The organism is Halobacillus sp. ABH2_015 (assembly GCF_056158945.1).
The window spans coordinates 1,521,280-1,751,965 of the sequence record NZ_JBSWUG010000002.1 but is presented as its reverse complement, the minus strand read 5'-3'; the positions used below and the strand labels follow the sequence as shown (position 1 = coordinate 1,751,965).

The 230,686-nt window shown below is 46.4% G+C and carries 233 protein-coding genes, 1 pseudogene and 2 riboswitches (2 of these 236 running past the window's edge); of the genes and pseudogenes, 37 read left to right on the top strand and 197 right to left on the bottom strand.

The annotated features are described in order from the left end of the window. The 16 genes from ACXAD6_RS09275 to ACXAD6_RS09200 all read left to right on the top strand — a co-directional run. Positions 1 to 179, top strand: the 3' portion of a protein-coding gene (locus ACXAD6_RS09275; protein ID WP_474968630.1) for a P1 family peptidase. It extends 793 nt beyond the left edge of the window; the window shows 179 of its 972 coding nt (coding positions 794–972); its start codon lies beyond the left edge, outside the window; the stop codon is at positions 177 to 179. A 5-nt stretch (positions 180 to 184) separates the two neighbouring features. Further along, positions 185 to 1,066, top strand: coding sequence for a gamma-glutamylcyclotransferase (locus ACXAD6_RS09270; protein ID WP_474968629.1), 882 nt, complete (start codon positions 185 to 187; stop codon positions 1,064 to 1,066). Continuing rightward, positions 1,059 to 1,913 carry an alpha/beta hydrolase gene (locus ACXAD6_RS09265; protein ID WP_474968628.1) on the top strand — a complete coding sequence of 285 codons (855 nt, stop codon included), beginning with the start codon at positions 1,059 to 1,061 and terminating at the stop codon, positions 1,911 to 1,913. Before ACXAD6_RS09270 ends, ACXAD6_RS09265 begins: the two co-directional genes overlap by 8 nt. Next, positions 1,846 to 2,940, top strand: a complete 1,095-nt coding sequence (locus ACXAD6_RS09260) for a C45 family autoproteolytic acyltransferase/hydolase (RefSeq protein WP_474968627.1) — start codon at positions 1,846 to 1,848, stop codon at positions 2,938 to 2,940. Before ACXAD6_RS09265 ends, ACXAD6_RS09260 begins: the two co-directional genes overlap by 68 nt. Before the next feature lie 71 nt (positions 2,941 to 3,011). After that, on the top strand, positions 3,012 to 6,599 hold the full coding sequence (locus ACXAD6_RS09255; RefSeq protein WP_474968626.1) for a dynamin family protein: 3,588 nt from the start codon (positions 3,012 to 3,014) through the stop codon (positions 6,597 to 6,599). 140 nt (positions 6,600 to 6,739) lie between these two features. After that, positions 6,740 to 7,243, top strand: coding sequence for a superoxide dismutase family protein (locus ACXAD6_RS09250; RefSeq protein WP_474968625.1), 504 nt, complete (start codon positions 6,740 to 6,742; stop codon positions 7,241 to 7,243). Positions 7,244 to 7,498: 255 nt separating this feature from the next. Beyond that, a complete protein-coding gene (locus ACXAD6_RS09245; RefSeq protein ID WP_027954344.1) occupies positions 7,499 to 7,699 on the top strand; it encodes a cold-shock protein in 201 nt (66 codons plus the stop codon). A gap of 71 nt (positions 7,700 to 7,770) precedes the next feature. After that, a complete protein-coding gene (locus tag ACXAD6_RS09240) occupies positions 7,771 to 7,983 on the top strand; it encodes a cold-shock protein (protein WP_027954343.1) in 213 nt (70 codons plus the stop codon). A gap of 65 nt (positions 7,984 to 8,048) precedes the next feature. Next, on the top strand, positions 8,049 to 9,398 hold the full coding sequence (locus tag ACXAD6_RS09235) for a DUF2252 domain-containing protein (RefSeq protein ID WP_474968624.1): 1,350 nt from the start codon (positions 8,049 to 8,051) through the stop codon (positions 9,396 to 9,398). Positions 9,399 to 9,470: 72 nt separating this feature from the next. Further along, entirely contained in the window at positions 9,471 to 11,087 is a 1,617-nt protein-coding gene (locus tag ACXAD6_RS09230) for an ABC-F family ATP-binding cassette domain-containing protein (protein ID WP_474968623.1), read from the top strand. Positions 11,088 to 11,411: 324 nt separating this feature from the next. Next, positions 11,412 to 12,278 (top strand): 3D domain-containing protein, encoded by an 867-nt coding sequence (locus tag ACXAD6_RS09225; RefSeq protein ID WP_474968622.1) that lies wholly within the window; start codon positions 11,412 to 11,414, stop codon positions 12,276 to 12,278. Positions 12,279 to 12,396: 118 nt separating this feature from the next. Further along, the gene (locus ACXAD6_RS09220) at positions 12,397 to 13,392 is read left to right on the top strand and encodes a zinc-dependent alcohol dehydrogenase family protein (RefSeq protein ID WP_474968621.1); all 996 of its coding nucleotides are present in this window, start codon (positions 12,397 to 12,399) and stop codon (positions 13,390 to 13,392) included. Positions 13,393 to 13,532: 140 nt separating this feature from the next. Then, complete coding sequence (locus ACXAD6_RS09215) at positions 13,533 to 13,913, top strand: helix-turn-helix transcriptional regulator (RefSeq protein ID WP_027954338.1); 381 nt, start codon at positions 13,533 to 13,535, stop codon at positions 13,911 to 13,913. A gap of 20 nt (positions 13,914 to 13,933) precedes the next feature. Next, complete coding sequence (locus ACXAD6_RS09210) at positions 13,934 to 14,929, top strand: LLM class flavin-dependent oxidoreductase (RefSeq protein ID WP_474968620.1); 996 nt, start codon at positions 13,934 to 13,936, stop codon at positions 14,927 to 14,929. Between the two features lie 81 nt (positions 14,930 to 15,010). Then, complete coding sequence (locus ACXAD6_RS09205; protein WP_035531317.1) at positions 15,011 to 15,097, top strand: YjcZ family sporulation protein; 87 nt, start codon at positions 15,011 to 15,013, stop codon at positions 15,095 to 15,097. 145 nt (positions 15,098 to 15,242) lie between these two features. Next, positions 15,243 to 16,109: a CvfB family protein gene (locus ACXAD6_RS09200; protein WP_474968619.1), complete on the top strand. Its 867-nt coding sequence runs from the start codon at positions 15,243 to 15,245 to the stop codon at positions 16,107 to 16,109. 64 nt (positions 16,110 to 16,173) lie between these two features. On the opposite strand, the gene ACXAD6_RS09195 is transcribed toward ACXAD6_RS09200, so the two are convergent. Next, on the bottom strand, positions 16,174 to 16,653 hold the full coding sequence (locus ACXAD6_RS09195; protein ID WP_474968618.1) for a YusW family protein: 480 nt from the start codon (positions 16,651 to 16,653) through the stop codon (positions 16,174 to 16,176). A 135-nt stretch (positions 16,654 to 16,788) separates the two neighbouring features. Here ACXAD6_RS09195 and msrB point away from each other — a divergent pair, with 135 nt between their 5' ends. Further along, positions 16,789 to 17,376, top strand: a complete 588-nt coding sequence (msrB, locus tag ACXAD6_RS09190) for a peptide-methionine (R)-S-oxide reductase MsrB (RefSeq protein ID WP_474968617.1) — start codon at positions 16,789 to 16,791, stop codon at positions 17,374 to 17,376. Between the two features lie 110 nt (positions 17,377 to 17,486). Further along, positions 17,487 to 18,041 carry a nitroreductase family protein gene (locus ACXAD6_RS09185; protein WP_474968616.1) on the top strand — a complete coding sequence of 185 codons (555 nt, stop codon included), beginning with the start codon at positions 17,487 to 17,489 and terminating at the stop codon, positions 18,039 to 18,041. Between the two features lie 31 nt (positions 18,042 to 18,072). Here ACXAD6_RS09185 and ACXAD6_RS09180 read toward each other — a convergent pair whose 3' ends face one another. After that, positions 18,073 to 18,417, bottom strand: coding sequence for a DUF3889 domain-containing protein (locus ACXAD6_RS09180; RefSeq protein ID WP_474968615.1), 345 nt, complete (start codon positions 18,415 to 18,417; stop codon positions 18,073 to 18,075). Between the two features lie 332 nt (positions 18,418 to 18,749). Between ACXAD6_RS09180 and ACXAD6_RS09175 the strand changes: the two genes are divergently transcribed. Beyond that, a complete protein-coding gene (locus tag ACXAD6_RS09175) occupies positions 18,750 to 19,682 on the top strand; it encodes an exonuclease domain-containing protein (protein ID WP_474968614.1) in 933 nt (310 codons plus the stop codon). Here ACXAD6_RS09175 and ACXAD6_RS09170 read toward each other — a convergent pair. Continuing rightward, the gene (locus tag ACXAD6_RS09170; protein WP_474968613.1) at positions 19,671 to 20,198 is read right to left on the bottom strand and encodes a hypothetical protein; all 528 of its coding nucleotides are present in this window, start codon (positions 20,196 to 20,198) and stop codon (positions 19,671 to 19,673) included. The genes ACXAD6_RS09175 and ACXAD6_RS09170 overlap by 12 nt on opposite strands. Before the next feature lie 69 nt (positions 20,199 to 20,267). Between ACXAD6_RS09170 and ACXAD6_RS09165 the strand changes: the two genes are divergently transcribed. Then, complete coding sequence (locus tag ACXAD6_RS09165; protein ID WP_474968612.1) at positions 20,268 to 21,116, top strand: aminoglycoside 6-adenylyltransferase; 849 nt, start codon at positions 20,268 to 20,270, stop codon at positions 21,114 to 21,116. 550 nt (positions 21,117 to 21,666) lie between these two features. After that, on the top strand, positions 21,667 to 21,948 hold the full coding sequence (locus tag ACXAD6_RS09160) for a hypothetical protein (RefSeq protein WP_474968611.1): 282 nt from the start codon (positions 21,667 to 21,669) through the stop codon (positions 21,946 to 21,948). 710 nt (positions 21,949 to 22,658) lie between these two features. On the opposite strand, the gene ACXAD6_RS09155 is transcribed toward ACXAD6_RS09160, so the two are convergent. The 3 genes from ACXAD6_RS09155 to ACXAD6_RS09145 all read right to left on the bottom strand — a co-directional run bounded on the left by ACXAD6_RS09155 (position 22,659) and on the right by ACXAD6_RS09145 (position 26,815). Then, entirely contained in the window at positions 22,659 to 23,822 is a 1,164-nt protein-coding gene (locus ACXAD6_RS09155; protein ID WP_474968610.1) for a glycosyltransferase family 4 protein, read from the bottom strand. A gap of 13 nt (positions 23,823 to 23,835) precedes the next feature. Next, positions 23,836 to 24,984 carry an NAD-dependent epimerase/dehydratase family protein gene (locus ACXAD6_RS09150; protein WP_474968609.1) on the bottom strand — a complete coding sequence of 383 codons (1,149 nt, stop codon included), beginning with the start codon at positions 24,982 to 24,984 and terminating at the stop codon, positions 23,836 to 23,838. A gap of 313 nt (positions 24,985 to 25,297) precedes the next feature. After that, positions 25,298 to 26,815: a flotillin family protein gene (locus ACXAD6_RS09145; RefSeq protein WP_474968608.1), complete on the bottom strand. Its 1,518-nt coding sequence runs from the start codon at positions 26,813 to 26,815 to the stop codon at positions 25,298 to 25,300. A 170-nt stretch (positions 26,816 to 26,985) separates the two neighbouring features. Here ACXAD6_RS09145 and ACXAD6_RS09140 point away from each other — a divergent pair, with 170 nt between their 5' ends. Continuing rightward, positions 26,986 to 28,947, top strand: coding sequence for an AMP-binding protein (locus ACXAD6_RS09140; protein ID WP_474968607.1), 1,962 nt, complete (start codon positions 26,986 to 26,988; stop codon positions 28,945 to 28,947). A gap of 39 nt (positions 28,948 to 28,986) precedes the next feature. On the opposite strand, the gene ACXAD6_RS09135 is transcribed toward ACXAD6_RS09140, so the two are convergent. The 10 genes from ACXAD6_RS09135 to parE all read right to left on the bottom strand — a co-directional run bounded on the left by ACXAD6_RS09135 (position 28,987) and on the right by parE (position 41,983). Next, on the bottom strand, positions 28,987 to 30,516 hold the full coding sequence (locus ACXAD6_RS09135) for an acyl-CoA carboxylase subunit beta (protein WP_474970391.1): 1,530 nt from the start codon (positions 30,514 to 30,516) through the stop codon (positions 28,987 to 28,989). A 16-nt stretch (positions 30,517 to 30,532) separates the two neighbouring features. Further along, positions 30,533 to 31,315, bottom strand: a complete 783-nt coding sequence (locus ACXAD6_RS09130; RefSeq protein WP_474968606.1) for an enoyl-CoA hydratase-related protein — start codon at positions 31,313 to 31,315, stop codon at positions 30,533 to 30,535. 3 nt (positions 31,316 to 31,318) lie between these two features. Then, positions 31,319 to 32,227, bottom strand: coding sequence for a hydroxymethylglutaryl-CoA lyase (locus ACXAD6_RS09125; protein WP_474968605.1), 909 nt, complete (start codon positions 32,225 to 32,227; stop codon positions 31,319 to 31,321). Positions 32,228 to 32,238: 11 nt separating this feature from the next. After that, on the bottom strand, positions 32,239 to 32,454 hold the full coding sequence (locus tag ACXAD6_RS09120; RefSeq protein WP_474968604.1) for an acetyl-CoA carboxylase biotin carboxyl carrier protein subunit: 216 nt from the start codon (positions 32,452 to 32,454) through the stop codon (positions 32,239 to 32,241). A gap of 14 nt (positions 32,455 to 32,468) precedes the next feature. Beyond that, positions 32,469 to 33,824 carry an acetyl-CoA carboxylase biotin carboxylase subunit gene (locus ACXAD6_RS09115; RefSeq protein WP_474968603.1) on the bottom strand — a complete coding sequence of 452 codons (1,356 nt, stop codon included), beginning with the start codon at positions 33,822 to 33,824 and terminating at the stop codon, positions 32,469 to 32,471. Positions 33,825 to 33,836: 12 nt separating this feature from the next. After that, positions 33,837 to 35,477, bottom strand: a complete 1,641-nt coding sequence (locus ACXAD6_RS09110; RefSeq protein ID WP_474968602.1) for an AMP-binding protein — start codon at positions 35,475 to 35,477, stop codon at positions 33,837 to 33,839. A gap of 18 nt (positions 35,478 to 35,495) precedes the next feature. Then, the gene (locus tag ACXAD6_RS09105) at positions 35,496 to 36,638 is read right to left on the bottom strand and encodes an acyl-CoA dehydrogenase (RefSeq protein ID WP_474968601.1); all 1,143 of its coding nucleotides are present in this window, start codon (positions 36,636 to 36,638) and stop codon (positions 35,496 to 35,498) included. Positions 36,639 to 36,707: 69 nt separating this feature from the next. Next, the gene (locus tag ACXAD6_RS09100; RefSeq protein ID WP_474968600.1) at positions 36,708 to 37,337 is read right to left on the bottom strand and encodes a TetR/AcrR family transcriptional regulator; all 630 of its coding nucleotides are present in this window, start codon (positions 37,335 to 37,337) and stop codon (positions 36,708 to 36,710) included. Between the two features lie 215 nt (positions 37,338 to 37,552). Beyond that, a complete protein-coding gene (gene parC, locus ACXAD6_RS09095; protein ID WP_474968599.1) occupies positions 37,553 to 40,012 on the bottom strand; it encodes a DNA topoisomerase IV subunit A in 2,460 nt (819 codons plus the stop codon). A gap of 15 nt (positions 40,013 to 40,027) precedes the next feature. Next, the gene (gene parE / locus ACXAD6_RS09090; RefSeq protein ID WP_474968598.1) at positions 40,028 to 41,983 is read right to left on the bottom strand and encodes a DNA topoisomerase IV subunit B; all 1,956 of its coding nucleotides are present in this window, start codon (positions 41,981 to 41,983) and stop codon (positions 40,028 to 40,030) included. Between the two features lie 41 nt (positions 41,984 to 42,024). On the opposite strand from parE, the gene ACXAD6_RS09085 reads away from it, so the two are divergent. Beyond that, positions 42,025 to 42,219, top strand: a complete 195-nt coding sequence (locus ACXAD6_RS09085; protein WP_474968597.1) for a hypothetical protein — start codon at positions 42,025 to 42,027, stop codon at positions 42,217 to 42,219. Between the two features lie 93 nt (positions 42,220 to 42,312). Here ACXAD6_RS09085 and ACXAD6_RS09080 read toward each other — a convergent pair whose 3' ends face one another. The 4 genes from ACXAD6_RS09080 to ACXAD6_RS09065 form a co-directional block, all read right to left on the bottom strand. Then, a complete protein-coding gene (locus tag ACXAD6_RS09080) occupies positions 42,313 to 42,726 on the bottom strand; it encodes a CoA-binding protein (protein WP_474968596.1) in 414 nt (137 codons plus the stop codon). An 11-nt stretch (positions 42,727 to 42,737) separates the two neighbouring features. Beyond that, complete coding sequence (locus ACXAD6_RS09075; RefSeq protein ID WP_474968595.1) at positions 42,738 to 44,264, bottom strand: ABC transporter permease/substrate-binding protein; 1,527 nt, start codon at positions 44,262 to 44,264, stop codon at positions 42,738 to 42,740. After that, the gene (locus ACXAD6_RS09070) at positions 44,261 to 45,328 is read right to left on the bottom strand and encodes an ABC transporter ATP-binding protein (RefSeq protein ID WP_474968594.1); all 1,068 of its coding nucleotides are present in this window, start codon (positions 45,326 to 45,328) and stop codon (positions 44,261 to 44,263) included. Before ACXAD6_RS09070 ends, ACXAD6_RS09075 begins: the two co-directional genes overlap by 4 nt. A gap of 110 nt (positions 45,329 to 45,438) precedes the next feature. Beyond that, a complete protein-coding gene (locus tag ACXAD6_RS09065) occupies positions 45,439 to 45,567 on the bottom strand; it encodes a hypothetical protein (RefSeq protein WP_474968593.1) in 129 nt (42 codons plus the stop codon). 19 nt (positions 45,568 to 45,586) lie between these two features. Here ACXAD6_RS09065 and plsY point away from each other — a divergent pair, with 19 nt between their 5' ends. From plsY to ACXAD6_RS09045, 4 genes are all read left to right on the top strand, one after another. Then, complete coding sequence (plsY, locus tag ACXAD6_RS09060) at positions 45,587 to 46,186, top strand: glycerol-3-phosphate 1-O-acyltransferase PlsY (protein WP_474968592.1); 600 nt, start codon at positions 45,587 to 45,589, stop codon at positions 46,184 to 46,186. 146 nt (positions 46,187 to 46,332) lie between these two features. Further along, positions 46,333 to 47,277, top strand: coding sequence for a GTP cyclohydrolase FolE2 (gene folE2 / locus ACXAD6_RS09055; protein ID WP_027954310.1), 945 nt, complete (start codon positions 46,333 to 46,335; stop codon positions 47,275 to 47,277). Then, the gene (gene yidD, locus ACXAD6_RS09050; protein WP_474968591.1) at positions 47,274 to 47,507 is read left to right on the top strand and encodes a membrane protein insertion efficiency factor YidD; all 234 of its coding nucleotides are present in this window, start codon (positions 47,274 to 47,276) and stop codon (positions 47,505 to 47,507) included. Before folE2 ends, yidD begins: the two co-directional genes overlap by 4 nt. An 84-nt stretch (positions 47,508 to 47,591) precedes the next feature. Next, positions 47,592 to 47,882, top strand: a complete 291-nt coding sequence (locus ACXAD6_RS09045) for a HesB/YadR/YfhF family protein (protein ID WP_474968590.1) — start codon at positions 47,592 to 47,594, stop codon at positions 47,880 to 47,882. Positions 47,883 to 47,905: 23 nt separating this feature from the next. Here the strand turns inward: ACXAD6_RS09045 and ACXAD6_RS09040 are convergent, their stop codons facing one another. The 7 genes from ACXAD6_RS09040 to acnA all read right to left on the bottom strand — a co-directional run bounded on the left by ACXAD6_RS09040 (position 47,906) and on the right by acnA (position 54,985). After that, entirely contained in the window at positions 47,906 to 48,217 is a 312-nt protein-coding gene (locus tag ACXAD6_RS09040; protein ID WP_474968589.1) for a hypothetical protein, read from the bottom strand. Next, positions 48,217 to 48,642 carry an acyl-CoA thioesterase gene (locus ACXAD6_RS09035; protein WP_474968588.1) on the bottom strand — a complete coding sequence of 142 codons (426 nt, stop codon included), beginning with the start codon at positions 48,640 to 48,642 and terminating at the stop codon, positions 48,217 to 48,219. The genes ACXAD6_RS09040 and ACXAD6_RS09035 overlap by 1 nt, the downstream gene beginning before the upstream one ends. A gap of 2 nt (positions 48,643 to 48,644) precedes the next feature. After that, positions 48,645 to 50,900 (bottom strand): AAA family ATPase, encoded by a 2,256-nt coding sequence (locus ACXAD6_RS09030; protein ID WP_474968587.1) that lies wholly within the window; start codon positions 50,898 to 50,900, stop codon positions 48,645 to 48,647. A 117-nt stretch (positions 50,901 to 51,017) separates the two neighbouring features. Then, complete coding sequence (gene tlp / locus ACXAD6_RS09025) at positions 51,018 to 51,272, bottom strand: small acid-soluble spore protein Tlp (protein ID WP_474968586.1); 255 nt, start codon at positions 51,270 to 51,272, stop codon at positions 51,018 to 51,020. 110 nt (positions 51,273 to 51,382) lie between these two features. Beyond that, complete coding sequence (locus ACXAD6_RS09020; protein ID WP_084163013.1) at positions 51,383 to 51,526, bottom strand: FbpB family small basic protein; 144 nt, start codon at positions 51,524 to 51,526, stop codon at positions 51,383 to 51,385. A 50-nt stretch (positions 51,527 to 51,576) separates the two neighbouring features. Next, complete coding sequence (locus tag ACXAD6_RS09015) at positions 51,577 to 52,164, bottom strand: TlpA family protein disulfide reductase (protein ID WP_474968585.1); 588 nt, start codon at positions 52,162 to 52,164, stop codon at positions 51,577 to 51,579. A gap of 115 nt (positions 52,165 to 52,279) precedes the next feature. Further along, entirely contained in the window at positions 52,280 to 54,985 is a 2,706-nt protein-coding gene (gene acnA, locus ACXAD6_RS09010) for an aconitate hydratase AcnA (RefSeq protein ID WP_474968584.1), read from the bottom strand. A gap of 278 nt (positions 54,986 to 55,263) precedes the next feature. Between acnA and ACXAD6_RS09005 the strand changes: the two genes are divergently transcribed. After that, complete coding sequence (locus ACXAD6_RS09005; RefSeq protein WP_027954301.1) at positions 55,264 to 55,692, top strand: DUF2621 domain-containing protein; 429 nt, start codon at positions 55,264 to 55,266, stop codon at positions 55,690 to 55,692. A 17-nt stretch (positions 55,693 to 55,709) separates the two neighbouring features. Here the strand turns inward: ACXAD6_RS09005 and ACXAD6_RS09000 are convergent, their stop codons facing one another. The 5 genes and pseudogenes from ACXAD6_RS09000 to ACXAD6_RS08980 all read right to left on the bottom strand — a co-directional run bounded on the left by ACXAD6_RS09000 (position 55,710) and on the right by ACXAD6_RS08980 (position 58,179). After that, complete coding sequence (locus tag ACXAD6_RS09000; RefSeq protein WP_474968583.1) at positions 55,710 to 56,192, bottom strand: CcdC family protein; 483 nt, start codon at positions 56,190 to 56,192, stop codon at positions 55,710 to 55,712. A 100-nt stretch (positions 56,193 to 56,292) separates the two neighbouring features. Next, positions 56,293 to 56,736 carry a Na(+)/H(+) antiporter subunit B gene (locus ACXAD6_RS08995; protein ID WP_474968582.1) on the bottom strand — a complete coding sequence of 148 codons (444 nt, stop codon included), beginning with the start codon at positions 56,734 to 56,736 and terminating at the stop codon, positions 56,293 to 56,295. A gap of 68 nt (positions 56,737 to 56,804) precedes the next feature. Then, positions 56,805 to 57,509, bottom strand: a complete 705-nt coding sequence (locus ACXAD6_RS08990) for a cytochrome c biogenesis CcdA family protein (protein ID WP_027954298.1) — start codon at positions 57,507 to 57,509, stop codon at positions 56,805 to 56,807. Positions 57,510 to 57,650: 141 nt separating this feature from the next. Then, positions 57,651 to 57,740, bottom strand: a pseudogene (locus tag ACXAD6_RS08985) (YneF family protein); the annotation flags it as partial. 166 nt (positions 57,741 to 57,906) lie between these two features. Continuing rightward, complete coding sequence (locus ACXAD6_RS08980; protein WP_474968581.1) at positions 57,907 to 58,179, bottom strand: hypothetical protein; 273 nt, start codon at positions 58,177 to 58,179, stop codon at positions 57,907 to 57,909. A gap of 504 nt (positions 58,180 to 58,683) precedes the next feature. On the opposite strand from ACXAD6_RS08980, the gene ACXAD6_RS08975 reads away from it, so the two are divergent. Continuing rightward, the gene (locus ACXAD6_RS08975) at positions 58,684 to 58,926 is read left to right on the top strand and encodes a hypothetical protein (protein ID WP_474968580.1); all 243 of its coding nucleotides are present in this window, start codon (positions 58,684 to 58,686) and stop codon (positions 58,924 to 58,926) included. A gap of 31 nt (positions 58,927 to 58,957) precedes the next feature. Here ACXAD6_RS08975 and ACXAD6_RS08970 read toward each other — a convergent pair whose 3' ends face one another. From ACXAD6_RS08970 to ACXAD6_RS08940, 7 genes are all read right to left on the bottom strand, one after another. Then, on the bottom strand, positions 58,958 to 59,542 hold the full coding sequence (locus tag ACXAD6_RS08970; RefSeq protein WP_474968579.1) for a recombinase family protein: 585 nt from the start codon (positions 59,540 to 59,542) through the stop codon (positions 58,958 to 58,960). A gap of 231 nt (positions 59,543 to 59,773) precedes the next feature. Then, a complete protein-coding gene (locus tag ACXAD6_RS08965) occupies positions 59,774 to 60,619 on the bottom strand; it encodes a DUF2971 domain-containing protein (protein ID WP_474968578.1) in 846 nt (281 codons plus the stop codon). Positions 60,620 to 60,930: 311 nt separating this feature from the next. Then, positions 60,931 to 61,914: a phage lytic cycle repressor MrpR family protein gene (locus ACXAD6_RS08960; protein ID WP_474968577.1), complete on the bottom strand. Its 984-nt coding sequence runs from the start codon at positions 61,912 to 61,914 to the stop codon at positions 60,931 to 60,933. A gap of 87 nt (positions 61,915 to 62,001) precedes the next feature. After that, positions 62,002 to 62,394, bottom strand: a complete 393-nt coding sequence (locus ACXAD6_RS08955; protein ID WP_474968576.1) for a hypothetical protein — start codon at positions 62,392 to 62,394, stop codon at positions 62,002 to 62,004. A 186-nt stretch (positions 62,395 to 62,580) separates the two neighbouring features. Then, on the bottom strand, positions 62,581 to 63,384 hold the full coding sequence (locus ACXAD6_RS08950; RefSeq protein ID WP_474968575.1) for a DUF6602 domain-containing protein: 804 nt from the start codon (positions 63,382 to 63,384) through the stop codon (positions 62,581 to 62,583). A gap of 735 nt (positions 63,385 to 64,119) precedes the next feature. Next, a complete protein-coding gene (locus ACXAD6_RS08945) occupies positions 64,120 to 64,926 on the bottom strand; it encodes a helix-turn-helix domain-containing protein (protein WP_474968574.1) in 807 nt (268 codons plus the stop codon). Between the two features lie 98 nt (positions 64,927 to 65,024). Next, positions 65,025 to 65,702, bottom strand: coding sequence for an NUMOD1 domain-containing DNA-binding protein (locus ACXAD6_RS08940; RefSeq protein ID WP_474968573.1), 678 nt, complete (start codon positions 65,700 to 65,702; stop codon positions 65,025 to 65,027). Between the two features lie 392 nt (positions 65,703 to 66,094). On the opposite strand from ACXAD6_RS08940, the gene ACXAD6_RS08935 reads away from it, so the two are divergent. Further along, on the top strand, positions 66,095 to 67,834 hold the full coding sequence (locus ACXAD6_RS08935) for a DUF262 domain-containing protein (RefSeq protein ID WP_474968572.1): 1,740 nt from the start codon (positions 66,095 to 66,097) through the stop codon (positions 67,832 to 67,834). Positions 67,835 to 67,950: 116 nt separating this feature from the next. On the opposite strand, the gene ACXAD6_RS08930 is transcribed toward ACXAD6_RS08935, so the two are convergent. The 5 genes from ACXAD6_RS08930 to ACXAD6_RS08910 form a co-directional block, all read right to left on the bottom strand. After that, a complete protein-coding gene (locus tag ACXAD6_RS08930) occupies positions 67,951 to 68,865 on the bottom strand; it encodes a tyrosine-type recombinase/integrase (protein WP_474968571.1) in 915 nt (304 codons plus the stop codon). Positions 68,866 to 69,054: 189 nt separating this feature from the next. Then, the gene (locus ACXAD6_RS08925) at positions 69,055 to 69,279 is read right to left on the bottom strand and encodes a YneF family protein (protein ID WP_008640348.1); all 225 of its coding nucleotides are present in this window, start codon (positions 69,277 to 69,279) and stop codon (positions 69,055 to 69,057) included. Between the two features lie 343 nt (positions 69,280 to 69,622). After that, a complete protein-coding gene (tkt, locus tag ACXAD6_RS08920; RefSeq protein WP_474968570.1) occupies positions 69,623 to 71,626 on the bottom strand; it encodes a transketolase in 2,004 nt (667 codons plus the stop codon). A gap of 171 nt (positions 71,627 to 71,797) precedes the next feature. Next, the gene (locus ACXAD6_RS08915) at positions 71,798 to 72,031 is read right to left on the bottom strand and encodes a DUF896 domain-containing protein (RefSeq protein ID WP_474968569.1); all 234 of its coding nucleotides are present in this window, start codon (positions 72,029 to 72,031) and stop codon (positions 71,798 to 71,800) included. A gap of 101 nt (positions 72,032 to 72,132) precedes the next feature. Then, positions 72,133 to 72,783 carry a YneB family resolvase-like protein gene (locus ACXAD6_RS08910; protein ID WP_474968568.1) on the bottom strand — a complete coding sequence of 217 codons (651 nt, stop codon included), beginning with the start codon at positions 72,781 to 72,783 and terminating at the stop codon, positions 72,133 to 72,135. Between the two features lie 306 nt (positions 72,784 to 73,089). Between ACXAD6_RS08910 and lexA the strand changes: the two genes are divergently transcribed. Beyond that, positions 73,090 to 73,713, top strand: a complete 624-nt coding sequence (gene lexA / locus ACXAD6_RS08905; protein WP_474968567.1) for a transcriptional repressor LexA — start codon at positions 73,090 to 73,092, stop codon at positions 73,711 to 73,713. Positions 73,714 to 73,778: 65 nt separating this feature from the next. Here lexA and ACXAD6_RS08900 read toward each other — a convergent pair whose 3' ends face one another. The 9 genes from ACXAD6_RS08900 to miaA form a co-directional block, all read right to left on the bottom strand. Then, positions 73,779 to 74,009: a hypothetical protein gene (locus ACXAD6_RS08900; protein ID WP_474968566.1), complete on the bottom strand. Its 231-nt coding sequence runs from the start codon at positions 74,007 to 74,009 to the stop codon at positions 73,779 to 73,781. A gap of 87 nt (positions 74,010 to 74,096) precedes the next feature. Further along, entirely contained in the window at positions 74,097 to 75,197 is a 1,101-nt protein-coding gene (locus ACXAD6_RS08895; protein WP_474968565.1) for an N-acetylmuramoyl-L-alanine amidase, read from the bottom strand. A gap of 232 nt (positions 75,198 to 75,429) precedes the next feature. Next, the gene (gene glnA, locus ACXAD6_RS08890) at positions 75,430 to 76,761 is read right to left on the bottom strand and encodes a type I glutamate--ammonia ligase (RefSeq protein ID WP_474968564.1); all 1,332 of its coding nucleotides are present in this window, start codon (positions 76,759 to 76,761) and stop codon (positions 75,430 to 75,432) included. Positions 76,762 to 76,789: 28 nt separating this feature from the next. Continuing rightward, the gene (locus ACXAD6_RS08885) at positions 76,790 to 77,194 is read right to left on the bottom strand and encodes a MerR family transcriptional regulator (protein WP_474968563.1); all 405 of its coding nucleotides are present in this window, start codon (positions 77,192 to 77,194) and stop codon (positions 76,790 to 76,792) included. Positions 77,195 to 77,304: 110 nt separating this feature from the next. After that, entirely contained in the window at positions 77,305 to 78,567 is a 1,263-nt protein-coding gene (locus ACXAD6_RS08880; RefSeq protein ID WP_474968562.1) for a methionine gamma-lyase family protein, read from the bottom strand. Positions 78,568 to 78,584: 17 nt separating this feature from the next. Then, positions 78,585 to 79,820: a GTPase HflX gene (hflX, locus tag ACXAD6_RS08875; RefSeq protein WP_474968561.1), complete on the bottom strand. Its 1,236-nt coding sequence runs from the start codon at positions 79,818 to 79,820 to the stop codon at positions 78,585 to 78,587. A 79-nt stretch (positions 79,821 to 79,899) separates the two neighbouring features. Next, positions 79,900 to 80,841: an AAA family ATPase gene (locus ACXAD6_RS08870; protein ID WP_474968560.1), complete on the bottom strand. Its 942-nt coding sequence runs from the start codon at positions 80,839 to 80,841 to the stop codon at positions 79,900 to 79,902. Positions 80,842 to 80,990: 149 nt separating this feature from the next. Then, positions 80,991 to 81,215 carry an RNA chaperone Hfq gene (hfq, locus tag ACXAD6_RS08865; protein ID WP_474968559.1) on the bottom strand — a complete coding sequence of 75 codons (225 nt, stop codon included), beginning with the start codon at positions 81,213 to 81,215 and terminating at the stop codon, positions 80,991 to 80,993. A 30-nt stretch (positions 81,216 to 81,245) separates the two neighbouring features. Next, positions 81,246 to 82,190: a tRNA (adenosine(37)-N6)-dimethylallyltransferase MiaA gene (miaA, locus tag ACXAD6_RS08860; protein ID WP_474968558.1), complete on the bottom strand. Its 945-nt coding sequence runs from the start codon at positions 82,188 to 82,190 to the stop codon at positions 81,246 to 81,248. A gap of 186 nt (positions 82,191 to 82,376) precedes the next feature. Between miaA and ACXAD6_RS08855 the strand changes: the two genes are divergently transcribed. Further along, a complete protein-coding gene (locus ACXAD6_RS08855; protein ID WP_160835678.1) occupies positions 82,377 to 82,736 on the top strand; it encodes a helix-turn-helix domain-containing protein in 360 nt (119 codons plus the stop codon). A 126-nt stretch (positions 82,737 to 82,862) separates the two neighbouring features. Here the strand turns inward: ACXAD6_RS08855 and mutL are convergent, their stop codons facing one another. The 108 genes from mutL to smc form a co-directional block, all read right to left on the bottom strand. After that, a complete protein-coding gene (gene mutL, locus ACXAD6_RS08850) occupies positions 82,863 to 84,746 on the bottom strand; it encodes a DNA mismatch repair endonuclease MutL (protein WP_474968557.1) in 1,884 nt (627 codons plus the stop codon). Positions 84,747 to 84,759: 13 nt separating this feature from the next. Next, positions 84,760 to 87,345, bottom strand: coding sequence for a DNA mismatch repair protein MutS (gene mutS, locus ACXAD6_RS08845; protein ID WP_474968556.1), 2,586 nt, complete (start codon positions 87,343 to 87,345; stop codon positions 84,760 to 84,762). A 187-nt stretch (positions 87,346 to 87,532) separates the two neighbouring features. Beyond that, positions 87,533 to 88,111, bottom strand: coding sequence for an outer spore coat protein CotE (locus tag ACXAD6_RS08840; RefSeq protein WP_027954283.1), 579 nt, complete (start codon positions 88,109 to 88,111; stop codon positions 87,533 to 87,535). Positions 88,112 to 88,280: 169 nt separating this feature from the next. Further along, positions 88,281 to 88,709: a YlbF/YmcA family competence regulator gene (locus ACXAD6_RS08835; RefSeq protein WP_027954282.1), complete on the bottom strand. Its 429-nt coding sequence runs from the start codon at positions 88,707 to 88,709 to the stop codon at positions 88,281 to 88,283. Continuing rightward, the gene (gene miaB, locus ACXAD6_RS08830; RefSeq protein ID WP_474968555.1) at positions 88,710 to 90,275 is read right to left on the bottom strand and encodes a tRNA (N6-isopentenyl adenosine(37)-C2)-methylthiotransferase MiaB; all 1,566 of its coding nucleotides are present in this window, start codon (positions 90,273 to 90,275) and stop codon (positions 88,710 to 88,712) included. A 194-nt stretch (positions 90,276 to 90,469) separates the two neighbouring features. Next, positions 90,470 to 91,645, bottom strand: coding sequence for a glycine C-acetyltransferase (locus ACXAD6_RS08825; RefSeq protein WP_474968554.1), 1,176 nt, complete (start codon positions 91,643 to 91,645; stop codon positions 90,470 to 90,472). 17 nt (positions 91,646 to 91,662) lie between these two features. Then, entirely contained in the window at positions 91,663 to 92,703 is a 1,041-nt protein-coding gene (gene tdh / locus ACXAD6_RS08820; protein WP_474968553.1) for an L-threonine 3-dehydrogenase, read from the bottom strand. Between the two features lie 243 nt (positions 92,704 to 92,946). Then, complete coding sequence (locus ACXAD6_RS08815; protein ID WP_474968552.1) at positions 92,947 to 93,207, bottom strand: stage V sporulation protein S; 261 nt, start codon at positions 93,205 to 93,207, stop codon at positions 92,947 to 92,949. A 108-nt stretch (positions 93,208 to 93,315) separates the two neighbouring features. Next, the gene (locus ACXAD6_RS08810; protein ID WP_474968551.1) at positions 93,316 to 94,113 is read right to left on the bottom strand and encodes a TIGR00282 family metallophosphoesterase; all 798 of its coding nucleotides are present in this window, start codon (positions 94,111 to 94,113) and stop codon (positions 93,316 to 93,318) included. 82 nt (positions 94,114 to 94,195) lie between these two features. Continuing rightward, positions 94,196 to 95,758 carry a ribonuclease Y gene (gene rny / locus ACXAD6_RS08805; RefSeq protein WP_027954276.1) on the bottom strand — a complete coding sequence of 521 codons (1,563 nt, stop codon included), beginning with the start codon at positions 95,756 to 95,758 and terminating at the stop codon, positions 94,196 to 94,198. 270 nt (positions 95,759 to 96,028) lie between these two features. Next, positions 96,029 to 97,072 (bottom strand): recombinase RecA, encoded by a 1,044-nt coding sequence (gene recA / locus ACXAD6_RS08800; protein ID WP_474968550.1) that lies wholly within the window; start codon positions 97,070 to 97,072, stop codon positions 96,029 to 96,031. Positions 97,073 to 97,239: 167 nt separating this feature from the next. Next, complete coding sequence (locus ACXAD6_RS08795) at positions 97,240 to 98,478, bottom strand: competence/damage-inducible protein A (protein ID WP_474968548.1); 1,239 nt, start codon at positions 98,476 to 98,478, stop codon at positions 97,240 to 97,242. Further along, positions 98,475 to 99,053 carry a CDP-diacylglycerol--glycerol-3-phosphate 3-phosphatidyltransferase gene (gene pgsA, locus ACXAD6_RS08790; RefSeq protein WP_027954273.1) on the bottom strand — a complete coding sequence of 193 codons (579 nt, stop codon included), beginning with the start codon at positions 99,051 to 99,053 and terminating at the stop codon, positions 98,475 to 98,477. Before pgsA ends, ACXAD6_RS08795 begins: the two co-directional genes overlap by 4 nt. 107 nt (positions 99,054 to 99,160) lie before the next feature. Then, complete coding sequence (locus ACXAD6_RS08785) at positions 99,161 to 100,093, bottom strand: helix-turn-helix domain-containing protein (RefSeq protein WP_474968547.1); 933 nt, start codon at positions 100,091 to 100,093, stop codon at positions 99,161 to 99,163. Positions 100,094 to 100,111: 18 nt separating this feature from the next. Beyond that, positions 100,112 to 100,903 (bottom strand): DUF3388 domain-containing protein, encoded by a 792-nt coding sequence (locus tag ACXAD6_RS08780; protein ID WP_474968546.1) that lies wholly within the window; start codon positions 100,901 to 100,903, stop codon positions 100,112 to 100,114. Between the two features lie 184 nt (positions 100,904 to 101,087). Then, positions 101,088 to 101,348, bottom strand: coding sequence for a DUF3243 family protein (locus ACXAD6_RS08775; RefSeq protein ID WP_474968545.1), 261 nt, complete (start codon positions 101,346 to 101,348; stop codon positions 101,088 to 101,090). A gap of 67 nt (positions 101,349 to 101,415) precedes the next feature. Beyond that, positions 101,416 to 102,138, bottom strand: a complete 723-nt coding sequence (gene ymfI / locus ACXAD6_RS08770; protein ID WP_474968544.1) for an elongation factor P 5-aminopentanone reductase — start codon at positions 102,136 to 102,138, stop codon at positions 101,416 to 101,418. Continuing rightward, a complete protein-coding gene (gene yfmH / locus ACXAD6_RS08765; RefSeq protein ID WP_474968543.1) occupies positions 102,128 to 103,423 on the bottom strand; it encodes an EF-P 5-aminopentanol modification-associated protein YfmH in 1,296 nt (431 codons plus the stop codon). Before yfmH ends, ymfI begins: the two co-directional genes overlap by 11 nt. After that, positions 103,423 to 104,709, bottom strand: coding sequence for an EF-P 5-aminopentanol modification-associated protein YfmF (gene yfmF, locus ACXAD6_RS08760; RefSeq protein ID WP_474968542.1), 1,287 nt, complete (start codon positions 104,707 to 104,709; stop codon positions 103,423 to 103,425). Before yfmF ends, yfmH begins: the two co-directional genes overlap by 1 nt. A 134-nt stretch (positions 104,710 to 104,843) precedes the next feature. Further along, on the bottom strand, positions 104,844 to 105,803 hold the full coding sequence (locus ACXAD6_RS08755; RefSeq protein WP_474968541.1) for an ABC transporter permease: 960 nt from the start codon (positions 105,801 to 105,803) through the stop codon (positions 104,844 to 104,846). 1 nt (position 105,804) lies between these two features. Continuing rightward, complete coding sequence (locus ACXAD6_RS08750) at positions 105,805 to 106,851, bottom strand: ABC transporter permease (protein WP_474968540.1); 1,047 nt, start codon at positions 106,849 to 106,851, stop codon at positions 105,805 to 105,807. After that, the gene (locus tag ACXAD6_RS08745; protein ID WP_474968539.1) at positions 106,851 to 108,377 is read right to left on the bottom strand and encodes an ABC transporter ATP-binding protein; all 1,527 of its coding nucleotides are present in this window, start codon (positions 108,375 to 108,377) and stop codon (positions 106,851 to 106,853) included. The genes ACXAD6_RS08750 and ACXAD6_RS08745 overlap by 1 nt, the downstream gene beginning before the upstream one ends. Positions 108,378 to 108,495: 118 nt before the next feature. After that, positions 108,496 to 109,617 carry a BMP family lipoprotein gene (locus ACXAD6_RS08740; RefSeq protein ID WP_474970390.1) on the bottom strand — a complete coding sequence of 374 codons (1,122 nt, stop codon included), beginning with the start codon at positions 109,615 to 109,617 and terminating at the stop codon, positions 108,496 to 108,498. A gap of 104 nt (positions 109,618 to 109,721) precedes the next feature. Further along, positions 109,722 to 110,447: a GntR family transcriptional regulator gene (locus tag ACXAD6_RS08735; RefSeq protein ID WP_474968538.1), complete on the bottom strand. Its 726-nt coding sequence runs from the start codon at positions 110,445 to 110,447 to the stop codon at positions 109,722 to 109,724. Positions 110,448 to 110,948: 501 nt separating this feature from the next. After that, complete coding sequence (locus tag ACXAD6_RS08730; protein WP_474968537.1) at positions 110,949 to 113,264, bottom strand: DNA translocase FtsK; 2,316 nt, start codon at positions 113,262 to 113,264, stop codon at positions 110,949 to 110,951. A 127-nt stretch (positions 113,265 to 113,391) separates the two neighbouring features. Continuing rightward, positions 113,392 to 113,598, bottom strand: coding sequence for a YlzJ-like family protein (locus ACXAD6_RS08725; RefSeq protein ID WP_474968536.1), 207 nt, complete (start codon positions 113,596 to 113,598; stop codon positions 113,392 to 113,394). Further along, positions 113,595 to 114,317 carry a ClpP family protease gene (locus tag ACXAD6_RS08720; RefSeq protein ID WP_474968535.1) on the bottom strand — a complete coding sequence of 241 codons (723 nt, stop codon included), beginning with the start codon at positions 114,315 to 114,317 and terminating at the stop codon, positions 113,595 to 113,597. Before ACXAD6_RS08720 ends, ACXAD6_RS08725 begins: the two co-directional genes overlap by 4 nt. Positions 114,318 to 114,442: 125 nt before the next feature. Then, entirely contained in the window at positions 114,443 to 115,324 is an 882-nt protein-coding gene (gene dapA / locus ACXAD6_RS08715; RefSeq protein ID WP_474968534.1) for a 4-hydroxy-tetrahydrodipicolinate synthase, read from the bottom strand. Next, positions 115,321 to 116,562, bottom strand: coding sequence for an aspartate kinase (gene dapG, locus ACXAD6_RS08710; protein ID WP_474968533.1), 1,242 nt, complete (start codon positions 116,560 to 116,562; stop codon positions 115,321 to 115,323). Before dapG ends, dapA begins: the two co-directional genes overlap by 4 nt. A 25-nt stretch (positions 116,563 to 116,587) precedes the next feature. Further along, positions 116,588 to 117,634 (bottom strand): aspartate-semialdehyde dehydrogenase, encoded by a 1,047-nt coding sequence (locus ACXAD6_RS08705; protein WP_474968532.1) that lies wholly within the window; start codon positions 117,632 to 117,634, stop codon positions 116,588 to 116,590. A gap of 104 nt (positions 117,635 to 117,738) precedes the next feature. Further along, a complete protein-coding gene (locus tag ACXAD6_RS08700; protein ID WP_027954255.1) occupies positions 117,739 to 118,332 on the bottom strand; it encodes a dipicolinate synthase subunit B in 594 nt (197 codons plus the stop codon). Next, positions 118,332 to 119,228, bottom strand: a complete 897-nt coding sequence (gene dpaA, locus ACXAD6_RS08695; RefSeq protein WP_206932635.1) for a dipicolinic acid synthetase subunit A — start codon at positions 119,226 to 119,228, stop codon at positions 118,332 to 118,334. Before dpaA ends, ACXAD6_RS08700 begins: the two co-directional genes overlap by 1 nt. Before the next feature lie 110 nt (positions 119,229 to 119,338). Beyond that, entirely contained in the window at positions 119,339 to 119,572 is a 234-nt protein-coding gene (locus ACXAD6_RS08690) for a YlmC/YmxH family sporulation protein (RefSeq protein WP_474968531.1), read from the bottom strand. A 12-nt stretch (positions 119,573 to 119,584) separates the two neighbouring features. Then, entirely contained in the window at positions 119,585 to 120,505 is a 921-nt protein-coding gene (locus ACXAD6_RS08685; protein WP_474968530.1) for a polysaccharide deacetylase family protein, read from the bottom strand. Between the two features lie 142 nt (positions 120,506 to 120,647). Then, complete coding sequence (gene pnp / locus ACXAD6_RS08680; RefSeq protein ID WP_474968529.1) at positions 120,648 to 122,774, bottom strand: polyribonucleotide nucleotidyltransferase; 2,127 nt, start codon at positions 122,772 to 122,774, stop codon at positions 120,648 to 120,650. Positions 122,775 to 122,890: 116 nt separating this feature from the next. Then, entirely contained in the window at positions 122,891 to 123,160 is a 270-nt protein-coding gene (gene rpsO / locus ACXAD6_RS08675; protein ID WP_027954250.1) for a 30S ribosomal protein S15, read from the bottom strand. 128 nt (positions 123,161 to 123,288) lie between these two features. Further along, positions 123,289 to 124,158 (bottom strand): hypothetical protein, encoded by an 870-nt coding sequence (locus ACXAD6_RS08670; RefSeq protein ID WP_474968528.1) that lies wholly within the window; start codon positions 124,156 to 124,158, stop codon positions 123,289 to 123,291. A gap of 15 nt (positions 124,159 to 124,173) precedes the next feature. Further along, a complete protein-coding gene (gene truB, locus ACXAD6_RS08665; protein ID WP_474968527.1) occupies positions 124,174 to 125,070 on the bottom strand; it encodes a tRNA pseudouridine(55) synthase TruB in 897 nt (298 codons plus the stop codon). A 65-nt stretch (positions 125,071 to 125,135) separates the two neighbouring features. Then, the gene (rbfA, locus tag ACXAD6_RS08660; RefSeq protein WP_027954248.1) at positions 125,136 to 125,486 is read right to left on the bottom strand and encodes a 30S ribosome-binding factor RbfA; all 351 of its coding nucleotides are present in this window, start codon (positions 125,484 to 125,486) and stop codon (positions 125,136 to 125,138) included. Positions 125,487 to 125,513: 27 nt separating this feature from the next. Continuing rightward, positions 125,514 to 125,792: a DUF503 domain-containing protein gene (locus tag ACXAD6_RS08655; RefSeq protein ID WP_160835642.1), complete on the bottom strand. Its 279-nt coding sequence runs from the start codon at positions 125,790 to 125,792 to the stop codon at positions 125,514 to 125,516. Next, the gene (infB, locus tag ACXAD6_RS08650; protein ID WP_474968526.1) at positions 125,789 to 127,852 is read right to left on the bottom strand and encodes a translation initiation factor IF-2; all 2,064 of its coding nucleotides are present in this window, start codon (positions 127,850 to 127,852) and stop codon (positions 125,789 to 125,791) included. Before infB ends, ACXAD6_RS08655 begins: the two co-directional genes overlap by 4 nt. Before the next feature lie 7 nt (positions 127,853 to 127,859). Further along, on the bottom strand, positions 127,860 to 128,174 hold the full coding sequence (locus ACXAD6_RS08645) for a YlxQ family RNA-binding protein (protein ID WP_027954245.1): 315 nt from the start codon (positions 128,172 to 128,174) through the stop codon (positions 127,860 to 127,862). Beyond that, positions 128,171 to 128,446 (bottom strand): RNase P modulator RnpM, encoded by a 276-nt coding sequence (rnpM, locus tag ACXAD6_RS08640; RefSeq protein ID WP_474968525.1) that lies wholly within the window; start codon positions 128,444 to 128,446, stop codon positions 128,171 to 128,173. The genes ACXAD6_RS08645 and rnpM overlap by 4 nt, the downstream gene beginning before the upstream one ends. Before the next feature lie 14 nt (positions 128,447 to 128,460). Beyond that, positions 128,461 to 129,561, bottom strand: a complete 1,101-nt coding sequence (gene nusA, locus ACXAD6_RS08635; protein ID WP_474968524.1) for a transcription termination factor NusA — start codon at positions 129,559 to 129,561, stop codon at positions 128,461 to 128,463. Between the two features lie 13 nt (positions 129,562 to 129,574). Beyond that, entirely contained in the window at positions 129,575 to 130,048 is a 474-nt protein-coding gene (rimP, locus tag ACXAD6_RS08630) for a ribosome maturation factor RimP (RefSeq protein ID WP_027954242.1), read from the bottom strand. A 320-nt stretch (positions 130,049 to 130,368) separates the two neighbouring features. After that, positions 130,369 to 134,661 (bottom strand): PolC-type DNA polymerase III, encoded by a 4,293-nt coding sequence (locus tag ACXAD6_RS08625; RefSeq protein ID WP_474968523.1) that lies wholly within the window; start codon positions 134,659 to 134,661, stop codon positions 130,369 to 130,371. A gap of 92 nt (positions 134,662 to 134,753) precedes the next feature. Beyond that, positions 134,754 to 136,457: a proline--tRNA ligase gene (locus ACXAD6_RS08620; protein ID WP_474970389.1), complete on the bottom strand. Its 1,704-nt coding sequence runs from the start codon at positions 136,455 to 136,457 to the stop codon at positions 134,754 to 134,756. An 87-nt stretch (positions 136,458 to 136,544) separates the two neighbouring features. After that, complete coding sequence (rseP, locus tag ACXAD6_RS08615; protein WP_474968522.1) at positions 136,545 to 137,801, bottom strand: RIP metalloprotease RseP; 1,257 nt, start codon at positions 137,799 to 137,801, stop codon at positions 136,545 to 136,547. Positions 137,802 to 137,817: 16 nt separating this feature from the next. Continuing rightward, complete coding sequence (gene dxr, locus ACXAD6_RS08610; protein WP_474968521.1) at positions 137,818 to 138,963, bottom strand: 1-deoxy-D-xylulose-5-phosphate reductoisomerase; 1,146 nt, start codon at positions 138,961 to 138,963, stop codon at positions 137,818 to 137,820. Between the two features lie 19 nt (positions 138,964 to 138,982). Continuing rightward, complete coding sequence (locus ACXAD6_RS08605) at positions 138,983 to 139,780, bottom strand: phosphatidate cytidylyltransferase (RefSeq protein ID WP_474968520.1); 798 nt, start codon at positions 139,778 to 139,780, stop codon at positions 138,983 to 138,985. A gap of 15 nt (positions 139,781 to 139,795) precedes the next feature. Beyond that, positions 139,796 to 140,563 carry an isoprenyl transferase gene (locus ACXAD6_RS08600; RefSeq protein WP_474968519.1) on the bottom strand — a complete coding sequence of 256 codons (768 nt, stop codon included), beginning with the start codon at positions 140,561 to 140,563 and terminating at the stop codon, positions 139,796 to 139,798. A gap of 154 nt (positions 140,564 to 140,717) precedes the next feature. Then, on the bottom strand, positions 140,718 to 141,275 hold the full coding sequence (frr, locus tag ACXAD6_RS08595; RefSeq protein ID WP_027954235.1) for a ribosome recycling factor: 558 nt from the start codon (positions 141,273 to 141,275) through the stop codon (positions 140,718 to 140,720). Positions 141,276 to 141,278: 3 nt separating this feature from the next. Further along, a complete protein-coding gene (gene pyrH, locus ACXAD6_RS08590) occupies positions 141,279 to 142,001 on the bottom strand; it encodes a UMP kinase (protein WP_027954234.1) in 723 nt (240 codons plus the stop codon). A gap of 117 nt (positions 142,002 to 142,118) precedes the next feature. Continuing rightward, a complete protein-coding gene (tsf, locus tag ACXAD6_RS08585; protein ID WP_474968518.1) occupies positions 142,119 to 143,003 on the bottom strand; it encodes a translation elongation factor Ts in 885 nt (294 codons plus the stop codon). Between the two features lie 125 nt (positions 143,004 to 143,128). Beyond that, a complete protein-coding gene (rpsB, locus tag ACXAD6_RS08580) occupies positions 143,129 to 143,866 on the bottom strand; it encodes a 30S ribosomal protein S2 (RefSeq protein ID WP_027954232.1) in 738 nt (245 codons plus the stop codon). Between the two features lie 166 nt (positions 143,867 to 144,032). Beyond that, the gene (locus tag ACXAD6_RS08575; RefSeq protein ID WP_474968517.1) at positions 144,033 to 144,395 is read right to left on the bottom strand and encodes a hypothetical protein; all 363 of its coding nucleotides are present in this window, start codon (positions 144,393 to 144,395) and stop codon (positions 144,033 to 144,035) included. Positions 144,396 to 144,492: 97 nt separating this feature from the next. Next, complete coding sequence (locus ACXAD6_RS08570) at positions 144,493 to 145,263, bottom strand: FliA/WhiG family RNA polymerase sigma factor (RefSeq protein WP_027954230.1); 771 nt, start codon at positions 145,261 to 145,263, stop codon at positions 144,493 to 144,495. 59 nt (positions 145,264 to 145,322) lie between these two features. Beyond that, the gene (locus tag ACXAD6_RS08565) at positions 145,323 to 145,856 is read right to left on the bottom strand and encodes a chemotaxis protein CheD (protein ID WP_474968516.1); all 534 of its coding nucleotides are present in this window, start codon (positions 145,854 to 145,856) and stop codon (positions 145,323 to 145,325) included. Then, positions 145,849 to 146,319, bottom strand: a complete 471-nt coding sequence (locus ACXAD6_RS08560) for a chemotaxis protein CheW (RefSeq protein ID WP_474968515.1) — start codon at positions 146,317 to 146,319, stop codon at positions 145,849 to 145,851. Before ACXAD6_RS08560 ends, ACXAD6_RS08565 begins: the two co-directional genes overlap by 8 nt. A 14-nt stretch (positions 146,320 to 146,333) precedes the next feature. Further along, positions 146,334 to 148,316: a chemotaxis protein CheW gene (locus ACXAD6_RS08555; RefSeq protein ID WP_474968514.1), complete on the bottom strand. Its 1,983-nt coding sequence runs from the start codon at positions 148,314 to 148,316 to the stop codon at positions 146,334 to 146,336. A 4-nt stretch (positions 148,317 to 148,320) separates the two neighbouring features. After that, entirely contained in the window at positions 148,321 to 149,367 is a 1,047-nt protein-coding gene (locus ACXAD6_RS08550) for a protein-glutamate methylesterase/protein-glutamine glutaminase (protein ID WP_474968513.1), read from the bottom strand. Then, a complete protein-coding gene (locus tag ACXAD6_RS08545; RefSeq protein WP_474968512.1) occupies positions 149,364 to 150,236 on the bottom strand; it encodes a MinD/ParA family protein in 873 nt (290 codons plus the stop codon). The genes ACXAD6_RS08550 and ACXAD6_RS08545 overlap by 4 nt, the downstream gene beginning before the upstream one ends. Next, the gene (gene flhF / locus ACXAD6_RS08540; protein ID WP_474968511.1) at positions 150,220 to 151,359 is read right to left on the bottom strand and encodes a flagellar biosynthesis protein FlhF; all 1,140 of its coding nucleotides are present in this window, start codon (positions 151,357 to 151,359) and stop codon (positions 150,220 to 150,222) included. Before flhF ends, ACXAD6_RS08545 begins: the two co-directional genes overlap by 17 nt. Next, complete coding sequence (gene flhA / locus ACXAD6_RS08535) at positions 151,356 to 153,389, bottom strand: flagellar biosynthesis protein FlhA (protein WP_474968510.1); 2,034 nt, start codon at positions 153,387 to 153,389, stop codon at positions 151,356 to 151,358. Before flhA ends, flhF begins: the two co-directional genes overlap by 4 nt. Before the next feature lie 15 nt (positions 153,390 to 153,404). Next, positions 153,405 to 154,490 (bottom strand): flagellar biosynthesis protein FlhB, encoded by a 1,086-nt coding sequence (gene flhB / locus ACXAD6_RS08530; protein ID WP_474968509.1) that lies wholly within the window; start codon positions 154,488 to 154,490, stop codon positions 153,405 to 153,407. A gap of 6 nt (positions 154,491 to 154,496) precedes the next feature. After that, a complete protein-coding gene (fliR, locus tag ACXAD6_RS08525; RefSeq protein WP_474968508.1) occupies positions 154,497 to 155,273 on the bottom strand; it encodes a flagellar biosynthetic protein FliR in 777 nt (258 codons plus the stop codon). Positions 155,274 to 155,275: 2 nt separating this feature from the next. Continuing rightward, entirely contained in the window at positions 155,276 to 155,545 is a 270-nt protein-coding gene (fliQ, locus tag ACXAD6_RS08520) for a flagellar biosynthesis protein FliQ (protein WP_474968507.1), read from the bottom strand. 12 nt (positions 155,546 to 155,557) lie between these two features. Continuing rightward, positions 155,558 to 156,223 (bottom strand): flagellar type III secretion system pore protein FliP, encoded by a 666-nt coding sequence (gene fliP / locus ACXAD6_RS08515; protein WP_206932597.1) that lies wholly within the window; start codon positions 156,221 to 156,223, stop codon positions 155,558 to 155,560. Continuing rightward, positions 156,216 to 156,836, bottom strand: a complete 621-nt coding sequence (locus ACXAD6_RS08510; protein WP_474968506.1) for a flagellar biosynthetic protein FliO — start codon at positions 156,834 to 156,836, stop codon at positions 156,216 to 156,218. The genes fliP and ACXAD6_RS08510 overlap by 8 nt, the downstream gene beginning before the upstream one ends. Before the next feature lie 40 nt (positions 156,837 to 156,876). Continuing rightward, positions 156,877 to 157,239, bottom strand: a complete 363-nt coding sequence (locus ACXAD6_RS08505; protein WP_474968505.1) for a response regulator — start codon at positions 157,237 to 157,239, stop codon at positions 156,877 to 156,879. Between the two features lie 30 nt (positions 157,240 to 157,269). Beyond that, a complete protein-coding gene (gene fliY, locus ACXAD6_RS08500; RefSeq protein ID WP_474968504.1) occupies positions 157,270 to 158,448 on the bottom strand; it encodes a flagellar motor switch phosphatase FliY in 1,179 nt (392 codons plus the stop codon). Beyond that, on the bottom strand, positions 158,441 to 159,442 hold the full coding sequence (gene fliM / locus ACXAD6_RS08495; protein ID WP_474968503.1) for a flagellar motor switch protein FliM: 1,002 nt from the start codon (positions 159,440 to 159,442) through the stop codon (positions 158,441 to 158,443). Before fliM ends, fliY begins: the two co-directional genes overlap by 8 nt. 21 nt (positions 159,443 to 159,463) lie before the next feature. Next, positions 159,464 to 159,880 carry a flagellar basal body-associated protein FliL gene (fliL, locus tag ACXAD6_RS08490; protein WP_474968502.1) on the bottom strand — a complete coding sequence of 139 codons (417 nt, stop codon included), beginning with the start codon at positions 159,878 to 159,880 and terminating at the stop codon, positions 159,464 to 159,466. Positions 159,881 to 159,884: 4 nt separating this feature from the next. Then, the gene (locus ACXAD6_RS08485; protein ID WP_425306996.1) at positions 159,885 to 160,115 is read right to left on the bottom strand and encodes a flagellar FlbD family protein; all 231 of its coding nucleotides are present in this window, start codon (positions 160,113 to 160,115) and stop codon (positions 159,885 to 159,887) included. A gap of 13 nt (positions 160,116 to 160,128) precedes the next feature. Continuing rightward, positions 160,129 to 161,022: a flagellar basal body rod protein FlgG gene (flgG, locus tag ACXAD6_RS08480; protein ID WP_474968501.1), complete on the bottom strand. Its 894-nt coding sequence runs from the start codon at positions 161,020 to 161,022 to the stop codon at positions 160,129 to 160,131. Positions 161,023 to 161,105: 83 nt separating this feature from the next. Next, entirely contained in the window at positions 161,106 to 161,474 is a 369-nt protein-coding gene (locus ACXAD6_RS08475; protein ID WP_474968500.1) for a TIGR02530 family flagellar biosynthesis protein, read from the bottom strand. After that, complete coding sequence (flgD, locus tag ACXAD6_RS08470) at positions 161,474 to 161,917, bottom strand: flagellar hook assembly protein FlgD (protein ID WP_474968499.1); 444 nt, start codon at positions 161,915 to 161,917, stop codon at positions 161,474 to 161,476. The genes ACXAD6_RS08475 and flgD overlap by 1 nt, the downstream gene beginning before the upstream one ends. Positions 161,918 to 161,925: 8 nt before the next feature. Next, positions 161,926 to 164,064 carry a flagellar hook-length control protein FliK gene (locus tag ACXAD6_RS08465; RefSeq protein WP_474968498.1) on the bottom strand — a complete coding sequence of 713 codons (2,139 nt, stop codon included), beginning with the start codon at positions 164,062 to 164,064 and terminating at the stop codon, positions 161,926 to 161,928. 68 nt (positions 164,065 to 164,132) lie between these two features. After that, positions 164,133 to 164,717, bottom strand: a complete 585-nt coding sequence (locus ACXAD6_RS08460) for a MotE family protein (RefSeq protein WP_474968497.1) — start codon at positions 164,715 to 164,717, stop codon at positions 164,133 to 164,135. A gap of 4 nt (positions 164,718 to 164,721) precedes the next feature. After that, positions 164,722 to 165,174: a flagellar export protein FliJ gene (fliJ, locus tag ACXAD6_RS08455; RefSeq protein ID WP_474968496.1), complete on the bottom strand. Its 453-nt coding sequence runs from the start codon at positions 165,172 to 165,174 to the stop codon at positions 164,722 to 164,724. Between the two features lie 12 nt (positions 165,175 to 165,186). Next, positions 165,187 to 166,494: a flagellar protein export ATPase FliI gene (gene fliI / locus ACXAD6_RS08450; RefSeq protein ID WP_474968495.1), complete on the bottom strand. Its 1,308-nt coding sequence runs from the start codon at positions 166,492 to 166,494 to the stop codon at positions 165,187 to 165,189. Then, entirely contained in the window at positions 166,487 to 167,227 is a 741-nt protein-coding gene (fliH, locus tag ACXAD6_RS08445; protein WP_474968494.1) for a flagellar assembly protein FliH, read from the bottom strand. Before fliH ends, fliI begins: the two co-directional genes overlap by 8 nt. Beyond that, a complete protein-coding gene (gene fliG / locus ACXAD6_RS08440; protein ID WP_027954204.1) occupies positions 167,220 to 168,233 on the bottom strand; it encodes a flagellar motor switch protein FliG in 1,014 nt (337 codons plus the stop codon). The genes fliH and fliG overlap by 8 nt, the downstream gene beginning before the upstream one ends. A gap of 12 nt (positions 168,234 to 168,245) precedes the next feature. After that, positions 168,246 to 169,853, bottom strand: coding sequence for a flagellar basal-body MS-ring/collar protein FliF (fliF, locus tag ACXAD6_RS08435; RefSeq protein ID WP_474968493.1), 1,608 nt, complete (start codon positions 169,851 to 169,853; stop codon positions 168,246 to 168,248). Positions 169,854 to 169,915: 62 nt separating this feature from the next. Beyond that, positions 169,916 to 170,218 carry a flagellar hook-basal body complex protein FliE gene (gene fliE / locus ACXAD6_RS08430; protein ID WP_474970388.1) on the bottom strand — a complete coding sequence of 101 codons (303 nt, stop codon included), beginning with the start codon at positions 170,216 to 170,218 and terminating at the stop codon, positions 169,916 to 169,918. A 29-nt stretch (positions 170,219 to 170,247) separates the two neighbouring features. After that, positions 170,248 to 170,697, bottom strand: a complete 450-nt coding sequence (flgC, locus tag ACXAD6_RS08425; protein ID WP_474968492.1) for a flagellar basal body rod protein FlgC — start codon at positions 170,695 to 170,697, stop codon at positions 170,248 to 170,250. Between the two features lie 3 nt (positions 170,698 to 170,700). Further along, positions 170,701 to 171,090 carry a flagellar basal body rod protein FlgB gene (gene flgB, locus ACXAD6_RS08420; protein ID WP_474970387.1) on the bottom strand — a complete coding sequence of 130 codons (390 nt, stop codon included), beginning with the start codon at positions 171,088 to 171,090 and terminating at the stop codon, positions 170,701 to 170,703. 323 nt (positions 171,091 to 171,413) lie between these two features. Further along, the gene (codY, locus tag ACXAD6_RS08415) at positions 171,414 to 172,193 is read right to left on the bottom strand and encodes a GTP-sensing pleiotropic transcriptional regulator CodY (protein ID WP_027954199.1); all 780 of its coding nucleotides are present in this window, start codon (positions 172,191 to 172,193) and stop codon (positions 171,414 to 171,416) included. 26 nt (positions 172,194 to 172,219) lie between these two features. Next, the gene (gene hslU, locus ACXAD6_RS08410; protein WP_474968491.1) at positions 172,220 to 173,617 is read right to left on the bottom strand and encodes an HslU--HslV peptidase ATPase subunit; all 1,398 of its coding nucleotides are present in this window, start codon (positions 173,615 to 173,617) and stop codon (positions 172,220 to 172,222) included. A 12-nt stretch (positions 173,618 to 173,629) separates the two neighbouring features. Further along, positions 173,630 to 174,175, bottom strand: coding sequence for an ATP-dependent protease subunit HslV (hslV, locus tag ACXAD6_RS08405; protein ID WP_027954197.1), 546 nt, complete (start codon positions 174,173 to 174,175; stop codon positions 173,630 to 173,632). A gap of 5 nt (positions 174,176 to 174,180) precedes the next feature. Continuing rightward, positions 174,181 to 175,080 (bottom strand): tyrosine recombinase XerC, encoded by a 900-nt coding sequence (gene xerC, locus ACXAD6_RS08400; RefSeq protein ID WP_474968490.1) that lies wholly within the window; start codon positions 175,078 to 175,080, stop codon positions 174,181 to 174,183. A 287-nt stretch (positions 175,081 to 175,367) separates the two neighbouring features. Continuing rightward, positions 175,368 to 177,443 carry a type I DNA topoisomerase gene (topA, locus tag ACXAD6_RS08395; RefSeq protein ID WP_474968489.1) on the bottom strand — a complete coding sequence of 692 codons (2,076 nt, stop codon included), beginning with the start codon at positions 177,441 to 177,443 and terminating at the stop codon, positions 175,368 to 175,370. A gap of 158 nt (positions 177,444 to 177,601) precedes the next feature. Further along, the gene (dprA, locus tag ACXAD6_RS08390; protein WP_474968488.1) at positions 177,602 to 178,483 is read right to left on the bottom strand and encodes a DNA-processing protein DprA; all 882 of its coding nucleotides are present in this window, start codon (positions 178,481 to 178,483) and stop codon (positions 177,602 to 177,604) included. 75 nt (positions 178,484 to 178,558) lie between these two features. After that, positions 178,559 to 179,461 carry a succinate--CoA ligase subunit alpha gene (sucD, locus tag ACXAD6_RS08385; protein WP_027954193.1) on the bottom strand — a complete coding sequence of 301 codons (903 nt, stop codon included), beginning with the start codon at positions 179,459 to 179,461 and terminating at the stop codon, positions 178,559 to 178,561. Between the two features lie 17 nt (positions 179,462 to 179,478). Further along, on the bottom strand, positions 179,479 to 180,639 hold the full coding sequence (gene sucC / locus ACXAD6_RS08380) for an ADP-forming succinate--CoA ligase subunit beta (RefSeq protein ID WP_474968487.1): 1,161 nt from the start codon (positions 180,637 to 180,639) through the stop codon (positions 179,479 to 179,481). A 215-nt stretch (positions 180,640 to 180,854) separates the two neighbouring features. Then, positions 180,855 to 181,616, bottom strand: coding sequence for a ribonuclease HII (locus ACXAD6_RS08375; protein ID WP_474968486.1), 762 nt, complete (start codon positions 181,614 to 181,616; stop codon positions 180,855 to 180,857). Positions 181,617 to 181,717: 101 nt separating this feature from the next. Further along, on the bottom strand, positions 181,718 to 182,560 hold the full coding sequence (gene ylqF, locus ACXAD6_RS08370) for a ribosome biogenesis GTPase YlqF (RefSeq protein WP_474968485.1): 843 nt from the start codon (positions 182,558 to 182,560) through the stop codon (positions 181,718 to 181,720). 10 nt (positions 182,561 to 182,570) lie between these two features. Continuing rightward, positions 182,571 to 183,122 carry a signal peptidase I gene (lepB, locus tag ACXAD6_RS08365; protein ID WP_474968484.1) on the bottom strand — a complete coding sequence of 184 codons (552 nt, stop codon included), beginning with the start codon at positions 183,120 to 183,122 and terminating at the stop codon, positions 182,571 to 182,573. 116 nt (positions 183,123 to 183,238) lie between these two features. Next, complete coding sequence (gene rplS / locus ACXAD6_RS08360; RefSeq protein ID WP_027954188.1) at positions 183,239 to 183,583, bottom strand: 50S ribosomal protein L19; 345 nt, start codon at positions 183,581 to 183,583, stop codon at positions 183,239 to 183,241. A 131-nt stretch (positions 183,584 to 183,714) separates the two neighbouring features. Further along, positions 183,715 to 184,443, bottom strand: a complete 729-nt coding sequence (gene trmD, locus ACXAD6_RS08355) for a tRNA (guanosine(37)-N1)-methyltransferase TrmD (RefSeq protein WP_474968483.1) — start codon at positions 184,441 to 184,443, stop codon at positions 183,715 to 183,717. 1 nt (position 184,444) lies between these two features. Further along, positions 184,445 to 184,960: a ribosome maturation factor RimM gene (gene rimM, locus ACXAD6_RS08350; RefSeq protein WP_474968482.1), complete on the bottom strand. Its 516-nt coding sequence runs from the start codon at positions 184,958 to 184,960 to the stop codon at positions 184,445 to 184,447. 4 nt (positions 184,961 to 184,964) lie between these two features. After that, positions 184,965 to 185,351, bottom strand: coding sequence for a YlqD family protein (locus ACXAD6_RS08345; RefSeq protein ID WP_474968481.1), 387 nt, complete (start codon positions 185,349 to 185,351; stop codon positions 184,965 to 184,967). A gap of 66 nt (positions 185,352 to 185,417) precedes the next feature. Beyond that, positions 185,418 to 185,645: a KH domain-containing protein gene (locus tag ACXAD6_RS08340; RefSeq protein ID WP_027954184.1), complete on the bottom strand. Its 228-nt coding sequence runs from the start codon at positions 185,643 to 185,645 to the stop codon at positions 185,418 to 185,420. Between the two features lie 18 nt (positions 185,646 to 185,663). After that, entirely contained in the window at positions 185,664 to 185,933 is a 270-nt protein-coding gene (gene rpsP / locus ACXAD6_RS08335; RefSeq protein ID WP_160835583.1) for a 30S ribosomal protein S16, read from the bottom strand. Between the two features lie 90 nt (positions 185,934 to 186,023). Further along, positions 186,024 to 187,364: a signal recognition particle protein gene (ffh, locus tag ACXAD6_RS08330; protein WP_027954182.1), complete on the bottom strand. Its 1,341-nt coding sequence runs from the start codon at positions 187,362 to 187,364 to the stop codon at positions 186,024 to 186,026. Positions 187,365 to 187,377: 13 nt separating this feature from the next. Continuing rightward, positions 187,378 to 187,707 carry a putative DNA-binding protein gene (locus ACXAD6_RS08325; RefSeq protein WP_474968480.1) on the bottom strand — a complete coding sequence of 110 codons (330 nt, stop codon included), beginning with the start codon at positions 187,705 to 187,707 and terminating at the stop codon, positions 187,378 to 187,380. A 90-nt stretch (positions 187,708 to 187,797) separates the two neighbouring features. After that, complete coding sequence (ftsY, locus tag ACXAD6_RS08320) at positions 187,798 to 189,129, bottom strand: signal recognition particle-docking protein FtsY (RefSeq protein ID WP_474968479.1); 1,332 nt, start codon at positions 189,127 to 189,129, stop codon at positions 187,798 to 187,800. 13 nt (positions 189,130 to 189,142) lie between these two features. Continuing rightward, complete coding sequence (gene smc, locus ACXAD6_RS08315) at positions 189,143 to 192,703, bottom strand: chromosome segregation protein SMC (protein ID WP_474968478.1); 3,561 nt, start codon at positions 192,701 to 192,703, stop codon at positions 189,143 to 189,145. A gap of 184 nt (positions 192,704 to 192,887) precedes the next feature. Between smc and ACXAD6_RS08310 the strand changes: the two genes are divergently transcribed. Then, positions 192,888 to 193,109, top strand: coding sequence for a DUF1128 domain-containing protein (locus ACXAD6_RS08310; RefSeq protein ID WP_474968477.1), 222 nt, complete (start codon positions 192,888 to 192,890; stop codon positions 193,107 to 193,109). Between the two features lie 45 nt (positions 193,110 to 193,154). On the opposite strand, the gene rnc is transcribed toward ACXAD6_RS08310, so the two are convergent. From rnc to sdaAB, 9 genes are all read right to left on the bottom strand, one after another. Next, positions 193,155 to 193,847 (bottom strand): ribonuclease III, encoded by a 693-nt coding sequence (gene rnc, locus ACXAD6_RS08305; RefSeq protein WP_027954177.1) that lies wholly within the window; start codon positions 193,845 to 193,847, stop codon positions 193,155 to 193,157. A gap of 75 nt (positions 193,848 to 193,922) precedes the next feature. After that, positions 193,923 to 194,156 (bottom strand): acyl carrier protein, encoded by a 234-nt coding sequence (acpP, locus tag ACXAD6_RS08300; RefSeq protein WP_027954176.1) that lies wholly within the window; start codon positions 194,154 to 194,156, stop codon positions 193,923 to 193,925. A gap of 61 nt (positions 194,157 to 194,217) precedes the next feature. Beyond that, a complete protein-coding gene (gene fabG, locus ACXAD6_RS08295; RefSeq protein WP_474968476.1) occupies positions 194,218 to 194,958 on the bottom strand; it encodes a 3-oxoacyl-[acyl-carrier-protein] reductase in 741 nt (246 codons plus the stop codon). After that, positions 194,958 to 195,899, bottom strand: a complete 942-nt coding sequence (fabD, locus tag ACXAD6_RS08290; protein WP_474968475.1) for an ACP S-malonyltransferase — start codon at positions 195,897 to 195,899, stop codon at positions 194,958 to 194,960. Before fabD ends, fabG begins: the two co-directional genes overlap by 1 nt. Then, entirely contained in the window at positions 195,896 to 196,900 is a 1,005-nt protein-coding gene (gene plsX, locus ACXAD6_RS08285; protein ID WP_474968474.1) for a phosphate acyltransferase PlsX, read from the bottom strand. Before plsX ends, fabD begins: the two co-directional genes overlap by 4 nt. A gap of 15 nt (positions 196,901 to 196,915) precedes the next feature. Beyond that, the gene (gene fapR, locus ACXAD6_RS08280) at positions 196,916 to 197,494 is read right to left on the bottom strand and encodes a transcription factor FapR (RefSeq protein ID WP_242520187.1); all 579 of its coding nucleotides are present in this window, start codon (positions 197,492 to 197,494) and stop codon (positions 196,916 to 196,918) included. Between the two features lie 167 nt (positions 197,495 to 197,661). After that, positions 197,662 to 199,698, bottom strand: coding sequence for an ATP-dependent DNA helicase RecG (gene recG, locus ACXAD6_RS08275; RefSeq protein WP_474968473.1), 2,037 nt, complete (start codon positions 199,696 to 199,698; stop codon positions 197,662 to 197,664). Between the two features lie 5 nt (positions 199,699 to 199,703). Then, positions 199,704 to 200,588 carry an L-serine ammonia-lyase, iron-sulfur-dependent, subunit alpha gene (gene sdaAA, locus ACXAD6_RS08270; protein ID WP_474968472.1) on the bottom strand — a complete coding sequence of 295 codons (885 nt, stop codon included), beginning with the start codon at positions 200,586 to 200,588 and terminating at the stop codon, positions 199,704 to 199,706. Positions 200,589 to 200,609: 21 nt separating this feature from the next. Next, positions 200,610 to 201,272, bottom strand: a complete 663-nt coding sequence (sdaAB, locus tag ACXAD6_RS08265; protein WP_474968471.1) for an L-serine ammonia-lyase, iron-sulfur-dependent subunit beta — start codon at positions 201,270 to 201,272, stop codon at positions 200,610 to 200,612. Positions 201,273 to 201,500: 228 nt separating this feature from the next. Here sdaAB and ACXAD6_RS08260 point away from each other — a divergent pair, with 228 nt between their 5' ends. Next, positions 201,501 to 202,769, top strand: coding sequence for an NCS2 family permease (locus ACXAD6_RS08260; RefSeq protein ID WP_027954168.1), 1,269 nt, complete (start codon positions 201,501 to 201,503; stop codon positions 202,767 to 202,769). A 59-nt stretch (positions 202,770 to 202,828) separates the two neighbouring features. On the opposite strand, the gene ACXAD6_RS08255 is transcribed toward ACXAD6_RS08260, so the two are convergent. The 11 genes from ACXAD6_RS08255 to ACXAD6_RS08205 all read right to left on the bottom strand — a co-directional run bounded on the left by ACXAD6_RS08255 (position 202,829) and on the right by ACXAD6_RS08205 (position 212,812). Further along, positions 202,829 to 203,098, bottom strand: coding sequence for a YuzC family spore coat inner layer protein (locus ACXAD6_RS08255; protein ID WP_474968470.1), 270 nt, complete (start codon positions 203,096 to 203,098; stop codon positions 202,829 to 202,831). A 154-nt stretch (positions 203,099 to 203,252) separates the two neighbouring features. Continuing rightward, a complete protein-coding gene (locus ACXAD6_RS08250) occupies positions 203,253 to 203,696 on the bottom strand; it encodes an Hsp20/alpha crystallin family protein (RefSeq protein WP_474968469.1) in 444 nt (147 codons plus the stop codon). A 69-nt stretch (positions 203,697 to 203,765) separates the two neighbouring features. Next, positions 203,766 to 205,484: an assimilatory sulfite reductase (NADPH) hemoprotein subunit gene (gene cysI, locus ACXAD6_RS08245; protein ID WP_474968468.1), complete on the bottom strand. Its 1,719-nt coding sequence runs from the start codon at positions 205,482 to 205,484 to the stop codon at positions 203,766 to 203,768. A 40-nt stretch (positions 205,485 to 205,524) separates the two neighbouring features. After that, positions 205,525 to 207,318: an assimilatory sulfite reductase (NADPH) flavoprotein subunit gene (locus tag ACXAD6_RS08240; protein ID WP_474968467.1), complete on the bottom strand. Its 1,794-nt coding sequence runs from the start codon at positions 207,316 to 207,318 to the stop codon at positions 205,525 to 205,527. Positions 207,319 to 207,335: 17 nt separating this feature from the next. Further along, positions 207,336 to 208,157 (bottom strand): uroporphyrinogen-III synthase, encoded by an 822-nt coding sequence (locus ACXAD6_RS08235; protein ID WP_474968465.1) that lies wholly within the window; start codon positions 208,155 to 208,157, stop codon positions 207,336 to 207,338. Next, positions 208,132 to 208,764, bottom strand: a complete 633-nt coding sequence (locus tag ACXAD6_RS08230; RefSeq protein WP_474968464.1) for an NAD(P)-dependent oxidoreductase — start codon at positions 208,762 to 208,764, stop codon at positions 208,132 to 208,134. Before ACXAD6_RS08230 ends, ACXAD6_RS08235 begins: the two co-directional genes overlap by 26 nt. Before the next feature lie 7 nt (positions 208,765 to 208,771). Further along, a complete protein-coding gene (locus tag ACXAD6_RS08225) occupies positions 208,772 to 209,515 on the bottom strand; it encodes a sirohydrochlorin chelatase (protein ID WP_474968463.1) in 744 nt (247 codons plus the stop codon). Between the two features lie 16 nt (positions 209,516 to 209,531). Then, entirely contained in the window at positions 209,532 to 210,308 is a 777-nt protein-coding gene (cobA, locus tag ACXAD6_RS08220) for a uroporphyrinogen-III C-methyltransferase (RefSeq protein ID WP_474968462.1), read from the bottom strand. A 1-nt stretch (position 210,309) separates the two neighbouring features. Continuing rightward, positions 210,310 to 210,918, bottom strand: a complete 609-nt coding sequence (cysC, locus tag ACXAD6_RS08215) for an adenylyl-sulfate kinase (RefSeq protein ID WP_474968461.1) — start codon at positions 210,916 to 210,918, stop codon at positions 210,310 to 210,312. A gap of 5 nt (positions 210,919 to 210,923) precedes the next feature. Next, a complete protein-coding gene (gene sat / locus ACXAD6_RS08210; RefSeq protein WP_474968460.1) occupies positions 210,924 to 212,069 on the bottom strand; it encodes a sulfate adenylyltransferase in 1,146 nt (381 codons plus the stop codon). A 14-nt stretch (positions 212,070 to 212,083) separates the two neighbouring features. After that, a complete protein-coding gene (locus tag ACXAD6_RS08205; RefSeq protein WP_474968459.1) occupies positions 212,084 to 212,812 on the bottom strand; it encodes a phosphoadenylyl-sulfate reductase in 729 nt (242 codons plus the stop codon). Positions 212,813 to 212,899: 87 nt separating this feature from the next. Continuing rightward, positions 212,900 to 213,014: riboswitch (SAM riboswitch) on the bottom strand. A gap of 197 nt (positions 213,015 to 213,211) precedes the next feature. Beyond that, a riboswitch (SAM riboswitch) is annotated at positions 213,212 to 213,314 on the top strand. Positions 213,315 to 213,411: 97 nt separating this feature from the next. On the opposite strand from ACXAD6_RS08205, the gene ACXAD6_RS08200 reads away from it, so the two are divergent. Beyond that, the gene (locus ACXAD6_RS08200) at positions 213,412 to 214,320 is read left to right on the top strand and encodes a sulfite exporter TauE/SafE family protein (protein ID WP_474968458.1); all 909 of its coding nucleotides are present in this window, start codon (positions 213,412 to 213,414) and stop codon (positions 214,318 to 214,320) included. Positions 214,321 to 214,524: 204 nt separating this feature from the next. On the opposite strand, the gene ACXAD6_RS08195 is transcribed toward ACXAD6_RS08200, so the two are convergent. Together ACXAD6_RS08195 and ACXAD6_RS08190 are read right to left on the bottom strand one after the other, a co-directional pair. Continuing rightward, positions 214,525 to 216,189, bottom strand: a complete 1,665-nt coding sequence (locus tag ACXAD6_RS08195; protein ID WP_474968457.1) for a DAK2 domain-containing protein — start codon at positions 216,187 to 216,189, stop codon at positions 214,525 to 214,527. A 31-nt stretch (positions 216,190 to 216,220) separates the two neighbouring features. Further along, a complete protein-coding gene (locus tag ACXAD6_RS08190; RefSeq protein WP_160835556.1) occupies positions 216,221 to 216,583 on the bottom strand; it encodes an Asp23/Gls24 family envelope stress response protein in 363 nt (120 codons plus the stop codon). A 240-nt stretch (positions 216,584 to 216,823) separates the two neighbouring features. Between ACXAD6_RS08190 and rpmB the strand changes: the two genes are divergently transcribed. Then, complete coding sequence (rpmB, locus tag ACXAD6_RS08185) at positions 216,824 to 217,012, top strand: 50S ribosomal protein L28 (RefSeq protein WP_027954154.1); 189 nt, start codon at positions 216,824 to 216,826, stop codon at positions 217,010 to 217,012. 165 nt (positions 217,013 to 217,177) lie between these two features. Here rpmB and spoVM read toward each other — a convergent pair whose 3' ends face one another. The 14 genes from spoVM to ACXAD6_RS08115 all read right to left on the bottom strand — a co-directional run bounded on the left by spoVM (position 217,178) and on the right by ACXAD6_RS08115 (position 230,550). Continuing rightward, the gene (spoVM, locus tag ACXAD6_RS08180) at positions 217,178 to 217,258 is read right to left on the bottom strand and encodes a stage V sporulation protein SpoVM (RefSeq protein ID WP_035531293.1); all 81 of its coding nucleotides are present in this window, start codon (positions 217,256 to 217,258) and stop codon (positions 217,178 to 217,180) included. Between the two features lie 24 nt (positions 217,259 to 217,282). Then, positions 217,283 to 217,957: a thiamine diphosphokinase gene (locus ACXAD6_RS08175; protein ID WP_474968456.1), complete on the bottom strand. Its 675-nt coding sequence runs from the start codon at positions 217,955 to 217,957 to the stop codon at positions 217,283 to 217,285. Positions 217,958 to 218,062: 105 nt separating this feature from the next. Then, positions 218,063 to 218,713, bottom strand: a complete 651-nt coding sequence (gene rpe / locus ACXAD6_RS08170; RefSeq protein ID WP_474968455.1) for a ribulose-phosphate 3-epimerase — start codon at positions 218,711 to 218,713, stop codon at positions 218,063 to 218,065. Positions 218,714 to 218,716: 3 nt separating this feature from the next. After that, entirely contained in the window at positions 218,717 to 219,598 is an 882-nt protein-coding gene (gene rsgA, locus ACXAD6_RS08165; RefSeq protein ID WP_474968454.1) for a ribosome small subunit-dependent GTPase A, read from the bottom strand. A gap of 12 nt (positions 219,599 to 219,610) precedes the next feature. After that, positions 219,611 to 221,605 carry a Stk1 family PASTA domain-containing Ser/Thr kinase gene (gene pknB / locus ACXAD6_RS08160; protein WP_474970386.1) on the bottom strand — a complete coding sequence of 665 codons (1,995 nt, stop codon included), beginning with the start codon at positions 221,603 to 221,605 and terminating at the stop codon, positions 219,611 to 219,613. Beyond that, positions 221,605 to 222,366 (bottom strand): Stp1/IreP family PP2C-type Ser/Thr phosphatase, encoded by a 762-nt coding sequence (locus ACXAD6_RS08155; protein WP_474968453.1) that lies wholly within the window; start codon positions 222,364 to 222,366, stop codon positions 221,605 to 221,607. The genes pknB and ACXAD6_RS08155 overlap by 1 nt, the downstream gene beginning before the upstream one ends. A gap of 76 nt (positions 222,367 to 222,442) precedes the next feature. Then, the gene (rsmB, locus tag ACXAD6_RS08150) at positions 222,443 to 223,789 is read right to left on the bottom strand and encodes a 16S rRNA (cytosine(967)-C(5))-methyltransferase RsmB (RefSeq protein ID WP_474968452.1); all 1,347 of its coding nucleotides are present in this window, start codon (positions 223,787 to 223,789) and stop codon (positions 222,443 to 222,445) included. Next, a complete protein-coding gene (fmt, locus tag ACXAD6_RS08145) occupies positions 223,782 to 224,729 on the bottom strand; it encodes a methionyl-tRNA formyltransferase (RefSeq protein WP_474968451.1) in 948 nt (315 codons plus the stop codon). Before fmt ends, rsmB begins: the two co-directional genes overlap by 8 nt. A 16-nt stretch (positions 224,730 to 224,745) precedes the next feature. Further along, complete coding sequence (gene priA / locus ACXAD6_RS08140) at positions 224,746 to 227,154, bottom strand: primosomal protein N' (RefSeq protein WP_474968450.1); 2,409 nt, start codon at positions 227,152 to 227,154, stop codon at positions 224,746 to 224,748. Next, a complete protein-coding gene (gene coaBC, locus ACXAD6_RS08135; RefSeq protein WP_474968449.1) occupies positions 227,151 to 228,359 on the bottom strand; it encodes a bifunctional phosphopantothenoylcysteine decarboxylase/phosphopantothenate--cysteine ligase CoaBC in 1,209 nt (402 codons plus the stop codon). The genes priA and coaBC overlap by 4 nt, the downstream gene beginning before the upstream one ends. A 111-nt stretch (positions 228,360 to 228,470) precedes the next feature. Continuing rightward, positions 228,471 to 228,698, bottom strand: coding sequence for a DNA-directed RNA polymerase subunit omega (gene rpoZ, locus ACXAD6_RS08130; RefSeq protein WP_474968448.1), 228 nt, complete (start codon positions 228,696 to 228,698; stop codon positions 228,471 to 228,473). 2 nt (positions 228,699 to 228,700) lie between these two features. Further along, the gene (gmk, locus tag ACXAD6_RS08125; RefSeq protein WP_474968447.1) at positions 228,701 to 229,315 is read right to left on the bottom strand and encodes a guanylate kinase; all 615 of its coding nucleotides are present in this window, start codon (positions 229,313 to 229,315) and stop codon (positions 228,701 to 228,703) included. 14 nt (positions 229,316 to 229,329) lie between these two features. Beyond that, positions 229,330 to 229,593, bottom strand: a complete 264-nt coding sequence (remA, locus tag ACXAD6_RS08120) for an extracellular matrix/biofilm regulator RemA (RefSeq protein WP_027954142.1) — start codon at positions 229,591 to 229,593, stop codon at positions 229,330 to 229,332. Positions 229,594 to 229,671: 78 nt separating this feature from the next. Continuing rightward, positions 229,672 to 230,550 (bottom strand): YicC/YloC family endoribonuclease, encoded by an 879-nt coding sequence (locus ACXAD6_RS08115; RefSeq protein ID WP_474968446.1) that lies wholly within the window; start codon positions 230,548 to 230,550, stop codon positions 229,672 to 229,674. 135 nt (positions 230,551 to 230,685) lie between these two features. On the opposite strand from ACXAD6_RS08115, the gene ACXAD6_RS08110 reads away from it, so the two are divergent. Then, position 230,686 carries a 1-nt sliver of an Rqc2 family fibronectin-binding protein gene (locus tag ACXAD6_RS08110; RefSeq protein ID WP_474968445.1) on the top strand. It continues 1,721 nt past the right edge of the window, so just 1 of its 1,722 coding nucleotides falls inside the window; the start codon is cut by the window's right edge — 1 of its three bases falls inside, at position 230,686; its stop codon lies off the right edge, out of view.

The following is a 230,686-nucleotide window of genomic DNA, read 5'->3' as shown; positions in this document are numbered from 1 at the left end:
ATACATTTGTGGACGGGGATACGATTTTCTGTATGTCGGACAATCAGGTTCCCTGTGACCCGAACGCTCTAGCGGCTGCTGCTGCATGGTGTATGGAAAAAGCGGTGCTGAATGCCGTGCTGTCCAGTGCTTCCACGGAAGAATATCTAGCAGCCAAGGATTTTCACAAGAAAGGATGACACCCGTGTACGTATTTGTTTATGGATCCTTATGTTCAGGTCAGGACAATCATCACCTATTGGGAGAAGCAGAGCTTGTATCCGCTCAGGCCTTTGTAAGGGGCACGCTTCATTCCGGGCCCTTATATGAACCGCTTCTTTTGGAAGACCAGCATACATGGACGTATGGAGAACTCTATCATATTCCGCCCGCTTTATTATCTTTGCTTGATAATTTCGAAGGCTTTCAACCAGGAAGTGGGGATGGGAATTGGTATAGGAAAGAAACAGAAGTCTTTTGGGACACAGACTCCGTTATGGCAGAAACCTATTACTGGAACGGAGTGGCGAAGCAATCGATTCCTCATAACGACTGGAAGGTTCATCAGTTCCTTCAGCAAGACTCCTACATTTATTTCGCCTACGGGTCCTGCATGGATGATGCCCGGTTCATTACCCAGAAGGTCCACCATCTCTTTGGGGATGTCATAGGAAGAGGAACGCTGGATGACTATTGTTTAGCCTTTTCTTACCATTTGAATGATGGAGCAAGAGCGGATATCAGAGAGGGCGTGAAGCAAAAAGTGGAAGGTGTCCTTTATCGAATCAACAAGCAGGCCCTTCAATACCTTTTTTTACGGGAAGGGGTGGAAGCAGGGGCATACAGACCTGCCATCGTGCCGGTGAAAACGGATGATGGTTCAGTCCTGCAGGCTGTTACATTCACCGTGCTCTCTAAGAAAGAAGACACACCTCCGCCCTTCCACTATGCTGAAGAGATTGTCCGCGGCGGAGAGCGTTACTTATCCACGGAGTACATCGAGGCGTTGAAACAAAGGTTCCTCGATGATTTAAAAGTGCAGCATTTCCAAGAATACATGGAGAAAAGGAGCCGTTCCTATGACTGAAGCCACATGGAAAATGTATACAGCGCGTGATTTTTCTACGCTTTCCTATATGTCTTACCATCAATCCGCCCATAGCGACGAGGCGGTAATCATCATTCACGGCATCACGGCAGAATTAACGGAGCAGAAAAAGTTCGCCTCCGCCTGCCGGAGAGATGCGGACGTTTTTCTTCCGGTCCTCAGAGGCTATGATCATAAAAATAAGCGCGGTGACCTGGATTATATCGGACAGTATGATGATGATTTGTTTGATTTCATTCACTATATCAGGAAAAAAGGGTACAAGCGGATCACACTGATGGGGCATTCCATGGGATGTGCCAACCTGCTGCGCCTGATCAAGAAAAATCCTGCCATCGGAGATGCCTACATCTTCACGGCTCCATTTTTTCATCCGGCCGTTCCCGTTTATAAAAACGACGCAACTGATCCTTCCGGAGAAGGAGATGATGTCGAGTACACCGTCTATACGAAAAAGGTCATGGTGTTAATGACCTTATATAAAATGAATATCCACCGGTTTGAAAAGGCTCCAGCCGCTGAAATTCCTGACGAATTCGCCGATACCGGCCGTCTGTCCCTTTCCTTCAGGTTGTTGGTTTCCCGATTTCCCGAGAAAGTGACCCCCGGCCTGCTGAAAGGTGTGCAGGCACCAGTGACCATTGCTGTCGGCAGTGAGGATGAGGTTATCGAAGCAGAGAAATTGAAGAAGTGGGCGGAAGATATCTGGGAACGTCCAGTCGATATTCTTCCAGGGGCCGATCATAACGACATCTTGTATGACGCTGGATTTCATAAAATCATTCAAGAAATGGACGAGTCTGGCAATGAAAAAACTGTCCAGTGAAGTCATCCAGTTCAAGGGCCGGGCCGATGATTTCGGATATGAGCAGGGAAAAAGACTGAAACAGACCCTCCTTTATGAAAGTCACCTCCAGCGCAGACCGCGGTCCATCCGTCATTATCAAACAGATACAGAACATGTGAAAGCGATGCTTATGCACTGGGCGCCGCTCCTATGGGAAGAGCTGAGGGGGCTTTCGGAAGGTCTGCAATGGTCCCTTGAAGAAACCGTTCATGAATACAGCGGCTGGCAGCAGGAATGGGATCGTTCCGGATGCTCTATCATGCTTGGCAGCAACTATATGATCCGCAACTATGACTACAACCCGAAAACCTATGAAGGGCGGTTCCTGATTTACCAGCCGGATAACGGGACCACATCCATCGGTCCGGGTCAGCGGATCATCGGACGCACCGATGGCATGAATGAACATGGATTATGTGCTGGCTACAACTTCGTCAATCGTCTTCACCCGGAAGATGGATTCATCTGCTGTACATTGACTAGAATTCTTTTGGAGAGCTGCCGGGATACCGTTGAAGCAGAGAAGCTGCTGAAAGAGCTCCCCCACCGCCATTCATTCAATTATGTCCTTTTTGATAAAGCCGGCAGATCTTCTATTTTGGAAGGATCCCCCAGAGGGGTGATCAAGAAAGAAGGACAGGCTTGTACCAACCATTTCTCCCACATGCCCCAGGAGAACCGCAGACACTTGTCAGATTCAGAAACGCGGCTTTCCAAAATGATCGTCAGACAGAAGGAGGAGTGGGATGCCCAAGACGCCTTTCAATTTTTGAACGATCGTTCGGGTCCGATTTTTTCTGATCAGTATGAACGGTCTTCGGGTACGATTCATACAGCTGGTTATTCCCCGGAGACGCTTTCTCTCCGATTCGGACTTGGCGGTGATGCACAGGCTGTTTCGTTTTCCTTCGACAACTGGATCAAGGGACGCCGTTCCCCTGTTAAAAAAATGTTCGGATGGATTGATACAGTTATGGATATTCCCTATCTGGACGGCATCACCTGAAAAACCATATTGAGATGAAGGGGTCTGCGGCGTACAATAAGGATAGACGTAAACCGTAAAGGAGACCTTTGATGCAGACAACGACACGTAAAAATGCCATGAAACTTCAAAACCTTTATGCCTTTTTAAAACAAGAAGGGATGAGCAGACAAAAAGATAAGGTTATGGATCTGATCAAAAAAATCAAGCAGGAGGAAATGGTCATCGGTTTTGCCGGCCATTTTTCCGCCGGCAAGTCCACATTGATCAACACGCTGCTGGAAAGCCGGCTCCTTCCTTCAAGTCCTATTCCGACGAGCGCCAATATTGTCCGTTTGAGAACAGGGCCCGTCTATACAAAGGCGTATTTCACTTCAGATGCGCCTGTGAAATACGAAGCGGATGTAGAGCCGGAGACGATACAGGCATGGTGCAGGGACGGTGAACGTGTGACCGGACTGGAAATCAGCCGTCCGGACAGTCTCCTTCCACCCCACGTTTCTGTCCTGGATACCCCTGGCGTAGATTCTACGAATGATGCAGACAGGCTGATCACCGAATCTTCTCTGCACGTGATGGACTACATGTATTATGTTATGGATTACAACCATGTCCAGTCGGAAGTAAATCTATTGTTTTTATTGGAAATGCAGCAGAGGAACACCCCTTTTACCGTGGTGATCAACCAGGTGGATAAGCATGTAGAGGACCAGCTTACTTTTGGCGACTACCAAAAAAGTGTTGAAGCGGCCTTTCAACAGTGGGGGATTCACCCGGAATCGGTCTATTATACATCCATGAGAGACTTTGCAATGGAAGAAAATGAGTACAGGCAGTTGAAATACCATTTCCAACAGTTGTTTGACAGGGATTTTTCCCTCATAGAACAGCAGGCGGATGACGTAGCCGCTGCTTTAATGGAAGAAACCGTCAGAGATTATGAAGAGACCTTTGAAGAGAAGCGGGAAGAACTTCTTGAACAGAGAGAAAACCTTCAATCGGCCATTGACGAAAGTCCGATGGATCCGGATCTGATCCGTGAGTACAGCGAACTGGAAGAAGCGGCCGACGAGGCGTTTGAAAAGCGGATCTATCAGTTTGTTTCCAATGCCTACTTGATGCCGAGCGCCCTCCGTGAGTATGCGGAAGCTTACCTGCACTCCCGGCAGCCGGACTTTAAAGTCGGTCTGCTGTTTGCGAAGAAAAAAACCGAGGAAGAAAAACAGATGAGGGAAGACGCTTTTTACGAGGCCTTGGAAAAAACGATGGAAGAACAGTTGAAATGGCCGGTGCGGGAACGGATGATGAAACTGCTGGACGCTTACGGCATCCATTCCACGGAGCTTCTTCAAATCGTTCAGGAAATGGATTTTCACTATCCAAAAGAACGTCTGGAAACACTGGTTCAATCAGGGGCTTCGGTTACAGGGGCTTATGTTCTTCGATATACCGATGAAGTGGCAGCTGATATTCAACGGCAGGCCAAAGCCTTTCTCGGAGAATGGAAAAAAGCTTTTTTGGAAGAAGTATCAGCAAAAAAACAGGATGTGCTGCATCAACATGACCAAGCATTCTCTGCGTATGAAGACTTAGAGAAGATCGACGAGGAACTGGAATTCATCATTGAAAAGGTCCGGCAGTTCTCCAACCGCCTTCATGAAAGTTTTTCTGACACGATATCTGCAGAAAACAGGAAACAGGCAGAAGAAGATGAGGAGCGCATGGAAGAGCGGGTGTCTGATGCTCCTGAACATCCAGCAGGCGTCATGGACGAGGATGAGAACCTTATAGTGGGAGAACCATCCAAAGGCAGGCCGGCTCCCTCTCCAAGTTCAACTGTGGATCAGGTGAAAGACAGGACAGAGAAGGCCCTGGCTGTTATTCAGGATTTGGAAAGCATGGATGACCTTTCCCGCCGGCTGGAGGAAAAAGTGACCCGGCTTGACAACCGGACGTTTACAATAGCTTTATTCGGTGCCTTCAGCGCGGGGAAATCCTCGTTTGGCAATGCGCTTCTCGGAGATGACGTTCTGCCTGTGTCCCCCAATCCGACAACAGCAGCCATCAACCGGATATCTCCTGTATCAAGTGATCATCCGCACCAATCGGCAGAAGCTGCCGTAAAGTCAGAAATGGATATGCTGGAGGACATTGCTGCTGTGTACGCATCTTTTTCTTCCTTGGAAACAGCCTGGGAGGAACTGGATGAAATGGAAGTGGAGGAGTGGAAATCACGGGAGCAGAAAGAGCGCTCATTCCTAAAAGCCTTTTACGATGGATATCCGCAGATGAAGAAACATCTGGGACGAAGGATGTCTGTGCCTTGGGAGCAGCTGGCTGCTTTTGTTTCCCAAGAGGACAAGTCCTGTTTTATCGAGTCGATGGATGTGTACTACGATTGTGCGTGGACAAGGGCTGGCGTGACGCTTGTTGATACACCGGGGGCCGATTCCGTCAATGCCCGTCATACGAATGTCAGCTTTCAGTACATTAAAGATGCCGATGCTGTCTTATTTGTCACCTATTACAACCACCCGTTCTCAAGAGCCGATGAAACGTTTCTGAAACAACTGGGCAGGGTCAAGGACAGTTTTGCCATGGATAAGATGTTCTTCCTGATCAATGCCAAAGACCTTGCGCAGTCCAAGGAAGAACTGCAGCAGGTGGAAAGCTATGTGGAAACCCAGCTGAGTGCATTCGGAATTCGGAATCCGAGGCTTTACCCGGTCTCAAGTCTGCTGGGGTTGAAAGAGAAAAAATACCATCAAGATGAAAATTCCGGTATGGGGGCATTTGAAGACGGTTTTTCTTCCTTTTTGGAAGAGGAGTTATCCCAAGTGATGACGGCTTCCATTGAAAGTGATTTGGAGCGTGTGAAAAATTATGTCCAATCCATGGTGGAAAGCAGCCACATGGATGAAGGAGAAAGAAAAAAGAAAAAGGCACAACTGGAAGAACGCAGGCAGCAGGCGCTGGATCTTTTCGAAAAAGAGTATGACGGCGGGGCTGAAAAAGCGGTGCAGAACAAAATGGATAAGCAGCTTCATTATGTCCATGAACGGATGATGCTTCAATTCAACGATCTGTTCAAGCGCCATTTCAACCCTGCGGCTATTAATGGATGGCACCAGGATGTGAAAGAGCAGGTGAAAGAGGCACAAAAACAGTTGTTTGAAGAGATGACCTTTGACATGAAAGAGGAAGTCAAGGCTGTATGTGTCCGTGTGGAGCAGTTTATTACACAGCATCTCGATGAGACGAGGGCTAAAATTGAAAAAAACCTCCATCACATCGAAGCGTCCATCCATCTCGATACACTTGAGCTTCCTGATATGCCTATTCCAAAGATCGAAGGGGAGATCGAGCTTACGGCCGCGGAACAGGATCAGATCAGGAAAATGTTCAAGGGGACGAAATCCTTCTTTGAGAAAAATGAAAAAGAAAAAATGAAAGAAGCGGCCGCTCCACGTGCATCGGATGTTCTGCATCAGCAATTGGAGCAGATTTCCAAAGACGTAACGCCTTATTACCAGACTCAATGGGCAGATGTATATGCGACGGCCCGCCGCTCCTGGATCGATGAAACAGCAAAGCAGTTCGATCAGCTGATCAATCACTACAGGACCCCTGTAAACCGGAAACAGGTGGAGAAAGCCTGGGATCAGCTTTCCAAGGTCTAAATGAGAACAGAAAAACATACCATAGACTAAGACGATTTTCCCCGGCCGGGGTTCTCTTCCTCCTCCCCGGCCGGGGAAATTCTTTTATCATCACCCGCTGATCAGACGCATACAGTGTACAGGAAAGGAGGGTGACGAACATGTTGTATAATCCGAACCAGGGAATGTACCGGCAGCAGTATGCATCACAGACAGCTTCTGCTGAGTTTTCGTCAAGCCCCACTGCCCCCGGACTGAAGGGGAGTATTCAGTTTTACCAGATGCCGTATGGTGTTGAGGTTTTCGTTTATGTGGAAGGACTGCCTTCGTTTAAAAAGGAAAAAAACGGAGTTCAGACGGGCCCTCACGGCTTTCATATCCACGAAAAGGGATTGTGTGAAATTGGGGACGGGAGCGATCCGTTTGCAACGGCCGGGGGGCACTGGAATCCTGATCAGCAGCCGCACGGCAATCATGCGGGAGATTTCCCTGTGCTTTTTTCCAATCAGGGAAGGGCACGGATGATTTTCTTTACCGATCGTTTTCAAGTCCGTGATATTATCGGAAGAAGTGTCATCATTCATCAAGGTCCGGATGATTATCAGTCCCAGCCCAGCGGACGCTCAGGGAAAAGAATCGCCTGTGCCGTCATTCAATCCGGATAAATCATCATGGGGGGGAATAATGCTCCTCCTTTACGGATATAATGGAAGTAGAGTGATGTGAAGGGAGTGTACTTGACTTCAAACCGCAGGCGTAGTATAGTAAGTATAAAGGTTGAATTACCAATATTAAGAAGTTCATTCTTCCTAATCACCTATTATAAAGAGTGATCAATTCTATTGGTACTTTTTATAATATGTGATTTTTTCATTAAAGCAAAACGCATATTAATTTAGAAATATTGGAGGATCCATTCCATGAAAACAGGTACAGTGAAGTGGTTTAACGCGGAAAAAGGTTTTGGTTTTATCGAGGTTGAAGGCGAAGACGATGTATTCGTACACTTCAGCGCAATCAACGAAGAAGGCTTCAAATCTCTTGAAGAAGGTCAAGCTGTAGAGTTTGAAGTAACTGAAGGAAATCGCGGACCACAAGCTGCAAACGTAACGAAATTATAAAATCATAAAAAGACTGGCTTTAGCAAGTCAGTCTTTTTTCTATCATAATTGAGTTAAAGGGGGCTGCTTCAATGGCATTCGGAAAGAAAAATCAAGCTGAAGTGAAAGAAGAAGACACAAAAATCTGGGTTTGTTCATCCGATGACTGCAACTGCTGGCAGAGGGATAATTTCCGTACGAACAATGAGAAGAAATGTCCAATGTGCGGCAGCGATATGAAGGAAGAAAACAAAGTCCTTCAAGTTGTGGAAAACAACAGCCTGTATTATAAATCTCAGTCATGATATGGTAAAAAAAGCGATTGCTCACGGGCGGTCGCTTTTTTCCGTGAGAGGAGGAGAAACCAGCCATGGATAACAAAGTAAAGCAGATGCTGGAAACGAAACAAGCACTCAGAAAAAATACGCTGGGCACGATTTTGGACCGCTTTGACGGGGATTTAATGAAATTATCGAAGAAGGAGCGCAGGCAGAAGTATCAAAAGATGATGGAGAGTCCCTACAGCTTTTTCAGAGGGAGCGCCTATCTATTCTTTCACGATGCCACGGAACTGCCGTTCAGGTTCCATACCCCTGATGAAACGCCGACATGGATCATGGGAGATCTCCATTTTGATAATTTCAGTGTGTTTCAAAATGAAAACAAGGATATCGTCTTTGATGTGGATGACTTCGATGAGGGCTATCTCGGTTCGTATTTATACGACGTGATGCGTATGGTTGTCAGTATCCGTTTAACTATGGATCAACTGGGTTATCCTGAAGACAGTCATGATGCGATGGTCGATCATTATCTGAAACATTACGTGAAGCAGATGGAAGCCTTCCATCATAGAGATCAGGATCCACAGACGATGTACTTTACCAAAGAGGAAAGTAAAGGCGCTGTAAAAAAAGCGATTCAAAAAGTAGAAGAACGCCGGGCTTCCCATGAACTGGAGAAACAGACGATCGTCAAGCATGATTCCATCCGTTCCTTTGATATCGGCAAAGAGAAATTGGCATCGGTACCGAAACAGGAATATGAGCAGCTGGTTAAAGCATGGGACGATTACTACCAGTCCCTTGATCAAAAACTGCGCCGGCCGCGTGAATTTTACCGGATCAAAGATATCGTGAAAAAGCGAGGCTCGGGGATCGGCTCTACCGGCCTCAACCGGTATTACATCTTGATAGAAGGCCAATCGGGGGACAGTCATGAAGATGACATCATACTGGAAGCCAAGGAAGCGCGCACGCCCATTCCAGCCTACTTCTTCCCATATGATGAACAGTTCTGGACGGAACATCGTCAGCAGGGACGGCGGGTGATTCACACCCAGCAGGCGATGCACCATTTGTCCGACCCGTATCTTGGGTACTTTACGATGAATAACAGCGACTATTATGTGCGCGAACGTTCGCCTTATTCCAAAGATCTTAAACCGAAACATCTGTTGGAGGAGAAGCGGCTGAAGAAGACACTGAAAACAATGGCTCAGATCAGTGCCAAAATTCATGCGCGGGCGGATGCAGATATCGATGAAGGTATCCTTTCCTATCATAGTGAGGATGCCATTATGGAGGTTATTCGCGGGCATAAGGCGGATTTCCAGACAGAGCTCAATTTATGGTCCAGGCATTACAAGGAAAGAGTCAGCACGGATTATCAGCTGTTTCTCGAATGGTGTCGTGAAAATGAGTACGTGAAATCTCCGTGATGACTGTTCTATGAAGCGGATGAATGATATACTTTTCTTGTTCTACAAACGAAAGCAATGGAGGATTCAGACATGTTAACAGTTAATAACGTAGGGCTTCGATTCGGTGACCAGAAACTGTTCGAAGACGTCAATATAAAATTCACCCCGGGAAACTGCTACGGGTTAATCGGGGCAAACGGAGCAGGTAAATCCACGTTCCTTAAAATCTTGAGCGGAGAAATTGAACCACAAATCGGAGATGTAAGCCTGAAAAAAGACCAGCGTCTGGCGGTCTTGAAACAGAACCACTTCGAATACGATGAATATCAGGTGCTTGAAACGGTCATTATGGGCCATACACGCCTGTACGAAGTCATGAAAGAAAAAGACGCCATTTATATGAAAGGTGATTTTTCCGAGGAAGACGGCATGCGTGCGGCTGAACTGGAAGGTGAATTCGCAGAAATGAACGGGTGGGAAGCGGATTCCGATGCGGCCCGCCTTCTTAAAGGACTTGGAATCGGTGAAGAACTGCAGACGAAGCAGATGAGTGAGCTTGCCGGTTCGGAAAAAGTGAAAGTCCTTCTTGCCCAGGCGCTGTTCGGCAATCCGGATGTTCTGCTTCTCGATGAGCCGACCAACCACTTGGATATTAAAGCGATCCAGTGGCTTGAGGATTTCCTTATCGATTTTGAAAATACTGTAATCGTTGTATCCCACGACCGTCACTTCCTGAACAATGTCTGTACCCATATCGCCGATCTTGACTTCGGGAAAATCCAGGTCTATGTCGGAAACTATGATTTCTGGTACGAATCCAGCCAGCTTGCAATGAAGTTGGCCCAGGAGCAGAATAAGAAGAAGGAAGAAAAAATCAAGGATCTCAAAGAGTTCGTGGCCCGCTTCAGTGCCAACGCCTCGAAATCCAAACAGGCAACTTCCAGGAAGAAACTATTGGATAAGATCACCCTGGATGATATCCAGCCTTCCTCCCGTAAGTATCCGTATATTTCCTTCCAGGCGGACAGGGAAATCGGGAATGACCTGCTGACGGTTAAAAACCTGTCCAAAACCATTGATGGTGTGAAAGTGCTGGACAACATCAGCTTTACATTGAACAAAGATGATAAAGTGGCTCTCGTAGGTGCGAACGAAGTGGCCAAGTCCACGCTTTTCCAGATTCTTATGGGTGAGATCGAACCGGATGAAGGAAGCTATAAATGGGGCGTTACGACCTCTCAAAGCTACTTCCCTAAAGACAACTCCGAGTTCTTCGATTCTGAGCGCAGCCTCGTTGAATGGCTCCGCCAGTATTCACCGGAAGATGAAACAGAAACGTTCCTGCGCGGATTCCTTGGCCGTATGCTGTTTTCCGGAGAGGAAGCATTGAAGAAAGCGAACGTCTTGTCCGGAGGAGAAAAAGTCCGCTGCATGCTGTCTAAGATGATGCTGTCCGGTGCAAACGTTCTTCTTCTGGATGAACCAACCAACCACCTGGACCTTGAGTCCATTACAGCCTTGAACAAAGGGTTGATCAATTTCAAAGGATCTGTCATCTTTGCTTCTCATGACCATGAGTTTATTCAAACGATCGCCAACCGCATCATTGAATTGACGCCAAGTGGTCTTGTAGACAAGGAAATGACGTATGATGATTATTTGAATGATCCGGAAATTCAAAAGCAGGTCGCTGCTCAATACGCATAAATACTGAAAAGCCTGTCAAAATGACAGGCTTTTTTTCTTCTTTTTCCCCCTTGATTTCCTCCTTGTTCGACCTTTTGAATGACTAAATCCCCTTGAAACGTGCCTTGAAGCGTGACGGATTTTGTCAATCTTCCGCTTTTATCATCGAAAAGGCGCTGGTTTTCTGCCTGTTGTAATGATAGTGAAATATAGATGTTACGTTTGCAACGAAACTGTTGCTTGTTTGTTCTTCATTTATACGAAATATCTGGTAATCTAGTAATTGTGAATTGATCACATCAAAAAATACAAAGTGATCGAACAAACAAGGGGAGGCACTATCCTATGAAAAAAACTGTATTTTCTGTTGCAGCAACCGTAGCCTTGACTGGAGCATTTGCCACATCTGTGAGTGCTCACGAATCTGAACAATATTCCGTCAATAAAGGGGATACTCTTTGGAGCATCTCTCAACAATACAACGTATCTGTCAACAATCTGAAATCTTGGAACGATCTGAATTCCAATCTAATTTATCCAAGTCAAACACTAGCCGTATCTAACGCACACAACAATCAAGCATCTACTTCTACTACTAAATCTTCGAACGCATCCACGTACACGGTTAAATCCGGAGATACGTTGTTCGCGATCAGCCAAAAATTCAATATTTCCGTCGATCAGCTGATGGCTTGGAACAATTTATCTTCCACTCTCATCTACCCAGGGGAACAATTCAAGGTTGACGGACAGAAAGCTGCGGAGACATCTACAGCTCCTGCCAAAGAAAGCACAGCCAAGTCCAGTGAGAGCAGCCAGAAATCAAGCAGCTCCAGCAATGCTTCCGCAAAAGAAACATCTGCTGAGTCCACTGAAGCTGTTCAAGCGAACACAAACAAAGGAACGAGCAATGATGTAGTTAAGGAAATCACAGCTGAAGCAACGGCCTACACGGCAAACTGCACAGGCTGCAGCGGCGTAACAGCCACAGGTATTGATTTAAATGCGAATCCAAACCAGAAAGTTATTGCTGTAGACCCGAACGTCATTCCATTAGGTTCTAAAGTATATGTGGAAGGCTACGGAACAGCCATTGCTGGTGATACCGGCGGTGCCATCAACGGAAACCGTGTTGATCTTTATATGCAGGACCGCGGTGACGCTCTTGATTTCGGACGCCAGACTGTAAAAGTACAGGTACTTGCGGACTAAATTCAATATTATCAAACGAAAAGACCTTTTCAGTCCTTCTGAAAAGGTCTTTTTTCTTTTATATAGGAAGTCTTATTGATAGACTTAAGACATCTTATAGTTGGAAAGGAGACAAATGATGAAAGCGATTGTACATGAAGGAAAAGATGGTCTGGAAGGTCTTCAGGTGAAAATGATGGAGGAGAAAACGCCGGACTCCCGTGAAGTGAAGGTGCGCATCCATACAGCAGGGATGAATCGTCGGGATCTTGCAGTGGTTACAAAAAGGCATAAAGGTGAAGATCCAGCTGTCATTCCCGGTTCAGATGCCTCAGGGATCGTTGAGGAAACAGGCAGAGATGTGACGCGTTTTAAAAAAGGGGATGAAGTCATAGTCAATCCCGGACTCGGCTGGCAGAAAAACAGTGATGTTCCCCCGGAAGGGTTTGAGATCGTCGGCTTTCCTGACCACGGGACGTTTGCGGAGACTTACATATGTACAGAAGACCATCTGGAGATGAAACCGAAGCACTTGACTATGGAAGAAGCAGGGGTCCTTTCGCTGGCTGCATTGACGGCTTTTAGAGCTTTGTTCACAAGAGGGAACCTTAAATCAGGAGACACCGTGATGCTTCCAGGAATCGGCGGAGGCGTCCTGACGTATGCGCTCAAATTCGCTAAGGCAGAAGGGGCCAGAGTGATCGTTACGTCACGGTCCAGGGAGAAGCTCAAACAGGCGTTGGACGCAGGAGCGGATAAAGCAGTCCTGACCGAATCGGATTGGAGTGAAGAATTGGCTGGTGAGAGCGTCGATCTATTGATTGAGAGTATAGGAGCCGCGACATTCAATAAATCACTGCGTGCTGTCCGTAAAGGGGGAACGATTGTTACATTCGGATCCAGTACGGAAGACGAAGTCACCTTGAATATCCGCGCGTTCTTTTACGGACAGTATAATTTGCTGGGGTCTACGATGGGAAGTGCAGAGGAGCTGAGGTCGATGATCGCTTTTATCGAACACCATAACATCCGTCCGGAAATCGACAGGATATTCCCGCTGGATCAAGCGGAGGAAGCTTTCACGTACATCCGTGATACTAAAAACTTCGGTAAAATCGGCTTTCAAATGTCATAATATTCTCTCTTATTACTTAGTAGCAACTCCGAGATGAAAAATAAAACCATCATCAAGCGAACAAATGTGCTTATGATTGGACAAATCTACCATCATTTATTGTAGAATGAAAGTATTCAATAAGGAAGGGGAGGATCGCCGTGTCACATAAAAACAACCCGAAGCGTTTTGCATTAAATATGAGCGCAGCCCAGTTCACCAAATTTTACATCATGCACTTGTTACAAATCCGCCAGCCGATGATCAGTGAACATTTTAAGCAGGAGTTTAAAAAACTGACGAAGAACTGGATTCCGGCACCTTCAACACTTCTGGATACGTTACATGAAATGACGGAGCAGGGGTTACTCTATCGGAAAGAAGATTATAAATCCCACGATAAGAAACGTCAGAAGGTTTACTGGTATTATTTAACCGACCAGGGGAAAGAAGAATTTGACGTTTTAAAGAAGCGGTATAAATTGTTGTTTGAAGAACAGATTCAGATATTGAACCAGATTATGAAAGATGTGTATCGTTAAGCCCGAAAGGATGACAACAAGTGAGACTGAGTGTACTTGATCAAAGCCCTATATCCAAAGGGGATTCTGCCGAACAGGCGCTGCTAAACACCATTGAGCTGGCCCGTTGGACGGAGGAACTAGGTTATTACCGGTACTGGGTGGCCGAACATCACAGCACGAATGGATTGGCCGGATCTTCTCCGGAAATCCTGATCGGTCAGATTGCGGCAGCTACCAGCCGGATGCGTGTCGGTTCCGGGGGAGTCCTCCTCCCTCAATACAGTCCGTTGAAAGTAGCGGAAAATTTCAGAGTGCTGGAGGCTTTTTATCCGGGGAGAATCGACCTTGGTCTTGGACGCTCACCCGGGGGCGGCCGGAAAACGCGACTGGCCTTGACGGATGGGTTGGAAAAGCCGCTCAGCTCCTTTTCGCGTCAGGTGAAAGAGCTGCAGCAGTTTCTGCACGGGACCATGCCTAAGGGAAGCGATTACTACGGTGTGACCGCAAGGCCTTCAACAGAGGGACAGCCGGAAACGTGGATTCTCGGTTTGTCTGAACGCGGGGCACGTCATGCAGCAGTGAATGGCACCGGATTCACACTCGGACATTTTATCAGTCCAGACAATGGTGAGGATGCACTGCGGGCCTACCGGGAAAAGTTCAAGCCTTCCCCCTCGCTCGACCAGCCGGATGTGAATGTTTGTATTTTTGTTGTCTGTGCAGAGACAGAGGAAAAAGCAGAAAAGCTGGCGCTTAGTCAGGATTTGTGGCTCCTTCGGGTTGAAAAAGGACTCGAGACCCGTGTTCCTTCTATAGAAGAGGCGGAAAGCTGTACGTATTCTGAAATCGAAAAGAAAAAAATCGAGCAGAACCGCCGGCGTGCGGTTATCGGCTCCCCCCAGCAGGTGAAGGCGCGTCTGCTCGAATTGTCAGAGCAATACCAGACTGATGAATTCCTCATCATTACGAATATTTACGACTTGGAGGATAAGAAAGAATCCTACCGTCTGCTTGCTGAACAGTTCCGTACGTGATGGCTTCGGGAGAAAAATGAGTCATTCACCCATACCAATTCCTCCTTTTTCTCATATATAAAAGGGAAAGGGGGAATAAGTATGAGTAAAGGATATGGTGGAGGATTTGCGCTGATCGTTGTATTGTTCATTCTCCTTATTATTGTCGGAGCTTCCTGGTGGTGCTAATAAGCAGAAGCGCGGGTTTCCCCCGTGCTTTTTTTATGCTTCCATTCCCCCGTGCTTTTTTTATGCTTCCATTCCCCATGATATTTTAAAATGAGACAAACTAGGATATAATGGACGACATGACTTGTCAAAAAGGGTGAATAAAGTGAGTAAACAACAATATTTAGGAACAGTAAAAAAAGCTGTTTTAACAAAAAAAGTGACCCATGGATTCAAGGTGACGGCAGGAAATGAAGAATACTTCCTTCCTGATGAAGAAGTGGACGAGTCTGTTGAACTTGGTGATGAACTGTCATGCTTTTTATATATGAATAAAAAGGGAGAAGCGGCAGCGGTGGCAGATCTTCCGGAAATCACCCGTGACTCCTACGGCTGGGCCGAAGTTGTCGAAATTTCTCCAAACACAGGGGTATTTGTTGATATCGGACTTCCGGATAAGGATATTCTTGTGTCCTCTGACCATCTGCCCCTGTTTAAATCAGTCTGGCCGGCAGAAGGGGATCACTTATTTATAAGTTTGGAACTGGATAAAAAAGGCCGGTTGACAGGCGAACCGATCAGCGAGCAGGAAGTGATGGACGATCTTGAGCCGGCCCCTGCGGAATTGTTGAAGGAAGAAGTGACAGCAAGGGTTTACCGGGCCATAAAAGCCGGTACAGCTGTGTTGACAGGCGAAGGCTACCGCGGGTTTATCCATCCGCATGAGCGTAAAGAAGAACCGCGTCTCGGACAGACGATTGAGGGCCGTGTCATCGACGTCAAGGAAGATGGTACAATCAATCTATCTCTAAGACCGTTAAAACAGGAAAGCATGTCTGAAGATGCCGAGATGATTTTCCAATTCCTTGAGGAGAACGACGGAGTCATGGGGCTTCATGATAAAAGCTCTCCTGATGAAATCCGGGAAACGTTCCAAATCAGCAAGGCTTCTTTCAAACGTGCGCTTGGCCAGCTGATGAAACAGGACAAAATTGAGCAGAAAGACGGACGCACCGTTATAAAGCATAACTGAGTATCTGCACTTCGAACTTCGTAGCAACTCCAATCCTAAACAAAAAAACAAAACAGCCGCTATGTCATTGGTTTGACAGGGGCTGTTTTTTACTGCTTTCATAATGCCGCTCCGGCTCGTCTGCATAGGTGACACGCAGCGAAAAGTGTTCATATCCGGTATCCAGTCCAAAAATGTGCAGGACGTCGTTGATGACAAGGGCATCCGGGGAATCTGCATCAAAACTCATTTCCCGGAAGAGGGGCGTCAACTGATTCATGGCTTTCGTCCCTGAGATTCTTTCTCTGCCCATTTCGTACACAACCGCCTGCGCTCCTTGATCATAAGCTGAATAGTACACGCGGTAGGTTACACCTCCGGGATAGTGAACATCGAGATTAAAGGCAGTAAATGAAAAAGCACCGGCGGTCGAATCCGCCAACTCATACGATATATTGTCTACGGCGTTAAGTTCGGCTGTCTCTGCTTCCTTTTCGCCGACAGGTTCTCCGCAGGCAGTAAGGAGAATGAAGGCAGAAAATATGAGCAAGATCCATGTATGCATTGAATTGCACCTCCTGTCTGTTAATCAGGATAGCCGAGTTGTCTCTTGTTTATAACACATGCAGCAGGCACAAATTTATTCATCGTTCCTGCTGCATGTTAAAATAAAAATAATCCGATCAAAGGAGGATGATTTATGAAAAGTCTATCGATCTGGCTTTCCCTTATAATCGTCGTTGCAGGCATCGGCCTTTTCACATGGAGTAAAAACACGGGGGCTTCATCCGATCCTGAAAAAAAGGCGTCAGCCGGCACGAAAACGATTGAAATGTATAACGGGGACACTGTTGAATGGACAAAGGCACAACTAAACGATCAACTGAGTGACATCCAATACAAAGTCACCCAGCAGGATGGAACAGAAAAGGCGTTCGATAATGCATACTGGAACAACAAGCAGGCAGGCATTTACGTGGATGTTGTTTCCAAGGAACCGTTGTTCAGCTCGCAGGATAAATACAAATCTGGGACCGGATGGCCGAGTTTTACAAAGCCGCTGGTGGAAGAGAATATAGTCACGAAAGACGATCCGGGCATTTTCGGCATGCGGACAGAGGTGCGCAGTAAAGGGGGAGACAGCCATGTTGGCCACGTGTTCAATGATGGACCTGAACCGACCGGGCTCCGCTACTGCATGAACAGTGCCGCTCTTGAATTCATTCCTGTTGATGAAATGGAGGAAAGAGGTTACGGGGAGTTCTTAGAGGTCTTTGATAAAGCATAAGACAGGGGGGGATCCCTGTCTTTTTTCTACTTTAAAGAATGCGGCCTTGACAACATCACTGAGAACGATTATCATTACCATAAATAATGATGATAATGAGGGTGAGAGGCATGAATCAAACCAAATCAAAATTAGCAGAGGTTATTAGAGAAAGACGCTCCATCAAAACCGGCTATCTGGATAAACCTGTACCGACAGAACTCGTGAAGGAACTTCTGGAGGATGCCGTATGGGCACCAACCCACGGGATGCGTGAACCATGGCGGTTCATCTATGTACCTTCTGAGCAGAAAGAGGCTTTTGTATCTTCCCTCGTCGACACGTTTCCGGAAGAACGGAAGGAAGACCGCAGGGATTATTTTAGCAAGCCTTCTGCTTTCTTAATTGTTGTGATGGACGAAGATCCAAGGCAGAAAGTGTGGGAGGAGAATTTCGGAGCCGTCAGCTGTCTGCTTCAAAACTTCCAGCTGCTGGCATGGGAAAGAGACCTCGGCGTGGTTTGGAAGACGAATCCGCACATCTATGACCCGGAGGTTCATGAACTGCTTGGGATTCAGCCGGATGAAAAGGTTGTCGGCTTCATTCACATGGGGTACTTTGACGAAAAACCAGAACCTAAAAAAAGGACGTCCATAGACGATAAATTCACCCTTTATACACCATAAATCCAGCACACCCCTCAGGAGGTGTGCTTTTTTACGGAGAAGAAGACGCTATGTCTTCAAACTGGATCTCAATCAATTGATCCTCTGCAGGATTGACCAGGACATACACGCGTACGTTCTTTTTTGTGCCCGCTTGATCCATAGTAAAAAGGAAGGTATACTGCTCCCGGTTATCTGCAATGGCCACTTTCCCCTGATAATCATAATTCACCAGGTCGTAATCTGGATAGTTCTTATCCGTTTCCTCAACCGCTGCTTTCCCCCATTTGGCATAATCAGGCTGGGCAAACACGTGGTTGAAGGACACGGAAAGAAACAAAAGAGCCATAAGAAAGACTGCTCCTTTATAAAATGTCCGTTTTCCTCTACGCTTCATCATCATCCCTCCTTTATCCTCATTAGTTTTTATAGAATCCGCAAATCTATGCGGGTGGATAAACAAAAGGTGCCCATAGGATCAGGCACCTTTTTCTATTTCATGTATTTGTCATCGTAAGCAATCAATACAATGTTGTATTTCTCCTCCAGCTGTTTGATCTGCTGCAGCTGATCTGAGGGGAGGCGTGCGAAATCGAAGGTCATTTATGCCACTCCTTTCCTTCTTATCATAAGCGGATGATGGGTTCTCTATGCAGTCCGGATGGATTATATTAGACGAATCATCCGAAGCGTTTTATCATAAAGAAAGGAAGGGGAAAGGAGATTGTTATGAATTTTACAGCGCTTGATTTTGAAACGGCTAATGCATCCAAAGGGTCGGTTTGTTCCATCGGGCTTGTGGAGTATGAAAACGGACGGCTTGTCAGGGAATATTACCGTTTGGTGAAACCGAAGAAGAATTATTTTGCTCCCATAAATGTACGCGTGCACGGAATTACCAAGGAAGATGTCAAAGATGCCGAGGAATTTCATACGTTGTGGGAAAATGAAATTAAATCCATGGTGGAAGGAAAGCTTTTGATCGCTCATAATGCCCAGTTTGACATGGGTGTTCTAAGAGCCGTCCTCGATGAGTACAACCTTCCTTATCCCATGCTTGCCTACAACTGTACATTGAATATTTCAAGGAAGACGTGGCAGCTTCCTAAATACAATTTGAATCGTGTAGCGGATCATCTGGGCTTTTCATTTTCCCATCACCATGCTCTTGAAGATGCAAAAGCAGCGGCTCATATTTTCATGAAGGCAAAAGAAAAGCTGCAAGCGGCCGACTCTAAAGATCTCGTGGATAAATCAGGGACAACGAACGGGATGATGTATGAAGGGGGTTATGAACCGGCGCGGTTGAATAAAAAGCGGAGAGCACAGAAGCCATCAGCTTCTTCTTTCACAGCAGCATCCGTAGAATTGGATCCTTCTCATCCTTTGTACAAGGCTTCGGTTTCCTTTACCGGACGGCTTTCCCATATGAAGAGGGAGGAAGCTGTTGAGAAGGTGATTCAGCACGGAGGAGTGTTTCATTATGATATTGAAGCAGCCACCAATTTTGTGGTCGTTGGAACCAAAACGTATGAGCGGTACACCGCAGGAGAAAAAACGTCCAAATTGGAAAGAGCGGAGACATTGTTAAGCCAGGGAGCATCGATCGAGATTTTATCAGAAGCGGATTTCCTGAATTATGTAAGGCGTTCAACGGTTTGAACGCCTCTTTAATGGATATAAATGCTTGCTGTCCCTTAACCAAAGGGGGTGGACGGCTCTGGCTTTTTCAGGCAGAAATCCTAAATTAACTCCAGCAGCGTAATAGGACTGCCAGACAATTTTTGTGCAGTACTGAACGTCCTCAGGGCCATTTAAGGGGGTGTGAATACGATACAAAGCTTCAGGGTATCTCTGGTATAAACATTCAGCAAACGCAGCAGAACGCAGGCCTGTGTCTTCCTCATGTGCCCGGTAGTGAGAAACTCTGCGGAACTTTCTTTTGTAAACGTCAGGTTCATCCTTGACCAAACCGGAAGGAATGGAATGTAGAACCTTTTTATCTGTCGTGACAATACCTGCATGGCCTACATATTTGGACTCCCGTTTACCAATAGGAGAAAACAATACATCTCCTGGTAACACCTCTGCAGGGTCGAATGTACAGGAATGGACTCTTTTAGGACGATAGAGAATAAAAACGAAAATGGTAATGATCAAAACGGACATTTTTTTCATAATACACCACCTCATTCTTATGGTAAGCAATGGATGAAAGAATGACAACTATCGGAGAGGGGTTTAAAGGTGCGTACAGAACAGGAGATGTATGATTTGGTTTTACATACGGCTGAGCAGGATGAGCGGATACGAGCGGTGCTGTTAAATGGATCAAGGGTCAATGCGAGTGCAGAACATGACGCTCTTCAGGATTACGACATTCAGTATATCGTGTCTGATTTTTCGTCCTTTATGAAAGATCACACATGGATTGATGTTTTCGGGGAGCGGCTGATCACACAGATGCCTGATCATTATCCTTTATACGATGAGGATGGAAGGAGGGGACGGTTTGCTTATTTGATGCAGTTTACAGATGGGACAAGAATTGATTTGACTCTCGTTGACGTCCACGATCTTCCTGAAACATTCGAGAGTTTAACGGAAGTTCTGCTCGACAAAGATGGGTGTCTTCCGGAAATTCCTGCTCCAGACAACAGCGATTACATCGTTGAGAAACCTGTACAGGAAGAGGTTTATCGCTGCAGCAATGAATTCTGGTGGGTCAGCCTGTATGTGGCTAAAGGCTTGGAGCGGAAGCAGCTGCCTTATGCTAAAACGATGCTGGAGGGTCCTGTGAGAAGGATGCTGCACCAAATGATGAGCTGGTACATTGGCTCAAAACATGATTTTTCAGTCTCTGTCGGCAGTTCCGGTAAATTTTTTGAACGATTTCTTCCTAAAGAACTTTGGGTATCTTATCAGGCCACCTATACAGGAAGTGATTACAATGAGAATTGGAAGGCGCTCCTCACAATCGCTGAGTTATTTCAAATACTCGAAAGCGAAGTATCCTTGAGCATCTCAGCTGAATCCTTTAACAGCAATGATGTATACGCTTACTTAAAGGGTTGGAAAAAAAGGTGTGGCATGTAAAAGTGCGGAAAAATGGATACAGGAACAAATGTTCGGTATAATGATCTTAACTAGTCTAAGGAGGCTCATCATGGTATTGAATGGATCGAGTTCAAGGAGACGCCGGCTGACGAATGAAGAAATTGCAGAACGGTACAAACATGGGGAAGTACAACAGTGATTGCAGGAGAGGCGGGCATTACTCCGGCCGCCATTCGTCTTATTTTGAAAAAGATGAATGTTCCTATGCGTCCCCGCGGCAGCTGGAAACGTAAATATCACGTCAACGAGCATTACTTTAAAACATGGTCCCCAATAAATCCATGAAATTGAAGTTTTCTCTTGTACCTGGAGCATATCTCAATCATTTTGTCCGCGGTTATTTTGGTGGTGATGGAAACATTAATGATCAAAAAAACAGGTGAATATGGTTGGAGGGTCTGAATCGTTCATGTATACATTACGAGATTGTATAGCAGCCCTGGGAATACGCTGCTATGCGAAGCCCAGTGGTCCATATGTGCGGGTCATAGTCAGTGGTCGGAAGTCTATATTTGAGTTCAGCAGATGGATGTATGAAAATCATGACTTATGTATAGACCGGAAACTGGCAGAATTCAATAAAGAAGAAATGGATTATAAAGAACTCCAAGATCTTAAACACTTAAAAACAAGTTTGGTCGTAAAAGAAAGAAAAGAAATCGTTTTACATGAGCTGAGCAAACATGCTTCTGAATTGGATGCATGCAAAGAAGTAGGCATTCTTGTAAATACATATCGGACATGGTTGAGAAAAGACCCGGAATTCCGAAGGGCGGCTGAAAAATTGGTGAACCATAAAAAAGGGGGATGATTCATGATCCTCTTAATTTTTCACTTTTTATCTAGTTAACATAATATATATTATACTAAGCTAGTGCAAATCATGTAATCCTGTCTCAAATATTAAGTTTACTCATGTTATTGAGACAAAACAAAATGAAACAGGATTGTAGACATTCCGCATGCAATTAAAAATCAAATGTTACTGTTTTATCGCAGCACATAATGATCATTGAGTATCTTTCAGTTGATTGATGAAATTTCAAATTGCCGTAACATCTTCCAACAAAATCCTATGAACATCCATCCTATTTAACGGCACCAGCATATGTTCATTGATGGTTAACCCATGACTTTTATCATTTCTTTGTTTTTTCAAATATTCATTTAGATGAATCTATTGATCTTCATTAAGTATTTTGATTTGAAAATGCTCAATCTGCTGCATGTCACACGGATTCGTTTCCTTCATATAAGCGCCTGATGCCAATTTTCCCTGCCATTTCATTGAAACAGCTCCTTGATTTGAATATGAATTTGTACTAGTTTGACCTCCCTCCGATTTGTTACGTGTTATGTATGGTTTTTTTTATTTATTTATTGGAGTTGCTACTAAGTAATAAGTAAGAATATTATGATAAAGTGTAAAATGTGCCTCTTTTTCGGGTATAGAACGTATGTTCTTATTCCGTTATTATCCTTTCATTGGAGTTAAAACTGCATAAAAAAGCCACAGAGTTATTACTCTGTGACCTTAACTTTCGATTTTTTTGGTGTTTGAGCTGTACTTTCCTCGTACACGCGAAGCGTTTTGTAGTAATAGTCCAAGATCTGCTCAGAAGGCTTCTGCCAGCTGTGTTTTTCAGCTTCCTTCCTGGCATTCCTGCAAAGGTCGGCATAAAGAGAGGTATCTTCCAAACGGTTGATGGCTTCAATCATGCTTTCGGTATTCTCATTTTCAAATAAAAGCCCTGTGCGGCCATCTTCCACCTGCTCCATTGTCGGACCACTCTTGGCTGCTATGACGGGTAAACCTGACGCCATAGCCTCCAATATAACAAGACCCAGTGTTTCGGTCACCGACGGAAAAATAAGCGCGTCTGAAGAAGAAAATGCCTCAGCCAGTTCATCTCCATGAAGCAGGCCTGTAAACACTGTATTCGTCCCTTTAAAGGCCTCCTCGAGTTCTCCTTTGACAGGACCATCCCCCACAATCGCAAGAGAAATGTCTTCCCGTTCGTCCAGCAGCGGCCTGATTTTATGAATTTCTTTCTCAGGTGCCAGTCTTCCGACGAACACAAGCAGCTTATTTTCTGGTTTACCGTTGGATAAACGGCTGCGCATAGACTCGGTCCGGTGTCCGGGATGATAATGATCCACAGCTACACCTCTGTCCCATACGCTGACATTATGGAAATTCTTATCATCCAGCTCCGTCTTAATCGCCTGTGATGTGCATAAGTTGACATGGGCGTAGTTATGAAGCTTTCTGAAGTACCACCATACAAGCGGTTTAAATGGATAAAGCCTGTAATAGTCCAGGTATTTCGGCACGTGTGTGTGGTATGAAGCAATCAGCGGGTAATTCAGCTTATCCGCATAATACACACCAGAAACCCCGACGAGGGCTGGGTTGACCACGTGAACGAGGTCAGGATCGTGCTTTTGCAGCAGATCCTTCACCCGTTTTTGAGGCAGGCTGAATTCCTTGGACCTGTAAAAAGGCAGTTTTGTCGTTTTAACCCCTTCAACAATCGCTCCTTTGTATTCCTTCACACCAAGATCTGGAGCAATGACAACCACTTCATGATCCTGGTTGAGGAGATACGTAATGGCTTCCTTCAGTCTTGTAACTACTCCATCTGTTGATGGCAGGAAAGTTTCTGTAATGATGGCGATTTTCAAAGCGGAAAACTCCTTACTTCCAGGTAATTGATGGCAGAACATTCTCCTGGATAATACGATCTTTGTTTTCAACAGCTGTACGGAGGATATCCCGGATCACATCGTCTGTCAGCAGATGAGGCTCCAGACCAAGGTCACGGAGTTTCGTATTGACCGCATTATAATAATGGTCTTCATTCTCAATACGAGGATTTTCAATCTTCTTCACTTCTGTTTGAAGACCTTCCTCCTTCGCGATCTTATAAACTCTTTCAGCCAGCTCCTGAACGGAGAACCATTCTGTAAACTGGTTGAATACACGAAATTCCCCTTTATCTGCCGGGTTTTCCGCGGCGATTTCCACACAGCGCACGGTATCTTCAATGTTTAGGAACGCACGCGTCTGTCCGCCTGAACCATACACCGTAATATCATGCCCGATTGCTGCCTGATTGATGAAGCGGTTCAGAGCCGTCCCGAACACACCGTCATAGTCCACACGGTTCACAAGCACCGGGTCCATACGTGTTTCTTCGGTATGTAAACCATAAACGATACCCTGGTTTAAATCTGTCGCACGAATACCCCAGATTTTGCAGGCGAACGTAATGTTATGGCTGTCATGCACTTTGGACAAGTGATAGAAAGAGCCCGGCTGCTTAGGGTATGGAAGCGTGTCTTTTCTTCCTTTATGTTCAATTTCAATATATCCTTCTTCAATATCAATGTTGGGTGTGCCGTATTCGCCCATCGTGCCCAGTTTGATCAAATGGCATTCCGGTGCGAAATCCTTGATGGCATAAAGAACGTTCAAGTTCCCCATGACATTGTTCGTCTGCGTATACACCGCATGCTCACGGTCAATCATGGAATAAGGAGCAGAACGCTGCTCAGCAAAGTGAACGAACGCCTCAGGCTCCACCTGACGGAAAACTTCACTCAGGAAATCATAGTGGTTGAGATCGCCGATAAAGGTTTTAATCTCTTTCCCTGATACTTCTTTCCATTTGGCCACCCGCTCTTCAAGTGTGGCAATGGGTGTTACTGAATTGGAGCGAAGCTCGTCATCATACTTTCTGCGTACTAAATTGTCTACGATGGTTACATCATGACCCTGCTTGGATAGGTACAGGGCAGTCGGCCATCCGCAGAAACCATCTCCCCCTGCTACAATAATTCTCATAATCTACCTCCTAGTTACATCTTGCATACTCGTATTCTCTTTTATAGAGTAACACTTTTGACTAATGTTCGAAAACTGGAAAGATTCCACCAAACCGGTATGCCTTTCCTGTTCAGTCATGGTCTCTACGTTTTTGACTTTACCATTAATTCAATTTTGAAACAATTAATTCTTTGTAAACTCCATAAACACTCAGAAGAAAACGAAATATGTCGGACTTTGAGACCTAAATGAGATTTTACCCACGATCCCAATAGTTTAAACCTGAAATGATAAAAAATGCGGGAAGCATCATCCGCTCCCCGCCGCTTCGTCATTCTTCTTTTTCTTCGTTTTCTTCTGGCTTGTCCCCTGATGATTCTTCATCCTGTTCAGGCGATTCAGCTGCTGCTGCCGCTTCCTCTGCGCCTTTTTTATCCTCAGAAGCAAAACCATTGACGGTTCCTCTGGAAACATAGCTCTCAAGCATCGCTTTCAGATCCATGCCTGTTGTTTCCTTCAAAGACTCCTGTATCCCAAGCATTGTCGAGGTTACATTGCCTGCAACTTTAGAGGAGCCACCTCTGGAGTCTGCTCCACCCATATCAATCACTTTCATATCCTTGATCTGACTGATCGGCGCGGACACTTTCTCTGCATATTCAGGAAGAACCTTAATCAACATTTCCATAATGGCCGCTTCACCGTAGTGTTCCATTGCTTTGGCCATCCGTTCTTTCGATTCCGCTTCCGCTATACCGCGCTGACGGATAACTTCGGCGTCAGACTCCCCTTTGATCCGCTCATTATCTGCTTCTGCCTGGGCCCGTTTCGTGACTTCATAAGCTTCCGCATCAGCAATGGATCGTCTCCGCTTGTTTTCTTCTTCTTCAAGCTCCACGGCCCGCTGCTTTTCAATATACTGAACTTTCAATTCCTCTTCCTTAATCTGCTGGGCAAGCTTCTGGCGTTCCAGTTCACCAGCCTGGTCGGCATTCGCTTTCGCCCGGTTTGTTTCAGTCTGGAATTCCGCTTCCTTAATATCTTTTTCTTTAGTGGAAGATGCAACAGCCGTCAGGCGTCGGTTTTCCTCATCCTGCGCTTCCTGATCGTTCTTAGCCTGATAAATGCGTGTTTCCTTCGTTGCATCCGATTCCGCCATATTCGCTTTTTTCTGTACTTCAGCGATATGAGGGCGCCCGAGCGCATCTATGTAGCCGTTCTCGGTGTCTACATCTTCCACATCATTCAAAGCAAAGGATGTAATCTCAAAACCCATGCCTTTCAAGTCTGCTTCTGCAATCCGCTTCACCTGCGTATTGACTTCTTTAAAGTCGTTGTAAATCTTCTCAATCGGCAAGGAGGCGATAATGGACCTCAAATGTCCATTCAGTACATCCTTCAGTTCTGATTCCCGCTCGTTCTGCTTCTTCCCGAGAAACTTCTCAGCAAAGTTCGCCATAATCTCAAGCTCACTGCCGATACTGATGACGGCTGTACTGGCTACGCGTACCGGAATCCCTTCCTTTGTGTAGGCCTTCTCAGAATTGACCTGCAGTTGAAAGGACGTTAAATCAATGGGTGTTGCTGTCTGGAACATCCGGAGACGATACCCGCCGCCCCGAATGATTTTAACCGACCTTCCGTTATCATCTTCAAACACGTTCTTTTCCTGTTCCGGATCTCCAAGCTTCGGCCCTGTTACAATCAAAGCTTCATTGGAACTTGCCGTTTTATAACGCAGACGGAAAATAATAAAGGTTACAATTCCGCCGATGATTAAGGCAGCACCAAGCACTCCCAGAATAATAACCGTTAAAGCTCCCTCGAACATACCATCCACTCCTTCCATTAGTCCCTTGTAAAAAGAAGGGCTGTCTAGCATATCGAAAAACCCCCTCCTTTTGTTTCAGATTTTCTGGATTTTTTTATAAAGTTTGTGAAATCTGTACATTTGTAGTTTATGAAAACGCTTTATTATATAATGGATTCAAGTCATTCCTGAATGAGGAGGAAGTTTCTATGCGTACATATCCAAATGTATGGAATCCGACACAAAAGCAGAAAGAATCCACCCGCTTGTTTCAGTGGATGAAAAGATCAGGCTTTACGGATTATGATACCTTTCATAAAGTCACAACAGACCGGGTGGAATGGATGTGGGAGGAAGCATGCCGGGAACTCGGCATCGAATGGTCTGTTCCCTTCAAAAAGACGCTTGATTTGTCCCGGGGCCTCCCGTATCCCCAATGGTTTGTCGGAGGTGAAATCAACGCGGCTCATAATGCCCTCGACAAATGGGCGGAAGACCCGGAGCATAGAAATAAAACGGCCTTGTTCTGGGAAGGAGATCGTGGCGATTCATCCTCCTATTCTTTTATAGAACTTCAGGAAGCTGTCGATCAGACTGCACACGGATTCCAGCGCTATGGTATAGCGGAAGGGGATATTGTGACGATTTATATGCCGATGATTCCGGAAACCCTGATCAGTATGCTTGCCCTTTCTAAAGTCGGTGCTGTCTTTTCCCCTGCGTTCTCCGGATATAAAGCAGATGCCGTAGCTGCAAGAATCCAGGCTTCAAGAGCAAAAGCCATGATAACGGTCGATGGCTTCTACCGGCGCGGGAAAACCATTCAAATGAAAGATCAGGCAGATGCAGCAGCAGAGCAGTGTCCCTCTCTGGAGCATGTCTTTGTTGTTGAGCGAACCGGTACGGATATCCAGTGGCATGAGCCGCGGGACGTTGCCTGGTCTTCACTGCAGAAAAAAAAGGGTCCTTTTCCATCAGCCGCTACAAAAGCCGGTGATCCCTTCATGTTGATTTACACATCAGGTACGACAGGTAAACCGAAAGGTGCGGTTCATACACATGCGGGTTTTCCGATAAAAGCCGCTTTTGATGCGGGAATCTGTATGAACGTTACTAAGGAGGATACTTTGTTCTGGTACACCGATATGGGATGGATGATGGGGCCTTTCCTCGTTTACGGAGGTCTTATTAACGGCGCCTCCATCGTCATGTTTGAAGGCACACCGGATTATCCCAGACCTGACCGCTTATGGGAGATTGTCGACACGTATAACGTGACACATCTCGGTCTTTCTCCAACGCTGGTACGCACATCGATGAAGTACGGGCCTGAATGGCTGCATCGTCATTCTCTTACCTCCTTGAAACTGATTGCATCTACAGGAGAGCCTTGGAATGAAGAACCATGGAACTGGCTGTTTGAACATGCAGGTCATAAACAGGTACCGATCTTTAATTATTCAGGAGGGACAGAAATATCCGGAGGCATTCTTGGAAATATCCTGATCAAGCCGATCCAGCCGGTCACTTTCAATGCTGCCCTGCCTGGCATGGATGCTGTCGTATTGAATAATCAAGGAGAACGTGTGATTAATGAAGTGGGTGAATTGGCGATTCGTAAGCCATGGGCAGGCATGACCAACAGTTTTTTTGAAGATGACGAGCGGTACGAAGAAGCATACTGGAGCCGCTTTACGGATACATGGGTGCACGGAGACTGGGTGGTAGAAAATGATAAAGGCTATTTTACAATTACCGGTCGGTCTGATGACGTATTGAATGTAGCAGGTAAACGGCTGGGTCCCTCGGAAGTGGAAACGGTACTCGTGGACCACCCTCTTGTGTTGGAAGCCGGCGTCATCGGTATCCCTCATGAAACCAAAGGGGAAGAACCGGTCGCTTTTGTAGTGGTTAACGATGAACCGGTGGAGCAAGCGTCTTTGATTGAAGAATTGAAAAAGCATCTGCATCAGAAGCTCGGAAAAGCTTTGTCACCGGACATCATCCACCTGGTATCAGACCTTCCTAAAACGAGAAATGCCAAAGTGATGCGCCGTGCGGTTAAATCTGCTTATTTAAACCAGTCCACAGGAGATTTGAGCGCCCTTGAAAACCCTGAAAGTGTACAGGAAATCTCTGATCTTGGTAGAAAAGCCGGCACAGAATCATGACAAACGCCTGGATCTCAAAAAAGATCCAGGCGTTTGTTTTTAAACCGGGTAGACCCCGTGCTTTCGATTTGTAAATTGGACATCTTTACGTGTATAGGCTTCATAGCGTGTACTCAATTCGTGACGGAGGCGGCCGGGTTTCACGACATCATCGACGACCATTTCTGAAGCCAGCCGGTAAATATCGATGTTTTCCTTATATTCCTCCTGCTTATCTTTAATGAAGGCAGGACGGTCTTCTTCCGGAAGGGCAGCAATCTTGTTGGCGTAGACAGCATTCACAGCCGCTTCCGGTCCCATCACAGCGATTTGAGCTGTAGGCAGGGCGAGGCAAGCGTCCGGTTCAAAAGCGGGGCCTGCCATGGCATACAGCCCTGCGCCATACGCCTTTCTGACAATGACAGAGATTTTAGGAACCGTCGCTTCACTCATAGCCGCCAGCATTTTTGCCCCGTGACGGATAATTCCCGCCTGTTCCACTTTCGTTCCAATCATGAAGCCCGGGATATCCGCGAGGAACAACAAAGGGATATTAAAGGCATCACACAATTGAATGAATTTGGCGGCTTTATCTGCTGAATCCGGAAATAACACGCCTCCTTTGGCCCTGGGCTGATTAGCGATGATGCCGACAGATTTTCCGTTGATCCTGGAGAGTCCTGTAATCAATTCCGGAGCAAACTTCTTCTTAATTTCACAAAAGGAGTCCTCATCAATAATCCGGTCGATGAACTGATACATGTCAAAAGGAGCATTCTGGTTTTCAGGTATCAACTCTTCAATCGTTTTTTCAAACGCCTGCGGTTCTCTTGCTTCCCTTGTTTTCGGACGCTCCTGATAGGAACTTGGAAAGTAGCTCAAATAGGTCCTGGCATACCCTATGGCTTCCTTCTCATCTGATGCCAGCACATCTCCGCATCCTGATACAGAGCAGTGCATGGACGCACCACCCATCTCCTCAAGGGATACCTTCTCCCCGATTACCTTTTCTGCCATTCTTGGAGAACCAAGATACATGGAGGCATTGCCATCAACCATAACGACAATGTCACAAAAGGCTGGAATATAAGCCCCTCCTGCAGCAGATGGTCCGAATAACAGACAAACCTGGGGAACTCGTCCGGATAATTTGATTTGGTTATGGAAAATACGTCCCGCTCCGCGCCGGTTTGGGAACATATCGACTTGATCGGTGATCCTTGCCCCCGCTGAATCGACCAGATAAAGCATTGGAGCATTGATTTTCAGAGCGGTTTCCTGAATACGTATAATTTTTTCCACTGTTCTTGCGCCCCAGGAACCTGCTTTTACTGTAGAGTCATTGGCCATCACACACACGGTTTCGCCGTTCATCCTGCCGATTCCTGTAACGACCCCGTCTGCTGGAAGTCCTTCTGATTGACAGTTGGCAAAAAAAGCATCTTCGATATCAATATCCTCATCAAACAACAACTGGAGGCGGTCGCGAACAAACATCTTACCTTTTTCTGCGTTCTTTTCATGATATTTTTCTGCGCCGCCCCGGGCGATTTTTTTCACCCGTTCTTCAAACGACTGCTGATCCGACATCGTTTTTTCCACGTGCTCACTCTCCTTTGTATTCCGGTCTGCGTTTTTCCTTAAAAGCGTTCAGACCCTCGACCCGGTCTGTCGTCGGGATGGTCGACTTGTATGCGGCGTGCTCAATTTCAAGGCTTTCCTCCAGCGGCATGTCAAACCCGGTATCCATTGCGTTTTTGGCAGCCTTTACAGCTAAAGGGCCGTTTCTTGCTATACAGGCAGCCAAATCCTGTGCTTCTTCCATAAGCATCTGCGGTTCATACATATATTCAACGAGCCCCATCTGGAATGCTTTGGCTGCTTCCACAGGTTTGGCTGTATAAATCATCGACTTTGCCCGCCCCGGACCGATCAATCTTGAAAGTCTCTGGGTACCGCCTGCCCCGGGGATGATCGCGAGGGATGTTTCCGTGAGCCCCACTTTCGCTGAAGAACTCATCATACGTAAATCACAGGCCAGAGCAAGCTCAAGTCCGCCTCCGAAAGCCGCTCCATTGATGAGAGCAATCGTAGGAACAGTGACTTTTTCCCATTTACGAAGAGTATCCCCGATTTTCCGCACGGTTTTGACGACTTCCTCGTCCGACATTCCGGACCTTTCCTTTAGATCCGCTCCCGCACAAAACGCCTTGCTTCCTTCTCCTGTAAGTAAGACGACCCGGATATCGGAGCGGGACTGAATATGGTCGATTTTTTCAGACAGCTCATCTAAAAGCGCATGAGAAAGAGCATTGGCCGCGTCCGGTCGATTTAATGTAAGCTGACAAACGTGGGCCGCCGGCTCTTCCATACGGATGAGTTCATTCATGACTTACACCCTTTCCTTATTCAGGATCTGCATGCCGTGACTGGGAAGCGGTTTTCCAAGGACACGCTGCATGTAATCCGCTGCTCTTTGGAGAGCGGATTCATCTATTCCTGTGTGAACCCCCATCTGGTGGAGCATATGAACAAGATCATCTGTTGCAAGGTTTCCGGAGGCTCCGTCCGCATAAGGACAGCCGCCAAGACCGCCCAGAGACGCATCGAAGGTGGTGATTCCATGCTGCATGGATACCACGATGTTCGCCAGCGCCATTCCTCTCGTGTTATGAAAGTGCATCGCCATGTTTTCTAATGGAAGGTGCTGCTTCCAATAGTCAAGCGCTTCGTCCACCTGCTTTGGATCCGCTGTCCCGAGAGTGTCTCCCATGGATAACTCATCAATGCCCATGCGCAACAATCGGTCACTTACCCGGAGGACCTGGTCCTGTGAGGTTTTCCCGTCATAAGGACACTCGAAGACTGTAGACACATAGCCCCGCACCTGTTTCCCTTCGCGTTTGGCTGTCCGTACAACGTTTTCCAGCACAGGGAACGTTTCATCAATCGTTTTATTAATGTTCTTTAGATTGTGGGTTTCGCTGGCGGACATAAAGACGGCGACTTCATCGACATCAGTCGTTAAAGCTGCCTCCAGACCTTTTTGATTCGGAACGAGAGCGGCATACGTAACACCAGGTTTCCGTTCTATGGATGCGGCCACCTTTGCAGCATCCTTCAATTGCGGGATCCACTTCGGATGTACGAACGAACTGATTTCTATCGAAGACAATCCGGTTTCAGATAACAGATTGATCCAAGTGACTTTATTTTCGGTTGGGATTTCCTCTGCTTCGTTTTGAAGACCATCTCTTGGTCCGACTTCCTTTATCGTTACATGATCAGGCAGGTTCAGCATACCATCCGCTCCTATGATTCAATAATCGCAATAACGTCGCCTTCGTTGACAAAGTCCCCTTCGCTTACTTTCAGCTCTTTGATCGTCCCGGACGTTTCTGCGGAGATGGGGATTTCCATTTTCATCGATTCTAGGATAACGACATCCTCCCCGTCATTGATCTCAGCCCCTTCTTCTGCTGTGATTTTCCATACACTTCCTGCCATCGATGCTTTTACTTCAAACATGTGTAGTCCTCCTTTTAGTGGTTGGTTAAAGTAGGTAGATAATAGTTTTGAATGAAGCTTGTTGTTGTATCTCCTTCACGGAACCTATCATGGGTGATGATGCGTTTTAACATTGTCAGGTTGCATTTGATTCCCTCAATTTCATAGGCATGGAGTGCTTTGGCAAGACGTTCGGCCGCTTGGTTTCGATCACTGCCATGAACGACCAATTTAGCAATCATCGGATCATAAAAGGGCGTGACCTCTGATCCACTTTCCACGGCCAGTTCGTGCCTGATTCCAGGCCCTTCCGGAAGCACCAGGTTCGAAAGCGTCCCCGGTGATGGATAGAACGTATTCGGATCCTCAGCATATATGCGTACTTCAATCGCGTGTCCGTTGATCTGCAGACGATCCTGCTGAAGGTGTAGTTTGTCACCTGCGGCTATCTTCAGCTGCTGCTCTACAATATCCACACCTGATATTTCCTCTGTTACAGGATGCTCCACCTGCAGACGGGTGTTCATTTCAAGGAAATAATAGTTTTCATTCCGGTCCACAAGAAATTCAATCGTTCCGGCATTGGTGTATTGCAGACTCTCCACAGCCTTGATGGCACTGTCTCCCATTTCCCGGCGGGTTTTTTCTGAAAGGAACGGGGAAGGGGCTTCCTCTACCACTTTCTGATGCCTTCTTTGAATGGAGCATTCCCGTTCAAACAAATGAACAGCATGGCCGTGATGATCCGCAAGAACCTGAATTTCGATGTGGCGCGGCTCTTCGATTAACTTTTCAATAAACATTTTTCCATCTCCGAAAAATGCTTTGGCCCGTTTGGAATTTCCTTCAAATGCTTTTTCCAGTTCCTCATCAGAATGGACGGCCTGCATACCGATCCCGCCTCCGCCGGCAGCTGCCTTCAACATAACCGGATATCCGAACGTTTGAGCTGCTGCTTTCGCTGCTTCTACAGAAGCCACCGCTTCTTCAGTACCTGGAACGACAGGCACACCGGCCTGCTTCATTTCGGCACGCGCAGCAATTTTGTCTCCCATTTTTGCGATGACATCAGCTTCTGGTCCAATAAATGTGAGGCCTGCTTCTTTTACTCGTTGTGCAAACCCCGCATTTTCACTTAACAATCCGTATCCTGGATGAACCGCTTCAGCCCCGGATTTCAATGCCGCCTCCAAAATCTTATCGATGTTCAAATAAGACTCATTGACCCTGGGTTTTCCAATCAAATAACTTTCGTCCGCCATTTTTACAAAAGGAGCCTGTTGGTCGGCCTCAGAATAAACAGCAACGGTTTGGATCTGCATCCGCCGGCATGTACGGATGATGCGGGCTGCAATTTCCCCGCGGTTGGCAATCAATATTTTTTTGAACATCCAATTCCTCCCTCATTTTCCTGTCTGTAATAGATCAAGGGCATTTTCCCTCAATCTGAATTTCTGGATTTTTCCGCTGGCAGTCATCGGGTATTCCTGCGTAAATAAGATATAACGCGGAATTTTATGTTTGGAAATCCGCCCTTCACAAAATTCTTTGATATCGCTTTCATTTATGTGCGTATTTTCTTTTGGAATGATCCAGGCCATAATCTCTTCCCCGTACGTTTCATCCGGCACACCGACCACCTGGACATCCAGTACATCAGGATGCTGATACAGAAATTCTTCAATTTCCCTTGGATACACATTTTCTCCGCCGCGGATAATCATGTCTTTCATCCTTCCGGTTATTTCAATATAGCCCTCGTGATCCTTGACAGCGAGGTCCCCGGTATGGAGCCAGCCATCAGGGTCTATGGCTGCGCTTGTCGCTTCCTCATTTTTGTAATAGCCTTCCATCACAAGATAGCCCCGGGTACAAAGTTCCCCTGGTACACCTGGTTCCACTTCTTCACCCGTAGCCGGTTCAATGATTTTCACCTCTACATTAGAGTGAGGACGGCCGACACTGCTGACCCGCAGGTGGACAGGATCATGCACATTGGTCTGGGTGATGACTGGTGAGGACTCGGTCTGCCCGTAAGCAATCGTGATTTCCTCCGCCCCCATTTTATGAATGACATTTTTCATCACTTCCATCGGGCATGTCGAACCCGCCATAATACCCGTGCGGAGGGTCGTAGGTTTTAAGTCTTCGAATTCTGGGTGATTGAGTTCTGCGATAAACATTGTCGGGACCCCATGCAGTGCTGTGCATGCCTCATCTTTCACTGCCTGCAGGACCTTTTTCGGTTCAAACTGTTCTAAAATGACCATTGCCGCGCCTTTGGAAACCGCAGCAAGCGTGCCCAGGACACATCCGAAGCAGTGGAAAAACGGGACAGGAATGCATAAACGATCCTGATGCGTCAGGTTCATGCTGCCGGCCACCTGGTTTCCATTGTTCACAATATTATAATGAGAAAGCATGACGCCTTTAGGAAAGCCGGTCGTGCCAGAGGTGTACTGCATGTTGATGACATCTGTGGACGTCAGCGACTGTTTTCTTGCCTCAAGCTCCTCATCCTGAATGGTCATCCCCATATCGACAACGTCCTGCCAGGAATAGCACCCTTTATGCGGAGTATCACTCAGAACAACAACGTTCTTTAAAAAAGGAAGCCGTTCACTCTGCAGGCTGCCTTTCTCTGAGTATTCCAGTTCCGGACAGATTTCCTTCAAAATGTTCATATAGGAGGCTCCGCGGAAGTCCTCAGCAAGAATGAGCGTAGAGGCATCCGACTGTTTCAGCAAATATTCAAGCTCCTGCGCGCGGTAGTTCGTATTTACGGTAACGAGCACACCGCCCATTTTCCCTGAAGCAAACTGCGTGATCAGCCACTCCGGCTTATTATCAGACCAAACAGCCAGATGATCGCCTTTTTCTATCCCTAGAGCCATCAGTCCTTTTGCGGCCGCATCAGCTTCTTCATTAAATGCCGCATACGTTTTACGAATCCCTTTTTCGGGATACACATAAGCTTCCTGATCTGGATATAGCGAAGCCTTTTCCTCCAACAGCTGTCCGACTGTTTGTTTGAGCAGTGTCATTCTCTCGTCCTCCTTCAATTAGCATCCCAGCTGGCGTGCGATGACCATACGCTGTATTTCAGATGTTCCTTCTCCTATTTCAAGAAGCTTGGCGTCTCTTAGAAAACGTTCGACTTCATATTCCATCATGTATCCATATCCGCCATGGATTTGGATGGCTTGATTGGATGAACGGAACGCTGTTTCAGAGGCGAAAAGTTTCGCATACGCGGATTCCTTCGTGAAATCCTTTTTCTGATCCTTTAACCAGGCGGCTTTCAACACCATGTTCCTTGCAAGCTCCACTTCCATGGCCATATCCGCCAGTTTAAATTGAATGGCTTGAAATTTTGATATGGACTGCCCGAACTGCTTCCGTTCCTTCGCATAGGCAAGGGCTTTATCCAAAGACGCCTGAGCAATACCGACAGCAAGGGCAGCAATAGATATACGGCCGCCGTCCAATGTATACAAAAACTGATGAAACCCTTTGGAAGGATCACCAAGAATGTTTTCCTTCGGTACTTTCACATCTTCCAATATGATTTCTGAAGTATTGGAACCACGGACACCCATTTTTTCGTAAGGGCTGGTAATGCTCATGCCTTTGGTGTCTTTAGGAATGATGAACGCGGAAATGATGTTTTTTCCGTCCTCACGCTTTCCCGAGACTGCCGTCACCGTAATGGACCTGGCATACTCTGCGTTGGTAATCCAGCATTTCTCTCCATTGATCACATAATGATCCCCCACTAATTCAGCGCGTGTTTTCGTACCGCCGGCATCCGAACCTGCATTTGGCTCTGTTAAACCAAAAGAAGCAAGTCCCTCTCCTTTAGCAAGCGGAATAAGATACTCCTGTTTCTGCTCTTCGGTACCGAAATAATAGATGGGACTCGCTCCAAGAGATACGGCTGCAGCATAACTCAGCCCTGTGGACCCGCATACACGGCCGATTTCCTCAACAGCCAGAGCGTACGTGACCGTGTCTCCGCCGGACCCGCCGTACTCCTCAGGAAATGGAATGCCAAGCAGACCGAGTCTCCCCATCTCATCGAAAATGTCCTTCGGAAACTCCGCATTTCGATCAATATCCACCGCTCTTGGTGCAATAACGTCATTCGCAAAGTCCCGTACCATTTTCCGTGTCATTTCCTGTTCCTTCGTCAGTTCAAAGTTCATTTTACTCCCCCTTGCTGTATTTTAGACCGACTGGTTGGTCTGTAAAGCACACAAAAAGAATGAAAGCGTTTACTTAACATCGTAAAAAAAAGGGACTTTATTCATATGATGCATGAGCTGCTCGCTGCTTCCGGGCAGTAAAAAGTGAAGGATTAAATCAATGTACACCTCCGCAATTTCATCAATGGAATACCTTCCATCCTGCTGATACCACTTGTATATCCAATTGACCATCCCTAAGACAGCCATAGCGGTTACTTCAAGAGGAAGTTCCTTTCTAAAATCACCGTCCGCCTGACCTTCATGGATAATCCCGAAAATGATGTCCTTAAATTCATCCCGTTTCCGTTTAATTTTTTCCTCGTAGGCCGGCTTTAAGTAGTTACTTTCCTGATAGAAGACAGAAATATGTGGTTTGTATAAATCAAAAACTTTCACAAAAGAATGGATGACAGCCTGTATTTTGGCTGTTGGTGAGGTGTGAATCACGTTGGCTGCTCCAGCCTCTTTCAATACGTATGTAATAAAGGTGTCATGAATCACAAATAGGAGTTCATCCTTGGATTGAAAGTGGTGGTAAAAGCCCCCTTTGGATGTCCCCGAGGCTGCTACAATCTGGTTAACCGTCACACCGTGAAAACCATGTTCATCAAATAACCGCAGAGAAGTTTCGAGAATGGTGCTGCGTAAGCGGCTCATACATCATCTCCCTTCAACTGAATATACCTTCATTTTATCATAGTATTTTGAAAATACAATCATATCCAATTTCTTTCCTGCGTCAAAAACGTACATTCTTTTGATTTTCCGGTTTTTCTTATTGATGGTTTTTTTGTTTTATCTATCGGAGTTGCTACTAAGTTTGAATAAAGAACGCCGACGGTTCATGAGCTTTGAACCGTCGGCGTTGATTTTTACTGGCTGTTTTCATCTTCCAGCTTAAAAGGCACTTCGTACCCTGGTTTCACCCAGGATTCGACAACACTTCCTTTTTGATCCACATCGAGGACGTAAGATCCGTTGCTGTACCGGTCATTCGCTTTCAAGTCCATCGGATTAACCGTCGTCGTCTCCTGCTTTTCTGTCATGAGTACAATCTGGTCTTCCCTTTGAACGAGATGAACATCTACAATTTGGTGCGGGTTTTTCTTCAGCTCCCGAAGCATAATTACACCGCGCTTGGCTCTGGACGTACGATCGAATTCCTTCAGTCTCATCCGCTTGGCAGCCCCGCGGTGAGTGGTCATGACGACCGAAGGGTCTTCTTCCGCTTTGAAAATCTGTCCGGATACGACCCGTTCGCCTTCTTTCAATGTCATGGCTTTGACGCCGGCCGCCCGCTGTCCCACGGTATTGACTTCATCTTCCTTGTACCAGAGGCCGTAACCTTTGCTGGAGGTGAGAAAAATATCCCCTGTCCCTTCCGTCATATGAACATCGACGACTTCATCATCGCCTTTCAAATTCACAGCCACGAGGGCTTTGGAATGCCGCTGCGCCTGATAAAGACGGAGTTCACTCTTTTTAACCATGCCGTTTTTCGTAAAGAACATCAGGAAATCCTCATCATTGAATTCCCGTATTGGAATAGCTTCCACAAGGTATTCGTCTTTTTCCACCTGAACGATGTTGGATATAAATTGACCCAAATCCTTCCAACGGATATCCGGCAGTTTATGAACAGGTAGAAACAGGTACTTCCCTAAATTCGTGAACAGCAGAACCGTATCGGTTGTATTCATTTCCACCAGACGCAGCAGGTGGTCACCGTCCTTCAGAGCAAAATCCTCGCCATTTGATGCCGCGTAGGATCGCAAGCTCGTCCGTTTAATGTAGCCGTGTTTTGTAATGGAAACGAGGACATCTTCACTGGCCACCATTACATCCAAGTCCACCTTCAGTTCCTGCACTTTATCTTCAATTTTTGTCAGTCGGTCATCTTTGTATTTTTTCTTCATGGCCCGCAGGTCGGACTTGATGACTTTCAGCATTTCCCGCTCACTTGTGAGAAGCTTTTCGAGCTCTTCAATCTGCTTCCTCAACTCTTCCGCTTCTGCTTGGAGAGCTGTAATGTCTGTGTTTGTCAGGCGGTACAGCTGCAAGGTTACAATCGCTTCCGCCTGTTCCTCACTGAAGGCGTACTCCTGGATCAGCCGTGCCTTGGCATCCGCTTTATCTTTGGACGCACGAATTGTAGTGATGACATCATCAAGGATTGAAATCGCTTTGATCAATCCTTCCACAATGTGTGCACGGCGTTTCGCTTTATTCAAGTCATAAATGGACTGTCTGGTCACGACTTCTTTCTGGTGTGCGATATAGGCATCGAGCATCATCGGAAGATTGAGAAGCTTCGGAGTCCGGTCGTGGATCGCGACCATGTTGAAGTTATAGGAAATTTGAAGATCGGTATGCTTGTATAAGTAATTCAGGACACCTTCACTGTTGGCATCTTTTTTCAATTCAATCACAACGCGCAGGCCTGTACGGTCTGTTTCATCACGTACTTCTGCAATGCCCTCCACTTTTTTATCGATACGGAGTTCATCCATCCGCTTAACCATGCTGGCCTTATTGACTTCAAATGGGATTTCATCAATGACGATCTGTTCACGTCCGCCCCGCTGTTCCTGGATCTCCGCGCGGCCGCGGACAATGATTTTCCCTTTCCCTGTTTCATAGGCTTTTTTGATTCCGTCTACGCCTTGAATGATTCCTCCAGTGGAAAAGTCCGGCCCTTTTAATTTGGTCATCAGCTCCGATACTTCCGCCTCAGGCTTGTCAATTTTCATGATGACCGCGTCAATGACCTCGCCAAGGTTATGGGAGGGAATTTCGGTTGCATATCCGGCTGAAATTCCTGTGGATCCATTCACCAGCAGGTTGGGAAACTTCGCCGGGAGCACCGTCGGCTCTTCAATCGTGTCATCAAAGTTAGGAATGAATTCAACGGTCTGCTTCTCTATATCCCGCAGCAGTTCAGACGATATCGCTGAAAGCCTTGCTTCTGTATAACGCATGGCAGCCGGCGGGTCGCCGTCGACACTTCCGTTGTTTCCGTGCATTTCCACAAGCGGTTTGCGTACTTTCCATGTCTGACTCAGACGTACCATGGCATCATACACCGATGTATCTCCGTGAGGGTGGTAGTTACCAATAACGGTACCCACCGTTTTTGCGGATTTCCGGTACGCTTTATCGTGCGTATTCTTCTCCTGATGCATCGCATACAGGATTCTCCGCTGAACAGGCTTAAGCCCGTCCCTGGCATCAGGGAGGGCCCTTTCCTGAATAATATATTTACTGTATCTCCCGAAACGGTCTCCGAGAACTTCCTCTAAAGGTAAATCTAAAAATTTCTCTGCCTCAGCCAACAGAACGTCCCCCTTTTATGATTGGATTTTATCGTTTTCCAGAATGTTTGCTTCGTCTTCAAGACCGAAGGCAACGTGGGATTCAATCCATTTTCGGCGAGGTTCTACTTTGTCTCCCATCAATGTCGTAACTCTTCGTTCCACACGGGCAATATCATCAATTGTAACCCTGATCAGCGTTCTGGATTCTGGATTCATGGTCGTTTCCCACAGCTGGTCGGCATTCATTTCACCAAGACCTTTGTAGCGCTGTATCGTATACCCATTTTTGAATTCCTTCAGGATTTTCTGCATCCCATCCTCATCCCAGGCGTATTCGGTTTTTTCTTTCTTTCCTTTGCCTTTGGATACTTTATAAAGCGGTGGAAGGGCGATGAACACTTTGCCGGCTTCCACTAAGGGCCGCATATAGCGGTAAAAGAAGGTAAGCAGCAGCACCTGGATGTGGGCACCATCTGTATCCGCATCGGTCATGATGACAATTTTGTCGTAATTGCAGTCCTCAAGGGTGAAATCCCCTCCGACTCCTGCACCGATAGTATGAATAATCGTAGAAATCTCTTCGTTTTTAAAGATATCCGCAATTTTAGCTTTCTCTGTATTAATGACTTTACCGCGGAGAGGAAGAACAGCCTGGAATTTGCGGTCACGCCCCTGTTTGGCTGAACCGCCCGCAGAGTCCCCCTCTACAAGATACAGTTCGTTTTTCTCCGCATTTTTTGACTGCGCCGGGGTCAGTTTCCCGCTTAAAAGCGTATCCTTCCGCTTCTTTTTCTTACCGGAACGGGCGTCTTCCCTCGCTTTTCTCGCGGCTTCCCTCGCTTCTTTTGCCCTGATCGCCTTTTTAATCAGCATCGAGGCCGAATCGGGATTTTCCTCTAGGAAATAAGTGAGTTTCTCGGCTACCACACTGTCAACAGCCGACCGGGCTTCGGATGTCCCCAGCTTGCTTTTCGTCTGGCCTTCGAACTGAAGAAGCTCCTCAGGGATTCTTGCTGAAATGATCGCTGTAAAGCCTTCCCTGATATCGTTTCCTTCGAGGTTCTTATCTTTTTCCTTCAACAGCTGGGTTCGGCGTGCATAATCATTAAACACCCGGGTAACGGCTGTCTTCGCTCCCGATTCATGCGTTCCGCCATCCTTTGTACGAACGTTGTTGACGAAGGAAAGAATATTTTCTGCGAATCCATCGTTAAACTGAAACGCAAAGTCCACTTCTATCTCTGACTGTATGCCTTCAAACGATACGACGTGATGAAGGGTGTCTTTCTCTTCATTTAAATATTTAACAAATGAAACCAGTCCATCATCATACTGGTATTCCTCTTTCTCTCCATCCTTACGCTCATCGACTAAGATGATACGAAAGCCTTTCAGAAGAAAAGCCGCTTCTCTCAGTCTTTCCGAAAGGGTTTCAAAATTAAACTTCGTTACAGAAAAAATTTCAGGATCCGGCTTGAACCGGATGGTTGTCCCTGTTTTGCGTGTGGCTCCCTTTTTTTCCAGGGAGGTAACAGGCACGCCCCCTTTTTCAAAACGCTGATAGTACTTCTCCCCATCACGGCAGATATGAACTTCCAGCCATTCGGATAAGGCATTAACCACAGATGCTCCGACGCCGTGAAGACCGCCGGAGGATTTGTATCCGCCCTGGCCGAATTTACCTCCGGCGTGTAAAACGGTTAAAATCACTTCCGGTGTCGGCTTACCGGTTTTATGCATCCCTACAGGCATGCCGCGGGCTTCATCCTGCACAGAAACGCTTCCATCTTTATGAAGGGTAACCGTCATCTTTTGTCCGAATCCAGATAAAGCTTCATCGATGGCGTTATCCACGATTTCGTGGACGAGGTGATGAAGACCACGGTGGTCCGTAGATCCAATGTACATCCCCGGTCGCTTCCGGACAGCCTCCAGCCCCTCCAATACTTGTATAGAATCATCTGAATACGTATGATTTTGACTCGACAATTTCCAATCGGCTCCTTTCTCTTACACAGCAACTAATTATCATGATAGAACAAACGTTCGATTGTGTAAATGACTTTCCTGTTTACACGGGCAGATTCAGTTATAAGACACGCAGTGGAACAGAGGGTTTTTCCCGTTCTATTCTGCTGCCTGTCTTATGCCTGCTTATATCGTTTCGTGAAATGGATGCTGTTTATACAACCGCTCTCAAAAAAACACTGCTTGTTATATTGTAGCGATTTTACATCGTTTCGCAAACATAATTCTTCCAGATAACGTGAAAAAATCCCTGAAAGGACAGGGATTTTTTCAAATTCATCTTTATTTGATCACCGGTATAAGCTGTGCGCAACCTTGATACAGGAGTCCATAATCACCTTTGTGGAAGTATCTTTCAACTGTTCCCACGCTTCTTCATGATACACTCCCTGTTGAGCCCAGAAAGCTTTCGCCCCAAGGCTCCGGGCTTCTTCGGCCACTCCCGGCAGGTATTCAGACCGGCGGAACACATTTACAATATCCACCGGCTCCTCGATCTCCTGAAGCGAAGCGGCGGCCGGTTCGCCAAGCACTTCTGTTATCGTCGGGTTTACAGGAATAATTTTGTACCCTGCCGCCTGCATGGCTTCACTGATCTGGTAGGACGTGCGGTGTGGTTTATCGGATAGTCCGACAACCGCAATTGTTTTAGATTCTTTTAATACATTCTTAATCTCCTCTGGAGACGGATGTTCAAATGGCATGTCCATTCCTCCTATTCTTCGATAAGCCCTTCTTCAACGAGATATTCACGGGCCACCGTTTCTGGTGAACGGTCTTCAAAATCCACTTCATAGTTCATTTCCCGCATTTCATCTCCGGTAATCCTACCGCCCAGTTGATTTAAAGCATCTTCGATTTCCGGAAACTGATCAAGTGTTTCCTGTCTCATCAACGGGGCACCCTGGTACGGAGGAAACAGATTTTCCGGATCTTCCAGCACTTTGAGGTTCAAGTCCACCATATACCCTGCTGTGGCATAGGCATCAATGATGTCCACTTCGCCATTGGAGATCGCTCCCTGGCGGAGACCTGGATCCATTGTTCTTACTTCCCCGAGATTAAGATCATACACTTCCTTCATTCCCTGATAACCGTCCTGGCGGTCATTGAATTCGAGGGTGAATCCGGCTGTTATTTGATCTTCCACTTGTTTCAAGTCCCCGATGCTTTCCAGTCCGTACTGCCCGGCAAGCTCTTCCGTCGTTGCGACAGCATACGTATTATTGAACTGCATCGGCTCCAGGTAGGCCATGTCATATTGTTCACTCATTCCATCGGCTGCCTGCTGGTAAACTTCCTGTTCCTTGTTACTTTGCGCCTGTTCTCCCATAAGGGAAACGATGGCAGTTCCTGTGAATTCAGGATAAACATCAATGCTTCCTTCTTCAAGAGCGCTGAAAACAAGGTCTGTTTTCCCAAGGTTTGGTTTTAAACCAACCTGAAGATCTGTTTCCTCTTCGATGAGAAGTTTGTACATGTTGATTAAAATGGCCGGTTCGGACCCGAGTTTAGCCCCGAGAACGAGATCATTCTGCGATTTGCTGCTGAACAGCAGCGGTCCTACAGCGATGAGTGCGGCAATAACAAGAAGACTGACGAGCGAGCGGAACCCGGACTTTGCTGATGTCCGTTCAAACAATCGGAGGATGAGATCCAACAGAATCGCAAGCAGAGCCGCAGGAATCGCTCCGAGAAGGATCAAATTGGCATCGCCTCCACGATCAAGACCGAGCAGGATCAAGTCACCAAGGCCTCCAGCTCCAATGAGTGCGGCAATGGTCGTCGTACCCACAATCAAGACCATCGATGTCCGGATACCCGCCATGATGACCGGCATCGCAATAGGCAGTTCGACGCGGGATAACCGTCTGAAGGAACTCATTCCCATCCCGGTAGCCGCTTCTTTTAATGCCGGATCCACTTCTTTTATTCCAGTGTACGTATTTCTGAGTATTGGAAGCAGTCCATATGCTGCCAAAGCTATGATGGCGGGCGTTTCGCCGATTCCGAAAAATGGAATCAAGAAAGCGAGGACGGCCAGGCTGGGAATAGTCTGAAGAACCGCTGTCACCCCGATTACAGGTTCAGCAATGTTCAATTTTCTCGTTAACAGCAAGCCGAGCGGTACAGAAATCAATGTTGCGATCACAAGGGCAATAATGGAGATCTGCAGGTGCTCCCACACTTTCTCCCACAGTACATCCTGTCGTTCTGCAAAAACCTGAATAAATCCATTCACAGCTGAACAGCCCCCTGTTCCTCATCAGATTTCTCTTTTAAGTAATGAACGATATCTTTATAGGAAAGAGTACCGACGAGCTGGTCTCCTTTTATAACGGGAAGAACCCGGTGGGAGCCTTTTTCAAATTCAGAGACGGCTTCCCGGAGAACCGTTCCGTTCTTCAGGACCGGCATCATGACTTCCCTGCCGTCCGTGACGCCTGTTTGATACACACCTTTTTCTGAGGTGAGAACATACGATCCGTTGTCCGGAATCAGCCCCTGTTGAAAGTCGTGATAAGGGAAAATCCTGCTTCCGGACTGATCCATAATGATATCCACAGCTGTCAGCCATGGGGATTTCCTGCCTCCGATAAAATCACGGACAAAATCATCCGCCGGATGGAGAAGGAAATTCTGCGGTGTATCGACCTGGACAATCCCGCCTTCTTTCATCAGGCAGACGCGGTCTCCCAGGGCCAGGGCTTCATCCATATCGTGCGTCACGAACACAATGGTCTTTTTAATTTCCTGCTGCAGGTTCCGGATATCCTTTTGAAGCTGCTCCCGGCTGATTGGATCAAGGGCACTGAACGGTTCGTCCATGAGGATAATATCCGGGTCCGCTGCCAATGCTCTAATCACCCCTACACGCTGCTGCTGTCCACCTGAAAGTTCACTCGGTTTACGTTTCCGGTGTTTCTCAGGGTCAAGACCGACCATCTGCATCAACTCATCAATCCGCGCGGATACATCTTTTTTCTTCCATTTCTTCATTTCAGGAACAATGGCGATGTTCTCCTCAATCGTCATGTGTGGAAAGAGGGCGATTTCCTGAAGAACATAACCGATGTTCCAACGCAGTTCATGAACGTTGTATTCTTTAATGTCCTTATTATGTATCGCTATCGTCCCATCAGTTGGATGAATGAGCCGGTTGATCATTTTCATCGTCGTTGTCTTTCCACATCCACTCGGACCGATCAGGGTGAGCAGTTCCCCTTCTTTCACCTCGAGATTTATATGTTTTAAAGCCGCCGTCCCATCCGGGTACGTTTTGGACACATCTGTAAAAGTTATCATGCATTTCCTCCTTCATAAACTAAAGACCGTACTATTTACCCACATTCACACACCTTGAAACCTATTGCAATTATTCAACCTTCCCGCACAAAAGCGGTGGAAAAGCCTTGTCACAACTTTTCTGATTGGTATAATAAGATGTTGCGGCGTTTGATTTGCAGCTTTCCGTCATATACATAGAGGTTCTTGGAAGAAAGAGAAGCTGATAGAATTTTCCGTTCTTTCTCCAACGTCGTCATGATAAAATAAAAGAAAGTAATGAAGGAGTTGAACTTATTGGAATATCTACTCTATTCCCTTACCGCCTATCTCCTCGGCTCCATTCCATCAGGACTGATCGTTGGAAAAGTGGGTTATGGCACAGATATCAGAGAACATGGCAGCGGAAATCTCGGTGGGACGAATACGTTCCGCGTTCTCGGAGTAAAAGCCGGCTTGATCGTTACGATTGCCGATATTTTAAAAGGGACGCTGGCTGCCGCCCTTCCATTTTTTCTCGGAGCAGAAGTCATCCCGCTTATTATAGGTATTTTTGCCGTGATTGGTCATATGTATCCCGTATTTGCCGGGTTCAAGGGAGGGAAGGCCGTCGCTACGTCCGGAGGCGTGATTCTCGGAGTGAACCCTCTGGTGTTTCTTGTACTTGTGCTATCGTTTTTCATCCTATTATATTTGACCAAATATGTATCCCTTTCCTCAATGGTGTGCGGGCTTGTCGGGATAACAGCTTCCATCCTTCTGCAGGAGTATGGCTTGACGATGGTGATATCTGTCTTTACGATTTTTGTCATCTACCGGCACCGCTCTAATATTAAAAGAATCATCAATAAGACAGAACCTAAAATCACGTGGATGTAACACGAAAGCCTGTCCTCCAAGGATAGGCTTTCTTTAATTGAAGCATCCTAGATAGACGGCACATTTCCATAAGCATTCCATTGTCATTAAAGAAATACATAAGGTATACTTTGACATAGAAAGAAGGCCTGAAAGGAGTCCTTGCTATGAATAAAACCGAACTAAATCAGACAAAACAGCTGCCTACTAAAGAAGAAAGACATAAATTATTCGGGTCTGTCGATCCAGGTCCGCGCACGAAACCCGTTGAAAAAGATCAGATGGCTGATCTTCAAAATTCAAGAAAAGATTTTCTATTCGATATTGATATGGTCGGTATTTCCAACGTGAAGCATCCGATCCGTATCCCAAGCAGCATGACCCCGCAGATTCAAACGACCATCGGTACTTTTTCCTTTGGTTCCTCGATTGCTAAAGGCAGTAAAGGAACGAATATGAGCCGGTTCACTGAACAGCTTGATAAATATCACAACGAAGGTTTTGCCATAGATATTGAAACATTGAAGCAGTTCACCGAAGAACTGGCCGGACGCCTGAAACAGACGGACGCTGAAGTGGAAGTCACCTTCCCATGGTTCTTTGAGAGGAAAGGTCCTTATTCCGACCTGACAGGAATGAATCATGCTGATGCCACTATCCGGGTGGAGTACGATCAGGAGACCGGTCATGATGTCACGGTATCCCTGACTGGGAAAATTACGACGCTGTGCCCATGCTCGAAGGAAATCAGTGAGTACAGTGCGCACAATCAACGCGGGAATGTGACGATGACGGTCAAACTGACAGACGACTTCAATGAACAGGAGATCGATTGGAAAGCTGCCCTGCTGGAAGCCGCTGAAAGCAATGCAAGTGCCAGGATCCACCCGGTGCTCAAACGTCCGGATGAGAAAATGGTCACGGAGCAGGCCTATGAGAACCCTCGGTTTGTCGAGGATATCGTCCGTCTTGTCGCTGCCGATCTGTATGAATATCCATTTGTGGAATCCTTTGAAGTTCAGTGCCGGAATGAGGAATCGATTCACCTTCACGACGCAGTGGCTTCCTTGAGCTACGACAAGAAGCTGGAGCGTACACAGGAAGAACGATGAAACAGGTCATGATCGGCATGATCCGTTTTTATCAAAAGGGAATCAGCCCCTTTTTTCCACCGAGCTGCCGTTTTCAGCCTACCTGCTCCTCATACGGACTTGAGGCTTATAAGCGCTTTGGCTTTTTTAAAGGAACATGGCTGACGGCGCGGCGGATTTTAAAATGCCATCCTTTCCATCCGGGTGGATTCGACCCTGTACCGATGAAAAAAGAACACGCAGACAAGTAAAGCGGAGACGGAACGTTTACCTTCTCCTCTTTACGGATATAGCAGGATATAGATGATTTTTAATGACAGGAGTTGAGCTGAGATATGAATTTAACTGTAACCGAAGAAGCTGCCGAATGGTACGAAAATGAACTCGATATTGATGAACAGGCCCATCTCCGTTTTTACGTCAGGTACGGTGGGACCGGGGGCCTTCAGCCTGGATTTTCCCTGGCAATTAAATTGGAGGAACCTACTGAACCGGTCGCCGAAACAAAAACAGGACGGATTCATTTCTTTATAGAATCAGATGATGCCTGGTATTTTGATGATCATTCTCTTGAAGTTCAATATGATACAAAATGGGAAGAACCTTCCTTCGAATATAAAAAATAAAGACGCCCTTGGGGCGTCTTTATTTATGTCTCTTTTCTCCTGAGCGCGAAACGCTCAATATGATCCCATCTGCCTTCCGCTTTTAATATCTCATACTGTTTATTTCCGAACAAATCAAAATGAGGATAAGGGTCAAGATGGATCCATCCCGGGTGAAGGTCGTAGCGGCTTCCCCACTCCTTTAATGCATCCAGGTCACTGCATCCGGCTTTTGTCACGGTATCACAGCCTGGAAAACGATCATCGATCCAGAAATGTGTAAGAAATGCTACTTCCCCATTCTGGACTTGATGTTTCCACGCCTGCAGCTCTTCCCTTTTTACACCGAACGCCATCAGCCTGTCGTCTCCATTGCTGAAAGATAAGCCTCATGCCATGCAGGAAAGCTTTTTCGGATAGACACCGGGCGGAAACTGCCGCTTTTTACAACTACGTGCTTGGTGACACCAGTCACGGCTGTAGACCCGTCAGCGTGCACCACTTCATACCCGTAGGATACCCGGAGACCGTCATAGGACTCCACCCATGTGCGCACGCAGACATCATCTCCGTAGCGGACAGGCTTTTTAAAACTGACCTGTGCGTCAATGACCGGTGAAACGACTCCTTCTTTTTCAATTTCCGCATAGCTGAACCCCAGGCCGTCGATAAAAGCGGTCCGGCCGATTTCAAACCAAATCAAATAATTGGCATGATAGACGACTCCCATCATATCGGTTTCCTGATACCTGACCTGGATTGGTGTTTCCACAATTTTCATCACTAAGACTCCCTTCTCACTGCACTCCAGGCTTTTTCCAAGTCTGGCAGTTCAAGCTCGTTCATATCCTCAGGCTCATCTTCAAGCATACGGATGGCCTGGTATTGGACGGCCTCATTTACTAGATTATTAACAAAACGTCCGTTTCCGCGAATATAGTGGCCGGCATATTTTTCGAGCAGGTACGACTCGGCCCATTCATTGAAAAAGTAACCGTAATTCTGTGCATGGTAGTGGGTCATTTCCAACAGCTCCTGTTCTGTGTAATCAGGGAACTGAAAGTATTTCTTGAATCGGGACGACAGCCCTGGATTACTTTCAACCAGCTGCTCCATCTCGACCTTATAACCCGCTAAAATGACAACGAGGTTTTCATTATGCTTTGTCATCTCATCTACGAGTGTTTCAATGGCTTCTTTTCCGAAATCATCACGTCCCCCATTATAAAGGGCATACGCTTCATCTATAAAAAGAACACCGCCGAGCGCTTCTCTGATTTTTCGTTTTGTTTTTATGGCGGTCTGACCGACATAGCCGGCTACAAGATCAGATCGGGATGCGACAACCATGTGCCCCCTCTTCAATAGACCGCATTCTTTTAATACATCGGCATAGATGGAGGCGACGGTTGTCTTCCCTGTTCCCGGGTTTCCTGAGAAAACGGAATGAAGCTGAATAGGTACAACCGGGTATCCTTTTTCTTTCCGTTTCTGCTGGGCCTGCACGAATGATGACAACTTCCGGACTTCTGTTTTAACACTTGAAAGACCGATCAATTCATCAAGCCGCTGCATAGGGGAACGCTCTTCCAGCTTATCGTCCTTATCCCACGATAAGTCTTCCGTCGTAATCCGCATATGATCAAGCCAGTGCTGTTTATCACGCTCTGCTTCCTGTGCTCCTTTGTGAAACACCGTTTTTAACACCAGGTTTTTTACTGTTCTGGCATTTCCGAATGAATCATCGACCCGTTCTTTATCGATCAGGGAGTCAAACTGCTTTCTGGCCTGTTCTGTAAAAAAGAAATCATTCTCAAGCGCCGTCTGTTCGGCTATATTCATGAGTTCATCCATCTGATAGTCCGGGAGTTCAATGTGATTCTGCTCCGGGAATCGGCTCCTTAGTCCTGGGTTGGACCATAAGAACTGGCGCATTTCCTCTGGATACCCAGCCATGATGACCGCAAACTTTCCGCCGTATTCCTTGCTTGTCATGGCAGACACCAGGGTGTCTATGACGGCTTGTCCATAATCATTGCCTGTCTGACCTTCCCTGCGCAAGCTGTAGGCTTCGTCAATGAACAACACCCCACCGATGGCCTGTTTCACATAGTTCATCGTGTTCTCTTCACTTTGTCCGACATATGAACCGACCAGATGCGAACGGTTGACTTCAACAACCTCTTTCGTATCAAGAATACCAAGCTCATGGTAAATATTAGCCAACAGTCGGGCCATCGTCGTTTTCCCTGTCCCCGGGTTACCTGTAATGATCATATGTAACCCTGGTTCATCCACCATGGTAAAGCCGAAGTTTTTCCGTTCCTGCTGATACTGCAGGAAGCGGTAGTAGCGGTGGATGTAGTCTTTTACATCCTGCAGGCCGACCATTTGATCCAGGGCTTCCAACGGATTACGGCTTGCTGTTTCCGTTAAAAACTCCGGCAGCCGCCGGTGGATGTCATCCTGTTTATCAGAAAGCTGCCTTGTCCGCTCATTCACTTCCTTGACCGGTACACGGATTCTCCGATTCTCAATGGAATGGATGGCTTCTTCAAGCATCTCCTTCAGCTCTACCAGCTCGTTATAAATATCCTGGTAAATTTTCAGACGACTGGAAACATCAAGCAGGGGCTTTTCTGCCAGGTCATGATTCCATTGACTGATGACTTCTTTCACATCTTCATGTATCGATTTTACTTTTTTAGCTTTTGCAGAGTCATGGTCCGTCTCGTGGAGGATCCACTGCTCCAAAGGTGTCTCCTTCAGTATGGCGTACGCCTTCATCAGCTGTTTTGACTCATAAAGATCGGTAACCAGGGAGTGGGACCCTTCCAGCCGGCGGGCTTCATCAATAAACTGATCAGCCAGTGGGTCTTCCCCGGGGTGTCTTTTCATCCTGTGATAAGCAAGGGCGGTATAAAGGACCGCTTTCAGTTCCTTGTCCTCCGTCCCTTCATTCACATACCGGAGGGCCTCCACCTCTGTAATAGGAGGGGCCTGATCTATACTTTTCCATTGTCTCAACGTATTCAGCATCTACATCACTTCCTTTTCTATCACCGGTTTACATTTTATCATAGTCACCGGAACATGTAGATGAAGATGCACACGATATGAAAAACCGCTTCTCCTTTTAGAGAAGCGGTCAGCTCTTTAATATTGTTGATGTCGGGAATGGGCGGACTCTTCTTTGATCTCCTGCCTCATCGCTCGGAGAGACTCATTTCTCCGTTTGTTTTTGTCTTCAATGTTATGCTGTTCCTCTTCTGTAGCATACGCAAGAGCATCATGAGAAGCTTCAATGTTTTCAATCGTGTTCTGCACTTTCTCCTGAATCCGGTCTACATTGTCGGCACGGTTATCTGGATTTGGTTTTTGATTGGCCATATGCTGTTGTTTATGAGACATACAAAACCCTCCTGTCTGCGTTCAATCGCCCCATCCTCATGGAGTCATCCTTACTTTCCCCATAAAGGACGGATTTATGAACACGTAAAAAAAGAAAAGCAGATTCCGGTTTATGACGGAATCTGCTTTAAACGGTCCTTATGTCTTTTTTCTATACGATCATCAATCTGATCCATCAGCTTTTGATCAGACTCAATCGTTCTTATGTTTTCTTTTACACGCTCTTCAAAAGAAACAGGTTTATGTTTTCTCATGGAAATCTCTCCTTTACTGGTATGATTTCCACTTTGGACAAAAATTATTCCTATTTTAGCGCATTTTTCATTTTTTCCATATCCTCATATGTCATTGGCCCTACGATCCGGGGCTCCTGGATAGTGCCGTCTGTCCCGATGAAATAGGTGGTCGGTATCGAAATGATCTGATAATCCTGATTCAAGGATAATTCCTTATCCAGCAGCACTGGGAACGTGTAGCCTCCGTCCTCTACGAACGTAGCAACATTCTCTATGCTTTTTTCAGAACCTGTCCCATTCACAGCAAGGATAACGACTTCTTCTCCATATGCTTCCTGAAAACGCTGCATTTCAGGCATTTCTTCCCTGCACGGCGGACACCATGTCGCCCAGTAATTCAGAAACACCTTTTTCCCTTTAAAATCAGAGAGGCTGACCTTTTCACCCTCGAGAGTTTCCAACGTAAAATCAGGAGCAGTACCTCCCACCTGCAGCCCTTCAGGAGCATTGGGGGCCGTCATCCCTGTACCGTCCTGACTGCCGCTGATTCCAGGCTCATCTGAAGTCTGATGTTCCGCGCTTTTTTCCTGTGTTACAGAAAAGAGGCCGAATATGAGAAGTCCGGCTAAAAAAAGACCAGCGATCCATTTCTGCATAGATTTCCCCCGCTTCTGGTTGTCCTTATTCTATGTATAAGAATATAAAAAAAGATTATGTCCGTAAAGCCGGGAATAAAAAAAGACCGCTCAAAAGAGCGGCCTCTCTTTCCCATTATTTAAGCTTATTACGCAGAACCATCTGCAGGATTCCACCATGGCGGTAGTAATCCACTTCCACTTCACTGTCAAAACGGGCAATGACATCAAATTCTTTCTTATTGCCTTCTTCATCCACAGCGGTTACCTTAACAAGGTCACGCGGCTTCACGTCTTCACCGACTTCAACGTCGAACGTCTCCCGACCTGTAAGACCAAGGGATTCAACAGAATCTTCCGGTTTGAACTGCAGTGGAAGAACTCCCATCATGACAAGGTTGGAACGGTGGATACGCTCAAAGCTCTCAGCGATTACTGTCTTAATGCCGAGAAGGTCGGTCCCCTTGGCCGCCCAGTCACGGGAACTTCCCATACCATAATCATTACCGGCAATGACCATCAGAGGCGTTTGATCCTCCTGATACTTCATAGCTGCCGTATAAATCGGCATGACTTCTTCTGTCGGCCAGTAAGTTGTAAATCCACCTTCTGTACCCGGCGCAAGCTCGTTACGGATCCGGATGTTGGCGAACGTTCCGCGCATCATCACTTCATGGTTACCACGGCGGGAACCGTAGGAGTTGAAGTTACGCGGGCTGACTCCTTTATCCTGCAGGTACTCTCCTGCCGGCATATCTTTTGGAATCGCTCCTGCCGGTGAAATGTGGTCCGTCGTAACAGAATCACCGAACTTACCAACAACCCGCATTCCATTCAGTGGTTTAACTGTCTCGGGATCTTTGGAAAGACCTTCAAAGAACGGCGGGTTCTGGATATATGTGGAATCATCATTCCAATCATATAATGGCTCATCTGTCGTCTGGATTTCATTCCATTTTTCATTGGAATTGAAGACACTTTCATATTCTTTACGGAAGATTTCCGGAGTCACTACGCGGGCGATTTCCGCTTTAATTTCTTCCTGGGAAGGCCAGACATCGTCAAAGTAGATACCTTTTCCATCCGCTGTTTTACCGATCGGCTCATTTTTCAGGTCGATATCAACCGTACCAGCCAGTGCATACGCAACAACAAGCGGCGGAGAAGCCAGGTAGTTGGCTTTCACGAGCGGGTGGATACGCCCTTCAAAGTTCCGGTTACCGGAAAGAACAGAGGACACGGTAAGGTCACTGTCAGCAATCGCTTTTTCAATCTCAGGAAGAAGCGGACCGGAGTTTCCGATACATGTGGTACAGCCGTACCCGACAAGGTTGAAGCCAAGCTGGTTTAAGTAATCCATTAATCCTGAATCCTCAAGATAGCGGGTTACAACCTTGGAGCCCGGTGCAAGGGACGTCTTCACATAGTCAGGAACCTGCAGTCCGGCTTCCACCGCTTTTTTCGCAACAAGTCCGGCTCCAAGCATAACGTGCGGGTTGGAGGTGTTTGTACAGGACGTGATCGCTGCGATTGCAAGAGCACCTGTTTTCATGACCGTTTTGTCGCCGTTTTCGAACTGGACTTCCGCCTCTTTCTTAAATTCAGACTTATCAAGTCCGAATCCGTGGTTGCCGGCAGGGCCGGTGATCGCTTTTTCGAAGGAGTCCTTCATCTTGGATAATGGAATCAAATCCTGTGGACGCTTAGGACCGGACAAGTTCGGCTCCAGCTCCCCGAGATCGATTTCAACCAATGACGTAAATTCAGGATCTTCGAAAGATGGATCATACCAGAGGTTGTTGCGCTTGGAATATTCTTCGACAAGGTTGATCTGCTCTTCGCTTCGTCCAGTCAGACGGAGATATTCCAGAGATTCCCCGTCCACCGGGAAGAAGCCGCATGTAGCTCCATATTCCGGTGCCATGTTGGAAATCGTAGCACGGTCAGCCAATGGCATTTCCTGTAGTCCTGGACCAAAGAACTCCACAAACTTCCCGACAACGTTCTGCTCACGAAGCACCTGGGTTACTTTCAATGCAAGGTCCGTAGCTGTTGTCCCCTGTGGGAAGCTGCCATTCAGCTTGACCCCGATGACTTCCGGTGCAGGGAAATAAGACGGCTGACCAAGCATTCCAGCTTCAGCCTCAATGCCACCAACACCCCAGCCAAGAACACCGAGACCGTTGATCATCGTCGTATGGGAGTCTGTACCTACAAGTGTATCCGGGTAAGCCTCATAGGTGCCGTCTTCCGCTTCCAGCGCGTGAACGACATTTGCAATATATTCAAGGTTTACCTGGTGGACAATACCTGTTGCCGGTGGAACAGCACGGTAGTTATCAAAAGCTTTCTGGGCCCAGTGAAGGAATTCATAACGCTCTTTGTTTCGTTCAAACTCAAGCTCCATATTCACATTCAGTGCATCAGGTGTGCCGTATTTATCCACCTGGACAGAGTGGTCGATGACAAGATCCACCGGTACTTCCGGGTTGATTTTGTCTGGACTTCCGCCCATGTCGACCATTGCTCTTCTCAAGGAAGCAAGATCAACAACAGCCGGTACGCCGGTGAAGTCCTGCAGAATAACACGGGAAGGTTTGAATGGTACATCTTCCCCTTTTGATTTTTCAGTTCCCCAGTTTGCTAGACTCTCCACGTGCTCATCTTTGATGACACGTCCGTCGTGCTGACGAAGCAGAGACTCCAGTAGGATACGGATGGAGAAAGGCAGACGGGAAACCTTGCCGTGTCCCGCATCTTCTAAGGCTTTCAGATCATAATAGTTATAGGTTTGGCCGTTTAGGTCAAATTGTTTGCGAGCTTGAAATGCATTGCTAGCCATTTTCCTTTTACCCCCTCATCAATATTCAAACAATGGCCTTTATAGAGGCGTCATTGTTCCCCAAATTTGTACATTTGAACCCTTATGTATTACCCAGGTATCAAATCCGCACTATTAATTGTAAATGAAAACGATTTATAAGTAAAATGAATGACAGCAAATTTTTCTGAATTGGGAGTTTTTTAAACAAAAAACAACATTCCATCTCTACTTGAGTTTGCTTACACTTCGAATTATAATAAAATTAACAAAGATTTGAATATGAAACGGGTGATCTTATGTCAGGTGGTTTTGCACTCTTTATAGTCGGCTGGATAATCATTATGGTCAGCCTGATGGCCATCGGCGGATTTTTTATGTTCCGGAAATTTTTAAAACGACTCCCAAAAGAGGATGGAAAATCGACCATAGACTGGGAAGAATACTATGTGGACAAGACCCGGCATATGTGGTCGAAGGATCAGAAGGAGCTCTTGGAGGAACTGATTTCTCCTGTTCCAGAACTGTTCAGGGATGTAGCACGCCAGAAAATTGCCGGCCGCATTGGTGAACTTGCCCTCAGCAGCCGCAAGAAAAAAATCACAGAAGAAATTCTCATCGAAGGCTACATTCTTGCCACACCGAAAAGGGACCATAAGTTTCTGGTCAGGAAGTTGAATGAAAAAGAAATCGATATGACTCCGTACCAGACGCTTCTGGAGAATTGAAAAAAGGACCCCGCTGTTCAGGCGGGGTCCTTTCCTGTCTGTATCTTCTTTTCCAGGCTTAAGTACTGTTTCAGCATGGCAAGGCGCCAGGTAATAATCATGCCAAAGGCGAGCAGGAAAAACATACCGCTCGTCTCTCCCAGAGACACATGCTGGCCGACGATCAATTTAAAAATGATCCTTACAGCAAGAAGTCCGAACAAAATCATGATGAATGACTTTGAAGGTTTTAAGTAAATATCGCCATCCCGGACTTCGAATTTCGAGGTCCGGATGAGGAAGATAGAAAAAAGCGCTCCGATGGATACAGCCTCGAGAACCTGCGTCCACTCGACACGAAAAATCGGTAAAACAAACATCAAGGCGCCTGTACTCATAAAGAATGGCGGTAGAATAATTTTTTTCACACTGGCAGGCTTTCTAGCTGCTCTCAGGCGCACGAAGATCATCGCTGTAGCCATGAAAGCGGCTGCCACCGTACTTGCAATCAACCAAAACATATAAATCCACTCTTTCTGTTCCATCTAGTACGGATCAAGAATTGAGGATCACCGCGGTCCCTTTCACCTTCAGCTAAAGTTCCCGTGATTTCACAGGTCCTTACACACCTTCCTCTTCCCCGCGGTCGTTCGCAATGGTGAGAATAATGGTCATCGTCACGCCTACGACAGCAAGATACACTCCAAGATCAAACAGCAGTGCTGTAGCAAGCTCGGTTTTACCCAGGACAGGAAGCTGGAAATAGGCAAAGGTCTGGGTCAAAAACGGCTGGTCAAATAAAAGACCACCGATACCCGTCAATGCTGCAATCAACAGTCCAACAGGAATCACATGCCTGAAATTGATCGGAAGAATCTTCTCCATCGATTTGATTCCGTAGGCCATATACATCAGCACAATAGCCGCTGATGTCATGAGGCCCCCAATAAAGCCTCCTCCCGGCGCATTGTGGCCGGCGAAAAACAAGTAGGCTGAAAACCCAAGCAGAATGAAGGCGATCAGCGTTGTAGTGGTTCGTAAAATGATGTCATTGGTCCGGGTCATACGATTTCTCCTTTAGTGATATGTTTTCTATTTTCATGATAATACAAAAAACGGGTAAAATCCACGCATTAAAACCCTTGAAAATCAAACAAGCCGGCTAAATAGGACGTAAGCATGTACATCCAGTTGAAATACAGGGCAATTCCTACGGCAATCATAATGTACCCACCTGCTTTTACAATACCCGCGCTGTGCCTTCTGATCCATCCCAGACGTCCGATGAAGAAGGAAAGCGCAAAAAAAGGAATTGAAAAACCCAGGGAATAGGCGATCATCATCACGAGAAACAAATCAGGTGAATCAGCAGCCAGGGAAAGGACAGCAGCAAGAATCGGTCCGGTACACGGGGTCCACCCGAGCGAAAACGTAAGGCCGATTAAAAATGTCCCTAAGTACCCGGATGGTCTGTTCTTAAAGGTGATTTTCCGGTCTTTCATTAAGAAGTCGAAATTGAATACACCAATAATGACAAACCCGAAGAAAATAATGAGAATGGCCCCCAGTCTCCGGATGATCGTTTCGTTTTGGATAAGAAACTGGGAAAAGAACGAGCCGGAAAAACCTAAAATCAGGAAAATTGTTGTGAAGCCCAGCAGAAAAAGAAGCGTATGTATAAAACTGGTCCGCTTCAACATGCCATTGTCCTCTTTTAATTCCTGCACACTCATTCCTGTTATGTACGAAAGAAAGGCGGGATATAAAGGAAAGACACATGGGGAAATAAACGATAAAAAGCCTGCTCCAAAGGCAAGGAATAAATTAACATCCATAATCAGTCTCCCCTTCCTATTTCATGATATGATCCGCTGTCTATTTTAGCAGATGAATCTGCTAAAAGGACACGGCGATGTGAACATCTGTTGAACGGCCCTCATAGAGAAAGCCTTCTTTCCCGGGAAAGAAGGCTTGATTAATTATTTCATTTGGTTGTTCATGGAACGCATCATCTGATTGATCTTCTTCTGAGAAGGCTTTTGGCCCATCTGCATCATCAATGTGCGTAACCCGCATCATATCAAGGTTTTTAATTTCTTAAACTACCACTTTTTCTATTGAGAAAAATATACCAATAAATATGGGTTTTGTCCATAATTTTACCCTTCTTTAATTAATCTGCTTTATTTTTCATCGAGACCTCAACAGTATTCTGTCTTTCCAGATGTACTTAATCTATTTAACAGGCAAAAAGTATTCTTTTGGAATAGGGATTAAAACATCTTCATCTAAGTCTTGGTAAAATACGTTCCAATGTTCGTTCAACTGTATTATCTTCCCGACCTGTTCGAATTGTTTTTCGTGATAGTTCACGGCAGTGGTTCCAGATTTAAAATGTAAAATGTGATAAAAACTACCAGTATCGTGTTCCACGTGATTACCATCAGCTAACATATATGATTTAGCGATATGAATACTTGGATTACCATGAAAACCAATGATTTGCACTGAGGTATCTCCTAGATGGACATCTTTCTTTGGATTTATGTCTTTTGGAAACAAACATTTCACTTTGTATTGGAACACTTAAACACTCCCTTTATAAAGATATAGACATACTGTATGGTAATTTAATGGTAAATAGAACTCACCTATTATAATAAGAAGAAATCTTCTCGTATCGCCCCTATATACCTCCTATTTGCGAGGAAGCTCAGTACAAGCCCCCACAAGACATAATTAATGAATCTAACCTGTAAACTACGCCCCCCATAAGAAACGAACACCGTTCTGCCAGAAGTTTATTTACTACCTACAGTTTTTTCTCGAAACCCAGAGTTTATGGTTAATTTTTCTATGTATTTAATCTACTATATAAGGAAGGGAGATGATTACTTGGCAATAACTCCATGGGAAGAATTATGGACCCTGTCATAGTATTCAGAGAGGTCTTTAAAATTGTTTAGTTCAATTCATGTGGATAATTCCAAAATGAAGAGAGGAGTATGGTAAATGGCTAAACAATGCTTTGTCAGAGGGGAAGTTTATAAATCTGAAAACGAAAATGGACGAACAGTTTCTTTTGTCGTAAATTGCTACCAGGACAAAAGTGATAAAGAAAAAATATGGTTGGTTTCTAAAGATGTTTTAAACAACACAGAAATAAATAACCATTCAAACTCAGTAAATTATCATCCTAAGATGTTTGAAAGATTAAAAGAACTTTTAATTAAACAAAATCGGTGGTCACAATGAAGCATAAGAACTAAAATAAAAAAAGCTTCCATTAACAGGAAGCTTTTTTACTATCTACCACAGTATTTTTTCTTTCTCGAATAGCCCTATATAATGTAGCTTTTGAAACGTTAGTCATCTCTTCAATTTCTTTAACCGTATATTGCTCTGTATCATAAAGCTTTAAAGCTTTCTCAGTTTGTCTCTCGTCTTTTTTAGGTCTACCGCCTTTTCGACCTCGTGCTCTTGCACTTTCTAAGCCAGCCCTTGTTCTTTCCGATATTAAATCCCGCTCCATCTCACTTAAAACGGCTAACATTCGAAACATAGCTTTTCCTACTGCGGTGGTGGTATCAATATTATCGTGTATACTGACTAACTCAATACCCCGCTTCTCCAGGTCTTCAGTTAATTCAATTAGCTTCTTAGTGGAGCGTCCTAGTCGGTCTAATTTGTAGACCACAAGGGTATCCCCTTTTCTAGCATAATCCAATAGTTGTTGTAGCTCTGGTCTATCGTCCTTCATACCGCTCATTTTTTCAAAGAATACTTTTTCGCAACCCTCGTTCTTTAACGCATCAGTTTGTAAGTCTAAACTTTGGTCTTGTGTACTGACTCTTGCATACCCAATTTTCATTTATGTATCAAATCCCCTTTACGTTTTATACATTAATTGTATCAAAAACGTAATAACAAGTGAATTTCGAAACATTGTTTTAGACACGGGATTTGAAACTGATTTCTTCACTATTGAGCTTTCATTCCACCTTTAGTATATTGTGTATCAAAAACATTCGTTATTGATACACAATCCATTCAACTTATCATTCAAAGTGTATTAGCGATACTCTTTGGTCCATCAATTCTATTAATAAATGTAATCATTATATAAATCAGACTGTGTAACAATGTTTCGGTTGAAACCATTATTTTCAACGAGCTGCTTTACCTTTTCAACAAACTCTGGCGAACTTTTAGGAGAAACATAAATTTTTTGAATAAGCTTATTTATATTACACTGAACCAGTTGCCCAGCATTGCTAAAGAACTCATAAGACTCCTCTTCTATCTCTTTCATTTTTTCTTCCCAATCTTCAATTGGAATACCTTCTCTATCAAATTTGCGTTCAAGATATTGCTCGAAGTATCTGCTAGCCACTACCATCAGTCGCAATTCTTTTTCATGTTCAAATGATTTTCTTTTGAAAAATAACGTGTCATAGATGTTTCTGCTTGTCATGTCATTTTTATAATCTATGTATTGAACCTTCCCAGCAAAAATTCTATACCATTTATTTTCTAAACTTCTCATGAGACTTTCAAAATCAGATTTAATAGCTACCCCATCAACTGAGCTTAAATATAAATCCCACATTCCTGCAGATTCATACTCATTCATGTGCCAACAGGAAATACCTGAAAATTCTTGCACCTTTTTCATGTATTCTCTAGTAACTAATGGAGCTCCACTTAATGATTCATTCATTGAATCTACATCCCATTTAGAATAACTTCCCTCTAAAGGGTCAATAAACTCACTTGGTTTTGCAAAAAACAGAGCTTGTTGCTCGAAAAGTAACTCTAGTTTTCTGAAATCCATGTATCTCCAAACAGTTGGATTGTCGTTCACTTTATATAGCTCATCATACATATCATAAACACTTTCAAAGTCCATAGCGTGGATGTGTGCATACCCTTTATAACTTATATCCATAAGAATCCCCCTTAAAATATATTTGATTATAACATTTAATATTAAAAAAACACTTGAAGACATCAATCAATTATTTAGCACAAATTTTTTCTCACTCTTCTCATTTGCTCCACCGCAAAAACACAATACAATGCATCCCATTAGCGCACGCTAAAACTTTTCATTTCACAACAAAAACACCTCACTTCAAAAATGAAGCAAGGTGTTTTCGCGGTAGTCTTAATGGATAAACAAAAAAAGTAATCCATCCTGCCCCAAAAAGCTAGTGGAGTTCTATTATACCATGCTTTTAAACCTAGTTAAATGCAAATTCATCCTGTTATGTAAACTTCTTTTATCATCTCTAGATTTAAATAATCTCTTACTCCCCAACTATAACTAACGCCAAACTGCTCACATACTTCTTTCATTTGTGCCAATCCAAACTCTCCATCACGCTTATAAAGCTGATGTCCCATGTAAAGCATTCCACTCTTAGCAATACTTTTAACGTTCAGCAATTCAATATACTCTTCTAGACCCGCTATATTTCTAGCCATATCCAAACGGTTGTAAATAGTGTACTTTTTAACTTTGTCCTCAGAGTCAGTGTTATAAGTCTTCGCTGTTTTGAATACATAAGGTGTATCTGCCAACTCAGTCGTTGGCTTCACGTTATTCGGTAGGTCTTCAGTATCTCCATTTTTCTTCTCATAAACTTTTTCAGAAGCGGCTAGCTTTAGGAGATGGATAGCATTTTCAGATACACTAATCGTTCTTACATCCGTACCCTTTTTCTTTTTAGCTTTACTATCATCACGCAATGTTACTTTTTTATTAAGTACATCTACATCATCAATATGAAGGTTGCAAAGCTCTGATACTCCGCTCCCCTGCGCTCCTTCAAAAATAAGCTGGATTATTGCACCGTCTTGAGCATTAATTAAAGTCTTTGTGGAAATCTCTAGAATGTCATCCACATGGATAAATTCAATATTCTTTTTACTGATGAAGTTGTAGAAGTAGTTACTAGGTTGTTCAGTTAGGTAGTTATCTTCTCTCATTCCTTCTTCAACAGCAAAGTCTAGATACTTTGTAATCATTCTTCCAGTTGTTCTTGCAGAACCTTTAGTGGATGGTTTAAGTGTGTTTTTAAACAAAGCTTCACTCTCCTCTTTGTTAAATTCACCTAAGTCTTTTTCAAGCAAGTCTTCTGTTGCTTCTGTTGCTCTGAATAACCTTGAGTAGTTTTCATTTGTTTGATTGTTTTCGTACTTCACCAAGAACTTCTCTTTTGTGTCTTTTTTGTAATACATATCAACTTCCCCTTCTGCAGATATTAATTATAGTTTTTGTACGATTATAAGTAGAAACCCATTAACAATGAGCTTCTACAATAACATTCATCTAAAGCTTTTTAGCTTATCATTTATTAAATTTATAACGTGTCCCTTAACCAATGGATGTAATTTATCATCGTCAACAACGTCCATTTTAGCTTCCTCTAAGCCAGTAACACCCTCATCTTCCAATATCTTTTCCATCCATATTATACCCTCAAAGTAAAAGTCCATTTCCTCAAAAAACTTTCTTGAGGTCAAATCAATTTTGTTGTCTTTTAAAACTTTCTTTACTTCAATATGGTCGCTTTTAAATAGTCCAGCAATCTCACCAATCACATGATGTCTGTTCAGTTCAATCAAATCATCTCTGGGTACATCAATGATACTAACTAATTCTCCACTTTCAATTTTTGTTTCATACTTCCCATAAACCTTACTCTTCTTACTAATCATGCTTAGAACCTCCATAAATTAAATTTACGGGGTACCTAAAAAAGCACGCATAAAACCCAGCTTCAATTAGGGATACCCCTAAATAAAACTGTTGGTTTTAGCGTGCAACCGAACAATTAATTCTAATAACAATTTACCACGAATGTAGTATCTTGTAAAGATAATTTCTCAATTTTCTAATAAAACTTACATTTCATTCGTTTTAAGACTCTGGACATCATTAGAAGTTGAATCATTTTTTAACCGTACATCATTCAAGCGATGACCTTCTTTACCAAATTGATTGCGAATTGGATATAAAAACCATGATTTGTCTTTTACTTTATCTGGAGTAATGCTCTCTATCAAGTTAGATATGAAATATGAATACGCGAGGTCCTTTATTCTATAGTAACTATAAACCCTATTAAACTGTTGTGCGCTTTTAGTTTGACTATCCCAATACTTGAAAAAGAAGTCTTTACCTACACAAAGATGATTAACTTCTCCATTGCTTTGTATCAATGATTCATATAGTTCAGGGTTCAATATATCTCTTTCTATTGTTAGTTCTCTCTCTTCATAAACAAAAACACCATTAAACACTGATTCAGAAGCAATTCTTCCATTTTTATTTGCAGTTTCTAATATCCTTGAAATTCTTCCATTATCGAGAGCTGTTTTGACTTCTATAATAGCTTTCACACTTTCAGGAGAGGTAACAATGAAATCCCCCTCATTAAACAAGAGAGGATATGAGTTGTCATAAATAATAATGTCTATCTGAGAGGAACGAATCTCTTCAGAATCTTCCCCTGAAGACACGATAAACCCAGTACCTATACTAAAATTATTTGGCAGGAATCGTCTCAAGACGTTTTTTAGTATAGATTCTTTATATCGACCTTCCTCTCCCCAGTTAGCATCCCCAATTAATTCCCTTACTCTATTCTTGATGGTATATAACTCTAATGAAATTGATTTTTGGAACTTTTCAATATCCCTTCTCATCAGACCCCTCCTAAACATAGTTGTAACATATATCTATTAATTCAGCATAAAATTACAATCTCCTTTTCAGAAAGAATCTTTATCGTTCGTATTAATTTTTTTGCTTCGCTGCTTTTGAAAAACCAAAGCAAAACCTATCTATAGGGCAGTTATAAAAACGTAATTCACTCTCGTTTTAGTGAGTAAAACTCTTCCAAATCAGCTTTAAAGATGACTATTTTTACACTCGTTCGTAGTTGTTATTGTGATTAGAAGACCTTCAGTATTTAATCTTTCTACAATTTAGATGTGAGAGGGTAAAAGTGATGTTTTCACTTAATCCACCTGAAGCGAAGCGATGATGGGTTAACAAAACGTCTACTTTCCCCCTCTCTTAACACAGTTTCAATATGACTTTTATAGGTTACCTTCGGTAACCACTCCCGCGCAGGTAATGAAGCTTACGCTTCAAGCACCTGCTTAGGCTGAACAAAACACCTCCCAACTTCGTTGCTCGTCTTATTTGTTCAGTTACATTTATATAACATTAATAATTAACTTTTTTTGTAACGTTACGTATATTTAGTAAAGACTAAGAACAATTCCACAATAACCGACCCCACTTTTGCGGTGAAAACCTCAAAAAAATCATTGTTTAAAGTGTATATATGAGGACACACTATACACCCATATGTACATATGAGAACACACAAAAATAGAGAGCAGGCATACACCTGCTCTCTGCTCTTTAGTTAATTAGTTATTTACCTTAAAAGAAAACATCACTTCTTGCGTTGGCTCAATGTAGTCTGAATGCTTTCTGTTAAAGATGTATGGATTAAAAGTGTACATTGTATGGTTGCCTACCGATGTTCTTGCTAATACATACTCTCCATCAATAGTTAAGCGTTTAGCAGTCCTAGAAACTGTCTGAGGTTTACACCCAATCAAACTTGCTAAGTCTTCTCTACTCAATGGATTAATTAGTCTACGGTTCCTCTCATCAGGGTTATGACACAAAGCATTTGTCTCATAATGTACGTATGGTAACATTCGATAGATTTTACCTAAGTCCTCTGGCTTGGTAAACTGTAACAACCCTCTTATCTTTGTTGTAAAAGACTTGATATAAAAGCGGTTGTTAGTAGTCCCCTTGAAGTGAAGTTCAGGATTTATGAAGAACTCACCCTCCTCATTCTCTTCCAATACTCTTAGCTGTACACACTTGTTAAAAAAGTTACTGAATGTAGACCTACTCTTAATACTTAGAACGTTCTTTATGTCCTTTTTCGTCATGCTTTCTTTAGAATGCGTTGGATTCTTAAGTACAGAAGTATCATAATCAATAAAGCATTGAAGAACTAATAAATATCCACATTGTGCTGGAGTGAGAGTATGCATAACCTCACACACTTTCTCCATATCAGTACAAGTATAATCACGTCTCCTTCTCTGTTTTCTTTGCTCCTGCTTCTTGAATGCTTCTGAAGTTCCTTTGTGGACCAACTTGTAATCCTCTGTCTTAATCTCACCTGTGGCCTTATCAATTACTTGTAAACTCAACTAAAATCTCTCCTATCAATAATATTGGCATCTAAAAGATGCCTTTTTATCTGTTGAGTGATAGGAAAGATGGAAAGAAGCGGCTGAGCCGCTTCCCTTCAACTCTTCTTAAAAGCATAAATTTCAGGGTACTGTATCTTAATGTACATCTCTTCTGTACGCTCATGAATTACATGTTCTTCATTATCATCATAAAATTCTAGTTTTGCCTGCCCTTTTATGATGGAATATTGTAACTTTTCCCGTTTTGATTTATTTTGACCTTTCTTATCTCCTACAGCTTGTATCAAATAATTATCCAAATACTTAACGCCACTATGACAATATTGACCAATATTTTCTCTAGTACAATCGAGAGCTTTACTAGCAGCTCTCATTGAAGGGTACTGGGCATATTCTTTACCTTTAAGGTCTAACACATTAACAGGTATAGCTTTGTCTTTCCTGGTATTGTCTTCAAAGGTCAAGATATCTAAATTATTTAGCGCATAATCCCCATCAGGGTCTATCCTATCAAATGTTGGGCGCTTCATTTTATCTCTATTGTGAATTAAGTAGTTAGCTGTAAGAGCTAAAAATCTCAGCCATTTATCAGGTAGTTTTCTCTTTAACTGTTTAATTAGTTTATCTCCTGTCTCGAGTTCATACTTAACCCCTTTCTTAATATACGATGGATTATTGGCTACTCTATCCTTTGCGTACCTTCCACTTTCTTTAGCAAGAACAATAGCCTCTTCCTCCACACTAGCTGATGTAACCATTTCATCTTGTTTCATTATTAAAACACTCCTTTTGTTTATTTAGCTCTAAATGAGCTTTTTATTTTTTTGGAGTGTTCTTCAACTATATTAATTTTAGTTTTTGTTAAGTGCGAACAGGCACTTTTACTAACACTTAAATTAATACTAAATCAAAAAGCTAAATTTGTCAAACTTAAATGACGTTAAAGGGACTATAGAGGTTTATGTAAACTATTTGATATCGCTGAATATGTGATGAGACTATATTTGCTTAGATGATTAATCTTAACCTATTAACTATCCAGCAGTAGTTTACTCCGTAATGTTTATACTGATTAATATATAGGTAAAATGTGGTATAATAAAACTAGATTTGAGTTGTACACTTATTAATTAATAGGTATAAATAGTCTCAAGGAGGTTATGAATTGAAGATTCACGCATATGATAAGACAATTTCGCAGATTTTCAACTCAGAAGTAAGGTATGTTATACCTAGATTTCAGAGAGAGTATTCATGGAAGAAAGATGAAATTAACGAGTTTTGGAACGACATCATAGAAAACATTGAAGAAAATGGAAACAATTATGAAAACAAAGAGTACTTCATCGGCTCTCTTGTCTTAGTACAGGAAGGTGATTATGCATTTCACATAGTTGACGGTCAGCAAAGGTTAACTACAATAACAGTTTTTTTCTCAGCTTTAATTGAGGCTTTCTTAAGCAAAGGGAAAGAAAACTTAGCTAAAGGTTTATATAGTTATGTGGAAGGACAGGACTTAAATTCGGAAAAATTCTTTAAACTTGTTAATGAGAATCCAAAACCTTTCTTTCAAATGTCTATACAAAATTACTCAAAAGAAAAGATGAATCCTGACACAAAAGAAGAACTACGTCTAAATACTACATATGAATTTTTCTTCCATAAGCTTAAAGAACTCGAAGCATCTTTTGATAGCTTAGACAACTACATAAAGTACTTAGTTTCAATTAGGGACCAATTATTGTCTCTCAAAACAATTTTTATTTCTGTAAACAATATGGATGAAGCATACACTATATTCGAAACCTTAAATTCTAAGGGCATAAATTTAACAACTACAGACCTAATCAAAAACGATATATTTAAGATATTGAATTACGACCATCCAGTAGATGAAGCAAAAGATAAGTGGAAAATGATAATACAAAATACCAAATCAGACCACAAAGATATGAGTATTAATACATTTATAAGACACTTTTGGTTATCAAAATATGAATTTATCACACAGAACAGGCTGTATAAAGCTTATAAAAAGCAAAAGATTAGTGGAGAAAAAGAAATGAGAAAGTTTCTCGACAATCTTTATAATGAATCAGAAGTGTACAGAAAGATTAGCTATCCAAAATTAGAGGATTGGCAGCTTCAAGAAGAAAGAGATATTTACTTCTCTTTAAAGGCTTTAAGTATATTTAGAGTCACACAACCGAAAACCATCATACTCTCTCTGTTAGCAAAAAGAGCTGATAAGTCGCTAAGCATAAAGCAGGTTACTCAAACTCTAAAACTATTAGAAAGCTTCCACTTTATCTTTACAGCAGTTTGTTCTGATAGAGCAGCAGGATTAGAAAGCAAATACTCTACAATAGCCAGAAAAATTAGAAACTCAAAGAGCAAAAGTGAAGTAAACAGTGTATTACATGAATTAAAAGAGTACTTATCAAGTAAGATTCCAAACTATGAAAGGTTTGAGAGGGACTTTGCAAAGCTTAAATATAGTAACGACCACACTCCGGACAAGAAACTAATTCAATATATCTTTTCAGTTTTTGAGCACCGGTTGCAAGAAACAGGTGAATTAACAATTGGAAGTATTACATTAGAACATATCATTCCACAAAGTACAGGTGCAAAGAGATTTGATGAAATAGGCAATTTGATTCCTTTAAATGCGAAGCTAAACCAATTAGCAGATACAAAACCTTTCCCTAAGAAGTTAAGTTACTTCGGCAAGTCAAAATTAGCTTATACACAAAAGTTCGTAAGCGAGCACTCTTCCTATTCTGATTGGACAGATAAAGACATAAATAATAGAAATAAAGCAATGGCAAAGGAAGCCTATTACCATTTATGGGGCTTGAGTAAAGGAAATCAGAAGAGCAAATCTCAATTAAGTTTGTTTTAAAACCAAAGGAAATGGAACTTTATAAATGTTCTTTGGTATAGATATATGAGATATGAGGTTAAACCTTATTACTAAAAAGAAGCGGTGGTCCGCTTCTTTTTTTATCTTTATTCCGCTTAAGTTCTTTTAAAGTTCATTAAAGGGCTAGAATTGGCCGTTTTTTTTATAAGCTCAATGTCACTCATAGAAGACAAATATCGCTGTGTGGTGGATACATCAGCATGTCCAAGAAGTCTAGATAGTGTATATATATCTAACTGACCTGAAGATAAGCTCTGAACCGAATAAAAATGCCTGAATGTATGAGGACTCACCCTTTTACCTTTGATACCTACACGTCTTCCAGCTTCACTAATAACGTTGTATAAACCAACGTGCGATAATTCTCCACCAAGGTATGACAGAAAATAGTTACCAGCTTTAATTTCATCTCTAAAATATGACTTTTTAATTCGCTCATACTTAATAAGGATTTTCTTTAAAACAGGGCTAACAGAAACCATACGCTCTTTATTTCCTTTGCCATTAACAAGGATAGATGCATCTTTTACGTTAAATTCTTTCAGTGTACGCAATTCGATAGCCCGTAACCCACAATCCGCTAACATAGCAACTATCGCTTTATTACGTACCTCTAAGTAGGTATCGTAACTAAAGCAATTAATCATAGCTTGTACTTCTTCTAGAGTGAAACCTTCAATAACTTTGCTAGGTACTTTAGGCAATTCAACTCTTTCCATAGGGCTTTCCTGCAAATATTCCTCTTTCACACACCAATTGAAAAATGCTTTTATCATTTTCCCCATAGTAACCATGCTCTGAGGTTGCAATCCACTTTGCTGCTTATACCTCATGTAAGCTTTTAAATCGTGCCTAGTGATGCTCTCTAGCTCTTTAATAGCACGTTTAGTTACTAAGTAATGCTTTAACTGTTTGTACTCCTGTTTCTTATTCTTCATTGTTTTGGGTGTAAACCCTTTAGCCATACAATGATAAAGATACTCCTCAAGTATGTCTTCTAATAATTCCATTAAAAAAGCCACCTTCCTATTGATTAATTTCTCAATAGAAAAAGTGGCTTTTAAGAAAGATTAAGCGTTATCCCCATTATTTCAATGAAAGATTAAGTCAACAGTGCAATTGTGTGCTTAACGCAGTCATTGTTAAATGAAAATAACAAGCTCAAACCCTTGATATTAAAGGATTTAAGTTCAATTTCATTATTTCATTTGATTGTTCATTGAACGCATCATCTGATTGATTTTCTTCTGAGAAGGCTTCTGCCCCATCTGCATCATCAGTGTACGTAACATTTGTTCATTGATTGGCGGGTTCTTTTTCAAATAGTTCATCATATATCTTCTGGCGATGAAGAAGCCTAGTGCAACACCACCGACAAGAGTCAATAGAGCAATGATGATAACCCAAACGATCCCCAATGTCATGTCTTCGTCTTCCTCCTTCGTGTTGTCTCCCATAACAGTATAGTAAAACGATTAATAGAATACAATAGCCATTTCTAACGCGGCCTCCTCTCCACCTCTGCAGCCTTCATAAACGACTCCAATGGTGAAGATACCCCTTGGATGAGTAAAGTACCCGGTTTCCGTCCTCTGGGAGAAACAACATTCATTCTTACTCTTTATTATACCATAAGTCAAGCCATTTTCGAAAAGGTCACAAGCTTGTTCCTTATAAAACGGCTGGATGCTTCTATCGTAAAAGTTTATCACATGAGATTCACATATGTATAAGGAAGGCTGTCCCTATAGGAACAGCCTTCTCCACTTACTTCATAAGGTTTTCAGCATGTTTGACAACATTTTCAACCGTAAAGCCGTAGTTCTCAATGACTGTATTACCTGGAGCTGAGGCACCGAATGTGTCGATACCAATGACAGATCCGTCAAGACCTACATAGCGCTCCCAGCCGAAGGAAGCTCCCATTTCAACAGCCAGGCGCTTACGCACGCTGTTCGGAAGAACCTTTTCTTTATATTCAGCGGACTGCTCATTAAAGCGGTCGAAGGAAGGCACACTCACGACTCGGACATCATAGCCTTTTGTCTTAAGTTCTTCCTGAGCTTTAGCAATCAACTGAACCTCTGAACCAGAAGCAAGAAGAATGGCATCCGGCTCATCTTTATCTGAATCACTCAAAATGTAAGCCCCACGTTTCATACCTTCGTATGCATGCTCTTCTGTTCCTTCCAGTGTAGGAAGCCCCTGACGAGTCAACACAAGGGCTGATGGCTTATCTTCGGACTCAAGAGCAAGCCTCCACGCTGCATTGGTTTCGTTCCCATCCGCCGGACGAAGCACGGAAAGGTTCGGCATTGCTCTTAAAGAAGCCAGCTGTTCCACAGGTTCGTGGGTCGGGCCGTCTTCCCCTACAGCAACGGAATCGTGAGTGAACACATAATTGACCGGAAGACTCATAAGAGCTGACAGTCGAACCGCTGGACGAAGGTAGTCACTGAATACGAAGAATGTTCCAGCATAAACTTTCAATCCGCCGTGAAGCCCCATACCGTTCAGGGCAGCTGCCATAGCGAATTCACGTACACCGAACCAGATGTTGCGGCCTGCGTAATTCTCACGGGAGAAATCTTCTTCGCCTTTCACAGCCGTTTTGTTGGATCCTGCAAGGTCCGCACTTCCACCAAAGAAATATGGAACGGCTTTGGACAATGCATTGATGGCGTCACCAGATGCTGCACGGGTAGCCGGACTGTCTTCGCCCACTTTATAAGATGGAAGTTCCTTCTCCCATCCTTCAGGCAGCTCTCCACGGATAGCAGCTTCCAGTTCTTCCGCAAGCTCTGGATAAGCTTCTTTGTAGGAAGCCATCAATTCGTTCCAGGACTGCTCTTTGTCCTCGCCATTTTTCTGAACTTTATCCTGGAAGTCCTGGTATACTTCATCAGGAACATGGAATGGTTCGTGTTCCCATCCGTAAAACTGTTTGGCAGCTGTTCCTTCTTCTTCGCCCAGTGGAGCACCGTGCGAATCAGATTTACCGGACTTGTTAGGAGAACCATAGCCGATCACAGTCTTCACTTCGATCATCGTCGGCTGGGATGTGTTGGCTTTTGCCTGCTGGATCGCTTGTCCGATCGTTTCCACGTCGGTACCATCCTCAACACGGATAACTTCCCAACCATATGCTTCATAGCGTTTTTCAACACTTTCACTGAAGGAACGGTCAAGATCTCCATCAAGAGAAATATCGTTGGAGTCATAAAGGACAACCAGCTTTCCAAGACCAAGGTGGCCGGCAAGCGAAGCAGATTCCTGGGAAACTCCTTCCATCAAATCACCGTCACCGCAGATGGAGAATGTATAGTGGTCCACGACGTTGTAGCCTTCGCGGTTGTATTTTCCGGCAAGGTGGGCTTCAGCCATCGCCATTCCGGTTGCCATTGCGAGTCCCTGTCCCAGAGGACCGGTTGTTGCTTCCACACCGTCTGTATGTCCATATTCCGGGTGTCCGGGAGTTTTAGAATCCCACTGACGGAATGATTTTAGATCATCCATTGTCACGTTATAGCCGGAAAGGTGCAGAAGGCTGTATAGAAGCATGGATCCATGTCCTGCGGAGAGGACGAAACGGTCGCGGTCGAACCAGTTTGAATTTTTAGGATTATGATCCATAAATTCCGTCCAGAGTTTATAAGCCATTGGAGCAGCCCCCATAGGCATACCCGGGTGACCGGAACTTGCTTTTTCTACTGCGTCGATCGTTAGTGTTCGAATGGTATCAATTGAAGTTTGTTCAAGACTTTTTGCCATTTCCAATAATCCCCTTTCTGTACAGGTATATGTACCATGTATTATCCTATAATGAAACAAGGCGTTGTGCAAACTTTTGTCCTCCGCCCTTCCTTAATTTCCCCGTGTTTCTGTAGAATTAAACGAAAAAAATCCGCACCTTTTAAAGAAGATGCGGATCGGTTCAGTCGTTTAGTTTTTCTTTTCGTTTTCCTGCATTTGACGCAGTTTGGCAGGAGTCACATCATTCCCGGCAGGATCGATAACCGTGACACCTTTCAACTGGTTTTTGAATGATTTACGGGCACTTTGTAAATATTCCTGACGCAGGTTCTTCTGTTCGCTTTTCTCTTCTTCCGATAATTCCTGCTGCTTTGATTTATTGGCTAATTCGTTTATACGGTCCAATTTTTCTTGAGATAACATAGATCCTTCTCCTTTTTTTATAGTCTGGATCAGCTTTAGAACATGAAAAAGACAAGCAGCCCTAAGACTCTTGTCTCCCTTATGTTCCTATAGTAACCTGCCTATTCTTCTTTTTCAAGTGATATGTACTCTTGATAGCGGCGGTGAACCGTTGCCTTGGATACATCATACCCAAGCCCTCTTAGTGTTGCCGCAATGTCCTTGAACGTCAAATCACTCCCTCTGAGCCTGACAACCTCTTCGATCGGAAATTCCTTCCTCTCTCTCCCCGCTGCCAGATGCTGATTGGACAGGTTCGAAGATGGATCATAGCCTTCGGCGACCGCTTTCTGCATCCCCCGCCTGATTTTCATATTATGAATTTTTCTCTGGTACTCCTCAACGATGCCCACAATCTGAAGAACCATGGAGTCTGACTCGGAAAGATGCAGTTCCCCGTTATGGGTTAAGGAATAAACCTTAACATTCAACCGGTTCAATTGATGGAACAAAGCGATTTTTGTATTTCCCCTGCCCAGCCTCGTCTCATCCTGAACCAACAGAGCCTCTGCTTCGTGATTGGAAAAAGCATCAAGCATCTGGAAAACACCTTCCCGTTCAATCTCATACCCGCTCGCCTGCTCCTCTATACAGGCGGCCACTTCCATTCCATGGTGTTCGGCCATGGCATACAGTTCTGCCTTCTGTCTTTTCAAGGAGCTGACCTGGGCCTCTTTTTCCGTGCTTACGCGACAATATAGGATTACTCTCATGATGTATGTCCCCGCTTCTACTGGTTTTCAAGGTTTATCCGCTTGTAACCATAGAATAATAGAGAATAGCAAAACTAACAATAAACAAAACGATATAAGTGTAGTCCAGTTTTGATAGTTTATTAAACATAATTAACCCTCCATTTAAGAACGAACGTTCCTAAGAACCTCTGTTCGCATTTTCTAATACCTATTATAGACGAATGTATGTTCTTGTCAACGACTTTTTTCGAACGCTTGTTTGTATTTTTGAGGATGGCATGGTACAATGTGGTTACTATAATCCTATGTACGAGGTGCTAATCTATGAGCAAACTTTCAAAGCGGCAGCAGGAAATACTAGATTTCATAAAAGAACAGGTTCTACTAAAAGGATATCCCCCATCTGTAAGGGAGATCGGTCAGTCTGTAGGGCTGGCCTCCAGTTCAACCGTCCACGGTCATTTATCCCGTCTTGAGAAAAAGGGATATATCCGCAGGGATCCTACGAAACCAAGGGCCATCGAAGTGATTGATCTGGAAGAAGACCACAGTATCCCCCGCGGGGAAGCCACTTATGCCCCTGTCATCGGTAAAGTTACGGCTGGTTCACCGATTACGGCGGTAGAGAACATTGAAGAATATGTTCCCCTCCCGGATACGCTTGCAGGATCGGAAGACAATACGTTCGTCCTTATCGTTCAAGGAGAAAGTATGATTGAGGCAGGCATTCTTGACGGGGACATGGTCATTGTCAGACAGCAGCAGACTGCCCAGAACGGGGATATAGTTGTGGCTATGACGGAAGAGGAAGAGGCTACTGTCAAACGATTCTTTAAAGAGAAGAATCACATCCGTCTTCAGCCTGAAAATGCCACGATGGAACCGATCATTTTAAATGATGTATCCATTCTCGGAAGAGTCGTCGGCTTATACCGTACCGTTCATTAATACACATACAAAAAACGGCGGGAGCAATCCCGCCGTTTTTTGTATTGAACATGAGAATATGAACGTTAAGAAGCCCCCGTACGATTTCTTTTATTCCGTCTCCGGAAATCAGCAGAATAAATATTCTTCTTCAAAAATGTGCGGACGCTCTTCTTCTGCAGACAATAAGCAAGGATGGCATCAGGATGGTTTTTAATCACTCTTACAGAACGCTGAGACCAATGTTTCCCCTTAGATAGATAGATCATATCGATGATCTTCTTATTTTCTACAGACTGTTTGAAAATCGTTTCCATTGTGCACACCCCTTAACCGAACATTTGTTCTACATTTATTATATGCAGGAACAAGGGAAATGTACACTGGAATGTTTTGCAGCTCTTTTATTTACTTAAATAATTTTTAATGTTTTGGGAGGTTTCCAATCTGGTTTTTCCCGTCAAGTCAATAAAATTACTCCCCTTAAGCCCATCTGTGCCTCCTCCAGCCACAATAATTTGTTCAGCCACCTGACGTTTTTCTGCTACGGCTCTAAGTGCAATTAATGCATTTTTACGGATTGCCAGCGCTTCAACGGCAGGAAAATCCGCAAAAGAATTTATGACAACTGCCAATTTTTCCATTTCCTCTTCTCCTTTATCCAGGTCTTCCAAGGCTTTCTGCACAGCCGCTTTCGTTTTCGGTCCATAAAAGCCGTCCACTTCAAGCTTCTGGTCTTTTTGAAAAGCCTTGACTGCCGCTTCTGTGGCAGGACCGAAGCTGCCGTCAGCTCCATAACCATTCATGGTATAACCCAGTTTTAATAAGTTCTCCTGCATTTCCTTGACTTCCGCGCCGGTATCCCCAAGCGAAAGATAGTCGATTCCGCCATTGAACAGAACTCCAAAGTATTCTAAAATGCCCCGAGCGTGCTCCTCTGCAACTTCTTTTTGAAAGCGTTCGTCAATCATCAATAATGCTTCCCGCTTGTTATCCATATAGCCGTTCTCTGTTAACACTGCCGGCATATCCGTTTCACGTAGAACGTGGAAGTTCGCTTCTTTAATCCCTCTGAAGTTTTGATCGGTGCCCTGGCGTAAGTATTTCGCAAGTGATGAAGCAAGACGCCCGGCGGACCGGTTCAAATATCCGGGATAGACGTAAAGTTCGATTCCGTTTGGATCTGCCCCGCCAAAGGACCCATCAAAAGCATTGTAGTGAACGGATACATAAATATCCGCATTGTTCTCATTGGCCGCTCTCGTCCTGTAGGATAATGGTGTGTCTTCATCTGTCGGTGCTACGAGAAGCACGCGGAATCCATGATCCAGCAGAATGTTCGATAAATACTGTACAACTTTACGATTGAATTCGTTCTCCTTGATTTGTCTGCCTAATTCCTGAATGTATGGCGTTCTTTTTCCCGGAGTTTCCATTCCATGTCCATCATCCAAAGCTACTGTACGTCCATTCCATTTCCCTGTTGGATTGATTAATCTTGCCATATACATCCCTCTCTCCACTCTTCCTTCCTGGAAAAGGGGGTTTACTAGGACATTCTTCTATCATCCTACTCCAAATGTATGCTTGGATAAGAACGTTGGTGTCGGCCTTTCCTATAAAATGATGAACCATGTTAGATTTTCTCCCAGGATTCGGGGTGATTCCAACGGCAGATGCTGAGGAAAATATAAAAAAGCCCCGACTTATGTAAGTCAGGGCCTTCTGTCTTTCTATTTAATAGGTCTGCAGATATTGCTCGCGCTCCCAAGGATGAACCTGGGTACGGAACATATCCCATTCGATTTCCTTCGCTTCAATGAAATGCTCGAACAGGTGCTCACCGAGAGCTTCCACCATGATCGGGTCTTCCTGAAGCTCTTCCAATGCATCATATAATGTTGCAGGAAGGTCTTTGACACCGTGAGCCTCACGTTCTTTTTTATCCATAACGTAAATGTTGCGGTCTACTGGTGCTGGAGCCTGAAGTCCATTTTCCACACCATCAAGACCCGCAGCAAGCAGGACTGCCATTGCCATGTAAGGGTTGGCGGCTGGATCCACACTTCTCACTTCAATACGTGTGCTAATGCCACGGGACGTCGGTACTCGAACAAGCGGACTGCGGTTCTGTCCGGACCAGGCTACGTAGCATGGCGCTTCATATCCCGGCACGAGACGCTTATAGGAGTTTACAGTCGGGTTGGTCACCGCTGTAAAGTTTGTTGCGTGCTTAATAATGCCTGCTGTGAACTGATAAGCCACATCGGAAAGCTGTTCCTTTCCACTTTCGTCAAAGAACGCATTGTTCCCATTCTTAAAGAGGGACATGTTGGCATGCATACCAGATCCGTTCACACCAAACAGAGGCTTCGGCATGAAGGTTGCATGCAGACCGTGCTGACGCGCGATTGTTTTAACAACAAGCTTGAAGGTCTGGATATCATCACAGTGTTTCACAGCATCTGCATATTTAAAATCAATTTCATGCTGACCCGGGGCAACCTCGTGGTGGGAGGCTTCGATTTCAAAGCCCATCTCCTCAAGTTCCAGCACAATATCACGACGGCAGTTTTCCCCAAGATCGGTAGGAGCGAGGTCAAAATAACCGCCACGGTCATTCAGCTCCAGGGATGGGTCGCCTTTTTCGTCTAATTTAAACAAGAAAAATTCAGGTTCTGTACCGATATTAAAGGCAGAGAATCCGAGTTTCTCCATTTTCTTAATGTTGCGCTTCAAGTTATAGCGCGGGCATCCTTCGAAAGGAGTTTCGTCCGGGTTGTAAATATCACAGATGAATCGGGCCACTTTCCCTTTTTCTGACGTCCATGGGAAAACGACAAACGTATCCAGGTCAGGGATCAGGTACATATCTGACTCCTCGATACGAACAAATCCTTCAATGGAGGATCCGTCAAACATCATTTTTCCGTCCAGTGCTTTGTCGAGCTGGCTTAGTGGAATCTCCACATTTTTGATTGTGCCCAGCATATCCGTGAACTGCAGACGGATGAACTTGACATTTTCCTCGTCGATTTTCTTAAATATTTCTTCTCTTGTTAAACCCATAGAAATACCCCTCTCCAACAAAAATTCATTAATGGAAGAATCTTGACATTTCTCCCTGCCTGATGGCTAGTTTTCCTTGTCTTCCCGCGGTGAATAGTTCCTGCTGCAGCATACGGCGGAGCTGTTTATCGGTCAATTCATTGTGAACTTCCTTCACACGGTCTCCATCGTATACCTCGTTCTCGGGCTGTTCTTCAAGCTTAAGAACTTTTTTGATTCCCGCCATATTCACTCCCTGGTCAATGAGGTCCTTGATTTCAAGCAGTCGATCAACATCATTGAAGGAAAAAATACGACGGTTCCCTTCAGACCTGGCAGGGTGGATCAGCTCGTGCTGCTCATAATAACGGATCTGCCTGGCTGTAAGGTCTGTTAACGATTGAACAATCCCCATCGGGAACAACGGCATAGAACGACGAATTTCATCACTCATCGATGTGCCTCCTCCCGTAAAGATGATACTTTTATTATACGTGACAGAGGGAAGATGTCAACATATGTGAGGAATGTTTACACTATAGCCGCGCTTTTTTTGTAAGGGCTTTAGTAGGCTCTGGAATCCACCTTTACCATTCCTTCATCGGCAAGACCCTGCACCGCTTTCATCACAGCTGTTTTCACATGAGCATACGTAAGTCCGCCTTGTACATAGGCGGTGAACGGCGGGCGTACAGGACCGTCGGCCGTGAGCTCCAGGCTCGCCCCTTGTATGAAGGTCCCCGCAGCCATAATGACCTCATCCTCGTAACCAGGCATGGCACTCGGCTGTGGGGTTACATGGGAGTTCACCGGAGATGCCTGCTGAATAGCCTGACAGAATCGGATCATCTGATCGGCACTTTCAAAATTGACGGATTGGATCAAGTCCGTTCTCGGAGCATCGAAGGACGGATTCGTATCAAAGCCTAATTCACTTAAAAATCTGGATGTGAAGACAGCTCCTTTCAGCGCTTCCCCTACGACGTGGGGAGCGAGGAAAATCCCCTGGTACATTTCCTGGAGACTGTTCAAACTGGCCCCGGTTTCCTTACCGAGCCCCGGAGCTGTCAGCCTGTAGCTGCACAATTCAATGAGACTTTTCTTCCCGGCTATATATCCGCCAATGCGGGCGATCCCTCCACCAGGATTTTTAATCAAAGATCCCGCGATAAGATCTGCTCCTGCTTCAAGAGGTTCTTTTGTCTCCACAAATTCGCCATAACAATTATCAACAAAAATGATGACATCCTCTTTCAAGCTGCGAACAAACGAAATGATTTCCTCTATCTTTTTAATGGGGAAGGAAGGTCTGTTGTCATAGCCTTTGGAGCGCTGAATCGCGACAACCTTTGTTTTCTCCGATACAGCTTCCTTGATTTTTCCTTTGGAAAAATCACCCGCCTCATCCAGAGGGGTGGACCGATACGTTACACCGAAATCTTTAAGGGAACCTTTATCCTCTCCACCCTCTGTACCAATCACTTCTGTCAGCGTGTCATAAGGATCCCCGGATATGTAGAGAAGCTCATCTCCCGGGCGCAGCACGCCGAACAGTGTCGTCGTAATCGCGTGCGTGCCTGAAATAAGCTGAGGACGGACAAGGGCATCCTCCGCCTTAAAAATCCGGGCATACAAGGCTTCCAGGGTATCTCTGCCGAAATCATCGTACCCATATCCTGTTGTTGGATTGAAATGGGAATCACTGACCCGTAGTTTTTGAAAGGCATCAAGGACCTTGGATTGGTTTTCTTCAACGATGCGCGCAATGTGTCTGTGTTGATCTGTAATTTGTGTTTCTACTTGTTCTTTCAAAGCTTGAATATTCATGCTGCACTCTCTTTCTATTAATAAATCTGATGTTTCAATGGATGGTCGGGATGGATATATCCGTGAAGGGCATACCCTTCCTTATCCTCATGGAACGTAAGCGATGTGACCATGCTGTACGTTTTGAACTGCTGCAGACGTTTCCCTTCAGAAGCAGGGATGAAGACGTCATACTCGTCCCATTCTTCTTTAAGTACCTCTTCGAGTTTATGAAGGATCCGCTTCAAATCGATGGAATCATGGACACTCACAGTTATAGAAGGAAATGAATCCGGAATGAAATCTTCGTTCAGAAGGTCCATCTTATTATAGACCGTAAGCATGGGAAGCTGCGAAGCACCGAGGTCTCCGAGCAGCTGCAGCACGATTTTCTCCTGTTGGATGTGATCCGGATGGGACGCATCCACCATGTGAACGATAAAATCTGCTTCCGTTACCTCTTCCAATGTGGAACGGAAAGCGGCGATCAGCGTTGTTGGAAGATCCTGAATGAAACCGACCGTATCCGATACGAGCGCCTGGAAGCCCGAAGGCAGGCTCATCTGCCGTGTCAAAGGATCAAGCGTCGCAAACAAAAGGTCCTCCTCGAACGACCGGCTGTCTGTGACTCTATTGAAGAATGTCGATTTTCCTGCGTTGGTGTAACCTACAATAGCCACCTGAAACGCCCGGTTTTCTTTTCTCCTCTTTCTATACTGCTCCCTCTGCTTCACAACAGCATCCAGCCGTCGTTTGATATCATCAATCCGGCGCTGGATATGACGCCTGTCTGTCTCAAGTTTTGTTTCACCAGGACCACGGGTTCCGATTCCACCCCCGAGTCGGGACAGTGACGTTCCCTGCCCGGAAAGACGTGGAAGGAGGTACTGCAGCTGTGCGAGCTCTACCTGAAGCTTCCCTTCTTTCGTCCGTGCCCGGCCGGCAAATATGTCCAGAATCAATTGGCTGCGGTCAATGACCCTGACCTCAGCGATGTCCTGAATATTTCGAAGCTGTCCTGGAGAAAGCTCATCATTGAATATAATCAGTTCCGCCTCATTATCTTCGGCGGCTTCCTTAATTTCCTGCAGCTTACCCTCACCAAGATACGTGGCCGGATGAACCCGGTCACGCTTTTGTGTAATAATCTTACACACTTCTCCCTCGGCGGTTTCTGTCAGGGACTGCAGTTCTTCCAAAGAAGACTGGAAGCGTTCCTCCAGCTCCGCCGGATCTTTTCTTGCTACTAAAATGACGCGTTCATTTGCGCTCATCTAAACACCTTCTTTTCTACACCTGTATCATCCACCTTCATCATAACAGAAAAAGGGGATCTATGAGTATCATCCCCTTTTAATGGACACGCCCTTCGTCTTTTGGAAATGAAAAATCTTCGGCTTCAAGCGTCATCAGTACCGCTTTTGCCGGGGACTCTTCTGTCATGATACGAAACGCGTGCCTCCGGACAGCTTCCTCGATCATATTCCTCACATATCTGGCATTGGAAAAATTCAAACGGGAGCGGGAGCAGACGGACCGCAGATGTTCGTGAAGTTTCACCTCAGCTGCAGGAGCCAACTGGTATTCCCTGTCTTTAAGCATCCCTCCGGCTATGGAAGACAACTCACGCCACGAATAATCCTTGAAGGAAAGCTTTAATGGAAACCGGGAGGATAGGCCGGGGTTAATGGTTAGAAAATCTTCCATTTCTTCCGGATACCCGGCAAGGATGATGACGAGTTCATCATGGTGATCCTCCATGCATTTCACAATGGTATCAATCGCTTCCTTACCGAAGTCCTTTTCACCACCACGCGCCAGTGAATACGCCTCATCAATAAAAAGAACCCCTCCAAGGGCTTTATGGATTAAATCCTTTGTTTTCTGAGCGGTGTGCCCAATGTATTCTCCCACCAGGTCACTTCTGTCCGCCTCAATAAAATGACCTTTTTCAAGCACTCCCGCTTCATGAAAAAGGCGGGCGACCATACGGGCCAATGTCGTTTTTCCGGTTCCGGGATTCCCTTTAAACACCATATGAAGCACCTGCTGGTTCTTTTTCAACCCGGCATCAGCCCTTTTCCCAGCAATGACCACCTGCGCATAGATCTCTTTCATCTGCCTTTTCAAACCTTCAAGACCTACTATGGAAGAAAAGAAATCATCAATCATCTGGAAGGGCGGGGGGGACAGTTCCTTGGTGAGGACCCTGCTTTCTGGTGCAGGCCCTGCCTTTGCATCTTGAAGCACAATGTTAATCGTACCAGGCCTTGCTGTTTTAGCTTGCGGATACACGTGGATCCCTCCTTACTCTGCTTCATCATACGCATCAGGGAAAGAACCTGTGACAAACGCCCACAGCAAAAACAGTCTGATAAAACCACAAAAAAGCGGATGCTTCAAGAGCATCCGCTTTTCCCATTCACTCAAGACTTATGTAAGCCTTATTCCTTATCCAGCGATACATTTTTGATTGGTGCGAATGTAGAGATGGCATGCTTAAATATCAACTGCTGCTTCCCTTCGGTTTCCAATAAAACAGTGAAATTGTCAAAAGCCTTCACTACTCCACGCAGTTGGAAGCCGTTGGTAAGAAAGACTGTCACCTGCATACGTTCCTTGCGTAGTTGATTTAAATAGTTATCTTGAATGTTTACGGATTGAGCCATGGATCTTCCTCCTCTTTTCTATCTGTAATATTACGATTCGCCGCTTTTATCGATCATTCCTGCTAAATCTGCGAAAATCGTTTGAAATTTATCCTCATAGTTCTCAGGTGTTACCTCATACCAGTGGACATCCAGTTTGTTTTTAAAGTACGTGTACTGCCGCTTGGCATAGCGCCTGGAGTTCCGTTTAAGAAGGTCAACCGCTTCCTGAAGGTCCACCTCCCCTTCCAGGAATGGAATCAATTCCTTATAGCCGATGGCCTTCATGGACTGGGCATCTTTAAGTCCTGCCTGATATAAGCGGCGGACTTCCTCCACAAGACCCTCTTCCACCATTTGATCCACCCGGTTGTTAATACGCTCATAGAGACGCTCCCGGTCCATCTCAAGACCGATCAAAAGAGGGGTAAATGGAGAATCCCAGGCTTTCGCCGCCTCCTGCTCACTCATCTTTTTCCCAGTTGTTTCATAAATTTCGAGCGCACGCAGCACCCGGCGGCTGTTATTTGGATGGACTTTAGCTGCTTGGTCAGGATCCAGGCTTTTAAGCTTTTCGTACATATGCACGGGACCTTGATCGGCTGCCTCTTCTTCAAGCTGTTTCATTACTGCTTCGTCTTTCTTTTCCTCTGTAAACTCAAAATCAAACAAGGTTGCTTGTATGTAAAGGCCGGTTCCACCTACTAAAACAGGGAGCTTCCCCCGCTTTTGAATTTCATATATTAATGACTGGACCTTCCTTTGGAATTCAGCTGCAGAAAAAGACTCTTCAGGATCCTTGATATCAATCATATGATGAGGAATTCCCTGCATTTCCTCCCGGGTCACTTTGGCTGTTCCAATATCCATAGTCCGGTAGATCTGCATGGAATCGCCACTGATAACTTCTCCATTAAACTTTTGAGCAATCTGGACACCCAGCTTTGTTTTACCGACCGCGGTCGGTCCAACAACAGCAGCTACCATTGGTTTCAAACTTCCACCTCCTTTGTTCCATCTCTATTATACATGAATGGCTCTACAATCATACCTCAACGACTTAATCAACGGAATCCGTTAGTCATAGTAACGGATTCCGTTAGTTAAATTCAAAATATTCGTTAGTCTTACTATCGCATATCGTTAGTTTGTGTTATAGTATAAAAAAAGGAGGCGTCTACCGTGGTTCATGAAAGGATTCGCACACTTCGCAAAGAAAGACGTTTGACTCAGGCTATGCTGGCTGAAAAAGTCGGTGTTTCTCCCCAAGTGGTATCCAACTGGGAGCGCAGCTATACATCCCCTGATCTAGAAGACTTGTCGAAGATTGCTCATGCTCTTCATACCACTGCAGATTATCTCCTTGGATTGAGCGACGAATTGGAAGATGAAATGAGGGAAATCAAGCACCTTCTGGAAACGAAGGGATATTCAAAACCTGTGTTTTTTGATAAAAAAGCCTGGTTCGGAATACAGCCGGAAGATATTAAGCAGATCGATAATTACTTTCGTTTTCTGCTCCAGCAGAAAAACATTTCCTGACCCTCCCCTGTTCTTGAAAATTAATGCAGACATACAGAAATAATATTACGTAAACTACTTGTATCTGTTTATATATTGTCCATAAAAAAAGACAGCCGGATCTAAATCCGGCTGTCTTTTTTCTATTTACATAACACGCTTGAACATTTTTTCCATCTCATATTCAGAGAAGAAAACAATAATCGGTCGTCCGTGTGGACAGGTAAATGGATCCGTCGACGTCCTCAGCTCCTCAAGAAGCTGAAACATGTCGGATTGATTCAAGTAATGATTGGCTTTGATGGATCGCTTGCAGGACATAAGGATGGCTGCTTCCTCCCTCAATTTCAGAATGTTTATCCGCTCATCCTGAACGAGCTGCTGGATCATATCATCAATGACTTCCTGCTCAAATCCAGCAGGAAACCATGTCGGGTGACTGCGGATGATATACGTGTTGTCACCGAATGGTTCAAAGAACAAGCCAACTTTTTCGAGTTCCTCTTTATATTCTTCAATTTTCAATGCTTCCTGTTTAGAAAAATCAAAGGTTAATGGAATTAACAGCTCCTGGACCTCATGATCAACCTGAGCCAGTTTATCCCGGAAAAACTCATATTTGATCCTTTCCTGTGCTGCATGCTGGTCGACGATATACATCCCTTCTTCATTCTGGGCGAGTATATAAGTCCCGTGAAGCTGGCCGATCGGGTACATGACGGGAACGCGGCGGCCGCCTTCCTTTTTAGACGACGCTTCATTTTCCTGTTCATCCGGCTTTCCAGCAGCTTCTTCCTCGGTGGTTTCCGGTTTAAAATCAGCCGTCATTTCCTTCAGCATCGCTTCCTGCTCTCCTGCAAAAACGGGGGACGGCTCTTCTTTCACCTCCGGTGCAGCCGGCGGCTCTTCTTTCAGGAGATGATCGGCAGCAGACTCTCTTTGATTATGAGCTTCTTCTTTCCTTGTTTCATGAAACGCAAACGTTTTCTGTTCGGAATACTCCTTTTTCGGTTTCGCTTTCGTTTCCTGAACATCAGGAATGAGGGTTTCCTTACGAAATGTATGGCGGATCGTCTCTTCAAGGAGAGCATACAGCTCTTTTTCCTTGCTGAACCGTACTTCTAATTTAGATGGATGGACGTTGACGTCAACAAGAATCGGATCCATCTCAATATTCAGGACAACAATTGGATTTTTCCCAATTGGCAGAAGGGTATGATACCCCTGTTGAACGGCTTTATTCAAAGGCACGCTTTTAATATAGCGGCCGTTAATGATCGTGGACATATACTGCCGGGAAGCCCGGTACACTTCCGGCTTCGCTATATACCCCTTCACTTTGAAATCCGACGTTTCCATTTCCACAGGAACCATTTTCCTCGCTGTATTCATGCCGTAAATGCTGGCAATCACCTGCAGCAGATCCCCGCGTCCGTTGGTTTTGAAAATCTGCTTCTCATTGTGCGTGCAAACGAACTGCACTTCGGGATGGGCCAGGGAAATCCGGTTCAATACATCTGTAATATGACCAAGTTCTGTATGGATCGTCTTCATATATTTCAACCGTGCCGGAGTATTGAAAAACAACTCTTCCACCGTGATATCTGTACCCTTCCTCGCGTCTCCTCGTCCCTTCTGCATAAGGTGACCGCCCTCAAGGTCCAGTTTTGTTCCGGCTTCTTCACCTGTAGACGTCTGAATGCTGAGCCGGCTGACGGCAGCGATACTTGCCAGAGCTTCTCCCCGGAAGCCGAGGGTGCGCACGTGGAATAGATCATTTTCATCCAGAATTTTACTCGTTGCGTGCCGGTGAAAAGCCCGCTCACAGTCTTCTTCCTCCATCCCTGCTCCGTTATCGATGATACGAATGCGCTGAAGACCGGCTTCCATCAAGTCAATCTTCACCCAGGATGCACCTGCGTCAATACTATTTTCCACCAGTTCCTTTACGACAGAGGCAGGCCGCTCGACCACTTCTCCGGCTGCGATTTTGTTGGCCAGGTGATCAGGCATCAGTCGAATGCGTGCCATACGTGAACCTCCTTTATTTCTTCAAGCTTTTTTGAAGCTGATACAGTTCGTTCATAGCGTCCATCGGTGTCATCTCCATTAAATCAAGAGATGAGAGCCGCTTTTCAAGATTTGAAATCTGGCTGGCGCTTTGCTTTTCCTGTTTCGGTTTTTCTTTTGGTTCTTCTACAAATAAACTGAGCTGCTCTTCTTCATCCCCTGCAGCCGATTCTTTGGGCCCGGATGCCCCTTCCAGGTGTTCCAGCAGCTCTGTCGCCCGTTTAATCAGCGGATCCGGAAGATCGGCCAGTTTTGCAACATGGATGCCGTAACTTTCATCGGCTGGGCCATCTTTGATCTGGTGCAGAAAGACGACATTTCCTTCGTATTCTTCCGCCCTTACGTGGACGTTTTTCAAACGATCCAGTTCATTTTCCAATGATGTTAATTCATGGTAGTGGGTGGAGAATAATGTTTTTGCCTTAATTCTTCCATGAATGTACTCTACGATGGACTGGGCCAGCGCCATTCCGTCATAGGTGCTCGTTCCTCTTCCGATCTCATCCAGCAGGATCATACTGTTTTCTGTTGCATGTGTAAGGGCGTGATTGGCTTCAAGCATTTCCACCATGAACGTACTGTGCCCGGACACAATATCGTCTGCCGCTCCGATTCGTGTGAAAATCTGATCGAATATCGGAAGAGAGGCAGAACCGCACGGAACGAAACTTCCCATCTGACCAAGAACGGCTGTTAAAGCAAGCTGCCTCATGTACGTACTCTTACCGGACATGTTCGGACCGGTAATCAGAAGGACATCCGTTTCATCATCCATATAGATGTCATTCGGTACAAATGTTCCATCCTGCATGACCCGTTCAATCACCGGATGCCGGCCCTGCTGAATATCGACCATGCGGCGGTCGTTATAAGATGGGCGGACATATTGATACGATTCCGCCACCTGGGCAAAACCCTGCAGCACATCAATGCGGCTGATCTGTTCAGCCAGATGCTGCAGTCTTTGTACATAGGACTTGACGTTCTCCCTGACGTTGAGGAACAACTGGTACTCAAGTTCCACACTCTTTTCCTGCGCCTCAAGAATCAACGTTTCCTTTTCCTTTAATTCCGGTGTTATAAAGCGCTCTGCGTTGGTCAATGTCTGCTTCCGCTCATACATGCCTTCGGGCAGGTAGCGGAGATTGGCTTTTGTCACTTCAATATAGTAGCCGAAGACACGATTATACCCGACCTTCAAGGATTTAATGCCTGTTTTTTCCCGCTCTTTCTTTTCAAGCTCAGCAATCCACTGCTTACCATTTTTCGAAGCTGAGCGATAGTCATCGAGCTGTTGGTCGTATCCGTCACAAATCAACCCACCCTCTTTCACACTGATAGGAGGATCTTCGGCAATACTATGCTCCAACAAATCCTTAAGCTCCTCCAGAGGATCAATCGTCTGATATAGTTCTTTCACTGAAGTGTTGTCAAACTGCTGAAGCGTAGCAAGTATTTCAGGAATCCGCGCAAGGGAATTTTTCAACTGGAGAAGATCCCTGGCATTGACGTTTCCAAAAGCTACCCGCCCCGCCAGACGTTCCAGATCATACACGTTGGTGAGCTGTTCCCGCAGCGTTTCCCGTTCAAAAAATTGATCAAGGAAACCTTCCACCTGCTCATGCCGTGTTTCGATGGCCTGTTTCGAAAGAAGCGGACGCTCCATCCATTTTTTCAGCATGCGTGCGCCCATGGATGTCTTCGTTTTATCTACCACTGAAAGCAGGCTGCCTGTTTTCCCCTGCTTACGGATGGTTTCCAACAGCTCAAGGTTCCTTTTCGAGTACATATCGAGCGTCATATACTGTTTCAGCTCAATGACTTTTACCGGCTGCAAATGATCGAGCGAGCGCTTCTGCGTATGCTGGATGTAGTTCAACAACCGGCCGAATCCTGTTAACAGCTTGTCCTGCTGGATTCCTGCCGTCAGTGACGAGAGGTCCGGATGAATGGTCGTCTCATCCTGGTGGGAGAGTGTGTAGCCGAGGCGCTCCCTCAGCATCAACTGCTGCTCTTCATCAAAATCGGAGGCAACGACAACTTCACGAACAGGTCGGCTGTACAATTCACTCAAGGCTGCGTCAAACCCTCCGGGAATTAAGGCTGTGCTATTCTCTCCGGTAGTTAGATCGTTGTAGCTCACGGTATATGATCCATCTTCAAAAGCGCTCAATGAAGCAAGGTAGTTGTTTTCCTTCTCATCCAGCATGCTGCCTTCCATTACGGTACCCGGCGTAATCAGCTGGACGACTTCCCTTTTTACAACGCCTTTGGCTTCCTTCGGGTCTTCCACCTGTTCACAAATCGCCACCTTGAAGCCTTTTTCAATCAGCTGCCTTATGTAGTTTTCTGCCGAGTGATACGGGACGCCGCACATCGGAATGCGTTCAGTTCCCCCGCCATCTCTGCTTGTTAAGGTGATTTCAAGTTCCTGCGATGCTTTCAGGGCATCTTCAAAAAAAAGCTCATAAAAATCCCCGAGCCTGAAGAATAAAAACGCGTCCTTCTGATCGGCTTTAATTTTTAAATATTGCTGCATCATTGGTGTATACTGTGCCATTCGGTCAATCCTCCAAAACGTACGTAGAATTCTTCATCCATTATAGCACATGGAAACAACCCTCTTTAACAAATCGCTCATAGGTAAACCTTAAGAAATCTCCATGCCAAACGCAGAGCATTGACGCAGAACCCTGTGTTTCAAAGCCTTTCCAAAAAAAAGAACCCCCTGCTGAAAGATCAGGGGGTTAATGCTTATCGTCATGGTCATCACTGCTTGAAGAAGATGGAAGGAAGTCCGTTTCAATCGCTGAGTAATCATCTGATGACAAATCCTGCTCATAGTCGTCATCGTGTCCGCAGCCATGCGGGTCCACTTTTACGCAAAGCTTGGTTTCACCAATGACATCAACCACAAACTCTCTTTCTACTTCTACTACAATTTTCTGGCCGTTGCCGGAAATCGTAGCTTCCAGGCAGTTCGGCTGTTGGACGACTTTCGCAATGACTTCAAAATCATCATGAATGCAGTTGTCGTCTTTCACACTCAACTTAACGTAGTCACAATAGGTCACCCGTTCTGTTACGACCTCTGTCTTAGTATTGTCGTTGTAGGAATACCAGACGTTAATGTCATAACTGCCGGATACTTCTACATGATCCCCTTTCTTCTTCGCGTTGTAGATGTGGTTGATAACCCAGCATCCCAGAATACTTGTTGGACGGTGGGAAGGGCTGATGGTGTGCGTGGATTCTGTAAACTTTTTACCTTTACCGATTACAGCTTTGGTAATAATTTCTCTGTAATCCCGTTCAAAAAAAGACATGAGCTCTCATTCCTCCTTATTCTACCACCCATCCTATGCATGGTCTGGGCGAATGGTGATTCCATGAGAAAAGCCTAAGGACGTGTTTACTTCATTGTATGCACGAGCCTATAAAATTGTACGAAAAAAAATCCGCCGGAGGGAAACCCCTCTGACGGAAGTGTATGCATCAACGGCTGCAGCCATGACTTTGATTGTTGGAAGAACCCGTTTCTCCCTGTAGAAGATCTCCTCCTGTGGAACGGATCACCTCATTGGTAACTTCACGGGAAATCGTACTCGAAACCATCTGTAAAATATCATTGATGACCGTTTGTGTTTCTTTAAACTCAGCCACGACCGGGATTTCATCCAGCTCATCCTGTAGACGGTCAATTTCTTTTTCAATTCGGTTCAGCGCTTCCGTTTTTCCATAAGCCTGGAAGTTCACGGCCTGTTTTTGGAGCGCTTTAATTTTCTTAATGTGCGACTGCACCTTCTGGTTTTCATTCAACTTGGATTCCAGCTGCTTGAAGCGGTCAATCTCTTCTATATCAGCCATCATTTTTGCCAGTTTTTTTGCTTCATCGACTACTTCTTGACGTGTGTATTGTGCCATTTATTTCACCTCTACGCTAGATTTTACCAGTTCTCCATCCAGAGACCAAGTTTTTGCCTTGATTACTTTTACAGGTACGATCTTTCCGACAATGGAACGGGGCCCCCGGAAATTCACAAGTTTGTTTCGTTTCGTATATCCGGCCAGGACGTCTGGATTATTTTTGCTTTCCCCTTCGACAAGAACATCCACCACTTCACCCTCATATTGACTCATCGCTTCGGCTGACTGCTGATTCACCAATTTATTCAGACGCTGGAGACGGTCTTTCTTCTCCTCCATCGATACATTATCTTTCATCTTCGCTGCAGGTGTATTATCCCTTGGGGAGTAGATGAACGTATAAGCCGCTTCAAATCCCACCTCTTCTACAAGGGAAAGGGTGTCCTGAAACTGTTCCTCTGTTTCATTAGGAAAACCGACGATAATATCTGTGGTAAGCGTAGCTCCCGGCATAGCGCTGCGAATACGACGGACAAGCTCCAGATACTCCTCCCGGGAATATTTCCGTCCCATAATTTTCAGAACATCTGTATTCCCGGACTGGACAGGAAGGTGGATGTGGTCCAGCATGTTGCCGCCTTTAGCGAGCACTTCAATCAGCCGGTCATCGAAATCCCTTGGATGGGAGGTGGTAAAACGCACACGGGGAAGATCGATGCTCCGAAGTTCATCCATCAAGTCCCCGAGTCCGTATTCCATATCCAGATCTTTTCCGTAAGCGTTCACATTCTGGCCGAGAAGCGTCACTTCCTTATAGCCCTGCGCTGCGAGATGACGGACTTCCTGGATGATGTCTCCAGGGAGACGGCTCCGCTCTTTCCCGCGGGTATACGGAACGATGCAGTATGTACAGAACTTATCGCAGCCGTACATAATGTTCACCCATGCCTTAATTTTCCCTTTTCGTGAACGGGGGAGGTTTTCAATAATATCGCCTTCCTTGGACCATACGTCAATGACCATTTCCTTCCCGAACATCGCTTCTTTTACAAGCTGCGGAAGACGATGGATGTTATGGGTACCAAAGATCAGATCGATGAATGGGTGATTCTTCAAAATACGATTGACTACGGATTCCTCCTGTGACATACAGCCGCAGATTCCAATAATCAGATTCGGATTCTCCATTTTCAACGGTTTAAGGTGTCCGATTTCTCCGAAAACTTTGTTTTCAGCATTTTCGCGGATGGCACACGTGTTCAACAGGATAATATCTGCTTCTTTCGTGTCATTCGTGGACACATAGCCCATTTCTTCAAAAATACCGGCCATAACTTCTGTGTCATGTTCATTCATCTGGCATCCATATGTACGAATCATATATTTCTTTCCACGGCCGGCCTGATCCATATCTTCCGGTATTTCAAAATCATAATGGATATCTGTTTCCTTGCGTTTGCGGCGCTGGGCATCCCTCATATTCGGAGGCTGATAGGTCGTTTGGAAATATTTGACGTAATCTTCACTTGACTGCTGTTTCAATCGGTTCAAATTGTCCTGATCTGCAGCGGAAATATCAGTCTGACGGATCTGAGACATTTCTTTTCTCTGCTGTTCGTTCATTATAATCTCCTTTCAAGCCGATCCTTCTAACTGTCTCATTATATCAAGTTTTTCATGATAAATTAAGTCAAATGGAAAAATACAGAACAAAAAGGACCGTTCCGGCAGTGACCTAACGCAACGATCCTTTTAGACTTTTCTATTTACCTGTCTTTCTGCAAATGATCACAGAGACATACATACGTCCTCTTGATTTAGATAATATTCAGCTTTCTTCCCACTTTCTCAAAAGCGTTCAAAGCCTGCTGGAGCTCTTCCGTGGAATGTTCCGCCGTTACAATCGTCCGTATACGACCTTTCCCCCTCTGCACAGTCGGGAAGACAATGCCCTGGGCAAAAACACCTTCTTTAAATAATTCATCGGAGAAGGTGTGAGTCAGAGCGTCATCGCCAATCATAACCGGGGTGACCGGCGTTTCACTGATACCCGTATCAAACCCAAGCTTTGTTAAACCATCCTTAAAGAAAGAGGTATTGTCCCAGAGGCGTTCAATTAATTCCGGCTCTTCCAGGAGGACATCGATCGCAGCCTCATTGGCAGCAGTCACAGCAGGTGGATGAGATGTACTGAACAAGAATGGACGTCCTTTATGAATCAAGTACTCTCTCAGCGTTTTTGTACTGGCTACATAACCGCCGAGCACACCGATGGCTTTACTCAAAGTCCCCACCTGGATGTGAACACGACCGTCTAAATTAAAGTGATTCACTGTGCCTCGACCATTATCACCAAGCACACCACTCGCGTGGGCATCATCCACCATAATCAGCGCATCATACTTCTCAGCCAATTCGACAATTTCTGGAAGCGGCGCTATATTACCATCCATGGAGAAAACACCGTCCGTCACAACAAGACGTGTGCGGTAGTCCCCACTCTCTTTCAATGCCTCTTCCAGAGATTCCATGTTCACATGCTTGTAAATTTTCCTGTCGGCTTTAGTCAGGCGGATTCCGTCTATAATCGAAGCATGATTCAACTCATCAGAGATGACAACATCGTCTTTACCAAGAATGGAGGATAATACACCCTGGTTGGTAGTAAACCCGGATTGGAAGACCAGGGCAGCTTCTGTATGTTTGAATGCAGCCAGTTTTTCTTCAAAATCTTCATGCATCTTCAATGTACCTGCAATAGTTCTCACGGAACCTGTTCCAACGCCATACTCCGCATTCGCTTCTTCTGCCGCTTTTTTTAACCTTGGATGGGAAGTCAACCCCAGGTAGTTATTGGAAGAAAGCTGGATAACTTCCTTTCCTTTGATTGTCACTTTGGACCCTTGAGCGGATTCCAATGGAATCAAGCGGCGGAATGTTCCCTGTTCCTGCATCTCATCCAGCTCTTTCTGTAAATACTCAAAACCTTTCATCGTTCATCCTCCTTTAATTATGGGTGAAGAATTACTTTTCCGCATAAACCTTCATTCATTAATTCAAAACCTTTTTCAAATTCCTCCAGTTTCAAATGGTGGGTGATGATCGGTTTCACATTCACCTGACCGGATTGCAGAAGACGGGAGACCTGCTGCCACGTTTCATACATCTTCCTGCCCGTGATCCCCTGGACTTCCACTCCTTTGAATACGATATCGTTCGTAACATCCAGGCTGACCCGCTTGGTCGGCAGACTCAAAATGGAAACACGCCCTCCATTAGTCACCATCTTAAAACCTTGATCCATAGCTACAGGGTGCCCGCTCATTTCACAGACTACATCGACTCCGTCATGATTCGTCAGTGCTAATGCTTCTTTCACGGGATCTTCTTCAGACGAGTGAATAACAGCTGTTGCGCCCATCTTCTCCGCCAGTTCCAGACGGTATGCATTCAAATCAAAGGCCAGCACCTGGGAGGCGCCTGCAGCGACAGCTACTCCGACAGCCATCAGGCCTATAGGACCACAGCCGATAACCGCAACGGTTTTTCCTGTTACTTCCCCGTTCAAGACGGTATGAACGGCATTTCCCATCGGCTCTTGGATGGAGGCGATATCGGAAGGAAGATCTTCCGGATTCTTCCATAGATTTTCCGCTGGAAGAGCCACATATTCAGCAAAACACCCCTGTGTGTCAACGCCAATGATTTTTGTATGGGCGCAGATATGATACTTTCCTGTCAAACACTGTGGGCAGTGTCCACAGACAAGATGTGTTTCCGCACTGACGTAATCCCCTGTTTTAAAATGCTCCACATTTGTTCCTGTTTCCACAATTTCTCCGGAAAATTCATGCCCGAACACATACGGCGGCTGGACACGACTTTCTGACCATTCGTCCCAGTTATAAATATGTACATCCGTTCCGCAGATGGAGGTAGCTTTGACACGGATGAGCACTTCATCATCCTTAACCTGAGGAATATCCACTTCCTCAAGCTTCGCTCCGGGTCCGCGGTGATGTTTTATGATTGCTTTCATCTTTCCATTCACAGTGAACATCTCCCCTGAATATATTTCATCTTTATCCCTTTATAAAGCCATTCTAACATGAATAGGTAAATAATCAAATTCTCATGTCCACTGTAAAAACACAAGTGATCATAAAATGATACCGCTTTCGATAGAGGCGGGTGCTGCGGGGAATCCATATAAAAAAACCGCACTGATTAAGTGCGGTTTATCCGTTAAAATGAAACAGGTAATGTAAAGTAATGGATCTCCCTGAAGGATCAGTTATCTGGGTTCGACAATCAGTTTAATCGCTGTTCGTTCTTCTTCGTCAATTAGAATATCCGTAAAAGCTGGAATGCATATTAAATCCATTCCGCTGGGGGCGACAAATCCTCGAGCAATGGCTACCGCTTTTACAGCCTGGTTTAGAGCCCCTGCACCAATGGCTTGCATTTCAGCTGATCCTCTTTCTCTTACGACATTCGCTAAAGCTCCTGCTACAGAATTAGGTACGGATTTTGCTGATACTTTTAAGACTTCCATTACTAGTTCCTCCTTCAATCACTATAGTTGTTCCATAACTACTATATTCTTGGAGATGTAGGATATTACCTTTTCATTATGAATGAATTTGTCGCAAAATTCAAATAATCACTCAAAAAAAGGATGGTCGTCGTTGATTAAGATCCGCTTTACTTTCACCGTTTTCCCTGTTTTATCATCCACATCCACCAAGAAGGCGCTTAGTTGTGCTCTTCCCGTTTTAGGTACTTCAAAACGTACAGGAAGATTCGTTTTGAAACGTTTCAACACCGCTTCTCTATCCATTCCAAGGATTCCATCGTAAGGACCCGTCATTCCTACATCTGAAATATATCCTGTGCCTTCCGGAAGAATCCGTTCATCTGCCGTTTGAACATGGGTATGTGTGCCGACCTGAACACTGACGCGCCCATCCACATACCAGCCCATGGCTTGTTTTTCACTGGTCGTCTCCGCATGAAAATCGAGGAAAATTAAAGAGGTGCGCTTAGATGCCTGCTCTATTAACTCATCTACTTTTCGGAACGGATCATCGTTAGGTGCCATAAACGTCCGCCCCTGAAGGTTAATCACAGCAATTTCCCCTTTTGGAGTCTTTACGTACGTAAGGCCCCGCCCCGGCGTACCTTCCGGGAAATTGGCCGGTCGGACAAGATAATCCGCCTTATCAATAAACTCAAAAATCTCCTTCTTATCCCACGCATGGTTCCCGAGAGTCACTGCCTGCGCACCCAGTTCCAGGAACCGACGGTAAATCTTTTCCGTAATCCCTTTTCCGGAGGCTGCGTTTTCCCCATTGATAATCGTGACGGCCGGCTGAAACTTTTTTTTCAATTTTGGAAGATACGTCTCTACCATATCTCTGCCCGGAGAACCTACAACGTCTCCAATAAATAAAATTCTCATAGATCATTCATTCCTTTAGTTGTGTAATGTTTCCTGTTTTTCCTCTACAAAATAAATAAAGCGGCCGCTAAGGCCGCTTTATTTATTTCGCATACTCGACAGAGCGCGTTTCACGAATGACCGTTACTTTAATATGTCCCGGATAATCGAGTTCTCCCTCGATTCTGTTCCGGATATCGCGCGCCAGTCTTGTTGCTTCAAGATCATCAATTTCATCAGGGCGGACCATAATACGTACTTCACGACCTGCCTGAATCGCAAAGGATTTCTCCACACCTTCGTAAGACTCAGAAATTTCCTCAAGTTTTTCAAGACGCTTGATGTAATTTTCGAGCGTTTCACTTCTTGCGCCCGGGCGTGCTGCAGATAAGGCATCAGCAGCCGCAACGAGTACAGAAATAATTGAAGTAGGCTCTTCATCTCCGTGGTGGGAAGCGATTGCGTTTACGACCGTGTCGTTTTCCTTATACTTAATGGCAAGTTCCTTACCAATTTCAACGTGGCTTCCTTCTACCTCATGGTCTATCGCTTTTCCGATGTCATGCAGAAGTCCGGCACGGCGGGCAAGCATTTCATCTTCACCTAATTCTGCGGCCAGAAGACCGGATAAGTAGGCAACTTCCGTGGAGTGCTTCAGGACATTCTGACCATAACTCGTACGATACTTAAGGCGGCCGAGAATCTTGATAAGGTCTGGATGAAGACCGTGAACCCCGACTTCGAAGGTTGTCTGCTCCCCGACCTCGCGGATGTAATCATCTACTTCGCGGCGGGACTTATCAACCATTTCTTCAATTCTCGCAGGGTGTATACGTCCATCTTGAACAAGTTTCTCAAGAGCCATACGTGCTGTTTCTCTTCGGATTGGGTCAAAACCGGATAAAATAACCGCTTCAGGTGTATCATCAATGATAAGATCAATACCAGTTAACGTTTCCAACGTACGGATATTTCGTCCTTCCCGGCCGATAATTCTACCTTTCATTTCATCATTAGGCAGATTGACAACAGATACGGTGGTTTCGGCTACGTGATCAGCGGCACAACGCTGGAGAGCAAGGGATAAAATATTTTTTGCTTTTTTATCGGCTTCCTCTTTCGCCCGGTTCTCCGCTTCTTTAATCATAAGCGCCGATTCATGAGAGACTTCCTGTTCAACACGTTCCAAAATAACCTGTTTGGCCTGATCAGATGTTAAGCTTGAAATTCTTTCAAGCTCTGTCTGCTGTTCTTGAAGCATAGCTTTCACTTTGCTTTCCATTTCTTCAATTTGTTGTTGTCTCTCGGCAAGAGTTCCTTCTTTCTTCTCGAGTGAAAGATCACGCTGATCCAGCGTTCCACTCTTACGATCAAGATTCTCTTCTTTCTGATTCAAACGGTTTTCGGTTTTCTGCAGTTCCAAGCGGCGTTCGCGAACTTCACTTTCAGCCTCCTGGCGGAATTTCTGATTCTCTTCCTTCGCTTCAAGAAGAGCTTCTTTTTTGGCCGATTCAGCATTGCGGTGTCCTTCCTCCACAATCTGCCTGGCTAATTCCTCAGCACTGGAAATTTTCGCTTCCGCTATCGACTTCCGAATAAGATAACCAACAACAGAACCGATGATAAGGGCAAGCAAAATGAAGATGAGCGAGGATATCAAATCCATAATTTCACCTCCTCTTGCTATGAACTTGGTCCGTTTGTCGGTAAATACAAACGATTCATTTTCAGTTTCATTTGTTAAATTAAGGGTATAAAGATGAAAATGATACACATTCATTTTATGCCTGACTATGCGGAATGTCAAGGAATCCCGCTATGTATCTGCTGACATATGCAAAAATTTAAAACTATCAGTTTATTCCCGCTTCTGGAAATATTGGAAAAGCAGCGCTTTTTTCAGCGCTGCTTTCTTCATTCTGCCCGCAGAAACGGTTTATACGTCCAGCGTTTCCTGGTTGTCTTTACTGGAAGTTTCAGCCTTTTCCTCGTCAGCTTCCATACCATAATGGTCGCGGATCAGACGTTTCACTTCCTCATAAACTTCAACGTTCTCTTTCAGGTACTGTTTGGCGTTCTCGCGACCCTGACCGAGACGTTCGTCATTATATGAATACCATGATCCACTCTTCTGAATGAGATCCAGGTCTGTTCCAATATCAACAAGTTCTCCCTCTCTGGAGATTCCTTCTCCGTACATAATATCTACTTCGGCCTGTCTGAATGGCGGTGCCACCTTGTTCTTAACCACTTTCAAGCGGGTTTTATTCCCCACCATTTCGTTCCCCTGTTTCAATGTTTCTGCACGACGAACTTCAAGACGGACAGAAGAGTAGAATTTCAGGGCGCGCCCGCCGGGAGTCGTTTCCGGGTTACCAAACATTACGCCGACCTTCTCACGAATCTGGTTGATGAAAATAGCCGTCGTCTTCGATTTATTAATCGCACCGGAAAGCTTACGAAGAGCCTGGGACATCAAGCGTGCCTGCAGACCCACGTGGGAATCACCCATCTCCCCTTCAATCTCTGCTTTTGGAACAAGAGCAGCCACAGAGTCAATGACCACCATATCTACGGCCCCGCTGCGTACGAGGGCTTCAGCGATTTCCAAAGCCTGTTCCCCTGTGTCCGGCTGGGAAAGCAGAAGTTCTTCAATGTCGACACCCAGAGCTCTTGCATAGACCGGGTCCAAGGCGTGCTCCGCATCAATGAATGCCGCCTGACCGCCTTTCCTCTGTGCTTCCGCAATCGCGTGAAGGGCAACAGTAGTTTTACCTGAAGATTCTGGTCCGTATATTTCCACAATCCGGCCGCGCGGATAGCCGCCGACCCCAAGGGCCACATCAAGAGCCAGTGATCCACTGGGAACGGTGTTAACCCTCTGCTCCGCACCTTCACCCATCTTCATGATCGAACCTTTTCCGAATTGTTTCTCTATTTGACGCAATGCCATATCTAATGCTTGTTTACGATCGCTCATTGTATACCGCCTTTCAAAATTTCTATACTTATCATAACTTGTTTTAAAGGATTTGCCAACCGAAAAGCGAATATTTGTTCCCGTTTTTTTACCTGTTGGGAACGAAAGGTTTTTGATGCTCTCCCAGAGAGAATATCAAAAACCTTTTGCGTTCCATTATTCAAAATTCAATTTTTCAAGTGATGAAATAAAAGCTCAAAGCCTTTCTTCACTGCACGTTCCCTTACTTGATCACGACCACCCGGGAACTGGAACCGGTGGACCTCAGGACTCTTGTCCCTGATCTGGAGGCCGATAAATACGGTTCCAGGCTCCTTCCCTTCACTTGAATCCGGTCCGGCCACTCCTGTAAAACTGACAGCAGCATCCACATGAAGCAGGGCCTGGGTATTCAGAGCCATCATCTCGGCACACTCATGACTGATCGTTCCATATTCTCTGATCAGGTATTTTGGAATATCAAGGACCTGCTCCTTCATTTCGGCCGTATAAGTCGTCAGACCGCCCTGACAGACCGCTGAAGCACCAGGAAGGGCAATCATACGTTCTATGAACTTTCCACCTGTGAAGCTCTCTGCTGCCCCAAGACGATATCCTCGGCGGGAAAGAAGGCGCTGAACGGTGCTTTCGATCGTTTCATCGTCACTTCCATAATAAAAATCCCCAACCTTATCAAGAACAACCTTTTTCAACTCAGCAATTTTCGCTTTTGCTTCATCTGTCGTTTCCCCTGTTGCAGTTAACCGTAAACCCACTTCGCCTTCACTGGCCAGAGGGGCAAGGGTCGGATTGGTCTGATGGGAAATGAGCGCCTGCAGCTGTGTTTCAAGATCCGATTCCCCGATACCTATAAAATGGAGCATCTCCGAAACAATCTCTGATTGAAGAGAAAAGGACTTCTGAAGAAAAGGAATCACTCCGCTTTCCATTAACGCCTTCATCTCACGGGGCACCCCTGGAAGGAACACCCAGATGACTTCTCCCTGTTGAATGATCTGGCCGGGGGCCATTCCTTCCTTGTTATCCAGTACGAATGCCCCGTCAAAAACGTGGGACTGCTTTCTATTATTCAAACTCATTGTTTTATTGTTTTTTTTATAATAAGCTTCGATTCTTTCCATAGACGGAGCATGTTCATGGACAGACTTTCCGAGGACCATACTCCCGGCATCTCTTGTCAAGTCATCCTCTGTCGGTCCGAGGCCGCCTGTAACAATAATAATATCCGAACGTCTCGATGCTTCCCTGAAAGAACCCGCGACACGGTCGAGGTTATCTCCAACCACGGCGTGACTGTATACAGGAAGTCCGAGTTCTGCCATTCTCTGTGATATCCACTGGGCATTTGTATTTGCAATCTGACCTAAAAGCAGTTCTGTTCCTACGGCAATAATTTCAGTTCTCATTTAGAATCTCTCATCACATGCCAGTTTTTCTTGAAGTAATCATAGCCGGAATACACCGTAATGATTAAGGCAAGATACAGCGTAATCATACCAAAGGGAAAACCGATAAAAGCAAATGGCCAGTTATGGAGAAGCAGTGCTGAAATGGCGATGATCTGAATCCATGTTTTCAGTTTACCCATCTGGCTGGCAGCCAGTACACTTCCCTCACCAGCTGCGACAAGCCTCAGCCCTGTAACAGCAAACTCGCGGCTGATTATGAGAATGACAATCCATGCCGGAGCAAGTCCAATCTCTACGAGCAGGATGAGGGCCGCACTTACAAGCAGTTTATCGGCCAGAGGATCGAGAAACTTCCCGAGGTTGGTCACGAGTGAATATTTACGGGCAATATACCCGTCAATCCAATCCGTAGTGGATGCAATAATAAAGAGAACCGCACCGGCAAGGTGAGCCACTGGAAGTTCTCTTTCTCCCATTTCCAGCGTGCCCCATCCAAAAGGTACACTCATGAGAATAATAAAAATGGGAATTAGAAAAATTCTGGATAACGTAATCTTGTTTGGTAAATTCATTTCTCCACACTCCTACTACACAGTAAATAAAAGGCTGCCCGGTCAATCGAGAGGCTTTGTCACTCTGTCGATATTGAAAGGGCAGCCCGTTCATGATTATATAGATTTTATTCCTTCATTTGCAACAATAACTTCTGCGTTGTCAGCTCAGGATCAGGGAAAGTGACTGGTTGATCATCCACGTTTACCGTCATACCGGGAGCATTTCCGGTTTTAATGTATACTTCCTGCTTGTCTCCTATATCAATGGTGACAGGAGAGTCAGCAGATGTATATTCACGGGGAGTCACAAGATTCTCTCCCCCCTGCGGGGATTGAACCTCCATATAGACATTTCCGGAAAATTCAACAGTTACTTTGGAATCTCCAGCCGGCACCACTTCATAAGTGTGCATCGGGAATGAACCTGTCCCCTCTTCCGAAAGTTCCACGCCCGGCTGTTCTTCCCCGGACTCTTCAGGCTCACGATCTTCTTCTTTCTCTTCAGCCTTTTCTTCCTCAGAACCGCTGTCTTCGTTCTGCTCCTGCTCATCCGCCTGTGCTTCTTCTTCATCACCGGACGTTTCTTCAGCCGTGTCTTCTTCAGAACCGGCCGGAACACTGATTTCATCTGATGATGAACTGTCCGCAGGTGCTCCGCTGTCTTCACTGCCGCTCTGCATGAAAATCCAAACGACTAATATCACTCCGACGACAAGCCCTACCGTAAGGAAAGTAGGAAGGAAGCGGGAAGTGCCTCCGCTTTTCTGAGCGGCTTCCTGCTTTGATTTCTGTACCCGGCTGAACTGGACCGTATTTTCCTCTTCGTATGTGGGCAGTTCATTTTTGTGCTCTTCCATCACCTGTTCCGGATCCAGACCGACAGCAGAAGCATATTCACGAATGAATGCGCGGGTATAAAATTTCCCCGGAAGAACTTGAAAATCATTACTTTCTATAGCTTGAAGATACCGTTTCTGTATTTTCGTTGTTTCTTGAAGGTCCTCAAGCGAAAGTCCCTTCGTCTCCCTTGCTTCCTTTAATCTAGCTCCAATCTCCATGTGTAACACCATCCAATTTTAAAAATCAAACATGGAAAATCCCTCATTCATCTTCATTTCCGGTTTTTCCACAGGTTCATAAGTAATTTCTTCATCTTCATTGTTTCTAAGTTCAATGATGTAATCAAAGTCATCCAGCTTGTATTCGGTTTCCTGAACAAAAATATCCGGGTGCTCAATGACTTTGGTCGCCGGAAGACGCATAATCTCCCTGACGAGCTGCCAGTGTTTCTCATTGGCCCGTTTTGCAGAAACGATTCCATCAATGATGTACAGGTTATCATCGCTGTATTCCTCATCGATCAGCTGGTTCCTTACCGTCTGCTTCAACAATGTACTGGAGACAAACAGCCACCTCTTGTTGGCACAAACGCTTGCCGCCACCACCGATTCAGTCTTACCGACCCGCGGCATGCCACGGATCCCGACAAGCTTATGGCCTTCCTTCATAAACAATTCCGCCATAAAGTCAACCAGGAGTCCAAGATCTTCCCGGTTGAAACGAAAGGTTTTGCGGTCGTCGATATCACTGTGTATGTATCTTCCATGACGGACTGCTAAACGATCTCTTAATTTCGGGCGGCGGAGTTTCGTTACTTTAATCGTGTCCATTGTATCTAAAATCGATTTTAAGCGGGTGATCTGCTCGTCATCCTTGCAGAGAAGAAGCATGCCCCTGTGCGAATTTTCAACTCCATTGATCGTCACGATATTAATGGCCATCATACCCAACAGGGAGGAGATGTCCCCCAGAAGTCCCGGACGGTTGTATTGAATTTCATATTCCAGATACCATTCTGTTTTATCCATGTTCCAACCCCTCTAAAAAAATGTCGGTATTTGTCAAAGACGAGTGATATTTGGATTGATCTACTCTTTTATCTATCATAAAGGATTTTCTTTAAATAGGAAAGGCGGGAACTATGATCTCTGCAAAAAAATAGCAGAAATACATAAATAAAAAATCCGTACAAATTGTACGGATTTTTTTCGATTACTGCTGGGAACCGTTATTTTGAACAAGCTTCACCATCATATTAGCGATTGCATGCTGTTCTTTTTCATCTGCGACGTTCCACAAATCACGAAGAACGGCTTCCTCGTTATTTTTAGCGTCTACAGAATTGGCCAGGTACCCTCCGATTTCATACGCTAGTTCGGAAACGGCTCCGTTATTAATCCCCTGTCCTTCCGCCTGATGGAGACGATCACCAAGAAAGTCTTTCCAAGAATCCCAATTATCGAGCACAGACATGTCTGTTCCCTCCTCTGAATTTTTTCAAGCTTAGTATGAGAAGGAAGAACAGGTCTTATTCATGAAATTAAGACCAGCCGCCATTGACATGGAGAATCTGTCCCGTCATATAGCGGGAATCTCCGCCCAGTAAAAATCCGGCAGCATCAGCCACCTCATCTGGAGTTCCGGCACGACCCATAGGTATATCATTTTCGAGAGCCTGAAGGTCCTCCAAAGTAAGGTGTTCGTTCATCTTCGTCTGGATCAAACCAGGAGCAACCGCATTTACCCGGATATGACTGGGAGCAAGCTCCTGTCCCAGTCCTTTCACAAATGCATTCTGTGCTCCCTTGACGGAACTGTAGGCAACTTCCATGCTTGCTCCTTCTGTACCGAAAATGGAGGATATAACGATGATATTCCCTTGTTTCTGCTGAATCATATACGGCAGTATATGCCGGGTTGTCATCCACAGGGCTTTCACGTGAACATAATACAGCGCGTCCATATCCCCGGCATCCATATCCTGAAACAATCCGCTGTACATATGGCCGCCGGCAAAGATAACCGCATCCCATTCAGCTGGAAGCAGGTCGAGAAAGGCATTCAGACCTTCCTCTGTCGAAAGATCACCTTGAAAAGCGCCCGCCCATTGATCTTCCGGAACATCCTGCTGCATCGAACGGATTTTCTCTTCGTTGGTATAATACTGCACGCCTGCGGCCCAGCCATCCTCGACGACCCGGTGGGCAATTGCTTCACCAATCCCCCCGCTCGCTCCAAGGATAAGGCAGCGTTTACGATTCATTGGACTGTGGTTTTACCTGGAAAACAGCAATGGCTTCTTCATTGAGCCAGTCTTTGAGGTATTCTTCAGCATCGTCAGCTGTCAATGATTCAATCACCGGAAGCACTTCGAATAGATCAACACCAAGCGTATGGTAATGAGTGAACTGATTCGCTATAAATTCAAGTGAATTGAGCGCACGCATGAATTGACCGATTTTTTTACGCTTCATACGAGTAAAGTCTTCATCAGCTATCCGCATGTCTTTTAATTCATGCAGCATTTCCTTCACCCGGCCAGCCATTTCATCCGGTTTTCTTGAATCGCCGCCAAGAATAGTAAAGCCGAAGTGACGGTCGAGTTCTGTTTCGAACTGGAAACTGTCATCAATAAGATCCGCTTTGTACAATTCTTCATAAAAGGCTCCGCTCTTGGAGAAATAATAATCAAGAATCATGCCGGAAAGAAGTTCCCGCCGCAGCAGTTCTTCTCCTTTCAACCCGCTGACATCCTCCTTAACACCAACCATGGCTTTTGCCGTTGTTACCGGCATCGTAATGGAATGTTCCTTGCGGGCGGCATGAGCAGGTTCATCCGGATAGGAACGGTTGATTTCAGGTGCTGGAGGGAATTCTTTCTGTCCCTGGTTTTCACGAATCAATGTCATCATGGATTCAGGTTCAATGTTACCGGCCACGAATAAAACCATGTTGGACGGATGATAAAACGTTTCATAACACGTATATAGGTCGTCCTTCGTTATTTCCTGAATGCTTTCCACCGTACCGGCTATATCGACTTTTACCGGGTGATTATGGTAAAGGCTCTGGATGGTTCCGAAAAAGGATCTCCAGTCCGGCTGGTCGTCATACATGCGGATCTCCTGTGCAATAATCCCTTTTTCTTTTTCTACCGATTCCTCCGAAAAATAGGGATCCTGTACAAAATCCAGCAGAGTTTGGACATTTTTCTCCACCTGACTGGTCGCTGTAAACAAATAGGCGGTTTTTGTAAAGGACGTAAAGGCGTTTGCAGAAGCCCCGAGGCGGGTGAAATCCTGAAAAACATCCCGGTCTTCTTTTTCAAACAGCTTGTGCTCCAAAAAGTGAGCAATCCCTTCTGGAACTGTAACTTTTTCATCTTGACCGATCGGCGTGAATGTTTGATCTATAGAACCGTAATTGGTTGTAAAGATCCCGAAAGTTTTTGCCATTTCAGGCTTTGATAGAAGGAATACCTTCAAACCGTTGTCGAGTGTTTCCTGATAAACCGTTTCATTCAATTGTTGATAGACTAACTCTTCCATCACTCTTCCCCTCCCTCGTGACTTGTTAAGAAATAAATGGTGTCCAGTTTAATCTTTTCCGCCATTTGAACGACCTGTTCTTTGGTTACTCCGCGGATATTTTCGATAAGCTGGTCCGCCGGCATGTCGATTCCGGAAAGCATCTGATGGTAAAGCACTTCGATCAATCCATTGGCATTATCCATCGTCTCTTTCAGCTGATTAATGACCTGCTCCTTCGTCTCCTCCACCTGCTCTACTGTGAAGTCTCCATTTTTCATCGCTTCCATCTGCTCCAGAATAATGGATTTCGCTTGATCATAGTCCTTCGGGTCCACCCCGCTGAAGACAAGCAGAAGGCCTTTATGACTCTCAAATCTAGATGCCGCATAGTACGCGAGGCTGTGCTTTTCCCGCACATTCATGAACAGCTTCGAGCTCGGAAATCCACCGAAAATACCATTAAAGACCTGCAGCGCATAATAGTCATCATCACCGAACTTCGTGTATGTACGATAGCCGAGATGAAGTTTTCCCTGATTGACCTCTTCACGTTCAATGATCTCTGCAGATTCCTGGACATCTTTGGACACAGAAACCTGATCGTTATCTTCGTTCGTGCTGCCACTGCGTTGGAAATAACGGTCTGTTAATGTTTCCACATCTTTATCATCCATATCTCCAATTACGTATACATCCAGCATATCCTGTTGGATCATCTGCTGATAATAAGTGTAAAGCGATTCCGGAGTAATGGAAGACATGTCCTCCTGATACCCATGGACGTGAAGGGCGTAGGGCTCCCCTTTACACATGTGGTCCATGAGACGAAGGTTGGCATAGCTCATCTTATCATCTTTAATAGAAGTGATTTTCTGTTCAAGTGTCTGTTTTTCACGCTCGACGATTTCAGGGTCAAAACCGTTCTCCACAGTTTTCGGATCAAACAGGACATTGTGGAACAGCTGGAATGCTTCCTCCAGAATCGGTTCGTTGTCATTCAGGTAGGATTCATTCACCACTTCCATCCGGAAACTAATGACATGGTTTTCGCCTTTTTTCGAACCATCACTGGATAAAGCTGTTCCATAAAGATTTTCAAATGCTGCCTGAAAGGACCTTACAGATGGGTGCTGGTTTGTAGCTTTTTGAAGCACATGCGGAAGAAGCGCCCTCTCCGTAATTCCATCACGTTTTAAAGGAGCTTTGAATTTGGCTACGATATTCATCGTTTTATACTTTTTACTTGGTAAAATATGTAGACGGTACCCATCTTTTTCGAGTATCGTTTCTTTTGTAATTTTCATTTCCATCCTCCTTGTACTTTTTAGTAGTATAGACGCACATGTCCATATTCATCCATTATAACTAAGTTTTATAGTAAGGGAAATGTGGACAAAAGTAAAAAAATCAGCCCGGTACCAAAGCACCGGACAGATATTTATCGGTTTCCTTTAATATATGCTTCTCCAAGGGATTTAGGTGCTTCCGCCCGTCCAATAAATCCAGCGAGTGCGAGAATCGTCAGAACATATGGAGCGATCAGCATGAAAACCGAAGGGACATCTTCTAAAAAGGCAATGTCGGAGGACACAATGCTCAGGCTTTGTGCGAAGCCGAAAAAGATAGCTGCTCCAAGAGCCCCAAGGGGATGCCACTTTCCAAAAATGACGGCGGCAAGCGAGATGAATCCTTGCCCTAAAATGGTGCCATGAGAAAAGTTCAACGCTACAGTCATAGCGTAAACGGAACCCCCCAGTCCCCCCAGGGCACCTGAAATCATCACGCCGATATAACGCATCCGGTATACATGAATACCGTTCGTATCCGCCGCCATCGGATGTTCGCCCACCGACCTCAACCGAAGGCCGAACGGAGTTTTGTACAGCACAAACCAGGCGGCAAACGCCATGGCAATAGCAAGGTAAGACGTCCAGTACCAGCCACTGAACAACATCTCCCCTACAATAGGAATATCGTTAAGAACAGGAACATCCGAAGAGTAAAAAGGCTGCTTGATGAAGTCTGTCTGCCCTTTGTCATACCACTGCTTTGTAAGAAACAGCCCGATGCCCAGAGCAAGAAAGTTGATGGCCACACCGCTGACAACCTGATCAGCGCGGAAGGTAATCGATGCTGCCGCGTGGACGAGGGAAAACAGTGCGGATACGATCACTGCCGCCAGCATGGATATCCAGGGAGTTGCAGCACCAAAAACCGTGTGGAAAGTCAGGTTAAAGACAATCCCTACAAATGCCCCCATGATCATCAGACCTTCCAGCCCGATGTTTATAACACCGGAACGCTCACTGAATACTCCGCCGAGCGCTGTGAAAATCAACGGGGTTGCAAAAATAACAGCGGATCCGAGGATACGGCTGAACACCTCTATAAATTCCATTTTATTTCCCCTCCTTCTTGAACCGTAGAAGGACCCAGCGAATCATATAGCTGGATGCTACAAAGAAAATAATAAGAGCGATGATGATTTCTACGAGTTCGGTTGGCACACCGGCTTCTGTCGGCATATTGAGGGCACCTATCTTCAGAATGCCGAATAAGAAGGCGGCAAGAACCACCCCTACAGCTGTATTTGCTCCAAGAAGGGCGACTGCGATTCCGTCAAAACCGATATTTGTAAAGCCTGATTTGATCGACATAAAACCAAACGTACCAAGGCCTTCCATGGCACCCGCCAGGCCGGCAAAAGCTCCGGATATGACCATAGCGGTTATAATGTTCCGCCCCACATTCATTCCTGCATAGTTGGATGCATGCTGGTTAAACCCGACGGCCCGCAGTTCGAATCCTTTCGTTGTCCGGTTCAATATAAACCACATGACGACCGCCATAGCAATGGCGATAATAAATCCATAGTGGATCCTTGAATAAAACGTCATCTCAGCCAGCCATTCTGATTTCAATGACGCAGTAGCAGCGATATTTTCCGTCCGGTCAGCACCATCGGTCAACAAACTTCGTATTACGGCGTTAGAGACATAAAGAGCAATGTAGTTCATCATAATCGTAACGATCACTTCATGGACACCTAATTTCGCTTTCAGAAGTCCGGGTATGAAGCCCCACACTGCCCCGGCAAAAGCCGCTGCAGTAATCGCCAGAGGGAGATGGATGACCATAGGAAGCTCAAAAGATATCCCAATCCAGACGGACGCCAGCCAGCCTACAAACACCTGCCCCTCAACGCCGATATTAAGCAGGCCTGATCTGAGGGCAAAAGCGACGGCCAGCCCCGATAGGATGTAGGGAGTCACCTGCCGGATCGTCTCACCAAAGAAGTAGGAATCCCCAAAAGCCCCCTTCCATAAAGCTGTGAACCCCTCTAACGGGTTGTATCCGAATACAAGCATAATCACAGCACCAGCACCAAGACCGAGGATAACAGAAAGCACAGGGATCAAGATATTAATCATCCGGTTGGAGAACATTAGACGCCCCCCGCTTTCTGACCAGTATTTCCAGCCATAAGCAGTCCGAGCTCCTGCTCATTCGTATCTTCCGGAGCTACTTCTCGAATAATGGAACCATCAAACATAACCGCAATCCGGTCACTGACATTCATAATTTCATCCAGTTCAAAGGAAAGCAGCAGAATGGCACGCCCTTTATCCCGTTCTTCGATCAGTTTTCGATGAATGAACTCAATCGCTCCTACGTCCAGCCCCCTTGTAGGTTGAGCGGCTATTATCAAATCTGGTGATCTGTCCACTTCCCTGCCGATAATCGCTTTCTGCTGGTTCCCGCCTGATAGAGCTCTTGCTTTTGTAAAGGCATCAGGAGTCCGGACGTCATATTCCTCGATCAAATCTGCCGCTTTTTTATAGATGTTCTTAAAGTTCATCACACCTTTTTTAGAAAACGGCTCATTGTAATAGGTCTGAAGAACCATATTTTCTCCAATCGGAAAATCAAGGACAAGACCAAACTTATGGCGGTCCTGCGGAATATGGGAGACGCCGGACTGGGTTACCTTCCGCGGTGTAAGATTGGAGATGACTTTTTCGTGCAGGTGAATCGTCCCTGATTCACTTTTTCTCAAGCCTGTAACAGCTTCGATCAACTCCGACTGTCCATTACCGTCCACACCGGCAATACCGACGATTTCTCCAGACCGGACGTCCAGATTCAGTCCTTTGACCATGTGGACCCCACGCCCGTCCTTAACATGAAGATCTTTAATAGAGAGGTAGACTTCATTCGGGTGAGCGGCTGTTTTCTTCGTTGAAAAGCTGACATCACGGCCGACCATAAGCGCTGCCAGTTGATCAGGGGTCGTACCGCTCACATCCACCGTTCCGATTCCACGCCCTTTTCTTATGACTGTACACCTGTCACACACTTCCATAATTTCCTTCAGCTTATGGGTAATCAGGATAATGGATTTGCCTTCCTTCACCAGATTGTTCATGATTTCTATCAGTTCTTTGATTTCCTGAGGAGTCAGAACGGCCGTTGGTTCGTCAAAAATTAAGATATCCGCCCCTCTATAAAGCGTTTTCAAAATTTCTACACGCTGCTGCATACCGACGGATATATCACGGATTCTAGCACTCGGGTCTACATTCAGCCCGTACTGTTTCGATAACTCTGCGACCTGCTTTTCCGCTTTCTTTATGTCGACCGTACCGCTTTTTTTAGGCTCGCTGCCAAGAATGATGTTTTCAGTGACCGTAAATGTATCGACAAGCATAAAGTGCTGGTGGACCATCCCTATACCATGGGCGTTGGCTGTATTCGGATCCGTAATCTTCACTTGTTCACCACGGACTTTTATTTCGCCTTGTTCCGGCTGATAAAGACCGAATAAAACATTCATCAAGGTGGATTTCCCCGCTCCATTCTCGCCTAGCAGCGCATGAATCTCTCCTTTTTGAACCCGGAGCGTAATATCGTCATTGGCAACAATGCCTGGAAATTCTTTTCTGATTTTCAGCATTTCAATAACATATTCCATCTCTCTTCCTCCCCCGTTTGACCTATAAAAATCACCAAAGGAAAAGGGCCGGAACAGCTTTTCATTTGATGATTTTCATTGACATAAGAAAAGGCCGGCTCTCACCAGCCTTTTCTCCCTACAGTGCGTCTACAAAGGATTCCAGTTCTTCACGAGTGCTCGGAACTTCTACATCGCCGTTAATGATTTTTTCCTTCCATTCATTAACAGAAGAAGTAATTTCCTCCGTCATCGCTTCTTCATTTGTTTCAGCGATGCTGATAGCATCGTCCTCAAGACCATACTCAATGACTTCTCCACCCGGAAACTCCCCGTTCATCGCCTGCTCCGATACATCCTGAACAGCGATATCCACCCGCTTCACCATGGAAGTAAGTGTAACGTTGGCATCACCGATCTGGCCTTCCTCATACTGGTCACGGTCAACACCGATCACCCATATGTCTTCATCCGGACTGGCATTTTTTAAATCCTTCGCTTCTGCGAAGACTCCGTTCCCAGTTCCGCCGGAAGCATGATAAATCACGTCCACACCTTTGGAATACATATTGGAGGCTAAAGCACGTCCTTTTTCTGGATCATTGAAATTCTCAGCATATTCAATTTCTACATCAATATCCGCATTCACGGATTTAACGCCCGCTACAAAACCGGCTTCAAATTTGTTGATCAGGCTTCCGTCCACCCCGCCGATGAAACCAATTTGGTTGGATTGTGTTTTCTTTGCAGCAGCAACTCCAGCAAGGAAGGAACCTTGATGTTCCTTAAATACGATGCTTGCAATGTTGTCCCCTTCCTGAACGGAGTCAACAAGCGCAAAGCTTGTATCAGGGTACTGCCCGGCGACTTCTTTAATAGCCGGCTGCAGAAGGTAGCCGATTCCGAAAATCAGGTTGTAATCCTGACGAACAAGACGGTTCAGGTTTGTCGCATAATCCGCATCACTTTCAGACTGAGCGTAGTCAATCCCCTCGCCTTTGCTCAATCCATTCTCTTCCCCGAACGCCTGCAGACCTTCCCATGCAGACTGGTTAAAGGACTTATCATCAACACCGCCGACGTCGGTAACCATTGCCACTGAGAAGTCTCCACTTCCGCCGTCCCCGCCTGACTCTTCATTTCCAGAGCTCTCACCGGAATCTCCTCCAGTACTTTCTTCACTATCTGATGAACCACAGGCAGCAAGGATCATTCCTAACGTTACTAACAAAACAAATACCATAAGAAAACGACTTTTCAACAAAACGTTTACCCCCCTATTGGTTTAAGTATAAGTTGAAGCAAGAGAAACTTACGGCAGTTTGTAGAGGCCTCACCTCCCTGAAGTCATCAAATTGTAAACGCTTACACTCTTTTTCTCAAAACGTGAAAGCTGAATTTATCAGCCCTGAAGTAGTTGGAAGACAAAAGCATCGGGATATCATCCTGGGAATAATGCATCTGTTTAAGCAGGAGCAGCGACTGATCCGGCTCACAGTTCAGAATTGGTGAAATCCGGTCATGGAAGCCGATCGGTTCAATGTGCGTGACGGCATAGCCGATCTTCTTTCCAGTGTATTTCTCCAGTACATTGAACAAAGAGTCCGCTTCTCGGATCTGATCAATGGGAAGCAGCCCTTCCGGTATCTTGTCTGTGCAGTAAACGACAGGATGCTCGTCCGCTGTCCGCACACGCTCCACTTTGGCCAGGTGCTCGACATCCAAAGGTGAAAAACGTTTTTTATCTTCTTCGGTCGCTTCTACTAAATCAGCAGAAAGATACTGGGTCCCTGGTGTCATCCCCGACTTCGTTATCATGCCTGTCACACTGTCGAGTTCTTCAATGCCTGACGTAAACAAAGGCTTCGGGTTCACAAACGTCCCCACCCCGTGACGTCTTGTGACGACTCCCTCTTCTTCAAGAATCCGCAGCGCCTCTCTTAAAGTAGCTCGGGAAACACCGAGCGATTTAGAAAGCTGGAACTCGGAAGGCAGTTTCTGCTTTTCTTTAAAGATACCGTTTTCAATATCTCTTTTCACTTGTTCAATCACCTGTAAATAAAGGTGACGTGTATCCTGTTTGATTGACATATGTTTCACCCCGGAATCTATGGATCAGCCAGTGTCACAGCAGTGATCTGACCTCTGACGTTCGACACATCATATTTTGACAATAATATAACACTATTCAACAGATAAATAAATAGACTTAGTTCATTTTTATGAATTTTGCTTCATTTTTGACAGAATGTGAAACTTTAAGAATAATCATATTTTTGAACACATTCTTCATGTTCATCTTATTAAAAGGCGCTGTTATTGCTTGGTGTTGTTAGTTAACATGTGAGCTTCTATCCCCCTTTTCTGTCATTGGATTTGCAGGAGGCGGCCTTGGGAATGACTCCCTTTCCGCGGGGTACCGTGAGCCGCGGAAAGCGGACGGTTTTCCCTGCCATCCCATGCTCTGAGTAAACAACGGACCGGACCCCTGATTCCAGGCGGAGACGATTTAGTAATCGTTTAAAATATCAACAAAAGACTTTAACAGAGCTTATTAAAAAAAGACAGCCTGGTTAACCAGGCTGTCTTTTTTCATGATGTATGCTGTTCCTCACTCTGCTGGGATACCAGGACAGAACGCGGCTTGCTTCCTTCATAAGGACCGACAATGCCGTTATCCTCCATAGCATCGATCAGGCGCGCAGCCCGTGTATACCCGACACGGAAACGGCGCTGGAGCATGGAAACACTCGCACTCTGCATTTCTATGACCATCTGTACCGCATCAGGATAGAGATTATCATCCACTTCCTGTTTTACTTCACTTTCTTCTTCAGGGATCATTTCCTCCTGGTACTGGGCTTTCTGCTGGTCGACACAGAACTGCACGACCCGCTCCACCTCCTCATCAGACAAGAAGGCCCCCTGGACACGTGTCGGCTTGTTGGAACCGACCGGCGTGAACAGCATGTCTCCCCGGCCGAGCAGTTTTTCGGCTCCACCGGAATCGAGGATGGTCCTTGAATCGGTCTGTGAGGATACGCTGAACGCAATTCGGGATGGAATATTGGCTTTAATGACACCGGTAATGACATCCACCGAAGGACGCTGGGTCGCAATAATCAAATGGATGCCGGCGGCACGGGCCATCTGGGCCAGCCGTGTAATGGCGTCTTCTACTTCGTTGGAAGCTACCATCATTAAGTCGGCAAGCTCATCCACCAGGACAACGATGTAAGGCAGCTGCGGCTGCTCATCTTCCTGTTCCTGATTGTGTTTTTTAATGTACTCATTATAGCTCTCAATGTTCCTTGTTCCGGTATCAGAAAACAGGTCGTACCTCCGCTCCATTTCCGATACCACTTTTTTCAAGGCCCGGGAGGCTTTTTTAGGATCCGTCACAACGGGCGCAAGGAGATGAGGAATACCGTTATACACATTCAGTTCCACTTTTTTCGGGTCTATCATCATCATTTTCACTTCGTGGGGCTTTGCTCTCATAAGAATACTCGTAATAATGCCATTGATACAGACACTCTTACCACTTCCTGTCGCACCGGCGACAAGCATGTGCGGCATTTTATTCAATTCGGACATCACGGCTTCACCGGAGATATCGCGCCCTAGAGCAAAGCTGAGCTTGGATTCAGGATTTGACCTGCCTGTTTCCAGTACTTCCCTCAGAGAAACCATCGACACTTCCTGATTCGGCACCTCAATTCCGACGGCAGACTTTCCCGGAATTGGTGCTTCAATCCGGATATCCTTGGCTGCAAGAGCAAGAGCAAGGTCATCGTTAAGGTTTACGATTTTACTAACCTTAACCCCTACATCCGGGTAAACCTCATATTTTGTGACCGAAGGCCCGACATGAACTTTGGTTACCTTTGCTTTCACGCCGAAACTCTGGAACGTTTTCTCCAGTTTTCTTACCGTAGCCTGGATGTGTGAACGCCCCTGGCTCTGAGGGGATGATGTGGGTTCATCCAGCAGTTCAATTCCAGGCAGATGATAATCATGATTTTCCAGTTCTGCTGTCGGCATGGATTTTTCAAGCGCCGCGTCCTTGCCATCAGATTCCGGTTTACCGGCTGAAGGCTTGGTAGAAGAAGGCTGTTCTTTTTCCTGAGCTGCATAGGCGGTTTCTGTGAAATCCTGTATGATCGGTTCATTCTTCGATTCTTCTTCCACAACGGAAGGCGAATCACTGATGTCATAGACCACAGCTTCCTCTTCTTCTTCCTGTTCCTTTGCTTTTTCTTCTTTCTTCACTTTCCGGTCTTGTTTTTGATTCTTCATTCTGGCCACCTGTTCACGGCCCAGTTTTTTCATATTCTTTCCAATGACCGCAAACAGCTCCCCCAGCGACCATTCACTCACAAACAATATGCCTGTGATAAATAGGAAAAAGGCGACGATGGCTGCCCCGGCCTGGGCAAACAGATAATAGGTGATGGATAATAGAACAGCTCCTGTCAACCCGCCTCCAGCACTGTAGAAGGAGCGCTCTCCGCGCATCATTTCTGTAATCCGTTCCCATGTCATCGTTAATATGGATCCATTTCCTGTTCCTAAATCAGCAGACAGAGTCTCCAGATGCGTAAACAGAATGAGGGATATAAGAATCAGATAAATACCAAATAAGCGTTTATGTAAAAACGAAGGCCACCTTCTCTTCACCATTAAGAAGATTCCTACAATGAGAAAGAACAGCGAGGCGATAAAATACCAGACGCCGAAAAGGAACTGCCAGAACCTTTCCAATCCACCCGGGATGGCTCCATCGCTGATCGCTGATGCCCCGCTTCCAATCACAGCAAGAAAAAGAAACAAAAGACCCACGAGCTCAAATTTTACATGGCTCTTCAAATTGGATTGCTTTTTCTTTTTTTTGCGTTTTCCAGCCATAATAATTCCACCTCCTGACTAAAACTGAAAAGAGAAGGATGCCGGTGCTTCCTTCATACACTGCTGAAGAAAAACGACCGACATCCCGCCATTCAGTTCTTATATTATACCACAGCTTGTCCTCTTGTTACGAGTCCAACCATTGACCCGGCTGTAAAGACGGATCCAGAAAATGAGAAGGATCTGTAGAGAGAATCTGGACAATCTGTTTTTTACCGTCCTGCCCCTTTCTGCACATCATGGGACAGTCTTCGTGTTCGTGATACACCATCTCCATGGTGGATTCGTCAGGAAACACATCATACTCACTTAGAGGGGTATATAAAATCGTCATTGGACCACCTGACTGTCCGCATTTTTATTGCTTTCAATCAATTCGTTCAATTTAGCCATCGCTTCCTTGACACCGCCCACTGCATCTATGAGGCCGTGATCCACCGCCTGTTGACCGACAACATTTGTTCCGATATCCCTAGTAAGGTTGCCTTTATCAAACATAAGTTCCTTGAATTTTTCTTCGGGAATATTGGAATGCTTGGTGACGAAACTGATGACACGCTCCTGCATCTTATCCATGTATTCAAACGTCTGCGGCACTCCGATAACAAGACCTGTCATCCGAATCGGGTGAATGGTCATCGTGGCTGTTTCCACAATAAATGAATAGTCGGCTGATACGGAAATCGGGACGCCGATGGAATGGCCTCCTCCGAGCACGATGGATACCGTCGGCTTGGAAAGCGAAGAAATCATTTCTGATATAGCCAATCCGGCTTCTACATCGCCGCCCACTGTATTCAAAAGGACGACAAGACCCTCGATTTTCGGGTTCTGCTCAATAGCGATCAGCTGTGGGATGAGGTGCTCATACTTAGTCGTTTTGTTTTGTGAAGGCAGTTGGACATGGCCCTCCACCTGGCCGATGATCGGCAGGACATGGATATTTGAATCTGCCGGCTGAGGGACATTGCTCTGCCCAAGCTGCTGGATTTTGTCAACAAGGGATGACTGGGATTTGGATGGATCTTTTTCTTTGGAAGGTTCGTCTTTCATCTGTTCCGCTCCTTTCACATTCTTTTCCCGTAGTATGACTGAAAACGGAAAGAAACATACAGAGAATCCAATGCTGTGGGAGCGGAATGCGGATGGGAAAGGAAAAAGACCGGCCTATCAGCCGGTCAGCTCTGTACAGAAGAATGATCCAGCAGTGTTTGGATATCTTTCTCTTCCTCTTCCGTCAACGCACGAAGTGGAAGCCTCACACCGCCGGTTTCAATACCTATACAGCGCAGGGCTGCTTTTACGGGTGCAGGGGAAGGCGCTGAAAACATGCCCTCAAAGATCGGAAGCAGTTCCCGGTGCAGGGCTCCTGCTTTTCGTCCTCTTCCAAGGTCGAACAGACGAAGCATCCGCTGCATTTCATCTCCGATGACGTGTGATGCTACAGAAATGATGCCTGTAGCGCCAATCACATAGGCCGGCAGTGTCAAATGATCATCACCACTGTACACATCAAATCCGGGGCCTGTGCGGGATACGATGGAGGCAATGGCATTGAGGTCACCGGATGCTTCCTTCACAGATGTTATGTTGCTGATTTTTGAAAGCCTCACGACCGTATCCGGTTCTATTTTTGTTACGGACCGCCCGGGTACATTGTAAACCATAACGGGGAGAGAGACGGATTCGGCTGCCGCTTTGAAGTGACAATACAGGCCTTCCTGATCCGGTTTGTTATAGTACGGAGCTACGAGCATAACCGCGTCGACACCTGCTGCTTCGGCCTGACGGGACATTTCAATCGTATCCCTCGTGTTGTTGCTGCCCGTGCCTGCGATGACCGGAATTCGCTTATGAACGACCTGGACGACATGCTTCCATAAGGAAATTTTTTCACTTCGGGTCAACGTCGGAGATTCTCCTGTGGTCCCCGTTACGACAAGGCCGTCGGAGCCGCTGCTTATGAGGTGTTCAATAAGGATGGAGGTTTGATGAAAATCCACCCGGTTTTGTTCATCGAAAGGAGTGACCATAGCCGTTAAAACTTTCCCAAAACTCATGGCTGCATTTCTCCCTTTCTTGTTGTATGACTCAGCTGAAAGACGTCGTGAAGGGCATTGACGGCCTGGATCAAATGTTCTTCTTTTATCAGAACCCAGATGGTGGTATGGGAGTCTGCGGACTGAAGAATTTGAATCCCTTTGTCTGTCAGTGCTTGAACGATGTCGGCCGTGACGCCCGGAATCCCAGTAATGCCTGCCCCGACTGTGGATACTTTCGCACAGCCTTCCCGAATTTCCGGTTCGTAACCGATATCCTGAAGAATCCGGCGGGCTTTTTTCGTATAGAGGTCGCTGATGGTGTAGAGAACGCCGCTTGGAGAGATATTAATGAAGTCGACAGAAATGTTGGCGGATGCCATCGATTTGAAGACATCGGATTGAAGTTTGGAAGGGTCTTCCTTGGACTGAACTTTAATTTGAGTAAGCCCGTTGATATGGGCGATCCCGGTCACCGTTCTTTCAATTAAATCACGGCCGGAGGCATGGTCTCTCAATCCCGTCACCAATGTACCCGGGGAATCGGAATAGGTCGACCTTACACGGATGGGGACTTTCGCATGCATGGCGATTTCAACAGCACGGGGATGGATGACTTTGGCACCTTGATAAGCCAGGTTGCAGATTTCATTGTACGTAATGCTCTGGAGGGGCCGGGCACCTTCGACAAGCCTCGGATCTGCGGTCATAATTCCTTCCACATCGGTGAATATATCGATGTACTCCGCCTGAAGTGAAGCTCCCAGTGCGGCAGCCGTTGTATCACTGCCTCCTCGGCCGATCGTCGTAGTCTCTCCCTGAAGCGTCTGCCCTTGGAATCCTGCGACGACTACAACATCCACCTGTTTCAATTCCCTGTAAATGCGGCCTGGGTTCATTTGCGTGATTTTTGCTTTTGTAAAATCATCATTGGTAACGATTCCAGCCTGGGCACCAGTCAAGGAAACCGCTTTGATCCCTTCTTTGCACAATTCATGACAGAATACAATCGAGGAGATAATCTCCCCACAGGACATCAACAAATCCTGTTCCCTTGGTGATACATCAATGTCCGGAAAATGAATCAGGCTTAACAGCGTATCTGTGGCATACGGACTCCCCTTGCGCCCCATAGCCGACACGGTCACCACTACTTTACTACCCTCATTCAACGCTTTTTTTACATGATGGACAGCCCGGGATCTGCTTTCCAGATCCCGGACTGATGTTCCTCCGAACTTTTGTACAATCAATTTCATTCGGCCACCTCAACTCATAAGAAGTTTACAGCCATTGATTAGCAACAAGACGCTCTGCAATCTGAACGGAATTCCATGCAGCACCTTTCAGGAGATTGTCAGAAACAACCCACATATGGAACCCTTTCTCGTGGTCAAGATCTTTCCGGACCCTTCCTACAAACACATCTTTTTTTCCGGCAGCTGTCAGCGGCGTTGGATATGTCTGGGTGGAAGGATCATCCTCGAGTGTGATACCGGGTGCCTGTTTCAGCAGATCCTGAATATCCTGAACGCTCACTCCGGACTGTTCTACTTCAACATAGACACTTTCTGCATGGGAAGTAAAGAACGGAAGACGTACACACGTTGCCGCGACGGATAGATCCGGGGCATGCATGATTTTCTTCGTTTCATTGATCATTTTCATTTCTTCAAAGGTATACCCGTTTTCCTGAAAAACGTCAATTTGCGGCAGCGCATTGAAGGCGATCGGAAAATGCTTTTCGTCCCCTTTAACCGGAAGGATTTCTGCTTTTAGATCTTCGCCATTCAAAAAGTCCATCGACTGTTCCCTCAGCTCATCAGCTGCTTCATTCCCCGCGCCGGACACTGCCTGGTAGGTGGAAACGATCACCCGGTTGAGGCCGAGCTGCTTTCTTAAAGGCTCAAGTGCAGCAACCATTTGGATCGTTGAACAGTTGGGATTGGCAATAATGCCTTTATGTTTTTGAATATCCGCTTCATTCACTTCCGGCACGACCAACGGTACACCTTCTGCCATCCGGTATGCACTGGTATTATCAATGACGACTGCGCCTCTGTTCACAGCTTCAGGGGCGAACTTTTTAGAAACCGATCCCCCTGCAGAGAACAAGGCAATATCCACATGATCAAAACTCTCAGGTACAGCTTCCTCCACGACATATTCTCTGCCTTTGAACGTTAATTTCTGACCGGCAGACCGGCTGGAAGAAAGGAGTTTAAGTTCTCCAATAGGAAAATCCCTGTCTTCCAGAGTTTCGAGCATTTTCAAGCCTACCGCTCCGGTTGCTCCTACGACGGCTATATTGTATTGGTTTGTATCATTCATCTTCGGCACCCTTCCTTCGCTGTTTTATTGTAAGAATAGTAAAACATGTCACTATTTTTGTTATTTTATCATAAATGGAAGAATCACTGAAAAGAAACTTTTAATTAATTTGGATATCTTTCAATCAGGACAGGCTGCCGCTGCTTTCCTTCCAGAGCTGCTTCAATGGTTTCCGGAATCAGGGTCATATCCGCTACGAGGGAATTCGGCTTTTTATATGGATGATCCTGACCGAGCGGAACGAAATAAATATTCTTCGTAGCCATCAGGCGCATCACGTTGATGCCATTCAGTCCGAGCGCATCATTTGTCGACACGGCCAGCACGACGGGGCTTTCATTTCGGAGAGTAGCTTTAGCTGCCATCAATACAGGAGAATCGGTTAGAGCATTGGCCAGTTTACTTGTGGAATTCCCGGTTAATGGGGCAATGACCATACAGTCAAGCGGACGCTTAGGCCCGAGCGGCTCCGCATCCGGAATGGTCATGATCGGTTTTTCCCCTGTAATTTCTTCAATTTTCTTCAGATGATCCGCGGCTTCCCCGAAACGTGTATCTGTTTTTTGAACCGTATAGGATAACACTGGAACAACGGTGGCCCCCATATCGACCAGCTCCTGCATAACGGGGAAAACCTCGTGGTACGTACAATGAGAACCGGTTAATCCAAATCCAATGACTCTGCCTTTTAAATTTATCATGCTTCATTTTCCTTTCTGGAATGATCCTGGATCAGCCTGGAAACGACATCAGCAATGATCCGGCCTGCTGTTTTCGGTGCCACAATACCAGGGAGACCCGGAGCCAGCAGTGCTCTAATCCCGCGCTTATCGGCGTATCGAAAATCCGTTCCTCCGGGCTTGGAAGCGAGATCCAGAATTAAGGCATGCGAAGGAAGCTGTTTTATGATCCCCGGTGTCACAACTTGTGACGGAATTGTATTGATCAGGATGTCACAAGACATGTCTCTACCTTCCAGCCTTTTCATATCAATCGGTGTCAGCCCCATTTCATGCACCCTCGCTGCGCTGCTCGTTGTTCTTACACCGACGCTGACGTCAGCGCCTAAGTGATGAAAAGTGCGGGCCAGACTCATCCCGACACGCCCGAGTCCAAGCACCATTACTTTCGACCCGTGAATGGTGAAGTCTGTATGCTGGATCACAAGCATCAATGTCCCCTCTACAGTAGGAATGGAATTGTAGATCGCTACATCGTCCCGGTCCATAAGTGGGATTAATTTCCTGTCCGCGCGTTCTGCCAGTGTGTATAAATGTTCGTTGGCGATTCCGGTATAAATCTGACAGTGAGGAGGTGTTTTCTTTAACCATTCTTCCTTTAATTGAATCAACTGGTTGGAGAAAATCCCCTCTATATTTCCATTCCCATCCGTTCCAGGTACGGGAAGAATGATGGCATCGAGCTGTTCTACCTGCTTACTATCAAGATCAAGGTCGACAGCTTCCCTGAAGCTTTCATTCAGTTGGTCGAATCCTGCAAGATAAACGGCGGCACCCCATTCATTAAGCTTTCTTATCAGCTCAATCTGCCGGGCATCGCCACCAATAACTGCAATATGGTATCCTGTTAGCATCCCGGATGTCTCCTTTTTCTAATGTCTTATCTCCTTGTATCCTATGCCGGAATGCGGAGTTAGTGATTTCAACCACCAACAAAAAAAGCCGCAGCACACGCTGCGGCCCATCACTTTCTTTTCAATAGAATCGTATGCTCGCCGATGGTTTGTATCTGTTCCCAGTCAATCGTCATTTCCCGCTTGGAAGATCCAATTCCAATCAACCCATGATTTAAAATGACAAGTGAAATGATCCGGCCGGTATCTGGATCAATAATCAAATCCGCCCGTCCCAAAACCCCAAGTTTCTCCCCGTTTTCCACATCAATGACTTCTTTCTTTGCCATCGCCTTCATTCTCATCCCCATGCCCTCCTATCTTTCTTCACTTAACATTTTCGGCAGGTCCGAGATCTGCAGCCCTTTTTTGCGGATGCCTTCTATAAGCTGCGGCAGACTGTCAACGGTCACCTGTGTCGGATGCATCAGAATCGTCGCCCCGTTATGTACTTTATTGAGCACCCGGGTGACAAGAACGTCTTTGCTTGGCTTCTGCCAGTCGATCGTGTCCACGGTCCACAACATCGTCTCCATCCCCAGTTCATCTGCCGCCTCCACCGTTTCCATAAGAAAACTGCCGGATGGAGGAGCAAAATATTCTATTTTCTGCTTTGTTAATGCAAAGAGAATATCATCGGCCTGCTTCAAATTATCTGCTGCCTCGGCTTTTGACATCCGCCCCATATCCTTGTGTCCGTATCCATGACTTCCAATGGTATGCCCCTCTTCCTCAATCATCTGTATTAAATGAGGAAACTCGTTGGCAAATGCCCCATCAATAAAAAAGGCAGCTTTAGCCTGATGCTTATTCAACACGTCAATCATTTCCGGAATGTATTCCTCTCCCCATGATACATTGATAAAAAGCGAGACCGCCTTTTTATCCGGATGCCCCCTGTATATCGGTGCAGCTGGCAGATCATCAAGAGATACATCCGGTCGGGTCATCTTATATACCAAGTGGTCCTCTTTATAAGATCCTTCTTTCTTCATTTTCCGATAAGAAGCTTCGACATCCACCTCACGCCCGGAAATCCCCGGTGTTTTTTTCCATACCGAATCGATCACAGCATCCTCCGCCTTTAGTTCATAGCGGTCTTTTTCATTCAGGATCTTTTGGTACAGGGAGCTTTCCTTGTAGACAGGGACGTTTTTATCTGTTGTAAGAACAGCCAGTCCCACACCTGTTAAAAAAGAAAGAATGATAATACCTGCCGCAGCGGTTCGGAACTTCATGGACAATCCCCCCTGCTATCATCGTATGGAAGAAGGATGGATGTTAGACCTTAGAACATACAGGATCCGGCGTCTACTTTGGCTTCAAAGGAAAAAAAGGCAAAAAAAAGAGACTGGCAAGCCAGTTTCTTTTCTTTAAAGTTTAGGATTGTTCGACGTTGGATTCCTGTTCTTTTTTCTCATCGATCAGAACAGCTTTACGGGACAGGTTGATACGTCCTTGATTGTCGATTTCTTTTACTTTCACTTTGATAAAGTCTCCGATGGATACGATATCCTCCACTTTACCGATGCGTTCTTCAGCCATTTCAGAAATGTGAACAAGTCCTTCTTTGCCTTTGAACAGTTCAACGAAAGCTCCGAACTTCTCGATACGCTTCACTTTACCATTGTAAACTTCGCCGACTTCAACTTCGCGGACGATGTCTTCAATGATTTTTTGAGCGGCTGCGTTCATGCCGGCATCCGTGGATGAAATAAAGACCGTCCCATCCTGCTCAATATCAATTTTAACACCTGTATCATCAATGATCTGGTTGATCTGCTTTCCGCTTGGTCCAATAACGTCACGAATTTTATCCGGATTAATTTTCATCGTCATGATTTTCGGTGCATGCTGAGAAAGCTCGGAACGAGTTTCCGGAAGCGTCGCCAGCATAGACTCAAGAATCTCGATACGGCCTTTTTTCGCCTGCGCGAGTGCTTCTTCGAGGATTTCTCTTGAAAGGCCATCGATTTTAATGTCCATTTGAAGAGCTGTTACACCTTTAGCTGTTCCAGCTACTTTAAAGTCCATATCACCAAGAGCATCTTCCATACCCTGAATGTCTGTAAGGATCGTGTAATCCTCACCGGATTTCACAAGTCCCATAGCAATACCCGCTACTGGTGCTTTAATCGGCACACCCGCATCCATCATCGCAAGTGTACTTGCACAGATACTCGCCTGAGAAGTCGAGCCATTGGATTCCAGCACTTCAGAAACAAGACGGATGGTATAAGGGAAATCATTTTCTGATGGAATCACAACCTCAAGGGCACGCTCACCTAAAGCACCATGTCCAATTTCACGACGGCCCGGCCCGCGGATGGGTCCTGTTTCACCAACAGAGAATTTAGGGAAGTTGTAATGGTGCATAAAGCGCTTGGATTCTTCAAGGTCAAGACCATCAAGGATTTGAACATCCCCCAGAGCTCCAAGTGTACATACGCTTAATGCCTGCGTCTGTCCACGTGTAAACAATCCAGATCCATGTGTACGTGGCAGCAGCCCGACACGGGAGGACAATGAACGAATTTCATCGACGCCACGGCCATCCGGACGGATTTTATCTTTCGTAATCAGGCGGCGCACTTCGGTCTTCACCATATCATCAAGAATGGAACCGACCTGCTTCAATGTTTCCTCATCAGCTTCCTGCTCTTCATAAAGCGCAGTAATATCGGCTTTCACCTGATCGATTGCAGTTTCACGGGCTTTTTTCTCTTCCGTCTTAATGGCATCTACAAGAGAAGCCTTCGCCTGTTCTTCTACTTTCGCTTTCAATTCTGCATCAAGATCGAACAGCTTGACCTCCATCTTTTCACGGCCGGCCGCTGCAATAATCTCTTCCTGGAAAGCTACAAGACGCTTGATTTCCTCATGTCCGAACATGATCGCTTCGAGCATGTCTTCCTCGGAAACTTCCTGTGCTCCAGCTTCCACCATGTTAATGGCATCTTTCGTACCGGCAACAGTCAAGTCGATATCACTCTTTTCCTGCTGCTCCACCGTCGGGTTGATCACATATTCTCCATCAACACGGCCGACGATGACACCGGCGATCGGTCCTTCAAATGGAATATCTGAAATCCCAAGGGAAATAGATGATCCAAGCATTGCCGCCATTTCAGATGAACAGTCCTGATCCACACTCATCACGGAACTGATCACCTGTACATCATTCCGGTAACCGTCAGGGAAAAGAGGACGGATCGGACGGTCAATCAAACGGGAGGCAAGAACAGCCTTGTCACTTGGACGTCCTTCTCTTTTAATAAAGCCGCCTGGAATTTTACCAACGGCATACAAACGCTCTTCATAATTTACGGTTAAAGGGAAAAACGGCAGGTCCTTCGGTTCTTTTGAACCAGTTGCCGTGGAAAGCACCGTTGTATCACCATAATGGATGAGTGCTGCGCCATTCGCTTGTTTCGCCAGTTCACCAATTTCCACTGAAAAAGTACGGCCGGCGACATCAATCGAAAACACTTGTTTTTCTTCTGCCATAAAGAACTAAACTCCTCTCAATAACTCTAATTCAACTGAAGGGACTATTGTAAGTTTACACCCTTCTGTATGTAAACATACAGAAAAAGCGGGAATACTCCCGCTTTTTCCACTCATTAACGGCGCAAGCCAAGGCTCTTGATTAACTCGCGGTAACGTGTAATGTCCTTATTACGAAGGTAGTTCAATAGGTTACGACGCTTACCTACCATTTTAAGCAGTCCGCGACGGGAGTGGTGGTCCTGCTTGTGAGCGCGCAGGTGCTCGTTCAATGTCGTGATCTGCTCAGTAAGTACAGCAATCTGTACCTCTGGAGAACCTGTGTCGTTTTCGTGAGTTTTGTACTCGTTGATTAGTTCCTGTTTACGTTCCTGTGTGATAGCCATGTTGACTACACCTCCTGTAAATATTTAAGAATTCCCATTCCCCGAGCGGTCGTCGGAGTTACGAACCGCCAAGCGAAGGTTCCATATTAAAGAGTACAATTTTTTGTCGCGAAATGCAAGAGAAACCCTTATTCTATGCCGAAAAATCTTTCAATATCCTCTCTGCCCGGCTCTTCTGGGCTTTCGGACCGTGCTGAAAACTGCATGCGGGCCGCTGTGCTTTTCTCCACTGGAAGTTCATCAAGCAAAGCTGCTGTCCAGCCGGCATCCGCCTGTTCCGGAACGGTAACAAGGCAGGGGCGGGATTCCCTGTGAATATTCAGGTGACAGTAATACGCCCCTGCCGCCGGAAATAAATACTGTTTGGAAGGGGTGAAACGGACGTTCCGGCTTCCGGGACTCCACACTTCCCCTTCCACAGAAAAAGGCCTCCCTAAAAGATGATTGATCTCCTGGACACTTCCCGCTTCCAACAGTCCGCGTATCCTCGTCGAGCTGACCTTTTCTTTATCCTCCTCCACTTTAGCTACAGTCGTTTGTGTAAAACGTCCGGCTGCGTAATGGGGAAGATCGTCCATTGTGCCCTTCCCTTTGTGGCCGTAAGTGAAATCAAAACCCGCAGCAACGTGCGTCACCTGTAATGACCCGAAAAAATGGTCCACAAAATCTTGTGGGGAAAGGGCTGCGAGCTCCCTGTCAAAAGTTACGATGAACAGATAGTCTACGCCCATGGCGCTCAGGATACGTTCTTTTTCCTGAACAGGTGTAATGTACGATACGTGCGGACGCCCCCTGCCAAGTACAACAGAGGGATGCGGATCAAACGTCATCACTGAACTGCGGACACCTGTACGTCCAGCTTCGTTCACTGCTGCTTCAATAACCTTCTGATGGCCTTTATGAATACCGTCAAAGAAGCCGACGGCCATAACGTTAGGATCGGGAACCGGAAAATCAGCAGATTTATAAGTTAAGTAAAAGGTCTCCACTGCAGTCACCCGCTTTACAAAATTTTAAAATACTCTCACCGGCTTGATGTACCCCGGTTTCGTAGGATGCTTTTGATAAACTGCCACAACTTCCTGTCCGTGCTGAATCGTAAACGTATCAGCTTCCAAATCATCAGGTTCGTCAAGGACACGGCCGTGCTTAACCATATCTCTCGTTTCTTCGTCTACATCAATCGACGGGAGGTGTGAGAGCCCTTTGGAAAGCGGCAGCAACAGCTCGGCACTGCGGTTTTGATCCACTGCTTCCTGCACGGCATCGAAAGTGAAGCAGTCCTCCTTTTGAATGTCCCCCGTTTCTGTGCGTATGAGACTCTTCATATGAGCCGGAAAGCCGAGCGCTTTTCCGATATCCACACATAGCGTCCGGATGTACGTTCCCTTTGAGCAGACGGCACGAACGCCGAATGAATACGTACCATCTTCAAGAGACGCATCATGAGATGTTACATGCAGTTCACTTATGTATACCTTTCTGGAAGGACGTTCAACCGTCTTTCCTTCACGGGCATATTCATACAGCTTTTTCCCATTCACCTTGACGGCCGAGTACATCGGAGGGGTCTGAGTGATCTCTCCTGTAAAAGCGGCGAGAGCCTCATTTATACCCTGAATTTCAGGCGGCTCGTCCAGCCTGCTTGTTTCTACAGTGTTTCCGGAGGCATCTTCCGTATCCGTTGAGTATCCAAGGGTAACGACAGCCTCATATACTTTCGTTGTATCCATGAGGAAAGGAACGATTTTCGTCGCTTTTCCGACACAAAGCGGAAGCACACCTTCCACATCCGGGTCCAGTGTTCCAGTATGTCCAATTTTCTTAGTTTTCAGCATCCCGCGAGCCTTACTTACACAGTCATGGGAAGTAAAGCCCCTCGGCTTCCAAAGCGGCAGAATTCCATCCATACCCCCACCTCCAGCATCCTTATTTTTTCAAAGATAAATCCGTGCTGTAGCAGCACGGATTCCTATCAGCTTTCTGTATCGTTCAGATCGCGGAGAATCGTTTCAATACGATTTCCTCGTTCGATGGCTTCGTCAAACTCAAACATAATCTCCGGGGTCTTCCGAAGTCGGATCCGCTGCCCGATTTCAGAGCGGATGAACCCTTTTGCTTTGGCAAGGCCAACAAGCGTGTCATGCTTTTGTTTGTCGTCCCCTAATACGGAAATATATACTTTTGCCTGCTGCAGGTCACCGGTTACTTTTACTTCTGTAACGGTGACAAAGCCTACGCGGGGATCTTTGATTTTCTTGCTGATGATATCCGTCATCTCTTTTTTCATCTGCTCCCCTACGCGGCTGGCACGTAAATCGTTCATGTTCATTCACCTCTTCCAAACAAAACATCACAGCCATTCAATCTGTGTTTCCGTCCGTTCAATTTCCGGAAAAGAATCGATGAAAGTAAGCGCCTGCTGCATCGTCTGCTCAGCAATTGTTTTATCACTGGCAATCGTAACCAGACCGAGACGTGTCCGCTGCCAGAGATTTTGAAACTCCAATTCACTGACAGCGATATTGAATTCATTGTGCAGTCTCGTTTTGATCCTTTTTAATACAGCACGCTTATTTTTCAACGACTGCGCATCATAGATTAAGCAATCCACTTCTGCGCTTATTATCATTTGCGTTCAATTTCCTGCATTTCATACGGTTCAATAATGTCACCGATTTTAAGGTCATTGAAGTTCTTGATGGTAATTCCACACTCATACCCCTGTGCCACTTCTTTCGCATCATCTTTATAACGCTTCAGGGCATCAATTTCACCTTCATAAATAACGACGCCGTCGCGGATGACACGGATGCCGGAGTTGCGGGTGACTTTACCGTCCGTAACATAAGAACCGGCAATGGTACCGATCTTGGACACTTTGAAGATTTCGCGAACCTCCACCTGACCGATGATCTTCTCTTCGAATTCAGGATCAAGCATCCCTTTCATCGCTGATTCGATCTCTTCCATAACTTTATAAATGATGTTGTGAAGACGGATCTCTACATCCTCAGATTCTGCTGCTTTTCTAGCATTCCCGTCAGGACGCACATTGAAACCAATGATGATTCCATTGGACGCAGATGCAAGGTTTACATCAGACTCTGTAATCGCACCGACACCTGTGTGGATGATTTTAACTTTCACGCCTTCTACTTCAATCTTTTCAAGAGATCCGGCCAGTGCTTCTACAGAACCCTGAACGTCTCCTTTAAGGATCAAGTTGATTTCCTTCACTTCACCCTGCTTGATTTGGTTGAACAAGTCATCAAGGCTTACTCTGGCGTTGGAACCACGGTTGACTTCCAGCTGCTTCTGGGCACGGGCTTCTCCGATGGAGCGGGCTTTCTTCTCGTCATCAAAGACAAGGAAACGGTCCCCGGCCTGTGGAACATTGTTCAATCCGGTAATCTCAACAGGAGTAGATGGTCCTGCCGTCTTCACGCGGCGCCCAATATCGTTGACCATCGCTCTGACACGGCCCCATGTGTTACCTACAACAATGGAATCGCTGACGTTCAGCGTACCATTTTGAACAAGAAGGGTGGCAACAGGGCCCCGTCCTTTATCAAGCTCTGCTTCAATAACAGTTCCGTACGCATGACGTTCAGGGTTCGCTTTCAGTTCTTCCATTTCAGAAACAAGAACGATCATTTCAAGAAGCTCGTCAATACCTTCTCCCTGAACGGCGGACATTTTAACGAAAATCGTTTCTCCACCATACTCTTCAGAAATAAGCTCATACTCCATAAGCTCCTGCATGACGCGGTCCGGATTGGCCCCTTCTTTGTCCATTTTGTTGACAGCAACAATGATCGGGACTTCCGCTGCTTTGGCGTGGCTGATGGCTTCTTTTGTCTGCGGCATAACTCCATCATCAGCTGCAACTACAAGAATGGCAATATCTGTCACCTGCGCACCACGAGAACGCATGCTTGTGAAGGCGGCGTGTCCTGGAGTATCAAGGAAAGTGATCTTCTTATCATTTTCTTCAATTTGATAGGCACCGATGTGCTGGGTAATTCCGCCGGCTTCCCCTTCGGTTACCTTCGTGTTACGGATCTGGTCAAGAAGTGTCGTTTTACCGTGGTCCACGTGACCCATGATCGTTACAACAGCTGGACGCTCACGAAGATCTTCCGGTTCGTCGTCAAAAGTCATGTTCTCGATATCTGTTTCATCAATCACGATTTCTTCTTCGACTTCTACACCGAATTCTTCACAGATCAGCTCAATGGATTCTGGATCCAGTTCCTGGTTTTTTGTTGCCATTACGCCGAGGAACATCAGCTTCTTAATGATTTCAGAAGAGTCCCTGCCCAGTTTTTCTGCTAGTTCACCGACGGTTAAGCTGCCGATAAAAGTGATTTTCTCAGGCAGCTGCTTCTTATGCTTTTTCGGAGCCTGCTGCTGGGAAGAAGGCTTCTGTCTCTTCTGGTTGTTCCCGCGGGATTTCTGGTTCCCAGGCTTTTTATTATTGTTGTTCGGCTTGGAATTTCCACGTTGGTTATCCTGCTTCTGCTTCCCTGCAGACTTCCCAAACGCTTTATCCAGCTTTTCAGTTGATCCGTCTTCTAATGTAGACATATGATTGGTCACTTCAATGTTCAGGCTTTGGAGTTTCTCAATCACTTGTTTACTTGATAGTTCGTTCTTTTTGGCATATTCATATACGCGCATTTTACTCATATATCTTTCACCCCCGAATAGATTCATCGAGCAGCGATTGCAACTTTTTCGCAAATCCTTGATCCAGAACTGCGATCGCGACTCTCCCCGCTTTACCGACGGCCTGTGACAGAACTTCTCTGTCATCCACCTCGTAGCAGGGTACTTGATAAAAGCTGCATTTATCTGTCAGCTTTTTCTTTGTTTGTTTTCCAGTGTCATTGGCAATCAGAACCAGCTTGGCTTTCCGCTTGCGGATATCCTTAACGATGGATTCTTCTCCAAACGTGCATTTCCCCGCACGGACGGCAAGACCGATCAGGTTCAAGTAACTTCCACTCATGATGGATCCGCCTGCACTTTGGATTTAAGATCCTCATAAACTTCCTTACTTACGGAAGCTTTCAGATGGCGGTTCAGCAGCTGTTGTTTTTCTGCCTGCTCAATAACATCCAGACTTTTAGTTACATAGGCCCCACGGCCATTCATTTTTCCAGTGTCGTCCACAAATACCTCTCCGTCTTTATTACGGACGACTCGGATTAACTGCTGCTTCGGTAGCATCTCCTGAGTGACGACACATTTCCGAAGCGGCTGTTTTTTGGAACGGGTCATTGTCTTCCCCCTCCTTAATCCTCTAAAAGATCTTCATCAAAGTCGTCACTTTCTTCTGCTGTTTCAGAAAGAAGACCTTGTTCACGTGCTTCGCTTTCGCTCTTGATATCAATTTTCCACCCTGTCAGCTTTGCTGCCAGACGGGCATTCTGGCCACGTTTTCCGATAGCCAGGGAAAGCTGGTAATCAGGAACGATGACGGTTGTCGCTTTATCTTCCTCGTCGACAAGAACTTCCACGACTTTGGAAGGGCTCAGCGCATTGGAAACATATTCAACAGGATCCTCAGACCACTGGACAATATCAATCTTTTCACCTTTCAATTCGTTTACGATGGTTTGGACACGCTGCCCGCGCTGCCCTACGCAGGAGCCCACCGGATCAATATCCTGATCTTGGGCGTACACAGAGATCTTGGAACGGTCCCCCGCTTCACGGGCAACACTCATGACTTCCACAGTGCCATCATAAATCTCAGGTACTTCCATTTCAAACAAACGCTTCAGCAGACCCGGATGCGTTCTGGACACGTATATATGAGGTCCTTTGTTGCTGTTTTCCACTTTCGTCACAAATACTTTCAAACGATCGTGAACCTCATAGGTTTCTGTAGGCATCTGCTCACCTTCAGGAAGGCGTGCTTCAATTTTACCAAGGTTTACATAAACAAAACGAGGATCTTTTCGCTGGATGATTCCTGTCATCACATCTTCTTCACGATCCACGTACTCCCCGTAAATAATGCCCCGCTCTGCTTCACGGACACGCTGGGTTACCACCTGCTTGGCCGCCTGGGCTGCGATCCGGCCGAAGTCCATCGGTGTTACTTCCACTTCGATGACGTCTTCAATATCGTAGTTTGGATCGATCCCGTTGGCTTCCTCAAGGGAAATTTCCTGTTGTGGATCCATCACTTCTTCTACGATTTCTTTCCTCGCAAGTACCTTCATTGTACTTTCCTGTTCATTAATATCCACACGAACATTGGTTGCGGAATTAAAGTTTTTCTTATAAGCAGAGATAAGTGCTGCTTCCAGCGCTTCCAATAACAGATTCTTGTCGATGCCTTTTTCCTTTTCCAGATAATCCATGGCATCAAATAGTTCACTACTCAACGATTTCTCCCCCTTAATTAAACGTAACAGCTAGGTTTGCTTTGGCTATCTTTTCATAAGGAACTTCCAGCTGTTTTTTTCTTGTTTTTATACGGATTTCTACGACAGCTGTGGAATTTTCGAAAGACTTCAGCGTCCCTTCAAACTCCTTCTCCCCATCAATCGGTTCATACAGCTTCATATAAACGTAATGACCGGTATACTTCTTAAAGTCCGCTTCCGTTTTCAACGGGCGTTCCGCTCCTGGAGAAGCAACCTCTAAAAAATATGGGATATCAATAGGGTCCTCATCATCCAGCTTCTCACTCAGCTGCTCCGATACTTGACCGCATTCCTCAATATCAACGCCGCCCTCCTTATCAATGAAGACGCGCAGATACCAGTTCTGTCCTTCTTTTTTGTATTCGATGTCGACAAGTTCCAAATTCATATCATTTAAGATTGGCTGGACAAGACGTTCCGCTACGGATGTCACATGATTGCTCATGCTTTTCCCTCCTTTGGCCTGTTCATTGTTTCGTACCCCTTAGTATGAGATGGTCGGGCTGATTTCATTTAAGTACCAGTGCTTTCCAGTTACAGAGGCCACGAGAAACCGCTATGACATGGATCATAGCGGTTCTCTTCGCGGGCATACAAACCCCTGCTGCATTGAAAAGTTTCCACAAAAGTAAGAGCCTGAAATATGACAAAAGAGCGGGTTCCCCCACTCTTTCGGCGTTCCTATCGCTCTTCTCACCATAAAAAATATATCATAACTGCCTATGGTTTGCAACCGGAGGCCAGATGATGGAGAAAACCACGCCCCTAAAAAAGTGAGAGCTGGTTTTCATCCGGCATTCCTTCCAGGCATCCGAAGTTATCCAGATACTCCAGAACCGTTTTCGAGATACGGCTCCGTTCTCTAAGATCCTGCTTGGAAAGGAATTCTCCTTCACCACGGGCCTGAACAATGTTGATGGCCGCGTTAGTACCCAGTCCGTCAACCGCATTGAATGGTGGAATCAACTGACTGCCTTCCACTAGAAAGTCCGTAGCACTTGAATTGTACAGGTCCACATTTTTAAAGCTGAACCCACGCTCACACATCTCAAGAGAAATTTCCAGCACGGTCATCAAACTTTTCTCCTTCGGTGTCGCATCAAACCCTTTGCTCTGGATTTCATTCATACGGGTACGGATCGCTTCGGATCCCTTCATCATCGTTTCCAGTTCGAAATCGCTGGCACGGACGGTGAAATAGGCCGCATAAAAGTAAATCGGGTAATGGACTTTGAAATAGGCGATCCGAACGGCCATCAGGACATAGGCAGCGGCGTGGGCTTTCGGGAACATGTATTTGATTTTCTTACAGGAATCAATATACCAGTCCGGGACCCCGTGCTTTTTCATTTCTTCAATCCATTCGTCCTGCAGGCCGCGACCCTTCCTTACAAATTCCATGATTTTAAAGGCAAGAGATGGATCAAGGCCCTTATGCATTAAATACACCATAATATCATCACGGCAGCCGATAACCTCGGGAAGTGTACAAATGCCGTCATTGATCAGCTGTTCCGCATTTCCAAGCCATACGTCCGTTCCGTGTGACAAACCGGAAATGATGACAAGTTCGGCAAAGGTTTTAGGTTTTGTATCCTCGAGCATCTGCCTTACGAAACGCGTACCAAATTCAGGCACACCGAGGGTTCCGGTTTTACACAGGATCTGGTCCGCCGTTACTCCGAGAGCTTCAGGTCCGCTGAAGATTTTCATAACTTCTGGATCGTCGACAGGAATCTCCTTCTGGTCGATTCCACTTAAGTCCTGAAGCATGCGGATAACGGTCGGATCATCGTGTCCAAGTATATCCAGCTTGAGGAGGTTATCGTGAATGGAGTGGAAATCAAAGTGCGTTGTTCTCCATTCGGATTTTGTATCATCTGCCGGGTACTGGATGGGGGAAAAGTCGTAAATCTCCATATCATCCGGCACAACAATGATGCCTCCAGGGTGCTGGCCGCTCGTCCGCTTGACTCCTGTGCATCCATGGACAAGCCTGTCTATCTCCGCGTTCTTATAATGCAGCTGATGATCACCGGCATAGCCCTTCACATAGCCATAAGCGGTCTTTTCAGCAATCGTACCAATCGTTCCGGCACGATACACGTTATCTTCCCCAAACAACTCTTTCGTATAATTGTGCGCATGCGGCTGATACTCACCGGAGAAGTTCAAGTCAATATCCGGGACTTTATCTCCTTTGAACCCAAGGAAGGTTTCAAAGGGTATGTCCTGGCCGTCTTTCTTTAAAGATGTCCCGCATTCCGGGCAGTCTTTTTCATCCAGGTCAAACCCACTACCGACGGAACCATCCGTAAAGAATTCGTTGTACTGGCACGATGGGCAGACATAATGGGGCGGCAGCGGATTAACCTCGGTGATTTCTGTCATTGTCGCAACAAAGGACGAGCCGACCGACCCCCGTGAACCGACAAGGTATCCGTCTTCAAGGGATTTGGTCACAAGCTTTTGTGAGATCAAATAGATGACCGCAAAGCCGTTTCCAATGATACTATCGAGTTCCTTCTCCAACCGATCCACGATCAACTGAGGGATGGATTCGCCATAGATGCTCCGCGCTTTATTGTAGGACATATCACGGATTTCCTGATCCGCTCCTTCAATGTTCGGTGTATAGAGATCATCTTTCACAGGGGAAACTTCCCCGATCATATCATTGATTTTATGCGTATTCGTTACGACGAGTTCTTCAGCTTTTTCTTTTCCTAGGAAGGAAAGCTCATCGATCATTTCATTCGTCGTCTTAAAATGCACCTCAGGAAGGGTCTGTCTGTTTAAAGGATTTCCGTTCTGTGACGATATGAGAATCTGACGGTACTGCTTTTCATGAGGCTCAAGGTAATGGGTATTCCCTGTAGCCACGACCGTTTTGCCGAGCCGTTCGCCAAGAGCGGTGAGACGCTTCAGAATATCAAGGATCTGTGCTTCCGTCTGAACGAGATCTTTTTCGACAAGGTGATAATAGTTCCCCGGCGGCTGTATTTCAATGTAATCGTAGAAGTCAGCCACTTTTTCAGCTTCTTCTTCCGATTTCTGCATGATCGTTTCAAAGACCTCACCTTTATCACAGCCGGATCCGATAAGGATGCCTTCCCGATACTTTTTAAGCAGCGACCTTGGAATCCGCGGCACACGGTAGAAATAATTCACATGCGCTTCAGAAACCAGGCGGTAAATGTTCTTCAAGCCGGTACTATTTGTCGCAAGCAGTGTGGCATGGGAAGGTCTTGAGCGTTGATAAGCTTTCCCTTCCCCCATATAATCGTTCAAATTCTGGTGATTGGTAATGTCCCGTTCCACGGCCCTTTTTAGAAGTTTCCACAAAAGATAACCGGTTGCTTCAGCATCGTAAATAGCCCGGTGGTGCTGGGTAAGCTCGATATCGAACTTCTTACAAAGGGTATTCAACCGGTGATTTTTAAGTTCCGGCACAAGGAACCGGGCCAGCTCCAGCGTATCGATGACCGGGTTTTCCGCTTTCCCAAGATCGATGGCCTGATAGCCGGCATTTAAGAAGCCCATATCAAAGCTTGCGTTGTGGGCAACGAGAATGTCATCCCCTGTCCATGTATGGAAATCCTTTAACACTTCTTCGATTTCCGGTGCATCCTTCACCATATCATCCGTAATCCCTGTCAAATCAATGGTCGTCTGGGACAGGGGATGGTGAGGATTCGCGAAGGATTCGAAGCGGTCGACAATCTCTCCTCCTTGAATACGGACAGCTGCCAGTTCAATGATTTTATCGTAAACAGCAGATAAACCTGTCGTCTCTACGTCAAAAACAACATAAGAGGCATCTTCCAAATCGCGGTCCTGCTCCCCATAGGCAATCGGCACTCCGTCATCAACCAGGTTGGCTTCGACACCGTATAGGATTTTAACCCCATTCTTTTCCCCTGCACTGTGGGCATCAGGATAAGCTTGAACGACAGCGTGATCGGTGATGGCAATCGCTTCATGTCCCCAGTCCCCTGCCTGCTTAATCAGACGGGATGGAGACACGGGGGCATCCATGGCACTCATTGTCGTATGGGCATGCAGTTCAATCCGTTTCTTTCCTTCAGGTGCCTCATCCTGACGCAGCTTCGGCTTCACTTCGTTGATATCATTGGCCATCATCGTCAGCTCGTTGGTAAAGCTGTCCGTTTGTACGCCGCCGCGGGCTTTGATCCACATTCCCGCCTGGACGAGCTTGAACATGTCAGCATGATCATCGCCGCGGGAGAACATTTTGATGGAGAACGAATCGGTGTAATCCGTGACCTTGAGCAGCAGAAGATGCCGGCCTGAGCGGAGTTCCTTCACTTCCGCATCAAACACATACCCCTGGACAGCGATCCGTTTTTCTTCTTCCTGAATTTCTTCCATAGGGATGATATCATCCTGGATTTTATAACCAATTTCAATCGGACCTTTAGGCCTTTGGTCGTCCTTATCTTTCGCCCGCTCCTCCTGTTCCTTCACAGCCTGCTGGACAAGGATTTTATCTTCTTTCTGCCGTTCTTCCTGGAACCTCTTGATCTCGTCTTTTTCATGTTTCACCTGTGTGGATAAAACAAATGCAGGGAGACCTGCACGCTGCGCATACTGCTTAAGAGGCTCTTCCAGCTTTTTCTGTACGGCATGGCTCTCAGCTAAATTCCTGCAAGTTAACATAATCTTGTTCCCGTTAACTTCAGGCTGCTGTTCCAACAGCAGATCTTTGTATCCCGGAGTCAGGTTTGTCAGCGTCTTAATAAAGTTCTGCCAGTATTCTACAATATCTTCACCGGCCAGCTCTTTATCCGCTGTTTCAATGGTCCAGTCTACTTCAGCAATCGAACGAAAGGCATGGACCAATTTACTTGTGAACAGTTCATAAACAGAAGGTGGAAGCGGCCTTTGCATGGCAAAATGAAAATGCCACGCTTTCTTTTCCTTGAAGACGACCAGCTTCTCCATCCGGCTTTCTTTAAAATGAGGTTCAATCAGATTATGAGGAAACTGGATCTGTTCCAGTAAATAGTGCATCTTCTCCTGACTGTTCACACTCATCGTGATTCCTCCCTTTACCATAAGGACTAAGCTCGTTCATGGAAATACCCTTGCTCATCTTATCCCAAGCAAGGGTATTTTCTGTGAAACAATTAAGCTTTGTACCAGTTTTTTATATAGTCAGCGATTTCTGAAGCGGAAAGTTCCTTCTGCTCTCCAGTCGCTCGTTCTTTCACTTCCACAATTCCTTCACCGGCTTGCTTTCCAACCGTCACACGAACCGGGATTCCGAATAGATCACTGTCGGCGAATTTAACACCGGCTCGTTCTTTACGATCATCATATAAAACTTCGATGCCGGATTCAAGCAGCTGGTCATACAATTGATCTGCAAGCTCCTTCTGCTCTTCCTTCTTCGGATTCATGGAAAGAAGGTGAACCTGGAATGGTGCCACATTAGCCGGCCACGTGATGCCGCGGTCATCGTTATACTGCTCTACGACAGCCGCGAGTGTCCGGGATACACCGATCCCGTAAGATCCCATGATCATCGTCTCCGCTTTCCCCTGGTCATTGAGGAAAGTTGCATTCATACGCTGCGAATAGAATTCGCCAAGTTTGAATACATGACCCACCTCAATCCCTCGGGCGAATTGGATAACCCCTTCCCCGTCTGGAGAAGGATCTCCTTCTTGAATGAAGCGGAGATCTGCATAGCGGGATACGTGGAAATCTTTTTCTGGTGTCGCGTTTTTATAGTGGTATCCGTCCTCGTTGGCCCCACAGGTGACGTTCACAAGAGCTTCAACAGCTGTATCCGCCACAACATCCACTTCTTCCGGCACTCCTACAGGTCCGAGGGATCCGAAGCCTGCACCCATCAGACGTTTCGTATCCTCTGCTGAAGCAAGTTCTACGACGCCGGCATCATAAAGGTTTTTCAGTTTCACATCGTTGACTTCATGATCTCCTCTTGTGACAGCCAGAACAAACTGCTCGTCTACTTTGAACAGGATGGCTTTTAAACCTTCCTCAAGCTGGTGCCCAAAGAAGTCAGCAACCTCCTGCATCGTTTTACAGCCCGGGGTTTCGACTTTCTCCATGTCGACGGGAGCTGCTGCAGACTTTTCATAAACAGCTGTAACAGGTGCCATTTCTATATTGGCTGCATAACGGGAAGTGTCTGAATAGGCGATTACATCTTCCCCGACTTCGGAAAGGACCATGAATTCATGCGTATCCTTTCCGCCCATCGCACCGGAATCAGCGATGACTGCACGGAAATTCAAGCCCAGACGGGAGAACACGTTGGAGTAGGCCTGGAACATCTTCTCGTATGTTTCGTCAAGGCTTTCATACGATTCGTTAAAGGAGTAGGCATCCTTCATTAAAAATTCGCGGCCGCGGAGCAGGCCAAAACGGGGACGTGCTTCATCACGGAATTTATTCTGTATTTGGAAAACCGTCAATGGAAGCTGCTTATAACTTTTCACTTCATGACGTACAAGGCTTGTAATCACCTCTTCATGCGTCGCTCCCAGAGCAAACTCACGGTTGTGACGGTCATTCAAGCGCATCAGCTCGGAGCCGAACGTAGACCAGCGGCCGGTTTCCTTCCATAGTTCTGAAGGTTCAAGGGCAGGCATAGCCATTTCGTGAGCACCGATCTTTTCCATTTCTTCTCTTACAATATTTTCAACTTTCCTCAGCACACGCTGCCCGATCGGAAGGAAACTATAAATCCCCGAGGCAATCTGGCGTATGTAGCCGGCGCGGACTAAAAGCTGATGACTTTTAATGTCTGCGTCTGCTGGGTTTTCTTTTAAAGTAGGAATGAACATATGACTTTGTCTCATCATCTACACCTCAATTCAATGTTAATAAAAGAAAGCCGGAAGTCCAGGTAACGCCTGTTGCCTTGAGACTTCCAGCTGTAGGATTCATCATAGGAATAAGCGTTGAATATCGTTCCATGTTACGACAAGCATGAGCAGCATCAGAAGAGCAAATCCAATGAAATGGACGAGACCTTCCTTCTGCGGATCGATCGGCTTCCCTCTGACACCCTCAAGCCCTACAAAAATCAGGCGGCCCCCGTCAAGGGCAGGAAGCGGAAGAAGGTTGACGATCCCGAGGTTAATGCTCAAGATGGCTGTCCACATGACGAAATTGGTGAATCCTGTCTGAACGACCTGGTCCGTAGCATCGTAAATACCGACAGGACCTGAAAGCATATCCAGTGAAAACTGACCGGTCACAAGTTTACCAAGGTTCGTCAGGATCAATCCGGCCCACTCATACGTCTGAGTAAAGCCAAACGTTAGTTTTTCAGTAAACGATTCCTCAAACGCTCTCGCTACACCCACCTGGCCGATCGTCATATCACGATCTTCTATGGATGCAGGGGTCACATTCATCTGCTGGACGGATCCTTCCCGTTCCACCGTTAATGTAACTTCTTCACCAGGATGATCCCTGATGATAGCCGTGAATTCCTCCCATGTACTGACGGATTCGCCGTCCACAGCGGTCACTTCATCCCCGGCCTTCAGACCAGCTTCCTGGGCTGGTGTACCATTTTGAATTTCACCAAGCTTGGCCTCATCTGAAGGCACGCCTTGAATGAAACCTAAAATCATAAACAGGATAATCGCAAGGACGAAATTCATCATGGGACCGGCAAAGAGCTGCATCGCCCGCTGCGGTACAGTTTTGGATGCAAACTGGCGGTTATAGGGAGCGATTTGTGTTTCATTTTCATCCATCACAAACATCGCTTTTGGATCGACTTCAAAAAACAGCTTTTCATCTTCATCCACTTCATAACCTTCAATAACAAGCCGATGGTCGAGATCCGCTTTTTCGACTTCAATCACACGGGCTTCCGGATGTTTGGATTTGTTATTCACAATGATCCGATTTACTTTCCCGTCGTTATTGAATTCCAGGCCGATATGATGACCGGCTTTCAATTCTACAAGTTCAGGGTCTTCCCCGGCTACACGGACATAGCCGCCGATGGGAAGCAGACGGATCGTATACAAGGTTTCATTTTTCTTAAAATGATATATTTTCGGCCCGAAGCCGATGGCAAACTCCCGCGCCAGCATACCTGCCCGTTTGGCAAATATGAGATGCCCCCACTCATGGACGAACACCAATAATCCGAACATGAGTATAAATGCAATCACTGTAGTCAAATGAAGCACCTTCCTTTTAATTTAAATGGAAACGGACTCTCTTCCTTGTTTCCTCATCAATAGAAATTATGGTAGACAAGTCCGGGTTATGAATCTTGTCATGCCTTTCCAACGCTTCTTCGATGTATGATTCGATTTCCAGGAAGGAAATCCGTCCTTCCAAAAACATTTGAACGGCTTCTTCATTCGCTGCGTTCAAAACGGCCGGCATCGATCCCCCTGCTCTGCCTGCTTCATAAGCCATACGCAGGCATGGGAAACGATCCATGTCCATTTTCTCGAAATTCAAGGTCGCAATTTCTTCTAAATTCAAATGCTCTGTAATTGGAAGGTCCATCCGGTTCGGATAAGTCAAGGCGTACTGGATGGGTACTTTCATGTCAGGCGTTCCCAGCTGGGCAATGACATTCCTGTCCACGTACTCCACCATGGAATGAATCACGCTTTCCCTATGAAGAATAACATGAATCTGTTCATATGGCACTTGAAAAAGCCAGTGGGCTTCAATAACTTCCAGTCCCTTATTCATCATGGAAGCTGAGTCAATCGTGATTTTGGCCCCCATGCTCCAGTTAGGGTGGTTCAGCGCATCTTCCACCGTCACGCCTTTCAGTTCATCTCTCGTCTTATCACGAAAGCTGCCGCCGGAAGCGGTAATAATCAATTTTTCAATTTCTTTCCTGTTCTCACCATTTAAAGCCTGAAAGATCGCGGAATGTTCGCTGTCCACTGGAAGCAGTTCCACCCCGTATTTTTCGGCTTCTGCCATGACGAGGTGACCCGCCGTTACGAGGGTTTCTTTATTAGCGATGGCGATTTGTTTACGGGCCTGAATGGCTTTTAAAGTGGCCGGCAGACCGATACTTCCCATCACAGCGTTGACGACGACATCCACATCATCGGCAGAAGCGGCCTCAATTAAACCTTCTCCGCCGGTTAAAATGCGGGAATGGTCGATTTCCCTCCTCAAACGCTGCTTCGTATCCTCGTCCTGCACCACGATGACTGCTGGTTTGAATTCCTGTATAAGCGGGACCGCTTTTTCAACGTTACGGCCGAATGCCATACTGTACAGCGAAAACTGTTCAGGGTGGAGTCTGATGACATCCAGGGTTTGTATTCCGATCGAGCCTGTCGCTCCTAATAATGAAATGTGTTTCATATTCCCCATCCCTTCTCGATTACTGAATAAAGTTGATCAAATGCAGAATCGGCAGAATAAATATTAAACTGTCAAACCGGTCAAGAACACCACCGTGCCCGGGAAGGATCTTACCGGAGTCCTTCACTGCATAATGCCTCTTGAATGCCGATTCAACCAGATCTCCAATCTGACCTGCAATCGATATGAGCACAGTTACGAGGAGAACGACAATCAAGGAATGCTCCAGGGGTTGGATCAGATGAAAAATAAATGCAACGACACAGGCAAGTGCCACGCCCCCGACAGAGCCTTCAATCGTTTTCTTAGGGCTGATCTGCGGCCACAGTTTACGTTTCCCGAACGATCTTCCAAATAAATAGGCGCCTGTATCCGTCGCCCATACGATGAATAAAGCGAACAGAATGTACGTTAAATCCGCTTCCCTTGTCTCGATTAAGTAGTTGAAGCCCATTCCAATATAAATGGATGAGAGCAGCAGGAAGCCTGCATCATCAAAGGTGAACCGGTTCTTCACAAGCACGGTATAACTCAGCAGGACGAGGACGGCCAGCAGAGTGATTTCCGATTTCGTTATAAGGTCATCGGAGTCCACCACATTGTCGAAGACCCCATACGGGAACATGAGCGCCCACATCAAGACAAGACCAAGACCTGCCGCGACCGAATACCGGGCGATTTTCTTCATGCGTATCAGCTCGAGGAGAGCGATACTGGCTATGAAATAGACAAAAGCTTTAAACGGCCATCCTCCCAGGAGGACGATCGGGATAAAAATAAGTGCTGCTACGACAGCAGTAATTGTTCGTTGTTTCATTCCTTCATTCACACCTTATACTCCGCCAAACCGACGTTTGCGATTTTGAAAATCATAAAGAGCTTTTTCGAAATGGCTTTCATTAAAGTCAGGCCAATACACCTCTGTAAACCAAAATTCTGCATAGGCCAGCTGCCATAACAGGAAATTGCTTAAGCGCTGCTCCCCGCTTGTGCGGATGAGAAGATCCGGCTCAATCAGCTCAGACGTATACAGCTCTGATGAAAACATTTCTTCACTGATATCTGATGGATCGAGACCGCCCTCTTTCACTTTTTCTGCGATCTGCCTGACGGCGTGCACCATTTCAAAACGGCTGCCGTAATTCAAGGCAAAATTCAGTACAAGTCCATCGTTGTCTTTCGTTCTTTGAATGGCCTCCTGGACGGCATTTTTCGTGTGTGGAGGCAGAACATCAAAATCACCAATGGTACGGACCTGGACATTTTTCTCAATCAATTCAGGCAGATATGTATTCAGAAAATCTACAGGAAGCTTCATGAGGAACTCCACTTCATTCTTCGGTCGTTTCCAGTTCTCTGTGGAGAAAGCATACAGCGTCAAAACCTGAACACCGAGGTCAGAAGCATAGCTGACAATCCTTTTGACAACACCCATGCCTTCTTTATGACCCGCAATCCGCGGCATTCCTCTATTTTTAGCCCAGCGGCCGTTTCCGTCCATAATGATGGCCACGTGCTTCGGCAGATGAGTATGATCAAGGCCGAACGACTGTGTTTCTGCTTGTTTTTTTGTTTTTGCGAATGGAAACTTGATTGGCATCGTTAATCCTCCAGTCCGTTTCTTCCATCTTTCTATTATATACTAAAATGAACGTATATGCCGAGACCCACAGCTGGTGAAAAAAAGAAAACCGCGCTGCCAAACATCTACAGCGCGGCTTTACCACTTTATGGCATATGAGGTTAGAGAAAAATCAAACTTCCATGATTTCTTCTTCTTTTGTTTTAGCCAGTTGATCAATCTTCTCTACATTCTGGTCCGTGAGCTTCTGCACATCGTCCTGATAGGAGCGAAGATCGTCTTCTGTCAATTCCCCGTCTTTTTCAAGCTTCTTCAAACGGTCGTTGGAATCGCGGCGGATGTTACGAACCTGTACTTTCGCTTCCTCCGAATACTTTCCTACAACTTTTGCAAGGTCCTTACGACGTTCCTCCGTAAGTGCCGGAATGTTGATACGTACAACATTCCCATCACTGGATGGAGAAAGACCAAGGTCTGCCTTAAGGATCGCTTTTTCAATCTCTGCAATGGCTGTTTTGTCATATGGAGTAATAACAAGCAGACGTGGTTCAGGTGCTGATACCTGCGCCAGTTGGTTCAACGGTGTAGCTGCACCGTAGTAATCCACATATACGTTGTCAAGGATGGAAGGGTTCGCACGACCCGCTCTTACCGTGGCAAGTTGACGGGAATAAGCTTGCACCGCTTGTTCCATTTGTTGTTTCGTCTCATTAATCACAGCTTCAGACATAATTTATTTCCCCCTCACAATAGTTCCAATGTTTTCGCCCATAACGGCTTTTTTAATATTACCATCTTCCGTAATCGAGAATACCAGTAAATCGATATCGTTGTCCATACATAATGAAGAAGCCGTTGAATCCATTACGCCCAGCCCTTCATTTAAAACATCCATGTAGGATAGCTCATCATATTTCACGGCATCTTCGTTCGTTTTCGGATCGTCTGTATAGACGCCGTCCACGTTGTTTTTCGCCATAAGAATGACATCCGCTTCAACTTCAGCCGCTCTTAAGGCAGCTGTCGTATCTGTTGAGAAATACGGGTTTCCTGTTCCGGCAGCAAAAATAACTACACGCTTTTTCTCTAAATGACGGATGGCTTTACGGCGGATATAAGGTTCAGCCACCTGTCTCATTTCGATAGAAGTTTGGACACGGGTTGGGATCCCTAAGTTTTCAAGGCTGTCCTGAAGAGCCAGTGAGTTCATGACTGTAGCAAGCATTCCCATATAATCAGCATTTGCACGGTCCATGCCCATTTCAGCACCGACTTTGCCGCGCCAGATGTTGCCGCCACCGACAACAACCGCTACTTCCACGCCCAGTTCAGCTACTTCCTTCACCTGACGTGACACAGATTTTATGATGCTTGGCTCAAGTCCGAATCCTGCTTCTCCACTTAAGGCTTCTCCACTTAATTTTAATACAATTCTCCGATAGCGAGCAGTAGTCATAGTTACCTCCCGTGTGTTTTTCTAAAAGTCGAACATGGCTGCTCATAGCATGTATATCATGTATGTAGCCTTTTTGAAAATAGGGAACACCTGCAGTGTCCCCTATTTTCACCATCATTATTTTTTAACTTGGCTCATGACTTCGTCTGCGAAGTTTTCTTCACGTTTTTCCATACCTTCGCCGACTTCGAAACGATCGAAGTTCGTGATCTGGCCGCCTGTGGAAGCAACATACTGCTTCACTTTCTGGTCCGGATCTTTAACGAAGCTCTGGTCAAGCAGGCAGATTTCTTCGAAGAACTTGTTCAAACGGCCTTCCACCATTTTTTCAACGATGTTTTCAGGCTTGCCTTCGTTCAAGGCCTGTGTTTTAAGAAGTTCACGCTCTTTCTCTGCTTCCTCCTGAGGAATTTCATCACGGGAAACATAACGAGGGTTAACAGCAGCTACGTGCATAGCAACGTCCTTAGCAGCAGCTTCATCTGTAGAACCTTCAAGAACAGTCAATACGCCGATGCTGCCGCCCATGTGGATGTAGGCACCAAATGCGTCGTTGTCTGTTTTCTCTTTGATAGAGAAACGGCGGAGGGAGATTTTCTCTCCGATTTTCGCTACGCGCTCTGTAATGTATGTGCTTAGTGTTTCGCCTTCTCCATGAAGCTTCTGTTCAAGAGCTTCTTCTACAGAGGCAGGTTTCTGGGAAACAAGGTGCTGCCCAAGATCTTTAAGAAGTTCCTTGAACTGGTCGTTTTTCGTAACGAAGTCTGTTTCACAGTTTACTTCGAAAAGAACAGCCGTGTTTCCGGAGACTTCAATTGCTGCAGAACCTTCTGCTGCGATACGGTCTGCTTTCTTAGCCGCTTTGGAAATCCCTTTCTCACGAAGCCATTCGATCGCTTTATCCATGTCACCATCAGTTTCAGTCAGTGCTTTCTTACAATCCATCATTCCAGCACCTGTTTTTTCACGTAGTTCTTTTACCATCTTAGCATTTACAGCCATTGTGAAAGCCTCCTTTTTAATGTACAAGGTTAAACAGTCCGGCCTTGTACCGGAACTGGTTGAATAAAAGGAATTCTTGAAAAAAGGTGATAAAGGTATACCCCCTTATCACCTTTAGACCCTTCTTACTCCTGAGCAGCTTCTACAGCAGCTTCAGTTTCTTCAGTTGTTTCTGTTTCTTCCCCCTGCTTCGCTTCAAGGACAGCGTCAGCCATCTTGGAAGTAAGCAGTTTGACAGCACGGATTGCGTCATCGTTTGCAGGGATGACATAATCGATTTCGTCAGGGTCACAGTTCGTATCAACGATACCTACAACTGGGATATTCAATTTATGAGCTTCAGCAATCGCGATGCGCTCTTTACGAGGATCGATGACGAACATTGCATCAGGAAGACTCTTCATTTCTTTAATACCGCCAAGGAATTTAACAAGACGATCTTTTTCTTTAAGCATGTCAACGACTTCTTTTTTAGGAAGTACATCGAAAGTACCGTCTTCTTCCATACGCTCGATATCTTTCAAACGGTTAATACGTTTGCGGATGGTTTCAAAGTTTGTAAGGGTACCGCCCAACCAGCGTTGGTTGATGTAGTACATACCACAGCGGGTAGCTTCATCACGTACAGTATCCTGTGCTTGTTTTTTCGTACCTACGAAAAGAACGTTACCGCCGTCAGCAGCGACCTCTTTCACATAGTTGAATGCTTCATCAACCTTCTTCACGGTTTTCTGAAGGTCAATGATATAAATGCCGTTACGCTCCGTGAAGATGTATTTCTTCATCTTCGGGTTCCAGCGGCGTGTTTGGTGTCCAAAGTGAACACCAGCTTCTAGAAGCTGTTTCATAGAAATTACAGACATGTTTGTTCCTCCTGTTTTGGTTTTTTTAGTATCCTCCGCCCTTTTCATTTCCTTCCTGTGAACTCCGTATCGGAGCAACCTCACAAGCAGATCCAAAGGCGTGTGTATTGACACCGTCAGTAAATATACCATAAAGGTATGGATGGTTCAAGTTTTTTCAGTATTTTTACTGATTAAACTTATACATCAGTTCCACCTCTGTTTTACCTCTGTTCAATGCCTTCGCTGTTTCTTCCACAGACCACCCATCCTTCTTCATATTCATGACCATAGAATGAATGGAGGGCTGCTCCACTCCTGCTCCTTCATCCGGGAGGGGAGGCTCGTACACGCCGGCCTTCGTTTCATTTACAGGGCACATGGTCCCTTCCATTGAACCGGTGCCTGAAGATGCCCATGCTTCCATCCGTCTGTTTTCCTCCTTGATTTCATACAGGTAAGAGGAAAATAAGTCTTCGATCTCCGCAGCGACCTTTTCCTGTCGAAGCTCCAGTTCTTCTGTCCGGCGGATTTTTTTCATCATTATCATAAGGCCGAATAATATTAATCCGTCAATGAGAAAACTGATCACTAATAAAAATGATGTCAAGGAGAGTCACATCCTTTCTTTCTCATCCTCTGCCCAGCTACATCACATTCTGGAGGGACTGCTTTAGTTTATAAATCGCCTTGGCATGGATCTGTGAAATCCGGGACGTCGTTAAATTCAAAACGTGGCCGATTTCCGTAAGCGTGAGCTCTTCTTTATAGAAAAGACTGATCACCAGCTTCTCTTTTTCCTTCAGCTGGTCAATCTGCTCCGCCAGTTCCTTATAGTTTTCCTGTTTGATGAGCGAGGAATCCGGAGAACCGGTTTCCTCATCGGGAATCGAGTATCCGATGCCTTCCTTATGATCTTCGCCCCCGTCTTTCGGTTTCTCTTCCATAGAAAGGACATTGGCAAACAAGGAGTCCTTGACAGCCGCTTCTACTTCCTGGGCGGATATTCCGACGGCTTCTGCCACTTCTTTGGACGTGACTGGACGCTGCAGCTTCTGCTCAAGCTCCTCTGTCACCTGTTCAATCTTTTTAGTCCGATCCCTCACCGAACGCGGCAGCCAGTCTTCCTTCCTCAAACCATCAATAATCGAACCGCGGATGCGGAAGGAAGCGTACGTATCGAATTTCAAGTCCCGGGACCGGTCAAACTTTTTCAAAGCATCATATAGACCAAGCATTCCGAGACTTCTTACATCGTCTTTGCTCACATTTTTCGGTAAATGTGCTGTAATCCGATGGACGTGATAATTTACCAGATAATCGTAAAGCTGGACAAGCTGGTTGGCCGCCTCACCGTCTCTTTCGTTCGTCCATAAATTCCACCATTGTTGTTCCTGAGGAGATAAACCACCTGCCATTTTCATCCTCCCCGCATTTTTTCATTTTTTCAATTTTTCATAGACCCGCACGCGCCCTCTCATAATAGAAGCTCACCGACGCCGGCCTTTTTTATGTTCATTTCACTGGTTTCCACATTAAACAGGATGGATCTTCCGGTCCGTCCCCCTGTATCCTCCGCAATGATCGGGATAAAGTGATCCGCAAGGCGGCTTTTCACCGCACTCACATTCCGCTCTCCTATACGAATCCTTGAACTCTGATCTTTCACCGAAAACATATGAGCCCCTCCCGCGATCTTCGCTTTTAAGCTCCCGGGTCTGCACCCTTTGTTGATGAGAGAATCAACAAGAGCATCAACAGCCGTATCTGCATACTTCCACCGGTTAACACGACCATGGAGAGTCGTTTGTGCCTCCGGCAGCATGATATGGATCATGCCGGCCATGCCGTTCCCGTTGTACAGTACCACTCCAACACAGGATCCAAGTCCAGTTGTGGTGAGTAAGGCATCCGTTCCTGCAGCAGCCATTTGGCCAATCCCGATTCTTATACGCTTCTTTTGGTCGTGTATCACCCGGGATTGTCCGGAAATGGTCCAGGAATTATCCATACATCTTTTCCAATTCCAACACGTCTTCTTTGTCCAGCACTTTCTCCAGATTCAAAAGGATAAATAACCGGTCCTCCATTTTCGCCACGCCTTGAATATAAGCGGCTTCCACAGTACCGACAACTTCAGGAGGCGGCTCGACCAGATCGTCTTCGAGGTCGAGAACATCGTTGGCAGCATCCACCACCAAACCAACGTTCATATCTTCGATTGAGACCGTAATGATCCTCGTCTGTTCGGTTTCCGGAGCCGGTTCAAAGCCGAACCTCTCCCGCAGATCGATCACAGGAGTGACGACCCCTCTTAAGTTGATGACTCCCTTTACAAAAGGCCTGGCTCCCGGTACCCGGGTGATCGGCACCATTCTTTCAATCGACCCCACCGTTTGGACAGGGAGGGTATATTCCTCGTCCTGGATTTGAAAAACGATGACTTTCTGCGCGTGCCCTTTATATTCTGTCATGAAAACCCCTCCTTTTATTTGATTAACGCATTGCTGTCCAGGATTAATGCCACCTGACCATCACCCAGAATCGTGGCGCCTGATATAGCAAACGCTCCGGATAGATAGTCACCGAGAGACTTCAAAACTACTTCCTGCTGTCCAATAAATGAATGGACGACAAGAGCTGCCATTTTGTCACCTTTGCGGACGATGACAACAGAATATTCATCATCTTCTTCCCGCTCCACAGGCACCTGCAGAAGTTCTGTCAAGTAGACAAGAGGAATGACCCTGCCGCGGAAATCCATCACCCTTTTGTTATGGGCGTGCAGCAGATCTTTTTTCTTCACAATAGCGGTCTCTATAATAGAAGAAAGCGGAACGGCATATTTCTCTTTCTGCACCTCGACCAACATGACAGAGATGATGGAAAGTGTCAGAGGGAGCTGGATGGAAAACCGGCTGCCTTCTCCAAACTCCGATTCGATTGTTATAGCCCCGCCAAGGGATTCGATGGTGTTCCTGACAACATCCAGGCCGACACCCCTCCCTGAAATATCCGAAATCTGGTCAGCCGTGGAAAATCCACTTTCCATAATCAAATCAAACACTTGGGAATCAGACATTGCTTCGGCCTGCTCTTTTGTAACGACCTGATTTTTGACGGCTTTCTCGACCACTTTCGTACGGTTGATCCCTGCTCCGTCATCCTTGATTTCGATGAAAACATGATTGCCACTGTGATAAGCCTTTAATTCAATTTTTCCTGCCGCAGGTTTCCCTTTGGCTTCACGCTCGTCAGGACTCTCAATGCCGTGATCCACCGCATTCCTGATTAAATGGACGAGGGGATCTCCGATCTCATCGATAACGGTGCGGTCCAATTCTGTGTCCGCACCCGTTATGGTTAATTCCAGACGTTTATGTAAATCCTTTGAAAGCTGGCGGATCATACGCGGGAATCGGTTAAACACCTGGTCTACCGGGACCATACGCATGTTCAAAATGATGCTCTGCAGATCGCTGGATATTCTCGTCATATGCTCCACCGTTTCCTGAAGCTCCGGATGGGCAAGATCTGCAGAAATTTGTTCCAAGCGTCCCCGGTCAATCACAAGTTCTTCAAACAAGTTCATAAGAGCATCCAAACGGTCAATGTTCACCCGGATCGTACGCCCGCTGGAGGATGGTTTACCCGCTTCTTTCGCTGCCTTGCTGTTTGTTTCTGGTTCAGGCTGAACCGGGATTTGTTCCATCGCCTGTGTTTCCTCTTTCTTATACAGCTCTACAGAAACGTGCTCCACCTCTGACACCTTTTCAATTTTTGCCTGGATGTCATCTTCTGACCCCTCTGTAATGAAAAGGACGGTAAAGCTGTGCTCAAATTCTTCATTTTCGAGTTTTTCAACAGAAGGAGAGGCAGCGACGACCTCTCCCGCTTGTTCAAGAACTTCAAAAATCATATACACTCTCGCAGCTTTTAACAGGCAGTCGTCCCGGAGGTGTATGTGAATCTTCAGCGCCTTATTCCCGGACTCTTCTGCCATATGGATCACGTTCTTTGTAAATGCATCGATCTGGAGCTCTGTTTCCTGCATTACACCGATGGGATTTTGACTTTTTAACAGCTGCTCTCCACCTTTTTCAACCGCCTCAAGTCTTCGGACTACGTTTTCTACATTCCGCTCTCCAGTCCCGCCATCAGCAATATCAAGGACCATTGCTTCCAGGTCGTCGACCGCATCAAAGACGGTGTCCAGCACCCCTTCATTCACTTGAAGCTGTTCATTGCGGACCGCATCCAGCACATTCTCCATGTTGTGGGTCAGGTCCGACAAATCCTGGTATCCCATTGTCGCCGCCATTCCTTTCAAGGTATGGGCTGAACGGAAAATCTCATGGACGACAGCAGTATCCAGCGGGTTCTTTTCTAAAACAAGCAGATGATCATTGATGGCTTGGAGATGTTCTTTACTTTCATCAATAAAGACTTCTAAATACTGATTCATTTCCATTTCTTTACCCCTTCTCCAACGCCTGCACGATTGCGGCGCTTATATTCGAGACATCTGTCACTTCATCAGCCAGTCCTGACTTAACGACCGCTTTCGGCATCCCGTAGACGACACAGGATTGTTCAGATTCTGCAATGGTGTAGGTCGGACAACTGCTTCGAAGCTTGATCATGCCTTCCAGTCCATCCGTGCCCATTCCGGTCATCACAACCGCTGTAACCATCCATCCTTGTACAGCAGCAAGGGACTGAAACAATGTATTGACGGACGGCCGATGTCCATTCACAGGTGCCTGTCCATTTAATTCAAGGAAAAGCCCTTCCCCTTTCTGAACAACCGTCATATGCGTTCCTCCCGGAGCAATATAAGCGACACCGTTTTTCAACTCTTCTTCATGCTTTCCCTCTTTGACAGTAAGGGAAGAAAGCTTATCCAGCCGATCAGCCAGGGTCTTAGTAAATCCCGGCGGCATATGCTGGACGACCAAAAGCGGCGCCGGCAGTTGTTCCGGAAGGGCGGCGAGAACCTTTTGAAGAGCTCGCGGTCCTCCCGTAGAGGTGCCGATCGCTACGACCCGTTTCTTCTTCCCTTTTTGGAACGAAACAGGGGGAGGATTTTCAACAGGATGGCTCCAAGGCAATGTTCCCACCCTTGCTTCCGCCGCGCCTTTTACTTTCCTTATTACTTCAGCTTCTACTTTTTCCATATCAAGAGATATCGCGCCCGAAGGTTTTGGTATGAAATCCACGGCGCCAAGTTCCATCGCCTTCAACGTGCTCTCAGCCCCGTCTTTAGTAAGACTGGACACCATGAGGACTGGCAGCGGTGTTTCCTTCATGATCCACTCCAGAGTGGACAGACCATCCATGACGGGCATCTCCACATCCATCGTAATCACATCGGGTTGAACCTGCTTCAGTTTTTGAAGACAATCCTGTCCATTCCTGGCAGCACCCACAACCTTGATACGCTGATCCCGCTGGAGCATATCGCTCAGCACCCGCCTCATAAAGGCTGAGTCATCGACGACCAGTACTTTGATTTCTTTCACTGCGCTTCCCCCTTCCTTACGAGCCGTTTTAATTTTTCCAAGAATCCCGGTTCTTCCAAATGGATGCTGGATGATGTCCGGTTTAAAAACCGTCCGGTGATTTGATGCACGGCCCGGCTCGCTTTTGCTGAAGGGGCATGGATCAGAAAAGGGACCTGGTTCAAAACGGCTTCAAGAACCTGCCGATCTTCAAGAACGACACCAAGTTGATGCACGTCAACATGTAAGAATCTATGCGCAGCCTCCTGAAGACGTGCCAACGTGCGTTCCCCCGATGGTCTGGTCTGCGCCCGGTTGACGATAAACGAGAATGGAAGTACGGGGTTTTTATGAACCAGCTGCTTCATCAGGGCATAAGCGTCGGTAATCGACGTAGGCTCCGGCGTTGTCACAATAATGACTTCATGAGCGGAAAGCAGCCATGAACGGCTGCTTTCCGTAATCCCCGCTCCCATATCAAGAAGGATGACATCATATATTTTCGAGACGTCTTCAAGCTGCTCGTCCAAAAATTCGTAGTCCACTGCATTCATATTGAACAACTCTGTCAAACCAGACCCGCCTGCAGCATAATCAAGCCCGCCCGGTCCGTGTTGTATAATTTCCTGAAACGTCAGCCGGTTCCGTATAAGATCAGGAAGACTACAAGCCGATGTTCGTCCTAAAAGAATATCCACATTCCCCATCCCGACATCCATGTCCAGCACCAACACTTTTCTTCCTGAGCGGCACAGGGATAACCCCATATTTATCGTGATGTTCGATTTCCCGACCCCTCCCTTTCCACTGGCAACGGCTACCACCCGCGCAGGGGGACTGGATTCACGGGAAATCATGCGTGTCCGAAGAAGTTCAGCCTGATCCTTCATCGGTATACCCCTCCATAAACTGGACAGCTATATGTTCGGGAGACATGCTTTGGATATCGTCGGGCACGTCCTGTCCATTTGTGATATAAGCTGCCCCCCGTTTGTTCTTCAAGATCAAATTGACAGCATCCGCCAGCGTTGATGTTTCGTCTTCTTTTGTAAAAATAATCTTCTCCACAGGTAAGAAAGAAAAATTATTAAAAACCGCCTGCATATCCGCATATTTACTCGTTAAGGATAAGACAAGGAAATGGTCCGCCTGCTCTTCGAAATCAATCACGTTCTGGAGCTCTTCTATAAATGCACGATTCCGATAGTTCCGCCCTGCGGTATCGATGAGAACAAGATCAACATCCGCCAGCTTTTCCTTCGCCTGCCTGTAATCCTCCATGTTATAAGCCACCTCAACCGGGGCATTAAGAATTCCGGCATAGGTCTTCAACTGCTCCACTGCACCAATTCTGTACGTATCGGTTGTAATGAAACCAACCCTCCACCCCTTATTCAACACCGCATCTCCGGCGAGCTTGGCCAGGGTAGTCGTCTTTCCGACCCCTGTCGGTCCGAATAAGTGGATGTACCGTTTCTGAAACGTATGCCCGGACGGAATCTGCCGGAGCATGTCCGTCAGTTCCTCTACCGCCATTCTTTTGACCTCACCACGTTTGTCCGGGGGTTCATACTTTTCCAGTATGGAAGATACAAGGATTTGAACGTATGGCTTTTGAAGCCCCTGTCCTGATAAATACCGTTCCAACTCCTGCATCAACGGGGACAAAGCCGAATTCCCTGTTGACCTATCTTGAATGATGGCTTTCAACTGAGTTATTTCATCCAGAATCTTCTGGTTTTCTCCATTGTTCCCCTTATCCAGAATCTTCTGGTTTTCTCCATTGTTCCCCTTATCCAGAAGTGGTTCAGAGGGCATGGCTTTCTTTCGTTCAACAGGAACTTCCGGGTCCATACCTGCAACCACTTCTGTCATTTCTTTTTTAAACAACCCGAGAAAGCCTCCACTTTTTATTACTTTTGAGCTTAAGATTACGGCTTCTGTCCCAAATTCACTTCTCACTTTTTTCATAACTTCCGGCATCGATACTCCGTGAAACTTTTTTATTCTCACGATACATTCACCACCCCGACACTCTGGACTTCGGCACTTGGATCTAATTCGTTATACGAAAGCACGACGACCTGGGGCAGTGCCCGGTCCAGCAGCTGCTTCATGTACATTCGCACGGCCGGCGAACAAAGGACGACCGCCGTCTCCTCCTGAAGAGTGACCCGTTCGACCTGTTCAGCTACAGAGCGTAACACCGCCTGTTGTTTTTCAGGATCAAGGGCAAGATAGCTGCCATGCTCCGTCTGCTTAATATGGTCTGCAACAAGTTTCTCCACTTGACCGGAGACGGTAATCACTTTCATCTGATCATTCCCACCCTTAAACTGACTCGTAATCTGTGCGGACAGAGACTGGCGCACGTACTCACCTAACAGTTCTGTATCATTGGTCATCTTTGCAAAATCGGCCAGTGTTTCAAAAATGACCGGCAGATTTTTAATCGAGATGTTTTCACGCAGCAGTTTGGCCAGCACTTTTTGAACATCTCCGACACTGAGTGGATCAGGGGTGACTTCCTGAACCAATATTGGATAGGAGGTCTTCAAATGATCGATCAGCTGCTGGGTTTCCTGACGGCCAAGGAGGGCGTGGGCATGACGCTTAATCACTTCCGTTATGTGAGTCGAAACGACAGATGGAGGATCGACAACCGTGTATCCTGACAATTCCGCCTCATCTTTCATATCTTCTGTGATCCACTTTGCCGGGAGTCCAAACGCAGGTTCCACAGTATCCATGCCCTCGACTCCGTCATCCTCATCACCCGGGGTCATGGCCAGATAATGATCCAGCAGAAGCTCTCCACCTGCTACCTGGTTTCCTTTGATTTTCAACCGGTATTCGTTCGGACTGAGCTGAATGTTATCACGGATACGCACAACAGGAATGACAAGGCCGAGTTCTATGGCGAGCTGCCGCCGGATCATAACAATCCGATCGAGCAGATCTCCCCCCTGGCTCGTATCGGCGATGGGGATTAAGGCATAACCGAACTCAAATTCAATCGGATCCATACTAATAAGATCAACCACATTCTCCGGCGACCGCATTTGATCCCCTTCTGCTTCATCGGTTTCCTCCGGTTCTTCAATGTCCTGCTTTTCAGACTGCCTGGAAAGGCGGTACCCTCCAAACGCCAGCACTCCGGCGATCAGGCTCGTTAAGAAAATGGGAATCGGGGTCAGGCCGAGAAGGAAGATGGAGGCGGCTGCAATATAAAGAAGCTTTGGATAGCGGAGCAGCTGACTGGTCACATCAGAACTCAAATTCCCTTCTGAGGCGACCCTTGTGACTACAATTCCGGTTGCGGTCGATATGAGCAGAGCCGGAATCTGACTGACGAGTCCATCACCAACGGTCAGACGCATATATGTATCAATAGCTTCATTAAAAGACATGCCCATCTGGACCATGCCGATAATCAATCCAAAAATGATGTTGATGATCACGATAATAATTCCGGCGATAGCGTCTCCTTTTACGAACTTACTGGCTCCGTCCATGGCTCCGTAAAAATCGGCCTCATTTTCAATTTTTCCGCGTCGTTCCTTAGCCTGATGTTCATTGATCATGCCTGCGTTCAAGTCGGCATCAATACTCATCTGTTTTCCTGGCATCGCATCAAGAGTGAAGCGAGCAGCTACTTCGGACACACGTTCCGCCCCTTTGGTAATAACTAAAAATTGTATGATAACAAGGATGATGAATACAACGAAACCTACGAGAGGATTACCACCAATCACAAAAGTGCCGAAGGTTTCTACAACACCACCGGCTTCCGCCTCAGAAAGAATCGAACGCGTCGTGGACACGTTCAAACCAAGACGGAATAACGTAAGCAGCAGCAAAAGGGTCGGAAAGACGGCAAACTGGAGCGCCTCATCCATATTCATGGATACTAAAATAACGATAAGAGCGAGCGTGATATTAATAAGAATAAAAAAGCTGAGGAGCCACCCAGGTAAAGGTATAACAAGCATAATGATGATCAATATTACACCTAACAGGACGGATAAATCTCTTGGTGACATAAGGGCACTCCTTTCTTAAATCTTTTCCTGCAGCCGGTAGACGTAGGCGAGTATTTCCGCCACCGCTTTAAAAAACTCTTCATCAATCGGCTTGTCTATTTCACATTTGGCATAAAGCGATCTGGCCAGCGGTCTGTTTTCCACGGTTACAATGTCGTGTGCCCTGGCAATATCCTTAATTTTAAGGGCGAGAAAATCCACGCCCTTGGCTACAACGATCGGAGCGTCGGATTTCTGGTCATCATATTTCACCGCAACAGCGTAATGGGTCGGGTTGGTGATGACGACATCGGCCTGCGGCACTTCACTCATCATCCTCGATGCTGACATCTGGCGCTGCTTTTCTTTGATTTTCGCTTTGATCTGAGGGTCACCCTCTATGTTTTTATACTCATCCTTTATGTCTTTTTTGGACATTCGGATGTTCTTCTCGTGATCATAACGCTGGTATGTATAATCGAGAACAGATAAGACCAGCAGGGCCAGAGCGGAAGCGATTCCCATGATGACAGTAATCGTCCCGAAGAAAGACACGGCATCTTCCACCGATTTCTGCGACATCATCATCATCTGATCTTTGTTCACCCAAATGATAGAGAAGGTGATCACACCGACGACGCTGATTTTCAGCAGAGACTTCAACAATTCCACAAGGGCCCGTGCAGAAAAAATCCGCTTGGCTCCTTTAATCGGATCGATTTTTTTCAAATCCGCCTTCAAAGGCTCCCCTGTGAACATGACTCCTACTTGAAGAAGATTGGAAGCGATCCCTGCAACGACTGCAATACCCATGAGCGGGGCTGTCACCTTCGCTGTTTCCATCGTCATTTCAACAAAAATGGTATGGGTCTGCTCCTGTGTTAAGTCCTGGTGCACATAATAAGTGAAAGCATGGCGGTACATTTGTAATACCGCGTCCCTCATATATCCGCCTAGGAGGAAAAGACCGCCGAACATAAACAACAGCAGGAACCCTGTGTTTACATCCTGACTTTTAGGTACCTGGCCTTTTTTTCTCGTATCCTGCCTCTTTTTTGGTGTTGCTTTTTCCGTCTTTTCATCGGCTGCGAAATATTGCAGATCCAATTTCATCCATGCCATTGTTCATCAGCCTCCAAGTACATCCATAAATCCCCTCATGGTTTCAAGCATCGTTTCGAACAGTATTTGAATCAAATAGACATAAAAGCTCATTGCAATAACGAGAACAGAAAGCGCAACAAAAATTTTCAAAGGCAGCCCCACAACAAACACGTTCAACTGTGGGACGGTCCTGGCGACGATTCCAAGGGCGATGTCAACGAGGAACAGACACCCAACGATTGGTACCGCCATTAAAAAAGCAATCATAAACATCTTATTGAACGACTGTAGGACAAACATGATCCAGGCTTCTTCTTTCATCGGAAGGAATTGCTCAAGGCCGATGAATTGATAGCTGTAAAAAATTCCATCAATCATCAAATGATGGCCGTCGACGACTAAAATGAACAGCAATGTAATGATATACATATACTGGCCCACCAAAGGACTTTGAGCCCCTGTTTGAGGGTCAATCACATTGGCGACGGCAAAGCCCATTTGAAAATCGATGAACCCTCCAGCGATTTGGATGGCGCCCAGAATAATGTAAGCCAAAAGGCCGACCCCGAGTCCAACGGCCGCCTCCTTTAAAAGCAGAAGAAAATAGGTCCCGTCCACCGTCAGTTCAGGAACGGGAAGGGTGAAAACCATCAAGGCGGCTAAAAAAAAGCTGAACCCTACTTTATGAGTGACCGGTACTGTCCGATAAGAAAACAAAGGCAGGGATGCGAAAAAAGCGGCCACCCGGACGAAGACCAGCAGAAATGCCGGCAGATTCACGAGCGAAATTGATTCGATCATAGTCAGCCCACCAGCATATTCAAGTTACTAAAGATTTCCGCTGTGAATTCAACCATATTGGTAAGCATCCAAGGCCCAAAGACGATCAGTCCAATTAAAACGGCGACGATTTTCGGGATAAAGGCAAGCGTCTGTTCCTGAATCTGCGTTGTAGCCTGGAATATACTCACGACCAGTCCTACCGTTAAGGCAAGAATCAAAAGGGGCCCCGAAATCAGCAGCACCGTATAAATGCCTTCCTTGGCAAATGAGATAACCATATTGCTATTCATCGTGGTTCCTCCTTAAAAGCCTTCCAGCAATGATTTCGTTATTAAGAACCAGCCGTCCACAAGGACAAACAGCAGAATCTTAAACGGCAGGGAAATCATGACGGGTGGAAGCATCATCATTCCCATCGACATCAACACGCTGGCGACAGCCATATCAATGACTAAAAATGGGACAAAAATCATGAACCCCATTTGAAAAGCGGTTTTCAGTTCACTGATGGCAAAAGCAGGCACCAGTGTAGTAAGCGGGACTTCCTGGATAGAAGAAGGGGCTTCCAGACCTGAATAATTCATAAATAAGGCCAGATCCTTCTGTCTGGTGTGTTTGCCCATGAACTCCTTCATCGGAGCACTCGCTTCATCATACGCTTCATCTAAGGTGATTTCCTCATTAAACAATGGGGTTAACGCCTGCTCGTTGACTTCCTCAAACGTAGGAGCCATGATGAAGAACGTCAGAAACAAAGCGATTCCTATCAACACCTGGTTGGGAGGCATCTGCTGAGTAGCCAGCGATGTCCGGACAAAGGATAAAACGATAAGGATCCTTGTAAAACTGGTCATTAAGATCAACAGACCCGGGGCCAGTGATAAAACCGTCAACAACAGCAGCAGTTTGACAGAGGTAGCGATGTTTTCAGGATCTGAGCTTGTAAAGATATCTACAAATTCATTCATGATCCTGCCCCCCTTTCGTTCTCTCCGCTGCTTTTTTCTGTTTCTGTTTCATATCGTTCAGCTGGGTTTCAAAAAGCTGTTGGAATTGGAACGTCGAGGTATCCTTTTTCGGCTCTTGATGACCGGGAATTTTACGCAGCAGGTTCTGCACGGAAGCTGTTGGAATGGAAGGGCCCTGGTCCTTTTTCTGAAAAGAGGCCTTCGTATCCTGATCCGTTATTTCCGTGATCAACTCCACCGTATCGCCTACACCTAATAAAAACACCTGCTCTCCTACTCTTACCGCCTGTATGGAACGATTAGGCCCGAGACTCATCCCTCCCAGGTTCTCCATAGTTCTTGATTGGTTCACCCACTGGTTTTTACGGTTGAACAATTTCAGCAATCCATAAATCAAGGCCACGACGAAAACCAAGGCCAGTCCGAGCTTCATGAAGTTCCACAAAAGCGAAGGCTGATCCTGTGCTGCTTCAGCCGGCTCAGATGCATCCATATCCGCATCTGCACCAGGGCAGCCCTCGAGTTCCGGATTTGATAAACATTCGTTCACAGAGGGCTGGGCCATCGTTTGCAAAGGCAAAAACGTCAGCAGGAGGACCGTAAACATCAACATTGCTGATACTCTTGGTGCAGAAAACATCATATTCCCCGCTTCAGCTTAACGCTTTCTGAATCGCTTCAATCACACGGTCGGCCTGGAAAGGCTTCACAATAAAGTCCTTGGCACCGGCCTGGATTGCGTCCACAACCATCGCCTGCTGCCCCATAGCTGAACACATAATGACTTTTGCGTCTGGATGAACCGCCTTAATTTCCTTCAAGGCCGTAATCCCATCCATTTCCGGCATGGTGATATCCATCGTGACAAGGTCCGGTTTTTCTTCTTTGTAAAGCTCTACCGCTTTCTGTCCATCTTCTGCTTCCCCAGCAATTTCATATCCGTTTTTTGTTAAAATGTCCTTCACCATCATACGCATGAACGCTGCATCATCTACAATCAGTATTCTTTCTCCCATTTCTCTTCCTCCTGTCATTTCGTTCCTGTATTAACGTAATTTTGTCAGCCGGTCCTTTGGACTTAAAATGTCAGTCACCCGCACACCGAAATTTTCATCAATAACGACGACTTCCCCTTTAGCCATCAACTTTTCATTTACATGAATATCAACAGGCTCACCGGCGAGTTTATCCAATTCCACGACAGACCCGGCAGACAATTCAAGAATGTCCTTCACCGTCCGTTTCGTCCTTCCGAGTTCCACCGTGACTTTTAACGGAATGTCCATCAGCATATCAAGGTTTTTATGAGCGGTTCCTGTCATGGATGGAGACTGCTCGAACTGTTGGAATTGTGCATGCTGCACATCTGCATCCTGAGCACTTCGGCCTGCAGGCCCCCCCACATACTGCGGATCAGCCGGATGCTCTTCGTATTCTGTAACTTCACGCTCCGGTGACGTCTGTGGTTCTTCAGGTGAAGAAGGACCGGTCTGTTCCAGCACTTGTTTTTCATCTGAAATGTTTTTGCTTGGTTGTGAGCCTTCCGGATCGAGAAGCTGCTCTACCAGGTCTTTCGCAAAATTCAGCGGGATCAACTGCATGATTTTTGAGTCGATCAATGTTCCTACTTTGAGTTGAAAAGCTACATTGACCAAGGTTTCCTCCTCAGGGATCATATCCTCCCCTGATTGTTCCTCCAAGTCCAGCACATTGATCGATGGTGGTGAAATATCCACTTTCTTATTAAAGATGGTGGACATACTGGTCGCTGCAGACCCCATCATCTGATTCATAGCTTCCTGAACGGCGCTTAATGCGATTTCATTCAAGTTTTCATCCGGGTTCAGACCATCCCCCCCGAGCATCAAATCAGCGATGATGGCTGCATCCTTCGTCTTCATAACAAACACATTTTCTCCTGTGAATCCGTCTGTATAAGTCACTCCGACGGCGACATGGGGTTTGGGAAATTCGTCCGCCAGATCCTTCCGGTACACGACAGCGATTTCCGGCGTGGTGATCTCTACTTTTTGATTGAGCAGAGAAGACAGCGCAGTTGCGGAGCTTCCAAACGATATATTTCCAATCTCGCCGAGCGCATCTTCCTCAAGAATGGCCAGATGCGACTCTTTGGCAGACAGATCTGAAGCTTTATCGTCTCCTGCGTCAGCCCCGCCATTCAATAACGCATCAATTTCGTCCTGGGATAACATGTCATCACTCATCTTCCCCGCCTCCTTTTGTAAATTCGTCTAATATTTGAACAGCCATTTTACTTTTCACCTGTCCAGGCTGAATGTAAAATTTCGGTTCATCATCCACTTTCATAATCATCGGATGTTCGATGGATTGGTCGAGACGGATGACATCATTTTCATCAAGGTTCAAAAACTGCTCAATGCTCATATCCGCCTCGCCAAGGACAGCAAGCACATCAAGCTCTGCTCCCTGTATCGTCCGGCTGATCGCTTCATAGTCCTCCGGATTTCTTTCTTTGGACTGTTCTTTCTGCATCCAGTAATGGACGGAGAGCTTCGGAATGATCGGCTCTAATACAACGTGTGGAATACAGACGTTGATCATACCGCTCGTTTCTCCGATCGTCGTGTTCAATGAAACGACGATAACAGTTTCATTGGGAGAAACCATCTGAAGGAATTGAGGGTTTACCTCGAAATCCTCAAGCATAGGGTCGATGTCCACAATCGATCCCCATGCCTCCTGATAATTTTCAAGCGCTCGTTCGAACAAGTGGGACATAATCGTCGTTTCGATCTCGGTCAGATTATCCACCTTGTTCACACTGCTCCCACGGCCTCCGAGGACGCGGTCCAGCATGGCGTAGGCGACATTGGGGTTGGCTTCGAGCAGAATGCGCCCTTCCAGTGGAGGGACGCTGAAAATATTCAAAATGGTCATGGCCGGGATCGACCGGATAAATTCTTCATAAGGAAGCTGGTCCACGGACGCTACCTGTATGTCTACATACGTGCGTAACTGCGCAGAAAAGTAAGTCGTCAGCAGCCTGGAGAAATTCTCGTGAATTCTAGACAGGCTTCGGACCTGATCCTTGGAAAATCTCAAGGCCCGCTTAAAATCATACACTCTGACTTTCTTTTCTTTTTCTTCTTTCTTTAATTCCTCGGCGTCCATCTCTCCTGAAGACAGTGCAGATAGAAGGGAATCTATTTCATTTTGTGAGAGAACCTCTTCCGCCAAATTTTCTCCCCCTTCCTTCGATTATTGAAGGACTTTGTTTACGGTATAAACGTCCGTGACTTTACCTTCTGTAAGAAGCTCATTCATCTTTAATTTCATCTTTTCCTCTAAATCAGAAATGCCAGATTGAAAGCTTTCCGACTTCATCACAGATAATTCCTTAATCAATGTATTGCTGATTTGGAAATCTCTCTTTTCCAGTTCCTTTTTCGTAGCTGTGCTGTCTGTGACGACTTGAAAGCTGATCCTCACATAGCTTCCATCTTTCAAGTCCGTGGTAATCTCCTCTGTTACAAAAGAGGCCTCCCGGATATCATCAATGCTGCGTTCTCCGGATCCTTCTTCTCCGCCATTGACGTTCAGGACGAAAACAAGCGCTACAACACCGAGAATCGTTAAGGTGCTTAACGTGATGATCATTCCTTTGAAAATGTTCATCTTTTTACTCACCTGCCTTATCTGCAGCCTGGATCAGGCCTATGCTGCGAAAATAGTCCGTTACCTTCAGAGCCACTTCTTCCTCTGATTCCAACACGAGAAATGTACGCCCGCGGGCAGTGGTAATGGTCGTATCCGGATTAGACTGGACCTGTTCTATGTAAATCGCATTATAGGTGAAAGATTGTCCGTTTAACTTTGTCAATGTAATCATAGAAAGGAGGAGGGTCGGCACCCTCCGTCTCTCCTTATCGCTTCAGATTGACTAGTTCCTGCAGAATCTCATCAGAAGTGGTGATGATTTTCGTATTGGCCTGGAATCCCCGCTGGGATGTAATCATTTCAGTGAACTGATCGGCAAGGTCGACATTGGACATTTCAAGCGCCCCTGCAATCATGCCGCCTGTCCCATTCTGACCGGCAACGGATAGATCAGACACGTCATTCAACTCATCGTCATTTGCATTACTGCTTATAAAACCAGAGTTGGGCGTGGCACGATATTCATTTCCGCCGACTTTCTCAAGACCGCCGGGATTGGAAAATTTCGCAAGCATAATTTGACCCGCCTGCTGAACGTTATTATTAGCGTCAATGTAGTTGACGGTTCCATCCGTCTGGACACTGAAGCTCTGTGCGTCATCAGGAATAGTAATCGCACCCTCGTTACCTATGACATACTTCCCACTGTTATTGACGAGTGAGCCATCATCATCCAAGTAAAAGTTCCCGGCTCTTGTGAAACTGATCTGCAGTTGTGAAAGATCTGTGTTTCCTCCACCAACGTTAACGCCAGCCGTTCCCGCTTCCGCAAGCACAAACATGCCGTCTCCTTCAAGTGCAAGATCAAGTGGACGACCGGTGGACTGGCGGTTCCCCTGTGTATGGATGGTATCGATGGAGCCGATTTGTGTCCCAAGACCGACCTGGGTTGCATTCAGTCCCCCTGTCACATTGCCACCATTATCATTGGCAATCGGACCTTGGGCATTGGACATCGTCTGACTCATCATATCCTGAAAAGTGACGCGTCCCTGTTTGAAGCCGTATGTGTTCACGTTGGCAATATTGTTGCCGATCGTATCTAATTTTGTTTGAAAACCTTTCATTCCAGAAACTCCTGAATATAGTGAACGTAGCATGTCGTCAACATTCCTTTCGGTTTTTAATGCCGGTGCTTCTGTCCTTCCGCCCCAGCTGCGGCTTCCCTTCATACGGGTCCAGCCTATTCATTGATAAAAATGGTGCCATTGATATTCGTGAAAATCTGCGACTGCGTTTCCTCCCGGTTCATGGCGGTTACGACGGTCCGGTTCTTCGTACTGACGATCAGCGCTGCTTCATTTGTCAATACAAGAGAATCAGTCACGCCCTTGGTTTCAGCTTCCTGCATTTTTGCAGAGATCTGTTCCCAGGAAGACGGCGCAATGGAAATGTTTCTTGTTTTCAGACGCTGCTCCGCATGCTTGCTGATTTTCAACCCCGCTGCTTCCTCCAGAGCATCCTTAAATGAAGCCGACGTTTCTTTCTCTGTCCTTATGCTGGTCTGCCTTCCCATGAGAGGGGGCTGGACAGCATGGATGCGCGGGTCCATCAGGTTTCCTGCTTTCCTGATCCGCTCTCTTGACTCACCTTTGTCAAATCCTGCACTGATACGAGACCTCCGGACTGCAGTTCAACATATGTGCCATCTTCTTTTTGATTAACAGCAGCAACGACATCTGTTCTCAAATCTCCCTGATCCTTGGAAGTATACGTAACTTCCTTTCCGATCAGATGGCTGTAGGTAATCAAGGATGACATGTTCTGCTGCTCTGTGAAGGATTGGAACGCTGTCGACATATTCGTCATCTGCTCCAGACTTGAAAACTGCGTCATTTGCGAAACGAATTCCTGATCTTTCATAGGATCAAGCGGGTTTTGATTTTGAATTTGAGTCATCAGGATTTTCAGGAAATCATCCTTTTCAAGGATATTGCTTCCGGATGTTTGGGTCTGCTGATTTTTCAGATAATAAGACGGATCGATCGAAGTCACGGAACCACCTACACTTTCTCATTCAATAAAATATCTTCAAAAGAGGCGGCATCCTCCCCTTCCTCTTCTTCATTCACATACGGACTGTCTTCTTTCTCCCTGTGGGACTCATCAGACGATCCCTGTTCATCATCTGCCTGTCCGCTGGAATGGTGCTGCGCGAATGCCAGGGCATCATTTTTTTCAACCACTACCTGCTGGGGGGAGAACACAGGTCTCAAATGATGAAGGTTCCCTTCAAGGAGTTCCTTTGCTGCCTGGGTCTGCACCATTAGTTTGACAATCATCTCACCATTCTGCTGGGTCACCTGTACCATCATGTTTCCGAGGCTCCCGGGCTTCAATTGGATCTGCATTTCCTTCATCCCGGAAGCATGTGTCAACAAGCGGCTGTTATGGACCATCCGCTCCAGCTCCTGCAGAAAACCAGCAGGACGGGTCTGATCACTTCCCGTTTGATTCACGTGGAGGACCAATTGTTCGACTTTAGACATCACTCCAGAAGTCCCCGGCCAGGAAGGTGTTTGGGCTTGATCCGCACCAGCCGTGTTTCTTAACGCTTCCTGGGCCCACCTGCCCATCTCTCTTCCCGTCAAAGGGTGCTGCTGGTAGGCTTGAGGAAGCTTTTGATGCTGGTCCAGCCGTGCAGCAAGCTGTAGAAAAATTTGTTTCTCAACCGGAGCATCACGGAAAAGCCGGTCGACGACGTCCTGTTTCCCAACATCCATGGAAGCCTGTTGAACGGATTTTGTCAGCGGAATCACTATTTTTTTCAACTCTGATCCTGGCTGCTCACCCTTCCTGAAGGCCTCAACCAAACTCTTGAACTGTTTTGAAAAGGACATCAGCGTTGGTTCGACATCCAGAGCTGCCCCTGCAGGCACACGATTGAGAACACTCTGAGGCAGAACGTCTCCTTTTTCTACACTGGCAGATGCATCAATGACTTGCCCCCCTCTGACCAGGGCTGTAAGCATATCTTTCACTTTAGGGTGGCTTTCCTGAAAAAGAGAAGCCATTTCAACCGCTGCATCATCCGGGTGCATGTTTTGCAAAGCTGCCGCTACAGGAGCAAACTTCCCAATGAGAGAGTCCATGGTTTCACCGGATTCCCTGCCGGAAGCCTGGTGCATGAGTGATTGATGAAAATCTCTCCATCCCCTTGAAAGGGCAGGGGTTGAACTTGTTGGTTCATCTTTAGGAGTCATTCGGAATTGATCATCCTTTGTTTCCCTGGGGATGAACAGGGACTGCGTAACTCCAATTGCGTGCAGCTGATCTTCAAGATCTGTCATCGCTGCCTGGTCTTCATCCGCACCAGCTATTGGATTCAATGTTTCCAATAGACCTTCCAGTTGAGAAACGAAAGTCACGGCGGCTTCTTTTGTTACAAAAAGTGGACGATCCTGTGCAGGGCCCTTTCCTTCTGTGCTAACCTTCTCAACCCTTCGGCCTGTTTCTTCATTTTTCATCAAGGAATGTACTTGAAAATCAAATGAGAAGGGAACATCTCTCTGTCCCTTTCTTTGAGACCGTCTGTTCAAACCTGCCGTCACCTCTTCCTGAACCGATTCGTGAGAAGGTGACGATAGGAGCCCGGATGTTTTCGGTAGAAACGATGTCAAATAATAATCCAAATCCGGGTCCTTTTCCACGATCGGAGGACTTCCCGCCCTCTGTTCTTCCGACTGGCTGGGAGAGGCCGTACCAATTGAAACTAATTTCTTTAACACTTCCAGTGATTGTTCATTACCGGCGGCCCCGGTTTTCACAAGAGGGTGTTGGTTGGAAACCTCGGACGGTATACCCTGCACCGGCTTTATTTTCGTCTGCGAATCCGCCTTGATGCTCAATGATCTGCCGGTATGCATCAAAAGAAACTTCTGGAATTCTCCTTGAATCCGGGCCCATTGATTATGTATGTCCCATCCGTCGTTTTCCGGGACACCCTTTGGGGACACAGACTCTACCTGCTGTCCAACTTCATTGATCAACTGCTGCATTCGATTCGTCAGTTCTTCCAAGCCACCGTTCTCGCTGGTATCCGCCCGTGAAGCTGTACCCATCTCAGACATTTTCACAGCCTGAAGCGCTTGTTTGAATGAAATTCCATCAGTCTTAGAAGAAGAGCTCGTGAGTGGCTGCATGGGTACCGACGTTGGTACTAATGAAAATAGTGTGGTTATCTTCTTCACCTCCTTATCGAATGTGTCGTTTATTCATCCATTAAACGGACGGCAATCTCGGCTGCGGCTGCCGATTCCATAGCGCCTAAAATCGTTCCACGTTCTTTATTCGTAATCTCTTTTAGAACGAGTACAGCTTTATCCTGATTCATTTCCTGTAAAATGGGCGCTGCATCTTCTGCGTCCATCTCATGGAACGACAAGGCCAGATCCTTGACAGAATCTTCAGCCTCCTCTTCCTGAACGGCCGGCTGGGAAGCTTCTTCCAAATCGGCTTGAAGCTGAAGGATTTGTCTATCCTTCTCTTCCAACAATGATTCTTTGTCTGAAGACTCCTGCTTCAATTGGTTGATTTCAGCTTCTTTGTTTGCCAGTGCTGCCTCCAGACGATCACTTGTTTCACCGGTCGATTCTGCTTCATTGGAAGAAGTGATTGTTGAAAGTCCGGGAATGGCAGACGCCGCTTTTCCAACCTCTTTGGAAACGTTCATCCCTGACAGTGTCAGTACTACCCATGCGAGGACAGCAAGAAAGATAACGGGAATAAAGACAGCGAGCATGATTTTACCTAAGGAACGCTCTTTTGTTGGGGTGTTTTTTATTTTTCCAGCCATACCATCACCTGTTTAAGAAATTTAAGTATTGATTCATGGACAGTTCATCCATGCGTGCATTTTCTTCGTATTTCATCCACTGCACTTCTTCTTCTTCCTTCATTTCTATTAATTTTTCATACTTTTTCACTTCGATGTAAGCATCTGTCAGAACAGTTTGAGCGTGCTCCATTTTCATACGGGCCTGTTGGACGAACGGCTGCAGATCATCGACGATGGCTTCTAAATGTTCAATATACTGCCGGTGTTGAACGAAAGCGCCGGCCGGGAGAGTCCCCCGTGATAAGGAGTCGTTGAACTGTTCAACTGCCTGCTCTTTTTCCCTGAGCCTTTCATACAGTTCCCGGGCCCGTTTTTCAAAGGTTTCTACTGCTTTTTGGTACTCTTTCTGCTTTTCATGCTTGTCTTTATCTCTTAAGTCCTTAATCTTTTGATAGGTTTGGACAACGGCCGTCATTTACAAATCCCCCTAGTCAAATAACCCTTTCAAATCTTCCACCGAACCTTCATAGCTTGCCGGTTCATATACATCCTGCTTTAAAAACTTCACCAGGTGCGGAAAGTAGGAAATCGATTCATCAATGTCCCGGCTGGACCCTTTTTTATAAGCGCCAATTTGAATCAATTCTCTGTTCTCTTCATACGTTGCCAGATGAGCACGGAGCTGGGATGCTGCATGAGCATGTTCCTCTGTGACAATCTGCTTCATCACGCGGCTGATGGATTTCAGGATATTGACTGCCGGAAACCTTCCCTGCTCAGCCAGTTTACGATCAAGAACAAAATGGCCGTCCAGAATACCACGGACTGTATCAGCGATCGGTTCGTTTAAGTCATCCCCATCTACGAGAACAGTATAGAAGGCTGTGATCGTTCCCCTGCTGGAAGCCCCTGTCCGTTCCAAAAGCTTTGGAAGGAGAGCGAAGACAGAAGGCGTATACCCTTTCGTAGTGGGGGGTTCGCCTGTGGCCAGACCGATTTCACGCTGGGCCATTGCAAACCTTGTGACGGAATCCATCATTAGGTTGACGTCATAGCCAAGGTCACGGAAATACTCACTGATGGCAGTCGCAGTATAAGCCCCTTTCACTCTCATTAAAGCCGGTTGATCTGAAGTTGCCACAACAACAATGGACCGCCTCAAGCCTTCTTCTCCAAGATCATGTTCGATAAATTCCCGGACTTCCCGGCCCCTCTCTCCGATTAAGGCGATCACATTCAAATCCGCCGAGCTGTTACGGGCAATCATGCCCATCAACGTACTTTTTCCAACACCACTGCCTGCAAAAATTCCTACACGCTGCCCTTTGCCCACACTCAACAAGGAATCTACTGCGCGGACACCGACTTGTATCGGCTCTCTTACCGGCGGCCTCGATAAAGGGTTCGGGGGGTCCTGAATCGTCGGATATTCCTTCAAACCCTTGGGCAGACGGCTTCCGTCCAGCGGCTGTCCGGAGGCATCCAGAACACTCCCGATCAAGCCTCTGCCCACATGAATGTTCAAGGGGGATCCAGTAGCTTCCACAAGACTTCCAGGACTGATATAGGTCACTTCCTGATAAGGCATAAGCAGAATGTTTTCATCATGGAAGCCGACCACTTCCGCCTGGATCGTTGCTTGTCCATGTATCGGCGAATGGATGGTACACACTTCTCCGATCGAAGCCTCCGGACCTTTGGACTCAATCATCAGACCGACGACGCGGTGAATTTTACCGTAGCGCTTATACGTATCTGCCCGGCGGATCACGGATTCAAAAAAAGATTCATTCATCTGCATCCGCCCTTTCTGCAGCTTTCAAGACGGCTTTACGAAGTTCTGTCAGCTGTGTGTCAATTCCTGCATCGATAATTCCAAATGGGGATTCGACTCTGCATGTAAAAGGAGGAAGTTCTGCCTCAACGTATATGGAAAGGTCTGTATTGTGACGAACAGCTTCATGAAGCTCTTCTCTCTGCTCTTGTAAAAGACCGAACTGATCCGGGTGAACATAGATGGTCACTTCTGGCTGCGCCTGCACTTCTTCAATGGCTGCACTGACCAAAGGAAGGAACGCTTCCGGTTGTTCCATCAGTTGTTTTTTTACGATTTTCTCCGCACACGTCAAGGCAAGATCCAGGATCATACGTTCACTTTCCTTTACCTTTTCTTTTTGAAGGATCCCGGCTTTTTCAACGACAAGATTCGCTTGTTCGATCCGGCTTTCATACACCTGTCTGCCTTCCTCCTGCCCTTTAGATGTTCCTTCTTCAAAGCCTTTCCGGAAGGCTTCATTTTCAATGACTTTTCTTTCTTCCTCCCAGGTCTGTTTCATTGCTTCAATTTCGGCAGCCGTCTGCTGGATCAGCTCCTGCTTTCTAGTCTGCAGATGATGGATGTCCTGTTGAAGGGAATCCTTGTGGTTCTCCAGATTCTCTGAGCTGTATTCCTCTTCAGAAGGATGGGGGACTGGATTTACTTTCTTGATTTGAATGACCCTGCCGGTATCCTGTGGATAGTTAGACAATGATGTCATCTCCTCCGCCTCTGGCGATAATGATCTCGCCAATGTCTTCTAAATGTCGAATAGTGGAAACGACCCTCGTTTGAGCTTCTTCCACATCACGCAGACGTACAGGACCCATGAACTCCATTTCTTCTTTAAAGGTCTGGGCCATACGGTCGGACATATTATTGAAGACAACTTCTTTCACTTCTTCACTGGACACCTTAAGCGCCAGACGCAGATCATCTTGGTCAACATCTCTGACTACACGCTGGACAGCCCGGTTATCGAGGGCGACGATATCTTCAAAGACAAACATCCGCTTTTTAATTTCCTCTGCCAGGTTTGGATCCTGGGTTTCCAGGGAATCTAAAATGGTACGCTCTGTGCTGCGGTCAACCCCGTTCAATACCTCGACAACGGCCTGAATACCACCCGTTTCCGTGTAATCGTTTGTGACGGTGGCCGATAATTTCTTTTCAAGAATCTGCTCCACCTGACTGATGATTTCAGGAGACGTCGAATCCATTACGGCAATCCTCCTCGCCACATCGCCCTGCTGCTGCTGTGGAAGTTCTGATAAGACTTGTCCAGCCTGCTCGGCATCCAGGTATGAAAGGACGAGAGCGATCGTCTGCGGATGTTCATTTTGAATGAAATTTAAAATCTGTCCGGGATCCGCCCTTCTTGCAAAATCGAACGGTTTCACCTGAAGAGAAGAAGTCAGACGCCCGATGATATTAGACGCTTCTTCCACACCCAGTGCCTTTTCCAAGATCGTTTTGGCATATCCGATGCCTCCCTGGGAAATGTAGTCCTGGGCTAAAGCAATTTGATGGAACTGATCGAGAATATCTTCTTTCTTGTCAGCTTCCACTTTTTGAACAGAAGAAATCTCCAAAGTGAGCTGTTCAATCTCTTCTTCTGTCAAATGTTTATATACCTGTGCAGCAACGTCGGGTCCCAGAGATATGAGGAGGACGGCTGCTTTTTGTTTTCCTGTCAGTGTCTGCTTGTTCAAAGCCATCTTCAGACCTCCTTAATCATCCGAAATCCAGGAGCGCAGCAACTTCGCAAAATCCTCTGGCTTTTCTTTCGCCATCTTTTCCAGCTGTTTCCGTTTTTGAGTTGATTCATCTTCTTTTTCCTTTATTTCCGGAATTTCTGTTTTTTCTTCAGGTACGGCGCTTTCCTCTGTATACACGTAAAATTCTTCTTCTTCCTCTTCCTTGTTCCGTCTCAATAATCTCCAGATTAGAATAATGATGACCAGAAGCAGGCCTCCAGCCACGATGTAGGCCCACAACGGAAGCCCCGTAGACGTTTCACCGGTTGGAAATTCCACTTGGCCGCTGAATTCCTGGAATACGATCGAAACCTTTCCGTCGGTATTCTCCTGCTCGTATTCTTCATTGATGGATGTTGTAATCATCGAGTCTACAATCGATTGAACACTTTCCTGAACGGTCTGCTCTTCTGCTGCAGTCAAATACTCAACAGAGCCGTCTTCGTTCACGGACTTTTTATTATCCACTGCCACCTGAATACCGAGGTCACGTACTTTATACGGACTTTCCTCTATATTTTTCTTAATCCGGTTGAATTCATTATTGATCGTTTCTTTTTTCATTTCATAATCGCCGCTTCCGGTTTCGCCGGCTTCATAGTTCGGAATATCTTCGTCCCCTGTTCCGGCCGTTCCGCCTTCGGGTACAGCACCGTCCTCGTATGTCTCTTCAATCAATTCCATACTTACAGGGAGCCCTGCCATCGTTTCGGGGTCCACCGGTTCCACAAGCTCTTCCACACGGTTTTCTTTAGTAAAATCAATATCTGCCGTTACGGTTGCAATCACTTTCTGCTCCCCGATCATCATTCCGAGCATATGCTGCAGCCGTTGTTTGATATCTTTTTCAATATCTGATTTGACCTTCTGCTGGTATGTATACATCTCTTCCTGTCCAGCCATTTCAGATTGATTGTCAAAATAATTGAAATTTTGATCCATGATGACGATATTATCTTTAGACAAGTCAGGTACAGACTTGGAAACCAGGTTATAAAGCGTTTCAACCTGGCCCGGTTCCAGCTGATACCCCGGCTGGACATCAAGGACAACAGACGCCGAAGCATTCGCTTCGGCATCTGCAGCAAAAAGCTGTTCTTCAGGCATGTTAATCATCACTTTTGCATTTTCGATCCCTTGAATACCTGTGATCAATCCAGCCAGTTCCGTCTGCATAGCATCCAGTTTGATGACATCAAATTCATTGTCTGTCATCCCCCACGAGATGTTATTACTGAAAAAGCTGTAGTCGATCGTTCCACTGTTCGGAATGCCCGAAGCGGCCAGATCTACAAGAAGCCCTTCCACCTCTGAGTCAGGAACAAGAATGCTTGTCCCCCCCTGGTCCAGCTCATAAGGGATGCCGCGTGTATCCAGTTCCGCTTTAATCTGTCCGGCCTCCTGAACAGTAATATCCTTGTAGAGAGGTACCATCCCCGTGTTGGATGCCAGCACACTGATCACGATTAAAGCAATAACCAGCACAGCTCCTGCTGTTGTCATCAAGCTGCGCTGTCCTTTGCTGCGGCTTTTCCAAAAAGCAGTCAGCCGCTCTTTATATCCATGTAATTGCTCTTTCATAACTGCCCCCAAAAAAATTACGATTCAACCGAATCGTATAATGCAAATCTTCTCATGAACTGCTATACCTGCATGCGCATCATTTCTTTATACGCGTCGATGACTTTGCTCTGCACTTCCACAGCTGTCTGCATCGTAATACCGGCTTTCTGGGATGCAATCATGACATCATGGAGATCATCGATGCCGCCGGTGGCAAGAGCCTTCGTTTTTTCGTCTGATACGACTTGAACGTGATTCAACTGATCCACGGCGTTCTTTAACTGACCGGAAAATGACTGATGGGCCTCACTCGGGGAAACCCCTTTCTGCCACTGTGACTGCACAGGTTCGGATATGGATTTCACACTCGTTAATGGAATCATTTCTGCCATCCGTTATCTATCCCCTTTCTTTATCTGCCAATCTCTAAAGCTTTCATCAGCATGCTTTTCGAAGCGTTCAGCGATGTAACGCTTGCTTCATATGAGCGTGTTGCACTCATCATATCCACCATTTCCTGCAGGGGATCCACGTTGGGAACTTGAACATATCCTTCATCATCCGCATCCGGATGGGACGGGTTGTACGCCATCTTGAAAGGTTCTTCGTCCTCCACAATTTCCGAAGCCTTCACACCTGATGTATGGCCGGTCTCTGTGGATTGCTGCAGGACGTGCTTGAAATCCTGCTTCTCCGGTTCCAAAACAACCATCTTCCGTTGGTATGGTTCCCACTCTCCATTTTCATTGATGGAAGCCCTCGTGGAATTCGCATTGGCAATGTTGGATGATGCCACATCCATACGCAGCCTCTGGGCCGTCAATGCGCTGCCGCTGGCGTTCATAGCCTGAAATATACTCATCGATTAACCACCACCTTTTAATACGGATTGAAGACTTTGAAACTTCCCGTTCATACGTTCCACGAGCGCTTGATATTGGATCTGGTTCTGTGCCAGCTCGTTCATCTCTTTATCTATATCCACATTGTTTCCGTTCGGATGATAGGATGAATCGTTTTTCTTATATGTAGTATAGGATTGACCAGCGCCACCGCTGAAGTTGATATGTCCGGCATGTGTAGTTTTCGTCTGGAACGACGTTTCCTTGGCAAGGATATCTTTGAATGCCACCCCTTCTGCCTTGTATCCCGGCGTATCTACATTGGCGATATTATTGGATAACGCTTTGTTTTTGGCCGCAGAATAATCAAGAGCACCCTGAAGGGACGTAAACGTGTCATTAAACAGGCTCACCTTTCCACCTCTATCCTTCATTCGACATTTTTTCCATATCCCATCTTCAATTTTAAAAAAATTACTTAAAATTTGTCTATACAATCCTGACTTTTTTTACGAGAGTATTACAAATAGTACATATTAACTATGATTAAATACCTTATAAAGTGTATGATAATGGAAAAATTGTCGAATAGAATCTTATAATGAACATTATGTCATAAAAGTGTGTCGAATAGTATGTATTTATTGGAATATAAAAAAATAATCCAATAGGCACAAAGAGAGGCAGGATGTTATAAAAAGGGTTTAAAAAAAAGCAGGCACACGGCCTGCTTTTTTTAGTTTGTGCGAAGCTTCTGTAGCTCCAGCAAGAAATTATTATTAAGAACTTTAATATAGGTTCCCTTCATCCCAAGAGAACGGGACTCGATGACTCCTGCACTTTCCAGTTTGCGAAGTGCATTTACGATGACAGAACGGGTGATTCCCACGCGGTCGGCAATTTTACTTGCCACCAGCAGGCCTTCATTGCCTTCCAGTTCATCAAAAATGTGTTCAATGGCTTCAAGTTCGCTGTAGGACAGGGAGCTGATCGCCATTTGCACAACAGCTTTGCTCCGTGCTTCCTGCTCGATTTCCTCTGTTTTCTCATGAAGAATCTCCATGCCTACAACCGTGGCACCATATTCGGCTAGAAGCAGGTCATCGTCATTGAAATTTCCGTTAAGACGGCTCAGAATCAATGTACCGAGGCGCTGTCCGCCCCCGATGATTGGAACGATGGTTGTCAGACCGTTCTCAAACAAATCGCGGTTTTCAATAGGGAAGGCGGTATATTCACTGTCGATATCAATATCAGGGGTTGTCTCCTGGATATTGAACAGACTCTGGGTATACTCCTGAGGGAACTGGCGGTCAGAAAGCATCGCCTTCATACGCTCGTTCTCAATCTCCTGATTAATCGCAAAGCCGAGAAGCTTTCCGCGACGGCTCAGTACGAATGTGTTGGCTTCAATGACATCACGCATGGTAGCGGACATATCATTGAAGTCGACGGACTTTCCTGTTGTTTTCTGCAGCATTGCGTTGATCTTACGTGCACGATCTAGTAGTTTCATGTGCATTTCCTCCTTGTTGATCTCTCCTACAAGATAAATCGGCTGAGATCTTTGTTTTTAACAATTGATGATAATTTACTGTCTACATACTGTGGTGTAATTTCGATGGTTTCCATCATGACATCCGGAGCTTCAAACGAAAGATCCTCAAGCAGTTTTTCGAGAATCGTATGAAGTCTGCGGGCACCGATATTATCTGTTTCCTGATTCACTTCATGAGCGATTTCTGCGAGTCTGGTAACAGCATCGTCAGAAAATTCAACCTTTATACCTTCAATTTCAAGTAAAGCTTTATATTGTTTTAAAAGCGCATTGGAAGGCTCCATTAATATACGCTTGAAATCGGCCACACTGAGTTTGTTAAGCTCGACCCGGATCGGAAAGCGGCCCTGTAATTCAGGGATCAGGTCGGAGGGTTTGGACATATGAAAGGCGCCCGCTGCTACGAAGAGGATGTGATCGGTCGCTACAGGTCCATACTTCGTTACAATCGTGGATCCCTCCACAATCGGAAGAATATCACGCTGTACACCTTCACGGGATACATTCCCCTGGTTGTCCCCTTTTGCCGCGACCTTATCAATCTCATCGATAAAGATCATCCCGGACTGCTCTACTTTATAAACCGCTTCCTGTCCAACTTCATCCATATCCACAAGTTTTCCCGCTTCTTCCTGGGTCAGAACTTTTCTCGCTTCTGATACGGAAAGGCGGCGCTTTTTCTTTTTCTTAGGCATAAACTGGCTGAATGCATCCTGCATGTTCATCCCCATCTGTTCCATTCCTGAACCTTGGAGCATATCAAACATGGAAGACTGCGATTCTTCGACCTCTGTCGTCACCATCCGGTCTTCCAGCTCACCCATATCGAGCTGGTGGCGGATCCGGCTCCGCTTCGTTTCGATTTCGGCTTCTTCCTGGGACTCGTCGGGTTGGTTGTCCTGCTGGCCATTTTGGTTAAACAGCATTTCAAAAGGATTCTTGAAATTATTATTCTGCTTCTTCTTGGATGGAACGAGAAGTTTAACCAGTCTCTTATCCGCCTGTTCTTCGGCCCGGTCCTTGACCGCTTCCATTTTCTCTTCCTTGACCATACGGACCGCCATTTCGACGAGGTCGCGCACCATGGATTCGACGTCACGGCCGACATAGCCGACTTCCGTGAATTTGGTGGCCTCTACTTTTACAAAAGGAGCGCCTGTAAGCTTGGCAAGCCTGCGGGCGATTTCTGTTTTACCAACGCCTGTCGGACCCATCATCAAAATATTCTTCGGAACAATTTCATCCTTCAGCTCATCGGTCAGCTGCATACGGCGGTAACGGTTCCTAAGAGCAATAGCGACGGAGCGTTTGGCGCTGTCCTGTCCAATAATGTATTGATCCAGTTTTTCTACAATTTGTTTAGGGGTTAACTGTATAGACATTCCTGGTCCTCCTTATTCGAGAACTTCCAAAACGATCTGATCATTTGTAAACACACAGATTTCTCCGGCAATTTCCAGCGCAGCTCTTGCGATATCCGGAGCGGACTGATCCGGGGAGTATCTCTTTAATGCGCGTCCGGCGCTGAGCGCAAAGTTTCCGCCGGATCCGATGGCAAGTATTCCGTCATCTGGTTCAATGACTTCCCCTGTTCCGGAGACGAGAAACATTTTTTCCTTATCCATTACAATCAGCATGGCTTCAAGCTTCCTTAATACCTGGTCACTGCGCCACTCCTTGGCCAGTTCCACAGAGGCTCTTGCCAGATTGCCGTCATAACTTTCAAGCTTGCCTTCAAATTTCTCGAAAAGTGTAAAAGCATCGGCTACGGAACCGGCGAAGCCGGCGAGTACCTGATCGTTGAACAGTCTTCTCACTTTCCTGGCTGTATGCTTCATCACTACCTGATTTCCTAATGTCACCTGTCCGTCCCCGCTCATGGCTGACTTCCCATTGTGCTGGACGGCGAAAATAGTCGTTGCGTGAAATTGCTGATCCATATGATTCACCTCTTATTCGCTCTTGGATGGCTGTTCATATATACATTTCTCAGTCGATCCTTGGTTACATGCGTATAGATCTGCGTGGAAGATAAATGCTCATGGCCGAGCAGTTCCTGAACGGACCGCATATCAGCCCCCTCGTTCAGCATATGTGTAGCAAACGTATGCCGGAGCTTATGAGGGTGAACATCCACAGTTAACGCAGCTTCTTTCACCATTTTATTTAAAATCAAACGAATTCCATCAGCCGTAAGCGGTCCACCCCGGGCATTGAGAAACAATGTCCGGACAGGGTCCTTTTGTTTAGACGATAAGTCAAGACGGCCGTCTTCCATGTATGTTCGGAGCGCTTGTGAAGCTGACTTTCCAAAAGGAACATACCGCTCTTTTCTTCCCTTTCCGAGGACAAGAGCTGTGTTCAGGGAAAAGTCCAGGTCTCCTGTTTTCAACTGGACACATTCACTCACACGAATCCCCGTTCCATACAACAGTTCGAGAAGAGCCTGATTTCTCTGTCCGAGTGGATCTGTCAGATCACTGACTTGAAAAAGCTGATCCAGTTCCTGTTCATAAAAGAAATTAGGAATAGGAGCTTCCGCTTTAGGAAGCGACACATTGGCGAACGGGTTGCTGTCAAACCAATTCTCCCTTTCTAAATACTTAAAAAAACTCCGGAGGCTGGACACTTTCCTGGAAACAGTTTTTCTCGCGTACCCTGCTTCATACTGCTTTGTTAAAAATACTCGGACGGTCGAATAATCACAGCTCTCAATGGCTGTCCCTTCCGCATGAAGGAAAGTATAGAACTCATCAATATCTCTGCCGTAATGCTTGATTGTCAGAGGCGACGCATTCTTTTCAATCTGAAGGTACTCCATAAACGATTCTTTATAGGAATGCATGAGTTTTTCACCTCACAAAGGCGATTAAATTTTATCACACCATTGACTGAATAAACAATGGATTTAATTAAAATGTAACAAAATTCTGAATTGTTTCCAAGTCTAAACAATTAATTGGAAAAGATTACAGGATTTCCGGCTCCAGCTGCTGTGCCATCAGTGCTGTCAAGTATGTAGCCTTACCAAAGCGTAATTATAGCGTCCAACTCCACCCGTGTCAATTAAAATAATTGGAAAGAGCCTATGACTATAAGGATAGTCATAGGCTCTTGAAAATATAACAGGACTCAAGCCTGCGGTTCTTCTTTATAATCACAGCTGGTACATTGGATCTGGGTACCTTTCTTGACTTTCTTCTCTACAAGCAGCGACTCACATTTCGGACATGGCCGGCTGATCGGTTTATCCCAGGAAATAAAGTCGCAGTCCGGATAGTTTTCACATCCAAAGAACTTCCGATTTTTCTTACTTTTTCTTTCTACTACTTCTCCGTCTTTACACTTCGGACAAGTGACTCCGACTTTCTTCAAAATCGGCTTCGTATTCCGGCACTCCGGGAAGTTGGAACAGGCGAGGAACTTTCCATAGCGTCCCATCTTATAAACCATTTCATGGCCGCATTTTTCACAATCAATGCCTGCCGGCTCATCCTTAATTTCCACTTCTTCCATTTCTTTTTCTGCTTTTTCCAGTCTCGGCTGAAAACCTTGATAGAACTGGCCGATAATGTTGACCCATTCCTCTTTGCCTTCTTCAATGGCATCCAGGTCATCTTCCATTTCCTTCGTAAACGCCGCATCAATGATTTCCGGAAAGTACTCGCGCAGCTGATCAAGGACGATTTCGCCAAGCTCGGTTGGAACAAATCGTTTATTATCCAATGCGACATATCCGCGGCGCTGGATGGTATCAAGCGTAGGGGCGTAAGTGGAAGGGCGTCCAATCCCCAGTTCTTCCAGCGTTTTTACAAGGCGCGCTTCGGTATAGCGTGGAGGCGGCTGAGTGAAGTGCTGGTTCGGCTTGATTTCCTCTGCCTTCACCGTCATGCCTTCCTCGAGATGAGGCAGGAGTTTATCCTTTTCCTTCTTGTTGTCATCATTGCCTTCGACATAGACTTTCATGAAACCTTTGAATTTGACCTCAGAGCCCGTCGCACGGAACTCCACCCCTTCATTGGTCATGTGTACGGTCATCGTGTCAAGGACAGCCGGTGCCATTTGACTGGCTATGAAACGGTCCCAGATCAGCTTATAAAGACGGTACTGGTCCCTGGAGAGGATACTCTTCATCGCTTTAGGGTCTCGATCAGCCCCTGTCGGCCGGATCGCTTCGTGGGCATCCTGTGCCCCTTCCTGCTTTTTAGCCGCTTTGCCGGCACCAAGAAACTCTTTCCCGAAATTGTTTTCCACGTACTGTTTGGCATCATCCTTTGCAGAATTCGAAAGACGTGTGGAGTCGGTACGCATATAGGTGATCAAACCAGTGATCCCCTGTTTGCCTCCGAGATCAATCCCTTCATAAAGCTGCTGGGCAATCATCATCGTCTTCTTAGCCCTGAAGTTGAGCTTTCGCGCCGCTTCCTGCTGGAGGGAGGATGTTGTGAATGGAAGCGAAGGATTCCGCCGCCTTTCCCGCTTGTTTACTTTGTCTACTGTAAAGTTTCTGCCATCCAGACGGGACTGGATCGTTTCCACATCCTGCTGAGTCTTAAGTTCCTGCTTCTTACCATCGACACCATAGAAAGACCCTTCAAAAGGCTCCTTCTCCTTCAGGAAATCAGCTTCAATCGTCCAGTATTCTTCAGGCTGGAATTTTTTAATTTCATTCTCGCGGTCAATAATAATTTTTACTGCAACGGATTGTACGCGCCCGGCACTCAGCCCTTTTTTCACCTTTTTCCAGAGAATCGGGCTGATGTTGTATCCTACAAGTCTGTCAAGAATACGTCTGGCCTGCTGAGCGTCCACAAGATCGGAATCGATGCTCCGCGGCTGTTTAAAGGAATCTTTAATGGCTTCTTTAGTGATCTCATTAAATACGACACGGCATTTGGACTGGTCATCAATGTCCAGGCTGTGGGCAAGGTGCCAGGCGATGGCTTCCCCTTCACGGTCGGGGTCGGCTGCAAGATAGACTTTCTTAGCCTTCTTAGCGGCCGTCTTCAACTCTTTTAATACCGGACCTTTGCCTCGTATCGTAATGTACTTCGGTTCAAATTCATGTTCCACGTCCACACCCATTTGACTCTTTGGAAGGTCACGGACATGCCCGAGGGAAGCTTTAACTTTATATTTTTTTCCAAGATAGCGTTCAATTGTTTTTGCTTTTGCAGGTGATTCCACTATTACAAGATAATCTGCCATACAGGTTCCTCCCATAGAGGTGTTTTCTCTATAAATTTTACATAAAATAAATCTTCCCTATTATTAAATACAATGAAACCGTTTGTCAAACCGGTCCTCTCTCTTTATTAGGGAATAACGACTAATTCTTCTTAGTACTGTACCACCTTTGTCACCGATTATTCAAATTTTTCAAACCAGTCTTCAGCTATGTCTTGGTACGTGTGAACAAGCTTGGCCCCTTCATTTATAAGGTGGTGGCACCCCTCACTTGTCGGGCTTCCCGCCGGACCTGGAAGGGCATACACACTTCTCCCCTGCTCCAGAGCCTGATCCACCGTAATCATTGTCCCACTTCTCATTTTTGCTTCAATGACAAATGTGGCTGGGCTCAATCCTGAAATAAGCCGGTTACGTTCAGGGAAGTGATATTTCTTCGGCGGTATATCAGGAGGGTATTCACTAATGACTATATGATGATCAGCCATTTGTTTATACAAAGAAAGATTGTTTGAAGGGTAAATATGCTCAAAACCCGACCCAAGAACAGCAGCCGTCTTCCCCCCATTATAAACAGCGAGGGTGTGCGCATACTGATCAATTCCATAAGCCATCCCGCTGACAATCAAAGCTCCCTGATGAATGAGTGGGGTGAGCACCTGTTTCATTGCCGGGAAAGCGTAGGAAGAGGGTTTTCTTGTACCGATAACGCTGAGGGAAAAAACGTTGGAGAGTAGATGGGGATGGCCCTCCATATATAACACGAGAGGAGGGTCGGGAATGGTACGGAACATAGGAGGAAACTGGTCATCAAACCACGTTAAAATGGTATACCTCCGAAGATAGTTGTCGAGTTTCTTCATTATATTAGGGTCTTTCAGCCTTCGATAAATCATTTGGGAGGTGCGGATAGGAGTGCCTGTTAAAGAAGCGAATTCTTTTGGGGAAAGGTTTGTGAGGAAATCAAGTTCAGGGTCCGATGTCAGCAGGGTTCTTATTCGTGCTCTGCTTATTATCGAAAGACTGTGCAGGCCGATCAGTCTGATTCGTTTGGAATTCATACAGCACCTCATTTGTATTGGATTTCATGATAAGGAGACCGCATCTGTATCGATACGGCCTCCCCGGGCTACCTTTTAATGGGTCTTACATTTATCGAAAAGATTTTCATTTTTCAACACTTCAATAAGGGTTTCTCCCATGACAGACGGAGTCTCTGCCACTTGAATCCCACACTCATTCATGACACGGATTTTCTCATCCGCTGTTCCTTTACCTCCGGAAATGATGGCACCCGCGTGCCCCATACGTTTCCCTGGAGGGGCTGTTCTGCCTCCGATAAAGCCGACAACAGGTTTGTTCATGTTCGCTTTCACCCATTCAGCCGCTTCTTCCTCAGCAGTGCCTCCGATTTCACCAATCATAATGACCGCTTCTGTATCGTCATCCTCATTGAAGGCTTTTAAGACATCAATAAAGTCGGTTCCATTTACAGGGTCACCACCGATACCGACGGCTGTTGATTGACCGATCCCTGCCTCAGAAAGCTGGTGTACGGCTTCATACGTCAATGTACCGGATCGGGATACTACCCCAACATGGCCTTTCTTATGGATGTATCCAGGCATGATGCCGATTTTACATTCATCCGGCGTAATCACTCCCGGGCAGTTCGGCCCGACAAGACGGGTCTTCCTGCCTTCCATATACCGTTTCACTTTAATCATATCCAGAACAGGAATATGTTCGGTAATGCAGATGGCCAGATCCATTTCTGCATCTGTCGCTTCCATGATGGCATCTGCAGCAAATGGGGCAGGTACATAGATGACCGAAGCGTTGGCACCTGTTTTTTCAACCGCTTCTGACACGGTATTGAATACGGGAATGCCTTCCACTTCTGTACCGCCTTTGCCTGGTGTTACTCCACCGACGATCTGTGTGCCGTATTCCACCATCTGCTTGGTGTGAAACAAGGCTGTTGATCCTGTAATCCCTTGAACAATCACTTTAGTATCCTTGTTAATAAATACACTCATCTCATTCCCCGCCTTTCCTACTTCACTAGTTCCACGATTTTTTGTGCGCCTTCTGCCATGGAATCTGCAGAAGTAATGTTCAAACCGGATTCATCAAGGATTTTCTTCCCGTCCTCGACGTTGGTTCCTTCGAGTCGGACAACAAGCGGAAGCGTCAAACCGATCTGCTTCGTCGCTGCAACGACACCTTCAGCAATGACATCACATTTCATAATGCCTCCGAAAATGTTAACGAAAATCCCTTTTACGTTATCGTCGGATAGAATAATTTTGAAAGCCTCGGTGACTTTCTCCGTCGTCGCACCGCCGCCGACATCAAGGAAGTTCGCCGGATCACCGCTGTAGTGCTTGATTGTATCCATCGTCGCCATAGCCAGTCCAGCGCCGTTAACCATGCAGCCGATATTGCCATCCAGGGCGATATAGCTGAGGTCATACTTGGATGCTTCCACTTCTTTCGGATCTTCTTCATCCAGATCACGAAGCTCCATGATATCTTTTTGACGGAATAGAGCATTGTCGTCAAAATTCAATTTTGTATCCAGGGCAAGGACATCTCCGTCTCCAGTCGTGACCAGGGGATTGATTTCAGCTACGGAGCAGTCCTTTTTAACGAACACATCATACAATCCAAGCATGAACTTGACCGCTTTACCGACGGCTTCTTTAGGGATGTTGATATTGAATGCCAGACGTCTTGCCTGGAAAGGAGTCAGACCTGTAACCGGATCAATGACTTCCTTGAAGATTTTTTCCGGAGTTTCAGATGCCACTTCCTCAATCTCCGTACCACCCTCCTCAGAGGCCATCATCGTTACACGGCTTGTCGCGCGGTCAAGGACAAGGCCGACATAATATTCACTTTGAATGTCGCACCCTTCCTCGATGAGTAAGCGCTTAACTTCTTTGCCTTCTGGTCCAGTCTGATGGGTGACAAGCGTTGAACCTAGTATGTCATCGGCATATGTACGGACTTCATCAAGATTTTTGGCGATTTTCACTCCGCCCGCTTTTCCACGCCCACCTGCATGGATCTGCGCTTTCACGACAGTAACGCTGCTGCCAAGCTTCTCTGCTGCCTCAACAGCTTCATCGACTGTATAAGCTACGTATCCATTTGGCACAGAAACGCCAAAATCACGCATGATTTGTTTTCCTTGATACTCATGAATGTTCATGTTTCATCCTCCCATCAATTTTCACTGCATGTACATTGTATAAAAAAACGCTGTCAATTGTCCATAAAAAGCGTGATATCTGTCGAAAAATTCAATAGATTAACAAAAATTATCTTATGTAAACAAAAGGAAGCAGGAACCAGTCCGATCCGGCTCCCCCCCTGTTCCTGCTTCCTTTGAAGAGGCTGTTTCAATAACGAAAACGCCCCCTCCTTCTAGAGCATGTTTTTAACGGGAGCAAAGGTTTTCCTGTGTACAGGGGTGATTCCATAGATTTCAAGGGCCCTAAGATGATCTTTTGTTCCATAGCCCTGGTTGGACTTGAACTGGTAACCCGGATACACTTCATCGAGCTCTGCCATCATCCGGTCCCTCGTTACCTTGGCAACCACACTGGCTGCAGCGATCGATACACTCCGCTGGTCCCCCTTGATCAGTTTCGTTTCACTCCATCCGTCACCGAGCGTCATCGCATCGACCAGAAGGTGATCCGGCTCGTGTTTCAACTGGGATACGGCCCGTTTCATAGCGAGCCTGGCGGCCTGATAGATATTGAGCTGATCGATTTCCCTGCTGGATACAATACCGGCTGCCCAGTCGGCATCTCTCGTAATCTGTTCATAGAAACTTTCCCGCCTGGATTCTGAAAGCTGCTTGGAATCATAGAGACCTTCCAAATAATAATCATCGGGAAGGACAACCGCTCCTGCGACGACCGGACCAGCAAGCGGCCCCCTGCCGGCTTCATCAATACCGCATACATACTGGCGCTCACCTGCCCAGGCTTTTTTTTCAAACTCGAGCATGTCTTCATACTGCTTTCGAAGGGCTTCTCTTTTCTTCTGCCTGTCTGTATACTGCTTTAACAGCTGCTGGACCCCTTTGCGGGTATCCCCGGACAGTTCCTCCCATTCGGCTTCTGTCGGCTTCTGTGCCTGCAGCATGGCTTTAATTTCATTGATTGTACGTTTGGACATGATGGCTCCTCCGTTTCTTTTCGTTCGACTGTCGGAACTACAAGGTTCACACCCATAAAAAAAGCGCTCCAGGCACGGGCCTGCAGCGCTCATTCCTGCATCTATTCAGGAGTTTCCAGACTGATCAGCCCGAGTTTTCCTGTGCGTAAATCCTGAAGAATAATATCGGACACTTTTTCAAAATTCACGTGGCCCCCGCTTTCCAGGCAGCCCCGTTTTTTACCAATGTGCTCAAAAACGTCCATCATATCATCAACCTGGTCCAACCCGAACCGATGTTCAAGCATACTTGGATATTCCCGGCTGAGAAAATCAATCACGTAGGCGGCCACATCTTCCTTAGGCAGAATTTGATCCTTGATCGTTCCGATGGACGCGAGACGGTATCCGACCTCTTCTTCCTCAAATTTAGGCCAAAGGATTCCCGGTGTATCCAGCAGTTCAAATTCTTTCTTCACTTTAATCCACTGCTGTTTCGTCGTAACCCCTGGTTTATCTCCCGTTTTGGCGGCTCTTTTATTTACAAGACGGTTGATCAGCGTCGATTTTCCGACGTTCGGGATACCGATAATCATCGCTCTTGACGCTCTTGGACGAATGCCCTTGGCCACGAGCTTATCGATTTTTTCCTTCCCGAGGGCTTTTGCCTTCTGAATTACCCGCTGGACATCCTGCTTTTGATTGGCTTCAATCGCAACAGCGGGAATACTTTTGTTTTGGAAATAGTCAATCCACTGCTCTGTGACTGCAGGATCAGCCAGATCCTTTTTCATCAGCACAACCATTTTCGGCTTTTCCTGAAGAATCCCGTGAAGCATCGGGTTCTGTGAAGATAAAGGTGCTCGGGCATCGACAAGTTCAATGACAAAGTCGACGAGCTTTAATTTTTCTGCTACTTCCCGTTTCGCTTTTGCCATGTGCCCGGGAAACCATTGTATACTCATGTAAATCCTCCTAATTAACGATACGGATGCGGTCCAGCGGCCAGTAGGATAATACAGCTTCTCCAACCAGCTGTTCTTCCGGAATCATGCCGAGGACGCGGCTGTCGGTGGAGTTGTCCCGGTTATCCCCAAGAACAAAGACATGACCTTCAGGCACTTCCTCAAAACCACCTGGAATGTCCTCTTCCATCCTGAAGTCGCTGGTCAGTATGCTGCCTTCCGGAAGCTGTGCCTTTCTGTCCTCAAGAAAGGGCTCCTCCACCCGTTCGCCATTCACATATAACTGATCATTTTCATAGGCGATGTGATCCCCTGGGATACCGATGACCCGTTTTATGTAATCTTTCTGTTCTGTTGCATGAAAAACGACGACATCAAACCGATCAGGAGAAGTCAGACGTTTATGCAGCTTACTCACAATGAGGTGATCTCCACTATGAAGTGTCGTAAGCATAGACGGTCCTTCGACGACAACAGGTGCAAAAATAAATACCCGTACAATCACTGCCAGAACAGCAGCGATGGCAAATGCTTTGACCCAGTCCAACCACTGTTGCTTCATTTCCCCACTTCCCTGTCTTATGACGTTCATCTCCGCTGTTTTCATCGTATAACAGCTGGAACTTATTATAAAGTAGAAAAAAGGAGCTTGGCATACGCAAGCTCCTTTTCACCGGTTTAGATAATTTCTTTAATACGTGCTGCTTTACCACGAAGGTTACGTAGATAGTAAAGTTTCGCACGGCGTACTTTACCACGACGGGAACGTTCGATTTTAGCAATACGTGGTGAATGAACTGGGAATGTACGCTCAACACCTGTGCCGTAAGTAATCTTACGAACTGTGAATGTTTCGCTGATTCCACCGTTCTGACGTTTAATAACAACACCTTCGAATACCTGGATACGCTCACGGGTGCCCTCGACAACCTTCACGTGTACTTTGACAGTGTCACCAGGACGGAAGTCAGGGTGATCTGTACGAAGCTGTTCTTTTGTAATGTCATGAATCAACTGTTGCATGATCTTCACTCCTTTTTAACTAATGCTCTTGTCTTCTAAGAGGCAGCGGAACATCGTTTTCCACTTAAACCGATCGTTTAAGCACAAAATTTAATATACCATACAGGGAGAAAAACTTCAACCGCCGGCTGTTATTTTTTCCACTCTTCCAGCCACGTTTTTTCCTGATCCGACAGCTCTTTTTTCTCTAAGAGATCCGGTCTGCGTTCATACGTACGCTTCAGAGACTCTTTGTGTCTCCACTCATCAATTTTAGCGTGATTGCCCGAGAGAAGGACATCAGGGACCTTCATCCCACGGAAATCCGCCGGCCGTGTATAATGAGGATGCTCCAGAAGGCCGTTGGAAAAGGAATCCATCGGAGCCGACTGTTCATTTCCGAGCACCCCGGGAAGCAGACGGACAACGGAATCAATGACAACCATAGCTCCGAGTTCACCACCAGTGAGCACGTAGTCTCCAATGGAAATTTCATCGGTCACGAGCTCTTGGCGGATGCGCTCATCATATCCTTCATAATGGCCGCAGATAAATACAAGATGGTCTTCCTCAGAAAGCTCTTCCGCCTTCTGCTGGGAATAAGGTTCCCCCTGCGGACAAAGCAGGACGACGCGTGGAGGCTTTTCCGATTTTTCCCGGATGGCCTCAATGCTGTCGAAAATCGGCTGAGGGGAGAGTACAAGACCGGCTCCACCCCCGTAAGGATAGTCATCCACCTTATTATGCTTACTTGTTGTGTAATCACGGAAATTCACATATTCATATGAAAAAGCCTGCTGCTCCCGAGCCCGCTTCATAATGGAATTCTGCAGGACACCTTCGAACATTTCTGGAAACAGCGTTAATATATCGATATGCATGTCAGTCCAGCAGCCCTTCTATTGGATCGATGATGATCGTTTTTTCCGTTGGATTTACCTTCTTCACAACCGGCTCGATATAAGGGATCAAAAGATCTTTGCTTCCCCGGCGTTGAACGACCCATACGTCGTTGGCGCCCGGTGTCAGGATTTCTTTGATAACCCCTAGTTCTTCCCCTGATTCAAGGTAGACGGTACATCCGATAATCTCATGAAAATAAAATTCATGATCCCCGAGTTCTTCCTGTTCCTCTTCTGAAACCATCAAGGTCACGTTCTTCAACGGTTCCACATCATTAATGGATGGAAGATCCTCAAAGCTGATCAGGTCGAATCCTTTATGGACCCGGTGACTGCGGACGACCAAAGTTTTTGTTTCCTGTTTATCACTTACCCAATACAAAAGCTGCCCGGGCTGGAAGCGTTCCTCGAAATCCGTGATTCGATGGACTTTCACTTCTCCTTTGATCCCATGTGTGTTAATGATTTTTCCGACATTAAACATTTGTCTATCCATGTTATTACCTCGCTCGTATGACTTTTCCATCTTTAATGGTGATCTGGCGGTCCTGGATAATGTCTTCCCACACGTCACCTTCCTCGATCGTGACTAGCGTGTCGACTTCATCCGTTTCCAGCTCACTTCCATCCGGAAGGATATCGAGCTGTTTACGCTGATATTCCATCCACCTGAGCTGATCTCTCCGGCGGCTGATCTCACGGGAAAACCTCCGCTCCACTTCCTGTTTGGATACACCGGGTTTGCGCTCCAGTTTTTTCTGTTCAAAAGCAAGCTGCCGGCATTCTTCATCAAGCTGGCGCTCCCTCTGGTTGAACCTTTCTTTAAGCTGGGCCCGGCTGGAATCTGTCAGGACTTGTTTGACAGGTACTTTTCTAATGATCTGCATGCGCTGACCGCCTCCCTATCCTTAAGATTACATAGTAAAAAAGGGAAAGGTTCTCCCTCTCCCTTCTTACATGATATCCAAATAGATTCTTTTATCAGAATCAGAGCCTGCCGCATACACGACAGTTCGAATCGCTTTCGCTATCCGCCCGTTTTTTCCGATCACCTTACCGACATCATCCGGATGGACGGAAAGATGATACACCATTTTGTGCTCTTCTTCTTTCACATCCACCTTGATGTCATCAGGATGATCGACAAGCGGAGTGACGATCGTTTCGATTAAGGCTTTCATGATATCACCACTATTTTATTATTGGTTTTTCTTATCGTGGAACTGCTTCATGATGCCTTCGTTAGAGAATAGGTTACGGACTGTATCGCTCGGCTTGGCACCGTTGGACATCCAGTCGATCGCCTTGTCAGCGTCGATTTTAACCTCAACTGGGTTTACAACCGGGTTATATGTTCCAATCTGCTCGATGATGCGGCCATCACGAGGAGAGCGGGAATCTGCAACTACTACACGATAAAATGGGTTACGCTTGGATCCCATACGTTTTAGGCGAATTTTTACTGCCATATTTAACAACCTCCAAAATTTCTTTAATTAATTGTTTCACACAGAATTAGATTTTAGCAGAACTTCAAGGGTGTGTAAAGGTTTTTTCCATTACATAAACGGAAATTTCATTCCGCGGCCTTTTTTCCCTTTGGTATTGCTCATCTGCTTCATCATTTTCTTCATTTCTTCAAACTGTTTCAAAAGACGGTTGACTTCTGAAACAGATGTACCTGAACCTTTGGCAATCCGTTTTTTACGGCCTGCATTCATCAGGGACGGATCCTGACGCTCATGCTTGGTCATAGACTGAATAATTGCTTCCACATGGACAATCTGCTTATCGTCAAAGGAGACATTCTGCAGTCCCTTCATCTTGTTGGCCCCGGGGATCATATTCAAAATCTCATCGAGGGGCCCCATGTTCTTCACCTGCTCCATCTGCTCAAGGAAATCCTCAAACGTGAAAGAAGCATTTCTCATTTTAGATTCCAGCTCTTTGGCCTGTTTTTCATCGACCTGTGTCTGAGCCTTTTCAATAAGAGTGAGCACATCTCCCATACCGAGGATACGGGAGGCCATACGCTCGGGATGGAAAACTTCAAGCTGATCCAGCTTTTCCCCCATACCGGCGAATTTGATCGGTTTTCCAGTGACGGCCTTGATGGACAGCGCTGCACCACCACGGGTGTCGCCATCAAGCTTCGTCAAAAGAACGCCGCTGACATCCAGCTGTTCATCAAAGCTTTCCGCTACGTTGACGGCATCCTGTCCGGTCATGGAGTCGACGACAAGGAAAATTTCATCCGGATTGACAGCATCCTTGATCTGCTGCAGTTCCCCCATAAGATCTCCGTCAATATGAAGGCGGCCGGCGGTATCAATAAGAACATAATCGTGATGTTCCTCTTTCGCTTTGGCAACCGCATTACGCGCAATATCCACAGGGTCTGCCTCTGTCCCTTCAGCGTGCACCGGCATGCCCAGCTGCTTCCCGAGCGTTTCCAGCTGCTGGATGGCGGCCGGACGATAGACGTCAGCAGCAACCAGCATCGGGTTGCGGTTGTAACTTTTACGAAGAAGGTTCGCCAGTTTTCCCGTGGTCGTGGTTTTACCGGCACCCTGAAGACCAACCATCATAATGACGGTTGGAGGACGCTTGGCTACGGCAATTTTACTTTCATTGCCGCCCATGAGCTCGGTCAGCTCTTCTTGAACGACTTTAATGACCTGCTGGCCCGGAGTCAGACTTTCCATAACTTCCTGGCCGACTGCCCGTTCACGTATACGTTTGACGAAATCCTTCACTACTTTGAAGTTAACATCGGCCTCGAGGAGGGCGAGACGGACTTCCCGCGTCATCTCTTTTACGTCTTGTTCGGTTACCTTCCCTTTGCCTTTGATTTTTTTAATCGTTTCCTGCAAACGGTCGGATAAACCTTCAAATGCCATCGAAGAAACCCTCCTATTCTAATTCTTGTAATTGTTCAAGCCAGACGGCCGTGTGCTTTGGAAGTTCCTGTTTATCAACAGCAGCTTCCATTTCCGCTATTACCTGCTGGCGTTTTTGGAATTTCTCATATAAATGAAGCTTTTTTTCATATTCTTCAAGCATGGTTTCCGTCCGGCGGATATTATCATACACCGCTTGACGGGATACATCAAAGGTCTCGGATATTTCACCAAGAGAATAATCTTCCAGATAGTACAACTCCATGTAATTTCTCTGTTTAGGAGTCAGCAGCGATTGGTAGAAATCGAATAGGTAATTGATTCTTGTCGTCTTTTCAAGCACGCTTGTAGCACTCCTTGTTAAGTGAAATACCTTTACACATAAATATTAACGGAGCAGGTCCATGTGTGTCAAGGTTTACAGCGTATTTTCTTAATCCTCTTCATACTCCTCTATCATGTCAGCAAACAGGCCATAGACAAAGGCGTGGGCATCAAACGTTTCCAGGTCGGTCACTTTCTCACCAAGCCCGACAAGCTTGACCGGAATTTCCAATTCATTCCGGATAGCAAGGACGATCCCGCCTTTAGCCGTTCCATCAAGCTTCGACAAGACAATACCGGATACATCTGTTACTTCTGCGAACGTTTTCGCCTGGCTCATGGCATTCTGACCAGTGGTTGCATCGAGAACAAGCAGAACTTCATGAGGAGCACCCGGAATTTCACGTTCGATGACCCGCTTCACCTTGGAAAGCTCATTCATGAGATTGACTTTATTCTGCAGGCGGCCGGCGGTATCACAAATCAGTACATCCGCGCCGCGGGATTCAGCCGCTTTTATGCCGTCATAAACTACGGCGGCCGGATCACTGCCTTCTGAATGCTTCGTGACGTTGACTCCTACACGGTTCCCCCACTCTTCCAGCTGTTCAATAGCGCCGGCTCTGAACGTATCTCCGGCAGCCAGAGTGACTTTTTTCCCTTCTGATTTCAAACGGTGGGCGAGCTTTCCGATAGTCGTCGTTTTTCCGACACCGTTGACTCCGACAAACAAGTACACGGTCAGACCATCCGGATTTTCCGTCAGGCCTTCCACTTCTCGTGCATCGTCGTCTCCATAATAAATGTCCACCAGTTTTTCAGAAATGATTTCCTTGACCTTTTGTGGATCCTGGACATTCCGGCGTTTCACTTCCAATTCCAGCTCCTCTATCATTTCCATGACGGTGGTTACTCCTACGTCAGCGGAAATCAGCACTTCCTCCAATTCTTCAAAGAAATCTTCATCTACAGTACGATAGCGGGCCACAAGGTCATTGATTTTACTTGAGAAGGAATTCCTCGTTTTGGCCAGTCCTTTTTTAAACTTGGAAGCGATCGTTTCTTTCTCTTCCTCTTCCTCTACAGCCTCGGATGGACGTTCGTCCTCGTCGTCATCCACAGGATTGCCGGCTTCAGTTCCGGCATTTTCTTCTTCCTTCTTGTCCTCTTCGGTCCCGGGTACACCTGGATCGACATCCTCTTCCCCATCGTCCTCTTCCGTTCTGGAAGCATGGGAATCAGCGTCTTCCTCCCCGGCAGGCTCTACGTTCACGGGTGCTTCCTCTTTTTCAGGAAGGGATTCAGAAACTTCAGGAGACTCCTCCTCTGAAGAAACAGAGCCGCTGCCTTCTGCAGGATCAGAAGGGTGCTGATCCTTGTTTTCCTCCTCGCCGTCCTGCGCCTTCACAAATTTATCTTTCAACTTTTTGAAAAAACTCATCCAATCTTCCTTTCTATGCTTCCAATAGTTCAGGTGTTTCTTCCAAACGGACGGAAACAAGTTTCGACACGCCCGATTCCTGCATCGTTACTCCATACAGGACATCCGATTCTTCCATTGTTCCCTTACGGTGGGTGATCACGATAAACTGTGTATTTCTGCTGAATTCTTTCAAGAACCGGGCAAACCGGTCGACGTTGGCTTCATCAAGAGCTGCTTCCACTTCGTCCAGAACACAGAACGGCACAGGGCGGACTCTTAATATAGAAAACAGCAGAGCAATGGCTGTCAACGCTCTTTCTCCACCAGATAAAAGACTCAGGTTCTGAAGCTTCTTGCCAGGCGGCTGAGCGACAATATCCACTCCGGTTTCCAGCATGTTCTCCGGATCAGTCAGCTGAAGATCGGCACGTCCTCCTCCGAAGAGCGTCCGGAATACTTCATTGAATTCGGCACGGATCTTCGTGAAGGTATCTTCGAATTTCCGTTTCATTTCCCCGTCCATTTCATTAATGACACTATGAAGGGTTCCTTTTGCTTCCAAAAGGTCATCCTGCTGGCCCTTGAGAAACTCGTAGCGCTCTTTGATCCGCTCATATTCCTCAATAGACCCAAGGTTGACGGTCCCAAGCTCTTCAATGGACCGTTTGATCAGTTTCACTCTCGTTGCAGCCTGATCCACATCTTCAACGGTATCGTAGTCCCGTTTCGCCTTTTCAAAAGTTATTACGTATTCTTCCTGCAGGTACGTGAGGAGATTATCAAGCTCCACGTCCAGACGATTGGCCTTCACTTCTTTCTGCTGGATATCCTGCAGGTAGTTCTGATGCAGCCGGTTGTGTTCCTTCAGAGATGCGTCCTCTTTATGCACATCGGCACTGATATCCGCCCGTTCTTTGCGAAGGGAATGAATGTCTTCTGAGGCTGCCGCTTTCTCCTGTCCAGCATTTTTGATCAGCTCTGTTAATTCTTCTTCGGTTTGATTGGATTCCACCACTTCCATCAGCTGCTGATAAGAAGCTTTATTTCCACGAAGTTCCTGCTCAATCAGTGCTTTCTCCTCTTCATATCGACTGACCTTTTCCTGTTGGTTATGGACGGCCGATTCCTGCTCGGCGAGCTTGATCTGTAGTTCCTGACGCCGTTTTTGAAGAGCTTCCTCATCTTCTTTCTGCCTGTCTTTTGCTGCAGTAAGGGCTTCGATCCGCTGCTGGGTCGAGCCAAGTTCCTCCTCCAGAGAGCTGAGGTTCTCTGTCAGGGTTTGAAGCCTGTCATCCGCCTGTGTACGATCTTGATCAAACTGGGCCTGATCCTGATCGTAAAGGTGGAGCTGACTGTTAATATGGTTCAATTTGACTTCATTTTCCCTGGCATCGGACTGTTTTTCATACTCTTTGTTTTTCATATGAGAAAGCTTTTCTGCATAGGACTCCTTCGCTTGTTCCTGTTCACTCAGGCTCTGCTTCAGCTGCATAACCTTTTGTTCAACATCCTGCAGTTTCTTTTCATAATCCTTTATTTTTCCGGTTGTCTCCTGAAGCTCTTTTTCCCTGGTAAACAACGACTGGCCGGATTGTTTCTTTGCTCCTCCCGTCATAGAACCACCGGGATTGACGACATCTCCTTCCAGCGTGACGACCCGGTACTTCCGGTTCAGCACACGGGCAATCGCATTGGCGTGTTCCAAGGTTTCCGCTACAACGATATGACCAAGCAGGTGCTGCACAGCTTTGGCGTACATCTCCGGGACGTGAATCAATTCAGCTGCGACTCCTACGTATCCATCCTGTTGATTCAGCGAACCGGCACCGGTTACATACCGGGGCTGGATGGCTGAAAGGGGCAGGAAGGTGGCACGGCCTTTGTGCTGGGTTTTCAGCCAGTGGATGGCCTGTCTTCCTGCTTTTTCATCCTGGACAACAATGTGCTGGGCCTGAGCTCCGAGGGCCGTTTCAATGGCTGTCATGTAGGCGGACGGAATGTCAATCAACTCAAGGACGGCCCCTTCTATACCGGAGAGGCGTCCATTCTGCCGCGCTTTTAAAACTTCCCTGACCCCTTGGAAATAACCGGAGAAGTCCTCTTTCATATCTTCCAGCATTTCCTTTTTGGAACGCATCTTCTCAAGATACTGATACCCTTTGTACAGTTTTTCCTGCCATTCCTGATACGCCTGCTTGTTTTTATCAAGCGAAGCCGACACTTCCTGGAGGCTGCTTTCCAGTTCGCTGCGTTCCGACGCCAGTTTTTCAAGTTCTGCGGTTAACCGGCTGCGCTCTTTTTCAAGCGTTTCCCGCTCTTCTCTGAGGCCTTGGAATTTTCCACTCTGAACATCTTTTTTAGAATGCAGTTCTGATAGCTGCTTCTCCAGAAGGTGTTTTTCATTACGTTTCGCGGCCTGCTTGTTTAATAGTTCGATATAATCACTTTTTAAATCCTCAATCTGGTCTTCCATCTCCTGAAGGTTCTGATTGAGCGCCTGATTCGTTTCCTTGAGCTCCTGCTTGGATTTCCGGCGGTTTTCCCGCACTTCCTCCAATTTGGATGATTCTTCTGTCGTAACGGCCTTCAGCGTTTCAAGTTTGTTCGAGAGTTCTTCGTAGGCTTCTTCAAGTTTGGATTTGTTCTCTTCGAAATGTTTATGCCGCTCTTTCATGAGCTGCTTTTTACCTTCCAGATTTTCGAGTTCCCTCGTCAGCTCCACCAGCTTTTCCTGAAGACTTTCCAAAGACTCATCCAGCTTTTGAATGCGGTCCCGCTTCGAATCCACAGATTCCTGCCGGGCAGTGATATCAGCCCTCAACGACGCTTCTCCGCTCTTGACCTCTTCCAGTTCCTTTAAAACAACCTGCCAATCCTTGTGGAGACCCTCAATCTGAGTAATTAAAAGGGAAATTTCGATATGCTTCAACTCTTCTTTTTTCTCCAGGTAGTCTTCAGCCACAGCAGCCTGTTCTTTCAAAGGCTCCAGCTGTCCATCGATTTCATGAATGATGTCTTCCACACGGTTCAAGTTCTCCTGAGTCTCCGCCAGTTTATATTCGGCTTTTTTCTTCCGTTGTTTATATTTGAGGACACCGGCCGCCTCTTCAAAAATGGTCCGGCGCTCTTCAGCCTTCGAGCTTAGAATCTCCTCGACTTTCCCTTGGCTGATGATGGAAAAAGCTTCTCTCCCAAGACCAGAATCCATAAATAAGTCGATAATATCCTTCAACCGGCATGTCTGGTTATTGATGTAAAATTCACTTTCTCCTGATCGGTAAACTCTTCTTGTTACACTGACCTCCTGGTAATCCAGAGGCAGGGTCTGATCTTCGTTATCGAGCGTAAGGGTCACTTCTGCCATATTCAGGGCAGAACGCGAGTCGCTCCCTGCAAATATAATATCTTCCATCTTCGCACCACGCAGGGAACGGGCCGACTGCTCTCCGAGCACCCAGCGGATGGCATCTGTTATATTACTTTTCCCACTGCCGTTCGGACCGACCACAGATGTAACGCCTGAAACGAAATCCACGGTCACCCTGTCGGCAAATGATTTAAATCCAATAGTATCCAACTGTTTGAGGAACATAGTCATCCTCCTGTATCTTCACAATCTTTCATTCACTCAACTAATATATTTTATCATAAACGCTTTCCCTACGGTAGGAAGCCTCCAGCGTTCTTTTCCTTCCGTCAAAGGGTTTCATAATTGGACAAAGTCCTTTATCATATGTACTAAACCGGATGAAGTCAGCCGAAGGAGGAATCAGCTTTTGAGTTTACAAGAACCAAAACAAGAAAATCTTGCATTTATCATTGACGATATGGCCGAAAAACTTCAGGTGGTCAATCGTTCCCTTATGAAACCGGAGGATTATGATTTAGACAAATATGAGGAAATCAAATCCCTCTACGACATCATTAATATGAAGGGACAGCTCAGTGTTTCTGAAATCCAGGCGTTTGTCCAGGAACTGGGCCGGTACCGGCGATGAAAAAAAGGACCGTCTACAGCCGCTTAAGGCTGATGACGGTCCTTTTTAAAATCGAGCGCCTTGATTCTCTAAAGCCTGCTGAGCCGCTTTCTGCTCTGCTTCCTTCTTCGTACGCCCGACGCCGATACCGCCGATGTCATCCTGGATCATCACGTGAGCGATAAATTCCCGGCTGTGTGCTGGGCCTCTTTCTTCCACAATTTCGTACTCAATTTTACTATTTTTATCCCGCTGTATAAACTCCTGCAGCTGGCTTTTATAATCCATCGCATGAGAAAAAGCACCTTTTTGGACTCTTGGATAGACGTAGGTCTTCAAAAAACGAATAACCGCCTCATACCCCTGATCCAGATATAAAGCTCCGATAAAGGCTTCAAATACGTCTGCCAATAGCGCAGGCCTGTTGCGGCCGCCCGTCAATTCCTCGCCCTTGCCGAGAAGAATCAAGTCCTGAAAATTCAGTTCATTGGCAAACTCGACCAATGAGGCTTCGCAGACGATCGAGGCTCTGAACTTCGTCAGCTCCCCTTCGGCCATATCCGGGAACTCCCGGTAGAGATACTGGGAAACACCCAGCTCCAAAACGGCATCCCCGAGAAATTCAAGACGCTCGTTGTCCTCCCGGTCGGTTTTACGATGCTCATTCACATAAGATGAATGCGTGAAAGCCTGCTCCAGCAACGAAATGTTCTGAAATGATTGATTTATCTGCTTCTGGAAACTGGAGAAATCACCCATAAATCACCTTGTCCTTTACTAAAAGTTTCTGAATACAGGAAAGGCTGCCCGTTGAACAACGGACAGCTGACCTTTTTATGACTGGCTGCTTATGTAATTCACAGCGTCGCCAACTGTATTGATTTTTTCAGCTTCTTCATCAGAAATTTCCATATCAAACTCGTCTTCGAGCTCCATTACAAGCTCGACTACGTCAAGAGAGTCTGCTTCAAGATCTTCTTTGAAGGAAGCTTCCATAACTACTTTGGATTCGTCAACATCTAGACGGTCGACGATAATCTGTTTTACGCGATCAAATGTTTCTGCCATTGGAACCTCACCTCCCTTCAGTCATTATAGTAAATTTTGCAGAGAAAAACCATAGTGGTTTTTACATCACCATTCCGCCATCCACATGAAGCGTCTGACCGGTCATATATGCGGCGTCTTCTGAGGCCAGGAAACGGACGACTCTCGCCACATCCTCCCCTTCTCCCAGACGTTTCAATGGAATAAGGGCAAGCATCTGCTCACGCTGTTCTTCTGTAAGAGCATCCGTCATATCGGTGGTGATATAACCGGGAGCTACAGCGTTCACCTGAATATTACGGGCCGCCAATTCCTTGGCATTGGATTTTGTCATCCCGATAACGCCTGCCTTGGCAGCCACATAGTTCGCCTGTCCCGGATTGCCGGAAACGCCGACGATGGAGGCTACATTAATGATCCGGCCGTACTTCTGTTTCATCATCTGACGGGTAACCCCTTTCGTGCAGAGGAAAACCCCTTTCAGATTCGTATTGATAACAGAATCAAATTCCTCTTCCTTCATACGCATGAGAAGGTTATCCTTGGTGATTCCGGCATTATTGACCAGAATGTCCAGGCGGCCGAACTCATCGACGACTGTTTTCACCATCTGCTTCACATCTTCTTCGCTGGCAACATCGGCCTGTATCTTCATCGCTGAACCGCCGCCGGCAATGATTTCCTGCACGACCGCTTCCGCCTTATCTTCACTTCCTGCATAGTTGACCGCCACTTTAGCTCCTTGGCGGGCAAGTTCTAAAGCGATGGCACGGCCTATGCCCCGTGATGCTCCTGTAACGAGAGCTACTTGTTCCTGTAACATCAGGCTTCCTCCTTATACCACTTTACAAAATCCTTTAATGAATCTGGATCCTGGACGCTGAACGTCTTCATACGACGCTGGACTTTTCTCACAAGCCCGCTGAGAACTTTTCCCTGCCCCACTTCTACGATGGCATCAACTTCTTCTTCGACAAATGCCTCTAGAATCTGTTGAAAACGCACAGGCGAATACAGCTGCTCTACAAGCAGGCGCTCAATCGTTTCCGCTTCTGTGACGGCTTCTGCCGAAACATTGGCATATACCGGGATGGAGGCATCTCTGATCGTACGGTCATTGAGATGACCCGCAAATTCTTCACTCGCCGGCTCCATAAGACGGGAGTGGAAAGGTCCGCTCACGTTCAAAGGAAGCACGCGTTTTGCGCCTTTATCCTTCAATTGTTCACCAGCTGCCTCCACGCCTTCTTTCGTACCGGAGATGACGATCTGTCCCGGACAGTTGATATTAGCGAGATCAACGGCTTTTTCTCCGTCGAACCCTGTCAGGACATCCTCGATTTCCTCCTGGGAAAGTCCAAGTACAGCGGCCATCGTACCTTTCCCGGTCGGGTACGCTTCTTCCATGAGCTTTCCACGGATATGGACAAGCTGAACCGCTTCAAGCGGATCCAGCGCGCCGGCGGCTGTGAGGGCACTGTATTCACCAAGACTGTGTCCTGCCGTCATGTCTGGTTTGACTCCTTCTTCAGACAGCACCTGCTGGATGGCGATACTGTTTAACAGCAGGGCCGGCTGGGCATTTTCCGTTTTCGTAAGTTCTTCGGCCGGGCCTTCAAACATCAGGGATGTAAGGGAATACCCGAGTCCTTCGTCAGCTCTATCAAACAATTCTTTCACAGAAGGATAGGCTTCATACATCGCCCGTCCCATTCCGACTTCCTGGGAGCCTTGGCCTGGAAAAACGACTGCAATCTTTTTCATTCTGATTCCTCCTTTTCCTTCATCCGGTCCAGCGTACTGGAGATGGTTTCTGTCACATTCAGCTCTACCATTTCACATGCCTGGCGGATCGCATTCAGCACAGCACGCTCATTCGAGGAGCCGTGGGCTTTAATAACCGGGGAGGCAAGGCCGAACAACCCGGCTCCGCCGTATTCACTATAGTCCAGCTGGTTTTTCAAGCCGCGGAGGTCATCTTTCACGAGTCCGGCAGCGATTTTCGTTTTCCAGCTGCTCATAAATGTCTCCTTGATCATGGAAAACATCGTAAGAGCCGTTCCTTCTATTGTTTTCAAAGCGACGTTTCCTGTGAATCCGTCTGTAACGACGACATCAGCCACCCCATTAAGGAGATCGCGGGATTCCACATTCCCGACAAAGTTAATCGGCGCTTCCTTCATGAGCTGAAACGCCTGCTTCGTAAGGTCGCTTCCTTTTCCATCTTCCGTTCCGACATTTAACAGCCCCACTCTTGGGTTGTTGATTTTACGGACGTTTTCTGAGTAAATCGAACCGATGACGGCATACTGCAGCAGATGGGCCGGTTTGGCATCGACGTTCGCTCCAACATCCAGCATTAAAAAGCCTTTTCCGTCCATCGTCGGGAGGGTAGGGCTTAAAGCCGGACGTTCCACGCCGGGCATGCGGCCGACGATGAAAAGACCTGCACTCATAAGGGCGCCGGTATTACCAGCCGAGATGCATCCATCCGCGCGTCCTTCTTTCACTTCTGCAGCAGCCATGACCATGGAAGCTTTTTTCTTCCTGCGAACAGCCCGTACAGGTTCGTCTTCCGAAGTAATCACTTCTGTTGTATGTAAGACCGTTATATTCGGCTGATCCTTCAAAAACGGACGGATTTGTGATTCGTCTCCTACGAGTGTGATGGACAAACCATCAATCGTGTCAGCTGCCTTGACAGCTCCTTTCACAATGGCTTCGGGGGCGTTGTCCCCACCCATTGCATCAATGGCTAACTTCATGAATATTCGACTCCTTTACTGATTCGAGCGGTACATTTCAAACGTACCGGCAAACACTTCCTCGTTTCCAACAAAACTGTGGACGCTTACGATCGTTCGCCCTTTATCATCTTCACCTTTGGCCGTCGCCTTCGCTACTACGCGTTCACCCAGTTTAACCGGTCTGGAAAAATGAATCGTCGACCGGGCTGTCAAAGCCAGTTCATCATTGATCAAAGCGACAGCTAGTGAATTGGCCTGGGCAAACAGATGATGCCCCCGGGCGATATGGTTTCTTGAAAAAACGTGTTCCGGACGGATATCCAATATGGAAATGGCACGGTCGTCAAGCTCTAAATCAACGACCTCTCCAATGATTTCTTCAACCGGCAGAGCTTTCACCGTCTCATTCCATTCCTGTGTGGCCACCGATTTAATCCGCTCCCGCAGCTCGGGAATTCCGAGCTCCATCCTGTCCAGCCGGATCGTCTGTATGCTGACACCAAAGGATTTAGCGAGTTCTTCATCCGTTGTGAAAGGCATTTGCTCAATACGTGTCTTCAGTTCTTCCTGACGTACTCTCTTGGTTTTTTTCACACAAATACCACCGTTCATCCAGCCATAAGCCTCGTTTTTATGACTAGGTACTAATAGTAATATATAATACCGGAAACCATAACGCAAGGATTGAAAACCCATTCATTGAAAAAATACGGATGCCTGTCCTATGAAAAGCGGAAATAAAAAAAACACGCCCCTTGTCAGGACGTGCCCTTTTCCACTCAATCCAGAACATTTTCCATGATCTGCTTATCCTTATAGACGACTTCCTTTAACGAGCTGTAAGATTCATGTTGATCCAGGATGTCTTCTTCAATCATTTCGGCTGCATCTTTTCTTGCCGTTTCAAGCGCGCGGTAATCGTGTACCATATCCCCTACTTTAAATTCAGGTAATCCGCTCTGCTTTTTCCCAAAGAAGTCCCCTGGACCCCGGAGCTTCAAATCCTGCTCAGACAGTTCGAAGCCATCGTTCGTCTCCGTCATGATCCGCATGCGTTCTTTACCGACATCCCCTTTTGGATCAGCAAGAAGAATACAATAACTCTGGTCAGATCCACGCCCGACCCTTCCGCGCAGCTGGTGAAGCTGGGAAAGGCCGAAACGCTGGGCGTCATAAATCACCATCATCGTGGCATTGGGAACGTTCACACCCACCTCCACCACCGTTGTGGAAACAAGGATATTCAGATGATTCTCTGCAAATTCCTTCATCACTTCTTCTTTCTCATCATTATGGAGGCGGCCATGCATCAGTCCAACAGAAATATCCGGCTCAAAGACACTGCTGAGCTGATGGTACAGATCAATGGCATTCTGAATATCCAGCTGATCCGACTCTTCAATAAGCGGACAGATGACGTAGGCCTGGTGTCCCTGATCGATTTCCTTCTTGATGAAATTCAAGACCCGGTCGGTCATTTCACCTTTCACCCAGTAGGTCTCTACAGGCTTACGTCCCGCCGGCATTTCATCAATGACACTGACATCCATATCACCAAACGCCGTAATGGCCAGCGTCCGCGGGATAGGTGTAGCCGTCATGAACAATACATCGGGGGAAAGACCCTTGTCTCTCAAGGTCCGCCGCTGTTCTACACCGAAGCGGTGCTGTTCATCTACAATGACAAAGCCGAGATGACTGAATAGGACTTCATCTTGAATGAGCGCATGTGTTCCTACAAGAATATCAATCTCCTCCGCTTTGACTGCTTCGAGGATTTCCTGGCGTTTCTTCCCTTTAATAGAACCAGTCAGAAGCTCCACCCTTGCCCGGCCTTCAAACATGGCCGACAAAGACTGATAATGCTGTTCCGCCAGAATTTCCGTCGGAACCATTAAAGCCCCCTGGTATCCAGCGGTGATGGAAGCATAGAGAGCAATCGCCGCAACGGCGGTTTTCCCTGAGCCTACGTCCCCCTGAAGCAGGCGGTTCATACGGTGGGGACGTTTCATATCCTTCAAAATTTCCGCAAGCGAGCGCTTCTGTGCCCCAGTCAGTTCAAAGGGCAGGGACTGGACAAAACCGGTCAGCTTCTGATTATCATACCTTTGAACAATGCCCTGCGTCGATTCGCGGTTATGCTTACGCAGCAGCTGCATTTTCAGCTGGAAAATTAAAAATTCCTCGTATACGAACCGGCGCTTGGCGTGTTTGAGCATCACCCGGTTTTCCGGATAATGCATCTGATGCAGGGCCTCCTGCCGGGGTGGGAGCTTATAAGCGAGAGCAAGATCCTCCGGAAGGATTTCCTTAACCGATCCACCATATTCGTGGAAAGCTGCCGTCATCACTTTCCGGAGGGTATTCATGTTTACCCCTTCCTTTAATGTGTAGACGGGCTGGATCGGCGCCTGACTTTTCGACTCCCCTTTTTTGAATTGACTGACCGTCACTTGAAGACGCTGCTGATCCCATTTCCCTGTCACTGTGACGGTGTCCCCCTGCTGCAGCTGCTTCTTCGCAAAGGCCCGGTTGAACATGACCGCCTTCACAGCAAAATGCTCCACCTGCAGGGTAAAGGTCAGCCTGGATTTCTTCCGTCCGTAATAGCTGACGACAGGTTCGGAGACAATCTCCCCTTCAATGGTCGCTTTCTCATTATGATCCAGTTCCGTCAACGGCTTCACTTCATAGGAATCATAACGATGTGGAAAATAAAACAAAAGATCCTCCACCGTAAACAGTCCCAGTTCGTTTAAATGGGACTGCAGTTTTTCGCCAACTCCTTTGATTTCACTAATCGGTTGCTGCAGCACATCATTCACTCTTTCTTTAAAGATATTCCGTACACTTTTGCTTCGAGTTCGCGTCCGGTCGGCGTCGCAGCCAGTCCACCCTGGGCGGTTTCCCTGAAAGCTGACGGCATCCGCTGCCCTACTTTATACATGGCATCAATCACTTCATCACATGGAATTCTGCTCTTCACACCGGCAAGGGCCATATCTGCCGCTACAACAGCGTTGGAAGCCCCCATGGCATTTCGTTTCACACACGGGACTTCGACAAGTCCAGCAACAGGATCGCAAATTAATCCAAGCATATTTTTCAAAGTGATCGCCATAGCTTCGGCAGACTGGGAAGGCGTGCCTCCTGCCATTTCCACAATAGCCGCGGCAGCCATTCCAGCAGCGGAGCCGACTTCTGCCTGACATCCACCCGCAGCCCCTGATATCGATGCATTATTGGCAACAACGAAACCGAAAGCACCTGAGGTGAACAAGTACCGGACCATCTGCTCACGTGATGGATTCAGCTGATTTTTAACGGCAAACAAAGTACCCGGCACACACCCCGCACTGCCGGCTGTCGGCGTGGCGCAGATGGTGCCCATAGCCGCATTTACTTCGTTCGTGGCCACTGCCTTACTGACGGCGTCCATCAACAGCTGACCTGACAACGGGGTATGGTTTTTCATGTAATCCTGAATGAGTACAGCGTCCCCTCCGGTCAATCCACTGTGGGACTGCACACCTTTCAAACCATCTTCCACTGCTTTTTCCATGACGTCGAGATTCCTTTCCATATGGGCAAAGACCTCTTCCCTGGAAAGCTGCTTCACTTCCATTTCCTGACGAATCATCACTTCAGATATTTGTATCTGCTCACTTTCAGCAAGCTCGATCAGTTCTGCTACATTGCGAAACATGCGAACACTCCTTTTGTATGTCTAGTCTGAGATTTTAGCCACTTGAGTAATGTGGTCTGCGCGTTCCAGTTCATTAAGTATGGAATCATCAATATTCTGGTCAACCTCAATGACCATCAAAGCCTGCTCCCCCTGGGCTTTTCTGGATACTTCCATCCGGCCGATATTGATTTCATTTTTTGCAAGGACCGCTGTCGCTGATGCAATAGCTCCGTAACGGTCGTTATGAATAAGAAGGATAGCCGGGTGGCTCCCCGATAACCGGAGTTCAAAACCATTCAATTCCGTGATTTCAGCCTTGCCTCCTCCAATGGAAATGCCGACAAGTTCCAGTTCCCCGTCTTCATCGCCGATCTTTACACGGGCAGTGTTTGGATGATCGGTATGGGCATCCTCTTCGTGAAAACGGATTTTCATGCCTGAAGCTCTGGCCGTTTCAAGGGAAGTGCTTATCCTTTCATCATAGGTTTCATAGTCCAGGAGACCACCAATAATGGCTACATCCGTCCCATGCCCCTTGTAGGTTTTAGCAAATGACCCGTAAAGATGGATATGGGCGTACTTCGGCTCCCTTCCGAATAAATGGCGGGCAGCCCTGCCGATGCGGGCCGCTCCTGCAGTATGCGAGCTGGAAGGCCCGATCATAACAGGACCGATGATGTCAAACACAGATCTATACTTCATTAAGATCCCTTTCCTTTCTATATAAACCTGAACAGGTAAGTGATGAAAACGCTTACTACATTCTAACATTCCTTTATCATCTTATCACATTCCACTTTAATCTTCCTTCCTTTTCGTTCCCTCCATATTTTGACTGGTTGATTGTTTTCTTTTGAGAGAGTAGAATAATAGATTGTGGGTTACTCGGTAACCGGGCGGGAGAGGGATAATTTCATATGAGGGATTGAAATGCTCAATCAGCAACATCAACAGGCGGGCTGGAAAAAAGAAGGACTGGCAGGTTTGATCGGTTATTTCACAACGGTATATATTGTAGCCGTCAACAGTCAGATTCTGGAGAGTGCGGGGCTGCCGCTTGAGAGCGGTATGGTCGCTACTATCCTTGCCAGCGCGTTAGGCTGCTTGATCATGGCTTTTTATGCGAACGCACCGATGGTTCTCATCCCCGGGATGGGCGTCAATGCGTTGTTCGCCTACTCGATTGTCGAAGGAACGGGCATGTCCTTTCAGGAAGGACTCGCTGTCGTGACGATGGCTTCCATCATCTTTCTGATCACTGCTTTCACAAAGCTCGGCGATTGGCTGAAACATGCCATTCCCGCTTCTTTGAAGCATGCCATCACCGTCGGGCTTGGACTTTTCCTGACGCTGATCGGACTCGAAAAGGGAGGCCTCGTTGTCAAGGGGGAACATTCCCTGATCACGCTCGGCAACCCGTCATCTGCCATGGTGATTACCAGTGTCATCACCTTATTTATCGGGATTTTTCTATTCTCAAGAAACGTCCCCGGTAACTTTTTAGTGACGATGATTGCCGGGACCGTTCTGGCCCACTTCACGGGGCTGCTCGGGGAAAGTGGAAAAAGCATCGATATCCAGGAACAGAGCTTTCTGATGCTGCCGGACTTTTCCGGAATCTTCGGGTTTGGTTTCTGGATGGCGGTTTTCCCGTTGGCGATCGTTCTCATCTTCGAGAATATGGGGCTGATCCACGGTCAGCTTTCCATGCTCAATCAGGAGGACAAATTTAAACGGTCCTATCAGGCAACCGCATTTTCCGCCTTATCCACTGGATTTCTGGGTACATCTCCGACGGTTTCTTCCGCAGAGAGTGCTGCTGTCATTGCATCCGGAGGAAAGTCAGGGAAATCGGCGCTGACCATGGCCGTCCTATTCGGAGCCACCCTGTTTTTGATCCCATGGATTTCCATGGTTCCATCTTCAGCTATTGCTCCGATCCTGATCATCGTTGGAGCCCTAATGGTTCAGAACATCAAGGAAATTCCATTTGATCAGCTTTCTGAATCCATGCCGGCGTTTTTAATTATCGTGATGATTCCTTTCACGTATTCCATCGCTGACGGAATGGCCTTCGGCTTTATAGCCTATCCGATTGTAAAGCTTGCCCTGGGCAGGCATCGGGAATTGTCCACCCCTGTCGTATTCATCGCCATGATCTTTCTCGTTGAATTTATCGTACGCTCGCTTGGACATTAATGATTCATGTAGTTAAAAAAAGCTTGAAGAGAACGTCATGACGTTCTCTTCAAGCTTTTTTATCTCCAGCGGAGTACGAGTGTCAGCCGGCAGCAGTCACGTCTGCTGTCCTGTGATCCAAGGGTGACCTTCAGACGATCCGGATTATATGTGGTCTGAAATGAACTTGATACATATTCACCAAGCAGACCGTCCACTTTTTCATGATTGGACTGTTGAGCCGCCATCATGATCTGCTCAGCATAGGATGCATCGTCGTGAATTTTCCCAACCAGTCTTTCCGCATCCTTGATGAGTTTCTCCATTGAAACGGCGGATTCTCTGAACAAAGAGACTTCCACCTCTGGATATGAAGGTCCGGGTCTTTCATAAATCGGAGTGACCGGCCTCCAGCTATAGGGAACCCAGTAACGGTGCACAGCCTCCCCCCTTCCCCTTCATATATACCTTTAAAAAAAGAAGAGAAGCCGCTACACTTCCCCTTTACCTTTCAATTTGTATGGACTCCAACGGCCCTCTTTTTTGAAAGACAACCTTCAATACCCCGTTATGGAACGAAGCACGGCTGCTGGTGACGTCAGCTTCAAATGGCAGCTCGATCATCTGTTCCCGGGTCTTTCTGAAGTGGGTCCGGCTGTAGTAATCGCGCCCTTCATCATTCACTTCCCGCAGCTGCTGTTGTTCGATAAGAATGCGCAGCTGCCGGCCGGAGCGGTCAATACGGATTTGATTTTCATCCACATCCGGAAGGACAGCTTCAACGACGATCTCTCCGTTTGATTCATAAACATCGATAGGAATCGCATTTTTTTGGGAGAAAGATTCTGCTGCATGAAGGGACTGATCAAAAAACGAGTCCACGGCCCGAACCAGATCCATAAACGTATGCTCAAAAAAACCGGGGAGCTGACTCTTTTTATCATCCATGTTACTACACCTCTCTGCCTGTCGTTTCCCCTACAAGATATGCAGAGAAAGCCGGCAGGTGACACATGATCAGGAGGTGTGGAACTCTGTGCCTGACGAAACGGCCTTCACATAACCGGCTCGGATGACGAAATCCCCGAACTTTTCACCTTCGGAACGGTTAAGCGCAAATTCCTTAAACATCTGCCTTAACTCGAGGAGAATTTCTTCTTCCCCGATGTTTTCTTTATAGATTTTGTTCAAGCGGTCTCCTGCAAATCCAGCCCCTAAATACATGTTGTATTTCCCCGGTGCTTTCCCGATGAATCCAATTTCACCAAGAGCCGGCCGGGAACATCCATTCGGGCAGCCCGACATACGGATAATGATTTCTTCATCTGAGAGCCCGTATTCATCTAGAATATCTTCCAATTTATCGACGAGGGACGGGAGGTATCTCTCCGACTCTGCCATCGCCAGTCCACAGGTCGGAAGAGCGACACACGCCATGGAATTCCTCCTCAGCGCTGAATTCTGCCTGCCATCGGTCAGTCCGTACTCATCGATGACCGCTGATATTTCCTCTTTCTTTACATCGGTCACACCTGCTATGCTCACGTTCTGGTTCGGAGTTAACCGAAAGTCGCCTTCGTGAATACCGGCAATTTTTCTCAATCCGGCTTTCAACTGGTATTCTTTTTCATCTTTAATCCGGCCGTTTTGGATAAAGAAGGTGTGATGCCAAGTGCCATCAGCGGCTTTGATCCAGCCATAACGGTCCCCATTATGATCGAAATGGTAATCCCTTGCTTCTTCAAGTTCCCAGCCGAGACGGCTTTCCAGCTCTTCCCTGATCCAGTCCAGCCCCATCCGGTCAACGGTATACTTAAACCGTGCATTTTTACGGTTGGACCGGTTGCCGTAATCGCGCTGGATGGTGACGACTTTTTCAGCTGTTTCGACTATTTTATCGACCGGGCAGAAGCCGATGACACGCGCTAACTGGGGATACGTATGTTCGTCGCCGTGAGTCATCCCCATCCCTCCGCCGACGGCGATATTAAAGCCGGTGAGTTGATCATCTTCCACAATCGCGATAAAACCCAGGTCCTGCGAAAAAACATCCACATCATTGGAAGGGGGAACGGCCACACCGATTTTGAATTTCCGCGGAAGATATACAGGGCCGTAGATTGGTTCCTCTTCTTTGCCGTCGGCAACTTTCTCCTCATCCAGCCAGATTTCATGATAAGCTCTTGTTTTCGGAAGAAGGTGCTCACTTACTTTCTTCGACCACTCATACACTTCGTGATGAACATTGGACTGATCCGGATATACGTTGCACATGACATTCCGGTTCACGTCTCCGCAGGCGGCTATGGAATCCATGAGCGCCTGGTCCATCCGTTGAATGCTTTTCTTCATGTTCCATTTCAGAATGCCGTGCATTTGAAAGGTCTGTCTTGTCGTCAGTTTTAATGTTCCGTTTCCATACTGATCAGAGAGTTCATCCATTGTCAGCCACTGTTCCGGTGTGGCTGTGCCTCCTGGAAGCCGGACACGCACCATGAATTGATACGCTGGTTCAAGTTTCTGTTTTTTTCGTTCATTCCGGATATCCCGGTCATCCTGCATGTAACTTCCATGGAACTTCAACAGTTTTGTCTGGTCATCCGGGATGCTCCCGGTAATGGGATCCTGAAAGCTTTCCACGAGAGATCCGCGCAGCAGCCGGCTTTCCTCCTTGATTTTTTCCATTGCGTCCGGTGGTCCCTGTGTCTGGTGAGAGGGGTGATCGGATTTTGTCATGCTTTGTCCTCTCCTTTCGTTTTCTTCATTTCAATGATGGTTAATACACATCTCTCTGATAACGCTTCTGCTGTCTAAGGTCTGCCACATAGGCTTCTGCTTCTTCCTCAGTCCTTCCGGATTCCTTCTGAACGATGGATACAAGGGCCTGATGGACATCTTTGGCCATATGTTTTTCATCCCCGCATACATACAGGTAAGCTCCTGCTTCCATCCACTCAAAGAGTTCTCTGCTGCGCTCGGTCATTCTGTGCTGTACATACACTTTTTCTTCGTTATCCCTCGAAAAGGCGACATCCATCCTGGATAAAACGCCATCTTTGAGCCAGCGCTGCCATTCGGTTTGATAAAGAAAATCCGTCGTGAAATGCTGTTCTCCGAAGAATAACCAGGTATTCCCTTCTAATCCCATTTCTTCTCTCTCTTCCAGAAATGACCGGTACGGGGCGATTCCAGTTCCAGCACCAATCATAATGACAGGAGCAGATCCATCTTCCGGCAGCTTGAAGTTGGAATTTTTCTGGACAAATACATCTACGTTTCCGCCAGGCTCCATCCGTTCTGCACACTGGCCTGAACATACACCAAGCCGGTTCCTTCCGTGGCTCTCATACCGAACCGTGCCAATAGTCAAGTGAACTTCGTCCGGGTTCGCTTTCCAGCTGCTCGCTATGGAGTACAGACGAGGCGGGATTTTGCGAAGTTGCTGCACCAGTTCTTCTGCTCCAAGGTTCCATGGACCGAAGTCTGTGAGAACATCGAGAAGATCTCGACCGTCCATATACGTTTGAAGCGCCTCTTTGGATGCAAGGATTTCCTGCAGTTTTTCATTACTGGTGAAGGTTCCCAGCTTTTCGAGCAGCGGTTTAGTAAGCACAGTGATCTCGAAATGGGACAAAAGGGCTTCCCTTAATGCACGGACCTCTCCGTCTTTATTAAGGGTAACGGAAAGCTCAGGATCCCACTGCATCAGAGTAATTAATTGATCGACCAGCTTCTCTTCATTAAGCGGGTAGATTCCAAGACTGTCCCCAGGCTCATATGCAAGATTGGAATCTTCCAGATCCAGTTCCAGATGCCGGGTCTCTTTATTGGAACCACGGCCGTTCAAATTGATATTTTCCAGCACTTCCGCCGAAAACGGATTTTTCTTCGTATACACCGGTCCGGATGATTGGGGATTGGGAGCGGCCTGCACCTTTTTACCTTCTTCAGCTGTTTCCAGAGAATTGATGACTTTATTGATCCAGTCCTCCGCCTCTTCATCATAATCGAGGTCGCAATCCATGCGTTCTACGATACGTTCTGCTCCAAGCTCTTCCAAACGTTTATCAAAGTCTTTACCTGTCTGACAGTAAAATTCGTACGAGCTGTCCCCAAGGGCAAGCACACTGTAGCGGACACCATCCAGTTTTGGTGCACGCCCGCTGTAAAGAAATTCATAAAAGGAGAGCGCATTATCCGGAGGATCGCCGTCTCCATGGGTACTGGTAATGATCAATAGATCTTCTTCCTTTTTTAAGGACTTCGGTTTGTACCGGTCCATATCTTCGACAGAAACCTGCAGTCCGTTTTCCTTCAACCTGCCGGAAAACTCTTCGGCAAGCTCCTGGCAGTTCCCTGTGTGCGATCCATATAAAAGGGTGACGTGTCTTGTTTCCACTGCCGGGACCCCTGCTTCTGTTTCCTGTGCTGCTCCACTTCCACGGTCTGCCCCTGCGGCCAGATAGCCGCTGAGCCAGATTTTCTGCTGCTCATTCAATGTTGGGAGCAGCTGGTTCAGTAACTCCGTCTGCTCTTTATTGAACGGACTGTTGATTACTTGTAACGACAATTCTGTCACCTCCATAGTCAAAAATGAGCGGCCGTGTGCGCGCCCTCCCGGTAATAACGCTCCAGCGCTACAATCATAGCGCCCATCTTCGCTTTTTCAGGCTGCAGGACATAGGAAATCCCCTGCTCTTCCAAAGCGGCTGCCGTTACCTTTCCGACAGCAGCAGCGAGAACATTTCGATTAAAGGCATCGACGACTGGCTGCTGCTCTTTCGAAAACAGCTGTTTTACCTGGGTTTTACTGGTGAAAACGACCGCATCAAGATTTTCCTTTGTAATTTCTCTTCGCAGCCTACCTAAAATATCGGGATCCGGAGGCAGGAATGAGTAGGGTTTTGATAAATAAACATCGTATCCCATTTCCTCAAGACGGTCTTTTAAGGCAGCATCATCCAGGTTATAGGCTTGTAAATACACACTTTTTCCTGCTTTTGCGGTATTATTCTCCATATAGGACAACAGCTTTGCCATTGTCCCGTCTTCAGCGATCCATTCATAAGCGAGGTTTTGTTCCTTCAACCAGTCAGCAGTTTTTTGACCGCGGATGAGCAGGATTTCATCAGATAATTTTTTTACAAATGAACGGCGGTGACCAATGCCTGCAGCAGCCTCTTCCAATGTCCGAGCCCCTATACCAGTCGTTAACAAAACATAATCAAAGGGCTTTTTTAAATAATGATGAACATCCCGACGGGCCGTTTCCTGATTATATTGCTGAGAGCCTTGGATGGGATAGCCGGCTGAGCGTCCATCCATATTACGAATCAGCCTGGCAATTTCATCCGCGCGCCGATCAGCTGCCACACCTATCTTTTTACCGGCCAGACCTTTCACAGTCATCCGCCTCCTTCTCCTTATGTATTTCTTCCAGCAATAACTGCTGATTCACCTTGTATTGACAGGATTCTTTCAATCCCTCCTCCAGATAAAAACGCCTCCGGTCAGATGAAAAGCCGGCATGTCGAAGTTCATTCCTTAACGTGAACAAAAAATCGACATAACTCCCGTAATCCTCCGGAAACTGTTCTTCAAACCTCTGTTTAATTTCGGCTGACAACGCAGGGCTGGCCCCGTTTGTTGTGACAGAAACAGAGAGTCTTCCCCTCTTCATATGGGCAGGAAAATGAACATTCCCGCCTCCATTGTCTGCACGGTTGAGCAGCGGAACGTCTCCGGCCTCAGCCGCCGCTTGTTCATTCACCTCAGGCTGATCAGCAGCCGTAATGAGCAGAAAAGCACCGGACGCGTCCCCTTTGAAATAAGTCTTCTGCTTCCACTCAAATCCCCCCTTCTCCCATAACTGACGAAGGGCTTCTGTCAATTCCGGACTGATCACCGTCAGTTCCGGACCCTCTGACAAGAGAGATTTCAAACGCTTCTCTGCTACTCTGCCACCTCCGACAATAATGACCTTCTTTTTGTGTAAATCGATGGATAAAGGCTTCATTAACCGTTCACTCCGCTCTGGACATTCGGTTCAGCGCTTCCTTCACCCTGAATTGAAGTGAGTGTTCCATCGCCGCGTGATCCTGCAGATGATGGGCGGCAGCAGCTGAATATCCTTGTTGGACAGCCTGATAGACTTCCTCTTGAATTTCTTCCATCAATACACCGGTAAACCAAAGGTATGGCACAACGATTGTATGTTCGTAATCCTCGATGGACCGGTGGAAAGCCTCTGGAAAACGCGGAGAAAGAGCCGCGAGGTAACAGACCTCCACGTGGGAATGATTGATTTCATCCTTCAGAAGCTGCGCAATTTTTTTGACGGCTTGAGGTGTATCCGGGTGACGGCTTCCTCTTCCCACCAAGAGGATATTCGTTCCTTTTTGAACCGGTACATCCGTTCCCTGCACACGTTCAGCGAGCGCTTTTATAATCGATGGCTGCACTCCCAGAGGTTCTCCATAGGAAAACGTCAGGCCGGAGTAAAGGCGGGAGATTTGATCAATCTCTTCAGGGATATCTTTATAATAGTGACCAGCACTCAAAAGCAGGACCGGCTGTACAACGATGCTGGAAGCTCCCCTTTCCACAAGGCGCCGCACCCCTTCTGATATATCAGGTTCAGCGAGTTCCAGATAACAAATCTCATAAGGCAGATCATGCGCTTCCGCTGCACGGTGTAAAAAGTCCTCTGCCTGAGTGGTGGCTGCTTTTTTTCTGCTTCCGTGACTTACATACAGGACAGCTTCCATCCTCATCCTCCTTTTCCTAGCCTACAATCGTTTCCGCAGATACGCGGGCGTCCTCACCGGCCGGGTCGAACCATTGGAGGTGGCTGCTCAGCTCCACCACTTCCCCCACAACGATCATGGCAGGGTTTTCGATAAAACGGCTCTTTTCTACAATCGTATCGATTGTTCCCTTCACCATTTTCTGGCTGTTCGTCGTTCCATTCTGGATAAGGGCCATCGGCGTATCTGGAGACCGCCCATATTTTTTCAGCCGATCACAAATCTCCGGAAGTCTTTTGACACCCATGTAGATGCACAGCGTATCCATGCTCTTGACGACCCGCTCCCAGTACGCTTCTTCATCTGTTCCTTTCTTACTGACCCCGGATATGAAAGCGACCGACGAGCTGTAATCCCTGTGGGTGACCGGAATGCCGGCGTAGGCAGGGGCAGCCGTCCCGGATGTAATTCCTGGAACGATCTCAAAAGGAATGGACCTTTTTGCAAGAGCTTCTGCTTCTTCCCCTCCGCGGCCGAACACAAATGGATCTCCTCCTTTAAGGCGTGTGACCACTTTCCCTTGAAGGGCGTATTTGACAAGAAGATGATTGATGGTTGACTGGGACAGTGCGTGATGATCGGGCCTTTTCCCACAGAAGACGAGCTCTGCCCCTGCTTTCGTTTCCTCAAGAAGATCCTGATTGATGAGCCTGTCATACAGAACAACATCAGCCTTCTGGACAGCTTTAAGACCTTTCACGGTAATCAAATCAATGTCTCCAGGACCTGCACCTACGATATATACTTTGGTCACGTTATCCCTCCTTGTCGTTCAGCCACTTTTTATCAATAAGAAGTTGAAAAATCTGTTCCGCACAGGTTTGGATGGAATGCTGGTCAGACCGAACGACACATTCCGGATTCACCGGTGCCTCGTAAGGAGCATCCACCCCGGTAAAACCGGAGATTTCCCCAGCCCTTGCTTTTTTATACAGTCCTTTAGGATCCCGGCTTTCACATTCCTCCACAGGACAGTCGACAAAGACTTCCATGAATTCTTCCTCTTCCAAAAGGGATCGGACCCGGTCACGGTCCTCCCTGTATGGAGAAATAAAAGCCGTCAAAACGATGGAACCATTGTCTGTGAACAATTTGGATACTTCACCGATCCGACGGATGTTCTCTGTCCGGTCGGCTTCAGAAAAACCAAGATCCCGATTTAATCCATGACGAACGTTATCCCCGTCAAGCAGGTAGGTTTGGATGCCGTGCTCAAAAAGAAGGCGGTTCAAATGGTTGGCAATGCTGGATTTACCAGCCCCTGAGAGACCGGTGAACCAGAGCACACCACTGAAATGACCATTTTTACTCCGGTAATCCTTTTTTTGGACGGCAGCTTCATGCCATGTTAAATTCGTTGCCATTCCATTCACCCCTTTACATCCGCTGTCTGTTGTTTAAGCCCTTCAATCAGCACTTCCACGACCTCCGGACGGCTGAACGTTTTCGGTGGTTTCTGGCCGCTCCGAAGCAGCTCGCGCACTTTTGTTCCTGATAAAATTACGTGATGCTCCTTGCTGTGGGGGCAGGTTTTATGAGAAGCCATTGCTTCACAGGCTTTGCAGTAGAAGCTGTGCTCAAAAAAGACCGGGGTTATTTCCAGCTCTCCTTCTTCAAAGTGGCTGAAGATTTTTTGAGCGTCATATGTACCATAGTAATCGCCGACACCTGCATGATCCCTCCCGACTATGAAATGGGAGCAGCCGAAATTCTTCCGGACAATCGCATGGAAGATGGCTTCCCGCGGGCCTGCATAGCGCATGGCCGCATTAAAAACAGCCAGCGTCACCCGGTTTTCCGGATAATATTCATCCAAGAGTACCTCATAACTTCTCATGCGCACATCACTCGGGATATCGTCGCTTTTCGTTTCTCCTACGAGCGGATTCAGAAATAGTCCATCTACGCTTTCCAGGGCCGCTTTTTGGATATATTCATGAGCACGGTGAACAGGATTACGCGTTTGGAAACCGACAACCTTTTCCCATCCGGCCTGTTGGAATCGTTCTCTTGTCTCTTCGGGATCAAGGTAGTAATGGTCTGAATGCTCCCGCTCCGGACGATGGAATACGTCAATTCTGCCACCGACATAATAATCCGGGCGCTTGTAAAGTTTACTGACCCCCGGGTGAGCGTCTTCTGTCGTTAAGTAAACATTTGCAGCTTCTTTCTGTTTATCCGGCTTGTAAATGTCTTCGATTTCGATCACACCGTAGATTGCCCCATCTTTCACAAGAGCCGCTTGACCATGTAACGAACGGGCCTGCTCTTCAGAAACAGGCAGTGTGATCGGGAGACTCCAGGGAGTGCCGTCTTTCAAACGAAGATTTTCAACGACGTGATCATAATCTTCCCTTGTTAAAAATCCTTGAAGCGGACTGTATGCCCCATTAGCGATTAAATCGATATCACTCAACGCCATCGCATCAAGCTCGATCCTTTGTTCCGGAAGCGTATCCGGCTGTGCTGTAAAACGATTGATTAACTGCCCGCCATGCGGTTGAATAATGGACATCATTCATCTCTCCTTTATTGTTTCGTATCTCCCGCTGTGTGGAGTCCACACTCGGTTTTATCAAATCCCTGCCATCTTCCTGAACGGCCGTCATCCAGCGCTTTCGCTGTGCAGGGGATGCAGCCGACACTTGGATAGCTTTGGTCATGTAATTCATTGTAATCCAAGCTATTTAGTCGGATATAAGTCCATACGTCTTCCCATGTCCAGTGAATTAAGGGGCATACCTTGATGGACTGGAAGCGTTCGTCCTTGTTGACGAAGTTCGTATGACTCCGGCTTGCAGATTGTTCTCTTCTTAATCCCGACATCCAGGCCGCCGCTCCTGTCAGGGCTTCTTCCAGCGGTTTGATTTTTCTGATGGCACAGCATTGGTCGGGATTCCTTTTCCAAAGGGCCGGACCATATTCCTCTGCCTGTTCTTCCACTGTCAATTCCGGCTTTTTCATATGGATGTTCAAATCCGGATACCTCTTTTTCACTTTGTCTATCAAATCATAGGTTTCCTGGAAATGAAGTCCAGTGTCCAGAAAAACGACGTCGGCATCCGGCTGTGCCTTTGCAATGAAGTCAAGCAGTACGATCGCTTCAGCACCGAAGCTGCACGCATAAACGAGCTGTTTTCCATAATGCCCGTAAGCCCATTGAATCACACTCTCTGCCCCTTTGTGTCCATCATCAATATCCATATGAAGTAAAGGATCCCCGGTGAATGTTCCATATGTCGGTGCACTCGTATTCATAAGCTCCTCCTTTCTTATCTTCAACAAAAAAACCTTTCTTCTGATGGTAAGAAGAAAGGAGAGTCATTATACATGATTCAACCGTTCTTCTTATCCTTCCAAGTGTTGATCACCTGCTGGAATTGGCACAGCTTCTGTTCATGACGACAGATCCGTTGCCGAGGCTTCCAAGGGCCAGTCCCTCCACCTCTCTCGATAAGAAAAATGTTTCCAGATTTTGTTCAAAAGATTTGATTCAAATATTAGACCCGATTTAAAGATATGTCAACATGCATTTTAAATATTACTAGTTTTCTGTTTATTTTATTGTAAACCATTGACAAATCGTCATCCATGTTTTAGCTTTGAATATATTATTCATGTACTTAGGAATTCCGCTTTCAGCGCGGGCTACATAAATCCTTATAAAGAGCCGGGGGAGGAAACTGGTCTGATGATCCCGCAGCAACCTCACATTGGAAAAGGTGCTCATTCCAGCAGACGGTGGTCTGAAAGATAAGGAGAGGAAGCTTGACCTCTTCTGGATGAAGAGGTTTTTTTGTGCCTCTTCATGGTTAAAACCAAGTAATCTTATGTGTTTAATCAAAAGGAGAGGTACGATGAAGAAATTACTTATATTTTCACTGGTTGGATTCTTTGCTCAATTGATGGATGGAGCCCTCGGAATGGGATTTGGTTTAAGCTCCTCCACCATCCTCCTCGCCTATGGAATGGCTCCGGCGGTGGCCTCCGCCTCTATTCATTTGTCCCAGATTGCTACAACGGCAGCTTCCGGGTTTTCCCATTATAAATTCGGCAACGTGGATAAGCGTCTCGTTTTGACTCTTGCTCTCCCCGGAGGGATCAGTGCCTTTGCCGGGGCTGCTCTGCTCAGCTGGATTCCAGGTGAGCTGATCCGTCCGTACATTTCCGTTTTTTTACTAGGGCTTGGCGTTTATGTGGTCATCCGCTTTTTACTGATGAATCGAGTGAAGCCCTTGCATACAGAAAAAAGACCATTTCGACGGCGCTTCTTGTTTCCCTTAGGTTTTCTGGGCGGTTTTCTTGATGCCGTGGGCGGCGGGGGTTGGGGGCCGGTAAATACACCTGTTCTCTTATCCAGCAAAGGAATCCTTCCCAGAAAAGTCATCGGCACCGTAGATACAAGTGAATTCATCGTTACTTTATCTGCTACGGCCGGCTTCCTGATCTTCCTTGGGTGGGAAGAGCTGAGCTGGATGCTTGTGCTCGCCTTTGTGATCGGTGGCGTTATTGCAGCCCCCCTCGCTGCCTGGCTTGTGAAAAAACTCCCCCCTCTCGTGCTTGGGGTAGCGGCGGGTGGATTTATCATTTTGACGAACAGCCGGACCCTGCTCACCTATGCCACATGGAGTGAACAGACCTTAGTTATCATCTACAGCCTGCTTCTTGCCGGATATGCTGCTGCCGTTATCTTCTCAGTTCGAAAATATATTCAACGGCACCGGCACCCGCAGACGGAAACACGGTTAAAAAAAGCGCAGTTCTAATGGAGAACTGCGCTTTCAGCTTATAGAATGACAAGCTTAGAAAACAAACCGCCAAGGCGTTTGTCTAATGGTCGATCAATATCCTCTGTGAAACCATTTCTTTCATCTCCGCTCCTGCATTCAGACCATAGACCATTACAAAAGGCTGCCGGGAAAAATCCCGACAGCCTGCGAACGCTGTTCTAAATCCAGAAGCGCTGCATTTTATTCGATAGAGAAGATATAGCTGTAAATCGGCTGGCCACCATGGTGGATTTCCACCTCTAAATCTTCAAAGGTTTCTTCCACATAAGCTTCCAGTTCAGCCACATCCTTATCGTCCACATCTTCCCCTGTAAGAATAGTAAGGATTTCATCTTCATCCTCATCAATCATCTGGTTCAGCAGTGTTTTCGCTGTTGTGAGGGCGTCTTTATCGGTAGCTGATATCTTCCCGTCGGAAATCCCCATAAAATGACCCTTTTCAATATCAAGTCCGTCAATCTGGGTGTCCCGGACGGCATAGGTAATCTGCCCCGTCTTCACTTCTGACATCAAACTGGTCATTTCTTCTTTGTTCGTATCGAGATCTGCTTCAGGATTGAAACCAAGCATAGCACTCATCCCTTGAGGAATGGTCTTCGTCGGGATGACAGCCACTTCCGCTTCCGCCATCTCTGCAGCCTGTTCTGCTGCCATCACGATGTTTTTGTTATTCGGAAGAATGAACACGCGTTCTGCATGCGCTTCTTTAATAGCCTCCGATAAGTCCTGGGTACTAGGATTCATCGTTTGACCACCCTGGATGATTACTGTGGCTCCGAGGCTTTCGAAAAGTTTCTTCATCCCCTCGCCCATACTGACGGTGACAATACCATATGGCACTTTTTTCTCAGGCACGGCTTTTTCTTTCTTATTACCTACGAGGGACGTATGCTGCTCCCTCATGTTTTCAATCTTCATATTGATCAGGCTTCCATACTTCTGTCCAAGCGTCATAGCTTCACCCGGGTACTCGACATGGACGTGAACTTTGACCAGTTCTTCGTCAGACACGACGAGCAGGGAATCACCGAATTCACTCAGCTGATTACGGAAAGCTTCTTCATCATAAGGATTCTCAGCAAGCTTATCCTCTTCGAATTTCACCATGAACTCCGTACAATAGCCGTAATGGATATCTTCGGTATTCATGAAGTCCTGGGCAAGTTTATGGTGTTCGGCGTTTACCATTTCATTCATGGAAACCAATTCTTCAACATCCGGCATTTCCTCGCCTTTCAAGTTGGCCAGAAATCCTTCATAAATGGTAACAAGTCCCTGGCCCCCGCTGTCGACCACACCGACTTCCTTTAGAACCGGAAGAAGTTCTGGTGTCCGCTTCAAGGAAGCTTTGGCTGCTTTTACGACACCTTCCATGAATGGAATGAAGTCCTCTTCTTTTTCAGCGATTTCCACAGATGCTTCCGCTGCTTCACGGGCAACAGTTAAGATCGTTCCTTCCACAGGTTTCATCACAGCTTTATAAGCTGTTTTCACACCACCCTGCAGGGCCTCAGAGAAATCCCGGGTCGTTAACACTTCTTTATTCTCAATGGCTTTTGCAAAGCCGCGGAAGACCTGGGAAAGAATTACTCCTGAATTTCCACGCGCACCCATAAGAAGACCTTTGGACAGGGAAGTGGAAACTGCTCCTGCATGGTCCTGGGAAACGTTTCTCACCTCGTCCGCTCCGGAGGTCATGGAAAGATTCATATTTGTTCCTGTATCCCCGTCAGGTACAGGAAATACATTCAGCGCATCGATCATCTGCGAATTCTGCTTTAAATAATGCGCTCCTTGTAAAATCATCTCGGCTAATGTTCTGCCGTCAAGCTTTTGTAACGTCACACTTACTTCCTCCTTTGACTGCAACTGCAACCTATTCGCTTGTCACGCGGACTCCCTGGATGAAAATATTGACAGAGTCAACGGACAATCCGACTGTTTTGTTTAATGTGTATTTTACTTGGGATTGGACGTTATGAGCGACTTCCGATATCTTTGTACCGTAGCTCACAATAATATACATATCAATGTGGAGGCGATCTTCTTCCTGTCTGACAACGACACCCCGGGAAAAGTTCTCTTTACGGAGCATTTCAGCCAGCCCGTCCCGCAGCTGGTTTTTAGAAGCCATGCCGACGATTCCGTAGCACTCTACAGCTGCTCCTCCAGCAATCGTTGAAATAACTTCATTGCTAATCGTTATATGGCCGTATTGGTTGTTCAAATCCACAGACATATAGATCCTCCTTTAGATTCCTCAATTTCTCTCCTAATTATAACACAAGTGAAGGGTGTTGAATTTGTGTTGACTGTTGAAAATAAGCCGGTTATCCCCTAATATACTTTGAAACAATTCAATCTGTCTGTCAAGAAAAAATTCTTGATATAATTGTCCGGAGATTATTGCAAAGCCTACATACATATGATAAAGTTACTAAGTATCTGATGATTTTTGTATGTAACAGGAGGGATTTTCATGGCACGAAGAAGTGTTCTATCTGGTAAAGGTACACGCGCAGGTAACCACCGTTCACACGCGATGAACGCTAATAAACGTAAATTCAAAGCAAATGTTCAAAAAGTACGTATCCTTGTGGATGGCAAGCCTCAGAAAGTTTACGTAACAGCGCGTGAACTTAAATCTGGTAAAGTCCAGCGCGTATAATGACAAGTTGAAAAAAGCACCCGTTCTGCGGGTGCTTTTTTTCTTGCCTTTATATGATTATGGCAGTCCCCGGGACCATCTCCTCCATTCCCAAAGACCACCGAATCGCATCAGGGCCTTCCGGGAGACACTTATTCTCTCCCTTCAGGCACGTATGACCCGGAGCTAATCCTTTTTAAAAGTACTTATGACTGCGCGCACTATCCCCCCGACAAAACGCGGGAGTTTAATGGTGTAAAATTTCAAAAGAGCCCCCTCCTCCTAAGTGAACTAATGCGAACGCCCTTTTCCGTGATCCATTGAGTCTGTACTTCTTATTACTAAGAGTATGCCTGACTCAAATGAAAAAGTACCTGTATCTTCAACGAGCCTGTTGGAGATGCATAAGGTGGACCCGAAGGGCAGATACGCCCGGGAAAGTGGATAATAAAAGCCGTTGAGCGTAAGCTCCTTCACCTCCAGGGTCACAGGAAGAAAAGATAGATAGGGATACTGTGGGTCCTCTTTGATTTTATGCGAACCGGACCCTGCTATTTCCACCTGGTTCTGATGATCCACAATAACCGCCTTCACCCCTTTTTTCATTAACGGATACAACAGCTGAATGTTCGCCTGGGAATGATCCATCCTTCCCCCTGTTACTCCGAGTAATACGATATGCTCGGCTTTCCGGTTCAGTGCCTCATTGATCGCAAGCTCCAAATCTGTCTCATCCTTTTCGTCCGGATAGGTATGTATCTTCCGGGCCTCATCTTTAATCTTCTGATAGGAAGCAGCGCTGACGGAGTCGAAATCGCCGATGGCCACATCAGGGGTTATTCCGGCTTCTACAAGCACTTCTGCTCCCTGATCTGCTCCGATCCATTCTACATCTTCCTCTGCCCATCTTTGGAAGCTGGGAATATAGGCTTTCGGCCCTCCGCCGACTACGATAACTTTTTTCACGTATGCTCACCCTTTCTATAGAAAAAGCCCAAAGGATTCTGACCAATCCTCTGAGCTCTTTCGACTAAGACTCTACATGCAGAGTCACTTGGTTCCCGCTGTGATTTACAACGAGGCGCGGATCCTTTCAATGGCTTGTTTTCTGTCCGATTGATTAAAGACCGCACTGCCTGCCACAAGAACATCAGCACCCGCTTCTGTGCAGAGACGGGCGGTCTTCTCGTTGACACCGCCGTCCACTTCAATTTCATAGGAAAGTCCGGCATCGCTTCTTAATTGAGCCACCTGACTGATTTTATCAAGCACATCAGGAATAAATGCCTGACCGCCAAATCCTGGATTCACAGTCATCAATAGAACAAGATCCACATCCTTAAGAACCGGACGGATCATTTCGACCGGTGTCCCCGGATTGATGACCACGCCCGCTTTCACTCCGAAGCTTTTGATCAGCTGGAGGGTGCGGTGGAGGTGAGGAGAAGCTTCCTGATGGACGGTGATGATATCCGCTCCCGCTTTCGCAAAGGCCTCTATATAGGCGTCCGGGTTCTCAATCATTAAATGGACATCAAGCGGAAGATTGGTGACCGGCCTTACCGCATCAACAATCAAGGGGCCTATGGTTATATTAGGGACAAAATGGCCGTCCATAACATCCACATGAATGTAATCCGCTCCGCCTTGATCCACATCCCGGATCTCTTCAGCCAGTCTTGCAAAATCAGAAGATAAGATGGAAGGTGCAATTTTTGTCATGCCTTAATACCTCGGCTTTCTATTCTGGATTTCCTGCATGAACTGCAGGTAGTGGTCATAGCGGTGCTCTGATATAACGCCGTTTTCCACACCGGCTTTCACCGCACATTTAGGCTCTTTATGATGCAGACAGCCTCTGAACTTACAATCATTTTGTACTTCTACGAATTCCGGGAAGCACTCCGGCAGCTGTTCAAGCTGTAAATCCCCGAACTCAAGGGAGCTGAACCCTGGCGTATCGGCTACTAACCCACCGGAAATGTCATACAGCTCCACGTGGCGTGTCGTATGCTTTCCTCTTCCAAGACTTTCAGAGATTTCATCCGTGTCGATGGAAAGACGGGGGTCGATGGAATTCAGCAGCGACGACTTACCGACTCCGGACTGCCCGGCAATCACCGTTGTCCGTCCAGCCAGGTGCGCTTGTATCTCATCCATGGAAGCGGAATCGTTCACAGCCGACAAAATGACCGGGTATCCAACCTTCTCATACTGTGCCTTATACTCCTCCATTGCTTCCACCATAGCGCTGTCCAGCTGATCCATCTTGGAAATCACGATAAACGGCTCGATCCGTTTAGCCTCAACGAGAACGAGAAATCTGTCCAGAAGAAGCGAATTAAAATCAGGATGGATGGCTGATGTAACAATCAACGCTTGGTCGACGTTGGCTATCGGCGGTCTTACAAATTCATTTTTCCGGTCATGAATGGATAAGATGTAGCCCTCTTCATAGTTGTCCGCCTTAAAATCCACCATATCCCCGACGAGAGGGGACACTTTTTTCTTACGGAAGTTTCCGCGCCCACGGCATTGATAAACCTCTCCGTCATGAAGCACGTAATAAAAACCGCTGAGGGACTTTATAATTTTTCCGGTTGCCACTTGATCACCTTCTTAATAAGGAACATTTCCTTCATCGATCACTTCATCACCTCGCTGCACACGGTAAGACGCTTCCCCGCCTTCTTCTATAATCAGTGTTACATCAAAAGAGGTGGTTTCTGTGATGGTTTCTTCCACGACTGGTGTCTCCATATCGTTTTCATAATCATCGACATAAATCAACACCTGCTGTTCTGTTTCTTCCGATTCCTCATTAAACGGAACTTCCAGCGTTACGTTTTCTTCTCTTGGAGGTTTTTCCTCCGGCCCCTTGGATATGGTGATAGTTACCGTTGACCCTTCTTTCACATCGGTGTACGCCTCCGGATCCTGTGTAATCACCTCTCCGGCAGGTACAGTCTCTGAGTAGCTCTCAGCAACTTCAACCTCCAGGCTGCGATCCTTTAAATATTTCTCCGCCTGTTCCTGGGTCATCCTGTCCAGCCGGCCCAGATTAATGGTCGGGGGTCCGGTACTGACGCGGAAAATGACTTCCTCTTCTTCCGGAATTACGCTTGCTCCCGGGTTCGGAGAGAGCTGGGCGACAATTTGACCAGCCGGTTCATCGCTGGAAACAGGAATACGTTCAATCCCTGCGTACCCCTTATCCTGGAGTTCCTTATCGACCTGGTCATATTCTTCACCCACATAATCCGGGAATTCTTCCCGTTCTTTTCCTTTACTCGTATAGATCGTGACTTCTGTTTCTTCCTTCACTGTCCTGCCGGGTTCAGGATCGGTCGTAATAACAAGACCCTCTTCCACTTCATCTGAAAACTGAGATTCACGGCTGACCATCAAGTTCAAATCACTCAGTTCACTGTAGACCTCTTCATATTCCCTTCCGTCAAGGTCTTCAGGAATGGTCACATCGGCAGGCTGAATGATGCCTGGTGTAAAATACAGGGCAGCTCCGCCCCCTAGTATGATCAGAAGCAGGAATGTCAGGATCCATGGCCAGATTTTTCTTTTCTTCTTTTTCTTTTCTTTATCGACCGGCTGCTTTTCCTCTGCCGGCTGCTGATGATGCACTTTTGTATCCTTGACCGGCTGATACTCGCCGGTATGGATGATTGTATGATCTTCTGTGTGATCCCCGTAGGCGTCGTTCGTAATGACGGGGATGGCTTTCGTTTTTTCCTCTTCATCTTCCTCCGGCAGTTCAAAGGGTTTTTCACCCAGTCGGTAAGGTTCAAGTGAGGTCTCTATATCCTGTTCCATTTCCACCACGGTGGGATAACGGTGAAACGGATCTTTCGCCGTTGCTTTCAATACGACATTTTCCACACTCTGCGGCAGATCAGGATGCCATCGTTTCAACGAAGGTGTATCATGCTGCAGGTGCTTAAGGGCTATGGATACAGGAGACTCGCCTGAAAAAGGAAGACGTCCAGTCAGCAGTTCGAAGAAAACAATGCCCATCGAATAAACATCGGATTTCTTCGTCGCCATTCCCCCACGCGCCTGCTCAGGAGACAAATAATGAACAGAACCAAGAACTGAATTTGTCTGAGTCAGAGCGGTCGCACTCAAAGCCATTGCGATTCCGAAATCTGTCACTTTCACATGGCCGTAATGATCAATCAAAATATTCTGCGGCTTGATATCTCTGTGTACAATGCCGTTGTCATGGGCATGGGTGATGGCAGAAGTTACCTGGCGCATAATGTCCACCGCTTCCGAAACATCAACGGGGCTGTTCTGTTGGATATACTGCTTCAGTGTCATGCCGTCAACATATTCCATGACCATATAATATAAATCGTCCTCTTCCCCGACATCATATATATTGACGATGTTCGGATGAGAAAGGCTGGTGGCGGACTGGGCTTCCCGGTGGAAACGCGCAATAAACTCTTCGTCATTTCCGTGTTCCAGCCTTAGTACCTTGATGGCTACGCTTCTGTCCAGGATGGTATCATGAGCTAAATAAACGTTCGCCATCCCTCCGCCGCCAATCATTCTATCGACACGGTAACGGTCATTAAGAAGACGGTCATTGAGCATCAATCCACACCTTCCTTCTCACCTTGGGGTGGGAGATGATGGACAATGGCAAGAGTGATATTGTCTTCTCCGCCCCGCTCATTGGCCCGCTCAACAAGAGAGTGGGCGAAATCGGACCAGTCTCCTTTGTGGTCACTTAAACCACTCAATTCTTCATGACTCACTTTATTGGTCAGACCGTCTGTACAAAGAAGAACCCGGTTATCCGGATCCCACTCCATACTCTGGATATCCGGGAAAAGATCATATTCTGTGCCGAGCGCCTTCAGCAGAACATTTTTGCGAGGATGATGCTCGGCCTGTTCTTCTGTAATCTGTCCGGACCTGACAAGTTCATTGACGAGTGAATGGTCTTCCGTAACGGCTTTGAATCCGTAAGCATTCGCTAAATAACAACGGCTGTCTCCGACGTGGGCAATGGAGACAAACTGGTCCGTGCAGATAGCTGCCACTATTGTCGTCCCCATGCCGGCACATTCTTCATGTTCAGAAGCATAGGTTTTGATTTCATTATTGGCGGAACGGATGGTTTCTTTTATCCACTCTTCAGCACCATTCGGAGTTTGAAACGAACCCGTATGCTCCCATTCCTTATGTAAAACATCAACAGCCATCCGGCTGGCGACATCACCTGCCTGATGCCCTCCCATGCCGTCGGCTGCGACAGCAAGCACCTGACCGGAATGATTTCTGAACACGCCGCCTGCATCCTCATTATGAGCCCTTACTCTGCCTTGATCTGTGAGGTAGTACTCTATCATGGACGTTCACCTGCCTTTTTCAGTTACTGTCATCCATAGAAGGCCGGCTGCTTCCATCAACAGGAAGCAGGTGCCTTTATTTTTTCACCAATCGCGTCAGGAAAAAGCCGTCCGTATCCCACTCATGGGGAAACAGCTGGAGACCGGTTCCGGTCAGGCCTTCCCCTTGACGAAGAGCATTGGGAAGATCGTTGACAAAGGATGGATCCAGTTCATATTCCGGATGTTGATCCAGAAAATGACGGACCGCTTCTTCGTTTTCATGCCGATCCACTGTACATGTGCTGTAGACCAGTTTTCCACCGGATTTCAGGAGCGGTGCCACCTCGTGGAACAAGTCGTCCTGGATACTCCTGAGCTTATAGATATCTTCCTCACTCTTATGGTACTTAATATCCGGTTTGCCTCTCAGTACACCAAGACCTGAACATGGGGCATCAAGCAGGATCCGATCAAAGCTCTCAGACGCATGCAGCGATGTGAGCGTCCGGGAATCCGCCTGGCCGGCCTTGATGGAAGTAAGCTGGAGCTGTTCAGCTTTTTTACTGACGAGCTTTGCCTTCTTTTCATGAAGGTCATAAGCTGTCACGCTTCCTTTATCCTTCATCTTTTCTGCTATGTGCGTGGTTTTGCCTCCTGGTGCGCTGCACGCATCAAGGACAGCCATCCCTTCATCCAGGTCCATCATTTCCGCAACCAGCATGGAACTCTGGTCCTGAATGCTTACCAAGCCTTCTTTAAAGAGCCTGTGGTTTATAATGTTCCCATCTTTTACAACCAGGCCTTGTGTGGAAAATGGACTCTCTTCTACCGAAAACCCTTCCTGTCGCAGCTGGCCGGCTGCCTCGCCGCGGCTGATTCTGAGTGGCTGCACGCGGATGGACATAGGAAGGTGGTGGTTGTTCGCTTCACACATCAATCTCGTCGTTTCCATGCCGTACTGATCCACCCACCTCCGCACAAGCCATTCAGGATGACTGGTTTCAACCGCCAGACGTGTACCATCATTTTCAATGTGATCAAGGCTTTGAACACCTTTTCGCTGTACATTGCGCAGAACGCCGTTCATAAAGGAGGAGATTCCTTTATGTCCGCGTTTTTTCGAAATTTCCACCGCCTCGTGGATGACCGCATGGTCCGGTACCCGTTCAAGGAAGATCATTTGATAGACTGACATGTAAAGCAGCCAGCGTACCCACGGTTTAATTTTCTTCTGACCGGCTGTATAAGGCTGAATATAATAGTCGATCAAGTCTCTGCGCTGCAGAGTTCCGTAAACAATTTCAGTCAATAGTGCCCCGTCCTGACGGGAGAGCTCCTGTTTGGACATTTCTCTGTCGAGCAGGACGTGACTGAAGCCTCCCTGCTCACCGATTCTTGTTAATAGATGGAGCGCGGTTTCTCTTAATACATACTTAGCCATGCTGCTCCCCCAATACGTCGCCCTCGTTTAAAGATTGGCCGGCGCCATTAACGAACGACTGCCCGTCCATTTTTTTCTTTCCTGAAGGCTGAAGGGATACAATTTTCAACGCTTTTCCGTCTCCTGTCTGAACGAGGAAACCGTCCTCCTCGATTTTGACCACTGTTCCCGGGGCTTTGGAAAAGTGTCCGGAAACTTTTTCGGCCCACCAGATTTTCATCGGTTTACCATTCCAGTACGTGAACGCCACCGGCCAGGGATGAAGACCCCGGACGTGGTTGTAGACGTCCTGCTGATCTCTGCTCCAGTCAATCAGCTCCTGTTCACGTTTAATGTTGCCGGCAAATGTGACTTTGGATTCATCCTGAACTTCAGGAGTGATGTTCCCAGCCAGCAATTCAGGCAGGGTGTCAGCCAGAAGATCGGCTCCCGCTGCTGATAATTTATCGTGCAGTGTGCCGACATGATCGGTATCTTCAATCGGAACGACCACTTTGGAAAGCATATCGCCGGCATCCAGTTTTTTCACCATATACATAATAGTGACGCCGGTTTCTTTTTTTCCTTCCAGAATACTATAGTGGATAGGAGCTCCTCCCCGGAATTCGGGCAGCAGCGAGGCATGGACATTGATGCATCCGTATTCCGGAACGTTCAGCAGCGCTTCCGGGAGGATCTGTCCGAAAGCCGCTGTGACGATCAAGTCCGGCTCAAAGGCGAGGACATCCTCATATTCATGCTTGATTTTTTCGGGCTGCAGCACCGGAATACCATGGTTCAAGGCTGCTGTTTTCACCGGCGGCGGTGTAAGAACCCTCTTCCTCCCCTTTGGACGGTCCGGCTGGGTCACAGCCACCACCACTTCATATCCCTCTTTCATAATCCGGTCAAGAACAGGGACCGCAAAGTCCGGTGTTCCCATAAACGCAATTCGTGTCATAACTGACGGCTCCTTCCTACATCAACTGATACGGCTGAAAATCAACCGTAATCTGTAAACCATCTTCCTGTTTCAATTCATCTTCATAATAGTGCAGTATTCGTTCGACAAACTTCCGCTGCTCGGGTTCCTTCTTGTATTTTACCATGCATTGATAGCGATATCTATTATTGATCCTGGCCAGCGCAGAAGGGGTTGGACCCAGTACGTGCGCCTGCTCGGACAGCTTCTGCTGCATAAACATCGTAATCTTACGGGTGGCTTCCTCCGCTTTCAACTGGTTGGGATGCGAAATTGTAAACAACGTCAAATAATAGTAAGGCGGATACCGGAATGCTTTTCTAAGCTTCATTTCCTCCTGGAAAAACTGTTCATAGTCGTACGTACTCGCAAGCTCTATACTGTAATGTTCCGGTGTATACGTCTGGACAACCACTTCCCCGCTTTTCTCATGGCGTCCGGCCCGTCCGCTCACCTGGGTCAGCAGCTGAAAGGTCTTTTCGGAGGCACGGAAATCCGGCAGGTTCAGCATCGCATCCGCAGCCAGCACACCGACAAGTGTGACATTCCCGAAATCGAGTCCTTTGGCGATCATCTGTGTTCCAAGCAGGATATCCGCTTTTCCCTCGCCAAACTGTGTAAGCAGTCTTTCGTGAGCGCCTTTCTTCCTCGTTGTATCAACATCCATCCGGATGATCCGCGCCTCAGGAATCAGTTCCTGCAGGGCTTCCTCGACTTTTTGAGTTCCTGTACCAAAGTATCGGATCGTTTTGCTTTCACATTCCGGGCACTTCTCCGGCATGGGCTCTTCATGAGAACAGTAGTGGCATTTCAAGCGGTTCTGCCGCTTGTGATAAGTCAATGCAATATCACAGTGCGGGCATTCGCTTACATGGCCGCAGTCCCTGCACATGACAAACGTGGAATATCCCCGTCGGTTAAGAAACAGCACGACTTGTTCCTTCCTGGCCAGCCGCTCTTCGATTTTTTCCTTTAATGGAATCGAGAACATGGATCGGTTCCCGCTGTGAAGCTCTTCTCTCATATCCACAAGCTCCACCTCAGGCATCACAGCCTCATTCATCCGTTTGCTTAGTGTCAGCAGCTGATAGTTGCCTTTCGCAGCCCGCGCATACGTTTCCAGTGACGGGGTCGCACTTCCCAGAACGACTGGACAGTTGTGTGTTTTCGCGCGCTGGACAGCGACATCGCGGGCATGATACCTCGTCCTGTCTTCCTGCTTATAGCTCGTCTCATGCTCTTCATCAATAATGATCAGCCCAAGATTCGTAAACGGGGCGAATATGGCAGACCGGGCTCCTACAACGACCTGTACTTCCTGACGCTGAATCTTACGCCATTCGTCGTATTTCTCTCCAGCTGACAGAGCACTGTGAAGGACGGCTACCTTGGAGCCGAAACGTCCTTTAAACCGCTCCACCATCTGAGGGGTTAAAGCAATTTCGGGAACGAGCATAATGGCTTCCTCCCCTTTATCCAGCACCTGCTGAATCGACTGCATATATACTTCCGTCTTCCCGCTTCCCGTTACACCGTGAAGGAGAAACACGTCGTGCTCCTGTTTTTCGATGGTTGAAAGAATCGGCCGGATGGCGGTTTCCTGCTCTTCGGTTAGTTCAAAAGGCGTCGTTCGTTTAAATTCCCGTCCTCCGTACGGATCGCGGAAGACTTCCTGTTTGTACTCTTTGAGCACGTTCTGCTCCACAAGAGGCTTCAACGCAGCAGGAGTAGTTTGAAGGTTACCCAGCAAACGCTTTTTGTCCAGTGGCTCTGGATGCTGAAGGAAATATTCAACGATGGCCCGCTGTTTTTTTGCCTGTGGCGGGAGGTCTTCCAGCTTTTCTTCCATATCGATAGGAGAAACAGCCGGCGCAACCACAGCCTTCAGCTTTTTCGTTTCCCTGCTCTTTACTTCATAGTGAACATCCACTTCGTCTTCGTTCATATGTTTTCTAAGGATATGGTAACTGACACCGGACTGTTCGAACTCTTCAAAATCCATGACGCCCCTCCCATCAAACACAGCATCCAGGGCTGAATCCAGCGGTTCATCCGAGAGTTTCCACAGCTCTTTTCTATATTTGGCTTTCATAACCTGCGGCAGCATGACCTGTAGACAGGATATATAATAACTCAACGTATAATTGGACAGCCATTTCCCAAGGTGAAGCAGTTCTTCCGTCAACGTCGGAATGACATCCAGTACATCAGTGATTTTTTTCACGGAGGGGAAGCTGGACGTTTCTGACAAGGCGATCACATAGCCGAGAATTTTCCTCGGTCCGAAGGGGACGATGACTCTGACCCCGGGCTGTACAATTCCTTCAAATTTTTCAGGGATTTCATAATCAAAGGGTCTGTTGGTATTCTGTGAGGCTACGTCCACAATGACATTGGCAATCACGTGCGGTCACGCCCCGTCATCTCCTGAGAGGCTTCCTTTAGGATTTCTTCTGCCAGTTGATCCTTCGTCATCATGGGATAGATTTTTTCACGACCACTTTTCTGAATGAAAAGGGAGGCATTCGTATCCGTACCAAAGCCGGACCCTTCCTCGGCCACATTGTTGATCACTATGGCATCCAGGTTCTTTTTCTCCAGCTTCTCTCTTCCGTAACGCTCAGGATCATTCGTCTCGGCGGCAAAGCCGATCAGATACTGATGTTCCTTCCGTGTACCGAGCTCCTGCAGGATGTCGTGTGTGCGCTCCATTTGAACCGCATATCCTCCCGGGGATTTTTTCATTTTGTGTTCAAAGGTTTCCTTTGGCCTGTAATCGGCGACAGCGGCGGATTTGATCACAAGATCGGCCGCTGGATAATGCTTCAGCACTTCTTCATACATCTCCTGAGCAGAGACTACATCAATGCGCTCCACCCCTTTTGGCGTATGAAGGGAGACAGGTCCGGTGATCAGGGTGACATCAGCACCGCTTCGAGCCGCCTGCCGCGCAAGAGCAAACCCCATTTTTCCGGTCGAAGGATTCGTGAAATACCGGACCGGATCAATTTTCTCCTGCGTTGGTCCTGCTGTAATCAGGACCCTTCTGCCTTTCAACCACTCGGTTTTCCGATACTCATCTTCCAGTACTTTAACGATGCTCTCCGGTTCTTCCAGCCTTCCTTTCCCGACATATCCGCAGGCCAGATACCCTTCACCAGGCTCAATAAAACGAAAGCCCCATTCATCCAGCTGTTTCATGTTGTTTATGACGGCCGGGTGGCTGTACATGTGCACATTCATCGCCGGTGCAATGTACACGGGAGCCTCGGTCGCAAGCAGTGTCGTTGACAGCATATCATCCGCCAGCCCGCCGGCAAGCTTGCCAATCGTATTGGCTGTAGCGGGCGCAATCAGGAATAAATCGGCCCAGTCGGCAACATCGATGTGCTGGATCTGTGTGGCGTCCTGTTCATCAAACGTATCGGTATAGACCGGCTGTCTGGACAGTGCCTGAAAGGTCGTCGGAGCGACGAAATTTCTTGCGCTCTCTGTCATAATGACTTTGACGAAGGCTCCTGCCTGGACAAGCTTACTTGTCAGGGCCGCCGCTTTGTATGCAGCTATTCCTCCTGATACGCCCAGGACAATCTTTTTATCTTTTAACATGTGATGGACCTCCCTGCCTGTGAAAATCTTACGATAAAATACGTAGGAAAAGCCGCGCTGATCGTCAGACAGATGCGCGGCTTTTCCTACGTTGTTCCGGGAACAATGCTATTATGTGGTTTCCGTTCTTTCCTGGATCTCTTCCGCTTCAATATAGTTCAATTTCCCGTCGCGGATTTCCTCCAGAGCTACACCAACCTGCTGATGAGAGGTTGGGTTTTCGACCATAGGAGCACTTCCCTGCTTCAGTTCGCGGGCTCTTCGTGCTGATAGTGTGACAAGTGTATATTTTGATTTGATCTGCTTCTGCAGGGAATCAATGGATGGTTCTAACATCATAATTAATTTTCCTCCAATGCTTTTTTGTATTGATGGGCCACGCGCTCACGTTTGCAGTGTTCACTGGCTACGATGGACTGGACCTTCTGAACGGCGTGATTAATCTGATCGTTGACAACGACATAATCGTAGGCATCCATCATATCAATTTCTTCTTTAGCCGCCAGCAGACGGTTTTTCACCTTTTCCTCTGTTTCGGTACCCCGGCTTACGATTCGGTCTTTTAATTCTTCAAGAGAAGGAGGAATTAAAAATACGAACACACCTTCCGGGAAGTTTTCGCGGACTTTCAATGCGCCCTGAACCTCAATTTCAAGGAATACATCCTTCCCCTGGTTCAACGTCTCTTCCACATAATGTCTCGGCGTGCCGTAATAGTTGCCCACATATTCGGCATGTTCAATCAGCTGTCCTTCTGTGATCAGCTTTTCAAATTCATCTCTGCTTTTAAAGAAATAATCGACACCATCCACTTCCCCTTCACGCGGGGCACGCGTCGTCATGGAAATGGAATATCGCAGGTCTGTCGACTGCTCGAACAGAGCCTTCCGTACAGTTCCTTTTCCGACACCTGATGGGCCGGAAAGTATAAATAGTATACCTTTCTGTTCAATCACTGCAAATAGTCCTCCTAGTTTTCATCTGAAATCTCATCATTACTGATTACACGCTGGCCGACGGTTTCCGGCTGAACAGCAGACAGAACGACATGATCACTATCTGTGATAATGACCGCACGTGTACGGCGGCCATATGTAGCATCTACTAATTTATTATTGTCACGGGCGACAGTAATGATACGTTTGATTGGAGCGGATTCCGGTGAAACGATGGAAATGATTCGATTGGCAGACACAACGTTCCCGAACCCGATATTGATCAATTTTAAACTCAAAGCTGACTCCTCCTTCTTATGGCCAAGCACTTAATCATTAACTCTATTATATGAAAAAAACCGTACAGAACACAATTGTTATTCGATATTTTGCACTTGTTCCTTCATTTTTTCCAATTCACCCTTCACGTTAAGTACATACTCCATCAGGAGGGTGTCATTGGATTTTGACCCAATCGTGTTCACTTCCCGGTGCATTTCCTGAAGGATGAAATCCAGACGTCTCCCGACGGACCCGCGCTGGTCCAGAGCCTTCTCAAACTGTTGAAGATGGGAATGCATCCGTGTGAACTCTTCGGTGACATCCCCTTTTTCAGCCATAAGGGCCACTTCCTGGAGAATTCTTGGTTCATCCTGGGAAAGGGGCTGTGCAGCGTAATCTTCAATTCGGGCGCGTATTCTCGCTTTGTATTCGTTTATCACTTCAGGGCGGCGCTGGTCCATCATGTCAAGCCAGCAGGCGACAGCCTTGAGTCTGGATAGGAGGTCCTTTGAAAGCTGCTTTCCTTCCCGTCCCCTCATGTCCTTCAGCTGCCGCAGAGCCTGTTCCACCGACGTCTTCAGCTTTTGTTGAAAAGAATCCGGGATGTCATCCGATTCCTTAGTAACGAAGACATTCTCTAACTTGGATACCATATCAATAGTTATATCACCCGTCAAATGAAACCGGCTCTTCATATCTTCCAACGCCTGAATGTACTGCTCCGCTGCTGCCCAGTCCACCTCGACGTTTTTCTTCGGGCCGCGGCCGTCCATCGTTATGTACACATCGACCCGCCCGCGGTGCAGGGCTTCTTTAACAAGTTTCCTTACCGGGTCCTCCATAAATAACAAAGAGGAAGGAAGGTGCATATGAACATCAAGAAACCGATGATTCACGGATCTGACTTCCACCACGATCCGTGTTCCCTCCTGCTCTGATATTTCCCGTCCATATCCGGTCATACTGTCAACCATATCTCCTTCACCTGCCGCTTCTTCATTGATACTGTCTAGTTTACCAAACTTCCTCTTTCAGAGCGACTGGTATGATTCTTTAGAAATCCGGCGTAAAATCATGCTATAATGACCTTTTAGAGAGGTGAAGAGACTA

What these genes read in the sequence shown, in the direction of transcription:
- ymfI (WP_474968544.1), bottom strand. Translation starts at nt 102,138, where the DNA reads ATGAATCGTAAACGCTGCCTTATCCTTGGAGCGAGCGGGGGGATTGGT.
- ACXAD6_RS09205 (WP_035531317.1), top strand. Translation starts at nt 15,011, where the DNA reads ATGAGTAAAGGATATGGTGGAGGATTTGCGCTGATCGTTGTATTGTTC.
- ACXAD6_RS08155 (WP_474968453.1), bottom strand. Translation starts at nt 222,366, where the DNA reads ATGATAGAGTACTACCTCACAGATCAAGGCAGAGTAAGGGCTCATAAT.
- ACXAD6_RS09180 (WP_474968615.1), bottom strand. Translation starts at nt 18,417, where the DNA reads ATGAAGCGTAGAGGAAAACGGACATTTTATAAAGGAGCAGTCTTTCTT.
- rpsB (WP_027954232.1), bottom strand. Translation starts at nt 143,866, where the DNA reads ATGTCTGTAATTTCTATGAAACAGCTTCTAGAAGCTGGTGTTCACTTT.
- ACXAD6_RS08560 (WP_474968515.1), bottom strand. Translation starts at nt 146,319, where the DNA reads ATGACAGAATATAAAGGGCACGCGCAGAAAGTCATCGTTTTTCAAATC.
- cysC (WP_474968461.1), bottom strand. Translation starts at nt 210,918, where the DNA reads ATGGCAACGAATTTAACATGGCATGAAGCTGCCGTCCAAAAAAAGGAT.
- ACXAD6_RS08260 (WP_027954168.1), top strand. Translation starts at nt 201,501, where the DNA reads ATGCTCAATCAGCAACATCAACAGGCGGGCTGGAAAAAAGAAGGACTG.
- ACXAD6_RS08205 (WP_474968459.1), bottom strand. Translation starts at nt 212,812, where the DNA reads ATGAATACGAGTGCACCGACATATGGAACATTCACCGGGGATCCTTTA.
- rpe (WP_474968455.1), bottom strand. Translation starts at nt 218,713, where the DNA reads ATGACAAAAATTGCACCTTCCATCTTATCTTCTGATTTTGCAAGACTG.
- fliG (WP_027954204.1), bottom strand. Translation starts at nt 168,233, where the DNA reads ATGGCTTTGAACAAGCAGACACTGACAGGAAAACAAAAAGCAGCCGTC.
- ACXAD6_RS08340 (WP_027954184.1), bottom strand. Translation starts at nt 185,645, where the DNA reads ATGAAAGCCTTAATCGAAACGATCGTCACTCCGCTTGTCGATCATCCT.
- ACXAD6_RS08950 (WP_474968575.1), bottom strand. Translation starts at nt 63,384, where the DNA reads ATGAGAAGGGATATTGAAAAGTTCCAAAAATCAATTTCATTAGAGTTA.
- rpmB (WP_027954154.1), top strand. Translation starts at nt 216,824, where the DNA reads ATGGCACGAAGAAGTGTTCTATCTGGTAAAGGTACACGCGCAGGTAAC.
- fapR (WP_242520187.1), bottom strand. Translation starts at nt 197,494, where the DNA reads ATGAACGGTGGTATTTGTGTGAAAAAAACCAAGAGAGTACGTCAGGAA.
- ACXAD6_RS09245 (WP_027954344.1), top strand. Translation starts at nt 7,499, where the DNA reads ATGAAAACAGGTACAGTGAAGTGGTTTAACGCGGAAAAAGGTTTTGGT.
- ftsY (WP_474968479.1), bottom strand. Translation starts at nt 189,129, where the DNA reads ATGAGTTTTTTCAAAAAGTTGAAAGATAAATTTGTGAAGGCGCAGGAC.
- hfq (WP_474968559.1), bottom strand. Translation starts at nt 81,215, where the DNA reads ATGGCTCAATCCGTAAACATTCAAGATAACTATTTAAATCAACTACGC.
- ACXAD6_RS09170 (WP_474968613.1), bottom strand. Translation starts at nt 20,198, where the DNA reads ATGAAAAAAATGTCCGTTTTGATCATTACCATTTTCGTTTTTATTCTC.
- hslU (WP_474968491.1), bottom strand. Translation starts at nt 173,617, where the DNA reads ATGTCTATACAGTTAACCCCTAAACAAATTGTAGAAAAACTGGATCAA.
- ACXAD6_RS08925 (WP_008640348.1), bottom strand. Translation starts at nt 69,279, where the DNA reads ATGACATTGGGGATCGTTTGGGTTATCATCATTGCTCTATTGACTCTT.
- ACXAD6_RS09255 (WP_474968626.1), top strand. Translation starts at nt 3,012, where the DNA reads ATGCAGACAACGACACGTAAAAATGCCATGAAACTTCAAAACCTTTAT.
- ACXAD6_RS08880 (WP_474968562.1), bottom strand. Translation starts at nt 78,567, where the DNA reads ATGAATATTCAAGCTTTGAAAGAACAAGTAGAAACACAAATTACAGAT.
- ACXAD6_RS08780 (WP_474968546.1), bottom strand. Translation starts at nt 100,903, where the DNA reads ATGGATAAAACAGAATGGTATCTGGAATATGAAATTCAATACAACCGT.
- rnc (WP_027954177.1), bottom strand. Translation starts at nt 193,847, where the DNA reads ATGGGTGATTTCTCCAGTTTCCAGAAGCAGATAAATCAATCATTTCAG.
- fmt (WP_474968451.1), bottom strand. Translation starts at nt 224,729, where the DNA reads ATGACACGAATTGCGTTTATGGGAACACCGGACTTTGCGGTCCCTGTT.
- ACXAD6_RS08970 (WP_474968579.1), bottom strand. Translation starts at nt 59,542, where the DNA reads ATGAAAATTGGGTATGCAAGAGTCAGTACACAAGACCAAAGTTTAGAC.
- glnA (WP_474968564.1), bottom strand. Translation starts at nt 76,761, where the DNA reads ATGGGTTTAACAAGAGAAGAAATATTTAAGAAAATCGACGAGGAAAAT.
- fliI (WP_474968495.1), bottom strand. Translation starts at nt 166,494, where the DNA reads ATGAATGAATCTTTTTTTGAATCCGTGATCCGCCGGGCAGATACGTAT.
- ACXAD6_RS09110 (WP_474968602.1), bottom strand. Translation starts at nt 35,477, where the DNA reads ATGACACTGCTCAAACAAACAGTCGGACAGCTGTTGGAGGAAAAGGCT.
- folE2 (WP_027954310.1), top strand. Translation starts at nt 46,333, where the DNA reads ATGAATAAAACCGAACTAAATCAGACAAAACAGCTGCCTACTAAAGAA.
- ACXAD6_RS09040 (WP_474968589.1), bottom strand. Translation starts at nt 48,217, where the DNA reads ATGGCGTTCGGTGTAAAAAGGGAAGAGCTGCAGGCGTGGAAACATCAA.
- ACXAD6_RS09150 (WP_474968609.1), bottom strand. Translation starts at nt 24,984, where the DNA reads ATGAGAATTATTGTAGCAGGGGGAGATGGTTTCTGCGGATGGCCGACT.
- ACXAD6_RS08655 (WP_160835642.1), bottom strand. Translation starts at nt 125,792, where the DNA reads ATGATAATAAGCGCAGAAGTGGATTGCTTAATCTATGATGCGCAGTCG.
- ACXAD6_RS09260 (WP_474968627.1), top strand. Translation starts at nt 1,846, where the DNA reads ATGACGCTGGATTTCATAAAATCATTCAAGAAATGGACGAGTCTGGCA.
- ACXAD6_RS09000 (WP_474968583.1), bottom strand. Translation starts at nt 56,192, where the DNA reads ATGTTTTGGTTGATTGCAAGTACGGTGGCAGCCGCTTTCATGGCTACA.
- ACXAD6_RS08645 (WP_027954245.1), bottom strand. Translation starts at nt 128,174, where the DNA reads ATGAGTGGAAGTTACTTGAACCTGATCGGTCTTGCCGTCCGTGCGGGG.
- ACXAD6_RS08345 (WP_474968481.1), bottom strand. Translation starts at nt 185,351, where the DNA reads ATGCAGATCATTAGAAAAGTACCTGTCAAACAAGTCCTGACAGATTCC.
- ACXAD6_RS09220 (WP_474968621.1), top strand. Translation starts at nt 12,397, where the DNA reads ATGAAAGCGATTGTACATGAAGGAAAAGATGGTCTGGAAGGTCTTCAG.
- ACXAD6_RS09105 (WP_474968601.1), bottom strand. Translation starts at nt 36,638, where the DNA reads ATGAACTTTGAACTGACGAAGGAACAGGAAATGACACGGAAAATGGTA.
- hflX (WP_474968561.1), bottom strand. Translation starts at nt 79,820, where the DNA reads ATGAGCGCAAATGAACGCGTCATTTTAGTAGCAAGAAAAGATCCGGCG.
- ACXAD6_RS08115 (WP_474968446.1), bottom strand. Translation starts at nt 230,550, where the DNA reads ATGGTTGACAGTATGACCGGATATGGACGGGAAATATCAGAGCAGGAG.
- ACXAD6_RS08840 (WP_027954283.1), bottom strand. Translation starts at nt 88,111, where the DNA reads ATGTCTTTTTTTGAACGGGATTACAGAGAAATTATTACCAAAGCTGTA.
- fabG (WP_474968476.1), bottom strand. Translation starts at nt 194,958, where the DNA reads ATGTTACAGGAACAAGTAGCTCTCGTTACAGGAGCATCACGGGGCATA.
- infB (WP_474968526.1), bottom strand. Translation starts at nt 127,852, where the DNA reads ATGAGTAAAATGCGCGTATATGAATATGCCAAAAAGAACGAACTATCA.
- ACXAD6_RS08895 (WP_474968565.1), bottom strand. Translation starts at nt 75,197, where the DNA reads ATGGCAAGATTAATCAATCCAACAGGGAAATGGAATGGACGTACAGTA.
- frr (WP_027954235.1), bottom strand. Translation starts at nt 141,275, where the DNA reads ATGTCTGAAGCTGTGATTAATGAGACGAAACAACAAATGGAACAAGCG.
- ACXAD6_RS08250 (WP_474968469.1), bottom strand. Translation starts at nt 203,696, where the DNA reads ATGGATGATAAAAAGAGTCAGCTCCCCGGTTTTTTTGAGCATACGTTT.
- ACXAD6_RS08975 (WP_474968580.1), top strand. Translation starts at nt 58,684, where the DNA reads ATGGCTAAACAATGCTTTGTCAGAGGGGAAGTTTATAAATCTGAAAAC.
- ACXAD6_RS09005 (WP_027954301.1), top strand. Translation starts at nt 55,264, where the DNA reads ATGTCAGGTGGTTTTGCACTCTTTATAGTCGGCTGGATAATCATTATG.
- ACXAD6_RS08965 (WP_474968578.1), bottom strand. Translation starts at nt 60,619, where the DNA reads ATGGATATAAGTTATAAAGGGTATGCACACATCCACGCTATGGACTTT.
- ACXAD6_RS09070 (WP_474968594.1), bottom strand. Translation starts at nt 45,328, where the DNA reads ATGATAACTTTTACAGATGTGTCCAAAACGTACCCGGATGGGACGGCG.
- ACXAD6_RS09085 (WP_474968597.1), top strand. Translation starts at nt 42,025, where the DNA reads ATGATAGAACAAACGTTCGATTGTGTAAATGACTTTCCTGTTTACACG.
- rsmB (WP_474968452.1), bottom strand. Translation starts at nt 223,789, where the DNA reads ATGGCTAAGTATGTATTAAGAGAAACCGCGCTCCATCTATTAACAAGA.
- ACXAD6_RS08785 (WP_474968547.1), bottom strand. Translation starts at nt 100,093, where the DNA reads ATGGAGATTGGAGCTAGATTAAAGGAAGCAAGGGAGACGAAGGGACTT.
- lexA (WP_474968567.1), top strand. Translation starts at nt 73,090, where the DNA reads ATGAGCAAACTTTCAAAGCGGCAGCAGGAAATACTAGATTTCATAAAA.
- ACXAD6_RS09120 (WP_474968604.1), bottom strand. Translation starts at nt 32,454, where the DNA reads ATGTTTGAAGTAAAAGCATCGATGGCAGGAAGTGTATGGAAAATCACA.
- ACXAD6_RS09140 (WP_474968607.1), top strand. Translation starts at nt 26,986, where the DNA reads ATGCGTACATATCCAAATGTATGGAATCCGACACAAAAGCAGAAAGAA.
- rimP (WP_027954242.1), bottom strand. Translation starts at nt 130,048, where the DNA reads ATGAGCAATCATGTGACATCCGTAGCGGAACGTCTTGTCCAGCCAATC.
- ACXAD6_RS08730 (WP_474968537.1), bottom strand. Translation starts at nt 113,264, where the DNA reads ATGGCTGGAAAACGCAAAAAAAAGAAAAAGCAATCCAATTTGAAGAGC.
- fabD (WP_474968475.1), bottom strand. Translation starts at nt 195,899, where the DNA reads ATGAAAAAGATTGCAGTCGTTTTTCCAGGCCAAGGCTCCCAGGAAGTC.
- msrB (WP_474968617.1), top strand. Translation starts at nt 16,789, where the DNA reads ATGAAAAGTCTATCGATCTGGCTTTCCCTTATAATCGTCGTTGCAGGC.
- ACXAD6_RS09250 (WP_474968625.1), top strand. Translation starts at nt 6,740, where the DNA reads ATGTTGTATAATCCGAACCAGGGAATGTACCGGCAGCAGTATGCATCA.
- ACXAD6_RS09145 (WP_474968608.1), bottom strand. Translation starts at nt 26,815, where the DNA reads ATGGAAGGAGTGGATGGTATGTTCGAGGGAGCTTTAACGGTTATTATT.
- sat (WP_474968460.1), bottom strand. Translation starts at nt 212,069, where the DNA reads ATGTCCATTATTCAACCGCATGGCGGGCAGTTAATCAATCGTTTTACA.
- pnp (WP_474968529.1), bottom strand. Translation starts at nt 122,774, where the DNA reads ATGGCAGAAGAAAAACAAGTGTTTTCGATTGATGTCGCCGGCCGTACT.
- rplS (WP_027954188.1), bottom strand. Translation starts at nt 183,583, where the DNA reads ATGCAACAGTTGATTCATGACATTACAAAAGAACAGCTTCGTACAGAT.
- ACXAD6_RS08910 (WP_474968568.1), bottom strand. Translation starts at nt 72,783, where the DNA reads ATGAGAGTAATCCTATATTGTCGCGTAAGCACGGAAAAAGAGGCCCAG.
- ACXAD6_RS08810 (WP_474968551.1), bottom strand. Translation starts at nt 94,113, where the DNA reads ATGAGAATTTTATTTATTGGAGACGTTGTAGGTTCTCCGGGCAGAGAT.
- ACXAD6_RS08690 (WP_474968531.1), bottom strand. Translation starts at nt 119,572, where the DNA reads ATGAGAATGAAGGCGATGGCAAAGAAAGAAGTCATTGATGTGGAAAAC.
- ACXAD6_RS09225 (WP_474968622.1), top strand. Translation starts at nt 11,412, where the DNA reads ATGAAAAAAACTGTATTTTCTGTTGCAGCAACCGTAGCCTTGACTGGA.
- ACXAD6_RS08915 (WP_474968569.1), bottom strand. Translation starts at nt 72,031, where the DNA reads ATGTTATCTCAAGAAAAATTGGACCGTATAAACGAATTAGCCAATAAA.
- yfmF (WP_474968542.1), bottom strand. Translation starts at nt 104,709, where the DNA reads ATGAAAATTACAAAAGAAACGATACTCGAAAAAGATGGGTACCGTCTA.
- sdaAA (WP_474968472.1), bottom strand. Translation starts at nt 200,588, where the DNA reads ATGTTTCGCAATGTAGCAGAACTGATCGAGCTTGCTGAAAGTGAGCAG.
- fliP (WP_206932597.1), bottom strand. Translation starts at nt 156,223, where the DNA reads ATGAATGAATTTGTAGATATCTTTACAAGCTCAGATCCTGAAAACATC.
- dpaA (WP_206932635.1), bottom strand. Translation starts at nt 119,228, where the DNA reads ATGCTAACAGGATACCATATTGCAGTTATTGGTGGCGATGCCCGGCAG.
- dxr (WP_474968521.1), bottom strand. Translation starts at nt 138,963, where the DNA reads ATGAAACACATTTCATTATTAGGAGCGACAGGCTCGATCGGAATACAA.
- codY (WP_027954199.1), bottom strand. Translation starts at nt 172,193, where the DNA reads ATGAAACTACTAGATCGTGCACGTAAGATCAACGCAATGCTGCAGAAA.
- ACXAD6_RS08940 (WP_474968573.1), bottom strand. Translation starts at nt 65,702, where the DNA reads ATGAAACAAGATGAAATGGTTACATCAGCTAGTGTGGAGGAAGAGGCT.
- ACXAD6_RS09160 (WP_474968611.1), top strand. Translation starts at nt 21,667, where the DNA reads ATGTATGAAAATCATGACTTATGTATAGACCGGAAACTGGCAGAATTC.
- fliQ (WP_474968507.1), bottom strand. Translation starts at nt 155,545, where the DNA reads ATGAATAGCAATATGGTTATCTCATTTGCCAAGGAAGGCATTTATACG.
- ACXAD6_RS08720 (WP_474968535.1), bottom strand. Translation starts at nt 114,317, where the DNA reads ATGAAAGACGAACCTTCCAAAGAAAAAGATCCATCCAAATCCCAGTCA.
- ACXAD6_RS08735 (WP_474968538.1), bottom strand. Translation starts at nt 110,447, where the DNA reads ATGTCAATCAAACAGGATACACGTCACCTTTATTTACAGGTGATTGAA.
- flhB (WP_474968509.1), bottom strand. Translation starts at nt 154,490, where the DNA reads ATGGCATGGATGAAATTGGATCTGCAATATTTCGCAGCCGATGAAAAG.
- miaB (WP_474968555.1), bottom strand. Translation starts at nt 90,275, where the DNA reads ATGAACGAACAGCAGAGAAAAGAAATGTCTCAGATCCGTCAGACTGAT.
- ACXAD6_RS08570 (WP_027954230.1), bottom strand. Translation starts at nt 145,263, where the DNA reads ATGGCAGGTGGTTTATCTCCTCAGGAACAACAATGGTGGAATTTATGG.
- hslV (WP_027954197.1), bottom strand. Translation starts at nt 174,175, where the DNA reads ATGGATCAGCAATTTCACGCAACGACTATTTTCGCCGTCCAGCACAAT.
- ACXAD6_RS08375 (WP_474968486.1), bottom strand. Translation starts at nt 181,616, where the DNA reads ATGTCCAAACGTACAATCAATGAAATTAAAGCCATGCTGCAGGCACAG.
- ACXAD6_RS08995 (WP_474968582.1), bottom strand. Translation starts at nt 56,736, where the DNA reads ATGACCCGGACCAATGACATCATTTTACGAACCACTACAACGCTGATC.
- ACXAD6_RS09240 (WP_027954343.1), top strand. Translation starts at nt 7,771, where the DNA reads ATGGCATTCGGAAAGAAAAATCAAGCTGAAGTGAAAGAAGAAGACACA.
- acpP (WP_027954176.1), bottom strand. Translation starts at nt 194,156, where the DNA reads ATGGCAGAAACATTTGATCGCGTAAAACAGATTATCGTCGACCGTCTA.
- flgG (WP_474968501.1), bottom strand. Translation starts at nt 161,022, where the DNA reads ATGCTACGTTCACTATATTCAGGAGTTTCTGGAATGAAAGGTTTTCAA.
- ACXAD6_RS08795 (WP_474968548.1), bottom strand. Translation starts at nt 98,478, where the DNA reads ATGAGAACTGAAATTATTGCCGTAGGAACAGAACTGCTTTTAGGTCAG.
- pgsA (WP_027954273.1), bottom strand. Translation starts at nt 99,053, where the DNA reads ATGAATTTACCAAACAAGATTACGTTATCCAGAATTTTTCTAATTCCC.
- ACXAD6_RS08960 (WP_474968577.1), bottom strand. Translation starts at nt 61,914, where the DNA reads ATGTATTACAAAAAAGACACAAAAGAGAAGTTCTTGGTGAAGTACGAA.
- fliR (WP_474968508.1), bottom strand. Translation starts at nt 155,273, where the DNA reads ATGATCGAATCAATTTCGCTCGTGAATCTGCCGGCATTTCTGCTGGTC.
- ACXAD6_RS08685 (WP_474968530.1), bottom strand. Translation starts at nt 120,505, where the DNA reads ATGAAGTTCCGAACCGCTGCGGCAGGTATTATCATTCTTTCTTTTTTA.
- plsX (WP_474968474.1), bottom strand. Translation starts at nt 196,900, where the DNA reads ATGAAGTTAGCCATTGATGCAATGGGTGGGGACAACGCCCCCGAAGCC.
- ylqF (WP_474968485.1), bottom strand. Translation starts at nt 182,560, where the DNA reads ATGAGTATACAATGGTTTCCCGGGCACATGGCAAAAGCGAAACGGGAA.
- ACXAD6_RS08835 (WP_027954282.1), bottom strand. Translation starts at nt 88,709, where the DNA reads ATGGCACAATACACACGTCAAGAAGTAGTCGATGAAGCAAAAAAACTG.
- rny (WP_027954276.1), bottom strand. Translation starts at nt 95,758, where the DNA reads ATGGATTTGATATCCTCGCTCATCTTCATTTTGCTTGCCCTTATCATC.
- rimM (WP_474968482.1), bottom strand. Translation starts at nt 184,960, where the DNA reads ATGGATAGACAAATGTTTAATGTCGGAAAAATCATTAACACACATGGG.
- ACXAD6_RS09175 (WP_474968614.1), top strand. Translation starts at nt 18,750, where the DNA reads ATGAATTTTACAGCGCTTGATTTTGAAACGGCTAATGCATCCAAAGGG.
- fliY (WP_474968504.1), bottom strand. Translation starts at nt 158,448, where the DNA reads ATGAGTGATGACATGTTATCCCAGGACGAAATTGATGCGTTATTGAAT.
- yfmH (WP_474968543.1), bottom strand. Translation starts at nt 103,423, where the DNA reads ATGGAAGAGTTAGTCTATCAACAATTGAATGAAACGGTTTATCAGGAA.
- ACXAD6_RS08620 (WP_474970389.1), bottom strand. Translation starts at nt 136,457, where the DNA reads ATGAGACAAAGTCATATGTTCATTCCTACTTTAAAAGAAAACCCAGCA.
- tlp (WP_474968586.1), bottom strand. Translation starts at nt 51,272, where the DNA reads ATGTCTCATAAACAACAGCATATGGCCAATCAAAAACCAAATCCAGAT.
- ACXAD6_RS09045 (WP_474968590.1), top strand. Translation starts at nt 47,592, where the DNA reads ATGAATTTAACTGTAACCGAAGAAGCTGCCGAATGGTACGAAAATGAA.
- ACXAD6_RS08600 (WP_474968519.1), bottom strand. Translation starts at nt 140,563, where the DNA reads ATGCCAATCAAGTTTCCATTCGCAAAAACAAAAAAACAAGCAGAAACA.
- coaBC (WP_474968449.1), bottom strand. Translation starts at nt 228,359, where the DNA reads ATGTTAAAAGATAAAAAGATTGTCCTGGGCGTATCAGGAGGAATAGCT.
- cysI (WP_474968468.1), bottom strand. Translation starts at nt 205,484, where the DNA reads ATGACAAAATCCGATCACCCCTCTCACCAGACACAGGGACCACCGGAC.
- xerC (WP_474968490.1), bottom strand. Translation starts at nt 175,080, where the DNA reads ATGCATTCCTATAAAGAATCGTTTATGGAGTACCTTCAGATTGAAAAG.
- ACXAD6_RS08815 (WP_474968552.1), bottom strand. Translation starts at nt 93,207, where the DNA reads ATGGAAGTCTTAAAAGTATCAGCAAAATCCGTACCTAATTCTGTAGCA.
- tkt (WP_474968570.1), bottom strand. Translation starts at nt 71,626, where the DNA reads ATGGCAAAAAGTCTTGAACAAACTTCAATTGATACCATTCGAACACTA.
- ACXAD6_RS08465 (WP_474968498.1), bottom strand. Translation starts at nt 164,064, where the DNA reads ATGCAGCCACTCACGAGCTCTTCTTCTAAGACTGATGGAATTTCATTC.
- ACXAD6_RS09265 (WP_474968628.1), top strand. Translation starts at nt 1,059, where the DNA reads ATGACTGAAGCCACATGGAAAATGTATACAGCGCGTGATTTTTCTACG.
- ACXAD6_RS08460 (WP_474968497.1), bottom strand. Translation starts at nt 164,717, where the DNA reads ATGGCTGGAAAAATAAAAAACACCCCAACAAAAGAGCGTTCCTTAGGT.
- fliE (WP_474970388.1), bottom strand. Translation starts at nt 170,218, where the DNA reads ATGATTCCATTAACGAGTGTGAAATCCATATCCGAACCTGTGCAGTCA.
- ACXAD6_RS09195 (WP_474968618.1), bottom strand. Translation starts at nt 16,653, where the DNA reads ATGCATACATGGATCTTGCTCATATTTTCTGCCTTCATTCTCCTTACT.
- pyrH (WP_027954234.1), bottom strand. Translation starts at nt 142,001, where the DNA reads ATGACTACTGCTCGCTATCGGAGAATTGTATTAAAATTAAGTGGAGAA.
- sdaAB (WP_474968471.1), bottom strand. Translation starts at nt 201,272, where the DNA reads ATGAAGTATAGATCTGTGTTTGACATCATCGGTCCTGTTATGATCGGG.
- ACXAD6_RS09015 (WP_474968585.1), bottom strand. Translation starts at nt 52,164, where the DNA reads ATGCAGAAATGGATCGCTGGTCTTTTTTTAGCCGGACTTCTCATATTC.
- ACXAD6_RS09185 (WP_474968616.1), top strand. Translation starts at nt 17,487, where the DNA reads ATGAATCAAACCAAATCAAAATTAGCAGAGGTTATTAGAGAAAGACGC.
- plsY (WP_474968592.1), top strand. Translation starts at nt 45,587, where the DNA reads ATGAAGGAGTTGAACTTATTGGAATATCTACTCTATTCCCTTACCGCC.
- fliJ (WP_474968496.1), bottom strand. Translation starts at nt 165,174, where the DNA reads ATGACGGCCGTTGTCCAAACCTATCAAAAGATTAAGGACTTAAGAGAT.
- ACXAD6_RS08825 (WP_474968554.1), bottom strand. Translation starts at nt 91,645, where the DNA reads ATGAAAGGTTTTGAGTATTTACAGAAAGAGCTGGATGAGATGCAGGAA.
- ACXAD6_RS08190 (WP_160835556.1), bottom strand. Translation starts at nt 216,583, where the DNA reads ATGTCTGTGGATTTGAACAACCAATACGGCCATATAACGATTAGCAAT.
- ACXAD6_RS08565 (WP_474968516.1), bottom strand. Translation starts at nt 145,856, where the DNA reads ATGGATAATTCCTGGACCATTTCCGGACAATCCCGGGTGATACACGAC.
- ACXAD6_RS08745 (WP_474968539.1), bottom strand. Translation starts at nt 108,377, where the DNA reads ATGGAATATGTTATTGAAATGCTGAAAATCAGAAAAGAATTTCCAGGC.
- ACXAD6_RS09080 (WP_474968596.1), bottom strand. Translation starts at nt 42,726, where the DNA reads ATGCCATTTGAACATCCGTCTCCAGAGGAGATTAAGAATGTATTAAAA.
- ACXAD6_RS08900 (WP_474968566.1), bottom strand. Translation starts at nt 74,009, where the DNA reads ATGGAAACGATTTTCAAACAGTCTGTAGAAAATAAGAAGATCATCGAT.
- ACXAD6_RS08510 (WP_474968506.1), bottom strand. Translation starts at nt 156,836, where the DNA reads ATGTTGATGTTTACGGTCCTCCTGCTGACGTTTTTGCCTTTGCAAACG.
- ACXAD6_RS08930 (WP_474968571.1), bottom strand. Translation starts at nt 68,865, where the DNA reads ATGGAATTATTAGAAGACATACTTGAGGAGTATCTTTATCATTGTATG.
- ACXAD6_RS08885 (WP_474968563.1), bottom strand. Translation starts at nt 77,194, where the DNA reads ATGAGTGATGAAATTCGTCGTTCTATGCCGTTGTTCCCGATGGGGATT.
- yidD (WP_474968591.1), top strand. Translation starts at nt 47,274, where the DNA reads ATGAAACAGGTCATGATCGGCATGATCCGTTTTTATCAAAAGGGAATC.
- acnA (WP_474968584.1), bottom strand. Translation starts at nt 54,985, where the DNA reads ATGGCTAGCAATGCATTTCAAGCTCGCAAACAATTTGACCTAAACGGC.
- ACXAD6_RS09100 (WP_474968600.1), bottom strand. Translation starts at nt 37,337, where the DNA reads ATGAGCCGCTTACGCAGCACCATTCTCGAAACTTCTCTGCGGTTATTT.
- lepB (WP_474968484.1), bottom strand. Translation starts at nt 183,122, where the DNA reads ATGAAGCAACAGTGGTTGGACTGGGTCAAAGCATTTGCCATCGCTGCT.
- pknB (WP_474970386.1), bottom strand. Translation starts at nt 221,605, where the DNA reads ATGCTCAATGACCGTCTTCTTAATGACCGTTACCGTGTCGATAGAATG.
- ffh (WP_027954182.1), bottom strand. Translation starts at nt 187,364, where the DNA reads ATGGCATTTGAAGGTTTATCCGACCGTTTGCAGGAAACGATTAAAAAA.
- rbfA (WP_027954248.1), bottom strand. Translation starts at nt 125,486, where the DNA reads ATGAACGATTTACGTGCCAGCCGCGTAGGGGAGCAGATGAAAAAAGAG.
- ACXAD6_RS08575 (WP_474968517.1), bottom strand. Translation starts at nt 144,395, where the DNA reads ATGATAATGATGAAAAAAATCCGCCGGACAGAAGAACTGGAGCTTCGA.
- ACXAD6_RS08200 (WP_474968458.1), top strand. Translation starts at nt 213,412, where the DNA reads ATGAAGAAATTACTTATATTTTCACTGGTTGGATTCTTTGCTCAATTG.
- ACXAD6_RS08230 (WP_474968464.1), bottom strand. Translation starts at nt 208,764, where the DNA reads ATGAAGCCTTTATCCATCGATTTACACAAAAAGAAGGTCATTATTGTC.
- mutS (WP_474968556.1), bottom strand. Translation starts at nt 87,345, where the DNA reads ATGGCACAGTATACACCAATGATGCAGCAATATTTAAAAATTAAAGCC.
- truB (WP_474968527.1), bottom strand. Translation starts at nt 125,070, where the DNA reads ATGGATGGAATTCTGCCGCTTTGGAAGCCGAGGGGCTTTACTTCCCAT.
- ACXAD6_RS09115 (WP_474968603.1), bottom strand. Translation starts at nt 33,824, where the DNA reads ATGTTCAAAAAAATATTGATTGCCAACCGCGGGGAAATTGCAGCCCGC.
- flhA (WP_474968510.1), bottom strand. Translation starts at nt 153,389, where the DNA reads ATGTCACCAAGAGATTTATCCGTCCTGTTAGGTGTAATATTGATCATC.
- ACXAD6_RS08755 (WP_474968541.1), bottom strand. Translation starts at nt 105,803, where the DNA reads ATGGAATTTATAGAGGTGTTCAGCCGTATCCTCGGATCCGCTGTTATT.
- tsf (WP_474968518.1), bottom strand. Translation starts at nt 143,003, where the DNA reads ATGGCTGTAAATGCTAAGATGGTAAAAGAACTACGTGAAAAAACAGGT.
- mutL (WP_474968557.1), bottom strand. Translation starts at nt 84,746, where the DNA reads ATGGCACGCATTCGACTGATGCCTGATCACCTGGCCAACAAAATCGCA.
- dprA (WP_474968488.1), bottom strand. Translation starts at nt 178,483, where the DNA reads ATGAATTCCAAACGAATCAGACTGATCGGCCTGCACAGTCTTTCGATA.
- ACXAD6_RS09125 (WP_474968605.1), bottom strand. Translation starts at nt 32,227, where the DNA reads ATGCTGAACCTGCCTGATCATGTAACGATAAAGGAAGTCGGACCAAGA.
- ACXAD6_RS08725 (WP_474968536.1), bottom strand. Translation starts at nt 113,598, where the DNA reads ATGACGATTTTATATACCCCTCTAAGTGAGTATGATGTGTTTCCTGAC.
- sucD (WP_027954193.1), bottom strand. Translation starts at nt 179,461, where the DNA reads ATGAGTGTATTTATTAACAAGGATACTAAAGTGATTGTTCAAGGGATT.
- dapA (WP_474968534.1), bottom strand. Translation starts at nt 115,324, where the DNA reads ATGAGTTTTGGGAAAGTTTTAACGGCTATGGTCACTCCTTTCGATGAA.
- rpsO (WP_027954250.1), bottom strand. Translation starts at nt 123,160, where the DNA reads ATGGCTATCACACAGGAACGTAAACAGGAACTAATCAACGAGTACAAA.
- recA (WP_474968550.1), bottom strand. Translation starts at nt 97,072, where the DNA reads ATGAGCGATCGTAAACAAGCATTAGATATGGCATTGCGTCAAATAGAG.
- flgC (WP_474968492.1), bottom strand. Translation starts at nt 170,697, where the DNA reads ATGAGTATATTTCAGGCTATGAACGCCAGCGGCAGCGCATTGACGGCC.
- ACXAD6_RS08545 (WP_474968512.1), bottom strand. Translation starts at nt 150,236, where the DNA reads ATGAAGGATCAGGCTGAACTTCTTCGGACACGCATGATTTCCCGTGAA.
- ACXAD6_RS08555 (WP_474968514.1), bottom strand. Translation starts at nt 148,316, where the DNA reads ATGGAAATGAATCAGTATTTAGAAGTCTTTATTGATGAAAGTAAAGAA.
- ACXAD6_RS09030 (WP_474968587.1), bottom strand. Translation starts at nt 50,900, where the DNA reads ATGCTGAATACGTTGAGACAATGGAAAAGTATAGATCAGGCCCCTCCT.
- ACXAD6_RS09130 (WP_474968606.1), bottom strand. Translation starts at nt 31,315, where the DNA reads ATGAATGAACTCATCCGTATGGAAGAGCCGGCGGCCCACGTTTGTCAG.
- ACXAD6_RS08235 (WP_474968465.1), bottom strand. Translation starts at nt 208,157, where the DNA reads ATGACTGTGAAAGGTCTGGCCGGTAAAAAGATAGGTGTGGCAGCTGAT.
- ACXAD6_RS09230 (WP_474968623.1), top strand. Translation starts at nt 9,471, where the DNA reads ATGTTAACAGTTAATAACGTAGGGCTTCGATTCGGTGACCAGAAACTG.
- fliL (WP_474968502.1), bottom strand. Translation starts at nt 159,880, where the DNA reads ATGAACATTTTCAAAGGAATGATCATCACGTTAAGCACCTTAACGATT.
- ACXAD6_RS08225 (WP_474968463.1), bottom strand. Translation starts at nt 209,515, where the DNA reads ATGGAAGCTGTCCTGTATGTAAGTCACGGAAGCAGAAAAAAAGCAGCC.
- topA (WP_474968489.1), bottom strand. Translation starts at nt 177,443, where the DNA reads ATGGCAGATTATCTTGTAATAGTGGAATCACCTGCAAAAGCAAAAACA.
- trmD (WP_474968483.1), bottom strand. Translation starts at nt 184,443, where the DNA reads ATGCATATCGATATATTAACGCTGTTTCCAGAAATGTTCGAAGGTGTC.
- dapG (WP_474968533.1), bottom strand. Translation starts at nt 116,562, where the DNA reads ATGAAATTGATTGTACAAAAGTTCGGAGGAACATCAGTCCGGGATCTG.
- ACXAD6_RS08605 (WP_474968520.1), bottom strand. Translation starts at nt 139,780, where the DNA reads ATGAAACAACGAACAATTACTGCTGTCGTAGCAGCACTTATTTTTATC.
- ACXAD6_RS09135 (WP_474970391.1), bottom strand. Translation starts at nt 30,516, where the DNA reads ATGTCGGATCAGCAGTCGTTTGAAGAACGGGTGAAAAAAATCGCCCGG.
- ACXAD6_RS08505 (WP_474968505.1), bottom strand. Translation starts at nt 157,239, where the DNA reads ATGGGAGAAAGAATACTGATTGTAGATGATGCAGCGTTCATGCGTATG.
- ACXAD6_RS08775 (WP_474968545.1), bottom strand. Translation starts at nt 101,348, where the DNA reads ATGTCTGTGCTCGATAATTGGGATTCTTGGAAAGACTTTCTTGGTGAT.
- ACXAD6_RS08705 (WP_474968532.1), bottom strand. Translation starts at nt 117,634, where the DNA reads ATGAATGATACAAACCAATACAATATAGCCGTCGTAGGAGCAACCGGA.
- ACXAD6_RS08955 (WP_474968576.1), bottom strand. Translation starts at nt 62,394, where the DNA reads ATGATTAGTAAGAAGAGTAAGGTTTATGGGAAGTATGAAACAAAAATT.
- ACXAD6_RS09035 (WP_474968588.1), bottom strand. Translation starts at nt 48,642, where the DNA reads ATGAAAATTGTGGAAACACCAATCCAGGTCAGGTATCAGGAAACCGAT.
- fliF (WP_474968493.1), bottom strand. Translation starts at nt 169,853, where the DNA reads ATGAAAGAGCAATTACATGGATATAAAGAGCGGCTGACTGCTTTTTGG.
- rnpM (WP_474968525.1), bottom strand. Translation starts at nt 128,446, where the DNA reads ATGACCCGTTCCAAAAAACAGCCGCTTCGGAAATGTGTCGTCACTCAG.
- ACXAD6_RS08475 (WP_474968500.1), bottom strand. Translation starts at nt 161,474, where the DNA reads ATGGACCCGCGCATCCATGCTGTCCAGCCCCCTCTCATGGGAAGGCAG.
- rpoZ (WP_474968448.1), bottom strand. Translation starts at nt 228,698, where the DNA reads ATGATGTTAGAACCATCCATTGATTCCCTGCAGAAGCAGATCAAATCA.
- ACXAD6_RS08750 (WP_474968540.1), bottom strand. Translation starts at nt 106,851, where the DNA reads ATGTTCTCCAACCGGATGATTAATATCTTGATCCCTGTGCTTTCTGTT.
- rpsP (WP_160835583.1), bottom strand. Translation starts at nt 185,933, where the DNA reads ATGGCAGTAAAAATTCGCCTAAAACGTATGGGATCCAAGCGTAACCCA.
- ACXAD6_RS08625 (WP_474968523.1), bottom strand. Translation starts at nt 134,661, where the DNA reads ATGAGTGTGAACAGTCAGGAGAAGATGCACTATTTACTGGAACAGATC.
- ACXAD6_RS09065 (WP_474968593.1), bottom strand. Translation starts at nt 45,567, where the DNA reads ATGACGACGTTGGAGAAAGAACGGAAAATTCTATCAGCTTCTCTTTCT.
- ACXAD6_RS09235 (WP_474968624.1), top strand. Translation starts at nt 8,049, where the DNA reads ATGGATAACAAAGTAAAGCAGATGCTGGAAACGAAACAAGCACTCAGA.
- ACXAD6_RS09020 (WP_084163013.1), bottom strand. Translation starts at nt 51,526, where the DNA reads ATGAGAAAACATAAACCTGTTTCTTTTGAAGAGCGTGTAAAAGAAAAC.
- sucC (WP_474968487.1), bottom strand. Translation starts at nt 180,639, where the DNA reads ATGAACATTCATGAGTATCAAGGAAAACAAATCATGCGTGATTTTGGC.
- smc (WP_474968478.1), bottom strand. Translation starts at nt 192,703, where the DNA reads ATGTTCCTCAAACAGTTGGATACTATTGGATTTAAATCATTTGCCGAC.